We start from the raw sequence: 230,686 nt of genomic DNA, 5'->3' as shown, positions 1-230,686 counted from the left end.
TACAGTAAAAACAGGTGATTATGTTGAATTAGCGGTGACTGATCAGGGAAAATATTATGTTGTCTATGCATTAACAAACCCTGAACGCAGAACGATTTCTATCACGCCGTGTTGTAATAAAGGAACCCGGTCAAAAGCAAAGGATGCAGTATTTTATACTTCCTGCGTATTTTTTATAATTATTGTTGTTTGTCTTGGCGCCATCTTTTTTTCAGGTGGGGGCAATTTTTGGGATGGGGCAGACCTTTTAATCTTATGTCTTATGTTTCTGGCAACCATATTTTCTTTCTATGCGTATTCTGCCAGCATTAAGAAACCGTGGCCGTCAGTTAAACTGGCTCAGGATATTTTCTCAGTATTAGGCTTTCCTAATCCGCAAGATATTAGTCTTGAGAAACTAACTAAGAAAAGGCTTAGAGAGATAAAATCTAATCCATCGCCTGAAAACAGCGAAGAAGTCTTGCCGGATAAGCTTTGTATCCTGAGCCATTATTACTATTACTGATTTAGATAATTAAATAATAGGAACCAACAGTATGAAAAACAAAGTAAAAATTTTACTAATGCAATTAAGGAGGGCTTATGAGTACCTTTCGTTCTGACAAAGAGGCTATTGATTTTGAGCAAATAAAAAGGCAGAAAAAAGGCATTGAGATTGATATTAATGTAAACCGAAAACATGCCATCAATTTTCCCGATAGCAAAAAAGAAGCAGAACAGGAAATAATGAATCTTCAAGCTAAAATTCCTGAACTGGATGCGATATTAGCAAAAGAGCCGCCGCCACCGGAATTGCCGCCGGGTAAGCCCTTAATCAAAGTGAGTGGTGTATTGGAAGAGTTCGAGGCCCTGTGTGTGATTGGTTATTTTACCGATCGTGAATATGGTCCGGCCGCCTCTGCCTGTCAAAATGAACGGAAATTATATCGGGGAGTCGGGGTGTCGATAGCAGGAAATACCTCGGGCACTCATTCACAAACCACCGTTAGGGGAAGTGATGTCTGTGATTTTGTGCGGGGGAAAATCAATGGCGTTCCCTTCCACGGCTGGCTGGGGTTTACCGCCGCAAAAGCGGGTGATTATGTTGAATTAGCGGTAACCGAGCAGGAGGGGCACTATGTAGTTTATGCCATTACCCATCCCAAATTAAGGGTGGTTTCTATGACGCCACGTTGTAAACAGGGTATTCATTCAAATGCCAAATATCAGGCACGTGTCGTCTGGTATGGTTCTTTAGTTATTTTTTCTATATTCACGATCGATGTGATTTTTGATAATTGGAAGTTCATTATAACATATATAGGGGAACCTTTTGCTAAATATATAGCGGAATATGTTGTTAAATATAGAGCGGAATATTTTGTTGAATATATGGTGAGTTGTATAAAACACATGTCTTTGTCTTTTGGCTTGATGGCAATTGTCCTTTCACCATTAGTTTATTTTTCTTGCATGAGAAATCCTAAACCAACACTCAGGCTGGCGGAAGAGATTTTTACTGTATTGGGGTTCCCTAATCCTACGGAGATTAATCTTGAGAAATTCACAAAAAAGAGGTTGAGGAAAATCAAAGCTCATTCCCCGGATGGAAAATTGAATAAGGATAGTAAAAGAGTACTGCCAGATAAGCGTTGTTATTCCAGCTATTACTACTATTACTGATTCAAGTAATAGGATGGAGCTAAAGATTTATGAGATAGTCCTCAGAATTATCTATGATGAGTCATAGCGATATTAAGCAGTTTCTTGTCTTTGGAAAATTCAGTAACGAATTATCCAATGTAAAGTTTTATCTGTTTTTATGGGGTTTGTTTGTAATTTTGTGTAAATTAGGGAGTTTTTGTGAATCAGATCTATAAAATAGCTTGGATAGGCTTGGCTATTAATGTATTAACCTATCTTGTCTTACTGGTTGTTATAAAGGTAGCCAGTGAGGGTTATTTTGCTCTTTCTTATCAAGAGCAATATTTTGTTGCTAAATTATCAATATTCAATGTCTTGATGTTGATTTTCATTTTGCTGGAGGTGGTTAATCTGTTTGTTATTCTCAAAGCGCCAAAGTATGCGAAAATCAGTTCGTTTATTACATCTTGTTTTTTCCCATTTGGCGCGGTTTATTTTATTGGGTGTTTGTTGTCAATTCAACGAGTTGCGCTATCCCCATTCTATGAATATCAATATCAGACAGGTAATATGATTCCTCATTCCGCCGTCTATTTTTTTCGGGATAGGTATTGGAAAAGGATGTGTATTTTGGGTTGCATAACGCTGGTTATGCCAATTAAGGGCGTGAATAGTATTTGTATGATGATGACGGCTATGCATTGTCTCTCATATCGTAAAACAGAAGGTCGTTATTTCTTTGCCGAGACAGAAGGGGGCTTTTTATTAACACCAACCGCGTTGAGTAAAACTCTTTTTTTGCCTTATCGATGTATTAAAGGGGTGGAGGAACGTGAAGGTAATGTACTGATTTCTGTTAATTTAAATAAAAAAATCAACATTGTATTTTCAAAGAAATTTGTTGCAAGAGACGATCTTACAAAAGTCATCAAACTGCTTTCACAGGCAGCATTGAATAATCCGAACGATAGTATTGTCGCGTTCTAAATGTGAAAATTTTATCCTTACTGATATAGGCATCATGATGTTTGAAGGCATTATTCGCCTGGGTGATAAGCTCAGTAGCGGCGGTGAAGTGATTTCCGCTTCCTCTTCTATCGAAATTGAAGGTAAAAGAGCTGCATTATTAAATGATTTAGTCAGTTGTCCGCTAAAAGGGCATGGTATTAATCGTATTGTTAATGCCAATTCTCAATGTATTTCCGATGGCAAACCGGTCGCATTTGATAAAGCGCTTTGCCAATGCGGTTGTTATGTTATTTCCAGTACGACGAAAGCCGGAATAGGGGAGTCATAACAATGGCTTGGGAAATTCCAGAGTCTTATTCCGTACACCGGCCAGAACCGCCGGTCTGGTCGCTTTGGCGGCGGCTGTTCAGTATGGCTTGTTTCGCTGTCGTCGTTGCTGTCGGCGGTTTCTGGTATCTGTTTAAAGATCCCGCCAGCTTGCTTTATGCATTGATCGCTTTAGCCGGAATAACAGCACTGTTCGGGGTGATTGCCGGTTGGCGGCTGTTTCGTTACGGCGTGGAGCTGGAGCAGGCGGAAGTGCTGACGCAAGAGAACGCCTGGCAGGAGGCTCGCTGGCAAGCGTGGGCTTCTCAGGCGATACGGGTTGTGGATTATGATGCGCTTTTCCCGCCGGAAGTGCCGTCACCGGCGGATAAGGCGGTATTGGTCAATGGCGATAGCGCACTGGTATTGCCCCCTTTTTCCAGTTATTTCAACATGTTTGAAAATTTACTGGGAGCGGTGCGCAGTAGTTTGGCCGCGCATGTGGCTAATCATAAAGTGAATGTCTATTTTTCATCAGACAGGACCGAAACTGTCGTATGGGAGCAATTTTGTCAGGTTTGGCAAAAACTGGGGCTGCCTCTGTCTCAACTACAAGGCCCGATAGGGCTTAAATCCGATTATACCCATCAGATAAGCGACTGGTTGAATACGGAAATCAAAGGATTGCTGTTGGTCATGGCATGGTGTTGGCAAGACGATAAAACACTCGCGGCAACCAGTGAGGGCGCGGTGGTTTGGCTACTGGCGCCTCCCTCTTCTCAGCTGTCGGCAAAATGTTGTCTGCATCGGCCTATGGCTACGGTAGCGGCGGAGACGGAGCAGAGTGTGGCTCAGTTTCTGCGTTATCAACGTCCTGCCATCACGGCCGGGACACTGTGGTACAACGATGCGGATTCACCGGAGAAAGACAGGTTGTTAATTCGGCTGAATCAGAGATTAAAGACCTTGCCATCATCCGTACAACAGAGCGAGCCAACAACGCTTGATCAACAGTTTGTACCCCATTGGCTTGGGAAATCAGGGCCATATGCGGATTGGTTTGTATTAACACTCGCCATGAAAATGGCCGAATATCAGCAGGCGCCACAGCTTTTTCTGCTAGCGCACAATGCCTCGTTACAACTGGGGACTCTCTCCCCGCTAAACAATGTCACTTCATCAGGGGGCTTCCATGCTTAAAGCTTTTATTACCCGTAACTTGGGGGTAGGTCTGGTCACCAGTTTAATCGCACTGGTCTTGGGCGGACTGTTATCTTTCTGGGGCGATCGATTTGGGTTATCTACTCAGGCGGTCAAAATAATCGTCTGGATTGTCAGCATGGTGGGTGTGGTATGGCTGTTGAATCTTTTTCGTGATTACAAACAGCGTCTGCCCGTACGGGAAAGCGCGGTTAAAGCGCCAGTAGAACAAGTCGCATCCTCAGAAGCGCCATTTTATTTTCAGCGGTTGCAATATCAGCTTGGTCGGCGTTATGGCCGTTTCTGGCGTCGGCGGGTATGTATTTTGTTGGTGATGGGACAACGGGAGCAGGTAGAAGCCATTGTCCCCGGGTTGACCGCCCAGCACTGGCAGGAAGGCGAAAATAATCTGTTGCTGTGGGGCGGCAGTTTACAGGTTCAGCCGGATAAAGCGCAGTTACAGGCATTGCGTCAACTGCGTCGCCGTCGCCCGCTGGATGGGGTGGTGTGGGTGATGACCGAAGACCAGCTCGGCCAGCGAACGCAGATGGAGACCTCGTTGCGCATGCTGGAGAAACAGGGGCAACAGCTGGGCTGGCAGGCGCCGGTGTATGTGTGGAATATGCGTCACAGCCACTGGGACCAGCACGACCGGCCGACTCAGACCGTGGGCTGTTTTCTGTCGGAAGGGGGGACGCCCGAGATGCTGGCGCAGAGTCTGGATAGCCTGATACCAACGCTGGCGAATCGGGGCATGGAACAGGCGATAGCGGAAAACCGTCACGATTTTCTGTTGCGACTGGCGCAGTCTTTGCGGGATGGCGGGGTAACCCATCTGGTGAAACAGCTAACGCCATTGTTAGAGCGGCCGCCGTTGAGGCTGGCGGGGGTGACATTCAGTTTACCGCTGTTTGTGCCGTCAGGGATGGTGGAACATGGCTGGCTGGTGGATGCCAGTTGGAACGGGGTGCTGGAGCATGCGCGCGATAGCCGGGGGAAAGCAGTGGGCTTCCCGTGGGAGAAAAGCGCGCAGTGGGGGGTGATAGCGCTGGCGGCGTTCTGGGGCATGGGCAGCGTGACCTCATTTTGGGTTAACCGTCATCAGATAGCGGTCAGTCGTGAACGTATCAGCGAGGCCGGTGAGCGTCAGGGCGAGTTATCGGCCCGTTTGCTCAGTCAGCATGAGTTGCAGCGGGAAATTGACCGGTTGCAGTCGCAGTCAGAGCGCGGGGCGCCCTGGTACAGCCGTTTTGGGTTAAATCAGAATGATGCCCTGCTGAAAGTGATGTGGCCGGTGTATCAGCGCAACAATGCCGAACTGATACGTGATGCCGCTGCCCGGTTGCTCCATCAGCGTTTGACCGAACTGGTGAATCTGCCGGCGGGCAGCGCGCAGCGTTATCAGCGTATCACCTCGGCCTACAATCAACTGAAAGTGTATCTGATGATGGCGCGGCCGGAGAAAGCGGACGCGGCGGTGATGAGCCGGGTGCTGATGGCAAACTGGCCGCGCCGGGCCGGGGTGACGGATGGCCTGTGGCAACACAGCGGCGAGGCGTTACTGATGTTTTATGCCCAAAACTTACCGCGCCACCCGGAGTGGAAAATCAGCGTGGATAACGGGCTGGTCAGTGAAGTGCGTCAGATATTGCTCAATCAGTTAGGGCAGCGTCATGCGGAAACGATGCTGTACCAGAAAATGCTGCGACAGGTGGCTCACAGTTACGGGGATTTAACTCTGGCGCAGATGACCGGCGCCACCGATGCCGGTCGCCTGTTTAGCAGCCGTCAGGTAGTGCCGGGAATGTTTACCCGTCAGGCGTGGGAAGGACAGGTGCAAAAAGCGATAGCGCAGGTGGCAGCCTCCCGGCAGGAAGCGATTGACTGGGTGCTCAGTGACGGCCGTCAGCCCGTATTGAAGGCGGTGTCCCCGGCGGAGCTGAAAGCCCGGCTGACGGCGCGTTACTTTACCGACTTCGCCGGGGCGTGGCTGAACTTCCTCAACAGCCTGCGCTGGCATAAAACCCATAACCTGTCCGACACCATTGACCAGTTAACCCTGATGGCGGACGTGCGTCAGTCGCCGTTGATTGCGCTGATGAATACGCTGGCTTATCAGGGAGAAACCGGGCAACAGGGGGCGGCGTTGGCGGACTCGCTGGTGAAATCGGCACAAAACCTGTTGCAGAAAAATAAACCCTCGGTGATTGACCAGACCCGAATTCCACAGGGGCCATTGGATAACACCTTCGGTCCGTTATTAGCGCTGATGGGCAAGAGCGCGACGGAAAACGGGCTGACGGCGGACCGGTCGCTGAGTCTGCAAACCTTCCTGACCCGGGTGACGCGGGTGCGTCTGGCGCTGCAACAACTGGCGAATACCGATGACCCGCCGGCAGTAATGGAAGCCCTGGCCCAGAGTGTGTTTCAGGGGAAAAGCGTGGAGCTGACCGACACCCGGACTTACGGCAGCCTGATAGCGGCCAGTCTGGGCGCGGAATGGAACGGGTTTGGCCAGGCGGTGTTTGTGCGGCCGTTAACCGAAGCGTGGCAGACGGTATTACAACCGGCGGCGGCCAGTCTGAATGCGCAGTGGCAGTCGGCGGTAGTGGCAGACTGGCAAACCGACTTTGACGGCCGTTACCCGTTTGTGGCGGGGCAAAATGACGCCTCGTTGCCAATGCTGGGACAGTTTATTCGGGCGGATAGCGGTCGGATAGAACAGTTCCTGCACAGCCAGTTAGGCGGCGTGCTGCATAAAGAGGGGAAATATTGGGTAGTAGATAAAGTGAACAGTCAGGGACTGCATGTTAACCCGGCCTTTTTAAGCGCGATAAATCAACTGAGTCAGGTCGCGGATGTGCTGTTTGCCAATGGCAGCGAGGGAATACGATTTGAATTGCGAGCCAAACCGGTGCGGGATGTGGCGGAAACCGACCTGATGATAGACGGTCAACGGTTGCGTTACTTTAACCAGATGGAGAGCTGGCAGCATTTGCGCTGGCCGGGAGACGAGGATAATCCCGGGGTGGTGCTGACCTGGACCGGCGTGAACACCGGCGCGCGGTTATATGGCGAGTATCCGGGGACGTGGGGGTTGATTCGCTGGCTGGAGGCCGCCCGGGTGCAAATGCTGGATGAAAGCCGTTACCGGCTGGGATTGATCACGCCGGAGGGGTTGCCGCTGACCTGGGTACTGCGGACCGAAGTCGGGAAAGGGCCGCTGGTATTATTGAAACTGAGAGGATTTACCCTGCCGAAAACCATTTTTGAGGAGAATAGGGGAAATAACCGGCCTGAGTCGGTGAGAAAGAGAAATAACGACAACTGGATGACAGAATAATCGCTTATTTGACGGCATAAACCGGCGGCGATAAATGGCGATTATCCTCCGGTTATTATCAGATAAATAAATTTTCAAAATAGTAGATCACTGGAAGGGAACTCAGTCCGATTTTTGCGATCTGATCAATTGCGAAAAATCCCAAACCTCAAAACGGACTGAGTGATGTCAATTATAGCATCCATACCTCAAAATGAATGCCAGGAAATGCCCAAACAGAGCAAGTCATCTATGTTAAAGGAATAAAAAAGAACTCTGATTTATTTATCAAAATGTTAGATGAACTGAATCATCAATATCCCCATGCGGAAACCCTTACATTAATCTTAGATAACTACGCTATTCATAAAAGTCAGAAGGTAAAGGAGTGGCTGGCACGACATCCTAAATTTGCTCTGTTGTTTTTATCCGTCTATTCACCGTGGCTAAATAAAATAGAACGGTTATGACAATCGCTCCATGAGACAATAACGCGAAATCATTGTTGTCAATTTATGTGGCGGTTGCTTAATTATGTTGATGCTTTTTTGGCATCGTTTTCATTACAGCAAAAGCCAGGAAGAAAAAAATAGGTGTAGTACTATTATGAAACCTTATTTAATCAACATAAATATAATCTAGTGGAATTATCATATAATAATATTGTTTTTTATTTAGATAGATTAGAGAGAAATATTATTACAACTAATTTCTATCTCTTTTGTGGACAATGGTGAAAACTACACTATTATGAAATTGATGCATTGAAATAATTAATGCCAATATAACAGTTTAGTAACTACATCACAGTCTATAATAACAGACTGAACATATTAACGCTCTATTAGGGAAAAACTTATACCGTTCATGATGAAAAGGCAATGAAGTGTCATGATAACTCATTGGCTGTAATCGGAAAAGTAATGTTAACCAAGTGGAGATAGATATATGTCTAAATACAAATTAAACCGATATTTATTAGCAATTTCTGTATTGTATGCTTTCATATCAGGAAATGTTATTGCCGCCAATCCTAAAATATCTGCATATTATCTTAGTGGGCCTGCTGCGCAGGTTGATACTCAAGAATATTATGCCAGCCTTGATAACTTTAAAAAATTAAGTAGAGATATTTCTAAGAATAAGAGTAACTTTAATACGTTGGTATTATCTTTTGTCCAGCCTGGTTTTGTTAACTATGAAAAAAATAGCCTGAAATGTTCAGGATTGTTTGGTTATACCTGTACTTCTGGTCAAAGTGTTAGCACCCAAGAAGCTGAAAATGCCAGGGCCGATTTTGTGGCATTGAAAGGTGTTATCGCTGATTTAAAATCTCATGGAGTGAGTACTTATATCGCTGTAGGTGGATGGAATTTTAGTTGTTATCCGAAAATTTATGATGTAACCGCCGGCAAAAAAGATGCTTGTGGTAATGAACCCGGTGCGGTTTATGATATCTTCCCTAATCCCCTGACCAAAATTCCTCGATTTGACAGTACTATTACGGGCAAAGAAGCAGATAAGGCATATAGAAATATTGTCAATTTGGCGGCTGACTTGAAAGTCGAGGGAATTGATGTTGATTATGAGGAATTCTGGCACGCTGATATTAATGCAAAAAGTTGGAAATTAACCCCTGACTCAATCAATGTTCCCCCTAATAACAGCGAAACTCTTATTACATCAACTTTAATAGCCAAGGGACTCGGCGGTTATGTTTATGATGCGTCAATGAAGATTGTCCCTGGCGCAGAAAAAATTCCCCGTGCAATGCCTGTAACCGTGGATAAATTCGCCGCTATTTTAAAATCTTTTTACACTTCAATTAATGCCGTTAAACCATCACTTAAGCTAAGTACAGCAGGTCCTGCAACGGGAGGTATCCCGAATATGTCCGCTAACTGGGGAACTAATGCGAGGAATAGTGATATTTATGGTGGTGCCTGGTGGGGAGGAAATCTCTATGGTTTGATTTATAATACTGCGCTGAGTTATCCCGATTTGATCAACCGACTCAGTTATATTGGTGTGATGACGTATGATTTAAGTGAAAAAGATTGTGGATTTATTGGCGGCGGTGAAACATATATTCCTTGTGACCTTCCTGGACAGGTTAAGTATTATTATGGTCAATATATTAACTGGCTTAAATCCGGCAATGAAGTAGTCACCTTTCATGTCAAACTGAAAGGAGCACGTAATTATGCTCAGGCATCAGTTCAACCGCAAAAATTATTGGTTTTGCCGCCTATTACAGTTGGATTTGAAGTGGGTAAACCGGCAACCGGTAATTTGCCGCTCACGAAGGCAGCTCTCAATAGCATATTAGATGGTACGATCAAATATGGTAAAACGGGCCTTATAATGTGGGATCTATTTAAGAATGAACGTTATGACGGTAATAACTGGAAAGATGAGTGGGCAACACCTAATGATCTTTTGTCTACGGCTTGCAAAAAAATAGGATTGACAGGAGAGCATTATAATTGCGATAGCTCTGTCCCGACACCTGCTCCTGTTTCGGCTTTTACCAAGAAAGAACATTGATGTTGATATTTAATCTTTAATTCTGTCAATATGCAGGTTTCCTTGAAAGGCGACCTGCATTATTAAAGAGAACGGTGGAACTTACCGGAAATGCTGAATTTTCATAGTTGATTGGATACTGCCCCGCGATGTACCGCGAGCGGGGCAACAGATAAAAATATGTAAAACTATGGGGTTCTTGATGCTGTATCGTTTTCATCCTCACTGACAATAAACCACGGGGTGTACAGCTTTTCTCGCAAATATTTCTTAGCAGTGATGACTTTGTATTCCCGTCCCAGTGGATCATAAAGGTGGGTATCGGCAAACAGGTCATCTCGTGCGCTGTCATCACTAACGTAGCGCCAATCATTCAGAAAATAGGGTTGATAAGTACGCACAGGTTGGCCTTTGTCGTCATATTCTGTGCGACCGGAAACGGCCCATCGGGTGTCTGTAGGGGCACTGACCAGAACGCCATTTGCATCCACGACCAGCCCGCCATCCTCTTTACGTTGCCAGGCATCACCTGACTCATGACGGGCTGAACTCTGGAGTAACCGGCCAAAACCGTCACTAAAACTCACCGTCTGTTGGTGCTGCTGTTGCGGATCGTTATCATAGCGATCAGTGGTGATCCCCAGTACATGTGGCGGTAAACGGGGAATACTTGCCAATAGCGAAATAAGTTGAATCGTCAGGTTCTGATGGCTTGTTCCTCGTTTCCCGCTTAACGCACACACTTTCCCATCTTCGGTAACCATATGAGCGGCACGCAATTGCGCCCATAGCGCTTCTGCCTCTTCTTGTGACTGAGAAAGCTGAGATAAAGATAACGACGGCATCCAGCTATCAACGGCATAGACTAAACATTGGGCAACGGGGAGTGCGCCAGTTAATGCCAGCGCTTTATCTATGGAGTCCGGTGGTGTGAAGGGCTGGTTGGAATAGCCTGTGGCTTGTCCTGCCTCTGTGCCCCAGAACCGGCTGGTGGTCACGCGACCTAGCGCATCCAGAGTCACAATATGTTGATTATCATTAATATCTGTCAGTTGTACCGGTATAAGGAAACGATAATCGTAATGGGCTTGCGTCGTTAATCCAGCGGCATCCTGAGTCTGTATTATTACACAATGATGGGTATCCCAGGTCAGTGTGGTTTTCCCTGTCAGCAACGAGTTACGTTGAGCCTGAGGCCGCCAGAACTGTGCGGCGTCACCGTAATCGGTATAACCTTGCCGTGCCACCCATACCGGGCTTTCTGATCTGGTATTAAACAACCGCGCGACTTGCTGATAACCGGCCTGTGTCAGCGCGGTATTCAACTCTTGCTCTTCAATCACGCCTTCATACGCCTGTAATGAGGTATCGTCCATCATGGCGGTTTCTTGGAACGCGACCAGTGCTTGTAACGTGGGTTTTTCTAGAGTGACTTCCGCTTGACCGGCGGTGTAAAACGTCTGTTGTTGTCCCAGATAAACGGCCGCTTTTTCATCTGCTAGCAGGCCATCATCTTTCAGCAAGATTTCAAGGGAAATCCCTTCGGTTGGAATTTTGCTCCGGTCATAAGTATAAACATCACGGCGTTGTGCATTCGGTAAACCTAATCGCCAGTTTTCCCCATCAGTCAGGTGATGCCAGCTATTTTTTTGTCTCACCAGACGTAATAGTTGTTGTTGATCATCATAGCTGCTGTCAAATAGCGTTTCCGGCAGGGTAGGCGGGTAGGGATTCACTGCTGGTTTTTCGCGGCGCGGCCAGGCAATATCGACACTTTGCAGTGATTGACCAAAGATATCGTGTTGCAACTTGATACTCTGGCTGAACTGTGGGTCAGTGATGATACGTTCATAGTGGTAGCTGCGATTTTCAATAGCAGTCACCCAGGCAGATAATTCAGTTTCTTTATTTACGGGAATAGAGCGTACCTGATAGCGCGATTCACTGACGGTATAAGGCACTGTTTGCTTATCTGTTCCGTCCAGACCGTAGAGCTCAGTGCGTAGCAGTTGGCCTTTAAGCGCTCGCGTCAGCCAGTTACGTTGTGTCTCATTGGGGGTAAATGCTTGGTCTGTCTGGTTGGTGTGATCCCAGACGGTATAACGGGTTTCAAATCCGCTATAAGCTTGCGTGTCTGCCTGCCAATATTCCGTAGCTAATTGGCTGTCTACTTCATCCATGCCGGTGGCAAACCAGCTAATACTCAGCGACGGTGCCGCCTGTTCGGGGGTGGTGCCGTGGGAAAACGTTGTGGTATCTGTCTGTTTGATGCAGCCAAATCCTCTGAATTCCCGCTCTTTACCATCCCAGACGCCGTGGCTGTAGTTGACTTCACTGGTGAGCCGGTTGCCGCTGATTTCATCCTGAATTTCGGTATACCATAGCAAATGCATTGGAAACGGCAGATAACAAGCCGGAGATTTGCCTGCTTTGGTGAGCTGTAATTTCTCATCCAACCAGAATTGCGCGGAACTGCGATAATGTAGCGTGTGATGTGCGCCCCGGTTATTGTTCATTACATTCAACAACCAGGGTTTGGTCAGTGACAGGTCACAACGCCAGTGATGTGGCGCGATATGTGGCACAGTCAGAATCAGGCTGGCTATCCCTAATCCCTGAATATCGGCGACTTGAAGTTGGCAAGTGTTGTCAAATTGTACGCCTTCTGGCAACGCTAATGTCAACGGGGCATCAAACTGATTACCACTTTGGTTGAGATAAATGAGCAAAGAGCCGGATTGTGCATAGATAAGGTCGGTGGTGCCGGAGCCGTCGATATCCGCCAAAAATAGCCGTTCGGGATTGAAGCTATTTTCGGGCTGGCTGAATCCCGGCAGGGTTAGTGGTTGACCGAAACGGCCATGCCCTAGATTCGGCCAACAGGTGACGCGATTAGCCTTGATTTCCACCAGATGTTGTTGACCGGAACCGAGCATATCACTGAAAGCCACCAGTTTGCGGGCGTCGGTCCCTGTGACGGGCAGGGTGATACCTGTGGATTGGGGGACATCTTCTCCTTTACGCCAGCCGTTTCGCTGGTTGGCATATAGACGCACGCTTTTCGGCCCGATCAACACTAAATCAGATAAGCCTGCCCCGGTAAGGTCAGCGAACTGGATGCTTGGATGAAAATATTCCACGGGCAAGGCATTGATTGGCGTAAAGTGCGTCCACTTTCCATCGGGTTGCTGACTATGGTATCCGCGAATACCGGAGGCGGTAACAACCCAATCCAGTTGGCCGTCTCCGTTGATATCCATCAATGAGGCATTATCCTGCAAATTGGGTAGGGTAGGCAGTGGGGCGATTTTGTCGTAAGTGACGGCATTACTATCTCCGTCTTCCTGACGTTGCGGAGCTTTATACCACCATGCGCCGCGTTCCTGGTATAACATACCCGGTAGCCCTTCTCCCCGCAGATCAACCAGTTGATAACGTTGCTGCGAGTTAAAATTATCTAGTGCGTCAAAGCGTTGCCATGTCGGCATTTTCTCCAGATCAAACCGCTGCCAGGCTAGTTCTAGTGGTGGCTGGGTGACTGGGCTGCCGTCCGGTTCATGGCTTAATTGACGGATGGAAATCAACGTGGTGACGCTGGCGTTTTTGTCATATTCCAGTATTAAGCGTCCAACCAGTTCCGGGGCGTCATTGGTACCGGCTTCTCCGGCCATGAGCGCGGTACGGTGAAACATCAGCACTTGTTGACATAAGCGGCGAGTACGCACTTCAAAACCATATTCATAGCGAGAGAAGATATCCGGGCGTACAGACCATTGCGTTGTACCTGCATCCCATGTTGGCACGGTATGAAGTGAGGTATCGCGCTCACCGTGGTCAAAGACCAGATGAAACAGCCACTCTTCCGGCGCGGGAGGTGTGTTATCCAGCACGAACAGGCTGGTTTGTGGTTTGATGTTGCCGTAGTTCACCTGTACCAGATAGCGCTGCGCGATAGCGTTGGGATGAGCGGTTTTTTCATTGTCGTCACAATGGGCTTCATCTTCGGCTCGGTATTGATAGCTGACATGTTCACCGGTTGGCGTCACAGTTTCTTCCAGCAACCACTGGGCGATTTGTTGGTCATTTTGCGGATTTGCCAGACAAGCCTGCGCGGTTTTCCCTAAGATGTGTAGTTGGCCGTCCGGTGACGATATCAGCCAGAAAGCGCGTCCTTCTTGACCGGAGGCAGGTTGCCAGTATTCGATTTTACTGAAATCCAGGATCTGGCGGGCTTGATAGCGGGTCACGGTATAGGAAATTGGCAAGGTAACGCCTTGCAGCGTCTTAACGTTTTGGTGGATATCAGGTTGCCCTTGGTCATTCAGGGCGATATTCATGACCTCGCCTTGTGGGGAGAGGAACGTGTCGTCATTGCCGTATTGTGGAATGCCATGTTGGGTGCGTCGGCTAATGGCCATGACACCGCATTGCCAGCCGATGCCGAAAGGCCCATTACCCGCGCTGTTGCTGTAAATCAGCGATAATCCAGGAGCCGTCCCTCTGCCGGTCGAAAGGGGTAATGGCAGAGATAGGGAGGCCATTCCATCAGGGCCGGCAGCATTCAGTGCTTCTCCCATGCCATTGATAGCACCGCCACCTTTGGGAAGTGACAGCGTTGTAATCGATACTTCTGGTGAATCCTGCATAAAGTACTCCTTAATAACAGGCCCCTGATAGGGACCTGTAATCGAAAAAGAAAAGAAATTTACGCGTCTCGAATGATGTAATTCAGATGCACAATGATGTCACTCAGATTAGCGACCAACTCGTGTTGCGTTCCCTCTTTACCCGCATGGAAAATATTGAGTTCCAGTGTGCCGGTTGTTGCATCTCGACCTTCAAAAGGCAGAAAACGGCTGTCGTTAAAGTCGGTAACAAACCGGCCTCCGTCATTCACACCGTGTGATAAGGCGGCGATTTCCGCACCCATTACCAGTGTGGCTTCAAGATCTTGATATGGCCCCAGAAGTGTTGGCAGGGTGACGGCGATACGTTTAATACGACGTTTCTTCTCGTTACCCAAGTTGTAAGAGTTATCCAAACCTAGCTGACTCAAATCCAGTGTTGCTTGGAAGATATCCCCTGTCAGCGCCAGAGTGACGCCACCGGATGGAGATACCGTTTCCCCGTTAAGCACTTTATTGATATTTTCACTTAACGTCCCTGTGCCAAACAGGGTATCCAGCGACACGGTGCGGATGGCTTCCAGCCCGATACCACCACGTGCAAGCCAGATGGCATCCAGTTTCTGTAGCTCTGAACTTAAACCTTCTCCTGCTAACAGCCCTTGCCACAGATCATTCCACACCGGAACCTGGAAAAGACTGTCGCTCTCTTTCTCGCCTAATTCCTGTACTAATGCGGCTTTTGCCTGGAGACAGATTGGCAGAGTGGAATCATACATTTGGTAATAGAGCGCGGAGAGACGACCGGCCATCCAGTTATACAGTGCCTGCCCGGTAAAACGAGTGGTTTGCAGGTCATAAATCGCCTGGGCATTCGCTTGTTCGGTTTCAGAGAGCGTGATCTGTTTCTGTGCCATCGTGATTTGCTCTTGCAGGCTTTGTATCTGGGCATCCAGTTGGGTTATTTCGTTATCAGCAATATCCCGTTGCAATGCCCATTCTTCCTGACGACGCTGATAGCCTGCTGTCACTTCTGAAATGCCGGCGCTCTGATCTTGGATGCCGGCGCCAACTTGGGTTGCTTGCCCGGAGCCAATTAATGGCGCTCCCCATTCCGATCCGCCGTTAGCCAGCCCGAAGACGTTAGGTACAGCGTTGGCGATTCCGCCGGCAATCAGCAATCCCGTTGCAACGCCATTGGTAATCATGGCGGTGCTGCGTAGTGTCAGACCGGCGATTTCTGCCGCAGATAGACCACCGTTAATCAGGTCGCTGTAATGTTTTTGCCGCAATGTGGCGCCATCACGGCTAGCCTGTAATGCGGTCAGGCTGTGTTGTAATCCTTTTAGATTATTTTGTTGTATATCGTGCTGTTGTTTCAGGATGGCTTGCTGTTGAGTCTGCAACAGTAGCGTCATTTTTTCATTATCCTGATGTTCTAACGTTGTTTGTAAGCTGTTGCCGAACTGAGTCAACAAACTCACGGCAGAGCGGGCGCGTTCTACCAATAACGGATAGCGCCAGCCCTGAACACTGCCTTGACCACCAGCCGGACTACTGCCTGTACCGTCCCCTCCGGCTTGCTGGCGTTGCAGGGTTTTCGGGTCTACCGGCGTGGCATACAGTGGCAGATTTAGCGGTTGACCATCCAGACTCAGATTGTGGCGCAGGTTGTATAGGCGTAACTCAAGTTTATCCCAGTAACCGAGTAGTACATCGTTGTACGGTGGCAAGAAATCACCGTCGCCAATATTTGCGGTATCGCCTGCGCTTAGCCAGGCAGCGAACGTCATCACCTCCGGTGAACTGAGGAGTGTCGGTGTGGCAATAGCGCCAGCTTCTTTACTCAAGGTGGGATTTGGCCAAGTATTGGTGGTATGGATATCAGGGCGCGGTCCCAGTAGCTGTTGTGCCTGAATGTAGTACATTTTGGCTTCGACTAGAGTATCGCGTTCAAGTTGACGGTAAGCGCTGTCGCCTCGGGCAATCAATAGATCAAGGGTATGCAGGAATATCGCCAGCTTGTAATGCATCGGGTCCGCCATAGCGATCACATCTGGATCAGTGGTGGCGGGCTGTGTGGTATCCCATGCGGTATCCAGTTGCAATGGCATCACATTCCAATAACGTGGTTTACTGCTATCCATAATGAGCTGGCCATTAGCATCGCGATAACCGGCGCTGCGGAAAATATATTTGTACCAAGTGTCCGCGTCTTCGTAACGTTGTTCGGTTTGCATACGGACCGCAACCAGGAACGGAATATGGAAGAAGATTTCCCATAGATAAATACCATAGGGACCACTGAAATTATCAACCGGATTAGATCCGCCAAACTGCCCCTGAACGTCATAATTAAGTAGTGAATCGAGGCTAATATCTAATAGCGCGTTGAGATCTACATAATTAGGGAGGTGTAAATTTATTACTTCACTAGAAGGTAGTGTAAATTTCTTGCCGTCTGATGAGAATGTGCCGTAGGAGGTAAATATATATGCCGTAAGATTAAAACTACAATAATTGTAATTGTTATAGCTTGTGTCATGGCACATGCGTAACTTAATGTCTAAATAATCTTTTGAAGGTAAATCTGCACTTCCTGTATTAGGCAGACTCTTGATTACCGCTTTTGATGAGTCATAACACAGCGTTACTCCGGTTTCTGGAGTAGCTCCACCAGTATTTTGTAAAGTAAGAACCTTTCCATCTTCTGAAATATTTAACTGAGCGTCAGAACCATATTGTGAAGCTACTTCAGTTGGGCTTGATGAACCAGTTGCTCCTTGTCTAGTGTAATCGCTAAAGATAAGCTGGGTGCTTTTTTCTTTTTTCTTTGAAGTCCAGTTATAGTCACTGCTCATAACCCAGACATTTTCAGTTTTAGATAAGTGATCACTTTCGTTAGTAATATTAAACCAGCGAATATGCAGCTTATTATTTTCCCAAAAGGATTCTACCGTATCTAAATAAGGCTCACTAATCCCGGCATTAATTGCTCGCCACTCTGACCATTGATCTGGTTTCAACTTACCGCCATCAGTGACTAAAGTTAATTTTCGCCAATAAAATGCATAGGGTGCATTCTGTGTACGGCCAATAAAGAAGATGGTTTTATTATCCTTACCTTGGCAGGCAGTAATATAATCAAGGGTAGCTAAAGTGTCATAACTAATTAGATAATCACGTAACTTAGATTCAACTAATTCACTTTTTAATTTCCCTTGAGAAATACCTTGTTCAAATGCGGTAAATATCTCGGTCTTATTCAATCGCAATGTTGGATCAATATAATCTCCGGCATAGAATTTCAACCGTTCCTTGCCAGCCCAAGTGCTATAACGGTGGTTAAAACTATCCCAGTTATATAAAAACTGTTCATCGGCAAAATAGGGTTTTGCTGAGTCTGCCAGCGTGCCATCATAGCCCTCTATCGCACGATGAATAAACAATTGCAGACTGCCAATCGCTTCGGACAGCGGTGAAGTGGTAACCAGATCGCTAATTTTGGTATCCAGCAACAGATATTCGTACAGATCATCCGCAGTCTGGATACTCTCTTTTAAATCTGCGGGCACCTGAGTAGCAATATAATGAGCAACCAATGCATCACGGCGCGCTTCTTTCAACGTTTGTGTAAATAAAGATTCAGACATAATCAATTCCTTCTTATCCGGTTACTGACGATTGCTGATTGCGGCACTTAAGTTTTGGGCTACCGATGCCAGTAAGGCGCTACTCTCGGCGGCAGGGTCTGCTTGCATCATGGCCAACAGATTGCCCAGAGTGATACTACCGACATTCAGGCTTTGCCCGACGCGTAACCAGGTCAGAAGTTGCCAGAGTGATGTAAAACTTTTCGGCCAGTTATTTTCCCCTAATAACAAGGTATTAACTTGCGCTACCGTACCTTTATCCATCTCATGCAATGTGGCGATCAGTGAAGCTGCATTTTCAGTCGTCATATCGTTGGCATTTAATTGATCGAAACAGCGCATCGCTTCATCACGGGAAACGGTGACCTGAGTTTGCCACTGTTTAAAACGTGATAGCGTGAGTAATAGCTCCGGATTGGGAACAGGAACATTCGTGATGCCGTTGATTAAACGTTCGGGATAGGTTGTCAGTAATTGCAGATCCTGCTCGGTCAGGCTCAGCCATTTCACAATTAACACTAGCTGGCTAAGTTGCTGAGTAGCAATGACCAGAGAAGTGTCGGTTTGTAAGGAATCCAGCGTGGCATTGTCATGGCTAAACAGGGTTTGAATATCATGCCAGTAGTTCGCCAGTGTAAAAGGATTATCACTACCGATTGTGATTTTCTCCAGCCAGAAGGTTACGATACCCATCACATTGCTCTTAATGCCGAAACCGGCACTTAGCGCCCGCAGCACTTTCTGCTGTAACGCCGAATCCATTGTTTCTTTAGTGGCAGCTTGACTATTCACGCTGTCACAAACGTTTTCCAAGAAATTGAACATCTCAGCGGTGGCGGTACCGCTCCATTGCGTACTTACCATCCCTTGCAGATAAGTCAGACTTAGATTTACGGACGACATCCAATCCAGCACCTGCTCGGTACGGCGTAAAATAGCCAGTGGTTGCAGGGATTTTGCCTGACCTAACTGTTGCAATAAGATATCTTTTCCGCCTTCCATCAGACGCCATAAAATTTCGGCTTGGGCAAATGTCAGCCCAAACAAACGGGGAATGGCGCCGAAGCGATACAACTGACTGGCGGTATATTCATCCAAGGTAAAACTGCCTGCATTACCGAAGCAATAGCGACCAATACGGAACAGTTCATCACTGGTGACACCCAATGCTTTGCAGCATATGGCGGCTAATTTATCCTGCTCATTTTCTGCATATTTCACCTCTGTACCTAGCGCAATGACATGATTACCGTCGGCAGAGCGGAAAGCGGTTTCATAGAAACTGGGTGTCTGATCTGGCGTATAAGGATTTACTGCACTAATGAAGGTCGCAAAGGTATTGGCATCAAGCCCATAGCGCTGTTTTAGGTTGACATACTCTGCCAGTGCTTCAAGGACTGGTTTATCCAGCACAATTTTGTCGTGGTGGTCCGGCACACTACGACTGGTATTGGCAATCAGCCAGTCCAATTCTTCAAATGATAGCCCGGTCTGGGATGATAAACGCACCAGCTTTTCAGCGCGACCGGCTAAGGCGACTACCGTATCGTCAGTGAAATTCAGGCTTTTACCGTCGGTCTGAATCCACAGATATTGACCATCAGCCGCGTCTGCCAGCGTGCTGTTCAGATAAGCGGCGCCGTAGACATTGACGCGAGTCGGGGTGGTTTCCCCAAAACGAACATAGCGGCTGGCTGCTTTCGCATCAATGCTGCTTTGACTGTAAGATTGCTGAGCGGTCAAATCCATTAACTGATTGAAGCTTAACCGGGTCTTCTCACAGAAAGTATCGATAGAATTCAGTTTGCTGGTCAACTCGCTGGTTGACAATGGAGAAGCCCGTAAGCTAGCGCCGTTAAAACCATAATGGTTGGTAATATCATCTTCTGTCGGTGCCGGATTGGTCATCAATTGATAACTGACCGGCGTCAGTGACAGTGTTTCGCGGGCTGGTGGCGATGGAATATTATTGATCGCGGGAGGAATCACATCATCAGGGTTTGTCGGAGTGCCTGAACTATCGCTACAAAAGATTAATAACAGCCCGTTATCTTTTGTCCCATTGAGGACCAGAGCATTTTTCCAGTTTGACTGACCGGAACTATCTACTGCGATATAACCTTTATCTGTTTTCAGGTAGTACTTATCTTTGTCCTGGCTGCGTTCCAGTGTGACCGGCAGATGGAAGCTTGGCAAAGGCTGAGTACTGCCTGATTTGTTGGCTACTTGAGCAAAAATACCATCTTGATCCGGATTGGTTGAGCTGTTGCCTCTTAAGAAACAGCCGGTCAGAACATTACCGTCTCCCATCTTTGTACCATCAGGAGCGCCGAGGTAGTAACACTGTTTTGCCATCGACCAAGTGAGTTTCAACGGTGCGACTATTGCGGCGGCGGCTTGATCCGGATTACCTGCAATCAATTGTGCGCCGACAATGCCGTTCCCGCTGGTGTACTGTGACAGGTAAACCATAGGTTGCCCGCTGAATCCCACCGCTTTGAAATAAAAAGTATTTCCGGCAAAAAATGTATCTTGATTACCATCTTGGGCAGCGAACAATTTGCGTGTATTCGTATTATCGGTCTGTTCTGAAACCGCTTGTGCCGTGGTATCTGTCAAAGTATTCCACACACCGTTCAGCGTTCTGGCTTGTGCCGATAAAGCAGAATCGATTTGCGACAGATGATCGTCATAAGGTAACGTCATTGGGAAGAATGCGCTGGATAGCTCAGTAATATCTTTACCGCCTTTTTGTAGCACATCCAACAAGATATCAAGGGAAGTGACCTCTTTATTCATTGTCGTTTCGCTTAATATCAGATCCTTCAGATCAGCGCGGCGATTATCAATATGCAAACTGGAATCTGATTTATGCAGATCTTTAGCAACTCTGTAGAGTGCGGAAGCATAACGGCCCGGTGAAAATAGGGATTGAATAGAGGCAGCGTCAGCATATTGACTGGCACGGTTCATTAAATCGCTGAAATCCCCATCACCGCCAATATTCTCTACCAAAGCATCTTGAAGCACAGAGACGTTGGATTGTGGGTTAAGTTTAGCCAGCCCTTTAATAACCGGCTCCTGACGCAATTGCCAGGCTCGGTAGAGGGATTTCAGATTTTCTGCACGTTGCCGCGCCTGACGATAGACGGTATGAGCCTCTTTAACGGACAGGGTGGGAACGGATTGAACGAAAGTAGCCCGGCTGATTGATGCGATATCAAATACGTTTTGATAACCGGCGTCAAGCAGGGGCTGTTCGGATGTACCTGATAAAAATGATATTTTATTTTGCATAACAGTCACCATTACATGGTTTAGAATTAGAACATCTTGGAAGGTTAGTTACGAAAATCGAGCTAGCTTTCTTGGTATGACAATTCATAAACATTCCTTTTATTTCTGTTTGTTTATTGCTGGTTCAATTGAGGTGATACAGAGACAAACAAAACGACCAGTATGAGAAACTTCATCCAAGGTGCTGATAGCAAAAGTGTAATAAAAATGAAAAATAATTTATGATAATGAGCTAGTTCATGATTTATCTTAGGTATTTATAATCATTTTTACTATTTGGTAAGAGTTGTTAATTGATGGAGGCATGACTTTATAGCGTGGAAGCTTATTATGTTAAGCTCAATTTTTATTAATGTAGGAATAAAAAATTAATTTAATCGTAGCGGCAAATAAACCACGTAAATAGTTTCAATCTGAAAATAATAAAACTTACATTTATCGGGCATTTTTGGTCTTTTGCTGGCTAAAACGCACAAAAACTTATTTCGTTTGTTCTTGCCAGCTTCGTTTGAGCGATAAAGCGAGCTGTTGTTACCGCATCTTACGCCACAATGGCATGATATTGGTCAACACATCAGGGGGAGGGCAAGGATCATTCACCTTTGCCATTTTCCATAAGCCGCTATGGCTTTTACGGGCAGCATTATTGGACATGAAGACTTGATATAACGAACCTGTATCGCTGGCATGATTATGGGTATCAAGAAAACCTTTATCTCCCCATCGGTTATAGAGAGAGATACTATCGCCTTCTCTGATATTTTCATTTGGTGGGGTGGTTTCACAATAAATAATCCATTCTAATGTCGCTCTTTTGCGGGTATCTGAGGTATAGACTTGATGTATTTCGGTTAATTGTTCATTTTGATCCACTACATCATAATATTGTAAATAGCCGCCATCACAGTAATATAGGTTGTGAAGTAAAATAATATCATTATTGATTATTTCACTACCGACAGATTTTCCTGTTGCTGACTCAATTCTCCAGGCGCCGCCATAAATAGCTAAGGAAGCATCTACGGTTACTACGCCATATTTGGTTCCGGGTTTATTGCCGTTGCCAAATACACTGAGATACCCTCCGCTCCAGTTCTTGTAGCTGTTTAATATTGTCACGGTATCGCCATATTTAAGTATATTACCCATCATTTCCTCGGAAAATATGCTATTGCTCTTCAAACAACTGATGCTTACCCTGAAATGCCTTTACTTCCGATGATGCTATTACTGCATAACTTCCGGTGTCATTTCAGGGCTAGGTTATTGTCATGAACAGGTTATCTCGCCTTTTATCTGCTCCCTTGTGGACGTGAAATAGGGTCGAATTCCTGCACTGTTTAATATTCATAGCAACGGGAGATAGGAAAAGAAAAGATCAAAAAATTAATTTTTATCGGCTAGGGGACTATTTGGCGGATAACTGAGTTTGGCCTGTTATCATGTTACTTGAAAAGGTAAACATGTTTTTTCTATTTGTAACCGTGTGTCATATCAGTAAAAGCGGCACAATACCGCTTTAATTTATGGATAAATGTCATCTCTACTGATGTTGCCAGAGTAGCGTATTTTTGGCTTTTTGATTTAGGTCTGTGACCAAATTAACACGACTATGCTGTCATCGTAATTATTATTGCCCCCATTGCTGGCGCCGATAATGGCTGTTCCCGGTTTTTCGTCAAGGGTATTATAGGCGTAACGGAGTTTACAGGGTTTGCCGTCGCCTATAATTTCAATGCAGACTTTGCCGGTGCTTGATGAGTAATTTTTAAAGCCCAACACACTATTGACTCCTTGGCTGATTAATGTATCGACTAACTGATCGTCAATATACACTTTTATCGTTTGCTGATGGGTAGTATTACCATAGGCTGACAGGCTAAGCTTGATATTGTGAGGTAACTGGAAACAGTGTTTACCGGTGTTATTGCTGCCACATATTCCGCCACAGTTTCTATATTCACTACCTAACGAATCGATATCAACCGATACGGCAGCTTGAACCTTTTTGAAAGTGATTCCGTTCCAGTAAGCTTGAATAAAGGAGGGTTCACCATCGATAACATGAGATTTTGTATTGTATTGGACGTAATAACTATCTTTGAAAAAGTAAATAATAGAACCGGTAATATTCTTCCATAAAATAACAGCATCGAGGTCTTCACTGAATCCTGCATATTTCCCGGTGGCGCCCCATCGCTCTGAAATGGTTTTCTTATTAATCGTGTGTGAACTGACGGTGTAATCGATGCAATCTCTGCCTTTGAAGAAACAGACAACATCTTGTTTTGTATCCACCCACTCTATGGCTGCGTCTATACCATTTTCGAATCCCGTACCTTTCAATCCTGGCCATCCCTCAATAATGGGTTTTGGTCCATCAATCACCAGGGCTTTGGCTATATCGAATTTAAGGTATTGTGATCCTTTAAAAAAATATAATGAGCCGCTTAAATTAATCACATCGTCAATATCTTTTTGAAACTCGATGGGGAGACCAGGCCAATCATGACTGATAGGTTGGGGATAATCAGTATCTGCTTTATCTTCTGAGTCGTTATATCTAATGTTTTCTGAGTTAAGAAAGAAATAGGTTTTTGAATTCATTTTTTACATCCTTAATAATGGTTAATCTGAATGTCATTCTGATGTGTTTACTCAATTTTCTATTTTCAGATATCACAGCGATATATTTTTGTCTCATGATAATGGCCAATTCAACACTACCACACTATCATCATAATTGTCATTGGAACCATTGTTAGCGCCGATAATGGCTGATCCCGGTTTTGCTTCGAGTGTGTTATAGGCATAACGGAGTTTGCTGGGTTTACCATCGCCTATAATCTCGATGCAGACTTTACCGGTACCTGATGTGTAGGTCCTAACATCCGTTATGTGACTTATCCCCTTACCAGTTAAAGTATCGACTAATCGGTCGTCGATATAGACATTGATTGTTTGTTGATGAGCGTCACTATTTACGTAGGCAGTCAGGCCAAATCGAATACTTTGAGGTAATTGGAAACAGTGTTTACCGGTATTATTAATCCCACATGTTCCGCCGCATTTTATATTGATATCACTGCCTAATGCATTTGGATCAACTGACACTGCCGCTTGAATTTTATTGAAAGTGACGCCTTTCCATTTAGTTTGAATAAGCTCGGGTTTACCATACAGACTATTCAACATCAGATGTAAGCGGAGATACTCATTGCCTTTGAAAAGATAGATAAAATAACCGGTGTTCCGCCATAAAATAGCGGCGTCTAAATTTGCACTAAATTTCGCGTATTCCCCGGTAATTCTCCATCTTTCTGCTATAGTTTTCTTGTCAATGGTATGTGAGCTAACGGTATAATTGATACATTCTTTGCCTTTAAAGAAACAGACAATATCTTTTTTCGTATCTATCCACTCTGTGGCGGCGTCGATCCCGTTTTCAAATTCCGTTCCTGCTAATCCCGGCCATCCCTCAATAATGGATTTTGGTCCGTCAATCACTTGTACTTTTGCAATATCAAATTTAAGATATTGCGAGCCTTTAAAGAAATACAAACAACCATTTAAATTAATCACATCATCAATATGCCTTTGAAACTCGATAGGCAGATTAGGCCAATTATTACGGATAGGTTGAGGGTAACCTGTATCGATATTATTTAATGGGTCATTATATTTAATATTTTCTGAGTTAAGGAAGAAATAGGTATTTGTATTACTGTCATTGCCCATCTCGTTGCCTAATAAATCCATATCAATTGGCACCGCAGCTTGAACTCTTTTGAAGGTCACTCCACGCCAATTAGCGCCAATAGGGGCTTGACCATCAATGGTATTCGATTTCAGATTAATCCTGATGTTCGAATCGTCTTTGAACAGGAACAGAAAAGGGCTGCCAATATTTGTCCATAGAATAGCTGTATCCAGATTTTCACTAAATTCTGAGTATTGTTCTGTTATCCCCCATCTATCTGCGATAGTTTTTTTACTAATAGTATGTGTACTCACCATATAATCAATACAATCACTGCCTTTAAAGAAACAGACGACATCTGTCATACCCGTTTTTTCTACATAGGGCCATTCTGTGGCGGCGTCGATCCCGTTTTCAAATTCTGTTCCTGCTAATCCAGGCCATCCTTCTATAATGGGTTTCGGTCCGTCAATCACTTTTGCTTTGGCGATATCAAATTTAAGATATTGTGAGCCTTTAAAAAAATACAAAAAACCATTTAAATTAATCACATCATCAATATGTCTTTGAAATTCGATAGGAAGATCAGGCCAATCGTTATTTATAGGCCGGGGATAACCGATGTCTGCCTCATACGATTTCTGATTGTGTCTAATGTTTCCTGAGCCAAGGAAAAGATAACTTGATGTATTCATTGATATATCCTTGTTGGTGGTTGGGATTTAATATGTTGTTTAAATTTATTTTTTACAACAGAAATAGATGAAAATAACATTAAGATACACCGATTTAACTCTGCCATATTGATCATCTGTCTGGTGAATAGGGAAATTTATATTATTTAAATTAATCCTGATGATAGGTTATAAGCAAGACTATATATTAACAACTCATTAATGGATTTAATATTGTTGGATTTTATGTGGATTACTTTATTTAAGAATTAAAGATGAACTTATATGAGGTATAAAATACAAGATTAATATGTAATTTTATTTTTATAGGAGATATTTTAGTCATGAAATTAGAACAACATGAAAGTTCAATCTCAATTGAAAGTTTCTCTAATTCCACTGCGGTTCCAATAACGGTATGGGAACCAAATTTATATCCTGAAGGTAGATGGATAGATGCGACAACACAGAGAGCTGGAGTGTTGTTTAAGGACTCAGGTTATGGGACTAGCGCTTGGGATATCATCAGTGTTGGGGGAAGAAAATCTTTCAAGGCACAAACTTTGTCTAAATTTGGCAATATCGGTAGTCACTGTCTCGGGATTGCAACAGACACACCGGTTGATGCCAGACATTGTTATTGTGAACTTGACCTGTTTTGTAATCCATATCCTGACATTTCAGTGAGTGTGTTATCCAGGAAAACGAGTGCAAGCGGGACATATCAAAATATTGGTTACGGCTATATGGCGATTCACTTGACTGGTGGGTATCAAGGTAAGCCTCAATGGATGCCATCGAACATTTCATTAGGTACTTCGATTGATACTGCAACGCCTTATGTCATGGTTTGGAATCTTCAAGCTAATTTGATTCAGTCAGTTAATTTTGTTGGCAAACAGATAGATGGTATTTATAAAGGGCAACCGACACTAGGTAATACTCATTCTGGTGTTCCACTGAATTATGAATGGCCGAAGAATTCTTGGTCGCGTTGGCGTATTGGATTGCTTGCGGCAAATAATGGTACATTAATCATTGAGTGGTATAACACTGTGGCAGATAAATGGAAGGTAGAGCTTTGCCAATATAATATGAACACGCTGATGACGGGAAATCTTGCGTCTGGTCAGATAGGGATTATTTCTGGTATGTCTTCTCAGGCTACCACAGTAGATCAACAAAATTCTCTTTACCGAACACCGTTTGATCGAGCGATATTTTTTCAAGATTTTTAATATGGAATACTGAGTCTGATTATTTAACCATCTTGTGTGATATATACCAAGGGGCTTTCTTCCTGGCCCCATAATTGTTGTAATATAGAAAAGTGATTTTAATTATAATCTTATTATCGTTGTTAAATGTGGCGTACAAGAAAAGCGGTATAATACCGCTTTAATTGATTAGTAAATGTTTTTTCTTGTGGTGAAGTTTACCAAAGTATTTTTAATTTACACCAGCGGCCAATTTAATATTACTACACAGTCATTGTAATTATTATTGGTACCATTTTCAGCACCGATAATGACTGTTCCCGGTTTTCCATCGAGGGTGTTATCGAAATAACGTAGTTTGCTAGGTTTGCCATTTCCTTCAATTTCAATACAAACTTTTCCTGTACCTGATGTGTAGGTTTTGGTCGCCATCGGATTATTTGTGCCTTTACCGGTTAATGTATCTACCAGAAGGTCGTTAATATACACTTTTACCGTTTGCTGAATGTTCGTATTATTATAGGCTGTCAGGCCAAATTGAATATTTTTAGGTAATTGGAAACAGTGTTTACCGGTGTCATTGGTGCCGCATTCTCCACCACAATTTGAGGGTTTGGTAGGCGGACAAGGGTCATTGATTTTTTCCATTTTCCACTGGTCTACCTTATGTACTTTACGAGCGCTATTACCAGAAAGAGATACACCATATAACGTGTTTGGTTTGTTGGCATTACCATAACTATTAAGGAAACCTTTATTTCCCCATCGATTATGTAGGCTGATAATTGCTCCTTCTATGATATTTCCCTTTATAGAATAAGGTGTCTCGCAATAAATAATCCACTCTAATGTTTTTGGAGAATATGTATTTATATCAGATGTGACTATCGGATGTATTTCTCCACTTGGTACCGGTTGATTTGGGCCATCATAATATCCCAAATAACCACCATCGCAGAAAGCCAGATTATGAAGCAAAATAATATCATCATTAATTATTTCGCTGCCGATAGCTTTTCCCGTTCCTGATTGTATTCGCCATATTACCCCTAGATCAGAAAAGGAAGGAGCTACAGTTAATACGTTATGTTTTGCTCCCGGGATGTCGTTACTTCCGTGTGTACTGAGATATCCTCCTTGCCAGTTATTGTAACCATTTAATATTCTTACTGTATCGCCATATTTAAGTATATCTGCCATAATTTATCCTTAATGTTTGTGGTTTATTTTTAACAATGAGTATGATACTGAAATTACCCTGGCTTAATTATTCTGTTTCATAATTTTATGGGTTATTTCAGAATAGGTTATTAAAATCAGCGAAATGCTCAATTTTTTTGTAATCCTAAAAAAATGATTAACGCTTGATTTGGATTAATTATGAATATTAATGGTTGTTGAAGAAAGGCAGAGGATTTGTTTCTTGCTTCTGACAATGAATATATCACTAAAAATTCCTTTACTTAATTTTCGATATTTTTATCTTGAACTGTAAAAAATAGCATTTACTGATTTATTTACATTGTTTATTAAGTTAAATTATTTAATCGTGATGGGAAAATAAAACTTAATTTTTATTGACACGAAGGATACAACCCTAATAGATTGATACTTTGATATAAATAACATTTATACCCAATAGATCATCTGGATGGAACTCAGTCCAATTTTTTCGATCTGAATATTCAAGATTAACGAAAATATAAATAATCAATGTTTTGATAAAGGGATTATTATTATGCGAATGAAAATTAAAAACTAATTTAAATTAATGGCTTTCATAAAGTAATTATTGTAAATATAATATTTTCTCATTTTTCCTTTTCTGATATTTGATTCTTTAGGCTCTTCTATTAATGCATTCGGTAAAGATTTGCCTGAGGAAATCTGAGACAATGTTTTTTATGACTTGGTAGAAATACTATACCTTGGCAATGAGTGGTAATGACTAACTAATAAGACAGAGAAACAGATTGTGGTAAAGAAAGAAAAACAACGACCTCACCATGACGCGTTATTCAAGCATTTTTTAACGCAGCCCGAAACGGCCAGGGAATTTTTATCCCTTTATCTGCCCGAAGAGATCCAGTCGTTGTGTGATTTAGCCACATTGAAACTGGAATCCGGCAGTTTTGTGGATCGGGATTTACGTCAACTGCACAGTGATGTGCTCTACTCGGTTGAAACAGCTAGGGGACAGGGCTATATCTATTGTCTGATTGAGCATCAGTCCACTCCTGACCCGCTGATGGCCTGGCGGCTGATGTATTATGCCATGTTAGCAATGGCGGCCCACCTGAAAAAAGGCCATACTGAACTCCCTTTGGTAGCGCCGCTGCTGTTTTATCATGGGGAGGTTCGGCCGTATCCTTACTCAAACCGGTGGCTGGATTGTTTTACGCTCCCTGAACAGGCTGCTCGCTTATACCACCAGGCGTTTCCGTTGGTGGACGTCAGTGTGCTCAGCGATGAAGAGATCCTGACACATAAAGGGGTTGCCCTGATGGAACTGGTGCAAAAACATATTCGCTGCCGGGATATGCAGGAATGGCTTCTCCAATTGGTGGAACTCTTGAATGCGGGTTATAATACAACCGAGCAGCGCAATGTGGTGTTACGCTATATTTTACTGAATGGACATACGCCGGATCTCTCCCAATTTGTCCATCAACTGATTGAACAATCTCCGGAGCATGAAACGATGTTGATGACTATTGCAGAACAGCTTGAACAAAAAGGGCTTGAGCGAGGTATCAAGCAAGGTATTGAGCTAGGTCGAGAGGAAGGCCGAGAGGAAGGCCGAGAGGAAGGTCGAGAGGAAGGTCGAGAAGAAGGTCGAGAAGAAGGTCGAGAAGAAGGTATTGAGCTAGGCCGAGAGAAAGGTAAAGTGGAAACGGCTCGTGCCTTATTACGGCATGGCGTGAGTTTGGACATTATTGTCACCAGTACCGGACTGAGCCGGGATAAAATTGAAGCGTTAAAGCATTAAATTAATCTTCTCTTTTACAGTAAAATGCCGATATTCAAGATCGGCATTTTTGTTTTTATTTTTACTGAATGGACATACGCCGGATCTCTCCCAATTTGTCCATCAACTGATTGAACAATCTCCGGAGCATGAAACGATGTTGATGACTATTGCAGAACAGCTTGAACAAAAAGGGTTTGAGCGAGGTATCAAGCAAGGTATTGAGCTAGGTCGAGAGGAAAGCCGAGAGGAAGGTCGAGAGGAAGGTCGAGAGGAAGGTCGAGAAGAAGGTATTGAGCTAGGCCGAGAGAAAGGTAAAGTGGAAACGGCTCGTGCCTTATTACGGCATGGCGTGAGTTTGGACATTATTGTCGCCAGTACCGGACTGAGCCGGGATAAAATTGAAGCGTTAAAGCATTAAATTCATCTTCTCTTTTACAGCAAAATGCCGATATTCAAGATCGGCATTTTTGTTCTTATTTATAGAGAGCGGAATGACACCTTATTAAACATAAAATTATCCATCAGCACCTTCTATTATTACTGACATAAATGGGTATCGTGTGGCGAAGGGCAGCGCTGATGGGTATTTAAAAGGGCAACAGAAACTATAGTGATACTAGGAAAAAACCAAAAACATTATTTTCATGCTGAAACTCTTACATTGATTTTGGATAATTACAGTATCCATAAAAGCCGACTGATCAGTGATTGGCTGGCCCGTCATCCTAAATTTAACCTATTGTTTTTATCCGTTTATTCTCCCCGGCTGAATAAAATTGAGCGTCTGTGGCAATCCTTGCATGAAACGGTGACATGAAATCATGGCTGTCAGTATGTGTGGCGGTTGCTTGAGAAAGTGAAAACGTTTTTAAATTCATCCCCTACATGAATAGCAGAGAATAAAAAGAGTCGGTGTCCATATAAGTTATTTATGATTGTTTTTTATCACCAAACCGAATTGGTTGCGCCAAAATAGAATTTAGTTTTTACATTAAAACTGTTAAATTATGAACTTTCAGGATATGATGGTGGTAGTATCAACTCTGCTTATAACACCTTTATTGAGATAAAATTCATTTTGATTTCCAATGAATCATAAGGCAACAACACAGTGAAAACAGGGCTAAAACAACGCTTTCGTATGCTAATAGGATTAGCAGTAATACTGAACATAATACAATTGTTTGATACTTTAACCGGTGGCGCACTAAGTAATTTAGGCATCATTCCTCGATACTCCCGAGGGTTAATTGGTATTCCGCTATCTCCATTCCTGCATGGTGACTGGGGGCACTTATTCAGCAATCTCCCCGCATTATTAGTATTGAGTGCGTTACTAATGGCACACTCTATACGTTATTATGTGATAGCCAGCCTGTTTATTATCTTTGTGGGCGGAACATTAGTTTGGTTATTTGGGCGCACGGCTATTCATATAGGTGCCAGCGGATGGATTTTTGGTCTATGGGGATTGCTGCTGGCTAACGCCTTTTTCCTGAGAAGAGTAAAAGATTTCTTCTTTGCGATTCTGGTGTTTGTGTACTACGGTGGGATTGTGTTTGGCTTATTACCGTGGCAAGAGGATATTTCAACGGAAGGCCATATTTTTGGTGCGATATCTGGGCTGGTTTTCTCTTGGCTGTCGAAGAGATGGGTAATAACGAGCCATTAGTTTTATGGCATCGGGGATAGGCCGTAAGTAGATTATCCCCATTTCAGATATTCATGAATAGTATACCCTATGGATTTCAAGATGCATCGCGACGGCAAGGGAGCGAATCCCCGGGAGCATAGAGAACTATGTGACCGGGGTGAGTGAGTGTAGCCAACAAAGAGGCAACTTGAAAGATGACGGGTATAAACAGTAAAAAAATAAACTTGGTTACCTTTATGCCAGGAATAAATGAATGACCATTTAAAATGGAATGACGAATTAGGGTATTGAAGAGTGCGATATTGCGATTTTAGCCCTAATCTCATTTCTGAATTAAGAATCATATTCTATATCATTTGAAAGAACTCAATTTATCTCTCACTTTATTAACCCTGTTTTTTAAACAGAACAATGAACTCTATTTTCATGAAGTAAGAATTTTATTTGTGTTTTAAAAAAAACCAAATAATATAACGTCAATAAAAGTATAAATAGGACATATCCAATGCGTAATAGACTTTTTCTTTGGTTACTTGCTTTGCCGTTAGTATTAAGTTGTTATGGTGGCTGGCAATATTACCGAACCAGTGAACTGACTGAATCCCTCGATAGTATTAAATTATTACATGCCAAAGCGACACAGTTGTTGCAAACTGATCCCAATATTACAATGAAATTCGGCGACACTTCTTTTACCGTCAATCAAATCCTCAATAGAACAGATGAAATAATTAATAGCAAAGAAGCCACATTCAGCGAGTTTCAGTCAATTTTAGATCTAGGGACGATTGGCGGCGGCGTATTATCACTGCTATTAGGGGGATTTGCGATTTTGCTATGTATACGCAGTGGTATTGTGGCTCGCAAATCCCGCGATGAATTATTGAGGGTATTTGATCGCTGTCGTCGGTTACTACCTTTTATTCTTATCGGACAAATGACATTAATTGGCCTCGGTATTTTTTCCCTGATCAGCTACGAAATACTTTGGTTTATTGGTAATTTTGAAATGAGAGGTGGCGGGGCAAAAATTGTTGCTGTTGCGGGCGTGATAGCATTGGCAATTCTGTGGTGCATCATTAAGGGTATTGCGAAACTCAAACACTGTTTTGTTATGTTTTCCCCTTCGGCTTCCCATTTGATGGGAAAAGCAGTGACTCCAGAGGAAGCTCCTGGCCTATGGCAATGGATCAATGAGTTAGCTGAACAAGTTGGTACAGCGCCGCCAGACAATATTGTTGTCGGTTTGACGGAATGTTTCTTTGTGACTTCCTACCCTGTTTGCATCAATAATGAGCAGGTACTTGAAGGTCGTACCTTATATTTTCCGCTAATCTATGGAGCATTGTTAAGCCGTGAAGAATCCGCAGCGGTGATCGGTCATGAATTGGGGCACTTTACCGGTGAAGATACTACCTACAGTCTCCACTTTTCACCTATCTACGCAGGAATGAGCCGCAGCATCGATGTGATGATTAGTAATATCAAGGATAGAGAAGATTACTATAGCCGCCTGGTGATGAGTCCTTCCATTTATTTGGGTATCTTCTTCATCCAACAATTTGATTTTGCGGTGAATCATTGGAGCCGTATCCGTGAATATGCCGCCGATGCGGTGGGTGCCAGGTTGAGTAGCGCTCAAGCTATTTCTAGCGCTCTACTACGTATTTCTGCGGTGAGCGAGTCAATTAACCAGCAATTGTCAGTGTTGTTTGCAGGTAAATTGAAAGCCGATGATCTATTGCCTGTCATTATTGATAACCTGCGCGAAAATGGCATTCCTGATGCGGGCCAGTTCTTGGAAAATGAGCTTACTCACCCTACGGATACCCATCCAACAACTAAATCACGTATTGAAGCATTAGAGTTGCCAATAGAACAGGAATTGCTGGATTATGCTTCGCGTCCGGTTGAAGCAGGACATTACAATAATATTGATGATCTATTTACTGATGCTAAAGCGCTTTCAGTGGAATTAACACAAAACCTGTCAGGTGAAATTGATGAGTATTATCAAGAGCAGAAACAAATTTGGGAAGAACAGGCGGTATCGGCATCTGAAACTATCACTTTGACCGTATCCAGTAAACGTAATCTTATGTTTATTTCGCCTTTTATTTTTATGATTATGGTGGGCAGTGGGTTCTTTTTGTCTTTCGCTATAAAAGAAACCAATTCAGAGCATATATTAGAGGCAATTTTTTTAGTCTCCGCACTAATTGCTTTAGTCAATTTACCTTGTTTGTTATTCGCAATTATCATCTATAAACGCTGCAAAAATAGCATGATAATTTGGGAGCCAACAAAAATCAGCGGCCCTGATTTTCAGACATCTTATCCTCTGCATAATATTATTGATTTCAATTATACGACTTTTGATTCCTTCTTCTTAAAAGTGAGGACATTAACGCTTGAGCTGGCAGATAATGCCACTCTGCCAGATATGACGCCTAAAAAACGATTAGGTAGAGGAAAATTACGGAAGAAAAAACGCCATCTCTTTTATGGTTTTCTAGGAACGCTGAAAGCCAATGGTAAAAAAATATCTGATGGAGAAGTTATTGAAATGATCCATAACTATCTTCAAGCCGCTCATGCCCGACATGCTTTAAATCAGCATCAATCCGATTAATAACAACAACCAGCCCGTTTGTGATAACGGGCTGGTAATAATGAAATATAACCACTGATTTTTTAACTTCGTGCAGTTATATCCATTTCAACGCGGCATCATCTACAGGCTGCCCCAAAACTTGTTTATCTTTTTTGTAATCATGTGGAATCCGCCAGGTTGAGCTATATCCCTGACGAGGAAGCAAGTCCTTTGCACGTTTTACGTAACCAGCTCGCAAGGCGCCAAAAATATGCTCGTCCTCCTGCATCTCACCCCGTTCAGCATGTGGCGTCACAACGGTAGCGCCGCGACGGTCCATTTCGTTCAACAAACGGCAGATATAATCCGCGGATAGATCAACTTTCAACGTCCAGGCGTTATTGATATAACCAAACAGACAGGCAAAATTGGGGACATTCTGTATCAACGTTCCCTTATAAAGCATGCGATCATGAGCTTGCTGTTTTTGCCCATCAATAGAGAGTTCAATTCCACCAATAAAATGTAATTTCAGCCCAGTCGCTGTAACAATAATATCTGCGGGTAATTCCTTACCTGATTGTAATAAGATACTGTTTTCAGTTATACGTTCAATATAGTCAGTAACGATAGAAGCCTTACCTTCTTTTAGTACCTTAAATAGGTTATTACTGGGAATAAAACAGAGCCGTTCATCCCACGGCATGTATTTTGGCGTCAAATGTTTCATGTCAAAATCTGGGCCGACACGTTTGCGAGCAGATGACAGTAAAAGTGATCTCAATAAATTAGGTAAATGTCGACTTGTTTTATAAACTAAGCGCTGGAAAAAGAGATTGCGATTTCTACTCAATGTGTAAATCCAGCTCTGTGGAATAATGCCTTTGCAGAACTCTGCTATTTTATCTCTTCCTGGGATTGAAAGAATATAACTCGGGGAGCGCTGTAGCATCGTGATATGGGCAGTATCATGTGCCATTGCAGGCAGTAAAGTGACTGCTGTTGCGCCACTACCAATGACAACAACCCGTTTTCCTTTGTAATTCAATTCCTCAGGCCAGAGTTGAGGATGAATTACTGGGCCTTTAAAATCTTTAATGCCGGGGAATTCAGGTAAATGAGGTTCATCATAGTTATAATAACCTGTTGCCGCGACGAGAAAACGACAAGTAAATTGCTGAGTTTCTCCACTGATTTCGTCAATCGCGGTAACGGTCCACTGGCGAGCCGCATTTGACCAGTCAGTATGCGTGATTTTTAGCCCAAACTTTATTTTCTTATCAAGGTCATACTCTTTTGCCGTTGCATGGATATAACTTCTAATTGAAGGCCCATCGGCAAAAACACTGGTATCCGTCCAAGGGCGGAATTTATAGCCATAGCTCATCATATCTGAATCTGAGCGAATGCCGGGATAGCGAAATAAATCCCAAGTACCGCCTATCCTCTGGCGACGTTCTAAGATAATGAACTTCTTATCAGGACATTTCCTTGTTAAATGACATGCTGTACCAATGCCTGCAATACCAGCGCCAATAATCAAAACATCATAATGGTTATTCACTGTCTCTCTCCTACAAGGTCATTTTTTGATGAGTTGAAACTCACCTAGCTAAAGCAATGTGATTCTTGTCATTATTGACATTAGCATAGCAATATGAAATTGCTTTAGTCTTACATTGCTCATTACCAGTATTTGGTGTGTCAATATTCCCTGCCGCCACAAGTAAATAATTAGCCTGAGAATATTTTCACCCTTTAATATGAATATTGAGTGCCGTGTTTAAATCACGTTATAGACGAAACAAACACAACCAAAAATTTTCTCAAGCATTTTTGTCTGCTCTTGAATCAATATTGTATGATACAAGGATTTCGAAGTGAACCTGACAGAACTTGGCGGAAGGGAGATAAGATGCATTTTATTGATTGAATATCTTTCCAAAATTTAGATCTTAGTCATTCATGGGGAGGTTTTTAGGTTAATTCGATAAAATAATCCAGAGAACAGGATATTCTCTGAATTATTTTAAAGATGTGAAGTTGTTCAATGGGTTTTAATTTTTACTTATTGCTGGCTGATCCCGCCTAATCATTTTCATATTAGGGGCCAGTTCAATACCACCACGCTATCGTTATAATTTCCCTCGGTACCACTTTCAGCGCCAATAATGACTGAGCCGGGTTTTCCGTCAAGGGTATTATAGGCGTAACGGAGTTTACAGGGTTTGCCATCTCCTATAATCTCGATACAGACTTTTCCTGTACCGGATGTATAGGCTTTAGTATCTATTCTTTTGCCGGTTAATGTGTCTACCAGAAGATCGTCAATATAGACTTTTACAATTTGTTGATGGGTGGTTGTATTTGTATAAGCTGTCAGACCAAATCGAATACTTTGAGGTAATTGGAAACAGTATTTGCCGGTGTCATTGGCGCCGCATGTTCCGCTACAGCCTCCATTATTTCCTCGGTCACTGCCTAATAAATCGATGTCAATCAATACCGCTGCTTGAGCTGTTTTGAAGGCTCCTCCGGTATAATTAGTAACAGGAGCTGGTCCATATACAGTATTTGATTGTGGATTAAATACCATATAATGATTATCTTTGAAGAGAGCAATCGCAGAATTTATTCTCCATGTAGCAGCATCCAGGTTTTTACTAAATGCTGGGTATTTCTTTGTTACTTCCCATCGGTCTGAGATAGATTTTCGCTTAATCGTATGTGAGTTTACGATATAATCAATGCAATCACTGCCTTTAAAGAAACAAACACTATTTGTCGTTAATTCTATGGCTGCATCTATCCCATTTTCGAATTCGGTTCCTTTCAATCCGGGCCATCCTTCTGCAATAGATTTCGGTCCATCAGTTACCTTAGCTTTTGCGATATTGAATTTAACGTATTGCGAGCCTTTAAAAAAATATAAATAACCATTTAAATTAATCACGTCATCAAGATGTCTTTGAAACTCGATAGGGAGATCAGGCCAATCGTTACTGATAGGTTTAGGGTAGTTTGTATCTACTTTACGTAATGTGTCATTATATCTGCCGTTATCTGCATTAAGGAATAAATAAACATGTAGATTCATTAATATATATCCTTCATGGTTTTTAAGCTTGTGATTGATTTTGCACATTTGTTAAGTTTTCTGTTCACAGATAAAATATAGCAATAATAATATTAAAACTATTTGGAGAAACAGAAAAATTCACACTGTGAAAACTAATATAAAAGATAGATTGTGGCAATGCTATATATTAATAGATTATTTATTGATTTGATGATGTTGTTTTTTTGCAAAAATTCAAATATATACTATGAGGTAAGGCTTATATTGCGAAATTAAATTTCAAAACACTATTTTATATCTATATTTAATTTGTAATTATAACAATAACATATTAAAAATATATTAAATTGATAATATTTTTATATAAAAAGCGGCATATAATACCGCTTTAATGTATTAATGACTTCTTGTACTGAAATTAATAGAGTATTTTAGACTAATTCGCCAGTGGCCAATTCAATACCACCACGCTGTCATTGTAATTATTATTGGCATCATTTTCGGCGCCAATAGTGACTGTTCCCGGTTTTCCATTAAGGGTATTATAGGAGTAACGGAGTTTACAGGGTTTACCATCTCCTATAATCTCGATACAGACTTTGCCTGTACCTGATGTATAAGCTTTAGTATTTGTTCCTTTGCCGGTTAATGTGTCTACCAGAAGATCGTCAATATAGACTTTTACAGTTTGTTGATGGGTGGTTGTATTAGTGTACGCTATCAGACCAAATCGAATACTTTGAGGTAATTGGCAGCAATATTTACCGTCGTCACTCGTACCGCATTCTCCGGCGCAATTGGAGGGTTTGGTAACCGGGAGGCAAGGATCTTTAACTTGTGTCATTTTCCACAGGCCGGTATAGGGCTTACGGAGGTTATTAGCAGAAGTATATACATGACATACCGTTTCAGGGACGCCAACCCAACCATTAGTATCAAGAAAGCCTCGGGTTCCCCATCGGTTATATAACGTAATGCTTTCATCTTCTTTGATTTTCCCGTCAATAGATGGCATATCAGAATAAATAATCCATTCTAATGTTTCTGGGCGGATATTTTTATCTGATGTGTGTATCGGGTATATTTCACCTTCTGGAACCTGTTGACTTGATGATGAATAATGACCTAAGTAGCCGCCATCACATTGATAAAGATTGTGGAGTAAAATAGTATCGTTGTTAATAACTTCACTGCCGATAGGTTTTCCCGTTCCTGATTCAATTCGCCAGAATGTTCCGGCTTGAGAGGTGGTTATCACAGTATATTTTCCGTCTGGAATACCACTCGTTCCATATACACTAAGATATCCGCCATCCCAGTTTTTGAAACTATTTAATATTTTTACGGTATCGCCATATTTAAGTATATTCGCCATAATTTCTCCAGAAAGTTTGTTATCTATTTCTAATCGTTGATATATCCCTTGAAATTGTTCTGAGCTCACCCTATTACCACTCAATAATCCTTAAGTTGAGCCATTGTGATAAGCAGGAGGGCTTCACTCTTGTGGGGCTTGGTAGGGATAGCAGTAGCGATAAATGCCTACTGATTGAGTATCAATCCTAATGATTATTCGGTAAAGGCAGTGCCTTTGTGACTTACTTCTAACAATGAATTAGACTGCTGAAATTGTTGTTGCTTGACTATGTTACTTTACCATCATCAGCCTCATTCCAAGCTTGATTACGCCGTGCATTCACTGGATGATACAACGGTGCTTTTTTTTGCTCTGCATGTGAGGTAAATTGCTCACTATGTCGATGAAATTTAAGCCAACAGGAATTGGGATTCATAATGTCGAAGTTAATTGGAAATAATCAGGTAGTTGGGACTAATAATATAGTTGTTATTGCGATGATTGTAGCATTAGTTCAATTTATTAATGCATTAGAGTACATGATGGTCACGCCGCTTTTTGTTTATATGTCGAAAGATTTTCACATGCCGGTTACGATGGCGGGAGTTATTGCCGGTGTTTATGTCTTCTCCTCGGTATTTTCTGGCCTGACATCCTTTTTCTTTATTGATCGCTTTAATAAAAGAAAGGTTCTCATTTTAAACACGCTGTTTCTCGGTTTAATTACGTTCCTGACGATTTTTGCTTCGGAACCCTACCAACTTATTCTGCTACGTATCATTGCCGGTCTGTTTGGTGGTGTGACATTGGGAGTCGGCATTGGGATCTTACTTAATAACTCCCCGGAAAGTATGCGAGGAAGGGTGTTGGGTATTGCGTTTTCATCTTTTTCATTCGTTAGCATTTTAGGTATACCATTGTGCTTATATTTGGCCGAGAGTTTTAACTGGAAAGTCTCTTTTTTACTCATCGTTATTTTATGTGTAGTGAGTGTGCCTCTGATCCTCTTCTTTATTCCAGGCGCAGAGAAAGTAAAAAATAGTCAGAACAAAATTGTGCTAACCAAAAAAATAACGTTGGCCGGGATGGCAAGTGGCGTCAGTAATTTTAGTCCTTTCATGCTTATTCCGATACTTGCTCCGCTATTAACAAATGTGTTTTATATCCCGGAAAATCAGGTTTCACTGGTATTCTTTTGCGGTGGTATTGCCTCTTGGTTAGGCACTTATTTAACCGGGAAACTTTGTGATAGATATCCGCCTCAGAGAATTACCATTGCCGCGGCGACTTTATTTATTGTTAATATCTTTCTAGGATTGACGGGAAAAGTAGATGGATACGTTTTCTTCTCACTTTTTATGTTCGCGACTTATGTACAGGTGATGGCTGCAAACGTGTTGGCTTCTTATGCTTCGACGCCTGAAAATCGTGCGGGCTTTGGCGCCCTCCAGATGGCATTTTCCAATTTGGGCGCCGGTGTGGTGTTTTCCTTCTCCTCTATTTTCTTAGACGGTAAGGAGATTATTGCTGAGAATGTGCGGCCTATTTTCATACTGACTATGGTTAGCGCCCTGATATTACCTGTATATGTAATGAAATTAGCTCAAGTGATGAAAAGAGGGACGAAAAATTTAATGAATAATGCTTAGCGTAATAATTAAGGAGAAATAACGACAGATATGTGATCTAGCCTTAATGGTAAAATAGAGATTTTGCGCTATATTTGAATTTAAGGCTAATCATTGATATAAGAAGACAGAGGTGATTAGTAATAATTAAATGTTGTTTGGAGTGTAATGTCACTGGGGGAAATTAATGTTATAAGGATAATTTTGGTCAATGCTGGATGATAGTGTGCGAAAGGATGAAGTTATTATAAATCCTATCATAATTATTATTGAACTTATTAATTGATATAGGTGGGTAAAATGGAACGAAAATCAAATAACGCTCAGAATAAACCAGCCATGAATATTATCGCGGGAGTGACAAATATTAAATCTATTTATAATAAAACGCCTTGTAAAATTGTCATTGAACATGGATATGTTGCCAGGAAAAATTTTCATGTGGATAAAATGTCTGAATGGCATGGCGATTTATGGGCGCCCTGGATAGGTGATAAATATGAACCTAATAAAGCAATTCATATCTATACTGAAAGGGGATTGAGATCTGAATTCAGATTTAATATTTGGATATTTCAGGATTATTGGAATCCACCAAACGAAAATGCAGTTAAATATTCCATAAATAGGGAATTTACTTACGATGATGCATTAGAGATCCCTGGTAATAATCGAGGTGGTGGAAATAAAATCCTAACGCTGGAATTTAATGATAATGATATTAATTTGGAAATGATATAGCGTTATAAGATATTGAATATATCGGGTAACGTTCTGTATCAAATAGACATCTGTTGAAATGACAGCATTTCTTCGCGTGTTGTTCGGCATTTTTAATTACTCTATTGATGGTTAATCTTGTTGACTATCAAGTGAGTTTTTATTTGAACTAATAACTAACTTATTGAAATGCTGATACGCGTAGAAATCGGTTATATCTCTAATGATTAACTCCAAAATACTTATATTATTAAACTATTTCATTTATTGATTATTGTAATAAAGTGTCAATTTGTTGAAAAGAGAGGGATGGTGTAAATCATTTGTCATGTATGGCATGTGTGTTAATACGCTTGTTAATGGAGATTTTTATATAAGTCATCATGTAATTAATAATCAATCTCATTTGAGAAAATAAGATCAAATAAAGTCGTGAAAAAAAATAACAATTATCCGATGTTTATTGCATATTATTACTGTTTGTTACAAATTGTTACAATTTGTAATAAATTAAAAGTAAAAAATAGTAACAATTATAATTGGTTATGAAATGTCATTAAGAATTTCCTGAATTTTGTTTATTTTTATTTAATTAAATCTTGTTTAACTTCTGTTGATGTTTGCTCTTTTATTATCTATGTAAGCTTAATTTTTTCTTTGTTGGATGTTATCTAACATAATTCCTTCATTAGAATGAGTATAAATTGAGGTTGTTTGCATTGGTTGATTTTGTTAAGTCGTTCGTCAGTTAAGGTGCCATTATTCGTTCCCTCATATTGGGTGTCTGTCTAATTATAGATTCGTAACTATCTGATAAAGCGTGTTATTCCGTGAAAATATCATGCCATAACCATGATGTTTTTATTCTATTTTTGCTAGTAAGGAGTTATCAATGACTGCAAGTTTTCAAAATGAAGTTCCTAAGTCGCGTATTAATATTAAATTGGATCTACATACCGGTGGAGCACGGAAAAAGGTTGAGTTGCCGTTGAAATTGCTGGTCATGGGTGATTACAGCAACGGGCAGGAACAACGCCCGCTTTCGGAACGGGAAAAGGTTTCTATAAATAAAAACAATTTTGACAGCGTATTAGCTGAGTTTAACCCTGCGGTCAATTTGACAGTGGAGAATACCTTGGCCGGAGATGGGAGAGAAGAAAATATCGCTTTCATTTTTCGGCAAATAAAGGACTTCGAACCTGAGCAAGTGGCGCGACAAATTCCACAACTGCGAGCGTTGCTTTCTATGCGCAATTTGTTGCGCGAGCTGAAATCCAACCTACTTGACAATGCCGCCTTTCGTCGAGAATTGGAGCGTATTCTCCAGGATGAAATGTTGAGCGATAAACTGCGAGCTGAATTGGCAGCGCTAATGCCGCCAGACAGGCCGCCGCAAGACAGGTAATGGTCACATTATTTTCACGAGATTTAAGTAAGGGCATTTGAATGACTGTACAAGAGCAGGCCACATCTTCTATGGCGACGGCAAACCATCATGCCGGTGGGGTTTACTCGTCTTTGTTTGAGAAGATCAATTTACGTCCGGTGGAGCGATTAAGTGATATTGCATGCTTTCATAACAGTGACGCATTGGCGAGCGTGACGGAAGATGAGCGGGTGACCGTGGCTGTTAGCGTTCTTCTCGATCTGCTGCAAGCCTCCGCGCAAAAAGTGGCCCAGTTGGATAAAGCATTGCTGGATTTTGAGATCGGCAAATTGGATCGCAAAATTGGCCGCCAACTGGATGTGGTGATACATCAACCGGAATTCCAGCGAGTAGAATCTGCCTGGCGAGGTCTAAAATTTCTGGTGGATCGAACGGATTTACGCCAGAACGTCAAAATTGAAGTATTGGATGTGGCCAAGGATGATTTGCGGCAAGATTTTGACGATACCCCGGAAATTGTTCAGAGCGGTTTCTATCGTCACGCTTACATTCAGGAATATGACACACCAGGCGGCGAACCGATTGGCGCAGCGATTGCCGACTATGAATTTAGTGCCGAATCGCAGGATATCGCCTTATTGCGCAACATTGCCAAAGTCGCGGCAGCGGCGCATATGCCATTCATTACTGCTGCTGCGCCAGCCTTTTTTGGCAAGAAGAGCATGGATGAAGTGGCGGTGATGAAAGATATCGGTCACTATTTTGAACGCGCCGAATGCACCAAGTGGAGAGCTTTCCGCGACAGCGAAGACGCCCGTTATATTGGCCTCACTCTGCCAAGAGTGTTGGGACGTCTGCCATATGGCCCGAAGAGTGTGCCGGTGCGAACGTTTAATTACACCGAAGAGGCAAAGGGGCCGGACCGCAATAAGTATTTGTGGACCAATGCCGCTTTTGCTTTTGCCGTCAATATGGTCAGGAGTTTTGTCAAAAATGGCTGGTGTGTGCAGATCCGCGGTCCGCAAGCCGGTGGCGCTATCACCGATTTACCGATTTCTCTCTATGATCTGGGTACTGGTTATCGGGCTAAGATCCCATCAGAAGTACTGATCCCGGAAACCCGTGAGTTTGAATTTGCCAATTTGGGCTTTATTCCGCTCTCTTACTACAAAAATCGCGATTACGCCTGCTTCTTTTCGGCTCACTCCACGCAGAAGCCGGCGGTGTATGACACCGGTGAAGCCACGGCCAACAGTCGCATTAATGCGCGTCTGCCCTATATCTTCCTGCTATCACGCATTGCCCATTACTTAAAGCTGATCCAGCGGGAGAACATTGGCAGCACTAAAGATCGGCGTTTGCTCGAAATTGAACTGAATAACTGGGTCAACACACTGGTAACAGAGATGAATGATCCGACTGACGACATGCAGGCATCTCATCCGCTGCGTGAAGCACATGTGGTGGTTGAGGATATTGATGACAATCCGGGATTCTTCCGAGTCAGGCTGTATGCGGTGCCGCACTTTCAGGTGGAAGGGATTGACGTCAATTTATCTCTGGTTTCTCAGATGCCGAAAGCGAAATCGTAATCATTTTATTGGGAGTTATGATGAAAATTCTACGTCCTCTCTGGATTGAAGACGCCTTTTTAGCCCCTCAACAATTTCAGCAACAAGCGCGTTGGGAGGCGCTGACTAACAATTGTATTGCCCATCTGGGGTTGATTCATCCCTGGGGAGTGCTTGATATTCGGTTTGATCAGGAAGCACTGCGCTTAAACCGCCTGAAAGTTCAGCATCTCAAAGCCCGTTTACAGGATGGGACGCTGATTGATACTGATTATGCTGACAATCTGCCCGCGGCCTGTGATTTACAGCAGGCGGCGCCGGAGGATATGCGTACTGTTGAGGTATTGCTGGCGTTACCGCTGGAGCATGCCAATGGCGGCAATTGCCGCCAGAGTAGTGAAAGTGTGGGGCCGGGACAACCGCCGCTACGTTATCAGCAGGAGTGGGTTGAGATACAGGATAAGTACGGCGATGGGCGTGAATCCATTGCGGTCGAGCGCCATGCGATTTCCCTACGCTTTCAACATGACCAAAATGAGGCTTATCTGACATGCCCATTGGCGCGTCTGGTTCGTGATGGGCAAAACGGTTGGATGCTGGATAACCGTTTTGTGCCGCCATTGCTCTCTTTTGCTGCCCATCCTCCATTGCTGGAACAGCTTGATCTGTTGTTGACTCAGCTACGTGCTAAGCGCACCCGTCTGATGGGAATGCGTCGTGAAAGCCATCAACGTATGGCAGATTTTGCTGTCGCGGATGTATCGCTGTTCTGGTTGTTGAATGCGCTTAACAGCTATGAACCGGTGTTGAATAATTTTAACGCCGCGCCCGCATTGCACCCGGAAATTATCTACCGTGAACTGGTGAAGTTAGCGGGGGCGTTACTGACGTTTTCACTGGAGAGTGATCTCGACGCGATCCCTGATTATCAACACCACCAATTAAGCGACGTTTTCCCGCCATTGATCCGGCTTATCAGTACATTACTTGAGGCGAGTCTGCCATCACGGGTGATTTCGATTGAGCTGGAAGTGGTGCGTGAAAATCAGTGGAGAGCATCACTGCATGACAGGCGATTGTGCGAAGAGGCCGATTTCTATCTCTCTGTGCGATCGTCGATGCCGGCGCACCTGCTACAAACTCAGTTTCCGCAACTGTGCAAAGTGGGAGCGCCTGATGATGTTGAGCGACTGATTAACTTGTCATTGAGCGGCATTCCTTTACATCCGCTCAGTCATGTACCGGCGGCGATCCCGTTGCGGTTGGAAAATCAATACTTTGCTTTCGATCTGAATAATCCGATGGCTAAAGCCATGCTGGAGGCGGGAAGCTGCGCCTTCTATGTGCCCGGTACCTTGTCGGGCGTTCAATTAGAACTGTTTGCGGTATTACGCTCATGAACAAAGAAATTTCAATTGATGACCTGATGCTTGACATTGGGATGCTGGTGACTGCGCTAAAAAACGGCGATAAATCGCTGTACGGCGAGGCGTTATATCAAAAAGGGATTGATTTGGTAGAAAAGGCACGGCAGCAATTAAGTACGAATGGTATCAGCGAAGAGAACATGGCTCACATCACCTATGCCTTGTGCGCGTTGCTGGATGAAACCGTACTCAGACGCCCTGAGCGGGATAATGGCTATGAAACTTGGTCGAAAACGCCGTTGCAGACACGATTTTGCAATAGCAACCATGCTGGAGAACGGCTGTTTGAACGTATACGTCAAGTATTGGATCAACCACAACCCTCTCTGCTGGTATTAGCGGGTTTCCAGCGCGTATTGGCATTGGGTTTCCAAGGGGGCGATCTAGAAAAGATCGCTCAGGAACGTCAGTCATTACTGGATATACTGACTGATCGTGCCGGGGTGATGGCGGTGCAACCCCATCAGATAATACGCGCCAGCGCGGACCGTCATCAGGACCAATATTGGCGTGCACGCTCTCCGTGGTTTTGGGGATGTCTGGCCGTAGCGGGGGTAACTTTGGTGTGGTGCGGTCTGCGTCTCTACCTTAAGCAATATTTGTCGGTTGGATAAGGCTAAGGAGAGCAAATTGAGTTGCGTATTAAAACGAGCGTTGTGGCTTTTAGCTGGTGTTCTGGTGGCGCTGTTATGTCTGTTTTTCTTGCCGCTAGGGAATGTGTCTATTGCCTTGTGGTTGGCCGCGATTTTGATAGTGACGGTGATTGCCTGGTGGCGGGTTGGCTGCGCCACACCTGAAATGTCCCGTCAGGCCGGTGTTTGCCGTTTGCTGGCGGCATTACCTGCGGCCTCGTGGCGTCAGCCTGTGGTACTAACCTGCGGCGATAGCGTGGCGACGCTGTTTGCGGAAGGGCCGGTACGCTGCACGCCACAGGGCTGTTTTATCTGTGTGTCGCAGCAAAACGAGATGAGCGCACTGGTAGCAGCGATTATTGCCGCCAGACCTGATTGGAGTAGGCAGATCAGCGTGCTATTAACACTCTTTCCTGAACAGCAACGAGATCAAGCCGTAATGACGGCAAAGATCAGAGAATTTCGCTATCAGGTTGGCCGTGTTGCTCAACTGACCGCTTGCCATACACCGGTATTGATCGCCGGTTATCTTGATGGCGATATCAGCCCGTGGTTCGAGCTACAGGCAGACAGCTCGACAATGACGGTATGGGGAGAAGAACATGCCGCTGTTGGGATGAATATCTGGCTGACCGAAGGAGATGCGCGGCAATGCGCCACGCGTTTACAGCAAGCGATTGCGGCAGCAGCATGGCAACGCTGGATGGTAGAAAACATCTTGAACGAATGCCGATCGCCGGAGCTGGTCAGTCGGCCTTGTCCTCCCATAGCAATGGCGCTGACGTTTCTGCCACAAACGCCACAGGAAAACAACTTATGGACAAAATGGCTGATCGACCGTACCACTTTACCCCGCATTAGCCACAGCATTGCTGAGGCGGTGAATGTATCGCCATTTCCCGATGCCATGTTACGCCTGTTGCCACATCATGTTGGTCATACACCGCACCGACGAGCGGTCATCTGGGGCATCGGCCTGCTGAGCGGATTTGCCTGTCTGGCATTGGCCTCCAGTGCCTGGAACAACTTGCGCCTGTTGCGCCAGATACGCAGTGATTTACAGCATTATCAGATAGTTGATGTGAAAGATAATGGCGCGAAAGTTCAGGCTTACCATCAACTCAAGCTTGACGCGGCATTGCTGGAGAAATATCAACGTGACGGCGAACCGGTGCGCTTAGGGTTAGGGCTTTATTTAGGCGATCGCCTTTATACGCCGCTGATGGATGTGATCAACCATGCGGTGTTACCGGTATCTCCGCCTCCTGTGCCGAAGAGCGGCAAGCCGTTGCCGCAGACATTAAACCTGAGCAGCATGTCACTGTTTGACGTTGGACAATCACGTCTTAAGCCGGAAGCGGCCAAAGTGCTGGTGAACGCATTGATCGACATTAAAGCTAAACCGGGCTGGATGGTGGTGATAACAGGTCATACTGATTCAACCGGTGACGCCGCGAAAAACAGCGTGCTATCACTGGCGCGGGCAAAAGCAGTGCGAGATTGGATATTACAAACCAGTGACGTATCACCGGCTTGCCTGGTCGTAAAAGGCGAAGGCGCGACGCGGCCGATTGCGACCAATACAACCGCGGCAGGACGCGCTGTCAACCGTCGGGTTGAAATCAGTCTGATGCCGTCGAACGTAGGCGCTTGCCAACGACCACAAAGAAACTAAATGACAACTAGGATTTTAATATGGATACCGTATTTACCGCACTATTGTGCCGCTTAAACCCTTATTGCGCGCAGGCATTGGAAGCCGCCGCTGCATTTTGCCAGACACGGGCACATGCTGAAATCACTGTGGAACACTGGTTGCTCAAGCTGCTTGAGGGCGGCGAAGGCGACATTACAGTGATTGCTCGACGTTATGAGTGGGATATGGATACGCTGTGGCAGTCGTTGCTGACTACGATTAACCATTTGCCGCATAGCATCAACCAACGCCCGCGGTTATCAAGCGACCTGTGTAGTTTGTTACAGGTTGCCTGGTGCGTGGCTTCGCTGGAAGAGGGTAATGAATCTATTCGCTCGGTGCATCTTTTGCAGGTACTGCGCGGCCAACCGGCTTGGTTGCGTACCCATCATGGCTGGCCGTTACTCAACCTGAGTGTGACGCAACTACAACATTTGCGCCCATTGCTGGATCAACAATCGGACGAACGCCCGGAGATACAGGTTGCGGCATGTCTGACGACGGATAGATCAATCGCTGAAATTGAGGATAGCGACACAGATAACTATGCGCTAAATTCCCAACCATTATCATCCGCTTTGCAGAACGTATTGGACAAATTCACGCTGGACATCACAGCCAGAGCCGCTGAGGGTGGCATTGACCCGGTATTTGGCCGTGACAGTGAAATCCGCCAGATGATCGACATCCTATCGCGTCGGCGTAAAAACAACCCGATACTGGTGGGGGAACCGGGAGTAGGGAAAACCGCGCTGGTGGAAGGATTGGCCCTGCGTATTGTTGAAGGCAATGTCCCCGATAGCTTAAAAACCGTCAGCGTGCGGATGCTGGATCTGGGCTTGTTGCAGGCAGGGGCGGGGGTAAAAGGCGAATTTGAGCAGCGACTGAAAAACGTCATTGAAGCGGTGCAACAGTCACCAACCCCTATTCTGCTATTTATTGATGAAGCGCACACGCTGATTGGTACCGGTAATCAGGCGGGGGGCGCTGATGCGGCTAACCTGCTGAAACCTGCGCTGGCACGAGGGGAATTACGCACGATTGCCGCCACCACTTGGTCGGAATACAAACAGTATTTTGAACGGGATGCCGCACTGGAGCGACGTTTCCAGACGATTAAAGTCGATGAACCGGACGATGAGACAGCTTGCCTGATGCTGCGTGGACTGAAAGCGCGTTACGCTCGTTATCATGGCGTACATATTCAGGAAGATGCGGTGAAGGCTGCTGTTGCCTTATCTCGCCGTTACCTGACTGGGCGACAGCTACCGGATAAAGCGGTAGACCTGCTGGATACCGCCAGCGCACGAGTCAGGAGGAGCCTGGATACGGTACCGGAGGCGTTGACGCGACTCCTGTCCCAATTGACCGCGCTTGAGATAGAACAACAGGCGATACTGGAAGATATTGCACTGGGGCAATGCCATCACTCGGACCGTTTGGCACAAATTGAAATGCAGCGTCATGAACTGTGCCGACAGCAACAACAGCGGGATAAACAGTATCAACAGGAAAAACAGCTCACGCAACAGTTGCTCGATGCCCGGAAGGACATCAGCCGACAGCATGATATAGCCCTGTTGAGACAGCAACTGGCGACACTACAACAAGGGCAGCCGTTACTATCGTCGGATGTTGATGTGCGTTCCGTAGCGACAGTAATCGCTGATTGGACAGGCGTTCCATTAAGTAGCTTGTTGAAAGACGAACAGACCGGTCTGTTGCATTTGGAACAGCATTTAGGGGAGCGGGTTATTGGTCAGGAGGCGGCGTTACGGGAAATCGCTCAGCGTTTACGTGCCGCTAAAACCGGATTGACGCCGGAACAGGGGCCATTGGGCGTATTCCTGTTGGTTGGGCCGAGTGGGGTAGGGAAAACCGAAACCGCGCTGGCATTGGCGGATAACCTGTTTGGCGGGTCGCGTTCACTGATCACTATCAATCTATCGGAATATCAGGAACCACATACGGTGTCTCAACTTAAAGGCTCACCGCCAGGTTATGTCGGATATGGTCAGGGGGGGATCTTAACGGAAGCGGTACGTAAACGCCCATATAGTGTGGTGTTATTGGACGAAGTTGAAAAAGCCCATCGTGACGTCATTAACCTGTTTTATCAGGTATTTGATCGTGGCTTTATGCGCGACGGCGAGGGGCGCGAGATCGATTTTCGTCATACCGTAATCTTAATGACCTCTAATCTGGGCAGTGATCAACTGATGGCGTTATTGGCGCAACAACCTGACGCCCCGAATGCCGCGTTGCATGAACTATTGCATCCGATGCTGCGTGATCACTTCCAGCCGGCTCTGTTGGCTCGCTTTCAGACCGTGATTTACCGCCCGTTACAGGCTGATGCGCTCAGACGCATTGTTGAAATCAAACTGGAACAAGTTACTCGACGTCTTCATCGCCATTATGGCCTGACTTGCACGGTGGAAAGCAGCCTGTGCGACACCTTGGTGAATGCTTGTCTGTTGCCGGACAGTGGAGCGCGCAATATCGACAGCCTGCTTAACCAGCAAATTTTACCGGTGTTATCACAGGCGCTGCTGGAACGTCTGGCCCATCACAATAAACCTGCTGGCGTGACGTTAGGTTTCGACGAAGAAGAGGGTATCACCCTTGCTTTTACTGATATTGAACCGATCGCTTCATTGGATATCGAGGACAAATAAGTCATGGTTAAATGAAAGGAATGGTTAAACAAATTGTATGAAACTGTACATAGGGTTCGGCCCTATATCTGATGGAATAAGAAGTTCGAACATAAAATAACGTGGTATGTCGCCCGAATGAAAAGGTATTAAAAAGATGAAAGTAAAAAATGTAACGATAAAAAAAGAGGGGAGATTATTGGGTGACGAAGCAACGACGGGTACGCCTTCTCTTCCTGAAAAACACAATTGGTTGGCGCGTAAATGGAAATGGATGACTATCTGCTTTATTCCGGTTTTCATCGTCGGTGCATTTACGATTGTCATGGGCGTAATGAAATCTTCGGAACCCTATAAGAAAGCTTTATCGCTGGCACAAAGTAATCCTATTGTGAAAAATATTTTAGGCCAGCCAATTAAAACAGGATGGTTTGTTTCTGGCAGTGTTAACGAGAGAGAGGCGGAATTGGACATTCCTATAAAAGGAAATCGGTCTGGCGGTACGGTGCATGTTGATGCAAATAAGTATGCAGGACATTGGCGATATAAAAATATTACTGTTCAACCTGATTCAGGTGGGCAATTGATCGATTTACTGGCTGTCGATAATCCCATGAAGTAAAGATGATGTTCTTTGTATCGTGCTATTAAAACGCCCTTGAGCCGATTTAATTTCATTGGAAAGTCATGAGAATCATGCTTAAAAGAGAAAGTTAAGCGACGTAGAGTCAATGGTATTTTATGATGTTTTATAAGGCATTTTTTTATCTATGTAATTTTTAGGTTATTTCAAATGTTTTCTGTAAAATTATGGTTTGGATATATCAGGTCGCGACAGTGGCGGATAATTTTTTGTGCGGCGGGCTTAATCGGGTTAGCTATCTTTGGGCTGCGGTTATTGCTCTTTGATTATCGGTGGGAGATATATCATTTTTGGAATCAAGAGCGACTATCTATTGATAGAGAGTGGAAAACCTGGGCCAGCCGATATATGCCTGTATTGCACAATAATGTATTTTTACCGGAGAAAGTGATTGCTACGATTACCTTGCAGGATGAAGCAGGATAATCGCTGCCTTGAATTAGGATTGAGTTATTATCTGTGATTATTTTGGGTAATGAAATCTATTCTCATTCGCATTATCTAATTGAGAATCATTATTTTTTACCTCGACGTAACATATTGTTGTTGGGGTAAGATAAGATTAAGGTTGGAATAATACATTTATTGTATTTTTGTTTGTATATAACATGCTGAAAGTAATGGAAATATATGTCTTATTATGGGTTTATGACGCGGAAATATCAATGGGGTGAATTTGGTTTATATTATTTATATCGATGCAACCTTTTTTTGTATACAAATGACATTCCGTTTAAGATTGGTTTAAATATACTGAATTTTGCCGTTGAGATTAAACAAATTGTGCTGTTTGATAAAAAAATACTTGATTTTAATATGCGCTAATGAGGAGAATTGACTTATTCAATAACCGTCTATTTCGTTATTGAATCTATTAATTCGAGAGCAGGCATCAGGCCCTCACGATTATTTTCATTCCGGTTAACTGCTGAGTCAGGAAATACCGGATGAAATCTCTTGTTCCCCGGATTAACCAGGGCTGACAACCGAGCATTTATTCGGTTGGATTTGTGCCAGTTGAATGGATGAATTGACCTCATCGCTGATGGCAACTGGGACTTTATTGAAACAGTAGGAAGCGCCTCGCTTGCTACTGCACAGCCGTTTTATCTGATATCCGGGGAAAACCTATTAATGGATAGAAAAATGTTGCGGGCTCGCCAGCTGCGAGCGAGTCAAGCCGCGCTGCCGGGCCATGCCCGCTACCGCCTTGAAGTGCGGCGCTGTGGCGCCGAACTGGAGGTATTCAGCTTCACCGGCGAAGAGCGCCTGTGCGCGCCGTATTGCTACACCATTGATTTCACCAGCCCGACCCGGGATATCGACCCGGCGGTGATGCTCAACAAATCCGCCACGTTTATCTTGCAGGCGCCGGAAAACCCGGTACAGGTGCGTAAAGTGCACGGCGTCACAACTGTTTTTCAATCAGTTGAAAAAACCGGTAAGTGCGAGCCAGCGCAAGACAAAGCTAATGTTTTGCTGTGTCCGGTAAAGATGCGGGTTAAACAGGCCAAAGTCGGGGAACCGATGCCACGTTATTATGAGGTGACGGATAAAATATCTATATATCAAAAAGATGGCGTATGGAAAGCCGATGACAATTCAAAAGGTCAGATACTGCTATCGATTATCGTTAACGATGCGAACGAAACATTGCTGGGCCGTCTTAACCCGGGAAACCTGAAATAAATTGTGTGCAATACAGGAGATTTTATTGTGAATAACCCTGGCTGTAATTTTTGTACCCGCGAGGGACTGCCTGTTTTACTGGTTCGTCCTGCCATCAAAGCGCAGGGTGATGGCGTACCGGATTTGCCTGCGAACATATCGATGCCGGTAGAGGGAAAAGGCGAAACGGGCTATACCACGCGTCTGCTGCGTGAAGGCTTTTTGTATATCTGGGATGAGCTGGTCAATGGCTGGATCAATTATTACGTGACTGATGAGGGCTACTACTATCTTCTGCCCGCCGATAGCAAAGTTCCGCCGCGTCTAGCCAATGGTGAAATGAAACCTTGCATTAATGAACCAGATGAGTTGGCGCGTGCTTCGCTGGTGACATTACCGGTGTTGCCGAAGGGGTTGACAAACAAAGCCTTTTGGTTGGCCTGGTCAGCGGTGGAGTGGACGGATGCGGTACGTAAAAAGCACGAAGATCCGGTATATCGTGCGCGATATATGCAGCGTTTTGATATGGAAAAATGGCTAAACCGTGGAGAGGGAGAGAATGCCCTGCCGTTCTCGTCACTGAGGGATACCGTAGCGGAATATCATACGCAGATAGATACCAACCGGCGTATTGCCGATTACACCAGCTCTCATTGGAATGGGAAATGGTTATTTGAGCCGGACAATCTATGGTGGGCTACTAAAGAATTGTTGCCAGACAAAGGCGTCATACTGTTTCTGTCTGATCCGGTTGCTGTGGTGCAGGATATTGCTGCTCTGGCGAATTATCGGTTAAAGACCCAGTTTCATGAAAATCTACATTACACCAGAGGGATTGCGCTTTCGGCTTCTCTAAGCACGCTGAAAGAGGCATTGTGCCGACAGTTTGAGCGGGATCAGCTAACTAAAGATGAAACTGAGGAGAATGAAGCTCGGTATGGCAGCTTTGATGGTGAATATTATATTCCTGGTTCTGAAAAGCGAGCGAATACTACGCATTACTTAAATGATATGGCATTAAAGCCATTGGTACAAAAGTATTGGGCGGATTATGAGAAGTACATTGATCGTGATAAAGAAAAAGCGTTTATGGATCGGTTCACCACCGATCTGACGCGGTATGACAACACTATTATCTCTCCGATGACCGAAATGTATCTGGACTGGCTGAAAAGCCAGCTCCTGCTGGACTATTTTGACCATAACTTTGATAGCACGGACGATTATAGCGGTGCGCTGTTTGTCCAGTCGGTCCATGATTGTGTTGCAGGCATGCAGGATAAACTGGGAGCATCCCGTTATTTTCAACAACAGATGATGAGCACCACCATCACGCCAGATAATCTGCTGTTACGTGCGCTGGTGATGAACAGTGATAAAAAAATAGAGCAAATTCACGGAGTCTTAAAGACCGGTGGAAACTACGGCTCTCTTGCTTGGGATAAAATACCCGATGGGCTTAAAGACATCGCTGAGCACTTCGATGGACCGGTTTCGCTCACAATAGAAAAATACCTGAATGAACTGAGTAGCACTTTGTTTGCGGTGATGAATAAAGCCGTGGAGAAAGTGCCGCTTCCCGCACTAGTCGTATTAGCTAAGCTGCATGGCAAGGAATTAAAAGTCATTAAGTTCGTCGGAAAGCGTAAACATTTTATCAGTGCGGTAGTCGCTGTGATCGGTGATTTGGGGGATCTGAAACGGCGCCCTTCCTCAGATCAGCTTCGTCACTACGTTGACATTGAAATGCGTCGTTTGAAGATTGACGGCTTGCCGATGGAGGGGAATCAGGAATTCAACTTTATTGCGTTGGCAAACGCAGGTGAAGCGGAAAAGACCTTGGCCTTACCGGAGGCGGAACGGGCTAAGTCTTTGGTGAAAACCTTGTATTCTGTCGATGAGATCCGTGCGGAGCTGTTTCCGGGGACGTTACGCACAAAACTAGCGCAGTTAGAGGCCAGTTCTGTCGAGAGTGCAGCCAAGCAGTTGGCAAAAGTCCCTCCCTTTACCGGCTGTATTTTCTCTCTGGTGATGCAGATTTCCGCATTGCGCGCGGCCGGGTGGCCTAAGGAAAATACGGAGGCATGTACTCGGTTTGCGGCAGATTTGGTCGCTGCGATGGGGGCTATCGCTGAAACTTGTGAGCGGTTGTTGAATAATTTTAAAGTCCTGCGGTTAAAGCCTATGGTGCGTCTTGTCTTGGGACGGGAAAGCCTGCTTAAGTTAATGAGAGGGATTGAGATAGTGAAATTCCTTGGCGCCCGGGCTGCGATTGTTGGAATAGTCTGGGATAGCTGCCATGCGATAGATGAAATCGTGTTTAAAGGCAATATAGATTTGGGAATTGCCTATTTAATTTCAGCGGTGAGTGCAGGACTGTGGCTTGCCGGTGTTTTAGGTCCATTAGGTCTATTTGTTGCTTTATTACTATACCTTGGTGCCAATATCTATCTGGCGATGAAAAAGAAGAATGAGATCCAGAAATGGCTGGCGGCCTGTCTGTGGCGCAAGATTCCAGTGGGTGAAGAGGATATTCCCTCTATCTGGCCTGATAGCAGAATGGAAATGGACGCTTTTAATAAATTAATGACTGCGGGAGCATAATTATGTTATTAAGTCGATTTTATATGTCCTACGAACTGAATCGTCCTTTGACTCAACAAGAAAAAGACAATCAACTTTGTCAGGGAAAACCAACCCGGTTAACAGGTAAAACAGGCGAATATATGATTGAGTACGATACGGTGATCCGTATGAACTCGACTTATATGGAGACTGTGGATAAATATTACCGAAATAAAGGGTTTATTAGTTCACTATTTGCGCCGCTTTTTTTGAGCTGTTTTGGATTAATATTATACGCTTATGGTGGAATGGCTTATCAGTATATTATTTATAAAAAGATAATCCCTTCTTTATTCGGGGTATTTATGTTGACAGCAGGTTTTGCGCTATTGATCTATTTCAGTGGCAAACTGACCCTAAAAGAGTGGTTTGCTACGACACATTATCCAATTCGATTTAACCGCAAAACTCAGATGATTCATGTTTACCGTTTTAATGGAACGGTATTATCGGTTCCCTGGAAAGAGGTGTTTTTTACCCTGACCAAGTACAGCGGCAAGATGACGGAATGGTGTATTGACGGTCATATTCTGGCAGACGATAAGGAAACTGTATTGGATACATTTAGTCTGGGATTTTCTGGAGTATTTCGGGAGTTGATGCCGGGCTATTGGGAATTTATCCGTTGCTATATGGAGGAAGATGGTTTACAGGAACAGGCGGATATTATCTTATTGTGTCCGCCTATTGAGCAGAAGAAAGAAGGTTATATTTTTGGATTACAGTATCTAATGCGGATGAATTCTCGTTTGGACTGGTTTGTTGAACTGATAAATTTTCCATTTGATCTAATTACAAGTATTGCCCGTTATATTGCGATGCAGACTAGCAAAATACCGCAATGGCCTAAAGAAGTGGAAGATGCCTGTAAGGTTGATCCTGACGACCCGATTAATGTCAGTGCCGCTAATAATCCTGTGCATTTATGGCGTCATATTCTGGCGAACCAGACGCTGGAAGAATATCAGGCGATAAATAATCGTCTGTCATCAGCACATAAGCGTTTGAAAGAAAAAATTGCAATGGCGCATTCATTTACGGATAAATAAAGGCAAGCATATGAACGAAATTATTGCTTACAATGCGGTTATTTGTCCGAATAAAATCCTGGCGGAGGTGTAATTATGCAATTAAATAAATTTTCAAAATAGTAGATCACTGGAAGTGAACTCAGTCCGATTTTTGTGATCTGATCAATTGCGAAAAATCCCAAACCCCAACACGGACTGAGTGATGCCAATCATAGCACCCATACTTCAAAATGAATGCCAGAAAATGCCCAAACAGAGCAAGTCACCGGAATAGAAAAGAACTCTAATTTATTTATCAAAATGTTAGATGAACTGAATCATTAATATCCCCATGCGGAAACCCTCACATTAATCTTAGATAACTACGGTATTCATAAAAGTCAGAAGGTAAAGGAGTGGCTGGCACGACATCCCAAATTTACTCTGCTGTTTTTACCCGTCTATTCACCGTGGCTAAATAAAATAGAACGATTATGACAATCGCTCCATGAGACAATAACACGAAATCATTGTTGTCAATTTATGTGGCAGTTGATTAATTATGTTGATGCTTTTTTGGCATCGTTTTCATCACAGCAAAAGTCAGGAAGACAAAAAATAAGTGTAGCACTATTATGAAACCTTATTTAAAAGGCGACATTGACTTTGATTAAATAAAACGTCAAAGAAAAGATATTGATATATCGGTAAAGGTCAAGCGGGAAATAATAATTCCGCGCTATCCTAAGGATAGAGAGGAGATAGAAAAAGCCATTGCGAAACTTCAAGCTAAAATCTCTGAACTGGATGCGATATTAGCAAAAGAACCGCCGCCGGAATGCAGATGGATACCGGCCGTCGATAATCCCATGCAATAAAGATGATGTTCTTTTTAGCGTGTGATTAAAACGCCCTTGAGCCGATTTAATTTCATTGGAAAGTCATGAGAATCATGCTTAAAAGAGAAAGTTAAGCGACGTAGAGTCAATGGTATTTTATGATGTTTTATAAAGCATTGTTTTATCTATGTAATTTTTAGGTTATTTCAAATGTTTTCTGTAAAATTATGGTTTGGATACATCAGGTCGCGACAGTGGCGGATAATTTTTTGTGCGGCGGGCTTAATCGGGTTAGCTATCTTTGGGCTGCGGTTATTGCTCTTTGATTATCGGTGGGAGATATATCATTTTTGGCATCAAGAGCGACTATCTATTGATAGAGAGTGGCAAACCTGGGCCAGCCGATATATGCCTGTATTGCACAATAATGTATTTTTACCGGAGAAAGCGATTGCTACGATTATCTTGCAGGATGAAGCAGGATAATCCCTGCCTTGAATTAGGATTGAGTTATTATCTGTGATTATTTTGGGTAATGAAATCTATTCTCATTCGCATTATCTAATTGAGAATCATTATTTTTACCTCGGCGTAGCATATTGTTGTTGGGGTAAGATAAGATTAAGATTGGAATAATACATTTATTGTGTTTTTGTTTGTATATAACATACTGAAAGTAATGAAAATATATGTCTTATTATGGATTTATGACGCGAAAATATCAATGGGGTGAATTTGGTTCATATTATTTAGATCGATGCAACCTCTTTGTGTATACAAATGACATTCCGTTTAAGATTGGTTTAAATATACTGAATTTTGCCGTTGAGATTAAACAAATTGTGCTGTTTGATAAAAAAACACTTGATTTTAATATGCGCTAATGAGGAGAATTGACTTATTCAATAACCGTCTATTTCGTTATTGAATCTATTAATTCGAGAGCAGGCATCAGGCCCTCACGATTATTTTCATTCCGGTTAACTGCTGAGTCAGGAAATACCGGATGAAATCTCTTGTTCCCCGGATTAACCAGGGCTGACAACCGAGCATTTATTCGGTTGGATTTGTGCCAGTTGAATGGATGAATTGACCTCATCGCTGATGGCAACTGGGACTTTATTGAAACAGTAGGAAGCGCCTCGCTTGCTACTGCACAGCCGTTTTATCTGATATCCGGGGAAAACCTATTAATGGATAGAAAAATGTTGCGGGCTCGCCAGCTGCGAGCGAGTCAAGCCGCGCTGCCGGGCCATGCCCGCTACCGCCTTGAAGTGCGGCGCTGTGGCGCCGAACTGGAGGTATTCAGCTTCACCGGCGAAGAGCGCCTGTGCGCGCCGTATTGCTACACCATTGATTTCACCAGCCCGACCCGGGATATCGACCCGGCGGTGATGCTCAACAAATCCGCCACGTTTATCTTGCAGGCGCCGGAAAACCCGGCACAGGTGCGTAAAGTGCACGGCGTCATCACCCGTTTTAACCGGATTGCCGCCTCGGCGGATGAAACGCGCTATCAGGTCTGTCTGGAGCCTTATCTGGCATTGCTGCGCCACACCCGCCGCAGTGGGATTTACCAGCACCAGTCGGTGCCGGAAATCGTGGAAAAGGTTCTGCGCGACCGACACGAATTTCGCGGGCAGGATTTCCTGTTCACGCTGGTGCGGGAATACCCAAAACGGGAACTGGTGGTGCAGTGGCAGGAGAGCGATCTGGACTTTATCCAGCGTATTCTGGCGGAAGTGGGGATCTGGTACCGCTTCGAGATGGACAGCCGTCTGGGGATTGAAGTGGTGCGGTTCGGGGATAACCAGCGCAACTATCAGTACGACGTGCGCTTGCCGCTCCGTGACCCGGCGGGCATGAATCATAGCGACCATGATTCGGTGTGGGACTTGCACGTTGAGCATCAGGTGGTGACGCAAGGCGTGAAAGTGCGGGACTACAACTATCGAGAAGCGGGGAACGACCTGCAATATCAGATCCGCCGGGATCGGGATGCCACGATGGTCGGTGAAGTCTATCGCTATGGCGATAACTTTCTTGAGAAGGGAGACCAGATCCAACCGGCGCCGGAAACGGCGGGATTCTACGCCCGTTTGCACCATGAGCGCGACCTGTACCGGCAGCACCTTGTCAGCGGCAAAAGTTCCTCCCCGGAGTTGGTCCCCGGCTTAGTGCTGGAGCTTGACGGAGAGAGACCGGCAGCGGTGGGAAAAGCGGGGGTGCTGATTGTCTCTATGCACAGCAGCGCTAGGCGTGACAGCAACTATCTGGTCAGTTTTAGCGGCATCCCGTACAGCGAAGTGTTGAGCTACCGGCCGGAGTTGCGAGCGCGGCCGGTGATTGCCGGTACCATTCCGGCACGGGTGACCAGCGACTGGCCGAACGACACTTACGGCCATATCGACACCACGGGCCGTTACCGCGTCAAATTTGATTTTGATTTGGATGAATGGCCGTCAGGCAGAGAAAGCCTGCGGGTCCGTTTAGCCCGCCCGTACGCCGGTAAAACGCACGGTTTTCACTGGCCGTTGATTCAGGGGACCGAAGTGGCGATCGCGTTTGAGCAGGGCAACCCGGATCGGCCCTACATCGCCCATGCGTTGCATGACTCCCGGCATGAAGACCACGTAACCCTCTACAACTACAAACGCAATGTGCTGCGCACACCGGCTAACAACAAACTGCGCATGGACGATGAGCGCGGCAAAGAGCACATCAAACTGAGCACCGAATATGGCGGGAAAAGCCAGCTTAATCTGGGCCATCTGGTGGATGGACAGCGACCGCATCCCAACAAGCGCGGCGAAGGGTTTGAGTTGCGCACCGACGACTGGGGAGCGATCCGGGCCGGGAAAGGGCTGTTTATCAGCGCCGATCAACAGGTTAAAGCCTCGGGTCAGCAATTGGATATGCAGCGTGCGCTGGCTGAACTGGATGCGGCGTTGCAGACCGCGGCGGGGTTGCGTTATGCCGCTGAGGCGGCGAAAGCGGAACTGGCTGACATCGAAACCCAGTCCGCCTTTATGAATGAAACCCTGAAAGAATTACAACAGCGAGCGCTCTTACTCTCTGCGCCCTCCGGCATTGCTCAGGTGACGCCGGGCAATTTGCAGTTCTCCGCCGGGGAGAACCTGATAACCACCGTCGGCGGTGATGCAGATATGAGCATTATGAAGAAATTCCGGCTGGCGGTGGGGAACGGGCTGAGTTTGTTCACCCGAACCTTGGGCCTAAAGCTGTTGGCGGCTTCCGGCAAGGTAGAGATTCAGGCACAGACTGATGCGGTAGAGGTGTTGGCTCAACAGGCGCTGACGCTGGCAAGTCAACAGGATTGTGTGACCGTCTCGGCGAAAACGGAACTGCGTCTGGAGTGCGGCGGGGCTTATATCTCGCTGAAAGACGGCCATATTTCTTTTGCCGGTCCCAAAAATGCCCGCTTCCAGTGTGACATTTTGCAGAAAACAGGCCCCGTTAGTCAGAGTGTAAACCTGACCTTGCCTGAACGTTGCGTATCAGCATCAGCGCGAATGGCTAGTGAGCAAAACGGCATGACCAAATAAGGAGTGAACAATGACAGAAGCAACGACTCCACTGACTGTGGATTATGATTTTTCCCCCGAGGCTGAAACCGGACGGCAAACCGGTTTGTTGGCTGACTTGCGTACGGCTTTTACTCAGCATGGTGACCACGGTTTTTTACTGGTTGATCCGGCGGTTTTTCTGGATACCCGTCAGGCAGAAGGGTTTCCAGTGGCGATCCTGAATCATCAGCCAGCGGCCATACCGACGCAGATAAAGCATCACCGCTTTGAATCCCGCTATTCGCCCTGGCTGGTGCCACTCAATCTTAATCGGCCGGAGGATGCTGAACTGCTGGCACTGAGCGTCACGCAGGCGTTGCAGGAAACCGATCCGGCGGAGTTGATTGCCGGGCGTGGGAGAATGGTGTGTGGCTGGCTGTTTAGTGCCAGCCCGGCATCCGCGATTGCACACCATATCAGTATGATGGCGGTGCAGTCCGTCTCATTTCAGCCGCAGGTCATGCTGCGCTTTTATGATCCGGCGGTCAATAATGCCTTCTGGCCGTTGCTGGATAGCTGGCAACGCTCGCGTTTGTTGGGGCCGTTAACAGATTGGTATTTGATTGACGGCGACGGTCAGTTACTGCGCCGGGACAATGCCGAGTCTGCGAATGAGTTGTACATCTTTTCACTGTCATTGACAGCGGAACAGGTAGAAGAAATGGCCTGGTCAGGGCCGATGAATCGGGCACTGCGCCGATATCGTCAGGCACATCGTGACCAGTTACGCCGGACGGAACTGGAATCCCTGCATATTATGCTGGCCTTACTGCGCCGGGTGACAACACGCTACGCCTTTAATGCGGTACAAGATCTGGAAACCTGCGCATTGCACGGCTTGCTATATCACCCGGAGATTGATTTACATCCCCGAATACAGTCGCTGTTATCCCATGAAGAGGGCGGGAGTGCTGGCGGTTATGTCATTCGCACCGCCGGAATGACGGTAGAAACGTGGTCAGCATTGGTTCGTGACTGCTGTCATCTCAATCCTGCCATTATTCCCTTAAAGAATCAGGAGATGTTGTTATGAGTCAACCATTATGTCATACGTGTGAATCCACCGGGCCGGCGTTGTTGCCGGTGCGCTATACCGTGGTGCCTGATAATGTGTCGGAAACCTTGCCGGCGTGGGCGGAAACGCCAGAACCTTCTGCGCCGGGCTATCATTATGCGCTGCGTGCCCTACGACAGGGGTTTTTATATGTCTATTACGCTAGTGCTGGATTAGATGAACTGGATAGTTGGGATACCTGGAGCGTCAGCGAGGATGGTGCGTTATGGCAAAATCTGAGTGCGCCTTTTGGTGTTTTGCCCCAGAAAACCGCAGACTGTCATGCACCGACTCATCAGAGCGCTAATGTGGAATTTATCGTACTCCAGGATATGGCCTTGTATACGGAGATCTGGCTAGCTTTCTCTCCCTCAGAGTGGAGCAGGGAGACCATCGAGTATTATCACAACAACCGCGCAGCGCGGGAAAGGCGGATGCAGTGCGTGAAACCGTGGCAGTGGCGCGGAGTGCCGGAAGGGGTGGGGATTGCTCAGGCGACGGTAGAGAACCTGAATGGGGTAATTGATTATGGTCTGGGTGACAATAATCCCGGTAAATGTGTTTTGCCCTGTAATCCGAAAGCGACGCGTATCTGCGGGACATTGGAGGAGGCGCCTTACTACAAGGTTTATTACAGTGAAGTGAAACCACAGGGCACACTTTATCCGTGGAGTAGTAAGCGGGCGGGATGCGCGGACACCACGGTCAGGGCGATGCAAAAGCGGGGGCAGGCAAAAGATGGCACGCCGGTATCGCCGGTGTTAATAGCGCTGCATGATCCGATAGGGATAGCGCATGAATTAGCGGGCTGGAGTGATGATATCGTTGGGGCACATAAAATCTTTCTGGATGAATTGTCGATTGAGTTTATGACTGACAGTTCATTGAATGGTGTGGAAAATCAACTGCGCCAATTGAGGACAGGTCATTTAAAAGAGAGAGTTGATGATGATCTTAAATCGGTCGTAAAGATGGCCTATGGGGCAGTTTCTGCTCAGGAGTATGCAAACCTTAGAGAGAGTATTACCCGTAATACGATCAAATCGGATGAAAAAGCATTTACCCGAGATTGGGGGAAATATACCGCAGAGCTGAATCTGGCTAAACGGCGGGCATTTAACCAATGTTATGCTGAATTTTGTACTGACATAGCGCAAAAGCTGGAGCAACTGGCCCAGTTGAGGGTGGGCTGGTTAAAGCAGAGCTGGTTTATCACTTGTTGTCAGGATTTTCATTCCACCCGACTGGAGGACAACCTCAATTATCGTGAGGCGGTGGATTATGCCATCGCTTCGCTTAACGTGACTGAAACGGGTTGTGCCTATCTAGATGCCTTAATTGACGAATATTCTGCGCTGTCACCGGAAAACATTGTCTGGCGTTCATTATTGCTGAATAACCCGGAAGTGATGAAAGAGATGGACGGGTTTTTACAGAAGATGAAGCTGAATAAGGGGAATGAAAAACCGGCGGACATCTCAGCGTTTATGAAAACGGTAACGACACTGAGTGGAAAATTGGTTGAAGCCTACGATAAAGCGAATGAGGCACTGGAAAAGCCGCCTAAATCCGACAGTACCTTTGCCCGGGCGATGTTACACAGTGACCGGCGACTGGTCACGCTGGGGGACCGGTTCTTTAATTTTACCCGTTTAGGAAAAGTGATGAATAGCACCAATGAAATGCTGAGTAAGGGGCTATTCTCGGTAATTTCAGGTGTACCGTTTGATCAGGCGGTTGGTTTGTCGATATCACAGCTTCAAGAGGGGGATCTATTCCGGCTACAGGTATTGGAGCAGCTTAAAGCATCGGGAACAAAAGCTCGGCTTGAAGCGAAAAATAGTTATAACGATAAATTTAAAGAATTTGCTGAAAGTGCCGAAGGAGAGCCGGTATTAAAAAAATCCCGAATTAAGTTATTAGTCTTATTTTTTAACGGGCTGGAGTATGCCAATCAGCTAAAAGAGAGTAAAGGGGATATCAAGAGCCATGCCCAGGTGACTGCGGCGTTTTTAAGCACATTGAGTACAGCAATGGAGATTGTGGAGCCGATGGTGAAGCACGGCATAGAAAATATAGCGGCTGCTAACACGATTAAGTTTATTGGAGCGAGTGCAGGGACGGTTTCTGCTGCATTAAATCTAGGAGTAGATATCAGTGATCTTATATCTGAAGTATGTGGCAGGAGGCGCTGGCAGTTTATCGGTTTGTACGGCGTTAAAATTGTTCCAGATGCTCTGCTGACGATAAAAGCATTCGATAGTTTGTTAGGAATGGTAGTTAAAAGAACATTATTTTCTTCTGGTGGTTTAATTGCTGAGGGAGTTGTATCTGCTGTAGTGTGGGAAACTATTGCTTGGCTATGTAGTTGGCAGGTAATGCTCGCTATTTTTTTGGTTGAAGAGTTAGTGACATATTTTTCTGAAAATGATTTACAAAAATGGTGTCGGGGCTGTGTTTTTGGTTTGGAGCCGACAGGAAATTTGAAATCCACGCAATGGATTTACCCTGAATCACAGAAAGATAAGTTGTGTGAAGAACAGAGAAAAAACTTTGTTGATGCAATTAAGGATATGTCATGAGTACCTTTCGTCCTTACAAAGAAGCTATTGATTTTGATGAAATAAAACGTCAAAGAAAAGATATTGATATATCGGTAAAGATTAAGAGAGAAATAATAATTCCGCGTTATCCTGAGGATAGAGAGGAGATAGAAAAAGCGATAGAGGAGCGTCAAGCCAAAATCCCTGAACTGGATGCGATATTGGCAAAAGAACCTCCACCACCGGAATTGCCCCCTCGTAAACCATTAATCAAAGTGAGCGGTGTATTGGAAGAATTCGAAACCCTGTGTGTCATAGGCTATTTTACTGATCGTGAATATGATCCGGTCGCTTTTGATCGGAAGGAAGAACAGAATCAGTTTGGAGCGTTATTGTTGTCAATGGCAGGAAATAGTGCGGGGGCGGCAATAACTTCGCAAACCGAAGATAGGAGGAGTGATGTTTGTGATTTTGTTAGGGGGAAAATTAATGGCGTCCCGTTTTACGGTTGGCTGGGTTTTACCGTAGCAAAAGTGGGTGATTACGTTGAATTAGCGGTGACAGAACTGGAGGGGCATTATGTAGTTTATGCCATTGCTCACCCCGAATTAAGGGTGATATCGATGACACCGCGTTGTAAGCAAGGTATTCATTCGAATGCCAAATATCAGGTACGGGGTAATTGGTATTGCTTTTTATTTTTCATGTTTTTTTACATGATGATAGATGTCTTTTTTGTGAAAATGGATATTATTGAATATATGAAATACGTATGTTTTTTCTGCGTTCTGGCGGCAGCAATACTTTCACCATTTATATATTTTTCTTGCATGAGAAACCCTAAACCAACATTCAGATTGGCAGAAGAGATTTTCACTGCACTAGGCTTCCCTAACCCTACAGAAGTTAATCTTTATCGGTTCACAAAAAAGAAGCTTAAAGAAATCAAGGCTAACCCACCGAATGAGGAATCCAGTAAAGGAAGTGTTTGGCCCGATAGGCATTGTTTATTAAGTTATTTCTACTATTACTGATTTAGATAATTAAATAATAGGAATAACTGAATGAAGAACAAAGTAAAAGTTTTGCTGACGCAATTAAGGTACTCTCATGAATACATATGAGTTTTTAAAAGATCCTATTGACTTTGAAGAAATAAAAAGTCAGAGAAAAAGTCTTAATACGCAGATAGCAGTTAAGAGAGAAATAATGATTCCGCGCTATCCTGAGGATAGAGAGGAGGTAGAAAAAGCGATAGAGGAGCTTCAAGCTAAAATCCCTGAACTGGATGCAATATTAGCAAAAGAGCCACCATTACCAGAATTGCCCCCGCGTAAACCATTAATCAAAGTAAGTGGTGTATTGGAGGAATTCGAGATGCTCTGTGTCAAAGGCTATTTTACTGAACGCGAATATGCCCCTGAGGAATCTGCCCGTAAGGAGGAGAATGAACAGTTTGGCGCTTTATTGCTTGCGATGATGGGGAATACCTCTTGGGCTGCGGTAAATTTACAGACTAAAACAAGGTTGTATAACGATTATCATTTTGTGCAAGGGAAAATCAATGGCATTCCTTTTCATGGTTGGCTGGGGTTGACCACAGTAAAAAGAGGTGATTATGTCGAGTTAGTTGTGACGGAACAGGAAGAACATTATGCTGTTTATGCGCTGACAAAGCCTGAACTGAGAACTATTTCTATTATTCCTTGGTGTAATAAAGGGATACGATCAAAAGCATGGGATGAAGTATTTTATACTTGCTGCATATTTTTTCTTATTGCTGTTATTTGTTTGGGAACTATTCTTTTTCCAGATGGCAGCAGTTTTTGGGATGGAGCAGATATTTTTACCTTATGGCTTATGTTTTTTGCCGCAGTATTTTCTGTCTATTCATTCGTTGTGAGCATCAAAAAGCCGTGGAAGTCAATTAAACTGGCCCAGGATATTTTCTCAGTATTAGGCTTCCCTAATCCGCAAGATATTAGTCTTGAGAAACTAACTAAGAAAAGGCTTAAGGAGATAGGGGCTAATCCATCGCCAAGAAACAGTGAAGAAGTCTTGCCGGATAAATACTGTTTTATAAGCAATTATTACTATTATTGATTCAAGTAATTAAAAACAGGAATCAATAGTGTGAAAAACAAAGTAAAAACTTTGCTGACGCAATGAAGGATATCTCATGAATACATATGAGTTTTTAAAAGATCCTATTGACTTTGAAGAAATAAAACGTCAAAGAAAAGATATTGATATATCGGTAAAGGTTAAGCGAGAAATAGTAATTCCGCGCTATCCTGAGGATAGAGATAAGATAGAAAAATCCATTGCGGAACTTCAAGCCAAAATCCCTGAATTGGATGCGATATTAGCAAAAGAACCGCCACCACAGGAATTACCGCCGGGTAAGCCGTTAATCAAAGTAAGTGGTGTATTGGAAGAGTTCGAAACCCTGTGTGTGATTGGTTATTTTACTGATCGTGAATATGATCCGGCCGCCTTTGCCCGTCAGGAAGAACGGGAACTATATGGCGGGTTATTGCTGGCGATAGCAGGAAATACTTCGGGATCTAATTTTCAGACCAAGGTTCGGGAGAGTGATTCTTGTGATTTTGTGCGAGGGAAAATCAATGGCATTCCCTTTCACGGCTGGTTGGGGTTTACCACTGCAAAAATGGGTGATTATGTTGAATTAGCGGTGACAGAGAAAGAAGAGCATTATGTAGTTTATGCCATTGCTCATCCCGAATTGAGAGTGGTTTCTATAACCCCGCATTGTAAACAGGGTATTCGCTCAAATGCCAAATATCAGGCACGTGGTGCTTGGTATGCTTCTTTACTGCTTTTCTTTGCTTTCATTATAGGGGGAGTTTTTATTGAGCAAATCAGAGAAAATATTATTTTGTATATAAAATACACCTCTTCATTTTGTGGTTTGATGGCAATTGTTTTTTCACCGTTAATCTATTTTTCCTGCATGAGAAATCCTAAACCGACATTCAAGCTGGCTGAGGAGATTTTCACGGTATTAGGTTTTCCTAATCCTACGGAAATTGATCTTGAGAAACTTACAGAAAAGAGGTTGAAGGAAATCAAAGTCAATGTTCCAGACGAGCAATCCGATAAGGAGAGTGAAAAGGTTATGCCTGATCAGGCTTGTTTTTGGAGTTATTATTACTATTACTGATTTAGATAATTAAATAATAGGAACCAACGGTATGAAAAACAACGCAAAAGTTTTGCTGACGCAATTAAGGATGGATTATGAGTACCTTTCGTCCTTATAAAGATGCTATTGATTTTGATGAAATAAAAAGACAGAGAAGCAGTCTGGATACATGGATTGAAGTTAATCTTGACTGGATAGTAAGCCACCCAGAAAGTAAAGAAGAGTCAGAAAAGGAGATTGAGAAAACAAAAGAAAAAATCCCAGAATTGGATGCGATATTAGCAAAAGAGCCGCCACCGCCGGAATTGCCCCCCTCGTAAACCTTTAATCAAAGTGAGTGGTGTATTGGAAGAGTTGGAAACACTCTGTGTCAAAGGCTATTTTGCTGATCGCAAATATGACCCCGAGGAATTTGCCCGCCGGGAGGAGAATAGGCAATTTGGTGCATTATTGCTGGCGATGTTGGGAAATAGTTCTCAGGCCGTAGTGAATTTACGGACTGAGGGACGATTAAGTAAAATATGTCATTTTGTGCAGGGGAAAATCAATGGCATCCCTTTTCATGGTTGGATAGGATTGACTACAGTAAAAACAGGTGATTATGTTGAATTAGCGGTGACTGATCAGGGAGAATATTATGTTGTCTATGCATTATGCAAAAAATTTGAAAGATATTTATGACTGGTTATCTGCTAGTGCTGAGGTAGCGAAAAGCTTAAATGAACCGCTGAAACCGGTAAACGCAGAGTTATTTAAAAGCGTTACGTAGGTGGTGATTGAGCAGAACAGTTATGTGAGGAATATTTAAATGATGAAAAGCATACTCGGTTATCCCTTAGTGGCAGGGCTGGATGATGGCCGGTGCACCGAAAGCGATTATCAACATTCACCGGAGTACAACATTGGCAAGGGTAAAAGGGTAAGGGTATTGAAAAAGAGATAAACCTTATCTGTGAGTTAAAATTTTCTCTGTGTAATGAATTTTTTTTGAACTAAAAACACGATTTTGAATCTAACTAGTTTTATGGTTGTAAGGAGAAGCCAATAACTGAATAGAACGATCCTTAAAAAGGGGAAAAAGAGTTAAATAAACAAAACAGTAACGTCGCTATATGAGAAAAGGATAATGATAACCATTATGAAATGGCGATGGGTTTTGCTTTCACAATTAAAGAGGAAAATAAGCAACAGCTAAATGAATTGTAAAAAACTGTAAATAGGGTTCTGTCCTATATCTGATGGAATAAGAAATTCGAACATAAGATAACGTGGCGTTTCGCCCGAATGAAAAGGTATTAAAGAGATGAAAGAAAAAAATGTAACGATACAAAAAGAGTGGAGTTTATCGGATAACGAAGCAACGACGGGAATAACCTCTCTTTCTGAAAAACGTAGTTGGGTGGTGCGTAAATGGAAATGGATGATTGTCTGCTTTATGCCTGTTTTGATCGTGGGGGTATTTATGATTGCCATGACCGCAATAAAATCTTCGGAGCCCTATAAAAAAGCTTTATCGCTGGCACAATCTAATCCTGCGGTGAAAAGTATTTTAGGCCAACCCATTGAAGCAGGTTGGTTTGTTTCTGGCAGTATTAGCGAGAGTGACGCGGGATTCGAAATTGCTATTAAAGGAAATCGGTCTGGTGGTACTGTGTATGTTGATGCGGATAAACATGCAGGACATTGGCGATATAAAAGTATTACTGTTCAACTTGATGACGGTGGACAATCGATAGATTTACTGGCAGGCGGTAATTCCATGAATTAAAAGTTATTTTTTTATATGGTGTTATTAAAACGCTCTTGAGCCGGTTTAATTTAATTGAAAGGTAATGATAATCATTCTTAAAAGAGAAAATTAAACAACGTAGAGCCAATGGTATTTTATTCTGTACCATAAAGTATCGTTTTCTCTATGTGGTTTTTAGGTTATTTCAAATGTTTTCTATAAAGGTAAGAGTATGGACCGGAATAAATCCGTAAATCCTATAATAGCAGGTTTAGTATTACTGGCCCTGTCAGGTTGTAAAGATGAAAAGAAAACTCAAACAGAGCCGCAGGCTTCGGTAAAAGAAGTGTCAATGTCTGGTGGCAGTTTTAATTTAAAAAGCATCCGCAATAACAAAAAAGAGCGGGTTAAACTGATGGAGAAAATCAATGCCAGTCAGGGGGACATATTAAAATATGCATCACCAAAAACGAAAGGAGAAATCATTGCGGTTTTGATTAATAGCCACTTGTGGGATGGCGTGGCAAATCCAGTAAAACATTATTCGGTAAAACACGATGAGCAGAAATGTGAAGAGGGGACAGTCGTTGATGCACGTAAGCGCGCGGTATTGGCTGCGTTAAAATGGGTACAATCAAAGCATGACTACGAAAATGTCATGCAACATGCAGAGATGATGCCGGCTGTTGATGGAGAAGCCGACTGGCGAGCGAATGAAGCTAAAGTCATTGCCTTTTTAAGGCAGGGTGAAACGCCGAAAAGTTATGGGCGTAGTGATAATTTTGTCCCTTTTGCCGCTAAAGTTACTATCCAACCAAGCCATTATGCTGAAAACTTGCGAGACATTTATCGTTCATTGCCTTCTCTTAAAGCAAATGCTAATGAACCACTGACGCCAGTCAATGTCGCATTATTAAGTAGTTGTACACAGGTGGTGGTTGATCAACATGGTTGGCAGCAGGTCAATGTAGGTGCTAGTTGAACTATTTGGTAAATAATCTGAAAAGTAAGATTAACATTCGGTCGGCAGTGGATAATGCCATGAAATAAAGATGATTTTATTCTGAGTGATAAAATATCGTTTTCGCTATGTCATTGTCAGATTATTTCAAATGTTTTCTATAAAGGTAAGAGTGTGGGCTGGAGTAAACCCGTAATCGCCATCCAGCAGGAGCCTGTTTCTCCTATATTATGGCCCTGGCTGGTTTCAGGCATGCTTATTAGGCGATTATCATCCGGTTATTATCAGATATCTAATGGGGTTCAGTGATTCATCCGATAGTCAATATTTTGTAATCATATCATCATGATATTCCTATTTATCTTTAATGCTTTGTGATGAGGCAGGATAATCGCTGCCTGAATCAGTGTAAGGCTATTATCGATTAAATCATTCTCAATAATGAAATCTATTCTCATTCGCATAACATAATTGAGAATCATTCTTTTCTACGCATGTTTGAGTGTTTATAATGGTAGGTGTTAATCATGATAGTGGAATAATGCATGTGTTGTATTTTTTTGTTTTTGCAAGATATTGATAATAATATAGAAATATATTTTATTGTCATGGTTGTGAAACGAGTAAATATTAGAATAATTAGCCGATATCATATTGTTGAAATTAATGCGACATATTTATATCAACAAATTACATTCCGTTTAAGATTGGTTTAAATATGCTGAATTTTGCCGTTGGTATTAAACAAATTGTGCTATTTGATAAAAAAATACTTGATTTTAATATGCACCCTTGAGGAGAATCAGGTTATTCAGTTGTTGTGAATGCTATTACTGAATCTATTAATTGCAGTTGTCTGTCAGGCTTGTGCGATTATTTTATTCCGGTTAACCATTTCGTCAGGAAATGCCGGTGTCAAATTTATTGTTCCCTGAATTTATCAGGGTTAACAACCGAAGCGTTATTCGGTTGGGGTTTTAATCACGTCGCCAATATTCACGGATATTGGGCGGCATTACCCGTTTGACAATAGAGGAATCATAAGCATGGCAATCCCTGCGTATTTATGGTTGAAAGATGACGGCGGCGCCGACATCAAAGGCTCGGTGGATGTACATAACCGGGAAGGCAGTATCGAAGTGGTGGCGCTGGAACATTCGCTGCATATCCCTACGGATAACAATACTGGCAAGTTGACCGGTACCCGTGTGCATGCGCCGCTGGTGTTCACCAAAGAAATGGATGCATCCAGTCCGTATCTGTATAAGGCGGTGACGACAGGTCAAACCCTGAAATCGGCGGAATTCAAGTGGTACCAAATTGATGATGCCGGTCAGGAGAAAGTCTATTTCATCACGCATCTGAACAATGTGAAGGTGGTGAAAGTGGCGCCGCTGATGCATGACATCAAAGATCCTACCAAGGAGAAGCACAACCATCTGGAACGTGTTGAGCTTCGTTACGAGAAAATCACCTGGACGTACAAAGACGGCAACATTATTCACTCTGATGCGTGGAATGAGCGCAATCAGGCGTAATGAGTTGATGGTCTGAGTACGAAGGGATATCAGCTCGAATAATCTCACAGGCATCGTGTTGTTGCGGTGCCTGTTAAATGGGAAACCGAGCGGGATGGCCTTTACTAGATAAATAAATTTTACCGAGGGCGATGCATGTAGCGCGGTGGAATTTAGGAAATACCTAATGATTTAAGGTGTTTCTTCAAAGAACCAGGAGATGTTGTTATGAATGAACCATTATGTTGGACATGTGAGTCCATCGGACCGGCGTTGCTGCCGGTGCGCTATACCGTGGTGCCTGATAATGTTTCGGAAACCTTGCCGGCGTGGGCGGAAACGCCAGAACCTTCTGCGCCGGGCTATCATTATGCGCTGCGGGCCTTACGGCAGGGGTTTTTGTATGTCTATTACGCTAGTGCCGGATTAGATGAACTGGATAGTTGGGATACCTGGAGTGTCAGCGAGGATGGCGCATTGTGGCAAAATCTGAGTGCGCCTTTTGGTGTCTTGCCCCAGAAAACCTCAGATTGTTATGTACCGACTCATCAGAGCGCTAATGTGGAATTTATTGCGCTAAGGGATATGGCCTTGTATACGGAGACCTGGCTGGCTTTCACGCCCTCAATGTGGAGCCAGGAGACCATCAAGTATTATCACAACAATCGCGCAGCGCGGGAAAAGCGGATGCAGTGCGTGAAACCGTGGCAGTGGCGCGGGGTGCCGGAAGGGGTAGGAATTGCTCAGGCGACGGTAGAAAACTTGAATGGGGTCATCGATTACTGTCTGGGCGACAACGACTCCGGCAAATATGTGCTGCCTTGCAACCGGAAAGTGTCGCGTATCAGTCGGACATTAGAAGAGGCGCCCTACTACGAAATTTATCACGGTGCGTTGAGGCCGAAGAGCACCTTGTATCCGTGGAGTAGCAAGCGAGCGGGATGTGCGGACATTACGGTAAGGGCGATGCAAAAGCGGGGGCTGGCAAAAGATGGCACGCCGGTATCGCCGGTGTTAATAGCGTTGCATGATCCGATAGGGATAGCGCATGAGTTAGCGGGTTGGAGTGATGATATCGCCGGGGCGCATAAAACCTTTGTGGATGAATTGTCGATCGAATTTATGACTGACAGTTCACTGAATGGTGTGGAGAATCAACTGCATAAATTGAAAGCCGCAGGTGTGCAAGGGCAGATTGATAAAGCGCTTGAAGTCACTCAGCAGGAGGAGTACAAGGCTTTTTCCGATCAGCAGAAGGCTAAACTTAGAGAGTATGTTACTCGTGACATGGTGGAAGCGAATGAGCAATCTGTTGCCCGCGATTGGAAAAAATATACCGCAGAGCTGAATCTGGCTAAACGACTGGCATTTAACCAATGTTATGCCGATCTTTGCACCGACGTGGCGAAAGAGCTGGAACAACTGGCTCAGTTGAGGGTGAGCTGGCTAAAACAGAGTGGGTTTATTACCTGTTGTCAGGATTTTCATTCCACCCGGTTGGAGGACAACCTCAATTATCGTGAGGCGGTGGATTATGCCATCGCTTCGCTTAACGTGACCGAAACCGGTTGTGCTTATTTAGATACCTTAATTGACGAATATTCTGCGCTGTCGCCGCAAAATATTATCTGGCGCTCGTTATTGCTGAATAACCCGGAAGTGATGAAAGAGATGGACGGTTTTTTACAGAAGATGAAGCTGAATAAGGATAACCATCAACCGGCGGCTCCTTCGGATTTTATGAAAGCGGTGTCAGATCTGAGCGGGAAATTGATTGAAGCCTACGATAAAGCGAATGAAGCGTTGGAAAAGCCGCCAAAATCCGACAGTACTTTTGCTCGTGCCATGCTGCATTGTGACCGGCGACTGGTCACGCTGGGGGATCGGTTCTTGAATTTTACTCGCTTGGGAAAAGTGTTGGATAGCATGAATGAAATGCTGAGTAAAACGCTGTTATCGGTGATTTCAGGTGTGCCGCTTGATCAGGTGGTTGAATTATCGGTATCACAACTTAAGGAGGGTAATGCGTTTCGGCGGCAGGTGTTGGAACAGCTTAAGAAGCCGGGAGTGAAAGTTCGTCTTGAAGCTGAAAATAATTATGAGTGTAATTTTAAGGAATTTGCTCGAAGCGCCAAAGGAGAGCCGGTATTAAAAAAATCCCGGATTAAATGGTTAGTTTTGGCTTCCAATGTCTTGGAGTTTTCCAATCAGCTACAAGAGAGCAAAGGGGATGTTAAGAGCCAAACGCAGGTGACCTCTGCGTTTTTAAGTACATTAAGTACGGCGATGGAGATTGTAGAGCCAATAGTTAAGCACGGAATGGAAAATGTGATTGCTGCCAACACCATTAAGTTTATTGGGGCGAGTGCGGGAATGCTCTCTTCTGCATTAAATCTGGGGGTAGATGCCAGTGACCTTTATTCTGAATTGCATGGCAGAGGTCGCTGGCAATTTATTGGCCTTTACGGTCTTAAAAGTGCTTATGAGTTTATGCAGTTAGTAAAAGCATTAAATGGTTTATTAGAAGTTTTAATTGATAGAGCATTACTTTCTTCTAAAAATTTATTTGTTGAGGGGGTAGCAAAGCTTTTAGCGTGGGAAACTCTTGCTTGGTTGTGTACTTGGGAGGCGATGCTGTTAATTTTTGCGGTTGAAGCGTTGGTGACGTATTTTTCTGATAATGATTTACAAAAATGGTGCCGGAGTTGTGTTTTTGGTTTGGAACCAGCGAAGAATTTGCAATCCACGCAATGGATTTACCCTGAATCACAGAAAGATAAGTTGTGTGAAGAACAACGTAACAGTCTTGCTAATGCAATTAAGGACGGCATATGAGTACCTATCGTTCTTTTAAAGAGGCCATTGATTTTGAGGAAATAAAAAGTCAGAGAAGACGTCTTGATACACGAATATCAGTTAAAAGAGAAGTAATGATTCCGCGTTATCCTGAAGATAGAGAAGAAATAGAAAAAGCCATTGCGGAGATTCAAGCCAAAATCCCTGAACTGGATGCAATATTGGCAAAAAAGCCACCGCCACCGGAATTACCGCCGGGTAAGCCATTAATCAAAGTGAGCGGTGTATTGGAAGAGTTCGAAACTCTGTGTGTAATTGGTTATTTTACCGATCGTGAATATGATCCGGTTGCCTTTGCCCGTCAGGAGGAACGGGAGTTGTATGCAGGGCTATTAATGTCGTTGGCAGGAAATACTTCGGGGTCTAATTCGTCAACCAACGTTCGGAAGCGTGATGTCTGTGATTTTGTGCGGGGGAAAATCAATGGTATCCCATTCCACGGCTGGTTAGGATTTACGGTAGCCAAAGCAGGTGATTATGTTGAATTAGCGGTAGCAGAGAAAGAAGGGCATTATGTGGTTTATGCCATTGCCCATCCCGGATTAAGGATTGTTTCTATGACGCCGCGTTGTAAGCAGGGGATTCATTCAAATGCCAAATATCAGATACGCGCTACTTGGTATTTTGCTTTACTGCTATTTTTTATATTTATGATACCGAGCCTTTTTGATGAACAAAACGGAGAAGATATTCTTGGTTATATAAAATGTATCGCTTCACTCTGTGGTTTGATGGCAATTGTCCTTTCACCGTTAATCTATTTTTCCTGTATGAGAAAACCTAAACCGACATTTAGGCTGGCTGAGGAGATTTTCACGGTATTGGGTTTCCCTAATCCTACGGAAATTAATCTTGAGAAATTCACAAAAAAGAGGTTGAAGGAGATCAAGGCTAATTCTCCCGACGAGCAATCCGATAAGGAGAGTGAAAGAGTTTTACCCGATAAAGATTGTTTTATAAGTTATTATTACTATTACTGATTCAAGTAATAGGATGGAGTAAAACAACTCAATTAAAGATTTACCGAGTAGTACTCGGAATTATCTATAACCAGTCGTATAGATATTAATAGATTGCTTACCTTTGGAAAATTCAGTCACGAATTATCCAATGTGAAGTTTTATATAAATTTATCTGTTTGATATGTAATGTTGTGTAAATTAGGGAGTTTTTGTGAATCAGATCTATAAAATAGCTTGGATAGGTTTGGCTATTAATGTATTAACCTGTTTCGTCTTTCTGGCGGCTATAACAGTACTTAGTGCCGATTATTCTGTTCTCTCTTCTAGAGAGCAATATCTTGTTGATAAGTCATCAATAGTGAATGCTTTGATGGTGGTTTTTATTTTGCTGGAGGTGGTTAATCTATTTGTTATTCTCAAAATGCCAAAGTATGCAAAAATCAGCTCTTTTATTGTGTCGAGTTTTTTTCCATTTGGCGCGGTTTATTTTATTGGTTGTTTGTTGTCGATTCAAAGAGTTACGCTATCCCCATTCTCTGAATATCAAGGTAATAATGCTGCTGATTCCGCAGTTTATTTTGTACGGGACAGATATTGGAAAAAAGCGTGTATTTTTGGTGGTTTGACGCTGGTGATGTTAATTCATGGCGCGATTAATATTTGTATGATGATAGCGGCGATGCATTTCGTTTCATATCGTAAAACAGAAGATCGCTGTTTCTTTGCCGAGAAAGAGGATGGTTTTTTGTTAACACCGACCGCCTTGAGTAAAACTATTTTCTTGCCTTATGGATGTATTAATAAGGTTGAGGAACGTGAAAACAGTGTGCTGGTCGCTGTTTATTTAAATCAGAAAATCGATATCGTATTTTCGAAGAAATTTATTGCCAGAGAAGATCTGGTAAAAATCATCGAGTCTCTTTCACAGGCGGCATCTAATAATCAAGGAAATATTATTACCTTGGAAATGTGAAAAATTTATTCTTAATAATATAGGGATGATGATGTTTAAAGGTGCGATTCGCTTGAGTAATCAGCTCAATAGCGATGGTGGAGCTATTTCTGTCTCTTTATTAATGAGCAGAATTCCAGTGGCTGACAGAGATATTCAGCATTAAAGGAGAATATAAAGATGCTGCAACAGCTAATTGCGAGTTGTTTTGTTGAACGCGATGCGCTTGCAGAAGCACGGCAGAACGCGGCGCTGTGGGAAAACTGGTTGTTACCCATTAGTTCCGATGCGCCCACAGGTAATGATCCGGTCTATGAAGACGATTTTCAGCATATGCGGGAGGAGGTCAACAAAATCAGTGGCATTGATACCGCTCTGATTTGTCAACTGGCGGAAAGGTTGTTGACCACCAAATGTAAAGATGTCCGCGTGGCGACCTACTATGTGTGGGCCAGGCTGCATTGTGAGGGGGAGCGTGGTCTGGCAGAAGGGTTGGCGCTATTGGCCGGGCTGGTGGATCGTTTTGGCGAAGCCTTGCTGCCCAGTCGGACTAGCAGCCGTAAAGCCGCGCTGGAGTGGCTGACCGGCGCAAAAATGCGGGACAGTTTATCTCGCTATCCAGAGGTCAACCGGACTGATTTTGACCACATTCTGGCGGCGTTGGTGTTACTGGAACACTCATTTTCCTCTTGGGATGAAGAATCTCGTCCAAGCCTCGTTGGGCTGGCAAGAACACTAGAAAACCGGTTAGCTCAGTCCGGCGGCGTGAGTGCAGTGGTGCCGCAAACTGCCGCTCCGGCAGCTCCATCGGGCGGGCAGAGCAATGCGTCAGCGCCGGGTGAACCACCGGTATGGCGTCAGGTGCAATCCGGGCGTGATCTGTTGAATCAGGCGCGGGAACTGGTGCGTTATCTCAGTGATCAGCCTCAGGGCTGGCTCTCTTCCGCCCGGCTGATACGCAGTGTTCGTTGGGATACCGTACATCAGCTACCGCCACAGGATGCCGATGAGCGCACTCGTCTGGTGCCTCCCCGCACCGAATATCGCGCCCAGTTAAAGCGGCTCTACCGGCAACAGAACTGGCATGAGTTATTGGAGCAAACCGAGCGCATGTTTGCGGAAGGGGTGAATCATTTCTGGCTGGATTTGCAGTGGTATCTCTGTCAGGCATTAAACCGATTGGGTTGCCCTTACGAAGGTTGGGCGGACATCATCAAACACGATCTGAGAATCCTGCTTGAACGGCTGCCGGGGCTGGAGAGTATGGCCTATAACGATGGAACGCCCTTTGCTGATGAGGTGACAACCGATTGGATAGCCCAACAGGTTCATGACAATCAGGCCGACTGGCAGTTTGAGCATTTACCGGCGCAACCTCGGCGCGATGATGATGTTTTGTCGCTGGAAGCGGAGGCGTTGCAACTGGCGGACAGCGACGGCATTGATGCGGCGTTACGCTGGTTGGGGCAATTGCCCGGCATCAATGGAGCGCGTCACCGCTGGTTACAACGTTTGCTGATGGCGCGGGTGGCGGAGCAATACGGCAAAAATGAAATGGCGCTGCATTTATTGACCGAGCTTGACGCCGATGAGCAATTCAATCTTGGCGAATGGGAGCCGGAGCTGATGTTTGAGGTAAAAGCGTGTCTGCTTAAGTTGCTGCGCATGAAAGCCCAACGCAGTGAACATGATAAGGCAAGGATGGCGCAACGGATGGAGGCTCTGCTGGCTGGGTTGGTGGCGATTGATCCGGTCAGAGCTTCGGTGCTTTGTGGTTGATGTTGTCTGTCCGGTGTAGGTGGGGCCATACACCTTTTCGACGAGTTTTACCCCTTTTTTCGTTTTTATAACAACCTTAAGAGTGATGATATGGATGATTTAATTCTCCGCTATTACGAAGCGGAAATGCACTATCTGCGTGAGGCGGGTAAAGAGTTTGCGCAGGCGCACCCGGATCGGGCCGCCATGCTGAATCTGAGTGACGATCGGGATCTTGATCCTTATGTAGAGCGATTGCTTGAAGGCTTCGCTTTCCTGATGGGGCGGATGCGTCAGAAACTGGATGATGATTTGCCGGAACTGACGGAAGGGCTGGTGAGTTTGCTGTGGCCGCACTATCTGCGCACTATTCCTTCACTCTCCATTGTTGAATTGGCGCCTGATTATCAGACTTTGCCAAAAAGTGAAGTGATCGCCAAAGGGTTTGAAGTGATATCTCAGCCCGTAGGGCCAAGCCAGACCCGCTGCTATTATCGGACTACCCGTGATATACCGATTACACCGCTGCATATCGCCTCTGCGACGTTGCAAAATGAAGCCGACGGCCGTTCAGTGATCCGTTTGCGTTTTGACTGCGGCCAGTTGACGGAGTGGGATAAGGTGGATTTGTCACGGCTGCCTCTGTATCTCAAAGCTGGCCGTCCGGTGAGTTCTGCCTTACATCTGGCGTTGACCCGACAGACTCAACACATTTACGCACGCTTGCCCAGTCGGGAAGGGCGTTCTCGTCTTGAGAATGGCTCTTTTTCCCCAATGGGATTCGACAACGATGATGTTTTGTGGCCGAAACAGGAGAGCGCGTTCAGTGGTTATCAATTGTTGATCGAATATTTTACTTTCCGTGAAAAATTTATGTTTGTGGCGCTCAATGGTTTGGATTCGCTAGACATTCCAGCCAATACGCCTTGGTTTGAGTTAGATATCGTACTGAGTGAGCCGTGGCCTTATGAGTTGAAATTTTCAGCGGAAAATATCCGATTGCACTGTGTGCCGGTAATCAATTTGTTCCGTGTTGAAGCTGATCCGATGCACATTTCGCGTATGCAAAATGAGTATCTATTGCGCCCAATGCGTATTCAGGATGGTCATACTGAAATTTACTCGGTGGATGAAGTCTCCTCTTCCCGACGAGGTGATGCGCAGTGTTTTGTACCGTTTAGCAGCTTTCGCCATCGGGGCGGCATTATGCGCAGTTCCGCGCCGGAGCGTTATTTCCATACTCGTGTATGTCGAGGCCCCTCGGGTTTGCACGATACCTGGCTGATCCTCGGTGGGGAATCGTTTGAGACTGACCCTGAGCTTGATGATGAAACCCTTTCACTGCGTATTACCGGTACCAACGGGCAGTTACCTCGTCAGGCATTACGTAACACCCAACTTGAGCAGACATTACACTCCGCCGCAGGCCAGCTGCGCGTAAGGAACCTTTGCTCGCCGACATTGCCCTGTTATCCCCCGGCGAACGATCGTTTCCACTGGCGGATATTGAGCCATCTCGGTTCTAACTTTCTTAGCATGATGGATAACCCAGAGGTGCTGCGCGGCACGTTAGGGCTTTATAACTGGACCGATGATGAGATGAACTGCCGCTGTCTGGACGCCATTGTTGGGGTGAAACACGCCTTAATCCAACGTTTTGAAAAGGGCTTCCTGCTACGGGGCGTTGATATTGAGATAACCCTTAATAGCAACGGCTTCTCCGGCGAGGGCGATATTTTCCTGTTCGGCGAGCTGCTTAACCGCTTCTTCTCGCTATATACCGATATTCATCTGTTTAACCAATTGACACTGGTCCTTCAACCTTCTGGGAGATGTTTGCGATGGCAAGAAAATCACAATCAGCGTATTCCCGGCTAATGCAGCAGCTGGCGCCGAATATTTACGATTTTAACTTTTATCGCTTCTGCCAGTTGCTGGAGAGTATGCGAGATGGATGCCCGCCGTTGGGCAGTACGATGTCGCCCGGTGATGATCCGATCCGTTTCCGGCCTGATCCCGGTATGGGTTTTCCCGCCGGCGAACTGAAAAATGTGGAGTGGGATGAGCAACAGCCTGAACAGCCACCGACAGTACGCACGACGTTTCTCGGCCTGTATGGCGTCGATTCACCGCTGCCCACCGCTTATCTGAACGATATCGTCCAGCAGAGTGAAGGCTATGAAGGCGTGGCGGACTTTCTGGATATTTTTAACCATCGAATGATGACCCAGTATTACCGTATCTGGTGTAAATATTCCTATCCCGCGACTTATGAACCGAGTGGTCAAGATGAAACATCGCAGTGCCTGCTTGGGCTGATTGGTTTGGGGATCACCGGCAGCCAGCAACATATTGCAACGCCGGTTTCTCGCTTTTTGGCCCTACTCAGCATCATGCGATTGCCGACCCGGATAGCGGAAGGGGTGATGGCGCTGGTTAAGCTGTTGGCTCCTCTCACGCAGGTACAGGTGGTTCCCCATGATCGCAGGCGAGTGCGGTTGACCCAACCGGTTCGCTTAAGTCGTCGCCATCCGGTTCAATTTTCTCAACGCCCAGTACTGGGCAACGTAGGGACGGATGTTAACAGCCAAATGGTGCTGGAGCTCTATACCGAAGATACCGATGAAGCGCAGGGGTGGTTACCGCAGGGGGAACTGAATACCGACCTGTTGGTGTTGTTGCGTGTTTATCTGGGCTGGCGTTGCAGTGTGCGATTACAGCTCACCTTACCCAAATGGGTATTGCCGTCAGCGCAGTTGGGGAAACAGCGTGTTCGGTTAGGCCGAACAGGTGTATTGGGATTGAAACCAGGATCACAAACGGTTTCTGGCATGGTGAAAATTAATCTGGGGCACTATCAAGGGCTTTTATCGAGTTATCAATATAGGGAGGCCGAGAATGGCAGCTATCAATTTTAAATCCGTCATGATGGGCGGCATAGTGTGTTTGATGACGGTTGGGTTAGCCGGATGTGGTCTGACACAGACCGTAACTGATGGCACGGCAGCTGTTACGCATTCCATTTTCCATAAGCAGGTGAAAACGCTGCGTCTGGATTTCAGTGCGCGCAGCGCACTTAACACTACCGGCGCGCAAGTTCCGCTGAGCACGGTAATACGTGTTTATCAGCTTAAAGACAATAAAGCGTTTGAGCGTGCCAGTTATGCGGAACTGGTGAAAGGCGATAGCGAAGCGCTTAAGGCGGATCGGCTGGCGCAGCGGGATATCCGAGTGGCGCCGCAGGGGAGTGTGTCACTGGATATGCTGATGGAGAAAACGGCACGGTTTGTTGGGGTTGTGGGGCTATTTCACACACCGGATGCCGCCAATAAGAGTTGGCGGTTGGTGATCAGACGTGATGAGTTGGATGCTGATAAACCGCGCACCATCGAATTGGATAAAGGCACACTGACATTGAATGTGAAGGGGTGATCAATGAAACATCTAAGACCTTCGCTTTACGAAATGTTGATGTTTAACTTTAACGGCGGGCTGGATCTCAAACAGATCGATGAACGAAATCAGGTGATTTTATCCGTGATGGATAATATGCAACGTATCCTTAGCAGTCGTGCGGGTTCGATTGCTCATTTGCCGGATTATGGTCTGCCTGATTTCAACGTCATCTTGCAGGGGCTGCCCGCGTCGTCACAGGATCTGATTGCCACAATCGAACACACGTTGTTGACCTATGAGCCGCGTTTGAAACAAGTCTATATCACGTTATTGCCGCAAATTGAGCCGGGACACTTGCGTTATGACATCAACGCTGAGTTGAAAGAGATAGGATTAGTGCGTTTTAGTACAGAATTTGTGCCGGAAGGAAAGGTATTAATCCGCCATTTACGCCAACAGGGCCATATAGATTAACCCTCTGTTTCATTAGGCTAGCTTGCTGAAATAGTCTGATAAGGATAACTGTTATGACTGCAATATCATCCGGTAACACGATACATACCGGGGATGACCCACGCGCACTGCCGGAATTCAGGGCGCTGAAAGAAGAAATAGGTAAATTGAACCATCCGGCTCGGCCCGATGTTGATTGGGCCAGAGTTGAACAACTTTGCTTGTCATTGTTTCGATTAAATGGCGTAGAGCTACAAAGTGCCGCCTGGTACACATTGGCCCGAGCTCAACGCACCGGATTAGCCGGTATTGATGAAGGATTAGCCTTGGTTGATGGATTAGTGAGCCATCAATGGGCGCAGTTCTGGCCTCAACCGACTCATGCACGGATTGAAATTTTCGCCTGGCTGGTTGCACGTTTACAGCAGGTATTGCGTACTTGCGTCTTCTCTTATCTTGACTTGCCGCTCATTTACCGCGTGGAAAAGGTGCTTGAACAGTTGTGCGAGGTGCTTCAACGTCTGGAGCTGAAACATGTAAGTAAACTTGACAGCTTGCGTGTACAGCTTCACAACAGCGCCCGACGATTAGAGTGTCTGGAGCAGGAAAAAGGCTCTGTACCGGTATCTCTCGCCTCTGCGCAGCCTGTAGAAGGCAATGCTATTTTGCTGCCCGAGGAATCGTCTGCGCTGCAACTGATCTATGTGGTACAGGAGGCAACCTCATCGGTGCAACCGCAAGTCAAAGTCGCTCAGATCTTGGCTGCCTCGCGCTGGAAAGTTTGGCACGGTTTTGTAGCGGGAGTTGTATTTTGTGCGTTAGTGGTGACAGGCGGTTGGCTGGTGGACAAGCTGCAACAACCGTCCCCATTGGTTGAGGCTTTGCTGGCGACGACCTACCCGTTACCGCAGACACTGCTGCCGGCTCAACTTGCCGAATTACACCAATCGGACAACGCGGCGCTACTGAGCCGATTGCAGGATAAAACGTTGGATGAGAGTCGTGCGCAACTGACAAATTTAAACGATTTACCGGCCTTGTGGCCCTTGAATTATGGTTCTCATCTATTGCAACAGCTACGCACATTGTGGCCGGCCAGCCAGGCAGTACAGGATATGCAAAATCAGTGGTTACACCGGCGTGAAGCGGCGGCGCTGCCTATGCAGGCGTTGGAAAATTACCATCAGGCTCAATTACGCCTGCAACATCTGACAGAACGACTTGACGCATTGGACGAGAAACGTGGTCGTTATCTTACCGGTTCTGAATTGAAGTCTATGGTGTTTGGTATTCGGCAACCGTTGGCGAGTACTCCGCCGTTAGAAGAATTGCTACGTCAACTGGCGGAACAAAAAAAGAGCGGTACCGTATCGCTGGCATTACTGATGCAAATTAACACCCGTTTTAATCAATTGCTGAATCGCTATTATTTGTTGTTGAAAGTAGGAGGGTAAGTTTGTGGCGGGTTAAGAAATTAAAACGGTGTAGAAGACATATTGATGTAAAATCAGGTTTCGTTGTTGCTTGGTGGTGTATCATTTACACTGAACGAAACTCACTATCCAGATATGATAATGCTCCAACAATTAGACACCACAGACAGTGTGCGCCGTAAGATTGCTCCTCGGATTACTAAGAAACGCAAGGCTGAATTCGGTCAATTCATGACCCCTGCTAACATAGCCCGTTTTATGGCATCCCTTTTTCCGCCTAGCACCTTGCGTACCTGCCGTCTATTAGATGCGGGAGCCGGAGTGGGAGCATTGTCGTGTGCCTTCCTTGATCGATGGGTGGCGGGCGGTTTTGACTTTGAGTCCGCCGAGGTGACGGCTTACGAGATTGATGACAACCTGTGTGGCTATCTGTCACAGCACTTGGCTGGATACAATTGTGTCACGCCGCGTATCATCGTGGGTGATTATATCGAATTGGCAACTACCGAAGGTCAGCAGGGGCAAGGCTATACACATGCGATCCTCAATCCTCCTTACAAGAAGATCAACAGCAATTCAGCGCATCGACTGGCTTTGCGCCGTGTTGGTATTGAGACAGTAAACCTCTATTCGGCCTTTGTGGCGCTTGCCGTGTCTGAGGTGGTGCAGGGAGGGCAGATTGTGGCGATCATCCCGCGCAGTTTCTGCAACGGACCCTATTACCGCCCGTTCCGTAATTTCATTCTAGAGCGTGCAGCTATCCGACATATGCACTTGTTCGAATCGCGCAGCAAAGCATTCAAAGATGACGAAGTTTTGCAGGAGAATATCATCATCCGGTTTGAGTGTGGTGGTCAGCAAGGGCCAGTAACGGTATCAACTTCGACCGATGATGCTTTCACTGATCTTGTTACCCATGAGTATCCATTTGATCGGATTGTATTCCCGGATGATCCCGAGCAATTTATCCATGTGCCCACGTCGCCGGAGAAAAGCCCCCTTGAGCTATCCTCGGCGATCCGCTACACGCTGGCTGACCTTGGTATCAAGGTATCTACTGGGCCTGTAGTTGACTTCCGGCTGAAAGCGCACCTGCGCAGCATGCCTGGGCCGGGGACGGTGCCTTTACTCTACCCCGGCCATTTCAGCAGCAACGTTACTCGATGGCCCATCGAAGGTATGAAAAAGCCTAACGCTATTGAACGCAACACTGACACTGAAAAATGGCTTTACCCAAGCGGTTTTTACTGCGTGGTAAGGCGTTTTTCGTCCAAAGAGGAAAAGCGTCGAATCATGGCGAATGTGGTTGAACCAGATACATTTGGCGACGCGCCCGTACTGGGCTTCGAGAACCATTTGAACTTATTTCATGAGAACAAGCATGGTTTACCCGAACGATTGGCCCGTGGTTTGGCTGTGTTTCTGAACACGACCGTTGTTGATGAGAATTTTCGACGTTTCAACGGTCATACTCAGGTTAATGCAACTGACCTCAAGATGATGAAGTACCCGAGCCGCGACACTTTGATTGAACTTGGCGAGTGGGCCATGCAGCAAGGAGAACTCACGCAAGCTATGATTGATGCAAAATTAGGGAGCCTAATCGAATGAGCGACAAATTAACGGGGTGCGTTTCCTTGGCCCTTATGAATGAGTGTACCGTGTTTGGATAGATATTGCGTTTATATCAAATTTGATATATTTTCTTGCTTGATATCGTTTTCTTACCGGCACTGTACTAATTAAGGCGGAGATTATGGAATTTATAGTAACGAAAAACCCTTATGCTTCATCAAGCGATAATCCTAACGAAGCAAATGATAAACATATTCGCGCTCAATTAATGGTGATCATCCGCAAGATGATTCAGGAGCGCGGTTTAAGTCAGGTAAAAGCGGCGGAGCTTTTGGGAACGACTCAAGCGAGAATTAGCGAGATTATTAATGGAAAGCTGGAAAACCACACTATTGATAAATTATTCAATATGCTAAATCGGCTCGGTTGGAATTTTGAATTTAGTTATCATGAAGGTATGGTGACTGTCGCGGTAGATAAAATAATAAAAGTCGCGTAAATATAATAAATATCCGGTAAGGCTTTTATTAATAAGCGAATTGTTTGTTATAAAATTAAGATCTAAACTATTCTGATAGAGAATGTTAAGAAATTATGATCTTTATATTTAATTCCTTTTAATAACGTTGCCGGAATATATCTTATTGATTATATCTAATATAACCAAAAGTTATATTTTATAGAGGAATCAGGCATACATTAAACTATCACATAAGCTGGCCGGTGATTAACTTTGGTATATCTCCGGTTTTAAACGATCTGACATCCTAATAGTAAGAATGTGTTATTAGAAGATGTATCATCAATCTATGCGGACAATGGGGTTAATTGGGCACATAAGCCTGTTTAAGAGATAGGTAGTAAAAGCTTTCAGATTTTCCTATATTACACGTCGTCCCATCTATCAATTGTCATTCCATGAAAAAATAACCTAACGGTTAATTCATAATATCTTATTTTCCAACCAATTGTAAATAAAGTGGTTATTACTGATTATTTATTTGATTCTCTGATTAGTCAGAAAAAGATGAATTTGTATAGCGGTATGATAAAGTATTTTGGTATTAATACGTTGTAGTAAATGTAACATTGTTATATTATTGATTTTTACGAGAATTGGTTAATATTTTTTGTAAATGCTGACAAAAACTGTCACTAGTTTGTGAATAATGTTTATTAGGGGTAATCGTGTTTTTCCGTGAATAGCAATAATATATACCCTATAGATTTCAATATGCATCGCGACGGCAAGGGATCGAATCCCCGGGAGCATAGATAACTCTGTGACCGGGGTGAGTGAGTGCAGCCAACAAAGAGGCAACTTGAAAGATAACGGGTATAAATAACGATAGGAATAGTTCAGATGAAATATGCCTTTATTACCGGTGCGACAGGAGATATTGGTTTCGCAATTACAGAAAGATTAGCTGAAGATGGCTTTGAACCAATATTATTATCGCGTACTCCTGAGCGTCTTGATAGTGCGATTGACAAGCTACGCAGTAAATATGGTAGTCAATTTGCAAAGAAAATAGTTTGTGATGTTTCTAATCATGAAGATGTTAAAAAAGCGTTTGACCAACTAGAGCTTGAAGATAATAAGCTGGCGGTGCTTGTGAATTGCGCTGGCATTTCTGGTGGCGGTATTACTGCTGAAATAAGCCCACGAACTTGGCAAAATGTCATAAACATTAATTTAAATGGCACTTATTTTGTTATCCATGAAGTTTTGAAAAGAAAATTAATGTCATCTGGCGGCAGAATTATCAATATTGCCTCCACCGGCGGGAAACAAGGTGTTATTCATGGCGCGCCTTATTCTGCTTCTAAGCATGGCGTTGTTGGCCTGACTAAATCATTAGGGCTTGAATTAGCGCGTAATGGTTCAGGTGTTACGGTTAATGCGGTTTGTCCTGGGTTTGTTGAGAGTGAGATGGCGGAGCGTGTCAGAGAGCATTACGCCAGAATTTGGGGCACTGATGTAGCAGAGGCGAAAAGAAGAGTAGAAGAGCGTGTGCCTATCGGAAGATACGTTGAACCTAATGAAGTGGCTGAAATGGTTGCTTATCTTGCATCCCCTCTCGCCGGGGCTGTAACCGCTCAAGCGCTTAATGTGTGTGGTGGATTAGGTAATTACTAATCATGGACGGTGTTTCTTTATCCTCTGATTTTTTTGATCTTTGGATTGTAAAAATCGACGATATTGATTTAGCTTCTATTGAACAGTTAATTCACCGTTCCGATATAGTTCGCCATAATCAAATTTGTTTAGCGGATAGAAGAAAAAAATTTATATTTAGACGGGCTGCATTACGTTATGTTTTAAGTCAGTATTTATCTGATTATGAAATCATAACGAATGATAACGGGAAACCTTATATATCCACGGAGCAAGACTTCAAATATTATTTTTCATTGAGTGCCTCAGGAAACTATTGTGCCATTGATTTTAGCTCAAGGGAAATAGGTGTTGATATTGAAGTCACTCCTTCTAAGGTAAAATTTTCAGAAATTATTGAATCTTTTATTAAAGATGAGGAGCTGGAATATATGCAAGGTGTAATGTTAAAACAACGATCAGGAGTAAGTCCCGGATTTCATGATTATTATCATTTAATGTCATTATACTATTGGGTTAGACTTGAAGCATATATTAAATTATTTGCTTCGACTTTACATGAGAAATTATTGGCTAATAACCCTGATTCTGTTAAAGATATGAAAGAATTAGAAGCGAGCACATTATTGATTCATAATCAGCAATTTGTTTGTGCCTTATCTCAAAAGAAGGTAATTTCTACACCAAATATCAAGGAAATAAACTATTCCGAAATTATAAGGAACAAAGATGAGTAATATTATTGACTTAAGTGTTCCTATAGATTGTGATTTTTGGGAACCTGAGAAAGTAACTAGGGGAATCGTTGATCATAAAGAGGGAGCCAATAAATTAGGTGAGAGTTATTTGTATTTCCATACCAGTTCATGGTGGAAAAGAGCCTTTGTAAAACTGTTTAAACGCAAAAAGTGGATCATTGATCACAATGATTTTCCTGATGGTATGGGATTATCACTGATGTATTATCACTTGACCACGCATACCGGAACGCATATTGATGCTCCCTATCACTATGGGTGGCATGAAGGGCAAGAGCGGCCAGCAACAATTACTGACATTCCTTTGGATTGGTTTTATAGTCATGGCGTATTACTCGATTTTAGTCATGATAATCAGTCAATTGATAAACAGGCGGTAGAAAACCAATTAAAGAAAATTAATTATAAAATAAAAGAAAATGATATTGTCCTTATCAATACCGGAGCTGATAAACTCTTGGGAGCAAAATCCTATTTTACTCACTATAGAGCGATTGAAAGTAGTGCTGTTCAATGGTTAGTAGAGCAAGGAGTAAAGATTATTGGGACAGATGCGTTTAGCTTTGATCGGCCATTCATAGAGATGATTAACGATTATAAAAAAACCGGGAATAAAGATTGCTTATGGCCATCTCATTTTATCGGACGGGATCATCCCTATTTACAGATAGAACGGCTTTGTAATTTAACCAGTATTCCTAAACCTTATGGATTTAAAGTGTGCTGTTTTCCAATAAAATTAGAGAAAGCAGATGCTTCATGGAGTCGAGTGGTCGCAATATTATAATAATAATATATAATTATAGGGTAAGACGGGGGAAATATGAGCAGAAAAGAGACTTCAAGATCATACAACTAAATCTAATAACTTGGGCATACCTTAGATGTTTAGAAAAGGTGCTTGAGGTATGAATTGTGCATGGCATGATTTACTTGTATCGAATCCGCAAAGATACAGCTCAGTGTAAATTAATAACTAGAGGTAGAGTAGATACGCCGATTTAATCGGAAATTCCAGTGGGCAAGGTGATATATAGGCTAGCAAAAGATATCTTATCTTTGCTATGTTGTTTGGTTATATTGTTTGGTTATATTGCACTGTGAGCGGGTATATCAGCTCTATGATAATAAATTTGTCATCTCCTTTCTGGATGATTTTTAAGAATAAATTGGTTCATTAAGAAAAAGATTAATTATTCTATCCATAGGCAGGTCGAAGGGAGTTAACTTAGTTTGGTTTAACCTGAAATATTCATATTATTCTTGCAGTTTAAATAGATGAAAGATCAGTGAAATAACCAAATTGGTATTCAAATGGAGTTGTGGTTTGGTGCTTATTTTCAAGAATTTTGGCTAGGAGATAAAAATCAAATATTATATATGACAAATATAAATTTAAAGATAAATAAAGTAGTTTAATATTACTACTTTCAGATAATGATTTTCTTAAATGAAAATGGGTAGCTTTTATATTAATAAAACTTACCTGAGTAAATGTTTATTCTATTTCTATCGAGATAACTATTGTGATAATAAATAACAGAAATGAATCTCAACCGCGTAGAGTTGTGGTGACAGGGCTAGGTGTTGTTGCGCCGACAGGTGTTGGCGTTAATGAATTCTGGAACAATATTCATAACGGTAAATCAGGAGTGAGTAAATATGAGTGGGGAAGAGAAAGATTTGGCTTTAAAAGCGGAGCAATAGGAAAGGTTCACGGTGACGATAGCAATAACAAAGAGTTTGTTCTGAAAAGTGAGCGTAAATATCTTCAATTTGCGTTAGACGCCTCAGAGATGGCGATGCAAGATGCGAATTTAAAACCTTCAGACATTGACGGTCGGCGTTTTGGTGTTGCGATAGCAACGGCGATTGCTGATGCTGCGGGAATGGAAGAGTGTTTACTCAGAATCACCAACGGGGGCAAAGAGAATATTCACCCTGATTTAATTAAATCAGAAGATTATGACAGCTTTGATTTTAGTTCAGCCGCAACCTCTGTTGCGAAAAAATATGGCGCATCTATGTCCGTCAGCAACATATCAACCGGATGTGCGGCAGGACTTGATGCATTAGGCATTGCGATGGAGCATATCCGTTATGGCAGAGCGGATATTATGCTGGCTGGTGCAAGTGAAGCGCCACTTTGTCCGCTTTCTATCGGCTCTTTTGAAGCTTTAGGGGCGCTATCATCAAGAGAGTTGGAAAATCAGCAAGCGGCGACCTGTCCTTTTTCCCTTGAGCGGGATGGATTTGTGATTGCTGAAGGGTGTGGAATATTAATTTTAGAGTCTTATGAACACGCTAAGCAGCGTGGAGCACATATTTATGCTGAATTAGCAGGGTATGCATCCGTCAATAACGCTTATCATATGACTGACTTGCCTGCGGATGGAATGGCAATGGCGCGATGCATTGATATGGCATTGAAGGATGCCCAGGTATCGCCATCAACGGTAAATTATATTAGTGCTCATGGCAGTTCTACGGCTCAAAATGATATTAACGAATCAAATGCGATTAAATTTGTTTTGGGTGAAAATGCATTTGGTATTCCAGTTAACTCATTAAAGTCAATGACAGGTCATACTTTAGCTGCTGCTAATGCGATCGAGTCTGTCGCATTATGTCTGGAAATAGAAAAGCAGTATGTTCACCCAACAATTAATTATCAAACCCCAGATCCTGATTGCGATTTAGATTATATCCCTAATCAAGGTTGCGCATATCCAATTAAGACCGCGTTAAAATTATCAAGTGGTTTTTCTGGTATTCACAGTGTTATTGTTATGAGGGCAGTAGACAATGCGTAGAAGAGTTGTCGTTACCGGCGTTGGTGCAGTACATCCTGATGGCAATGATGTCACCGCCATAAAATCAAACGTCATTCAGAAGTTATTGGGCCAAGAATCGAAAAATAATACGACCGCAAGTTCTATAATAAGAACATTGAGTGATTTCGATGGCGCGAAATATATCAATAACCGCCTAAGACGCAAAATTGATGAATTTTCGGTTTATGGTATCGTCGCCGTTGAAATGGCATTAAAAGCGAGTAGATTAGATGTAGATAAGCTTGATCCTAATCGCGTTGGAATATATGTCGGAAACTGTTTTGGTGGATGGCAACATATTGAGGATGAAGTTAAAGCGCTCCATATTGAAGGCATAAAGGGAATGGGACCTTATGTCGCCACGGCATGGTTCCCTGCGGCGCTTCAAGGGCAATTGTCGCTGCTTTATGGTTTTAGTGCGCAATCTAAAACGTTTTCCACCTCCGATGTGGCAGGGATGCAAGCAATAGGTTATGCAGCGGAAGCGATTTCTAATGGTGTTGCGGAGGTGATGTTATGTGGCGCGTCAGAACATCTTTCCAGCCCGTTAGTTAAAAATTTACTGGAGAAAACATCAAGCCAGAAACACTCTGAGGTTTTTGGCGAAAAACGGCCAGGAGATTTTTCCGAAGGCGCTGCATTTCTGGTGCTGGAAGAGCGGCAACATGCTTTAGAGCGCGGTGCCTCGATATTATGTGAATTAACCGGTTTTGTTGATTATTTCGCACCGGATAAAAATACCAGAAATTACACTTTAGAATATACTGCTGAGCTATTCAACCATAATGATAATGCTGTATTTATTATGGATGGAATATATGATGATGAAAAAGAGATAACCAGTAAGGCTTTCTCAAATAAAGAGATAAAAACATCATTTATAAATCTGAGGCCCTATTTGAATAATCAATTTTCAGTCAGTGGCGTGATTGATTCAGTCCTGGCATCATCATTCTTGTCAGAAAATAACGGGGATGGAGAACAACAATCTAATAAAATCAATGAGTTTTCAAATACTAACCAAATAATCATTCAGCGCCTCAGTAACCAAGGTCATGTATGTGCGTTGAGTTTTTCAACTATTTAATCTTTAAGATATTTAAGTACGCGAGGAAAAATATATGAGTAATAATCCAGAAGTAAAAATAAAAACAATTTTATCTCTCTTTCTTAACGTTAATATTGATGATTTCGATATGGATGCGAATCTTTCTGACGCTTATGATATGGATTCTACGGAATTAGCTGATTTAGCAAAAGAGATTGAGAAAGAGTTCGGTATTTCTGTGGTGAAAAGTCAATTCAGTCATTGGGATACAGGAAGAGCCGTTCTTGATTTCGTCTCATCAAGTTTAAATGATAAAAATTAATTGCTAATTAAAGGGAAACAGAAATGAAACTAATCTCTATGTTGTTACATTCAGAGCGTGATAATTTACATCATGATTGTATTGTCACTAAAGATTATCATTATACAAGAAAAGAGGTAATATCTTCTGTTTCCCATTTAATTGATGATTTACGTAGTCGAGGAGTTCAAAAAGGTAATAAAGTCATTGTTATATTTGAACATGATGAATTAGGTGTTTTCTTTTTGGCCGCCGCCAGTGCGATGGGGCTGCATTTATTAATGCCCTATAATTTATCATCAGCAACAATCGATGAATGGATTAATTTTACCAATGAAGTGCAATACGATTTTGTTGTTTATCTCAAAAAAGATAGACATTTTGTTGGAAAATTAAAAGAAAACAACATTAATGTGATTGATATTTCAGATCATAAGATTAGGGTTAGTGATGATACAGCGGAAATTCCAATGATAACTTATTCGCCGCAATCTATTGCTAACTTTATTGTTCTGTTCACCAGTGGAAGTACAGGTAAACCGAAAGCCATTAGCATTTCAGAATCATTAGTGTGTCGTCGAATTTATTCAGTGACAGAGAAATTAAAATTTACTCAAGGTGCTAAGATATTCATGTCAGGTTTGTTGAATAATACAACGGGAGTGATTTTTTCTTTCGGTTCATTATTACATCAATCAACACTCTTTATACCTGAAGATAGAAATGTAGAGAGATGGCCTGATTATCTTTCTCGCAATAAAATCACTCATATTATGTTGCGTCCAGAGTCAATGAAATTATTCGTTAAATCGACAGCGGAACATAATATCGATCTCTCGTGTTTACAGGTTGTTGCTTATGGCGCCGCGGCTATGCCCCCTAGCGTACTTGAAAAAGGGCGCCAATTAATTGGCTGTGAATGGGTGCAGGGATATGGGTTAAGTGAAACTTATGGTCCTTTCTGTTGGGTAGATGAGCAAGATCATCGTGATAAAAGATATCTCAATTCAATTTATTGTGTTGGTAAGATTGATAATACATTGGAAGTGGCGGTTAAACCCATTATTGGCTCATCTGATAATATCGGAGAAATTATATTAAGAGGAGAAAGTATTATGGAGGGATATTACGATGTCCTTTCTGGGGAAATAACGTCTCCTGATGAGTGGTTTGTCACTGGTGATCTCGGTTATATAGATGAAGAGGGTTATTTAATTTTAAAAGGACGTAAGCAGAATACTTTTATGAGTGCTAACGGACATAGAATTTATCCTGAAGAAGTTGAATCTATTTTATCCCGAATACCCAATGTGAATGTGGCTACAGTTGTTGGTTTTTCTTTTCATGAAAATGGGGTTGCTATTGATCAGCCGGTTGCCTGTATGAGTGGAGAGATATCGAAGAAATCATTAGCTGAAATTGAAGATATTATTTCATCGTTTTTAATGAGTAAATTAAGTCGGGAAAAGTGGCCGGATTGGTTCTATGTCACTGATGAATACTTTCCAAAGAGCCATAATGATAAAATATTGAAATCAGAGTTAATTAAATCAATCGATCCTAAAAAACTATTTACATTGAGGAATCAATAATGAATTATGTAGAATCACATTCAATTATTTGTAATGCTCAGGTAGAAGATGTATATCAAATTGTTTTAAATTCTGAAAAATGGCCAGAAATATTTGAGCCTTGCCAAGAAGTAAAAGCTCTCTTTAGGGATAAGGAGGGTGAAAAAATAGAAGTCAAAGCTTTACTTAACGGTGTTTTAATGCAATGGGAATCAAATCGTAAATTTTATCCAGAAACATTTAGTATAAAATCAAAACTGAATCCCCCAATGACATTAGTTAAAGAAATGGAAACGTCATGGCGCGTGATTAAAATTAATTCCCAGCAATGTGTGTTGTTGTTAGAGCATTTGTATGATCTTGAATCTGAAATAACCGGATTAATTGATGGTGTTGAAACAATAGAGCAGGCGCACCAATTTATTAGTAAAGCTATTGATACCAATTCAGTTAAAGAGCTCAATAATATAAAAAATATCGTTGAGTCAACAGAGGGAGTGGAAAAAGTATTAAAAGGAACGATTACTCACTCAGTTGTATGTGAGGCGCCGGCACAGCAGGTCTATGCTTTAGTTAAAGATGTCTCTTGTTGGACCGATATTTTTTCATTCTGTGATGGTGCGGAAGTTTTAAATAGATCAGGTAATGAAGAATTGGTTGAAATCAAAGCAAAACAAAATAATAAAGCAGTAAGTTGGCAAACGCGGCGATATTATTTTGATGCTATTTACCGGGTTGATTATGTTATGCCTACACCGATGCCATTATTCAAAACAATGAATGGCAGGTGGCAAATTATTCCTGTTAATGATCAACGCTGTATTATAACGGTACAAAGGAACTGGGCTTTGTTAGAAGATATCAGTGGTATTGTTGATGGTATTGATAATCATGACCAGGCTAATTCCTTTGTTATCTCATTTATCAATGATAATACTCGAATGGAAATGGATAGTTTCAAGAGTCAGGTAGAACGTCATAAAAAATCAAATTTATTAACTTTTACCGCAGGCTATTATATTCCTCACCAATTTGATGATGTTTATAATATATTTTTAAACATCGATGACTGGAGCAAAATATTGCCGCATTGTGATTCAATAAAAGTTATTTATAATGATAATAAACATCAAGAATTTAATATGGAAGTATCAACACCAAATGGAAATGAGACTTTCCGTAGTATACGATTCTGTGATGCGGATAATTTATTGATTGAATATTTCCAACCAGAGCCTCCTTTAGTATTAAAGTCTCATAGTGGCTCATGGAAGATATTTAGTAAAGGAAGTGGTTCGTACATTGTTTCTAGTCATGATGTTGAGTTAAATCATGATTTATGTGCAGTTAAATTTGGTACGGAAGATAAAGAAAAACAGCGTGAGATAGTAAAAAATGCTATTTCGGAAAATAGTAAGAAAATGGTCTTTGCCTGTAAAGAGTGGTTAGACACTCGTATTTAGTAACTTAAAGGAAAATAAGATGAATAATAAAAATAAACCCAATAGAATTTCGCCAGAACTTCTTGCTACTTGTGGTTATTTTATGCCAAGACTATTTTTCTTAAATTCTCAATATGCTCCCCAAGTACATTGGGGAGATGTTGTTGCAGCATTGAGTGATTTTCAGCAGGAAAACTTAGACTTATCCTCTGAAGAGTTTTGGTATGAATGGATGATTAATTGGTCAAAAGTGGGTGATAGCTATATTAGTATCGCTAACTCGGCTAAAAGTGAGGTCAGCCATGTTCGTGCTTTGAGGAGTGCCGCTGCCTGTTATCATTGGGCCGAATTTATGTACTTCAGTGATAGGAGTAGAAAGGTACAGCTCAGAGAGTATATTCGTTCATGTTTTTTATCTAGTATAAAATATAGTGACCTGCTAGTTGAGCATCAATATATTGTCGTTGATAAATTTCGTATGCCGTTTTTCCTTATATTCCCTAAAGGGTATAAAGAAGAAGAGAATCATCCTTTGCCTTGTGTTATTTTATCCAATGGATTGGATTCAATGACTGAAATTGAAATATTATCTTTAGCTGAGTTTTTCTTAATGAAAAATATGGCGGTAGCTATATTTGATGGACCAGGACAGGGAATAAATCTTGGGGACTCACCAATAGCTATCGATATGGAATTATATATTTCATCTATAGTTAAATTGTTAGAGGATGATGTCAGAATTAACAGTGATCTCCTCTGTTTCTTAGGAATTAGTTTTGGTGGTTATTTTGCTCTACGCGTTGCGCAAAAAATTGGCGATAAATTTTGCTGTATCGTCAATTTATCCGGTGGACCTGAAATAGCAGAGTTTGATAAGTTGCCAAGAAGGCTTAAAGAAGATTTCCAGTTTGCATTTATGCAAGATAATAGCCGTATGCAGTCTCTTTTTGATGAAATTAAATTGGACGTCTTTTTACCTTGTAAAACCAAGGTTTTTACTGTTCATGGAGCATTGGATGATATATTTCCAATCGATAAGGTGAGAAAGTTAGACCAGATATGGGGTGATAGTCATACATTATTATGTTATGAATCAGAAGCTCATGTTTGCTTAAATAAAATAAACGAATATATGATACAAGTTTCAGACTGGGTTAGTGAACAATTTTGGCTTAATGGCTATAAGAAAGGATAACTTATTTTATACTAACTGCCTATTCCATTATATCTCATTATTGTGGACTATTATTTTGTAAGTTAATAGTGAATACGGATAGAGTGCAGGAGTCGCTGCGTATATATAGTATGTGAGAATGAGTTGTATTTCTCCTCTACTAACATGCGTTTAGAAGTTAGCGCTTTTGTTTAGGTATTATCTTGGTTCTCTCTTTTTATAAAGAATGGTAAATGAAATAGTTTAATGGGATGGGCGTTAAATAGGGTTAAATCATAAACATCAGGCTGATAGTAGCTGTTTTTATGGGATTATAAAATTTACACAGATTCATCAGATTACCGGGATTATTATCATTAGCGGAAAAGATAATTATCAAGAGCTAAATTTTAAGGTGATTAATCAATGGAGATATTGTTATGGATAAATATTGGTTTCACCTTTATTTTTAGTGAACATAATAGTGTATTTATGTAATATTATCCTTCGATATTAATAATCTGATACTAGAAATAAATTGAAGATAAATGAGTTATTATTATCTTCTCTAAAATATTTTATTTTTTCAACAGAAGTTAAGATTAAACCTATTTGGAGTATTACCTTTTAGTTCCACGGCTCTTTTACTATGAGTAATAAAATCAAAACATTTTTCCAGGCATTACGAAGAGATATGTTCGAATAAAATAAGACCATACTTTCCCTGCTGAAGCATTAATCGGCAGTGTGAAAATTGACTTTAATATTTGTGTTTTCTTATATCATTAATACATAGTAAGTTTACTTATGATAAGTTATCTTATTGAATGTGAATTTTATTTTTTGTATTAATTAGCTGTATATTAAGCTTTTAAATATTTGCTCTATGTTTGATGCCCGATGCTTACTTCAACCTGGTTTCGGCGTAATGCATAGAACATTTACTCTTGACAGAGTTTGGTAATTATGTAAGACGGCAATAGTATTTTCGTCAATCCAGACAATTGAGGTCTATATTAAATATAGGATTTCGAGTTGATGGTTTTATAGAGAAATCTCGACATTGTTCCATGATAGATAATTAAGAATAAATAGTTATGTTGGGGTACTGACTAGTAACTCAATACTATTTATTCAGTAAAGCCTTATCCTATTTGATTTTTATTAAAATGAGGAGTTCGGAAATGTCAAGAACCGAAAGACTTATAGTATTATTGCAATACTTGAGACAAAGAAGGTACCCTGTCAGTGGTAAATTACTCGCTAGTGATTTAAATGTAAGCTTGCGCACGCTTTATCGCGATATTGCTTTACTAAACAGTCAGGGGGCAAATATAGAAGGCGAGCCAGGTTTGGGTTATATATTACGGCCAGGTTTCATGTTGCCTCCTTTAATGTTTACGATGGATGAGATTGATGCCTTAGTTTTGGGCAATAAATGGGTTATTGAACAGAGTGATGTTGTTTTGGCTAAGTCTGCCCATAGCTTTATATCTAAGATTGCCGCAGTATTGCCGGCAGAACAGCGTGATCAACTATATTCTTCGCCAATGTTTGTAAAAACAGATGGTTATAGTAAAGTTACAGATAATAACTTAATGTTATCTGATATTAGAAAAGCGATATACCATAAATCAAAAATAGTGATAACTTTTATTGATTTAAATAATACACATACTGTGAAGACGATCTGTCCACTGTCGATCTTTTTCAATAATGAGTTCTTTTTAGTTTCTTGGTGTGAATTCAGTCATAACTTTCTTAAGTTACAAGTGGGAAAAATAGAGAAACTGGAAGTATTGTCTGAAAAATATATACAAGATAGAATGTTATTATTAAAAAAATGGAGTGAGAAAGAAGGATTGTCTGATAATAATTTATCGTAAATAGATGATTACAGATGAATAATTTATATAGGTATTTATCCTATACATGTTTAATTGTTATTTCTACTAAATATATAGTTGAAAATATATAGTAGATTCTGATGATTATCTGAACTTTCTGCTGTCATTTATACTGAGGGCTTAAAAAGTTTAGTGATTTTATTAGGAAAGCGCCGCCCTAGAGTGCTAATTGTGAATGGTAGGATAAATCACTTAATTTGGTAATCTGGGGCAACGAACAACATAGAGTGGGCTTGAGATTGTGGATAATAAAGTTCAAGAATTCTTTAAAGGTAAGATTTTAAATCGATTGAACAAAGATCGTGATAGAATCACGATCTTTGTTTTGTCGACTTGCGAGCTTGTCTTTATGTAAGAGTGCTATCGATATTTTCCACATGTGCATTTTTCTTACATAAATAATGAAGTAGAAGAAAAGCTACCATTTCCATGCATCCGGGCTGGTGCCGGTAGGTAATACACAAATGCCAAAATCGCTAATGACAACAGCGACATAGATATCATTACCATAACAATTTAATTGATACCTCCTTCCTTTTGCCGTCCATTGCCAATAATCATTTTTCCGACTTTCTGGATAGAATTCTTGGATAAATGAAGCGGTTGCTGGATGTAACCCATCAACATTGAGAGTACTTGTATTCCCTGAGCTGCTCCAAATCACATCACCGATTAAATTTTCATTGGTAAGATTAACAACGAAAAAATAATGGTTATTAATTTCAAGCATTTCACCCTTTTCTTTTTCCTCAGTTTCTTTCATCTCTGGCTCCTGATTAGTGGATAAAATGGGTGATTATTATAGAAATAACAATAGTTTCTCTGATATTTCTATTTTTATTGCTATAAATGCAATGGTTTAATTAATAATTACGGTAGCAATAGAACCATAATAAATATATTTTTATTTGATATTGTTTTGGTTTGCATGACTTTTTTTGATCTGATTGTCACAGCATTTGATTACTATTCTTGATAATTTATTTCTGTATAATTTATTGACTATAAACTAATTGTATTTATCAGAATAAATCAGAAACTATATATCATATATTTTTATAGTAGTGTAAAAATACAGAATGTAAAGTATATCATCATGAATGTTTTGCATGAATATTAAATTAATGCAAATCGTTATTTTCGGTAAGTTGGATTAAAATGGCAGGTAAATATCTGAAAAAAATCATGAGAATCTGATATAGCTTGTTCTGTCTCACAATGTGACGTCATTTTGGCACGCATATTGATTTCTGTTAAAATCGGTGTCAAATTCACCAAATAGTATATTCCGCCGGCTCAGAATAAATCATGTAAGTGAGTAGTGGATATCTATAGCAAACTAATAATTAAAGAACGAATAACCGCAATGCGGTGGGGGTAAGGCTTATGGCCTTTATTGCAAATGCTGCTGTAGCAGAGGCAAAAAGAGTTATTGAACAAAATATGCGCATTAGATTGTGCCAAGAAGATGCATTGGCATTTGTTCATGAATTGGAAAGACCAGTCAAGGTAAATAAACGTTTCCTTCGTGCTGCTCGTAGATATAAGGAAACAATAACAGATGAAAATAAAACGTTTAGATAAAAACAAACACGATAGAAATAATTTTGACTGTAGTGAGCCCGTGCTGAACAACTATTTGAAAGTAGTGTCGGGGTAACATGATAAAAAGAGTAGATGTGATGTAACATATCCCTGTGTGAGTCGAAACTTGATCTGACATCCATTCTCGATAGCTGTCAGATCAGGTTTGAGTTCTAGTACAAGTTATTACTTACGCTACGGAGTTTCTGCGTGTCATTCTTCTATAATTTTCTACCCTTCCTGTCATGACATTTTCTATGCCGGATAATATTCCAGAACAATTATGACAGGCCGGGAAGTCTTTATTTGTTTCACCAACAAGTCGTTGTGTAAATATATAGCTCTGACTCAAATGACTTGATATATTTTCTCCCCTTTTAGCAAGTTCAGTGACCATATAATTTAAGGCTTGTACCTCAGCATGCAGACCCGCAATACCCGCCATTTTAGGTAAAATGTTCTTGTTTTCCTTAATGTGTGCTTTGATCCTCTGTTCAATCAGTGGATGTAATGCAGTGCCTGATTCTTGATACGCTTTTTGTATACCTGCGATAAATTCTTTTTCATTAGTAACGCGATAGCTGCCAAGATCGATATTTGGCCTCCAACGTTTGGATGTTTGAAGTTTATCGGGGTGGTACTGTTCGAAACCGGGCTTCGCTTTTTCGCTGATAAGTTGCACTCCGGGGAAGGTATTTTTGGCACTTAAGCTACCACTCAGGTTTAAAAATTTATCTTTATAGGTATCGTGATCTATGTTGGTGCCATGACCCATAATACCGGCATGGGCGGCATATCCTTTTAATTTTGCATTTGTATATTTCATATTTCTGGATTTCTTTTCTCTATCTTTTGGTTTCATAGGCTTGAGCGTTGTTTCATTTCTCTCTGTTTCTTGTAATATTTCACCGGTGCTTCTGGTGAAATATTGGTATCTCTTTTCAACTCTTGGATTTTGTTTATACAAAAGTGGCGAAATATCAGGTCTATTTTGCGGCATGGCGAGATCAAGCCAGTCTAAACTTGAGAGTCCCATATTATCCGCCAGCGTAATTGGGTTATTCATCACCATACAATAAAGATTTAATCCATCGATAGTGCCTGCCGGGTCCGCACTTAGCCATCTTCCCGCCCACGGCTGATAATATCGATAGCCGTAATAATAGAGTCCGGTGGCATCCCGTTCTTTACCGGAATACCGGATCGTTTTGTAACTGGCTTCTATCTGGTTTCTTGCGGCCCATAGAGATGTACCTCCAAATGGGTAGTACTCCTCTTGACTGATGATTTGCCCGTCGCTATCTAACTCAAGTTGGCTGGAACCAATCAGATTATCGTAACTGTAACGTATCTGATTATTGTTGATGTTTTCTGGTTTGCCGCTCTCCCAGTGTAGAACCCGCACTTGTGCGCGACCGGCTTCACCCACTGTAATGATCTGTAATTTTTCTGTTGTAGTAGTGCCATTTTGGGTTGTACGCAGTTCCAGTCCCGACAGGTAGACAACTCGTTGCTGCCGGAGAATATCTTGCGTTTGCTGTTCACTGACTTTTAACAGCCGCATCCCGTCGTTGCCATAGCGATACCACTCTACATCGTTGTTACTGTCGGTGCGGTTATCCCGTTTTATCGGCGCCACTTGTTGTAGTTCACCTCGCGCATTCCAGTTTAGGTTTAGTCCCGGTAGTAATGTCTCCTGATGACCGCCTGCTTGAAACAATGTATCCACTTTAGTTGGATCAGTGGTCAAGGTACTCAGTACCGCACGGTTGCTGCGATTCGAGACGGTTATGTCTGTGGTGTAATTGTTTTGGCTCGCAGGCGAGCTGTGTCGGATTTGGGTCAGGTTGCCACCACGGTCATAGGTATAACTACGGGTATAGTTAGTGTAAGTGTTGTCGTCGGAAGTTAGCGCTGGAGAGGGGAGCTGGTGATTCTGTTGGCCTATATTCGCCATTTCGCGTCCGGTAGCGCTGATAAGCTGATACAGGGAATCGTAAGTATAGATATTCTTCGGCACTATTTTCTGATTGCGCCAGAAGCGGGTCGCTTCTGCATCGTTACGGAGACTGATTACATTGCCAACCGGATCATATTCATAACGTAAGTCTTGCAAAGCCTTGGTATCGTTTGAACGACGGGTAGTGATGCCAATTAGTCGCCGGGTTTCCGGTTCGTAAGTGTATTCGGTGATGATACCGTTACCGTGCTCTTCGCGTAGTTTTTGTCCTGCCGCTGAATAGGTTAGGGATTTGATAATCACCTGCTCACTCTGGCCTTTTACGGTTAGCCAACTCCTTTTTAACTGACCGGCTACATCATAAGCCAGACGCTGGATATTTCCTTTGGCATCGGTTTGCGTCAACATAGCGCCGGTGGCATCGGTTTTGCTTTCGGTGGTGTATACATCATTACTTAATCGCTTATCCCAAATCTTTTTATCATCTCCGAACCAGTCTGCTTCTTGACTGTCAGCCAGTAACTGACGGGATTGTGATAAAACCGCGCCGGTCAAGGAAAGGCGATTCAGTTGGATCACTCCCGCTGTGTCGTAGTGATGCACACATTGACCAGCAAGATTTTGGTCTTTTTCTGCCGGTGTGTTTCCAGCCCAGATGAGACGTTCGGTGATATGGGCTGCCCTTTCCTTTGTTTCTTGTTCGGTTACGGATAACAGGCGACCGGGCAGAGAGTTGTCTTCATATTGCCGAGTCTGCTTGACGCCTGTTGCAGTTACGGTCAGGACAAGACGGTTTTCAATATCATGAAGAGTGATAGTATTGCCTGCATCGACACTCTCTGTACGCAGGACGTTGCCCGTTAAATCATACTGCCAGAGAAAATTGGGTTTCACCGTATGATCTTTCTGCCAAGCGTCATACAGGCGCGGATCAATACTTTGGTGTAGGCGCCCGAAAGCATCATACTGATGACGGGTAATACGGATATCACTGTTTTCTTTTGCGGTAGTACGGTGATAACGGATTTCGCGGACATCCAAGCCACGGTTATCGTGAACCGTGATCGTGGGGGTGTGTTGATAAGTTTTGGGATCAAAGTTGTTCATAATTTACCTCTTTGTGGTACTGAATAATCGTTGTATTGAATAATTTTTTGTCTACATAGCAGCGAATGAACGCTAAGTTCAGCTCCTCCACATAATGAGGGCGGATAATCTTTCCATTGAAATGCCAGTAGCATGCAAGATTTCAGGAGATAAGCAGGAATGACCTTATTCAAAAGCATATTGCTCAAAGGTGCTGCTGCAACCGAATAACAGTAGCAAGCATAGGGAGACGAGCACAAGTATCGTAGAAAACAGCGCCAGGATCTTTTGCTATCGCTAATGGTTGTTTTTTCTGTTTTGCTAAAAAGGAGAAATAACCTATCCTTATTTAACATATAGTTACGTATAGTGAATATTAACTAGATGTATAGTTATCGATTATAAATGTGAGTTATTTTATTGGTTAAATAGTTCTTGATGTTCGTCCATATACGAGATTTGGGGTGGTTAGTCTGGTGTCAATCATGACGCCAGACTAACCGGATGTATCAGATTATTGTGTCAGGCACATATTCTAACCACAATCACCGACTTAAATTTTATCTTGTGTATCATGGTGGAATAAAGCTATTGTGCCTGTTATGGTATTGTAAGATACATTCTTAATTAAATGCTCTAATGCAATAAAACATAATTGATTAAATTCACTGGTAACATTTTTCATGGAAAATGATTTTATTGTTTTGTTTAAATAAATATACGGTTTTAATTTTAATTAAATTATATGGATTAAATTTGATAAGAACTGGAGTATATTTTTATATTATTTTTGATGTTTTTTACAGTGTGATTTGTCATTGAGATATTATTGTATACAATATAAATTACCATAGTTATTATCTGGTTTTCTGTTTGGTTTATTAAATAGGAAATTATTTAAAATGAAGCGACCAGATTTGAATTTATATGGGGTTTATATCGAGTTTATTATAATGGTATAAAACACTAAATTTGGTAAGTAATGTAAATTATTACATGAGTTAATATAAAGTAATGAAATGTATTATTGGTTAGAACAAGAGATTAATTTACCATTGTTATTTTTACAATATAAATAATATTTTGTTGTAATTCTTGGTTAAATTGTGAGATGAAATGATTTGTATGGCAATTATAAATATAAATGTGATATTTTCGTTATTATAAATTGGAAAATCATATAAATTTTAGTTTTATATTTTATATATTTATGATTTTTTAAAAATAAAAACTTTTAGTTTTTTATTGAAATATCATTATATATAATATTGCTTATTGGCAATTCTTATTTTGGTTGTTATTAGAATATTTTATTCTTCCCGGTAGTGATAATGGTTGATAAAAAAATGTTGATATGAATGATTGTTAAGGTAAGTAGGGTAATCGTATAAAAGAAAATTTCTATCGTGTGCATAGAAATGTGTTTTTTTATTTTAAATTTTTTAATGGATTTTTCACGTTGATAAGAACTTGACTGGTGTTAGTAATATCATAAATTGCTTGTTTTTAGGTATTGTAAATATCGAAAATATAAATGCAGATTATTAATCTGTTTTTATTATTATGTTGTGAATAATTCTTAAAATTACTCATCATTGAATAGAAATAGCTTACTTGGTGAGAAATAACAAGTTTATTACCTTAGATTTGTTGGCCATATTCCGGGTTTATAGACGTTCCCGGTTAAAAAAATTGACGGAAATAAAGAAGTAACATTGTTGATTATCATGCTAACTATATAATTGTATAAATATCGTGGAGATCTCAATATTCTGGTTGTTTGTTAAATGTTACATATTGATTATAAATTCGTATTTGATGAATAATTCCAAATTATTATTGGCATTATTGATACATGAATAATGATGACTAAATTCGTTGATAAGGTTATTAAATATAAATTTGTTGTTATATTAGCCTTCATTAAATCATAATTGTTATATTTTTATTGTTTTGTTTACAAGAAATTAACAAAATTAAGATTTTTTTTCTAAAAACGGTGACCTATTTTTAATTTGGTTAAGAAGTTGTATTCAACATATCGTTATTTTTTCTTCGGGCTTTACTTGCCGAAGGTTGAAACAACATACCTATTATTTTAAGGGAGTAAATGCCCTTTTCTTTAATTTCTGGAGATGACTTTTGACCTCTCTTGCTTATGTTGACGCCCTTTGTGCGCTTGATCATCCTTATCGGGTCGATAATGTTTGTGACCAACTATTTGATGCTGCCATGCGTGAATTGACGCTGTACCACTGTGAAAATACTCCCGGTTATTCTCAGTGGTTGAAGGCTAACGGCTTGGAAGTAGAAAGACTGGAAAAACTGGACGATTGGTCGCGTTTGCCGCCTATTTTCGCTAATTATTTCAAACGCCAATTGTTGATCAGCAGTACCGGCAGGAATGCATTGGAGTTAACCTCCTCTGGGACAACCGGCCAAAAGAGCCGTATGCGTTATGATGCACGCAGTATACGTGCGGCTCAAAATATGGTTGAACGAATTTTTGAGTATTACGGTTGGAATACGCCGCAACAGCCTTGCAATTACTTGCTGCTAAGCTATGAACCTGCCGGTGCGGTTACGTTGGGAACCGCGTATACCGATCAATATCTGTGTAAATATGCACCGGTAAACCAAGTCTGTTATGCGCTGCGCCACAATGGAAAAAGCAATGAGTTTGATCCTTTTGGCGTCATCCGATCCTTACAAGAGTTTGCAGCACAAGGGTTGCCGGTGCGTATCTTGGGCTTTCCGGCATTCTTGTGGTTCACGCTGGAACGGATGCAGGAAATGGGGTTGCCGCCGGTGCAGTTGCATCCTGAGTCACTGGTGTTTTTGGGGGGAGGCTGGAAAACGCACGCTGATAAAGCCATTCCAAGATCCTTGCTGTATCGGCGTTTGGGGGAACAACTGGGTATTCCTGACGAGCGGTGCCGGGATGGCTACGGTTCGGTGGAACATCCCGTGCCTTATGTTGAGTGCCGAAATCACCATTTTCATGTGCCGACCTATGCCCGTGCTTATATTCGCGATACGGCCAACATGGCAGTTCAACCCTACGGTAAGCCCGGTTTTCTGCATCTGGCATCACCTTACATCACTTCCAGCCCGGCACACAGTATTGTGGTGAGCGATTTGGCGGTGTTACATCCGGCTGCTGAATGTGGTTGTGAGTTAGCGACCGATTGGTTTGAGTTATTGGGTCGTGCCGGTACCAGTAAAAGCCGCAGTTGCGCGATTGCCGCTTCTGAGTTGATCAAGGAGTCCTGAAATGTATTTAGTGAATGGTAAGGTTATCTCTGATTTGGAACCCGCGACTATATTGGCGGAACTGAAAAGTAATTTGGCTGAGACGTTGGCGTGTCCCCCAAGTGTACAACAGGTATTGGCGTGTGCTGAACGCTTTGTTGACGGCCTCGATACTGTTGCGGCTAAACTTAAGTTGGATACAGCCGCAATCACCGCGTTACGTCACTTCTGTCATCGTGATGCTTTAGAGGCAAAGTTGCGACACGAATTGGGCGAACAACCTTTTTCTCTGCGTCGCTTTGACTATACACAGCCCCGTTTTGAAACCTGGCAGCCGTTGGGATTGGTGGTGCATATCACGCCGTCCAACGCGCCTTTGCTGCCATTTATGGCAGTGTTAGAGAGTTTGTTAGTGGGCAATGTCAACTGGTTACGCCCTAGTAGCAGTGATCACGGCCTTAATGCGCGGATATTGGCTGAGTTTCTACGTTATGACCTGAGCGGCACGTTGGCGTCTTATATAGCTGTATTACCTTTGCCATCGGATCAATTATCAGAATTACTGGCGTGTGCTGATGCCGTATCCGCTTGGGGCAGTAATAGCGCGTTGACCGCTATCCGTAGCCAACTACGGCCCGGTTGCCGTTGGATAGATTGGGGACATCGTATCAGTTTTGCTTATTTGGACCCGATGGTTGCTAGTGATGCTGACTATGACGCGCTGGCTGATGATGTTTGCCGTTTTGACCAACAAGCGTGCTCCAGTCCACAGTGTTTATTGGTGGATAGCACTGACGAGAACGTTTTACGGGAGGTGGTTAGTGCTGTGGCCGCCGCATTGGAACGACGTGCGCCAGTATGGCCCGCTTTACAGCCGGACATACAGGAAGCGGCGGAAGTTAGCAGTCAGATGGCATTCTTACAGTTAGATCACACTTTTGCTGATCTTCGCGGTTCAATAGAGGAGGGTAATGGTTGGCGGGTAGCCTGGATACAGCGTCAAGAACTTGCGCCATCACCACTGTACCGTACTTTGCAAGTCCGCCCGGCGCCACGTGCGCAATTGGTCGAGGTTTTGTTGCCGTGGCGTCCCTATTTGCAAAGTTGTGCTTTGATAGCTAAAGAAAAAGAGCTGCCGATGCTGAGTCGTCAGTTGTTGGCTGCCGGTGTTAGTCGGATATGTCAGGCCGGAACTATGCATGATGGCTATGAAGGTGAACCCCATGATGGTGTTTATGCATTGACTCGGTTGGCGCGACGTGTCTCCGTCAGCTTGAAAGCTGAACAACTGCCGGGCCATGTCTCATTGGATAAATTGTCGGCCAATCCGCCGGAACTGGCAGGGATTCCGGTGATGGATAAAGCAAAGTTTCAGAGTGGCGGCACGACGGCGAAAGCACAGGTGTTTTTCCGTAGCGGCGGCAGTAGCGGCGAGCCAAAACTGGCGGGTTTCAGCCATCGAGATTATCACAGCCAAATGCAGTCTTCGGCAGATGGCCTGTTTGCTGCTGGTCTGGACCCAGCACGAGACCGGGTAATGAATTTGCTGTATGGCGGTAATTTGTATGGCGGTCTGATGAGTTTCTTCACTATTCTGGATAAATTATCCGTGCCCCATTACCCGATGGGCGGCCCAATAGACGATGATTTTAGCCAAATCAGGCACTTTATTATCACTCAAGGGGTCAATACGCTGGTCGGGATGCCGAGCACTATACACCGATTGTTTGAGTGTGAAGAGGCTGCGTTGCGTGCCTATGGCGGGGTACGTAAAATTTTTACTGGCGGTGAACATATTAACGAAGAGCGACGTCAGTTTCTGTCCAGTTTTGGTGTAGAGGTGATTCGTTCGGCAATTTACGGTTCCGTGGATGCCGGTCCGTTAGGCCATGCTTGTGCTTGTTGCCAAGAGGGCGAATTCCATCTGTTATCTGATATTCAGTGGCTGGAAATCTTGGCTCTTGATAGTGATCAGCCTGTTCCGGCAGGGGAAAGCGGTCGACTGGTGTTTACCCCTCTGGAAAGGGAAGGGCAGGTGGTCCAGCGTTACGATGTAGGTGACTTGGGTTATTGGCTTCCCGCTCTCTGTGACTGCGGATTACCAACGCCGCGGTTTAAATTGGAAGGTCGTCATGGTGCATTGCTGCGGGTGGGGTCTATTTTTGTGAACCCAACAGCATTGTCAGCCGAGCTGGCGTTTCCGGTGCAGTGGTTGGTAGGAAACAACGCCGATGGCGGTGATTACATCCATGTGTTAGCCGATGGGGATGTTGGCCAGGTGCGTACACATTTGCTGCAACATAAGATGCTGAACCAAGTTGTCAGTGGTGGATTGCTTCAATTGGAAGTTATTCCGACGCCGATGGGGCAGTTCCGTCGTCACCCGCAAAGTGGCAAAACGCCGCTGGTGCTGGATAGCCGATTCTGAGACCAATAATACTACTTTTTGGGTAAATCATGACACTATCATTACACGATCTGGTTGAATACGTCCGCAATCATTCCCCCTTTTTTAGGGATCTTTACCGTGATCTGCCTCGATCTGGCTGGGAGCTAATTGATCTGCCGTTGATCAATCCTGCTGATTATTGGCAACAATCGCAATCGCTGGAGAACTGGCCGGTGTTAACCGGCCCTGTCAACGGCGGTCATGTTTTTAAGACCGGTGGTTCAACCAGTGACGGCAGGTTGTCGGTGTTCAGTTGTAGTGAATGGCGCGCTTTTATACGCGCATTTGGTCAAGGGATTGCACAACAATTACAACCTGGCGACCGCTTTGCTAATCTGTTTTTTTCTGGTGATTTGTACACCGGTTTGCTGTTTATTCACGGTGCCTTGTCCTATTCACCGGTGCCGGTGGTGGAGTATCCGTTTACCAGCTCCGTTGATGATCGGATACTGACCGACGCTATTATTAACTTGAATATTAATGTCTTGGCTGGGATGCCGGTGCAATTGCTGCGTTTTGCCAGTGCCTTGCAGCAGCGCGGCCAGTCTATGCCGGGCGTTGAGCGTCTGTTGTACGGTGGTGAAAGCCTGTTTCCAGAGCAATTGACACTGTTGAATCAGGTATTTCCTAATGCGCGTATTGGTTCAGTGGGTTGCGCCAGCGTTGACGCAGGTCTCATTGGGGCGGCGTCTCCTGATTGTTGTTATGGCGAACATCGGGTTTTTGATACGGAAACCATTATTGAAATTGTTGACGAAGCCAATGGTCAGCCGATTACGGAGCCAGGCCAAAATGGCCTATTAGTTGTGACCAACCTGCAACGACGCCTGATGCCGATTATCCGTTACCCTACCGGAGATATGGCTTGTTGGTGTGAAGCGCCGGGGCAGCCGCGACGCAAATTCGCTTTGCAGGGGCGGGCAGGAAGCGCTCACCGAATTCGAGTTGGTTCACTATCCATTTTTCCTGACCATATTGCGCGTTTACTGCGACAGCAAGCGGGTGTACTCGCTTGGCAGTTATTGCTGAGCCGTCAGAACGGCATGGATAACATACAACTCTTGTTAGCCGGGAATTCATCACTGATGCCATCGACAATATCAATGCGTCAAGCATTGCTGGCGGACCAACCCGCTATGGCAAAGTTATGTGATCAGGGCTTCCTGCATGTGGAGGTCACTTACTGCGCCTTGGAAAATATGGTCACTCATCCTCGATCCGGTAAGTTGGTGCGGGTGGTTGATAATCGTGGTTATAGTGCTGAAGAGAAGGCGGCATGAGCATAAATCCAGTAATGCCATTCATTCGATTATTCCAGGAAGGGGATTCTACCGGTGTTAGTGCGTTATTTCGGGCTGTTTATGGTGAAGATTATGTCTACCCGGAAGTCTATTTACCTACTATGCTTGGCCGCTATAACGCGGCTAAACACTGGTATTCTGCCGTTGCGGTCCAGGGGGGACAAGTATTAGGGCATGCGGCGCTGTGGCGGGATGAACAGTGTCCATTAAGCGCTGAACTGGCGTTGATCGCGGTACACCCGCAGGCGCGTGGGCAAGGGATTGCTACCGCACTGGGCCGATACTTGTGTCATCAGGCTAAGAAAATGGGGTTAAGCATACTCACGATTAAACAGGTGTCGTCACATAACCACAGCCAACGTTTGGCCCAAAATTTGGGCTTTCACACGACGGGTTTACTGCCGGATTATGTAACGTCACCATTTGATCAGGCACGGCCGGAAAGCATTGTGCTGGGGTGTTTGCCTTTACAAAGTTGGCCGTTTCCAGAATTACATTGGCCTTCCGGTTGGCAAAGGTGGCTGACATCGGTGACTCAAGTGTTTGGTCAAGAGCCTCTGCAACCGGAGGAGCTGGCTGATGCGGATATCCGCATAACCAATCATGGACGTCGGTTGGAAGTGTGGATAGAAAAGCAGACAACCGAGCGGGTAAAAGAGGTGGCGGAGTTACCGGCACACAAACTGGTATATGTGAAACTGCCGGTAGGGGAAGGCACTCTCCAGGCGATGGAAATTTTGCAACAGGCGGGATTTGCCTGTACAGGGTTTGTGCCCGGTCATCATCATCGTTGGGAGGCTTTACTGGTTCGCGGGCATAGTAGGAAAGAGTTAGCCTTAAATTGTCAGTTTGCTCGCAGTTTGCACCAACAAAGCATGTTTGCTTGTGCAAGCGCATAGTTTTCCTGCAATGCTCAGAGGCAATCTGGTAAAGCTCATCAAAGCCTGAATAGTTTTGTAGATTGTTGACAAAGTGTTGGTCTTTCGGTCAGCACTTTGAACGGTTAATGATTAACAATTGACCGTGGCTTGCAAAAATCTGTTGTGTATTTCTGCTAACTCGTCACTGTTTCTTAAATTTATTCATGAAACTCACCTTTGTTTAATTTTTGTAATAAAATTGTTATAAAACATGGTGAATTACCAGTATCAATCGACATTATTTCTCTAATTTTCAGAATATTCCTATATACTTTTAAGTGAAATTCATTGCACTATTGATTACTTATTAATCCATAAGTGACAAAAGCATGATGATGATTTCAGTTAGATTCACTCTTCATGTTGTAAGTCATTGGAGAAGTGAATAAATGGCAATAGGGTATTTCCTGCTTGTTGGTGATAAAACAACCTGTGGCGGACAGATTATCACCGGTGATCACACCATGACATTTAATGGGCGAGCAACCGCTCGTGAAGGGGATACAGTTACCTGTGGCAAACATCCCGGTACTTACACGATTGTCGGTGGTGTATCCGATGTGTTTGACATGGGGCGCAAGCTGGCTGGCACATTGGACAGTGTGAGTACTTGCCCCTGTCGGGCTAGGTTTATCAATTCCGAGATGGACAGCTATGAGAAGCAGGATAAGGATGCTGACCGGGTTGCCGCTCCCACAAATATGGTGCAACAGCACTTCTCTTCTCCGGTAAAGGATGTGGGAAGCCCGCCCGCAACGCAGGCGCCTCCGCCGCCGATACCGGTGTTTACAAAGTCCTGCCAGCGGGGTAAAGGTTGTACCGATGCCGGAACCGAGCCTGAACCGGCGAATAACTTTGGCAGAATGGCGATATATCAGGTGCCGTCATCTCCCACTCCGGTGACGCCGCAAAAACCAGAACCGCCGCCACAAGAGAAGAAACACCCGCCAGAACCAGATAAGCCGCAGGATAAAAAATTACCGTGGTATAAGCGGTGGTTCCGTGGTGGTGAAGATAAAGCCGAAGCGGCTGCTACCGCCGTGGCCGCCACTGCCCGCAGCGCGGTAGCGGAAGGGGAAACGCTGGTAATGCGTTACATTGGCGGCGGCGCTATTAGTGCAGGACGTTGGCTGGCGGCACCGAATCCGGTGACAGTTGGATTAATGGGGCTGTTTTATTCACCGTCGTTGAATCAGGGGGAAGAGGATTACTTAGATCCGTATCGCCTGAGACAGATAGCGGAACAGTATGGAAAAGCACCAACTCGTGTACGTTTTCGCTGGATCAGAGATGAAAAAAGCGGCAGGATGACGGTTCAGGGATATCACGTCAGCCCGGAAGGTGGTCTGGATAAAGTGCCGGTTCGCATGATGACGTTGAATCGGACCACCGGTAATTACGAGTTCTGGGAACCGGGAGAGACCCGGCCGACAATTTTATGGACGCCGAGCGAGCAGGAATTCAAGGTTCCAGCCCATACCGGGAATGAAGAACAGCCGTTTATTCCGTCGCAAATAACCGTGTTGCCGATCCCGGATAAAGTGGGCAGCGATATTGAATCGTTGCCGATGCCGGAAGAGAAGGATTTCCGCGATTATATTCTGGTATTCCCCATTCCGAATATGCCGCCGGTGTATGTGTATTTGAGTAAACCTAGAAATGGATTGCCTCAAGATGGACACGACTATCATCCTGCCCCAAAAACAGAGGAAATTACTGGGGTTTCTGGGTTACGGTCAGCTAAGAAAAAAACTCCAAAACAAAGCGGAGGTGGTAAACGAGATAGATGGATCGATAGCAAAGGCCGCCGAATTTATGAATGGGACTCTCAACATGGTGAATTGGAGGTTTACCGGGTAAGTGACGGTGAGCACCTTTGCTCTGTAGATTATAAGACTGGGAAAGAGTTAAAACCCGCTGTCAAAGGACGAAACATTAAACAGTATTTGTGAGGTATATAATGGGATTGAAATTAAGATTGGAGTGGTTTGATAAACAAACAGAATTAGGGGAAGGGTGTGAGTATTCCAAGGATTTTGGAGATAATGCTGATGTTATGGCTAGTGGGTTGGGAATATCAACAGAAGATAATATAAATAACGGTGGCTTTGATGTGGAATCTAAATGGGTGAGCGTTTTACAGCCTCACTTCTGTCATCAAATTGATTTATCAGCTTATGATTACCAAATCTCTTTTGATTATAGAGATTTGTGGTGAATAGAGATTCAGCGGATAGTGGGATAGCGGGCAACAAACCATTATCCGTGTTTAACATAGGTTCTGTTCCACATACGCCAGATTTTGTGTATAAATGACTATCAACGTTGAAGCCCTAATTAATAGTTTGGGGAAAACTTATCAGGAAATTTTTGATGAGGGATTAATTCCTTATAGAAGCAAACCAAATGGTCCTCCGGGGGTACTTAATATTGGTATTGATATGGTGAAAGAGGGGATTTTTTTATCGTTTGAACGGAGTAGTAAAATATTAAACGAAATTACTTTAAGGCTGCTTCGAGACGATAAAGTCTCTTTTGTATTCCCAAATGAATTGCCATCACCATTGATGCATTCTATGGATAGGGTATGGGTTAGAGAAAATTTAGGTAATCCGATTAAGTCAATACCACCAAGGCAAATTTTAAGAAGGCAGTTTGGTTGGAAAGATTTATATCGTTTTAAAGACGAAATCAGTATGCAGATTTCTTATGACATGATGGAACGAGTGAAATCGGTAACGTTTTTGCCTACCTCAGAAGTACGTTGGTAATCAACAGATTATGAGTGGTTATTTTTAAAAGCCAATTCATTTGTGAATAGTTTGGAAAGTTAAATCTCAGATGCATTGTCTGAATCGAGAATAGAGGTGATATAAATAATGACGATTAACATTGAAGCCCTAATTAATAGCTTAGGGAAAACCTATCAGGAAATTTTTGATAAAGGACTAATCCCTTATAAAACCAAGCCGTCAGGTTTTCCCGGAGACTCTGATATATCTCTTGATATGGCTAAAGAAGGGACTTTCTTATCATTTTTGCGAGAAAATAAAGTACTTACTGAGATAACGTTAACTTTAATTAATCACAGACGACCTAATTTTATATTTCCTAATGAATTGCCTCCCCCTTTGATACCGCTGATGTCTCGACAGTGGGTTCATGAACATTTTGGTGAGCCTGAAAAATCACTTCCGCTAAGGAAAAGATTAACTAGAGAAATTGGCTGGACTGAGTTATATACTTTATTGGATTTTCGTATTCCAACTAGCATGCAGGTTGATTACAATTTGCTGGAGCAAGTCAGAATGGTGACTTTTTTGCCTACGTCAGAGGTGCGTTGGTAATTAATATATATGATAGGTTTTTTTAAAATCCAATTCATTTGCGGGTAATTTGAAAAATAAAATCGTAGATGAATTGGACTAACTAAGAGTAGGAGTTTATACAAATGACAGTCAACATAGATGCGCTAATAAATAGCTTAGGGAAGTCTTATCAGGAAATTTTTGATGAAGGGCTAATTCCTTATAAAACTAAACCAACAGGATATCCTGGAGATCCTAATATATCCTTGCATATGATTAAATAGCGTTTCATAATTCTGCTACACATAGCCTTATCCAACCCGTTGTTATACATGGAATTATGAGTGGTATAAGGTGTAGCGCTATTTTGGAATCTTATTTAAAGAAGGTGTACATCTTGCTTTTAAGAGGAGTAATAAGGTTTTATTTGCGATAGGGCTTATCTTGATTGATGAAAAAAAAGATTCATACCAATTTCCAAATGAACTCCCACCACGACTAATTCCTATCATGTCCCGGCAATGGATTCATGAACATTTTGGTGAGCCTGAAAAATCACTTCCACCGAGGAAAAGATTAACTAAAAAAATTGGTTGGACTGAGCTATATACCTTATTGGATTCTCGTATTCCGACGAGCATGCAGGTTGATTACGATTTGCTGGAGCGGGTCAGGTTGGTGACTTTCTTACCCACATCAGCAGTGCGTTGGTAATCAATAAAGAGCCTCTTATTTAGATCCTTAGCTGTTTAAGTATGTGGAATTTGACTTATTCACTTCTCATTACCCTCCAATAGGTTATTTGTTTAAAAAAATAATAAAGATACGCGAGTAATCTTCATCATATTGATATAAAAGATTATTTTTTTGCCATTGCCACCGTTATTCATCAATATTCCGGCATATCAGGTATTACCTTATTCAAGACGCGATATTGCAAACTATTGTTAATTATTTTGTAAATTAATTATAAATATACGTAAATGTTTATTCTAAATAATTATATAAAGGTAAAGTTATTTTATTGTCTGCATTTTGTTTTTTAATGTAAGCAAGTTTTGTGATTTATTATATTTTTCCTCACACATCATCACTGTGTATAGCGCCTTTAGAAGGTAGGAGGACCTGATGTTCTAAATGCGCATGTTTGATTTGGTCCCTTTTTTATACATAACGATGGTGATTATTTTTTGCGCGAAAAAACCTGTTTCTCATGATAAACCTCAATTCAGGAGTCCGTATGAATCAACTCGCCAGTCCCCTGATTTCCCGCACCGAAGAGATCCACAACTTACCCGGTAAATTGACCGATCTTGGTTATACCTCAGTGTTTGATGTGGTACGTATGCCGCGTGAGCGTTTTATTCGTGAGCATCGTGCTGATCTCGGGCGCAGTGCTGAAAAAATGTATGACCTGGCAGTGGGCTATGCTCATCAGGTGTTACACCATTTTCGCCGTAATTCTCTTAGTGAAGCTGTTCAGTTTGGCTTGAGAAGTCCGTTCTCCGTATCAGGCCCGGATTACGCCAATCAGTTTCTTGATGCAAACACGGGTTGGAAAGATAAAGCACCAAGTGGATCACCGGAAGCCAATGATGCGCCGGTAGCCTATCTGACTCATATTTATCAATTGGCCCTTGAACAGGAAAAGAATGGCGCCACTACCATTATGAATACGCTGGCGGAGCGTCGCCCCGATCTGGGTGCTTTGTTAATTAATGATAAAGCAATCAATGAGGTGATACCGCAATTGCAGTTGGTCAATGAAATTCTGTCCAAAGCTATTCAGAAGAAACTGAGTTTGACTGATCTGGAAGCGGTAAACGCCAGACTTTCCACTACCCGTTACCCGAATAATCTGCCGTATCATTATGGTCATCAGCAGATTCAGACAGCTCAATCGGTATTGGGTACTACGTTGCAAGATATCACTTTGCCACAGACGCTGGATCTGCCGCAAAACTTCTGGGCAACAGCAAAAGGAAAACTGAGCGATACGACTGCCAGTGCTTTGACCCGACTGCAAATCATGGCGAGTCAGTTTTCGCCAGAGCAGCAGAAAATCATTACGGAGACTGTCGGTCAGGATTTCTATCAGCTTAACTATGGTGACAGTTCGCTTACTGTGAATAGTTTCAGCGACATGACCATAATGACTGATCGAACAAGTTTGACTGTACCCCAGGTAGAACTGATGTTGTGTTCAACTGTCGGAGGTTCTACGGTTGTTAAGTCTGATAATGTGAGTTCTGGTGACATTACAGCAACGCCATTTGCGTATGGCGCCCGCTTTATTCATGCCGGTAAGCCGGAGGCGATTACCCTGAGTCGCAGTGGCGCGGAGGCGCATTTTGCTCTGACGGTTAACAATCTGACAGATGACAAGTTGGACCGTATTAACCGCACAGTGCGCCTGCAAAAATGGCTGAATCTGTCCTATGAGGATATTGACCTGCTGGTGACTTCTGCTATGGATGCGGAAACAGGAAATACCGCGCTGTCGATGAACGACAATACGCTGCGTATGTTGGGAGTGTTCAAACATTATCAGGCGAAGTATGGTGTTAGCGCCAAACAATTTGCTGGCTGGCTGCGCGTAGTGGCCCCGTTTGCCATTACACCGGCAACGCCGTTTTTAGACCAAGTGTTTAACTCCGTCGGCACCTTTGATACACCGTTTGTGATAGATAATCAGGATTTTGTCTATACATTGACCACCGGGGGAGATGGGGCGCGTGTTAAGCATATCAGTACGGCGCTGGGCCTCAATCATCGTCAGTTCCTGTTATTGGCGGATAATATTGCCCGTCAACAGGGAAATGTCACACAAAGTACACTCAACTGTAATCTGTTTGTGGTGTCAGCTTTCTACCGTCTGGCTAATTTGGCGCGTACATTGGGGATAAATCCAGAGTCTTTCTGTGCTTTGGTTGATCGATTAGATGCAGGTACAGGCATCGTCTGGCAGCAATTGGCAGGGAAACCCACAATCACGGTACCACAAAAAGATTCCCCGCTGGCGGCGGATATTCTGAGTTTGCTGCAAGCGCTAAGTGCGATTGCTCAATGGCAACAACAGCACGATTTAGAATTTTCAGCACTGCTTTTGCTGTTGAGTGACAACCCTATTTCTACCTCGCAGGGCACTGACGATCAATTGAACTTTATCCGTCAAGTGTGGCAGAACCTAGGCAGTACGTTTGTGGGTGCAACATTGTTGTCCCGCAGTGGGGCGCCATTAGTCGATACCAACGGCCACGCTATTGACTGGTTTGCTCTGCTCTCAGCAGGTAATAGTCCGCTTATCGATAAGGTTGGTCTGGTGACTGATGCTGGCATACAAAGTGTTATAGCAACGGTGGTCAATACACAAAGCTTATCTGATGAAGATAAGAAGCTGGCAATCACTACTCTGACTAATACGTTGAATCAGGTACAGAAAACTCAACAGGGCGTGGCCGTCAGTCTGTTGGCGCAGACTCTGAACGTGAGTCAGTCACTGCCTGCGTTATTGTTGCGCTGGAGTGGACAAACAACCTACCAGTGGTTGAGTGCGACTTGGGCATTGAAGGATGCCGTTAAGACTGCCGCCGATATTCCCGCTGACTATCTGCGTCAATTACGTGAAGTGGTACGCCGCTCCTTGTTGACCCAACAATTCACGCTGAGTCCTGCAATGGTGCAAACCTTGCTGGACTATCCAGCCTATTTTGGCGCTTCCGCAGAAACAGTGACCGATATCAGTTTGTGGATGCTTTATACCCTGAGCTGTTATAGCGATTTATTGCTCCAAATGGGTGAAGCTGGTGGTACCGAAGATGATGTACTGGCCTATTTACGCACAGCTAATGCTGCTACGCCGTTGAGTCAAGCTGATGCTGCACAAACGTTGGCAACGCTATTGGGTTGGGAGGCTAACGAACTGCAAGCCGCTTGGTCGGTATTGGGCGGGATTGCCAAAACCACACCGCAACTGGATACGCTTCTGCGTTTGCAACAGGCACAGAACCAAACTGGTCTTGGCGTTACACAGCAACAGCAAGGCTATCTCCTGAGTCGTGACAGTGATTATACCCTTTGGCAAAGCACCGGTCAGGCGCTGGTGGCTGGCGTATCCCATGTCAAGGGTAGTAACTGAGCATGGCAGAGCTCACTACCTGAGTGGATTTGATTTTTCCGTATGGCCCAATGAGGCTATTTCTAAACCGCCATTTAAGTAAGGCAGATAATTATGTTATCGACAATGGAAAAACAACTGAATGAATCCCAGCGTGATGCGTTGGTGACTGGCTATATGAATTTTGTGGCGCCGACGTTGAAAGGCGTCGGTGGTCAGCCGGTGACGGTGGAAGATTTATACGAATATTTGCTGATTGACCCGGAAGTGTCTGATGAGGTTGAGACGAGTCGGGTAGCACAAGCGATTGCCAGCATACAGCAATATATGACTCGTCTGGTCAACGGCTCTGAACCGGGGCGTCAGGCGATGGAGCCTTCTACAGCTAACGAATGGCGTGATAATGATAACCAATATGCGATTTGGGCTGCGGGGGCTGAGGTTCGAAATTACGCTGAAAACTATATTTCACCCATCACCCGGCAGGAAAAAAGCCATTATTTCTCGGAGCTGGAGACGACTTTAAATCAGAATCGACTCGATCCGGATCGTGTGCAGGATGCTGTTTTGGCGTATCTCAATGAGTTTGAGGCAGTGAGTAATCTATATGTGCTCAGTGGTTATATTAATCAGGATAAATTTGACCAAGCTATCTACTACTTTATTGGTCGCACTACCACTAAACCGTATCGCTACTACTGGCGTCAGATGGATTTGAGTAAAAACCGTCAAGATCCGGCAGGGAATCCAGTGACGCCAAATTGTTGGAATGATTGGCAGGAAATCACCTTGCCGCTGTCTGGTGATACGGTGTTGGAGCATACAGTTCGCCCGGTATTTTATAATGATCGACTATATGTGGCTTGGGTTGAGCGTGACCCGGCAGTACAGAAGGATGCTGACGGTAAAAACATCGGTAAGACCCATGCCTACAACATAAAGTTTGGTTATAAACGTTATGATGATACTTGGACAGCGCCGAATACGACCACGTTAATGACACAACAAGCAGGGGAAAGTTCAGAAACACAGCGATCCAGCCTGCTGATTGATGAATCGAGCACCACATTGCGCCAAGTTAATCTGTTGGCTACCACCGATTTTAGTATCGACCCGACGGAGGAAACGGACAGTAACCCGTATGGCCGTCTGATGTTGGGGGTGTTTGTCCGTCAATTTGAAGGTGATGGGGCTAATAGAAAAAATAAACCTGCTGTTTATGGTTATCTCTATTGTGACTCAGCTTTCAATCGTCATGTTCTCAGGCCGTTAAGTAAGAACTTTTTGTTCAGTACTTACCGTGATGAAACGGATGGTCAAAACTGCTTGCAATTTGCGGTATACGATAAAAAGTATGTAATTACTAAGGTTGTTACAGGTGCAACGGAAGATCCGGAAAGTACAGGATGGGTAAGTAAAGTTGATGACTTGAAACAAGGCACTACTGGGGCCTATGTGTATATCGATCAAGATGGCCTGACGCTTCATATCCAAACCACAACTAATGGGGATTTTATTAACCGTCATACGTTTGGATATAACGATCTTGTATATGATTCTAAGTCTGGTTATGGTTTCACGTGGTCAGGAAATGAAGGTTTTTATCTGGATTACCATGATGGAAATTATTACACCTTTCATAATGCAATAATCAACTACTATCCGTCTGGATATGGTGGTGGATCTGTTCCTAATGGAACGTGGGCGTTAGAGCAAAGGGTTAATGAGGGATGGGCTATTTCCCCCCTGCTTGATACTCTCCATACTGTTACTGTGAAGGGCAGTTATATCGCTTGGGAAGGGGAAACACCTACCGGTTATAATCTGTATATTCCAGACGGTACCGTGTTGCTAGATTGGTCTGATAAAATAAATTTTGCTATTGGTCTTGATAAGCTTGAGGCTGTATTCACGTCGCCAGATTGGCCAACATTAACCACTATCAAAAACTTCAAGAAAATCGCCGATAACCGCAAATTCTATCAGGAAATCAATGCTGAGACGGCGGATGGACGCAACTTGTTTAAACGTTACAGTGATCAAACTTTCAGACTTGCCAGCGGTGCAACTTATTCTACAACTTATACCTTGTCCGAGGCGGATTTCTCCACCGATCCGGATAAAAACTACCTACAGGTTTGTTTGAATGTCGTGTGGGATCATTATGACCGCCCGTCAGGGAAAAAAGGGGCTTATTCTTGGGTCAGTAAGTGGTTTAACGTCTATGTTGCGTTGCAAGATAGCAAAGCTCCGGATGCCATTCCTCGATTAGTTTCCCGTTACGATAGCAAGCGTGGTCTGGTGCAATATCTGGACTTCTGGACCTCATCATTACCCGCGAAAACCCGCCTTAACACCACCTTTGTGCGTACTTTGATTGAGAAGGCTAATCTGGGGCTGGATAGTTTGCTGGATTACACCTTGCAGGCAGATCCTTCTCTGGAAGCAGATTTAGTGACTGACGGCAAAAGCGAACCAATGGACTTTAACGGTTCAAACGGTCTCTATTTCTGGGAATTGTTCTTTCACCTGCCGTTTTTGGTTGCAACACGCTTTGCCAACGAACAGCAATTTTCGCCGGCACAAAAGAGTTTGCATTACATCTTTGATCCGGCGATGAAAAACAAGCCACACAATGCCCCGGCTTATTGGAATGTACGTCCGTTGGTTGAAGGAAACAGCGATTTGTCACGTCATTTGGACGATTCTATAGACCCAGATACTCAAGCTTATGCTCATCCGGTGATATACCAGAAAGCGGTGTTTATTGCCTATGTCAGTAACCTGATTACTCAGGGAGATATGTGGTATCGCCAATTGACTCGTGACGGTCTGACTCAGGCCCGTGTCTATTACAATCTGGCCGCTGAATTGCTAGGGCCTCGTCCGGATGTATCGCTGAGTAGCATTTGGACGCCGCAAACCCTGGATACCTTAGCAGCCGGGCAAAAAGCGGTTTTACGTGATTTTGAGCACCAGTTGGCTAATAGTGATACCGCTTTACCCGCATTGCCGGGCCGCAATGTCAGCTACTTGAAACTGGCAGATAATGGCTACTTTAATGAACCGCTCAATGTTCTGATGTTGTCTCACTGGGATACGTTGGATGCACGGTTATACAATCTGCGTCATAACCTGACCGTTGATGGCAAGCCGCTTTCGCTGCCGCTGTATGCTGCGCCTGTTGATCCGGTAGCGTTGTTGGCTCAACGCGCTCAGTCCGGCACGTTGACGAATGGCGTCAGTGGCGCCATGTTGACGGTGCCGCCATACCGTTTCAGCGCTATGTTGCCGCGAGCTTACAGCGCCGTGGGTACGCTGACCAGTTTTGGTCAGAACCTGCTTAGTTTGTTAGAACGTAGCGAACGAGCCGGTCAAGAAGAGTTGGCGCAACAGCAACTGTTGGATATGTCTAGCTATGCCATCACGTTACAGCAACAGGCGCTGGATGGATTGGCGGCAGACCGTCTGGCGCTGTTGGCTAGTCAGGCTACGGCGCAACAGCGTCATGACCATTATTACACTTTGTATCAGAACAACATCTCCAGTGCGGAACAATTGGTGATGGATACCCAAACGTCAGCACAATCTCTGATTTCTTCTTCCACTGGTGTACAGACTGCCAGTGGCGCATTGAAAGTGATCCCAAATATCTTTGGTTTGGCTGATGGCGGCTCGCGCTATGAAGGGGTAACGGAAGCGATTGCCATCGGGCTGATGGCTGCCGGACAAGCCACCAGCGTGGTGGCCGAGCGTCTGGCAACCACGGAGAACTACCGCCGCCGCCGTGAAGAGTGGCAAATCCAATACCAGCAGGCACAGTCTGAGGTCGACGCATTACAGAAACAGTTGGATGCGCTGGCGGTGCGCGAGAAAGCGGCTCAAACTTCCTTGCAACAGGCGAAGGCACAGCAGGTACAAATTCGGACCATGCTGACTTACCTGACGACTCGTTTCACCCAAGCGACTCTGTACCAGTGGCTGAGTGGTCAATTATCCGCGTTGTATTATCAAGCCTATGATGCGGTGGTTGCTCTCTGCCTCTCCGCCCAAGCTTGCTGGCAGTATGAATTGGGTGATTACGCCACCGCTTTTATCCAGACCGGTACCTGGAATGACCATTACCGTGGCCTGCAAGTGGGGGAGACACTGCAACTCAATTTGCACCAAATGGAAGCGGCCTATTTGGCTCGTCATGAGCGCCGCCTTAATGTGATCCGTACTGTGTCTCTCAAAAGCCTATTGGGTGATGATGGTTTTGGTAAGTTAAAAACCGAAGGCAAAGTCGACTTTCCATTAAGCGAAAAGCTGTTTGACAACGACTATCCGGGGCACTATTTGCGCCAGATTAAAACTGTGTCAGTGACATTGCCGACGTTAGTCGGGCCGTATCAAAACGTGAAGGCAACGCTCACTCAGACCAGCAGCAGTATATTGTTAGCAGCAGATATCAATGGTGTTAAACGTCTCAATGATCCGACAGGTAAAGAGGGTGATGCGACGCATATTGTCACCAATCTGCGTGCCAGCCAGCAGGTGGCGCTCTCTTCTGGCATTAATGATGCCGGTAGCTTTGAGTTGCGTTTGGAAGATGAGCGCTATCTATCATTTGAGGGGACTGGAGCAGTTTCCAAATGGACGCTCAACTTCCCACGTTCTGTGGATGAGCATATTGACGATAAGACATTGAAAGCGGATGAGATGCAGGCCGCACTGTTGGCGAATATGGATGATGTACTGGTGCAGGTGCATTATACCGCCTGCGACGGCGGCGCCAGTTTCGCGAACCAGGTCAAGAAAACACTCTCTTAAATTAACTTTTAACTAATCTCTCCCACTCTGTTCGCCAGAGTGGGAGAGGATTTGTCATATCTAAAATCAATCTTGCGATCTTTCTCCATTTCATTGGAAGGGAAGCTGTAAAACAAAATAGAAGGAATATGATATGAGTCCGTCTGAGACCACTCTTTATACTCAAACCCCAACAGTCAGCGTGTTAGATAATCGCGGTCTGTCCATTCGTGATATTGGTTTTCACCGTATTGTAATCGGGGGGGATACTGACACCCGCGTCACCCGTCACCAGTATGATGCCCGTGGACACCTGAACTACAGTATTGACCCACGCTTGTATGATGCAAAGCAGGCTGATAACTCAGTAAAGCCTAATTTTGTCTGGCAGCGTGATCTGGCCGGTCATGCCCTGCGGACAGAGAGTGTCGATGCTGGTCGTACTGTTGCATTAAATGATATTGAAGGTCGTCCGGTAATGACAATGAATGCAACTGGTGTTCGTCAGACCCGTCGCTATGAAGGCAATACTTTGCCCGGTCGCTTGTTATCTGTGAGCGAGCAAGTTTTCGACCAAGAGAGTGCTCAAGTGACAGAGCGCTTTATCTGGGCTGGGAATACAACCGCGGAGAAAGAGTATAACCTCTCCGGTCTGTGTATCCGCCACTACGACACGGCAGGCGTGACTCGGTTGATAAGTCAGTCACTGGCGGGCGCCATGCTATCCCAATCTCACCAATTGCTGGCGGAAGGGCAGGAGGCTAACTGGAGCGGTGATGACGAAACTGTCTGGCAGGGAATGCTGGCAAGTGAGGTCTATACGACACAAAGTACCACTAATGCCATCGGGGCTTTACTGACCCAAACCGATGCGAAAGGCAATATTCAGCGTCTGGCTTATGACATTGCCGGTCAGTTAAAAGGGAGTTGGTTGACGGTGAAAGGCCAGAGTGAACAGGTGATTGTTAAGTCCCTGAGCTGGTCAGCCGCAGGTCATAAATTGCGTGAAGAGCACGGTAACGGCGTGGTTACGGAGTACAGTTATGAGCCGGAAACTCAACGTCTGATAGGTATCACCACCCGGCGAGCCGAAGGGAGTCAATCAGGAAGCAGAGTATTGCAGGATCTACGCTATGAGTATGATCCGGTGGGGAATGTCGTCAGTATCCATAATGATGCCGAAGCCACCCGCTTTTGGCGTAATCAGAAAGTGGAACCTGAGAACCGCTATGTTTATGATTCTCTGTATCAGCTTATGAGTGCTACAGGGCGTGAAATGGCCAATATCGGCCGACAAAGCAACCAGCTTCCCTCACCCGTTATACCTGTTCCTGCCGATGACAGCACTTATACCAATTACCTTCGTGCCTATACTTATGACCGTGGCGGTAATTTAGTTCAAATCCGACACAGTTCACCCGCGACTCAAAATAGTTACACCACAGATATCACCGTTTCAAGCCGCAGTAACCGGGCGGTATTGAGTACATTAACGACAGATTCAACCCAAGTGGATGCGCTATTTGATGCCGGCGGTCATCAGAAGATGTTAATGCCAGGGCAAAATCTGGATTGGAATATTCGGGGTGAATTGCAACGAGTCACACCGGTGAGCCGCAAAAATAGCAGTGACAGTGAATGGTATCGCTATAGCAGTGATGGCATGCGGCTGCTAAAAGTGAGTGAACAGCAGACGGGCAACAGTACTCAAGTACAACAGGTGACTTATCTGCCGGGATTAGAGCTACGGACAACTGGGGTTGCAGATAAAACAACCGAAGATTTGCAGGTGATTACGGTAGGTGAAGCGGGTCGCGCACAGGTAAGGGTATTGCACTGGGAAAGTGGTAAGCCGACAGATATTGACAACAATCAGGTGCGCTACAGCTACGATAATCTGCTTGGCTCCAGCCAGCTTGAACTGGATAGCGAAGGGCAGATTCTCAGTCAGGAAGAGTATTATCCGTATGGCGGTACGGCGATATGGGCGGCGAGAAATCAGACAGAAGCCAGCTACAAATTTATTCGTTACTCCGGTAAAGAGCGGGATGCCACTGGATTGTATTATTACGGCTACCGTTATTATCAACCTTGGGTGGGTCGATGGTTGAGTGCTGATCCGGCGGGAACCGTGGATGGGCTGAATTTGTACCGAATGGTGAGGAATAACCCCATCACATTGACTGACCATGACGGATTAGCACCGTCTCCAAATAGAAATCGAAATACATTTTGGTTTGCTTCATTTTTGTTTCGTAAACCTGATGAGGGAATGTCCGCGTCAATGAGACGGGGACAAAAAATTGGCAGAGCCATTGCCGGCGGGATTGCGATTGGCGGTCTTGCTGCTACCATTGCCGCTACGGCTGGCGCGGCTATCCCCGTCATTCTGGGGGTTGCGGCCGTAGGCGCGGGGATTGGCGCGTTGATGGGATATAACGTCGGTAGCCTGCTGGAAAAAGGCGGGGCATTACTTGCTCGACTCGTACAGGGGAAATCGACGTTAGTACAGTCGGCGGCTGGCGCGGCTGCCGGAGCGAGTTCAGCCGCGGCTTATGGCGCACGGGCACAAGGTGTCGGTGTTGCATCAGCCGCCGGGGCGGTAACAGGGGCGGTGGGATCATGGATAAATAATGCTGATCGGGGGATTGGCGGCGCTATTGGGGCCGGGAGTGCGGTAGGCACCATTGATACTATGTTAGGGACTTCCTCTACCCTTACCCATGAAGTCGGGGCAGCGGCTGGTGGGGCGGCGGGTGGGATGATCACCGGTACGCAAGGGAGTACTCGGGCAGGTATCCATGCCGGTATTGGCACCTATTATGGCTCCTGGATTGGTTTTGGTTTAGATGTCACCAGTAACCCTGCCGGGCATTTAGCGAATTACGCAGTGGGTTATGCCGCTGGTTTGGGGGCTGAAATGGCTGTCAACAGAATAATGGGTGGTGGATTTTTGAGTAGGCTCTTAGGCCGGGTTGTCAGCCCATATGCCGCCGGTTTAGCCAGACAATTAGTACATTTCAGTGTCGCCAGACCTGTCTTTGAGCCGATATTTAGTGTTCTCGGCGGGCTTGCGGGTGGCATTGGAACTGGTTTGCACAGAGTGATGGGAAGAGAGAGTTGGATTTCCAGAGCGTTAAGTGCTGCCGGTAGTGGTATAGATCATGTCGCTGGCATGATTGGTAATCAGATCAGAGGCAGGGTCTTGACCACAACCGGGATCGCTAATGCGATAGACTATGGCACCAGTGCTGTGGGAGCCGCACGACGAGTTTTTTCTTTGTAATTAATATCTTGCAATAAGCATTACCGGAAATCTTCGCCCAACATTGGGCGGAGATATTCGATTATCATAGATCGACATGCCAGATTTTAAATCGTCTGGCAGAAGATACTAATAATAGAAACTAGCTCTGGATCATCATCAATATTAAAAGTAATCACAATTTATTTAGTTTTTTAATGCGTTCATAATACTTATGGCTTGCTCTTTATCTTTTACCCCCATTCTGAATGAAGGATTTAAAGGAGTTTGAATAGTCGCCGTGGCAAGATGAGTACCTTTGAATGATATTGCCATTTGGGTGCCGATGTTTTTATTGATTAAAGCGTCAAAATGAGCAAAGCATTGTTTATCGTTTTTTATCGCTATTTCTATCTGGTCATTCCCCCCTTCATCTGGCCCTAAATAATCGATTTTATCTGTACAGGCGTGAGTTAAGATAAAATTTCCACCGGATGAAAATGCAAATTTCAATCCCTCTTCTGCTTGTGTTTGTCTGTTTGAGGTACTTTTACCGGAGCATCCTGTTATTACAGAGAGAAGTAACATAATAACAAACAAATTTTTCATGATTCTAATCCTGTCATATTGAATAAACACCTGAAATATAATCTATATTCAAACAGATCTGCAATGATTAATATATCGAAATAGATACTAAATAATTTTTCATAATAGTGATACACCCTCTTGTTTAATTTATTCCTGTTGTTGTACTGAGACCGATTTTATGGATATATTAACGTTTTTAACTAATTACCATATATATTGACAGCAATAGTTACGTGTCATAGTTTCATGCAGGAATTACAACAGGTTGCTCTATTTTATTCAATTAGGCGGAATAAACAGATAAAAACAGAAGCTTAAATTGAGTATTCTGGCCTAACCATTTTGTTACTTTCCGACTTTCAACGTTTGCAGATGGGGCAGAAAATAGAACTTGTTTTAAACACGTCTTAGACGCCATATAATAACTCCTTATTTTCCATACAAATTCAGCTAACAGGATTATTTTATGAGCACTAAAGTTATACCTATCCCATCATTTGGTCGTGATATGGCTCTCAACGAGTCAACTGTTCTGATTGATCAGGAGCACATCAACACGCTAATAGAAAAGATCGATATTTCGCAACCTGCGGCGGTGATCAGCTATGGTGCTCAGCCTATGGGAGGGATTGCCCGTTTTGCTGATACGTTATTGGAGAATGTAAAAACCAAAGAGGCTGATGAGGTAGGCCAGAAACTCTCGGATTTGGTCATGTTTATTCGTGAACATGATGCGCTGTCCCCAGAAGAGAAAAGCAGTCGCTTTCTGAGAAAATTACCGTTGATCGGCGGGATTTTTAAGAAAGCTGAACGCACTATGATTGATCAAAAGACGCTAACACAACAGGTCGATACCATCGCCACTCATCTGGATAGCGCAATGCTTAACCTGCTGCGTGATATCACGGTGTTAGATCAACTCTACGATCGCAATCTAGGTTTCTATAAAGAGATATCGCTCTATGTTGAAGCGGGCAAACAGAAGTTGCAACAGATTAAAACGGTGGAGTTGCCCTCATTACAGAGAAGGGCTGAAACGTCTCAAGATATGATGGATGCGCAGAGTGTTAAAGATCTGCTGGAAAATATTAATCGCTTTGAACGCCGTCTTCACGATCTGGAACTGTCAAAAACCATTGCTATACAGACAGCTCCGCAGATCCGGATTGTACAAAATAATAACCAGCAATTGGCGGAAAAGATCCAGAGCAGCATCCTTTCTACATTGCCAATCTGGAAAAGTCAGATGGTACTCAATCTGTCACTGAAAGCTCAGAGTAGAGCGGCTAAATTGCAAAAAGAGGTGGCTGATACGACCAACGAATTATTACGCAAAAATGCTGAAATCCTGCAACAAAGCAGCATTGCAACGGCTACTGAAGTGGAGCGCTCTATCGTTGACATTGAAACCTTGCGCGATGTGCAGAGCCGTTTAGTCAATACGATTGAGGATACCATGCGCATTGCGTCAGAAGCGCGTATTAAGCGGACTGAGATTGAGAAAGAACTCTCCTCAATGGAAGGTAATTTACGCCAGCGTTTAACCGCGGCGGCTAATGCACAATATTAGTCATCTTATCAGGTGCTTTCCTGACAGTAATAGATATTAAGAAGAGTAAAATACCCTATGCCTACACCTCAATCATCGTCTGACCGTGATGCGGCACAGCAGCAGGAACAGGAAGCCATGTCCCTGTTCGGTAGCATCAAGCGGTCTCTGTCACGTGTACTGTTTCATATCAAAGTCTTTATCCTCGCTTTTATACTGGCTTGTATTGTCCTGTATACTCCTTGGTCTTTTTTAGCCTTGCCTGCGGGTAATGGTCATATTTCCACCATAATGGTGTTATCAGTCTATATCGGATTGTTGGCTCTCTATCCGTCACGTCCATATAGGCCGGCGACTTTGGCCGGTTGGTTGGTGGTGGTGTTGAGTCCGCTGGCGGGGCTGTGGGCCGTTGCCCTGTTGTTTGGCGGGTTAGCGGCTTTGTTCATCACGATTATCAGACAACGTAAACTAGAGGTAAGCAAGTTCCCGTTATTACTGATAATAGCGAGTACTATTGCCGCATTGTTTAAAATTGATGCCCATGCGATTCCTGTTTGGTTTGGTGTCGCATTTTTTGTTGTCGTGCTGGTAACGGTGTTGATTGAGTCTTGGAATAATTTTCGACGGCAGAAAGCGCTGCGACAGCAACAACAGATGGTTGCTCGTCAACAGGCAGAGGAGCAGCGTCGGCAAGATGAGACACAGGCAGAGTTTGCTGAATACTATGAGCAATTGGCTCAGATCAAGCGTTATAAGTCTGGTATGGCGTATGAGATGCAGGAACTGGTTAGCCTGATTGAGGAGAAAACGCAGGCGATCATTGGCTGTATGCAGGCTGATGCCAGGGATGTCACTCCCGGTAAGTTATTTCTCAACCGTTATTTACCAATGATTGTCAAGGCATTGGAGCGTTGTGTTTTGTTAGAAGAACAAAATGCTGATAGCGCCCAATTCGAAGAGGTGAGATCTCTGACTTACCAAGGGATACAAGAAATGAGTGTGGTATTTAGCGAAATGCACCAGCATCTATTAGATAATGATATCGACGATCTATTGGTCGATCTAAAAGTAATGAATCAGTTGATCCGTTCCCAAGGGTTTGGCGCTAAACATGATTAAAAAGGCTGAAAAAATTGATGGGAATTATTGCATGAGCTTGTAACTAACTTGAATTCTGGATAAAAAATTAAATTAAGCGCCTGTTCCAAGATCAGAACTTTCGACCAAGAAAAAAATGATGTGACTGCTCCCCGCCGTAAAAAACGGCGAGGCTTCCCACTTCTCAGGCCGCCACCGTCTTTATGACGGATTTACGCTGGCCTCCGTGGGCAGAAACGACGAGTCCCGCCGCCTGTAATTCTGTTATGCCCTTGCGCCGGATGTTGATCGCTGCATTGATATCGCGGTCATGTTCGACTCGGCAGCAAGGGCATGGCCAGATCCGCTTACGCAGCGGCATTTCCGGCATTTTGTGACCGCAGCAATGGCAGGTTTTCGAACTGGCAAACCACTGATCCAGTTTGACCAGATGAACGCCCGCCGCTGCGGCTTTATATTCCAGTTTCTTGATGAAGCCATGCCAGCCCGCATCCCCGATAGCGCGGGCAAGGTGGTGATTCTTCATCATGTTAGCCGATTTCAGCGTCTCCACAATGATCGCTTGGTTTTCGTCAACTATTGTCCGAGAGAGTTTGTGTTGAAAATCGGCGCGGGCATGGGCTACCCGCTCATGGACTGCCGCCAGACGTAATCGGGCCTTGCCGCGGTTAGCACTGCCCTGTTGTTTGCGGGACAGTGATTTCTGTTTACGACGCAGGTTACGGGCGGCGTTGATAAGGTGACGGGGGTTATTGACCTTCTCCCCGGTCGACTCGATAAGATAGTGGGACAAACCCATATCGCACCCGGTCACGCGGGTGATAACGCCCGGCTTTTCCGGTACCTCTTTGCCATCGTCACACAGGATAGCGGCGAAATACTTTCCCGTGGCGGTTCGGGATAGCGTAATACTCTTCACTTCCCCTTCAATTTCTCGGTGTATGCGGGCCTTTATCGGTGACAATTTCGGGATCTTCACTGCGCCCTCCAGCACTTTCACCCCAACACAGTGATAGCTGGATTGCTTGCCCTGTTTGCGTTTGAACGTGGGAAATTGGGCGCGCAACTTCGGATTGAAAAAATTATCAAATGCAGTATGCAGATTGATCACCGCCTGCTGTAACGCGATAGAATCATATGCCCTGAGCCAGGCATACTTGCGGGATTGCTTCGCGACCGCCAGTAACGGTTTGAGGTCTTTGCGCGGATTTAAATGCACGCCGTGACGTTTGTAGGCATGCTTTTTGATGTGCAGCGCCTTGTTGTACGCAAAACGGACCGCGCCGAACTGGCCGTTAAGATACCCGGCCTGTTCGGGGGTAGGGTAGAGGCGGACTTTGGTCGCTCTTAACATGTTCAGCGCTCATTGAGAAAGTGCATTGATTTTAGCCTGTTTTACCGGCAGATATCAATCCAGTCAGGAGACGCCGGAGTCGCCAGTCCTAAAGCCCTCTGGGCTTTCCTGAGCGGTGACAAACTGACGCCCGGTATGAACGGAAGGTGTCAGTTGCCGTAGGAATTGAGTCATAGAAGGTCTCGTTTGGAATATTAACCCAGAGCTTAATTGATAAGGGTTAACTTTTGCGACACCCTCGCACTGGGCAAGGGTTTACGGCGGTTTTTGCTAAATCAGGAACAGGCATGCACGAATTAGTCTAACTTTTCTGTGATATCAGACACTTGTTACATTCTCATATGAATTGCTCTGCCAATAAGAGTACCGCGATGATAATCATTACAGCGCCGGATACCCGGCTGACAATATGCGCGGCCTGTGGGCGGGTTTTTAGGATTGCCCGGGAACCGTATCCGACTATCAGATAAATTACACCACAACTTAAAATGTGAAGCAGGCCCAATGCCATAATTTGTACCGGGATCGGCCAGCCGGCTGTCGGATCGGTGAACTGCGGCAACAGTGCTAGGAATAGCAGGGAGACTTTCGGGTTCAGGCCACTGACACAGAGTCCCTTTATCGCCCATTGGGACCTGGAACCTACCTCCCGCTCATCGCTTGCTGTAGGTGCGGAAGGATGACGGATCATGTTAATGCCGAGCCACAGCAGGTAACCCGCTCCGGCTACTGTTAACACTGTCAGAGCGACTGGCGTACCAGCAACTAGTGCTCCCACACCGGCTGCCACAACAATTGTCGCAATGAGGTGCCCGCATAGTAGTCCTGTGACCGCAGGAAGTACCACACGACCGTGCATACCCGCAGAGATGGCGTAAGCCCAGTCTGCTCCTGGGGTGATGATAAGCAGAACGGAGACAACCCAGAATGCAGCAAACAGACTTAACTCCATAGTTTTATTCCCCGATCAGATTGCAGGGTTACAGCTTCTACAGTCACAAGTTGTAGTGTCTTCCAGTCTGAAAGATTCCTGCAACATGAGTAAATACGCATATTATTTCCACCTTGTATATTCCCATTTCCGGATTACCATTTTGATGAAAAATATAAGTACATCCGGGCTGTTTACATCAGTGGAAAGAATATCCTTCTATCGTTAAAATGTGCTTCCAACTTTGGTTATTTTGATGCGGATAAAAGAGAGATTCTTTCAAATGGATAAGATTGATCGCAAGATTCTTGCTGAACTACAGGCGGACGGTCGTCTTTCCGTGACCGACCTTGCTGAACGGGTAGGACTTAGCCTTTCACCATGTCATCGCCGGGTACGGTCGCTGGAACAATCGGGGATTATCAGGGGCTATCGTGCCCACCTTGATCCCGCCAGCCTTGGTTTTAACTTTTCCGCGATTGTGTTCGTAACCTTGCGTGAAGGGGACAGGTTGGCAATCAGGTCATTTGAAGACGCCGTTACGGAAATACCGCAGATTATTTTGGCGCAAAGGCTTTTCGGTGATCCTGACTATCTCATGCACGTCGTTACTCATGATCTGCCCGCTTTTCAGAAGCTCTATGACGAACGGTTGTCTAGCATGCCCGGCGTTCAGCGCCTAATATCTACCCTCGTCATGAAAACCGTTATCCAAGATCGTCCTCTTCCGTTGACATAGGCATTTAAAGGTTATCAACGAAAGAAACGTACCAGATTTGTTCGGACGATGAATGGAAGAAGACTTACGCTAGATTAATTTGATAAACCTCCGTATAAATATTCGATAACTGACAGGGAGGTCTAAAATATTTCTTTATAATATTTTTAAAACTTTTTTGTGATGAAATATTCTTTTTTTATATTTTGAGTGTTGATTAGGAGGAAATACATAATTGCTTATCAGAGAGATATATCTGGCTCTCTTATATTCCTCTTGCTATGTTTAGACATGGGCGTTATATCGCTATTTTTCAGGAAGCACTCTAAATAACCGCACCAAAATAGTAGAGCATTTAAGAGAATTACCTTCCTATTTAACTGTTTTGATCTACCGTAAAATGCAAAAACTTACCTAGAAAAACCTGATATCAATAATAGATATATCAGGTAGAGCATTAGGGTTGGTATGAAAGTCGCAACTCGTACTTATTCAACGGGAAAACTCGTTTGGGATTCTGGTTTTAAAGGTAAGAAAATAAAACGTATGACTGCAAAATTTGAACGATTACAACAGCTCGCCCGACACGTCGATTTTTCGGCTCTTATTCCCCCTTTGCTGGCGCTTCCTGCCGATAAGGCGCTTGCCATCACCGAGGTTTTTCCACATGCTGATGTTGCTTTGCTACGCACCATCTACAGCAAACATATTACGGAACATCACGATTGGATAAAACAAGTAGAGGAAGTCTGTGGCCCGCCTCCTTGGATTGTTCGTAGCGCAGGTTTGGAAGATGGTGCGGTTTTCGTTAATGCAGGTGGCTATGCAAGTGTGATTTGCCGTCGTACAGCAGATTTTGCCGATACTGTTGCTGAGGTTACTTTCAGTGGATTTGCATCTCAAGCTATCGCACAACAACGGCTAATCAATCCTGATTATCAGCCACAGCCAATCACCTGCTTTGTTCAGCGGTTGATTGAGGGTATTCCAGCTCAAGTGGAACCCTTACAGGCTCCCTATCTGACAGCCGATGTATGTCATAGTTTGTACAAAATTATCAGGCAGTTACATCAACATTTTTCTGAAATCTCGTTAGATACTGAGTGGGTATTGGAAACAGATCATGGCTTGGTATCGGCCACCGGACTGACCTTGGCCGCTTCTGACGGCATTCGGGGAGAACTGGCGTTTGGTTTTGGCTTTGCGGCAGCACAATCACCCGGATCAAGGGTAAACTCAGTCGCCTATCATTGGCCGACGTTATCCGCTCCCTTATGGTATGGCACACGATTACGTCAGGTGCACGTAGATAAACTTTGGTTAGTACAGGTGCGCCCGGCCCCCGGTTACACGCTTGAACGTCGTGTTCAACGGTTAACCGCCGAAGTACGAACCGAGCTGGCGCGTTGTATGCGAGCAGTACCGGCGACAGCACTACTGCCTCCTTCGGTTCCTTCTTTAGGCAGCTTCCTTTGTGCATCGACATTGGATGATGCTTGGTCTCGTTACCTATGTCTCCCTCCGTCTGTGCAAACGGCGCTTACTGCTGTCTTCGTTGAGTCTGGGGTGGCTAGTGAACACGCCGGCATCATGTTCCGCCAACAAAATTTGCCGGTTTTTCTTGCCCAACTAACGGATATACCCGCTGTTGCTTGGGTAATCATTGATAGTATGGGGGAATTGGCCTACTTTAGTGCACAAAAGCCGTTTATCGAACTGAAAACGGAAACAGCCGAATCGGTTAATTTGCCTGTCTCAGTACAACGTGTGTTTGACGACAGTGAACCCCAGCTAATAACGGAACTTACATCTCAACATGTTACCGATATTCTGCAAAATGCGTTAACTGGCTTACCGATGTTAGCGGAAAAGAGCTATACCACACTTAAACAGCGCACGATCTTCCCAACCGACACCTGGCTGCAAAATGGTAATGCTGTTCGGAGCCCCAGTTTAACAGGTTGGCTCCTTGCACAGGCAGGAGAGAGAGCGACCGAGTTTTTACCCTCTGATTGGCCGACAACGGATGCAACGGCAGATTATCTCTGTGCTCTCACCACTAAAAGCGATCCGCAATTTGCGTTACCGCGCTTATGCAAAGCTATTCCAACACTTGCAGACAAGCTCATCTGGCTCAATGATCTGCGCCTAATTATGCAGTTAATTAAAACCGAGGCATGGATTGAAAAATTGCCGACTATCCAATTGGCGTCGTTGGTCGATGCTGCGATAACTGCACCATATAGCGACGCACATCTGTTGCTAGAATGTGTACTCCATGTACTCGCAGATACAGAAATTCTGCCCATTTATGAGGATATTGAACGGCTAAATGTTGTACATCCGCTGGTTAGTGCGGCAGAATCCACGCTTTCTCCGGCCTCTCTATTAGAGATAATACATCACGGTCAACTAGCGCCGACTGCGCTTGCTAGCTTGGTATGTGCACCAAAAGCGTTTGCTGCTTATCTGGTATTTTTAACTCCGCTGAAATGCTTTAAAGCTGCCGGTGCATTAGCTGGAGCTAGCGAAGCAGCCGATTTACTGCAAGCCGCCGCCAGCCTAATGGTGACTTTACATCAAGCAAATTTACCGACATTACAGGGCCTTTGTCGCATTGATCTGGTGGATACATATGATCAGGCGCTTAAAGCGGTGTTAACCGAAGTGGTCGATCGACGTGATCCCATCACACATCAGCGTTACTTGGATCTTCTGAATGGTTGGATCGCATTTGCCCAACTGTCGACGCTTTCTGCCACGGAGGAGGCTGCATTATGCTCTTTCCTGCGATGGATAGAGCGTGCTCGCTATCAACCCATGCCAGATAATTTTTTGCTTGAGTTGAAAGAAAACGTTGCGGAATGGTTGGGCGACGACTTCTTACGCTGGCAAGTTTTAATACCCATTGCTGGCAATATGGAGCCTGATCAACTGCCTATAGAAAATGCTCATCAACTACACAATCTCTTGCATCAATGGATGCTGGCTCGCTTCCGAGCTGGAGCAGGTTCTGAACTCCCAGCACCTTTACGCAAACTGATAAATATCGCAGATGGTTTTGGTGATGCACGTTCTTGTCTGTTGAGGTTAACACGGAACATTCTGGAGATTTCACTACCGTTTGTGGTACATAAAGCCAGTTTCCTCTTCAATGAGGAAGAATTGATCGTTGAATTTGCCGAACTGCCAAATGCGCCGGAAGAGGATATTGGCCGTTTACATGTATTTGAAGCGTTGGCATTGCGTATTGTCGAATGGCAACCTATATGGCGAGTATCACTGAATCGAGTCTGTCAGTTAGGCACTTGGACACTCTTCTTGCGTATGCAGCGTGCTGATGGCGCACGTTGGCAAGCCGAGGATCTCCATCAATTGGTGCTCTGGTTACGGGTACTGTTCGATACAGCTTATGACTTCTCGTATGTTCCTAACGATGAAGTTTCACATGTGTATGAAATGGTTGGTCATTCTCCCTGGCATGAGTTGTTTCGCGCTTATGCCGCTTACCGAGAAGCGGTTGATTTTTCTATCCAACGTATCACCGTCTATTCATTGCCCTTTGCTACAACGCTGGCAGCACTTTGCCTGAACCAGTCTGTACGTGATGAGGTAACTGGAGCTTACATTGTTGGTTTTGAAGGCGCCTGGAAAGCCTTTCATTGTATGGCTGAAAAATTGGAGAGGGCAGACGCTGACCAAAACCAGTGGGAGCTCCTTTACACCACAGCAGGGCAACTGGGATTACTGCTTTCAGCGGTGTGGCCGCAGCAGACACTGATGAGGATGGTACAAGTGCCGCTATCACCTATTGCCGCTGAGCGAATAGGCGTCAGTCTGTTGCATCGTCGTGACCTGACTCTCACATTGCAACAGCTAGTTGCAGAGCCAAAAAATGCGGTTTTGCGCGATTTGGTGTTACACCATGTGCCTGAAATTGCTGTGAATGCAGAATCTGCCGCTACAATCGCAAATGAAGTTGCAGTCTGGCAAAGAAAGTTTAAGCGCTGCAAGGAATACTTGGTCGCCCACTATTCTAATGTACTCTCTGATAGCCAATGCCAACAATTGGTCAAACAACTTGGGCTGGCGCCTTATGGCATAACTGAGGAAATTGAAACCTATATTCAACGTGCTCTGACTTACACCGCAGCAGAGGTGAAAGGCCGTTTTAAACTAGCGGAAGTTAATCCTATTGCTATTATTCGAGCCATAGAGACGAAGGCTTGAGTACGATTGTTCAAGGAGAAATTATGTCAATATCAGAGAATTACATTCGGCGATTGATTATCAAAGTTGCCTGCGACACGACAGGCGATAGTGCGGAGGAATTAATCGAGCGCGGACGGCTAGAGATCCCTGCCCGTGATGCGATTGAATTTGTGGTACGACTGGAAGCGCTATTCGATTGTACTTTGGGATGGTTGCGATATGAGCCTTTATCAATAGAGATCGATGAATTTTCGGCAATCGTGAGTGATGCCCTTAACGCGCGTTCATCTACTGTATCAACCTTATCTCATCCCCAAGAAGACCTTGTTTAAAATTTTGTACAGTTGTTATTTCACGGGCGGAGAATTTTCAGGCCGCCTGTTTAGCACTCTGCGGATAAGCGCTGCTATCTTTGTTTTTTTACACTCATACATATCCTTACTCTCTGAATCATAAGTGATTTTATCGCCATCGCCCACCATTGATATGACGCCTTGGCGTTATCTCATGCCTCTCCGAGGCGTCAGTCAAGCCTGTGCATATAACCCATAGACAGTTTTCGTAACGTTAGCGTCACGGCTTTCATGTCATCCCGTACACGAAAGTTTACTTTTTAGTAATATTATTAGAATGATTAATTATTTGAATGATCAATATTTATTGAGTATGATTATTATCAGTTTTTCTAAAGTGTTTTATTAAATTTATGAGGATGAGCTTCTTTAATATAAAGAACTGAATGAATTGATAATGTGTTTTTATATGTAAAAAATTTACTTTAGTGCGAAAGTTTGTCGTGTGTTATTGTTAATTGAAATTTATGTATAGGAATTATTGCTCTGTCTTTCTGTAAAGCAGAAGCAAAGTACATCCCGTCAATGTCGCATGGCTGACTTCCTTCTCATGAGCTACTATTTAGGATAAATACTATGTTTGAAAGCTTTATGAACGAAGTGCCGAAAGTACACGTTAATATTAAACGGAGCTTCCATACTGGTAGTACACAGAAAAAAGTTGAGTGGCCGCTAAGATTGCTATTCTTGAGCGATTCTAGTTATGGGCAGACAACTTATCTCCTGTCTGCTAATGGCAGCCAAGAAAATATCACTCTGACTTTCCACGATCTGACATCCAACCTGTTAGACAACGCCACGTTCTGTAAAGAACGAGAAACTATTCTAAAAGTGCCGACGCCGAGCAATGACCTGCATAAGGTGGTGAAAGCCAATCTGTTATATACAACATTAAAGACCCGACCAAAGATAAACATAACCACCTGAAACAGGTTGAGTTGCCCTACGAAAAAATTACTTAAATTGACTTCATTCCGATTTTTGGAACGTGTTGTGTTACGGCGCGATTCGGCAGAGGAAGAATTAACTGTCCGCTGCGTTTTGCCGAGCGTCTGCAAGGGCGGGTGTTCGGCAAAGCGTCCCATAAAATAGCAACCATACCTTATGCGCATCGGTCACGGCGAGGGGCGGTAGCGTACTAAACTTGTCATCAGCTATAAGAAAATAAAACGTATGGAACACTCTCGCTGCTGGAGAGGGAAGACAACGATACATTCATCAGTTTAAAAATTGCATTGTAAAGATATTCAAGAGCTGAAAGGCAAATTGAAAATCCCTTCAACTATTAGCTTAATTTCAATTATTAGCTCAATTTCAATCATCAAAGTTGTACGTATTTCAAGTACGTCAGTTTCTAGTCTGTTGTTACAATTTTAAAAAGGAGATTTGCTTTGAAAATATCGATTGTTGGTGCAGGTGTTATGGGGTTAGACACCGCGATGGTGTGCGCCGCTTTTGGTCACGATGTCGTCATTTTAGATATTGATCCAACAGTACTTGAGAATATTCCTTCCCGGATAAAAAAGGAGTTTAGGCTCTATCAAATGCTTGAGCCTTCACTTAAATCCGTGAATATCAATGAGCTGATTGAACGAGTAAAAGTAGTCAGTGACTATCAAGAAATTGAAGGGAGTGATTGGGTCATTGAAAATGTGAAAGAAGATCTGGCCGCGAAACAAAATGTGTATGAACGGCTGTCTTCTATTATTAATGAGAAGACATACGTCGCTGCAAATACTAGCTGTATTTCAATTACTAAGATTGGCTCGTGCTTACCTTATCCGGAGCAAGTTATTGGCCTGCATTTCATGAATCCCGTCGCGCTTAAGAAATGTGTAGAAGTGATTAAAGGTTTCCATACCAGCGATAAAACGCTAGAGGCTTCCCAAGCCTTGCTGCAAAGTATTAATAAGAGTGCGGTGGTGGTGGAAGACTACCCCGGCTTCGTTTCAAACCGATTATCTCACCTATTTATGAATGAAGCTGCTTTTTTGGTGCAGGATGGCGTTGCGACGCCAAAGGATATAGACAAGATTTTTAAAGATGGATATGGCCATGCGATGGGGCCTTTGGAAACCGCCGATCTGATTGGGCTGGATACCGTGGTGAATTCATTACGTGTCCTTTATGACAGCTATCAAGATCCAAAATATCGATGCTGTCCACTGCTTAAGAAAATGGTCGATGCCGGGCATTTGGGTAAAAAAAGTGGTATGGGTTTCTTTAAATACAAATAATTAGGAAAGTGTGAAAATGAAATATATTGACACACAAATTGAAGTAACAAATAAACCTGTCAAATGTGTGATTTGGGACTTGGATAATACAATTTGGGAGGGGGTTTTATCTGAGCAGGATGAGGTGAAACTCAAAGAAAATATTCCCCAGATTATCAAAAAACTGGATAATATGGGAATTTTGCAATCTATTTCCAGTAGAAATGATGCCAGTGATGCGATGGCTAAACTTCGCGAATTTGAACTGGATGAATATTTTATTTATCCGCAAATCAATTGGGGACCAAAGTCTTTATCGATAGAAAGAATTCAGAAGAGCCTGAATATTTCAACCGATACTTTTATTTTTGTTGATGACCAAATAATGGAGAGGGATGAGGTTAATTCAAAACATCCCGAAGTTGTTTGTATTGACGCTTTAGAATATAAGACAATTCTAGACTTACCGCGAATTGCGAACATGGAAATATCTGATGATGCAAAGCTGAGAAGGAGTCGTTATCAAGATGATATTCTCAGGAAAAATGAGGAAGAGCAATTTGTTGGCACGCCCGAAGATTTCCTCAGTCAATTAGATATGAAATTCTATATCGCTAAAGCCGAAGAGGAAGATTTGCTGCGAGCGGAAGAGTTAACTCAACGCACCAATCAACTTAATTCTACCGGCATTACTTACAATCGTGATGAATTATCCGAGCTTATGGCTTCTGATGATCATGACCTGTTTGTATTTGAGTTAGTCGATAAATATGGCTCTTACGGAAAAATAGGTCTTGCTCTGGTTCAATATAAAGGTGACACGGATTATATAAAGCTTTTGCTGATGTCATGTAGAACCCTGTCCAGAGGTGTTGGCAGTATCGCTCTGACTTATATTATGAAACAAGCTAAAGAAAAATCACATAATTTGCATGCTGAATTTAAACGGACACAGCGTAATAGACAAATGTATGTCACCTATCAATTTGCTGGTTTTAAAAAATGTCAGGAACTTTCAGATGATACAATAATTTTCTCTCACGATCTGAGCCAAGTTCCTGATTTTCCGCGTTATGTCAAAATTGAAATTAATTAAAGGATAAGAGTGTGAAAGATTCATGTATTGTATCAACAGAAATTCGTCATTTTATTGAAAGTAATATTACCAATTTAGATGATGATGTAGAGTTAAAGGACGATACGAATATTTTTGAAAGCGGTCTGGTTAACTCTTTATTTTCTATGAGACTGCTATGCTTTATCGAAGATAAGTTTTCGATCTCAATTCCAGATGAATATATTGAAAGAGAGAATTTTGTTTCGATTGAAAGAATGCAACAACTTGTCCAAAAAATAAAAGGTTAGATTTTATTTATGAATAATAAAATAGACCGGCTGGTTAAATTAGCGAAAGAGTTTTCAAATGAAGTACTTCGACCTAATGCCGGAGTGTTCGACCAACAAGGTGGAGTACCAAGAGAAGTTATTACTCAAATAGCCGATTTAGGATTTCTGGGATCTATTCTACCGCGAGAATATGGCGGTGGTGGCATTGATCCATTGTCATACGGCTATTTAACGGAAGAAATCGGTAAAGGCTGCAATTCGGCCAGGGCATTGCTTACGGTCCACACCAGTTTGGTGGGTGAAACGTTAGTGAGACTTGCCAACGCGGAACAAAAAGAAAAGTATCTGCCGGCAATGTGTAAAGGCGAGAAAATTGCCTGTTTTGCACTGTCTGAGCCGAACGCCGGGACAGATGCCGGCTCAATTCAAACAACCTATGAAGAGACAGATTCAGGTTATCGCATCAATGGTAATAAAAAGTGGATCACCTACTCGGGAATTGCTGATTTGTTTTTGGTCTTTGCCAAGAATGGCGACAAAATCAGCGCCTTTATCGTGGAAAAAGAAGCGGTTGGATTGAGTCGCACGCCAATGACAGGACTGTTGGCTAGTCGTGGTGCTTATCTATCCGAGTTGAGCTTTGATAACGTCGAGATCCCTAAAGATAGCCTGATAGGACGAGAAGGTGCAGGGTTAAGTTTTGTGGCGAATACCGCGCTCTTTTATGGCCGATACAGTATCGCTTGGGCTGGGGTGGCAATTGCTCATGCGGCTCTGGAGGAAATGATTACCTATGCCCGTAAAAGAGTGCAGTTCGGTAAAAAAATTGCTCAACACCAATTAATTCAAGGCTTAATTACCGATTCAACAACGGTTTTTTATGCGGCAAAAGCCTTATGCGAGAAGATTGGCGAATTAAGAAACCAAGGTAGCCATGATGCAATAATGGAAACCAATATTGCTAAATATCAGAGTTCCTTAGCTGCTATTCAAGTTGCAAATAATGCTGTACAGGTTTTAGGGGGTAATGGCCTGTGTAATCACTATCCTGTGGAGCGGTTATACCGAGAAGCCAAGGTGCTGGAAATTATCGAAGGCACCAGTCAAATCCAGCAAGTTTTGATTGCACAACATGCATTAAGACAGTTTTATCGTAAAGAATCCGTTCTTTAAAATCCCGCTATATCAATAGAAAGAATAAACCATCATGCCAAATATTATTTGGTGATGATGTCTTGAGTATCTTGGACGTCTATTTATTCGAAAAGTAAATATTATTTCTGAGATGCTCAATCATGACTATTAGGATCAGCTCTATTGGCTCCAGATTTGGAGTGTACGTTGAACAATAACCAAGCTCCGTATGAGCATTGATATCCTGCTATTACTCGCCTGTGTAACAACGAAAACAAAGGTTAATTATGGAAAATAGTTTTACTGGACTTGAGGTTGCTGTAGTCGGCATGGCTGGGCAATTTCCTGGCGCTGATAACGTAAGTGAATTCTGGGAAATGTTGCGAGGCGGTATAGATGGTATCAGCTCATTTACTGAAGACGAACTTAAAGCCAATGGAATTTCAAAAGAAGAGTATTTAAGAGAAAACTATATTTCGGCAAAGGGAATAATTAATCATCCATTTAAATTTGCCGCGGATTACTTTGGTATTAACCATTCTGATGCCGTAAGGATGGACCCGCAGATCCGTTTAATGATAGAAAACTGCTGGCAAGCTTTAAATCATGCCAATATCGACTCTAAAACATACCAAGGAAAAGTGGGGGTTTTTGCCGGAGCAAGTAGCCAATGGTCCTGGTTTAAAGAGCTTAATACACAATTTAGTTCAGCGGCTGAGCAGTTCCATGTTGCTACTTTAAATGATCCTTCATTTTGTACGCGGATCTCCTATTTACTGAACCTAAGAGGGCCATCGGTCACTATTCAAACTGCATGTTCGACATCCTTAGTAGCGATACATATGGCATGTCAGGCGTTACAAGCCGGTGAGTGTGACGTTGCATTAGCTGGAGGGGTGAGTGTTACCCATCCTCATAAAAGTGGTTATCTATATCAAGAAGGGATGATTAACAGCCCCGACGGCAAAACTCGAGTATTCGATGAGAATGCATGCGGTACCGTATTCAGTAACGGGGTTGGCGTTGTTGCGTTAAAGCGCCTTGAGGATGCTGTCCAGAGTGGCGATAGAGTCTTTGCCATCGTTAAAGGCAGTGCGGTAAACAATGATGGCAGTGACAAAATCAGCTTTACCGCGCCCAGCGAATTGGGACAAAAGAGTGTGATTCAGGATGCCCTTGAGTATTCAGAAGTGGACGCGGAACAAATTAGTTATATCGAAGCGCATGGAACCGGTACTTTACTTGGCGATCCTATTGAATTATCCGCGTTAAAAAGCATTTTTCAGGGGAATGGCTCGTGCGCGTTAGGTTCGGTAAAGTCTAATGTTGGTCACTGTGACGCAGCCGCCGGAGTTTTGGCTTTTATCAAGGTAGCGCTTTGCACCTATTTCAGAACATTAGTGCCTACGTTGCACTTTAAAAAAGCTAATCCAAAACTGGATTTGGACAACACGCCTTTTTATATAAACACCGAAACTAAACCGTGGGACATCAGTAATGGTGACGTGCGATTGGCAGGGGTGAGTGCATTTGGCGTGGGGGGAACCAATGCGCACATCATTTTGCAGGAATATGAGAATAGGGCGCAGCCTGCGTTGGCGGATCTACAATATCAATCATTGCCGAATCGCCTTGAGTTTAAACCCGTCTCGAATACCCAAAAAGAGACAGCTCAGCATGCGAAGGTTGCAGAAGTACACCAAGCGCATTCATTTGATAAGGCCAGTTTACAAACAGCGTTACTTGAGATGTTGAAAACGCATTTTGCAAAAGATGCGATTACCCTTAAAGACAACTTTTTTGATGCGGGGGCGAGCTCACTCGATATTGCGCAATTACATGATAAGGTTAACACCGAGTATGGCTTGAGCCTAAAAATCAGTGATTATTATCGTTATAGCAACTGTGAGAAATTAGCTCAGCATATTTGCTCGCTAGGTAATAGCCAAACGTTACCAAAGAGTAAACGCACACCTCAAAATACATCGCCAATATCCGTTTCAAGCGAAGAGACCAAGCACCATTACCCCCAACATGCGGTTGCGGTTGTGGGAATAAGCGGGCGCTTTCCGGGCAGTGAGAACATTCAAGAATATTGGCAAAATCTGCTAGAAGGTCATGAAGGTATCCGCTTTTTCTCAGATGAGGAGCTACTTGAAGCAGGTGTTCCTGCGGCTGTTTTGCAGTTGGACAATTACATCAAAGCCAAGGGCGTGTTATCTAGCTCGTTTGATTTTGATCCAGAGGCATTTGCGTATACGGCTCGTGAAGCTCAGTATATGGACCCTCAATTCAGGTTGTTACATGAAGCGACATGGCAGGTACTCGATGATGCCGGATATGGCAATCAAAAATACAGACCGATAACCGGGCTTTTTGCCTCTTGTGGCTCGAATCATCAATGGTTAGAGCGATTAAAAAAAGAGGTGACGGATTCAACGGAGCAGTTTGGTGTTGCGCTTTTGAATGACCGAGAGTTTTTGACAACTCGTGTTGCTTACAAACTAAATCTAACCGGACCGGCTGTGACGGTTCAAAGCGCCTGTTCCAGTTCCGCGTTGGCTATCACCTTAGCCTGTCAGAGTTTATACACTCATCAATGTGATCTTGCATTAGCTGGTGGTGTATCGATTACCACACCAGTTAAAAGCGGTTATGTCTATGCGCGAGGGATGGTCAACAGTTCTGATGGTCACTGCCGCCCATTTACCAAAGAAGCGAGTGGCACGGTATTTAGTGATGGCCTTGGAATGGTTGCACTCAAAAGGTTAGAAGATGCACTGAGGGATAATGACAACATCTATGGTGTGATCGCGGGTTTTGGCGTCAACAATGATGGTCATGACAAAACGGGATACACCGCTCCTAATGCAAATGGACAAGCAAATTGTATTCGCCAATCCTTAAATATGGCCGGTGTTAAACCAGACGAGATTGAATTTCTGGAAGCGCATGGCACCGCAACTTTGGTTGGTGACGAAATTGAAATTGAGGGCATCAAAGAAGCGCTTGGGGCAAGTGACAAAAATTGTGTCTTGGGGAGTGTTAAATCCAACATCGGTCATACCAATACAGCGGCGGGCGTAGCAAGCTTTATTAAAGCGATATTGGCGCTTAAACACCAAATATTGCCGATGTCATGCCATGTTACGGAAACGAACCCTGACTCATTGTCTAACACTCGATTCACTTTGATCGATAAATCAAGGCATTGGAAGTGTGACAATGAAATTAGAACCGCCGGAGTCAGCTCTTTTGGTATTGGTGGAACCAATGTGCACTTGACGGTTAAATCGATAGCGCAGTCGGTAAAGAGGGATAATGAGCGTTCAGAACTCGTCGTTCTGTCAAGCAAGAGCCAGCAAGGTTTAGCTAAAATAGCGAGTAAACTGCATGACCATATCCAGCATGCAGATCAAGAACCCAATCTGACCGATTTGGCTTACACGTTGCAATTAGGGCGAGGTGAGTTTGATGTCCGTTCGTCAGCGGTTGTAGATAGTATTGAAACACTGAGCGCCATGTTGTCTCGTTTGGCAAGTGGTAAGTCAGCGGGGCGTGAGATTTCAGACAATGCGCCCGGTCTTGTCTTTATGTTCCCGGGGCAGGGAGCGCAATATGTCGAGATGGCGAAAGGTTTATACCACGAGCTAGACATCTTCAAAACTAGAGTGGATGAGTGCCATCAACTGCTACGTGAGCAATTTGATATTGATCTGCTGTCGCTTCTGTATAGCGATGGAGAGGATGCAGAAGAACGTAGTATTGAACTGCAAAATACCCGCATCACCCAACCGGTTATCTTTGTTATCTCTTATGCACTGGCGAAGTGTCTGGAAAGTTTCGGCATCCGGGCCAGTGCAATGATTGGTCACAGCGTGGGAGAGTATGTCGCCGCGACATTGGCAGAAGTGATGACCTTGGAAGAGGCGCTTAAATTGGTTGCTTCACGTGGTCTCATTATGCAGGCGTGTGAACCGGGAGCCATGCTCAGTGTCGCTTCGAGCAGAGAAAAAATTGCGCCATTTCTGACGGATTCAGTGACACTGGCTACGATTAACTCGCCTAATTCGTGTGTTATCGCGGGTCCTTTGGAAGAGGTTAAAGCGGTACAAGCGCGATTGTCACAAGAGAATTACCGTTGTCGATTATTGAAGACATCGCATGCATTTCATACGGCGATGATGTTGCCCGGCGTCGATAAGTTTCGAGCGGAACTGGATAAAGTGGATTTTAAAGCGCCAAAAGCGGCGTTCTTATCAAACGTCACAGGCCAGTGGATACAACCGGAAGAGGCATGTTCAGCCGATTATTGGATCAAGCATTTATGCCAAGCCGTCGAATTCCAACAAGGCATTGAAACTTGCCTGCAAGCGCCGGAGCTAAACGTATTTTTAGAAGTCGGCCCGGGACGCACTCTTTCGACTTTTGTGAAGCAAATAGCGGATAGTCACGCGAATATTTCCGTGTTTAATCTGTTACGTCATCCACTAGAGGAAGAGAGTGACCGAGCTTGTCTGCTTAAGGTATTGGGAGAGCTTTGGTCTTTGGGGATTTCTATCGACTGGACTGCCTTATACCAAAATGTCTCTCCGGGGCGTATTAGTCTTCCAGGCTATCAATTCATCAAAGAGCCAAGTTTAAGTGAGTATCATATTTCCTCTACCACGACCGGTCGGACATCTGAAACCAAAATAACTAAAAAAGAATTAACGCAGTGGTTATATACCGAACAGTGGCAGGCTGTCGAATTACCGACTGAAAACACCGGACAGGCAAATAATATCGTCTGTTTTGTGCCGAGTTTAGCGTGGTGTGATGCGTTTACTGAGCGTTTTAGCCAAGAGGGACAAAAACTTAAATTCGTTATTCCGTCGCCGGAGTATTATGTTGACGGCCAAGTAATCGGCGTTACACCGGGAGATAAAAATAGTTTTGATAACTTGATGACTGAACTAGTCAATTCGAGTTTCTTGCCGGACTCAATTATTTTTGCCTGGCCGCTTTCCGGTACCAAAGACATAACGACATCTTGGTTTTCTGTCATCTTATTACTGCAATCGTGGGCGAAATCGGGTCGTTTATCTGAGTTTCGTTTATTATTGGCGACTACAGCACTGCCGGAACACAGTCTGCTCAACGGCTTAATTAAGGTTATCGCTCAAGAAGTCACGAAATGCCATCCTCGAATTATTGAATTAGATACGGCTGAATCTATTGAGGCAGCATGCGATATTCTTGCTCAAGAATTAACAGCAAGCGATATGCGCTTTATTGTTAAACGGTCTCAACAAGCGCGATTTGAAAAGCGTTACCAACAGCTTGAGAATAATGAACCGATTACCGACGTTATTGCCAAAAAACAGCTTTTCAAAAAACAGGGTGTTTATCTGATTACCGGTGGATTGGGTGATCTGGGTTTGCTGTTTGCAGAACACTTAGTGACGCGATATGGCGCTAAGGTGATTTTATCGGGGCGTAGGGATTTACCGCAAAAAGCGCAGTGGGGTGATGTTGAAATAAAAGCCCATCCTCAGTCAGAAATTATTGATCGAATACATCAATTATCTCTGATTAATGAAGGGGATATTGATTACTACGCGGCGGATGTTTGTGATCGGCAGGAGATGGAAGCGCTCATTACTCACATTGAAGCACAATATGGCTCGTTAAATGGGGTGATCTGTGCGGCCGGTGTGACGCGGGGAGATTCTTTCCAAGGCATTAACCATATTACTATGGAGAACTGTCAGCCTCAGTTTGATACAAAAGTTTACTCTTACCAATTGCTTGCAGAACTATTAGAACACAAACAAATTGATTTCTGTATTTTATGCTCTTCCATCGCGGCTATTTTGGGGGGATTAAGCTTCTCGGCTTACAGTTCAGTGAGTTCTTTTGCTGATGCATTTGCGAAACAACAAAATCAGTTGGGCAAGCCTTGGATTAGTATCAACTGGGATGGCTGGGTATTTGAGCGTAAAAATGCTGATGACGCCATAGGTTCTTCATTAGAACAGCTATTAATTGAGCCGGATGAAGGTCTTTATATTTTAGAGCGTGTTTTACAGTCACCTCTTGAGGCACAGTTAATTGTTTCTACCGGGGATCTGAATAAGCGATTTGAACAATGGGTCGGCACCCATATTAGACCTTTTACTAATCAATCCCATTCAGCACATTCAAGGCAGACATTCTCAAAGCAGATATTTTCAAAACAACAGATCGTCGACACTATTATGGATATTTGGCAAGACTTCTTAAAAATCCATTCGATTAATAGTGGTGATAACTTCTTTGAATTAGGAGCAAATTCACTGGATCTGGTTCAGGTCAATAAGCGTATTACTGAAGCGCTTTATATTGATTTGTCCGTGGTGGATATGTTCAGTTATCCGACATCGGAATTACTTGCGGGTTTTATTATTGAGCAAAACGCCATGATGGTGGGGGAAATATCATTAGATTCGGTTGAAAATAGTAAGGCAGCAGAATTTGATGCTCCATTGAATAGTCAACCGAGCCAAGATCTCGATGCTGATATCAGTAAAAAAATCGCCATTGTTGGTATTGCCGCGACATTCCCGGAAGCCGAAAACATTTACGACTTTTGGCAGAACCTCACTTACGGCAAAGAATCCATATCGATATTCAGCAAAGAAGAGCTGCTTGAAGAGGGGATAGATCAGGCGCTATTAGATAATCCCAACTACATCAGAGCGAAAGGGGTGTTTCCTAACGCGGGTGAGTTTGATGCGACCTTTTTTGGCTATACACCTTACGAAGCAAGGCAAATGGACCCGCAAGTTCGCGCCTTCCATACATGTTGCTGGCAGGCACTGCAAGACGCTGGAATGAAGCCCAAAGAAAGCAGACACAAAATTGGTCTTTATGCGGCAGCGTCAGGCAATTTGCAGTGGTTAGCTCAGGCGATGGCGACCGCTGAGGGAAGTGCGGGCCAATATAGTGCAATGACAGTGGCGGATAAGGATTATATGGCGACCATTGTCTCCTATAAATTGAATTTGACCGGCCCAAGTATGGTGTTGTCAACCGCTTGCTCATCGTCTCTGGTTGCCGTCAATGAGGCAATCAAATCCCTGAGGGCTGGAGAATGTGATGTCGCGCTTGCTGGCGGCGTCTCCATTACTTTACCGACAAAAGCCGGTTATCTCTCTGAAGAGGGAATGATCCATGCAAAAGATGGGAAGTGTCGCCCGTTTGATATCCAAGCCAGTGGGACGGTTTTTGGTGATGGCGTTGGCGTTGTGGTATTAAAGCCACTTCAACAAGCACTGAAAGACAACGACAATATCTATGCGACCATCATAGGCACGGCTATTAATAATGATGGCGGCAGAAAGGTTGGATACACCGCGCCAAGTTATCAAGGGCAAATTGACGTGATTCAAGCCGCGCTTAAAGATGCGAATGTCTCGGCAGACACGTTAAACTTTGTTGAAGCGCATGGTACGGGCACTCATCTGGGGGACCCCATTGAATTCAAAGCGCTTAAACACGCCTTTGCTACTGATAAGAAAAACTTTTGCAAATTAGGCAGTGTAAAATCTAATATCGGACACTTGAACTCGGCAGCGGGTATTGCCGGACTGATAAAAGCAACAATGGCGCTTAAATATAAAGAGCTGCCGCCGACAATCAATTTTGCCAGAATCAACCCGGAAATTGATATTGTCAACAGCCCATTCATTATCAGCAATCAATACAGCCGACTTGATGATTCTCAGGGACTGCTAAGAGCGGGTGTTAGCTCGTTTGGTATTGGTGGTACGAACGCGCACGTGGTGCTTGAACAAGCGCCAAGTGTCAATCGACAAACACTGACCAAAAAGCAGTCAGTTTTTCTGCCCATCGTATTATCGGCCCCTGATGAAAAGTCGTTAGACAGCTATAAGAAGCAGTTGAAGCGAGCAATACAAAGTAACGTAGTTGATAGTCACCTCAATGAGATGGCATTGAGTCTAATGCAAAGAGACGTTATGCCTTATCTGTTTGTTGCTTATAGCAGGGATTGTGAAGGTTTATTGCAGCGACTGTCGTCGCCATCTTCTGATTATCTCTACAACGGCATGACGTCAGAGAGAAAAGTGGTCTATTTGTTCCCGGGACAAGGCATGCAATATGCAGCGATGGGACTTTCGCTCTATCACACAAATGATCTGTTCAAAACATGGTGTGATCGAGGATTTGAAATAGCCAGCGAATATTGCGCGATCGATTTAAAACAGCTTTTCCTCGCAGGGGAAGATGATGAGAAATTGTATAATACCGAGTTTGCTCAGCCGTTAATGTTTATTATTGAGTATTCACTGGTGCAGGTTCTCGCATCTTATGGCGTTAAACCGACTGTGATGTTGGGTCATAGCTTAGGTGAATATGTTGCAGCAGCGGTTGCTGAAATATTCTCGTTCACAGATGCTGTTAGGATGGTTTGTGCCAGAGGCCGTTTGATGCAGTCCACTGAAGCCGCCGCTATGTTATCTGTTATGTGTTCGGCAACAGTGGCTCAAACCATGTTGTTTGGCCGCTTGGAAATCGCGCTTGATAATAGCAGCGAACTTTGTGTGCTCTCCGGTTCAGACGAGGAAATCACCGCATTTGAGCAACTCTGCGAATCCAGCTCAATCAAGACGAAGCGTCTTAAAGTCAGCCGTGCTTTCCATTCCCGTTATATGGAGCCAATTTTGGCTGATTATGAGCGAGTTATCGGTGACGTGAAACTCTCAGAACCCAAACTTCCTATCATCTCTAATGTGACCGGAGAATTGAGTACTAAAAATCTGATGGTGGAACCGCACTATTGGGTTCGTCAAATTCGTGAACCGGTGCGCTTTACTCAAGGACTGGAGGAATTACTGGCAAGCGGTGATGCTATTTTCGTCGAGGTGGGGCCTGGAAATGGTTTGTCGTCGCTGATTAAACACCATCAGGATTTCAATGCAAAACATGTCTGTCTTTCTCTTATTAGTCGTGGCAAAGAAGAGGAGACTTGCCTCATGGAAAGTCTGGGCATGTTGTCACTGTTGAACGTCAATGTCGATTGGCAGCATGAATTGAACGAGACAGTTGCACCTTCGGTAAACCTTCCTCCTATGCCGATTCGAGGTAAAGAATATCCTAAAGATGTGAAAAGGCTACAAGCCATTTTCTCGGGTCAAGCCGGTTCTGACGTAACCCAATTGTCTACACAAAGTGTAGCGAGAAGCCAAGTTTCTGACGTTACGCAGCCAAAGAGTATGGCAGAAGAACTCAAGATTATTTGGAAAGATGTACTGGGTGTCAGTAATGTGAACGGGGAAGATGATTTCATCACATTAGGGGGTAATTCACTATCAGCGGTGCAAGTCGTCGCCAAAGCGAAGTCTGTAAAAATTCCCGTTGATATGAATATGTTGCTATCGCGAAAGAGCTTAAATGAGATCATCCATTTGATCGATACGCCTCGTCCATCTATCTCGAGCGGCTGGCAGTACAATACACAGTTCAAACCTGAGTTTTACGGCAATGATGTGAGCTGTATGTATTCGGCAGTGAGAGAGAAACTAAAACATGATTATGGATTGAATTGTCCAAATAGCTTAATGCGAGCATCAGATGGAAGCTTACTGTTTGGTTTTAGCGTGCAGCCCTCAGACTCACAAGGCAATATCCTGAGTGACTATCAGAATTATGGTGCGCTATTGGATTGGCCTCAGTTGCAGGAAAGCTTCTCGTTTTCCTATCACAAGCAATTTTTTGACGATTTGGCATCTTACACTGCGTATTGCATAGAGGAACTGGAGAAAGGAAAACTGGTTATTGTCACCGGTTCAGATTACCACTTACCGTTTTCTCCTTCTTACGGGTTGAGTGATAGTGAATATTTACTCCGGCCTCTATTTGATAATCTGGAAATCGATGAGGAAGAGGTTATTCCACATGCATTTGTTTTGGTTGGGCGCACGCCAGGAGGCTATCAAGTCTATGACGGGAGCTTTAATTACTTTGGTGAAATAAGTGATCATGAGTTCGCGCAAACTGTTATCGGTTTCAAAGGACTTGAGTTTATGAAATCTCACGAGGTGTATCACAAATCTCGTCCTTATCTTGCTATATCGGTTATTCAAACTGGAGCGTTTTTATCTACTGACCATCTATTACGCGGGACGCTAGATAAAACTCTGTCGGGATTACAGACTCACACGGCTATTACGGACGAAAACACGCCAATACACCATTATGTTGGTATAAGTGCGGTTAATAAATTGATGGAAAGCCCTGAGTTGTTATTGGCGATGACATCGAGTGAATTGGAGCAGTTTATAAAACGGTGGTTGTCACAGTTGGAGCTTCTTCATCGTTTCCTTGCGATGGCAATACCTGATCATGCGCAATGGTGGGCGGACACTGTGGCGGGTATGACCGAAACTCTTCGGAAACTGATTGCCGTTGATAATCAAAATCTCAATGCCAACGACATCACCGGCACAATGACGTTATTTAAACAATTGCTTGAGAGCGTGATTGGCAAACTCGTGATTGAAAAACTAAAGTGATATTTGCTGTCATAGCTCTTGTTATGAGAGCTATGACGCGATATTAATTTAAGTTGGAAAATCTCACTTGCACGCTATATAGCAATATTTAAATATATTCATTTTGTATTGGAGATATCATTGAAAAATACCGATTTCATGGCAAATGATTCCGTGCCCTTTGCATATTTAAAATTATCAATTCCAGTATTTTTTGGTATGTCAATTCAGGGGCTTTATGGAATAATTGACGCTATCTTTATTACTAAATATATTGGCAAAGATGCTATGGCAGGCTTTTCAATATTTTTCCCTATCCTGCTATTAGTCGGTGCGGTCGGGGTTATGTTGGGAGCGGGTGCTGCCGTTTTAGTAGCGAGATTTCTAGGCGCGAATAAACCTGCTTTGGCGAATCGAGTTGCGACACAAGCTATATTTATGGCGGGAGTATGTGCTATCTGTTTTGGCATATTATTTCTAACATGGGCACGAGAGATTTTATTATTTCTTGGGGCGACGGAAAGCATAATTAATTATGCTTTGGATTATGCCATGCCATTGGCTTTATGCGCGCCTATTATCATGATAGCGACTATTTTGGGTGATCTGTTACGAGCAGAAGGTAAAACCAATGCCATGTTCTCAATAATGCTCTGTGCATCTATTCTTAATGTTGCTTTTGATGCCATCTTTATTGTTATATTCGACATGGGAATGTTTGGCGCCGCGGTTGCCACAATACTGGCAAATACTGTCGCGCTAATATGTGCAGTTGTACTCTTTCATAGTGATCGTACTCGCCTTATTCTCTCACCGACTTATTTCACGATAGAAATAAAAGAGTGCCAGGATATAGTGCTTATCGGATTGCCGACACTGATTGGCAATTTGTCATATGGAATACTTATTTTCACTATCAATTATCTCATCAAAGCGAGTGGAGTTGAAAACTCAGGTGATATGATTAGTGCTTTCGACTTGGTTTTCCGGGTATTAAGCTTTGTCGTCTTACCGTTGATAGCCATGATGTCGGCGTTGCAAACTTTATCAAGTTATAACTTTGGCGCGGAAAAATATCATCGCTGTATAAAGTCATTAAAGGTGGCATTGTTATATGCTGCATTTTATTCAATATCAATGACTTTATTGGTTATTGCGTTGCCGGAACATCTATATGGTTTATTCACTGATGATAAAAGTCTGTTATTAACAGTTTTGAATATTTCCTTTTTTATTTTTTTAGGTTTGTTCTTCCTTGGTGGGTTGCTGGTATTTATCGGCTTTCTACAAAGCGTAAAAAAAGAGAAATATTCGATGTTATTGGTTTTCCTTAAACTTTTCTTGCAAGTTGCTTTAACTTTTTCATTGTCTTTTTTGTTTGGTGTTGAATGCTTTCCTCTGATTCTATTTTCGGTGGACTTACTGGTATTTATTCTGGCTGTTGTGCTTTCTCTCATCGCGCTAGGAAATTTAGTTTCTAAACGAGCATGTTTAGATAGATTGTGAGAGTGGTATTAGTTATTCGAAATATCCGGTGTGAAGTGAAATAGAATATTAAATGTGAATGGGGCTGTTATGAAGTGTTTTATTATGGTTTTCCTTCTGCTATTTTCCGGCGTGAGCTCGGCAGATGAGAATTTGAAAAGTCAAATTTTGCAATATATGGAGTTTGGCAAGATACCTGAATTAGTTATGGTGACGGTCGACAAGAATAAAAAATCAAACATAATATTGTTAACAAATGAGAATAGAAACGGTACGCAAAATCTAAATAAAGAGACTATTTTTGAGCTGGCATCGGTAAGTAAATCTTTTACCGGTTTAATTGCGGCCAAGATGATAGAGGAAGGCAAAATATTGCCCCAAACCAAAGTTTCATCAATATTGCCATCGATAAAAACGATTTACGATGGTAAAAGCGTTGATGTGACATTTTTGCAATTGCTTAACCATACATCGGGCCTGCCTTTTAAAACCATTGATATGCTCTATTCCCAGCCTCAAAAAGGGCTTTCGCAAGTTATCGATGAAATTAAGTTAATTAACTTGCAAACGATGCCGGGGCAGCAACATGCATACGCCACACTCAATTACGATATTGCAGCCAGAATGATGGAGAAAGTTTCTGGGCAATCTTATCAACAACTGCTGAGAACCTATATTTTAGCGCCGCTACAGATGAATGAGACTTCCGTTCTTCCAGACGTGGCGAAAAAGGCAGTCGGCCATCAAATCAGTTTTTTGCAAGCCAGACCATATGATGCGCCATTTGTCTTGGCTAATGTACCCGCCGGATATATACAAACTAATGCGTCTGACATGCTTAACTGGTTGAGATTTTTAGGCAGCAATACGGATTCAACTCTCCTTAATGCCAAAAAACGGGTCTTTTCAGGTAAGTTGGGTGTTGATACCAACGAAAGCGAAAAAACGCTATATACCTTGGGATGGTATAAACAGGGGAACAGGGTATTTCATACCGGAATGAATCCAACCTTCTCTAGTTACGTTGCCGTTGATCTGGATTCTGGCGCTGCGGTTGCTGTGATGGCAAATGTTAATAGCAATATTACTTTTGAACTTGGCAAGCAAGCAATGGAACAGCTTGCTCAAGGCGGTGACTTTACCGGGCTAAGTACCGTTAAAGAGCTTGAGTTATTTGATACTTTTGATAGAACTTTTCTCATTGTTAGTGTATTTGTGATTTTGGCTTGCCTCTTGTTAATTTATTTAAACTTAAAAGGAAAAAATATAAGTTGGCTTGCAAACTTTGGCGTTGTGAAAGCGACAATTTTATCTGCTTTATTCATTATTGCTCTGTTGGTCATGTTGACCTTGCCAAATGTGTTGCTTGGATTATCTTGGGCGACATTTATGATTTGGATGCCTAATAGCTTTTGGGTTTTGTATTGTTCTCTTGTGCTTCTTTTGCTCCTTTGTCTCTCTCTGTTCTCTCAGGTTTTATATCGTCACCGCTCAGTGCATTGAGTTTGATAGAGGTTTGATTTTTTAAAATGTTCAGAATTTAAATTTATACGGATTTAATTATGTCTATTAGTAGCAAATCATATGAAATGACAGGGATTCAAAAAGGCGTTTGGGTAACTGAGTTGAAACACCAAGGGACCAGCATGTTTAATATTGGTGGTACTTGTAGTGTTGAAACGGAATTGGATTTCACAAGGTTAACTAATGCGATACAGAGAGTTATTAAAGAAACACAAAGTCTAAATTTCACTTTAAATGATGAGATTCCACCGAAACTTATTTTAGATAGCCGAGTGGAAAATAATATCGATTTTATTGATTTTCGTAATAGAGAAAATCCACAAAGAGAATTTGAACAATGGCGCGAAGCGTGTATGTCTCGGAAAATGGATTTAGGGACATGTTTATATTATTTTTGTTTGTATAAAGTATCTGATTCAAAATGTGGATTTTTAATCAAAATACATCACTTAGTTTGTGATGGCGTGACGATGCAAAATATTATCGCCAGGGTTTGTGAGTGTTATAATAATCCATTGAATGATGTTGTGTATTGTGAGTTTAGCGATGATCAAAGTTACTTTTTGGCATTAGAAGAAAAATATTCATCTAGTCGTCAATATGATAAAGATAAGTTATTTTGGCGTAATTTCCTGGCTGGCAAGGGAGAAAACAGTAATTTTATTTTGGGCAATAGAACTCTTTCAACCAAAGCCATACGGAAAATTTATGATATTCCTCATCAGGTATCAAAGAGAATAAAGCATGTCTGCGCAACATTAGGATGTACGGAAAACGTATTTTACTATGCTGTTATTGCTCTTTTGCTATCCCGGCTTTCAGGGAATAAACAAGTCTCTTTTGGTATACCACTTCATGGTAGGAAAAAGACCAATCTTGTGCGGAATTCAATGACGGTATCTACTGTTCCGACACAAATAGCAGTGGATGAATACACCGATTTCTCCAGTTTAATTAAATTAGCTTTAGAGAATAATAATCAGATATACCGACACCAAAAATATGATTACACCGAGTTGGTTAAAGAGACGAGAGCCGGGGCATCGGTTAATGATTTATTTGATGTTAGCTACAACTATGCTAACACTAAATATGAGTTGGTTCTCGGTGAATACCCATTGATTGTCGAGGATATATTCCCCGGTGAACAGCAATATTCAATTCAATTCCTTTTTAAAGAGTTATTGAATGAGGGAACGACAAAAATATATTGTGACTATAAAGTAGAGGAATATACGCCGCCGCAGATTGACGCAGTAATTAATTTATTAATTGAGATTCTGGATGAAGTTAGTGTTGATCCACATCGCCAGTTGCTGATGGTTGCGCCATTAAGAGAAGATAATCTTAAGCTGATTGAAACGGGGGCTAACAATGCCGAACCGACCGCTGCAACGGTGATATCGTTATTTGAACAGAGTGTGGAGAGCAATAAAGATCGGCTGGCAATCATTGAAGAAAATAGATCACTGACTTTCCAAGAGCTTCGGATCTTAGTTAGCACAATCAGCGCTAATCTCTTAAATCACGGGGTTTCTGGCGGATCTCGAGTGGCTATTTTGCTTCCTAAAAGCGCAGAGCAAATCGCAACTTTACTGGCTATTATGGCCGTTGGCGCGACATATATTCCGCTTGAAAAGGATTTACCGCAGGAAAGAATAAAATATATTTTGTCCGATAGCGAATGTGCATTAGTTATTACAAACCAGGATTGGGCATCATTACTGCCGGCAGGTGTTGCTTATTGCGATAGTGCGGCTTTATCTGAAACTTTGCCACAAAATGACTTATTGCCATTACCAGTCAGGTGTGAACCTACAAGTGAAGCATATCTAATATATACTTCTGGTTCCACAGGTTTGCCGAAAGGGACAATTATTCGTCAACCAGAGCTTGTAAATTATTGCCGGTGGGCCGCCCAAGTTTATTACCCCGAAAAATCTGATGTCGCGGCATATTATACACCGCTGACTTTTGACTTAACGGTGACTTCACTGTTCCCGGCGCTGATTTCCGGCTCGGCTATTAAGGTATATACAGAAACATCAAACTTTATCCTGAGCGATATTATTCACGATGGCGTGGCGACCGTCGTGAAATGTACACCGTCACATTTACGCGCTATCCAACATGAAATTATCGGCCCTCATTGTGCGATTAAACGTTTTATCGTTGGTGGAGAAAATTTAAAAGTCAGCGTTGCAAATCACACATACCTTCAATTTGGCGGTAAAGCCGATATTTTTAATGAATATGGACCCACAGAAACCGTGGTTGGCTGTATGATTCACCAGTTTGATCCCGCCAAAGATAGCGATGTTTCCGTGCCGATTGGCGAGCCTATCGACAATACGCAGATATATATTGTGGATGGTTATGGACGCCATTGTATTCCTTACATGAAAGGTGAAATGGTTATTGCTGGAAATGGCGTGTCCGCCGGTTATTGGAATCGTTCGGAGTTGACTCAGAACAGATTTATTACTGATCGATTTTATCCAAGACAACGAGCCTATTTATCCGGTGATCTCGCCTATCGCAACGAATATGGGCAAGTCACTTATTTAGGCCGTATCGACAAACAGGTCAAGATCAGGGGACATCGAATTGAGATCGAAGAGATAGAGACAAAGCTACTCGAGTACAAGGACGTTCAGGATGTCGCCATAGTGATCGACGAAGCTAATTCTGATGCCTCAATCTTAAAAGCGTTTGTTGTTTTGTCGGAGGGATCGGCTGTCAGTGGAGAAGAATTAAAACAGTATTTATCGAGTCATTTACTCCACTATATGGTTCCACAATTGATTAAATGTATTCGTGAAGTTCCTTTAACCTTTAACGGTAAAGTTGATAGCGCCAAATTGCTTGAGCTTGAAGATGATAAAATAGGTACTAATGACAATGAGAAAATGAGCGCCTTAGAAATATCGGTGCTCGAAGAGTTTAGACGGGTATTGGGTTGTACAGAGCTATCTATACACAGTGACTTTTATCAATCTGGCGGTGATTCGATAAAAGCTATCCAATTAGTCACATTGCTCCAGAAAAAAGGCATTAGCGTAGTCGCGAAGGAAGTGCTCCAGTTACCGACGCCAAAATTATTGTGTCGCCATATTGACAGTCGGGCGATATTTATGGAGCCAGAAGAAGCCGTCAAGATATCGACTTTCTCGCCCACGCCAATTATGAAATGGTTTAGCGGCCTGTTGTTAGGAAAGAAAGAGATATACCACCAAATGCTCTCCTTATCTTTCCCATCATGTTTAACTCAAACCGAGTTGGATAAGATCTTGGATGCGTTGGTATCATTCCATCCAATCCTGAATAGCTATGTAAAAGATAAACACTTTACTTTACAAGTACGGGAGGAGATGAGGCATGTTAAAACACGCAGAGTGAATGTGACGGGGTTTGAGCAACGGGAATATGTGGCGAGAACGCATCTGGAGGCGTCAAGCTGGCCTGAATCTGAGTTATTTCAGGCAATTATCCTTGATGATGGTAACGAGACCGAATTACTGCTTATTGCCCATCATTTGATTATTGATGGCGTATCCTGGCATATTTTGATAACAGACTTAAATACACTGGTTGAGCAGCATTTAAATCATCAGCCGCTTAAATTACGCCAACAAAATAATAATTACGCCAGATGGATTGATTTTACTGAACATTATGCAAAAACAGTCAGTGTTGATGAGATCGGCTTTTGGCAACAGCAAATCAGTGGCGCTTCTTTATTTACGTATCAAGACTTATATAATCGTAAATTAACGGTGGGTTTGCTAACCAGTGAAATAGCCGGTGTTAACTTTGACAGTTTTACCAAATTATGTGGAATATTGAAACTCAAGCCCAATGAATTATTTTTCTCACTGTTTACCTACTCATTATTTAAAACTTTCAATAAAAATAATTTTACCGTTGAGCTTGAAGGTATCGGAAGAAGTTCACAACAGAGTGAAGTGGATTTAAGCCATAATATCGGCTGGTTCACGTCAATTTATCCACTCATATGCCACTGTGAAGATAATATATCTTCCCATGTAAAAAAGACAAAAATAGCTATGCGTCGGGTTAATGATAATGGTATGGCCTATCAATCCATTCGCCATTGCTCGACAGAAAAACATTTAAGTCGTATTCACAATGTACCGAAGTTCAATTATTTAGGTGATTTTTCCGGATCGGTTCATCAGGGCGCTGTGAACATCAAGTCAATTTACCCTCATGCGATTTCCAGTGTGGATAATATCTATACGGAAGCTTTTGATTTCAATATTTATTGGGAGCAAGGGTGTAAAGTGAGTGTGAGTTACATTGAGCAGTTGATAGATATTCCTAAAATTGAAAATATCATTAATGTCATGGAGAGTAAGCTCAAGGAACTTATCGATTTAAATAATTATGATTTCAAGGACTTTTATATACCCAGTGATTTTCCTACTATTTCATTATCAAGTACTGAACTTGAACACTTAATCTCTGAATTATCTATGCTTTCAATTTAAATTTGGGTTATTAACTTATGACAGATTCATTTGATATTGCCATCGTTGGCATGGCATGCCGATTTCCAGATGCTGAAAACCCAGAGGAGTTTTGGCAAAATTTAATATCAGGAAAAGAAAGCATTAAAAGATTCACGCAAGATGAACTCCTTGCTAATGGTTATAAAGCAGAAGATATCAATAATCCCAACTTTGTAGCAGCTAAAGCGACGCTTGAAGATTATAAATCCTTTGATAATCATCTTTTCGGATATTTAAAAGACGAAGTTGATAAGATGGACCCGCAGTGTCGATTATTACACGAATGCTGTTGGCACGCATTGGAGGACGCTGCTTATATAGGCCAAAATAGTGATGAAAGAATAGGTCTATTTGCCGGGGCGGCTTCAAACATTCCTTGGATATCGAGTTTATTAAAGAGCAAGCTTACTCCCTCTGAAACATTCGATGTGGTGAATTGGAATTTACCTGAGTCCATCATCACAAGAACCGGATATCGTCTGGGGTTGAATGGACCGGTAGTGGCGATCCACACCGCTTGTTCAACGTCGCTGGTTGCTATTCATACGGCGTGTCAGTCAATTTTAAGTGGAGATTGTGACTTAGCTTTGGCTGGCGGGGTTTCTTTAACGTTACCTCAAGAGTCTGGCTACCTGTATCAGCAAGGCATGGTGCGTTCAGCGGATGGTCACTGCCGACCTTTCGACATTAACTCCAATGGGACTGTTGGCGGCAGTGGGGTCGGCATTTTGTTGCTTAAGCCTTTGGATAGAGCCATCGAAGATAATGACTATGTTCATGCGGTGATCAAAGGCTCCGCGATAAACAATGATGGTCAGCGCAAAGTTGGATTTACCGCTCCGAGTGTTCAAGGACAGGCGGAAGTGATAGCCAGCGCTCAAATGTTGGCTGGCGTTGAACCGGAGGAGATTAGCTATATCGAGTGTCATGGCACTGCTACTGAGATAGGTGATCCGATTGAGGTATCAGCGCTATCTAAAGTGTTCGGCGACTCGAATCATCTATGCATGCTTGGTGCGGTGAAAAGTAATATCGGGCATCTGGATGAAGCGGCTGGTGTTGCCGGTGTCATAAAGACGGTGATGTCTTTAAAAAATAAGAAACTCGCACCAACCCTTCACTATAAGGCGCCTAACGACAAACTACATATTGAAGAAACGCCGTTCAAAGTCGTAGATAGACCAATGGAGTGGGCAGTTTCAGGAAATAAGAAACGTATTGCCGGCGTCAGTTCATTTGGTATTGGCGGGACGAATGCCCATATCATTTTAGCGGAAGCGGATGAACCAACCGTTCTGAAAACAGAGGCCGAGACATTACCGAATGTATTCTTGCTCTCCGGTGAAACGCCTGAATCACTCACCAATAATCAACATAATTTAGCTGACTTGCTCCAGACTAAGCAGGACATCAGGTTATCTGACGTTGCGTATGTATTGCAGGAGGGGCGAGTACATCATAAATATCGAAAATCAGTGGTTGCTTCTTCATGCGACGACTTAATTAAAGCCCTGCGAAAACCCAGTTCCCAACCGACAAAAGCGTCTGGGGCAGAGCATCAAATTGTGTTTCTGCTGCCCGGTCAGGGAGCGCAATATACCAATATGGCGCGTGCCTTGTATGATACTCATACGGAATTCCGGGATATTGTTGACCATTGCCTTGCGATAGCGTCTCACCATTTAGGTGAATCTCTGAAAGAAAGGTGGTTTACCGATGGTGTTGCAAATGAATTACAGAAAACGAAGTACGCTCAACCTGCCATTTTTATTGTTGAGTATGCGCTCGCTCGTTGCCTGATGGAACTTGGCGTTCAACCCTCAAGCTTACTCGGTTACAGCTTTGGTGAATTGGTCGCCGCGACAATTGCGGAGGTGTTTTCCTTAGAAGATGCCATTAATTTTGTGATTGCTCGTGGCAAACTCATGCAAGATTTGCCAACGGGGGCGATGTTGAGTATCCCGCTGCCTGTTGCAGAGGTTAACGCCATATGCCCGGCAGGGATCGTTGTGGCGATTGACAATAAAGACTCGTGCGTTGTATCGGGATCGGAAGCAAACATCGAAGAGTTCGCCGCGATACTTAAGAAAAAGCGTATTCTGACTACTCCAATCAAGTCTAGGCATGCGGCGCACTCGCCGGCGATGAAACAAATTAATGGCGCACTCCAGGCTGTGATAGCTCAATTTAATCTCAGTGCGTCAAAGATCCCGCTCATTTCTTCCGTGACGGGACTGCCGTTAACTGCCTCGCAGGCAATGTCAGCGGAATATTGGGCAGCACAGGCTGAACGTACAGTCTGCTTCGTCAAGGGATTTGAGCATCTGATTGAGAAACACAAAGCTTCTATTTTTATTGAAGTGGGTGTTGGCCGCGATCTGATCAATCTCACACGGCGATATCTCTCTCAAGATGATTCTAAGGAGGAGCGTTCTAATGTGCTTATCCAGTTACTGCCAGAAGAGATCAAGGCGCCAGATCTTCCTTATTCATATTGGGGGGCGTTGGGTAAACTGTGGCAACAAGGCGTTCAGATTGACTGGCATAAGGTGCGATTTACCGATAATTGCAGGCGTATCCCATTGCCCGGATATGCTTTCGATAGAAGCGTTTTTTGGCCCAAGGAAGCAAATTTCCTGAATATTTTCTCTAACGCACCAAGCGCAATAGAAGCAGAGAAAAAAGTTGAACGGAAAGGGCGGATGTCTGACTGGTTTTATCAACATGGCTGGAAACAACAGCCGTTGAGCACATCAAATGCGCCATCAAGTGATGAAACAACGCTCTTGCTACGACTCGGACAGCCATTGGCGCCAACATGCTGTATGGAGAGTAGCTTACAACGTTACTACAAGAAATTAATAAAGATTCATGTGGGCAACGAGAAGGTGTTTGATCTGGATGGCGAAAACCAAATTAGACTCGATAACCAAGAAGACTTTAATCAATTCTTTAAGTTGCTCGAACAGAGTCATGTTTCTGTATCGAACATTGTTATTGATTGCATTGACTCAGCGCTGGCTGTCGATGAATTGCTGTCACAGATTCTTCATCTCTTAAAGTCATATCGTGCGCAAACAGCCGACAGTACTCTTAAAAATATCACTTTGCTGGTGAAATATGCCGTCGTGGTATGCAATGAAAAGAGCATTGATCCATCATCAGCGGCGGTTATGGCAATCAGTACCGTGATCCGGCAAGAGTTTCCAGATTTATCTTGTCGTGCGATAGATGTTGGCGATATGGCAACAGATTGCGGGGCGACCAAGTTACTTGCTGAAATTGCCTATGGTGGAAGCGAGACTGTTGCGTATCGCAATAACAGAAGATGGTGTGAGGATTTCGTTCCTTATATGCCTTTAGCCGATCGAAATCACGCCAGCCTGAAAAAGGAAGGGACTTACTTATTGATTGGTGGCGCGGGCTTTATTGGTAAAACGTTTTCAAATTACCTCGCTAAAGAATATCAAGCTAATTTAATTATTACGTCGCGCTCTGGCTCCCATTTGGATAATTCTTGGCAACAAATAGATAAACAGGCTTCTTCGTTGCAGCTGATCCAAGCTGATGCGAAAGAGCTAGATGCCATGTCTGAACTTGTTCAAAACGTCATTAAAGATCATGTCAAGATAGACGGCGTATTCTACCTGGCGGGAATTACAGGAGAGGCGTCACTAAGGTCTATTATTGAAACTGATAAGGCTTATATTCAGGCACACCTTGAAGCTAAACAAAAAGGAATTGAAGTCTTAGAGCAAGCGTTAGCGGAAATTGATTATGATTTCTGTGTTGTTATTTCATCACTTGCGCCAATCTTGGGGGGACTTGGTTTCTATGCTTATGCCGCCGCTAGTGCTTATTTAGATGCGTTTGTCATTCAGCACAACCAATATAACCAGAATAATTGGACATTGATCAATTGGGATGGTTGGGAAGTCGCGGTAAAAAGTGACATTAATGAAAAAATTGGCACCAGTTTGTCGCACTTATTGGTAACGAAAGAAGAAGGTATCTTATTACTGGCTGATGTACTCAATTATCAAGAAAAAGACGCTTTAATTATCTCGACCGCTGACATTAATGCCCGCATTGCGCAATGGTCTAAACCAAGCCAACTTGAAGAGCAAGGGAATGATAATAGCAATAAAGAGTATTCAGGCAGGCCAGATCTTGAATGTGACTTTGTTACCGCTGGTAACGAAATTGAAACTCAGCTAGTCGGAATATGGGAAGCGTTTTTACGTATCAAGCCGTTAGGCATAGAGGATGATTTCTTCGATTTAGGCGGCAACTCTCTTAAAGCGATCACTTTACTATCGCAGATACACAAGAGCTGTAATATTGATGTACCATTGACCTATTTCTTCAAACATCCAACGGTCAAAGAAATTGCCGAATTTGCCGGAAGTCAATCCGAAACATCGGGATATCAGGCGATTCAACCTGTTGCTGAACAGGATTCATATCCATTATCTCCCGGTCAGAGACGTATCTATTTGCAACAAATGTTCGATAAAGGATCTGTTGCTTATAATGAAACTGCGGTTTTTAATATTGTCGGCCACTTGGATATAGCAAAATTCAGTGAAACGCTACAGAAGTTAATCCAACGACATGAATCCCTTAGAACTTCGATAATATTAGTTAATGGTGAACCAAGACAAAAGTGTCACAAAGAACCCACTGTTGAACTCAAGCATATTAAATTCAATACAGCAGGATTAAATCCGCTGCAAGTTAAAGAGCAGATAAAGCGGTTAATAAAACCATTCAACTTACATAAAGATGCGTTAATTAGGCCGATTCTTATTGAATTAAAACAATATGAATATCTATTCTTCTTGGATATTCACCACATTATATCTGACGGTTTATCTCAGGATATTTTTGTGAGAGATTTCTTGGATATCTACCAGGGGGTAGAATTAGCTCCTCTCAATATACAATATAAAGATTACACTATTTGGCAAAGTGAAATAGCAAATAGTTGTAGGGTATTAGCGCAAAAGGATTTTTGGTTAGACAAGCTGAAAAACATACCAGAAATTAAACTCCCATGTGATTTTGACCGGGAACATATCACAGATGATTGTGGGGAGAGACTTTACTTTTATTTAGAAAATGAAACTACAGAACGATTGGTTAATATGTTCAGTAGAGATGGTGCGACCAATTTCATGATCTTCATATCTACCTACTATTTGCTATTAGCTGATTTAACAAAGCAGGCGAAATTCTGTATTGGAACGCCCATATTAGGTAGGCCACAAAGTGAGTTGCAAGATGTCATAGGGATGTTTGTCAACCTTCTGCCAATTCCATTTGATTTTGATGAAACGATGACTTTTAGAGATTTAGTTAACTCTGCTTCTGATGTTGTTATCTCATCATTTGATAATGCTAATATTCAATTTGAAGAAATAGTTAAAGCAATAAATGTAAAACCTAAGAAAAATAGAATGCCGATATTTGATACTGTGTTTTCATATATGAATATTGGCATGGCTGATTTTGAAATGCCTAATTTGAAGCTAAGTCGATATGAAATAGAACAAGAAAGCTCCAGATTTGACCTGGCGTTCTTTGTGAAAGAAATAAATGGTGGATACGAATTTAGCTTTGAATATAAGAGTGCATTATTTACCAGTGAAAAGATTAAATTTTTCATAGAGAGATATATTGATTTGGTCAATGAACTCTTAAATCATTCGGATGTTCCTATTTCTGAATACTTTAAACATGCAGAAGTGAATTTGGATATTCCTAAAGATGAGACTCTTTTAGAATTTAACTTTTAGTGGATTGATATAATGGAGTGAAACCCGCTCCATTTTATTGACGTTTTTAAAAATATGAAAAATTTTATAGATATTAACAATAGTAAAAATGCTGATGTTCGGCTCTATTTGATTCACCATGCTGGTGGTTCGCACATGCTTTATCGACCTTGGTCACATTTATTGCCGGGCTGGATAAAGTGTATCGCTCTTGAGTTACCGGGAAGAGGCATGGGTTTTGGTGAGCCGCTCCCGGAATCGATGGAGCAGGTTATCGAGTTATTTCTGAATCAAATTCAGACGGATAAGCCATTTGCTATTTTCGGCCATAGTATGGGGGGCCTTATCGCGTATGAGTTAACGCTAAGGTTACAGAATTTAGGTCTGTCCCCTGTTTGGTTAGGTATTTCAGCTTTCAAACCTCCGCACTTAAAAAATAAAGAGAATTTATCTCGTGCGTCATTCAATGATGATCAGTTAACCGAATATCTTGAGAAATTGGGCGGTTCGAAGGACTTTTGTGAAGACCGTGTGGTTATGAAAATGATGTTAGATATTGTGCGGAGTGATTTTAGAATAATAGAGTCCTGGCGTATGAGTGATGCGAAAATTAGTGATAAAACGACAGTACATAGTTTTTCCGGCCTATATGACGTTGCAGTCACTCCTCAAATGATCTCTTCCTGGCAAGATTATATAAATGGTAAATTCCTTCATAGTACTTTTGATGGAGATCATTTTTACCTTAATAGTTTTCCAAGTAGCTTGATAAATAAAATAGCAAGCGATCTGAGTTTCAATCGGTGATTTATATGAAATATGTGATTATTTGGACATTGGTTTTTAGTGATAAATGGAATGCTTTAAATCGTTCTCAAAGAGAGCAATTGCAGAATGAATCGCTGCCTGAAATTCTGCTGAAGTACCATGATTTTATTAGTCTTAGAACCGTAGACTCGGAAGGGTTTTCTGCTGATTTTCAAGATATTGTCATTATTGAGACAGAAAGCTTGGAACATTACTACTGTATGCTCCAGGATATGCGAAATACAACCGTAATATCAGATGGGTATTTGAAAATTTCCAATATATTAATGGGCATAGAAAATGCCCATGAAATATATAAGTCACATAAAATATAATGGAATGGACGGATTAGAAAATGCCTGTGAATTATAACATTGTCGCTTTAAGTCCAATGCAAGAAGGGATGCTTTATCATTCCATTGAAGAGGGCAGTAAAGATGTTTATGTGACAAACTTTACCTTAACCATTGCGGGTCTGATTGATGAAAAGAAATTAGAAATTGCGTGGAACAGAGTGGTATCGGAACATCAAGCATTACGAACGGTTTACCGCTGGAAAGGATTAAGCCATCCAGTTCAGATTATTTTTGACAATAAACCGCTTCACATAGATTTCAGAACATTTGAAAATAATAGTTATAGGGCAGATCAAGAAAATATTAATGAGATAGTTTCTCAAAAAACTGAAATTGACTTAGAACGTTGCCCAATCAAAATTAACTTATATAAAGTAAGCGAAGATAATTATATTCTCCATGTTCAATATCATCACATTTGCATGGATGGTTGGAGTCTGGGTCTATTAATAACCCAATTTTGGGATTATTATGATCATCCTCAATTAAAATGTGTTGGCAACATTTTTGATTATCAAGATTATATTGTTCATTTAAATAAAGTGAAGCAATGTAATGAAGCAAGAGAGTTCTGGCAGGGTGCCATATCTCAGGACGCGGCAATGAGTTTACCAAGTAAACAAAACTTGCTCTCAAAAGGCGTCGGTAAAATTGAATGCACATTAGATAAAAATCTAATAAACGCGGTCGAGTTATATTGTAAAAATAATGGATTTACGCTGGCTATTGCAATATACGCAGCTTGGTCAATTGTTTTAGCTAAGTGTAATGATTCTGAATCCATTTGCTTTGGTACCACAGTATCCGGTAGAGATAATTTAATTGCTGGCATTGAAAATAGCATTGGTTTATATATTCAAACACCACCTTTGTTAATTAATAATCTCTCTAGTCAAACGACGCTTTTAAGCATCATGAAGAGTGTACAAACCACGATATTGGAGCGGGATGCTTATAAAGAGTATCCAATATCTGAAATACAAAGCGTTAATAAAATAAAACATAATCTTTTTGATAGTATTGTGGTGATAGAGAATTACCCAATTTCAAGAAGGTTACAACAGATGTCAACCAGTGTGGATATTCTTTCATATACAACGTCTGAAACCACAAATTTCAATCTGAGCTTAGAAGTCAATTTACTTGACTCCGCGATTTTAAAACTCAGTTATAATGCTGAAAAATACGAACAATATTTTATTAATAGCATCCTGAAACAGTTCACCAGAATATTAAAATCGATAGCGTATAATGCAGAAAAAACATTATCTGAACTCTGTTTCTTAGATGAAAAGGAATATAATCAGTTAATTATTGATTTTAATAATAATGATGTTTCATTACCTGGGCCTGCTCACTTAACTTTCGCATGGCAGGCGGCGGTAGAAAAATATCAAGATGATATCGCCATTAGACAACAAGGTATTAGCGTCACTTACGCGGAACTTGATGAGCTATCTAACCAAATTGCAAACAATCTCTATTCAAAAGGCGTTAAGCATCAGGAATTGGTTGCAGTTAAATGCCGTGCTAGCATTCATACGATAGCGCTGTTAATTGCGATAAATAAATTAGGTGCTGCCTATGTTCCAATCGATATATCTACCCCGGAAGAGCGGGTAAACAAGATTTTATCTAATGGGATTAAACATATTATTTATCATGATGATTTGCTCAGTTTATCGAAGGTAAACGAAGGTGGCAATCAAAGGCCAAATTTGGCATACTCTGAAAATGACCTTGTATATACTATATTTACCTCAGGATCTACCGGAGAACCGAAGGGAGTGATGCTAGAACACCACACGGTTATGAACTATGTCTACTGGGCTATTAGCGCTTACCATTCAGATAGTTATCGTTCGGTTTATCCTTTGTTTACCAGTCTTGCGTTTGACTTAACCGTAACTTCTATTTGGTGCCCGCTAATTTCTGGCGGAGAAATAGAAATTATCGATAAAGAGTCATTTGAAGCGTTGCAAGATGTGGCTAAAAACCAAAATCTAAGTCATGTCAAGATCACACCTTCGCAATTAAATCTACTCAATCAAATCTGCGATAATAAAAGTTCATTACAGACGTTTATTCTCGGTGGCGAACAATTAGAAAGTAAATTGTGTAAAGAAATCACGGATAAACTGAAACCTGGCGTAACTATTTGTAACGAATATGGCCCGACAGAAGCCACGGTTGGTTGTATGATCTATCGATATCAACAAGATCAACAAGAAAACCCAGTTGTTCCCATAGGTAGACCGATAAATAACGCGAAAATATATATCTTAGATAAAAATTTACACCCGCAACCAATAGGTGTTCCCGGTGAGATCTATATCGGGGGAAGAGTCCTTGCCAGAGGATATTTGAATCGGCCAGATTTAACTGCTGAAAAATTTATTGATAGTCCTTTTGATCATAAATCAAAACTATATAAAACCGGTGACTTAGCTTTCTTTAACGGTGAGGGTGACATTGAATATATCGGTAGAGTAGACAATCAAATAAAATTGAGAGGCTATAGAATTGAGCTAGATGAAATAGCGACAAAAATAAAGTCATATGACGCATGCCATAATGCCGTTGTGGTTATTAAGAAGATTCATGGAGAAGATCAACTAGTTGCTTATTACGTTTCTAGTCAAAATATTGAAGAGAATAGCCTAAGACGTTATTTATCTGAATCTCTTCCTAATTACATGGTGCCTGGCATATTTAAAGCGGTGGATGAAATTAAATTAACTACAAATGGGAAAGTCGATTTAGCAAGCCTGCCTGATCTTGATTTAACGAGCCAAAATATTGCTGATTTAGAGGGTTCAAGCTATAAAGATAAAGTGCTTGAGGTATTCTCCTCAATTTTAGAGGTAGATCAAATAGACCTTAAAACCAGTTTCTTTGATTTGGGGGCTAACTCAATAAAACTGCTTAGAATTACAAATGTTTTGAATGAGTTCCTGCCTTTCCCGTTAAAAGTTGTCGATTTCTTCACATACACGAATATGGCGACTCTTATTTCCTATATTGAGTCCGGTGAAAAACAGGAAATAAACCTGGTCAATAAAGAAGAGGCTATGTCGAGACGAGACCGACTAGCGGAACGTCGTGGAAAAATGAAGAAAAGAGTCAGTTTTACTCATTAATAAATATGGAGATAAATGATAATGACTTTACAATCTATTAAAAACGTGGTCTTAACAGAGTTGAATGGCGATGCGGAAGAGATAAGAAGAGTTGTAGATATTTGGTATCTTGCTTCAATTAAGTGTCATCATTTTGTTAGCGAGAGTTTTTGGCACTCATGTAAGGAGGATATGATGAATATATATATTCCTGGCGCTGAAACTGTAGTTGCCAAATATAATGATGAAATTGTTGGGTTTATCAGTTTGGTTGATAATATTCTGGCATCGATATTTGTTCATCCTGATTTTCAAGGTAAAGGAATTGGAAAGAAATTACTATTCGATGCCTTCGGTAAAAGGAGTGATTTAGTTCTTAACGTTTATTCAAAAAATAAACTGGCGAGAGATTTTTATAAAATGAATGGCTTTGTCGAGGAAAAAGAAGGTGTGGATGAACATACTGGTGAGTTAGAAATTACGATGAAGTGGAATGGCTAATTAACTTTAAAGATGAGATATTAAAATGGTTGATAATAGTAATGTAATTAGTGAAGCTACGGTAAGTTATTGGAAGGGATTTTTATCTGAATATCGTAGCCCAGAGTACGAGATTTCTTATTGTAAAGATATCTCATCTAAACCAACAAAGTTTAGCTTTTCTGAAGAAACTTCAAAGACCTTACTCTCAATTGCAAATGGTTCAAATAAACGGTTGAGCATATTGCTCGTGTCTTTGGCCGCTTATGCGCAGGCAATGATGTTGAAGAGTTCTGAGGTGACTGTTGTTACTGGAAATTATCTCGAAGATTCAACTGGACCAAAGGTATTATGCCTACCGTTTAACTTTGATAGTGAGTGTACCTTAAAAGAGGTGATCGTAGCTGCTTCAACAAATATTCAGCAAAAGTTGGCGTATGCCGTAGCATCTTTTCAAAACATTTTTGATAGTACAGTCACTTTCCCTTTAGCTGTTATATTGAAAAATTGCCAAAAAGAGTCTTATGAATTCTTTGAGCGCGCCTTATCGCAATTATTCTTTGAACATGATAACGAGCGGATATCCTGTGAAGTGACTTCGATATACGGTTCAGATTATGTCATCACTATGATGAATATGGTGGAGTCTTGGGCGAATAAAATACGCTCTGATTGTAAAATTTCTGAGTTGCTAATCGCTAATCCCTTTTATTTAAATGCTGTTGAAGCAGAAAATGGCATTGATACTGAACAGTCGATATTGGCTTTATTTAAGCAACAGGTCGGTATGTACCCGGAAAAAACGGCTATTGCAGATAGTGCGGGGGAATTGAGTTATGCTGAACTGGATAAATTGAGTGATACCTGCGCCGTCAGGTTAATAGAGTTAGGTATCGAAAGAGGCGATACGATTGGTATACATATGCCGCGATCTTGCTCAGCAATAGTAGCAATGTTAGCGGTGCTTAAAGCCGGCGGAAAATATTGTCCTTTCGATATAAATTGGCCCGTTGGCAGAAAGAAATATGTGCTAGATACTGCGGAGATGCGATTAGTTATATCATCAATTGATACTCAGTTGGCGCTGGAAGAATACCGCCAGATTACCTATGACAATCTGCAACAAGATGGATTTGATGCAAAACAAAACCTTCAACTGCCTGAAATTAATGGTCAAGATTCCGCTTACATTATTTTTACCTCTGGCTCGACGGGCAACCCAAAAGGGGTTGAAATTCCTCATAGTGCTGTCGTCAATTTGGTCAAAGGGCTATATCAAAAGGTTTATCGCAATTACCCGTGGGATTTGAACGTCTCAATGATATCAGCACTCAGTTTTGATGCGTCGGTACAGCAGATATATCCGGCTCTGTTACTGGGTCATACGCTGCATATCGTGCCTGATGAAATCAGGAAAGACGGCAAGAGAATCAGCCAATTTTGGCGTGACAGAAAGATCCATATTGCCGATTGTACTCCAACCCATTTAAGAATGATTAGGTCACAAATGAATGGTCAGCGCATTGATTGTCAGGTGAAGCATCTGATGATTGGCGGCGAAAAATTAGATCAGCAAAATTGGTTGAATTTCGCTGATTGCTGGGAGTCGGTTCCGAATGCATCTAACGCATATGGGCCTACAGAATGTTGTGTGCAATCACTCTCTTTTGAATTTAACGCTTCAAGCCAGATTAATACTGAGACTATTCCTATAGGTCTGCCAATGTCTGGTGAGGAAATTGTACTGATTGATGAATTTATGCGAATTCTTCCCAAAGGGGCAGTGGGGGAAATTGCTATATCTGGGAAAGGGTTGGCAAAAGGCTATATTAATAATGCCCAATTATCTCAAGAATCTTTTATCTTCATCAATGGTAAGCGTTATTATCGAACGGGTGATTTGGCAAGATATATCGGTGAGGAAGGTATGATTTATTTAGGGCGGATAGATAGTCAAGTAAAAATGAACGGATATCGAATAGAACTTGGAGAAATAGAGAAAGTTATTCAACAAGCGATATTAAAACTGAATTCCGGGGATGATATTAAGCCAGTCGTTGATGTTCATGTGATAGTCAATAATAAAGAATCTGATAATCAATTATTAATCGCTTACATCTGTTCCAATCAGGAAATTGATTTCGATACATTGCGTAAGGAAGTCGTATCTCATCTTCCTGATTATATGGTGCCGGCATATTTCATTGCAGTTGATACATTCCCACAAAATAGCAGTGGTAAAATTGATAACGCTAAATTACCTGATCCTCGTTGCGACGTGGTGCAGAAAAAAATTGTGGCATGTAATAGTGAGACGGAACAGCAAATATTGGATATCTGGGCAGATTTACTGACTACTCGGAAAGAGAATATCAGCTTAACAGATAACTTCTTTGATTTAGGTGGTTCATCATTTAAGTTAGCGCAGCTTAGTTTCAAGTTGAGTGAAGTATTTGCGCGGGAAATAGAAATTGTCGATTTATTTCAACACACTACGATTCAGTCACAAGCACAATATATAGATGGCAATCAACAACCATTAGACAGTTCCGATAATGGCGCTAATTCAACAGAACAGTTTGATGAAGCATTAAAGATATTCGGTCTTTAAGCTTAATTTCGTTAATTTATCCATTTTAAAAATATCAATTGAAAAATATCAATTGCAATATATTGATATTTTAATTAAATGTCTCTCAATAATTTAATGGCTAATTTAGCACTTGCTAATATTGAAAATCATGAAAAAAGATAATCATACACACGAATTTACCAGGCAAAAATTAACAGGATTAGAAATCGCTATTGTCGGTGTTTCTTGTCGCTTCCCTAATAGTGAAACAGTAGAGAGTTTCTGGAAAAATTGTTTAGAGGGCACGGATTGTATCTCTCGTTTTTCTGATGAAACATTGGCGAAAAATGGTGTGTCTAAACAGCATTATGCGAGCCAAAATTATGTCAATGCTAAGGGTGTTATTGATAACCCTTTAACGTTTGATGCTGATTTTTTTGATTATAACAAGCGTGAAGCTGAGTTTTTGGAACCACAAATTCGTAAATTACATGAATGTGGTTTTGAAGCGTTAGGTTCTGCCGGTATTGTTCCGTCTGAATACAAAGGGGCGGTTGGTTGTTATTTAGCGTCAAGCGCTCAACTCGGTTGGCAAATGGCCGCTTATGACGAGTGTGAACAAGATGGCGCCAGTCTTTTTTCTGCATTTAACTTAGTAGAGAAAGACTTCGCGGCAACTCGACTGGCGTACAAATTAGGTTTAACAGGGCCGGCGATTGCCATTCAGACAGCGTGCTCTTCATCTCTCACCGCGATACACCTGGCATCAAGAGCCTTGTTATTAGGTGAGTGCCAGACAGCGCTTGTTGCCGCTGCGACTTTAGTGACGCCCAGTCAACAGGGCTACCTACATCAAGATGGCATGATCACTTCTCCAGATGGAACTTGCCGACCATTTGATGAAATGGCGAATGGTACTGTCGGTGGTGAAGGCGTTGGCGCGATAGTGTTGCAGCCGCTCAAAATTGCATTGGAGCAGGGACGGCCTATTTTGGCCTTGATTAAGGGATCAGCGCTTAATAACGACGGTTCAAGAAAGGTGGGTTACACCGCGCCGAGCATTGACGGACAATTCGAAGCGATTAGAGGCGCTTTGGCTATGTCTAAGGTTGAAGCTGAATCCATTTCTTATATTGAAGCCCACGGCACGGCGACCAAGCTTGGTGATCCAATAGAAATCACCGCTCTGAATAAAGTTTTCTCCAACGTCCCACAGCAGAGTATTGCTATTGGGTCGGTAAAGTCGATTATTGGGCACCTCGATAGTGCGGCTGGAATGGCCGGGTTAATAAAAACGGCGCTGATGCTAAAACACAAAAAGCTGTGCGCTAATCGGTACTTTACGAATCCTAATCCTAAAACAAAACTCTCTTCTTCACCTTTTTATGTTAATACCGACAGTAAAGATTGGGATAGCGCAACCGTAAGGCGAGCGGGGGTGAGTTCATTTGGTATTGGGGGAACCAATGCTCATGTGATACTGGAAGAATATGTCTGTGAGCCTCACGATGATCAAGCTTCTGATGAAGTAAAATTACTCCCGTTGTCGGCTAAATCTGAATGGAGTTTGGGTGAAATGGAGAACCGGTTAATCGCGTGGTTAGCCTCTAATCCCAATAAATTAGCTGATGTCGCTCATACCTTACAAAATGGTCGCGAGCGTTTTGGTTATCGATCTGTATTGGTTTGCTCAGACGACAGGGCGATATACTCTACAGCCGACTTTGTTCGTGGTCGGTGTGAACCTGCAAACAAACGTGTTGTTTTTCTCTATCCCGGTCAAGGCTCGCAATATCAGACTATGGGGCTAGGCTTATATCTCCGTGAGTCGGTTTTTAAAGAGCAAGTAGAGCACTGTTTATCACTTTTGGACGATGAAAAAAGAGAACAGATAAGAAATTACTTAATGGAACCGGAAAGTTCTAATGCGTTTCCTGCCGAAATCATACAGCTTGCCATATTCATCGTTGAATACGCGACAACGCGATTAATGGAATCAAAGGGTATTCAGCCTGATATATTATTAGGTCATAGTCTGGGTGAATATGTTGCGGCGACTATTTCAGGGGTTTTTGCGCTAAAAGATGCTCTATTTTTGGTTGGTAGACGAGCGCAATTGATGGAGAAAATGTCTCCAGGCGCCATGTTGAGTGTACCTTTGTCAAAAGAGCAAGTTGTAGAACTATTGGCGGGAAGTTTAGAAATTGCGGCGGTTAATGGTAAAGATTCAACAGTATTGTCTGGTTCTATTGAAGATATCGAGAACCTAAAATCTTACTTGCAATTACAGGGCATTCATTCGCGTCAACTAAAAACTACCCACGCGTTCCATTCTAAAACGATCGATGAAATACAGGATGAATATGAGCAGGCATTGCAAACGGTCGCGTTTAATTCTGTAAATATCCCAATTTTGTCAAACCTATCTGGTGATTGGCATGATAATAATGAAATTAGAAAACCAGCATATTGGTTGTCTCATCAAAGAGATAAAGTCGACTTTTTAGGGTGTTTAGAGACGCTTTCTTCGCAGCAACATCTTGTTTTCATCGAAGTAGGGCCGGGCAACACTCTTACTAGTTGTGTACAGAAATTCTTTAAACAAAAATCGGATCAGCAAATACATATTGCCAATATGTTAAGGCATCCGAATTTACCTGAGGGGGATATCACCTATTTCTACAGTCAAATTGCTAAGTTGTGGTGTACTGTCGGATTAGGAAACTGGCAAGTGCCGAGCAGCCAATCTGGTCGTCTCATTCATTTACCTGTGTACGCATTTGCTGAAAAAGAGTTCACAAAGCTCAGAGATCGGTTGGTAAAAGGTCGAACGCCACAGATTAAATCACCGGATATAAAACAAAATATCCTGTATCGACCAGTGTGGTATAGAAGCTCGTGTGATGATATTAAGAAAATGGCACATGAAGGGCAGGTATATATTCTAACCACACATCGTGGAGCTAATAGCAATAGAGCGCTGGTCGATAACGTTTTACCAGGACAAAATATTATCTTTGTCGAGGAGGTTGATAAATTACCTTCGTTAAACCTAACGGGCTGTTGTTCGTTTGTATTAATGCCTAATGCAGAAGACTTTGTTGGTGATCCAATAGCACATTATCTTGAATGGCTCGCATGTATCAAAAATATATTATCCAGTAAGTCACTCGCGGCCTCTCGGTTTATTCTGTTAACGCCTCAAATTGAGAATGTGCTCGGCTATGAAATCACTGATGGAGCTATCTCATTACTCAAAGGCTTAATACAGTCAATTAACCATGAGCATCAAGAGCACTATGGCTATCAAATTGACATCTCCTTCGATGAATTAGCACAGGATAATTCAACCCAGTCTTTACTTCGTCGTTTAGTCAGCTCTGATATTAATTATCGAATGGCAATAAGACATAACCAAATTTGGTTGCCAGAGTTCAAAGCACTGCCGAATAAAAGCGTTGAAACTCATCAACAATGTAATGGGTTGCATGAGAGATGTTTAGTCTTAATCAGTGGTGGATTAGGTGGAATAGCTTTGCAGCTCTCGCAAAGCCTGGCGCAACATTATAAGGCCCGTATTGTGCTTGCCTCTCGAACAGCTATTCCTGACCGTTCACAATGGGAAAGGATCAAGGAAAACGAGAAACAATCGGCGTTGATTAAACAAATTGAGTGTGTGGAGAAGATTGAACAACTCGGTGGGGAAGTGATACTGCGACAATTGGATGTAACAGATAAACCCCAACTTTTCGACACGTTACAGTATCTGGAAAATAATTATGGGGCCATCAACATGGTGATCCATAGCGCCGGCTCGGATGCCGGGGCGTTGATTATGCAACCTGATATATCATCACATCGCAAAATCATGACGGCTAAAGTAGAAGGAACGCTGAATCTGATATCGTACTTTGAAGAGAAACAGCTAAGTTCGATGGTCCTATGTTCTTCATTACTCTCTTACTGTGGCGCTCCTGGGCAATCTGCTTATGTTGCTGCAAATGCATTTCTCGACGCGATTGCTGATAGGCGAGATCTAAAATTCAAGATCTATTCTCTCGCTTGGGATCGTTGGCTGGAAGTTGGCATGGCGTCAAGAAATATGGAAATTGACGCATCCACAGAAGGATTAACCAATCAGCAAGGTGAAGCCGTATTTCTACAAGCACTTTCACAGGCGACGCAACAACGATTGTTAGTTTCTGTAATACCGATTGAGGAAAGAGTAAATGCGCTGGATAGAGAAAAAGCCAATATTTTGGCAGAGACTAAAAATGAGATCGTAAGCAAAAATATTTCGATTAAACAGGTGATTTCAGAAGAAGTACAACACCAGTTGGGGCTTTCTGAAATTGATGAGCATTGCAGCTTCTTCGCGCTGGGTGCCACATCATTGGATATCGTTCAAATCAATGAAAGGCTCAAACAGCGTATCTATCACGATATTCCTATATCAATGATGTTTACCTACAGCACCGTGTCGAAACTAGAAAATGCAGTGGCATCTAAGTTGAATAACACTCAAGAAAATGAAGCGGCATTATTACAACATCGAACTTCAGCTAGCCAACTGGCAAAGCAAAGAATGAAGAATAAAAGGGTAAAAAAATCAGCTAATTACGCAGTATAACATGTCGGATTTCTGACCTTCTCTGACAGAGCGTTTTTAAACTCTAATTTTTTCAATAAAAGTCCCAGAAGGCGTTTTACCTTTCATGCCACCATGTGATCTGTGATACATGTGGTTTGTGATAGTGGTAAAACGCCTCCTCTCCCATTCAGCCAAATTTGGCTTCTAAATCTATGTCTCCTTTAGTTTTGGCTATATATATTCAACATTAGCAATCCAGTTTTGTTGGCGACGCGTCAATCGCGCTTGCTCGCTTTCGTCAGTGAACTTAGCTGCAACATAATTAAGCAGCGCAGGGTCAACGTCTTCAAAGGTATTGACGTTAACTACGGCATAATCGCGACCGTTAATCTGGCTGATGACAACAGGCACTACCCCGCATTGGCTACAGATGTGAAACTGCGCTGTGCCTGTTTCAAAAGAGTATCTATGTAAAAGCTTTTGTTCTCTGATACTCAGCCGAAGCTGTCCTGCCGGGAATGATGTCCAGACTGCATTGTGCTTGGTACAAAAAGAGCAAGTACATGCTCGTGCCGGAATCTCCAGAGGTTCAGGCTCCCAATTAAACGTAAATTCAACATTCTTACAGTGACAACTACCGGAAATTAACATGTGTACCTCCTTAGTTTGCGTGTCTTAACAATAGCGAGGAAATGTGATCTGGTATTACTGGTTTGTGAGTTTTAAAAAAATATACCCGTCATCTTTCAAGTTGCCTCTTTGTTGGCTGCACTCACTCACCCCGGTCACATAGTTATCTATGCTCCCGGGGATTCGCTCCCTTGCCGTCGCGATCCATCTTGAAATCCATAGGGTATATATCATTGTTCAAATAATAATTGCTTTGTTTTTAGCATTATGTGTTGTGTTTTGTGTTTTTTTTGTTCATTTTTGAACTTAAATTCTGTGTTTTTTTGTTTGCTAAAAGTGATGTTGATGTTACTATTTTTTTAATTGATATTTACATGAATTTATTTTTGTAAAAGTTAATTATTAAAGAAGCTGTGTAAAAGTATCTCACTATTTGGAGGGGTTATTTATAGAGTAAAAAATTATTAATCTAAAGCGTGAATGGGATTTTGTCTTTATGCTGTTATAAAGAGTTCTTAATTCTTGCAGTACAAGATAATATGCAAAGTAACTTGTTGTTTTTACATGCAAGGTGTTAATTTTATTCATTAAATAAGTGATTGTGTGCATTTAATGTGAATTTAACTGGCACGTGACTTTTATTTTATACGGAATTTATTTTGGGATAATGTTTATTATATCGATTGGTTAATGGCCTATGAGCAACAAAACTTCATCTTTATTATTTATCGTTTTAATGGCTTTTCTTTCTATGGGGGGACTGGTTTCATCAGATATATTCCTACCCGCTTTGAGTAAAATGGGAAACTATTATCACGTTAGCGAATCTAGTATACAAAGTGCAATAGCTATATTTCTATTTGGTATAGCCTTTTCTCAACTTATTTATGGACCATTAAGTGATTGTTTCGGAAGAAAAAGGGTTCTTATTTCTGGGATGATTATATGGCTGATTTCAACAATCGGTATTTTTTACAGTACGCATATTAGTGAGTTACTATTATTGCGTTTATTCCAGGGAATAGGCGCTTGTGCGGGTATTACATTAAGTCGTGCCATTATTAGTGATTTGATGGGGAAAGAAGAGGCAGCCAATTTGTATCTGATTATTTTCCCTTTTGTGGGAATGTCACCCGCTGTCGCACCCATGATCGGCGGTATGTTAAGTGAGTATTATGGTTGGAAAGCCTGTTTTTTATTTCTTACTTTATTTATAACAGCCACGCTTATGTTGTGCTTGCTAGTTCTGAAAGAATCACTACCAATAGAAAAACGTCAAAATTTGAGTGTTAAAAATGTATTGGTCAGTACTTACCAAGTGATAATAAATAAAGAGTTTCTTTACTATGCAGCAATACCTTGTTTCGCTTATACGGCATATTTTTCTTATTTGATTGAATCTCCATTTATTCTTACCGCTATGGGATTACCAGAAAAATATGTTGGCTACACCTATATAATGCTCTCTTTAAGTTATGTGTTGGGTAATCTTACGGCTAAGAAATTAAGTCGCCAGCAGGGCGTGAGAAAGACGATTTCTCATGGCTATCTTATCTTTGCTGTTGGCGGTATTGCTTTCACGATACAAATGTTTTTTAGTTCCTACCCATTGATAACTTCTGTGCTAACAATATCAGTATTGACTTTCGGTAATGGTTTTTTGCTGCCACTAGGTACTGCGTCAGCAATTGCCGCTCATTCTCAAGCGGCAGGGACAGCTTCCGGCGTAATGGGAACCTTGCAATTAGGTAGTGCAGGACTGGCATCATTGCTTATTGGTTATCTATCTCACCATGAACCTATTAAAGTGGCATCTATCATCACAGTTGTTTCTTTGGTCGGCAGTATTATTTATATAACTGGTAATAGAGAAATTCTTTAGTTGCAGATAGGGGATTTTTTAAGTTTATGCAAATAGTGCCCATAATGGTTTTTTTGATAAATAAAGAGATAGATTGTTGAAATACAGATACCTAATCGATTAATAGTAAAACATTATATTAATTTGGATTGCTTGATAGTTGCAGTGGAAATTTTTAAATATCGCTCTTTAACGTAAAAATTAGATACAAAAACCCACTAATAAATAACCTTCCTAAAATTCGTCATTATTTATTCAACGTCTTATAAAAAACATAACAATATGATTCAAAAATATATTCACATGAAAATAATCCTATTAATAAATAATTAAAATTATCAATAATTGATATTTATATCTATCCTAAGGTTACTATAATCAAAGGTTATTATTAATATGGTTTGTAATATAGCCAAAAAATAAAGGGGATAATTATGACCATAACTACAGAGAGGATAAATGTTGACTATCCACTATTCACGAACCTAAGGAACTATGACCTGCGGCTATCACCCAAATAAGGGGGCATAAAATGACATTTGCCTTTGACCCGATCATATAAAAACAGACAGAGGATCACTGCAATGGCTTCTATATCCAAAGATTTTACGAACCTGCTCAATACCTTGATCGATGGACAGATTGGGGCGGCAGGTCGTCAGACCGAATGGTTCAACATGAGTCCTGATGAGCGTACCGACTACATCAAACAGGTAGACGAGCGGTTACAGGAAATGCAGCAGAGCACTCTGAGTGTGCTGGCTGCTCAGCATTTTCAGATGCAGGACAACCCCGTTTCTGTCGGCGATCAGTTGCAGACGTTACAAAAAAGACGGCAGCAGATGACTGATGTGCCTGGCACGCCGGCGATCAACGCCTACAAGCAGCAACTGGACCGCGACATCCTGTTATACCGCCGCCAGCAGACGGCCATGACGCACTTTGATAGCACTTGGCGTAAGGTCTTGGTCATGCTCGGTCCCGACGACTCCAAGCCCCTGAATGCGACGACATTGAGAGAAAACGCGGTGGACAAGCGGGCTAAGCTGGATACCGAAATCAAGCGTCTGGAACAACAACTGACCATACAAGTGGCTGATTCCACGTTCAGCCAAAAATATGTGACGCTGTTTTCTGAGCTACAAGCCTACAAGGATGTCAATGCCCGCTACAACGCTTTGCTCAAGGCATCCTCTACGGAAGAGGCTTCGGCTCTCGGTGCGCTGACCAAGGTACCTCCGGCCTCCGATGATCTGCCGGTAAATATTTCATTGCTGATGATGGAGGAGCGTCCTGGTTATATCCGCATGAACGTCGCGCTAGTCAATGCCAGCACTGATGGTCACTTCAAGGACTTTTTCCTAGATAACGGTAGGTTGGTCGTGCCGACGGACGGAGTACTCAACTTCTCCTTCGGTACCGCAGCTCGCTCACTGGCTTGGCAACAGCAATACCGACTCAAAAATGAGCCGCCATCTTTTCGTTCGCCGACTTATACGCCAATTCGTTCGGTGCTGGTTAAAACCGAATTCGTCGAGAAGTACTTCGCCAACTACCTGGTTTCAGAAAGCACCTTGCGCGGAGGTTTCAAGGCTCAGTTGCTGGGTAACGGTCGCAAGATGCTACTGACTAGCGTTGACCGCAAGGTGCCGAATCAGGTCGGGATTCAGGTGTTCGGTCAGGCTCCGAATACTACCATTACCCGCGAGGTGCCATTGGCAAACGCTTTGAGTGACCTGATCAACCAGAATGCTGATATCGCTAGCTTTCGGACTATCGGCCTGGAGGGGTTTCGCCAGAGTAGTTACCATCCGGACCGTGACGGGCTTTTCGTCAATATCCATGAGCTGGAACGGTCGGTAGGTTTTGCCGGTCGTCAGTACTTGCTGGAAATGCCTCAGGACAACGACTACCTGTCCGCGACGCCTTTTGGGGTGATGAGCGTTGACGGCGACAAGGTTAGTAGTAGTCACTTGAGCAAGGCACAGACTGACACACTGTATCAATACAACGCCGCATTTTTCGAGAAGTTGGAACAACTGCGTAGCGGCGGTATGAAGGCCAGTCGCTTGTTTGAAGGCAGCATCGAGCGTACAGCGTTCGTGCAACAACTAGTGCGTTTGCTTGAACGTAACCACATCACCCCCGCAGGGGTGTTGGCGCCGGAGTACCCCCGTGACAACATGCGCGATATCAAGGGTAATAACTTGAATAAGGTGCTGTGGGAACAGGCGTTCGCCGCTTCGGTTTGGCGAAGCAGAGATAATGACCCGTTGTTGTTCAGGCTGGCGATGAGACTGGTGAAAAACCCGGCTGTGGTCAAGGTTCTGCAAAATGGCTATGTGCAAAGTGATATTGCCCAGGCTAGGGAGTTGCTGGCACCGCTGTACGAACAATGGCGTACTCGGGCCGTCGAAGCGGAAACCCAGCGGGTCGCCAGTGCCAACGCGGCACAGCATCCAAGCAATCCGAAAGTCCATGTTTTCGATCAGGCAGAGGTTGAGCGCTCGCTGGATGACAAATTGCTCACCCTGTTGTTGACTGGTCCCCAGAGCCTTGAAGGTACCGATGTGCAACTGCGTCCGATGGTTGAGGCGGCGCTGTTGAGTAATGAGGGCAGGAGCTTGCGCAAACAGATCTTGTTCCATGCCTTGCGCCCGGTAGCCGATAGCTTTTCCAAGGCCGCGGCCCCAGTGAATCCTCACGCTGAGCTGGGTGTCGGCAAGATCATGATCAATAACCGGCTGAATCAACCCGACCCGTATCTGATTCTCAATACCAGCTCTGAGGAGCAGGCATATCGTGATGGTTTGTACCTGATCAAGGACGATAAGTACCGCAGCTATAACCAGTTCCGTCCGGACTTCAAGAATGACGCTACCCGCTATATGAATGACCTGGACACCCCGTTCGTGGGGGGAATTTCCGGGACTACCCAGACCGTCAGTAATGTCTTGCCGGAATTGTTCGGTGGCGCGTTGAGCGTCAAGCAGTATTGGCAATTCCAGATGGCCAATGCGGCCTTCATGATACGTAATGGCTATCACTCGTTCTTCGAAACTTTCTACGTCGCTGCGCGTTATGAACCGGAGGGCGCGGATAGTATCGGCAAGGAGATGTTGCAGATGTTTGACAAGTACCGCATTGAAGGCAGCAAGAAGGCATTACAGGGTAAGCTGTATGACGGAGTGATGGCGCGAGTCTTGCCGATCATCAATCAGGGCTTGTCGGCGGCTGACGAGTTCCATCCACCGCGTTTTACCCGCATTGGTCCAAGACCGGCGCTGTTGGGGCAGGCGGTGAAGGATCTCGAACTCAAGGCCGGGTTGACGTCTGTAGGTGATGGGTTTGAGCCCCGCCAAGGCAGCGCCGACATTCATCAGTTTGTCACTGATCCTGTATTATTCGCCAAAACACACACTGTCAGTGCTGAAGCGCTGGTCAGATCGGGGCGCCTCCCGGCAGAGGGGAGCGCTCAGTTGGTGAAGGTCGGATCAGGTTTGTATGAGCTTGAGTACACTGAGCAAAGCGCCAATGATATATCCTCAAGCAGCATACCGGCGTATTTCCTCGGCTACAACGGCCCGAACCAAGCCAATGCGGTACCCGCCTATGTGGACATTCCCAAACGTGCAATCGCGGGGAACTTTCTGTTTACCGGGACGCTATCGGGCGGCTCGCTGGTGGTGACTAGCCTTGATGCTAATACCTTCCGGGTCTACCATGATGGTCGAGTCAACAGTTCGTTGCTGTACGACAACGTGGTCATGGCAGTGGATTATAAGGATTATCAGATAGCTGGTACCGCGGAGGGCCTCGCTGCGGCGTACATGCAGTACGTTAATCACGAATGGCAGTTAGTGCTCCAGCGTCAGGAATATCAGCGAGATGGTCAGATGCTCCGGCTGAGGCTGCGTGACGACGAGGAGCCGCTCTCGATCCAGGTGGCGGACAGTCAAGTGGTTGAACGAAATCAGGCTCAATTCGTCGCCTACCGCGAGCAGATTCATCAACAATTGAAAAAGGTAGCCACCCAGTTTGGGGTATCAATCGAAGGGGTCTCCGACGGTGTATACACAGAAGGTGAGTTTTCTCCTGATCATCCGGCGATTGCTGCGTGGGCCAAGCTGTGCGTCGAGGTTGATGACAGGATCAATGCTGATACCAGGCAGTTGGTGGATAAGCGAAACAAACTCTATGAGAACCGGCGCAATACCATTCGGCGCGACTTAATTAACCAGCAGATAAAGCAGCTCAATATCACCCTAGAGTACTACAAGGCGCAATACGATACGGTCCTACGTGAAGCGGGCTTCGTCGAACAAAGCTGGCTTTGGCAGCAGATCAAGGCCAAAAACGGCAGCGCCGCAGTGGTTCGGATTGACGATACAGCCATTCAGGGCGGGGGTAAGCAGCGCACCGATAGCGTGGGTGAACGTTACGCTATCTCCGAAGCCTATCAGCGCGGGGCGCGGGGAACCGGGTTCAGCGATGGCTTGCGCAACTTTCGTGAGATCGAGATCCCCGGCGTGGATGACAAAATGTCGGCACTGGAGATGAAGCGCCTGTTTCTTGAAGGAAAACTCACCTCCGAGCAACGGGGCGCCTTGAGCGGCCGCATCACCGAAACCAGCCGGGCTGAGTACATCGATAAGGTATTGCGGCAGACTGCGGTATTCAGCGAGGATTTCCATGACGTCGGCAGTGTCTTTGACCGCTTGGTGCCACAGGACTTTTATCTGTCGCTGGTCGGTGACCGATCTGGCGGCCGTTGTTATCCTTTGGTCAGGGCCATGACTGTGGCATTGGCTAGTGGCGGCGAGGCTGGCATCAACAGCCTTGTGCAAAAGTTGTTCTTTGCCTCCGCTGACCCTCAGGCGGGCAGTTCCACGCTCCTGAGAAACAGCCTGATCAAGTTGCACTCCAATGTCGAAGCTGTTCAGGCTTCCACGGAGCTAGGGCAGTTTGGATTGTCCGAAGTGGTATCGCGGCTGGCTGCAACGACCGGAACCTCGATGTTCGCGCTCAATACCCAGAATCACTCGATGATGGTTGGGAGCACTGTCACGACCGAAGGCCGTCGCTACTACTTTTATGACCCGAACGTTGGGATCTTTGCCTTCGACAACACCAAAAGTCTGTCCAGGGCTATGGAGCAACACTTAGTAGGGCGCAGACTCGCCGTGCACTATGGCTCGTTTGGCAGCAAGTCGGCACCGGCCTTCAACCTGATTGAGATCGATACCGGCAAAATGGCTGAGGTACCCGTGGGTAATGGTCTGAATGTGGCTGACCTGACCAGATTTGAGGAACTGTCCAGCGTCATCGGGCAACGGCGCCAGGTCGAGCAGGTGATGAGTGCACAAGAGCGGATCACGGAAGACTTGCAATTGAGCACCGCGCTGCAAGCCTTTGATGCCGAGCAATGGGGGGCACGGTTCGAAGCCGCCAGTACCCGGCTGGCGCAAGAGCACCAACTGGACAGCCGCTGGCTACCGATCATCGCCACGACCGAAGAGCAGGGCGAAAGCCGCTACCGGGTCCAGTTCATCAACCGTGACCAACCCGAGCAAACCCGCTGGTTGGACACTGATGATAGCACTTTTGTCGAATTCCGGCGCTTCGTCGATGAGCACATGAGCGTACTGAACGAGCACTTTACTCTGGAAAGTGGACGGATGCGGCCACGCGGCGGGGTTGGCGAGGCGGCGCCGGTGGATGGGTTGAATGCCGGGTTTGCGGTACAGGCGTTGATCCAGTGGTTTTCTGACAAGAACCGTCATGATGCTGCAAACGGGATGGCTTCTCCTGATCTGGCTACCGCGCTCAAAGTCCACAGCTACCTTAACTTTGTCCAGATGGTTCATGGTGGCGTGCAGGACGTGATCAAAGTCACGGCACTAGTGCGTACGGCACTGCGCGGCGAAGTGGTGGCTGCCCAAACGTCGTTCAAGGAATTTGCCTTGAGTCTGGGTCACACCGTCAACGAAGGCGTTGGCGTGTTGTTTGGTGGAGCCATGATCGGTCTGGATGCTTATGAACTGGCCCATGCCGAAAATGATGTGCAGAAGGCGGTGTTCGGCACCCAGCTTGCGTTCGACTCGGCTAGCTTTGTCACTGGCGCAGCCGGCATAGGGGCCGGGTTGGTCGGTGCCTCGACGGCCGGGGCGGTCCTCGGTGGGGCCGGAGTGATCCTTGGCGGACTCGCGGTGGGCTTTACGGCGCTGGCTCAAGCCTTTGGTGCGGTCGCTGAGGATGCCAAGGCGGTGGGCCGTTACTTTGATACGGTTGACAAAGCGTACAAAGGCAATGGCTATCGGTATGACAACGAGAAGCAAGTGCTGGTGCCCTTGGCCGGTGCGGTGATCAAGACTTTAGATCTGAGCAAGAACCAGATCGATTTCGACAGCCAGTACATCTACCGCACCCATTCCGGCTCTACTGGTTCAGGGAAAATCAATTACTTCTTCTGGGTCGGTGACTTTCCGCGAATGGTCCATGACCGTGGTCAGGCGATCGAAGTACGCAGCGGCATTGGTTATAAGGATGTTTCTCGGCCCCTTGAGCACGGCGACAGCAACGTTGTGATCTTGCCGGGCACACCTAAGTCCTACATTAGCTACGAATACATGCTGCTTCCCGGCGCCACCACTCGCCACGACGCTGGTTTTGACGTGATCCGCAGGCTTGAGGAAGACAAGCGGTTCGACTACGACTTCTACATCTTTCCGGGGGAGGAGACGATTCGCAGGATTCATCATGAGTACGTCGACACTCCGATCGAGGTAGTGCTCGATCAGCGCAACCGGCAACTCGTGGCGCCCGAATTGCCCAAAGAGCTGCACGGCTTTCTGTGTTATGAGATCAAGGGGGCGGGCGGCGAATACCTGATCGGCCTTAACGAAGGCGCTAAGGTTAATCTCACGAGCGATGTTGCCAGTACGTGGATCATCGACAGCAGCCAGCTCGCCAGCGACAGCATCAGCGTGTCGAAGGACCAACTGGTGGTCGGCGAGAAGGGCAAGGAGGTTGTGGTAAAACTCTATCTGGTTCAGAACAGTCAGGTATTGGTAGTCAACGGCAAGGGGGAGGTGCGCAAAGTCGATTTCGCTAGCTTGACAGCTCAGGTAATAAGCGAAGATGCGAGCAAGTGGCAGGTGCCCGGCCAGCAAATTGAGCAGCACCTGAGTGATTTGGCCAAGGCGCATCAGCTACACGGACAGTATGTGGTGGTGGAGAATTACAGACACCAAGGGCGAGATGTTGGCCGAGCGTTCTATGACGTGACCAAGGACCGCATGCTGTTCACTGACACCACCAATGAACAGGCCAAACGTGCCCAACTGGGGGCAGTGATGGGCGACTATGCTTATTTCTACGACGCCGACAACGCGGTGGCGTGGCGGGTAGACATTTCCACCGGACAGGTCGACGCGCAGTTTGAGCCTTGGTTCAACCAGAATGCGGGCCATATCAGCCGGTTCTGGCAGGAGGGAGATGTGGTTTATCTGGCGCGCCGTTATCGGCTAAAGGAGAGGGAGGCTGAACTGGGCTATCGGATCATCGGTGACCGAATGGAGTTGGTTAGTGCGGTGGGCGATGATGCGCTGCTCCAGCTTTCGGCACGCATCGGTCGGCATGGTGATGAGCTTGAGGCCATACTCCAGGGCTACAGGAGCAATAGCACTCAGCGCGGGACCCTAATGTATACGTTGGGCGCACGGTTGATCCAGCCGACCAGTGCGGCGCTGGTTACAGTGTTCGGCGTGGATGCGGCTGGCGTGCCGCACCGCTATTGGATACGCACCAGCGATGGTACGCTAATCAAGCCGAATCTGGCGCCGCCAGCGGATCAGACCTTGCATTTCGAAGCACATGAACAAACCCGCAGTGCTTGGCAGATCCCGGCTGACTTGGTGTTAGCGGGGAGTATGCCGTTGCTCGGTGGCAAGGAAGTGTTTTTCTTCTACAGCAAGGAGCAAAAGACCCTGTTCCGTCAAGAAGGTCCAGGGCAAGAAGTACTCGACGCCAACCAGCCGAGCGCATTGCGGGTCACTACGCCAGCCTTGACCAACGTGATCAATTTGAACGGTCACTTGGTCGTGGTGACCGAAGACGGGCGTGTGGCCCGGCTTGATGCACTGGGGCAGCTTAGCTACGCAGCGGTCAACGAGCATTGGCTTAAGGGACGTATCCACTGGTGGCAGGACTTGACCAGTGTCACAGACGGCAGAGCTACCCTGGCGGTGTTTGGGGTCAAGGACACTGACGGCAAGAGCCTGCTGCCGGTGTGGTACCACAACGGTCAGGTAGTCGTCGCTTCGGCCCCTCTGCAAGACAAACATCCGCAGTTCTTGGGTTTTGAAGTGGACGGTTCCAGTGCGCGACTGTTCGAACCCGCCAGCGGCAAGTTGTATCGTCAGCCGGCTATGACTGCCGATGCGCTGGCTGCCGCGTTCGGTACCGACGAGGTGCTTGAAGCCTCGGCGCAACTTCCCGCGGCTAATGAGCTGGAGCCTGAGTTGCATTTCAAGGCAGCGGAGCAAGTTGATGCGGGATTGCGCCTGACCACCGTCAAAGGCGAGATCCTGCTGCGAACTCATGACGGCAAATTGCAGTTGGTTGCTGTCGACAAAGATTGGCAACAGGACAACCTCGTCCGTCTGTCACAGGCACTTGCTGAGGTTGCCGGTCAGTGGCGAGTCAAAGGCGTGCTGACCTTGCAAGGTGATGATACACAAGGCTGGTTCGATGTCGGTAGTGGTCAGGTGTTCTCCCTCGGTGGAATCTCTGCTTCGGACAACCTGCGTTTTATCGGCATTGCTGTCGGGAAGAAGGGCGCGTACGTGTACAACCCAACGGACCAGATGCTGTACCAGGTCAAGGAGAGCGGTGCGCAGAAGCTGAATCATTACGCCGATGTCGAACGCATTGGTTCGTCGCTGTTGCTTCAAGATGGGGGCAAGGGTGATCTGAGCCCAATGCTGATCGCGGGTGTCGATAGCGTGGTGTTGCATGGTGGCGCCGGTAGCGATACCTACCGTCTCAGCCAGATGATGTGGTCTCATTATCGCACAGTTGTTATTGACAACGATGATCCGAACCAGGTTCTGGACCGCTTGATCATGCCGGTAGTTGATGCGGAAAAAATCCTCGTTAGCCGCCATGAGGATGACTTGATGTTGACCGACTCGGCTAATGGCACGGCCCTGGTGATGCGCAAGGTGTTCGGTAGACAGGCGGTGACGCACCGGCATCTGCAAATCGATCTGGAAGGTTCCTCGTCGGTGATCAGCGTGGATCACTTGGTCAAAGGTTTTACCAAGCTGGGAGCAGCCAATATTGGCTTGTTCGAGCTGCCTTGGGCCATCCAGTAGTTGGTGATGGTGGTGGATATTGTCGTCTCGGTCACGGTCACGGACATGGAGGCTCTGGTCTGGCTAAGTTGAGTGGGGTGACGGCGTTCGCGAGAGCCTGCCGCAAAACTGTTAAGCCGACAGGCGGTACTTGGCTTCGCTATCTTGAGTTAACAGGAGAAACCACAGGAGGGGCATAAAGCCCTTCCTGTCTCTGGGTTCCGGTCGAATCATTTCTTCTGTAGAAGCAGGTCATTAAACACCTTGTCACAAGATAGGGAGTTTTTTTGAACTGATGTAATCTCTTATAACTAACTCATGATCATCGACTCTAAAGGTGTGACGGGTGTGATGACTAAGCTGGCGATATTGACCTCAATGGTCAGTGTTCTGGGGATAATCAAACCGATTTTGCCTAATGTTTGATGCGGTACGTCAGGCTTTGCCAATTGATGTAGGTGGTGATCCTAGTGGCGTTGTATATCCTGATACCGCTGATCCTGCTGTTTGCTGCCTAAGAATTTAAGACCATATTGACGCTGACTTTTGTCGTGTTTGCGTTGAATTTCCTGACATTATGGTGGGAAACAGCCCGCTGGCTGGGGGCCTTGGTATGGGCCAGTGTTCGGATAGGTGATATTACGAGCATGATGGATCAGGGGGGGCATAGGCAAGGCAATCTGCAAGGGATGTTTGGGCAGGTGTTGATGCGGAAGATGTTATCGAAAGGAAAATAGCGGGACGCGTTTTTCGTCTAAAAGGATGGGATTTCTTCCCGTCAGAATACTCTGAAAAATACTTAGTAAATTGCTTAATTTATTATTTTTGTTAATTATATTTGTCATGGTTTTGTTTTTGCGACATGTAAAACTCAGATGAATATGCTTAATGCTACATATAATACGTTTCATTAATGTTAGTTTATTACCGTTTTGTTGCATGATTACAGTTGGTTAGTCTGAATGTTCGCCTTTTTGGTTAATTATCAGTCTCATGGCTTGAAAATAAAACACCTTCAACCATAATACTTCCCCTAATATTTCCCTTAAAACTATTAAATAATAATTAAGTATTGTACTGGTTCAACTATGGCAACGGTAACTCGCGGTAAAATATTCGTAGGGTTGGCCGGATGGGCTGTATTTGCTATTCAGCCTGTGCAGGCAGATGACCAACTCTTTATTCATCAGAAACAGCAACAACAAGCGTTAGAACAACGTCTAGAGGCAAAGGCACCGACTGTGCGGCTCAAGCGACCCGACGTGCTCCTGCCTGATTATCCTGATCGTGAGCATCCTTGCTTTACCATCAACGCTCTGCATTTGGAAGGGGATGCTGCCAGCCGTTTTCAATGGGCGCTGGAAGCAGCAAAAGACGCTAAAGGGCGCTGTCTAGGCAGGCAGGGGATTTTGCTGGCTATCAACAAGGTGCAGAACGCCATTCTGGCAAAAGGTTACGTCACCACCCGTGTGATGGTGCAGGAGCAGGATCTGACCCAGGGCGTACTGACGCTGACGCTCCAACCTGGCCGCATTGCTAACATCCACTTTGATGAGTCGACCTCCTGGCGTGGGCGGTTATGGAATGCCATGCCTGCCGCATCCGGGTATATTCTCAACCTGCGTGATATTGAGCAGGCGCTGGAAAATTTCAAACGGGTGCCCAGTGCTGAGGCTGATATTAAAATTGTACCCAGTCAGCAGGAAGCCACCAGTGACCTGCTGGTTAGTTGGAAAGAAAGTCGGCTCCCGGTTCGCCTCAGTCTGAGTCTTGATGACAGTGGCGCCAAAAGCACAGGCCGCTATCTGGGATCAGTGACCCTGGCGATTGATGCGCCTTTTGCCCAGAACGACCTGTTCTATGCCAACATCGGCAAGGATTTGTTTGAGCACGGCCCCTTTGGTAACCGTTCCCGTACCGTTAACTACTTCTTCCCGCTTGGCTACTGGTCTTTTTCCGCTAACTACAACGACTACACCTATCACCAGAATATCGCCGAGGTCAGCCAAGTGCTGACTTACCGCGGCAAGAGCGAGAATGCGCAATTTACCGTGTCTAGGCTGCTGTTTCGCAATCAGTCGCATAAAACTACCCTCAATATGCGCGTCTTTCGCCGCCATTCTACGAATTCTGTAAATGGCATCGAGATGGAACAACAGCGCCGCCGTACTGCTGGCTGGGAACTCGGACTCAGCCAGCGTAGCTACCTTGGCAATGTCACGCTAGACGCTAACACCAACTGGCGGCGGGGCACTGGAGCGTTTGGGGCCTTGCCGGCGCCTGAAGAAGCCTATCACGGGGGCAGTGCCCGTACCGGCATTGCCTTGGGCGATGTCAGTTTGAATATACCTTTCGCTTGGGGTAAGCAGCCTTGGCGTTATTACACCAGCGTACGCTGGCAGTGGAGCCGACATCCTCTGACGCCGCAGGACCGGATGTCTATTGCCGGGCGTTACACCGTGCGCGGGTTTGACGGCGAGCAGATGTTGTCCGGTGAAAAGGGATTGCTTTGGCGTAATGAGCTGGCCTGGAATGTGTTGTCGCGCGGCCACGAGTTTTACTGGGCAACAGACTATGGTCGTGTAGATGGACCGGGAACCCGTCATCTTGCCGGGCATCAGCTGGCGGGCGGCGCTTTGGGTGTACGTGGCACGTTGTGGGGGCGGTTCCATTACGACCTGTTTGCCGGGGTACCGCTCTACAAGCCAAAAGGTTTTCATACCCCGGGCGTGAGTAGTGGTTTCAGTGTCAACCTAGAAATCTGATGACGCCGGTCAACCTTGTCACAAGCACACGTTGCCTTTTATTTAACTCGGACATGATTTATGAACAAACAGTGTTATTGCCTTATTTACAGCCGCACGCACGGTGAATTGCGGGTGGTATCGGAACTGGCTCGCGGCTGCAATACTACGGCTGGGCAACGCTGCGGCGTATCGCGCCTGTGGGTGACGGTGCGTCGTGCGGTGTGGTTGCTAGGGATGGCACTGTTTACCGGGCAAGCGTCGGCTGGTGGCATCATGGCTGACGAACAGGCGGCGCACGCCCGGCGGCCGGAAGTCATAGTAACCCAAAACGGCCTGCCGCAGGTCAATATCAATGCACCTAACCGGGCAGGGATATCGCATAATCCCTACAAGCAATTTGATGTTGACCAGAGAGGCGCCATTCTCAACAACTCAGCGGTAATGACCTCCACCCAACTGGCAGGGATGATACAGGGCAACCCCCGGCTTGACCCGAACGCAGCGCCGGCCCAGATCATTATCAATGAGGTAAACAGTAGCAACCCCAGCCAGTTGCGGGGTTTTCTGGAGGTGGCCGGTGGCAGAGCGCAGGTGATTGTGGCCAACCCATCGGGAATTGTGTGCAACGGTTGTGGCACCATCAATGCCGGACGCATGACGCTGACCACCGGCAAGCCGCAATTGAACGCTGACGGCAGTCTGGCGGGGTATCAGGTAGAGCGTGGTTTGGTGCATATTGGGAGTGGAGGACTCAACGGTGATCCTCGCCATGACACCAAGTATGTCGATATTCTGGCACGTGCGGTGGCAGTGAATGCTGGCGTTTGGGCCAAAGAGGAACTTTCAGTGGTGGCGGGCCGAAACCGTATTAGTGCGGATGGTAAGACGGTTATGCCGCTGGGCGCGGATGGCAAGGCTCCTGAGTTAGCGATAGATATGGGACAGATGGGCGGCATGTATAGCGGCCATATTCGCATGATAGGCACCGATGCGGGTGTAGGTGTGCGTAATCATGGGGGACACTTGCAGGCAGGCAAGACGTTGATCGTAAGCAGTGAAGGTCGGCTCAGTTGGCAGTCGGAGGCTGTGGAGGCCGTCACTCAAGCTGGTGGCGATGTCACCCTGACCGCCAGAGATGGTATTGAACATCACGGTAAACTACACAGTGGCGGGCAGCTTGTCGTACAAAGCCGCGAAGGCGACATTCGTCAGTCAGGTACTCTGGCGGCAGCTGGCGACATCCAGTTGGCATCTGACCGAGGCATTCAGAGCAGCGGGCATTTGCTGGCAGGCAGCGATGTAAACAGCACGTTGACGCGCAAGGCGGATTTGACACTGAGCAGCCAGGGCAATATCCAAGCTAGAGGCAGTTTGCTGAGTAAAAGCGATGTCAGCGTGACTGGTCACAGGGTTGATGTCAGCCAAAGCAATCTGGCGGCCAGCCGTGTCGTGATTACGGCACAAGCCGGCGGCGTTGCCTTGCAACAGGCAAAGGTCGACAGCCGACAACTCACGGTGAACACCTCGGGCAATATTGAGGCGCAGCAGGCGCAGGTACTTGCTGGCCGTTGGGCGGTTGACGCTGACAGCTTGTTCACTCAAGGGGCTGTCTGGTCCCAGGTTGATGCTGGGGAAAGTCGTTTTGCGCTGACCGGTGTGTTGGATAACACCGAAGGCAGCATTGAAACCCGGCAACTTAGCCTGAATGCCGCTACCCTGAACAATCGACAAGGACGTCTGGTGGCGCTTGACGGCACGGCGCAACACTGGCGGGTGAGCGGCCTGCTGGACAATCGCGACGGCGGGGTGGTGGGTAGCAACGGTAATTTGCTTCTTGAGACTGGACATTTGAATAACCAGCACGGTACGTTGCAGAGCCAGTCAGCACTGAGCATCACGGCGGGAGCGGATATCGATAACGGCAAGGGCAAAATGCTGGCCGGTCAACAGCTGATCTTGAACGCCGCCGGTAGCGTCGACAACCAGTCTGGGGATGTAAGCGGTGAATACCTGCATATGACGGCACAAAGTCTGAATAATACGCAGGGCAAGGTAGTTAGTCAGGGACGTTTGCAGCTTGACACCCGTCAGGCAATCGACAATCAGCGTGGTACGTTGCAGAGTCAGTCGGCACTGAGCATCACGTCGGGGGCGGATATCAATAACGGTCAGGGCAAATTGCTGGCTGGTCAACAGTTGACCTTGAACGTCACCGGCAGCGTTGATAACCAGTCCGGAGAAATGAGAGGTGAAAACCTGAAGCTGACGGCACAGAATCTGAATAATACTCAGGGCAAGGTGATCAGTCAGGGGAGTTTGCAGCTTGCCGCCCATCAAAAGATTGACAATCAGCAAGGGTTGGTTGAGGCCGGTGATGTGCTGGATATCCGCACCGACGGCAGCTGGAATAACCGCCGCGGCATCGCACAAGGAAGCAAGCAGGTTGTAGTCTCCGTGCATGGTATCGACAACACCGACGGCAAACTGCAATCGGGTGGCGATCTGACGCTCGACAGTACGGGGGATGTCATTAATCAGGCAGGCACCTTGACGGCGCAGCAACACCTCAACTGGCAGGGCGGCACGGACAGCCTGTTGAACAATGACGGGGGCAAATTGTTCAGCCGCGGTGCGATGTTGCTGAAAGGCGGGCAGCTGACCAACCGCCAGAAGGGAGTTGTTCAGAGCCAGCAGAAACTGACGTTGAACACCACTGGCAGCATCGATAACCAGTCCGGAGAAATGAGCGGCGAAAACCTGAAGCTGACGGTACAGAGCCTGAATAATGCGCAGGGAAAGGTGATCAGTCAGGGGCGTTTGCAGCTTACCGCTCATCAGTCAATTGACAATCAGCAAGGGTTTGTCGAGGCCGGTAATGCGCTGGATATCCGCGCCGACGGCATCTGGGGCAACCGCGGCGGCATCGCGCAAGGGGGCAAGCAGGTTGTGGTCTCCGTGCATGGCATCGACAACACCGGCGGCAAACTACAATCGGGTGGCGACCTGACGCTCAGCAGTACGGAGGATGTCATTAATCAGGCAGGCATCCTGACAGCGCAGCAATACCTCAACTGGCAGGGCGGTACGGACAGCCTGCTGAACAATGATGAGGGTAAATTGTTCAGTCGAGGTGCGATGTCGCTAAAAGGCGGGCAGCTGACCAACCGCCAGAAGGGGTTTATTCAGAGCCAGCAGAAACTGACGTTGAACGCCACCGGCAGCATCGATAACCAGTCAGGAGAAATGAGCGGTGAGAACTTGTATCTGACGGCACAGAGCCTGAATAATACGCAGGGCAAGATGGTTAGTCGGGGACGTTTGCAGCTTGGCACCCATCAAGAAATTGACAATCAGCAAGGGTTTGTCGAGGCTGGTGATATGCTGGATGTCCGCGCGGACGGTAGTTGGAATAACCACGGCGGCATCGCACAAGGGGGCAAGCAGGTTGTAGTCTCCGTACATAGCATCAACAACACCGACGGCAAACTACAATCGGGTGGCTATCTGACACTCAACAGTACGGGGGATGTCATTAATCAGGCAGGCACCCTGACGGCGCAGCAACACCTCAACTGGCAGGGCGGTACGGACAGTCTGCTTAACAATGACGCAGGCAAATTGTTCAGCCGCAGTGCGATGTCACTGCAAGGCGGGCAGTTGACTAACCGCCAGAAGGGGTTTATTCAGAGCCAGAAGGAACTGACGTTGAATGCTACCGGCAGTGTTGATAACCAGTCCGGAGAAATGAGCGGAGAAAACCTGAATCTGATGGTACAGAGCCTGAATAATACTCAGGGCAAGGTGATCAGTCAGGGGCGTTTGCAGCTTGCCGCCCATCAGTCGATTGACAATCAGCAAGGGTTTGTCGAGGCTGGTGATGCGCTGGATATCCGCACCAACAGCAGTTGGAATAACCGCGGCGGCATCGCACAAGGAGGCAAGCAGGTTGTAGTCTCCGTACATGGCATCGACAACACCGACGGCAAATTACAATCGGGTGGCGGCCTGACGCTCAACAGTACGGGGGATGTCATTAATCAGGCAGGCACCCTGACGGCGCAGCAGCATTTCAACTGGCAGGGCGGTACAGACAGCCAGCTGAACAATGACGGGGGCAAATTGTTCAGCCGTGATGCAATGTCACTGCAAGGCGGGCAGCTAACCAACCGCCAGAAAGGGTTTATTCAAAGCCTGCAAGAACTGACGTTAAATCTAATAGGCAATTGGGACAATCAAGGCGGAAAATTGGCCAGTAGCGGGAGCAGTACGGTGAATGCTCAGAGCCTCCTCAATGCGCAGGGGGAAATTCAGGTACTGGACACGCTTGATATGCAGTTCACTCGCGCACTAAATAACAGCAATGGTCGTATCTTCAGCAAGTTGAAGCAGTCCCTGCGTACGGAAGATATTCTTAACGCTCAGGGATGGATAGGTAGTCAAGGTAGCTGGTTCGCCACGGGTAGCTGGTTTGACAACCGAGAGGGCAACGTGCTGAGCCAGCAGGAGACAACGCTTGCAGTAAGCGAGCTGAACAATCAAAAAGGCATCCTACAATCGGCGAGCGCGCTGGTGTTACGTGTGGCACAGGATATTGATAACCGGGTTGGTAAAATCAGCGCTCAGGGACGGCTGGATGTACAGGGCATTAAAGAGGGTACAGCGGTCGGAAGATTACAGAACGCCGGTGGGAAGCTACAGGCCGACGATGGTCTTGTTGTGACGGCACAGGGTGTGGACAACCAAAATGGCCTGCTCTACAGCCAGAAGCAGATGCAGCTGACCTTAAACGATACCTTGGATAATCGTCAGGGTAAGTTGAAAAGTGGTGGGGATATGCAGCTTGATGCGCAATTGCTGCTGAACGAGATGGGTTCGATGGACAGCCAGCAGCAGCTTGGGTTGCGCATTTTGGGATTGTTAGACAATACCCGAGGTATGGTGAGAGGCAACGGCGACCAGCAGATATCGGCTGAACGGGTTGATAACCGGCAGGGGGTGTTCAGCAGCCGGGGCGCTCTTGAGCTTGCCGCGAGTCGGCTTGATAACCCGGACGGCATGATTATCAGCCAAGGTGCTGGTACTTACCGCATTAACGTGCTCAATAATCAGCATGGCAAAGTTCACAGCAACAACACGCTAACACTCAGTGGCGAACAGCTGAACAATCAGGCAGGACAGCTGATATCAACCAAGGCGATGCGTCTCGGCAGTAAGCAGCTCAATAACAGCGGGCAGGGGAAAATCACCAGCCAGGATGCGCTGGTTGTGCAGGCCGATCGACTGAACAACCGCGAAGGCGGGCTGCTGTTAGGCACGATACACACCGACGTGACTGCTCGCGAGCTGGACAACACCGCAGGACGTCTGCAAAGCGCTGGAGCCCTAACGCTGTCGCACCTTAACGTGCTGGACAATCGTCAGGGGTATCTCTTAGCCAACAAAATACTCAACATCAATGTCGGTAACACCGGTGCGCTTTCTGTACTGACACTATTCAATCAGGGCGGTACCGTTCAGAGTGGGGAGCAGCTTGTGGTCAATGCCCACACTTTGAATAACCAAGGCGGGACATTGCTCAGCCAACAGGCGCTCACGCTTGCCGTGCAACAAGACTACACCCATCGGATCGGCGATACGCTAAGCAGTAACGGAGCGATGACCTTCTCTATTGCCGGTGTGCTGACCAATCAGGCCGACTGGTTGTTGCCGGGTAACCTGATTGTCAACAGCACCCATTTCACCAACCTAGGTGCCTTGGTCGGGAAAACATTGCAACTGACCACTGGGACATTGCGCAATTTGGGGCGTCTGGAAGCCGACAACATGATGCTCACCAGTGACATTTTGGACAACCCGGCGACCATCATGGGTGATGACATCACGGTGCGTAGCCGGGTCATCGACAACTATGGGCGCGATGCGGTGATCGCCGCCACGGAGAGTCTGAACTTGCATGCCGGCGAGCGTCTGACCAACCGGGATGGCAGCCTGATCTATAGCAGCGGTACTCTACATCTTGGCAGTGATGACAAGATTGAGAATCGTGCGAGTCGCATTGAGGCTGACGGGGATATCTGGGTTGAGGCCAAACGGCTGGATAACCTGCGCGAAGGGCTCGACATCACGCGTGAGGCGGAAAAAAGCGATTACAAATGGCACCGTTACAACTACAACTGGCGCTCTTACGGTTCGACGGTCAATACCGACAAAAACACCGTAATGCCTACCACACAGCGTCTGATGTTCCGCGATGACGCTGCGGTGGAAAATAGTCGTTACGGTACCCTACTGGCTATCGATGCTACCGGCAAACGAGCGCAGGTGCGAGTGAAGGATAGCAGGGGGAAAATGCGTGAGCTGTGGGTGAACTACTTGGCTCTGACGCCGGGCAGCGACGGCGGCTACGACATGACGTTTTATGAGACGCGCGGTTTTCGTCAACATGCGGTGCCGACACCTTATCACAACACGGTCTGGCGCGAGCACAACCGGGGGCGGATTGAGCAATGGGACCCGGAGAAGCATGTCGACATTGCAGATGCGCCCTTTGTGACTGACTACAATAATTTCCGTGAACGCTCGACAACCGGGACGGTGACAAGGGACAAATTGATGTCTGCGGGTACCGGTGCCCATATTCTGGCGGGCGGCAACATGGTGTTGCGCATTGCTGATCAGCTGCTCAATGACGCCAGCACCCTCAGTGCCAACGGCGATCTGTCGATGAAAGGCGACGGCAAGGTCACCAACCGGGGCTATTCGGTGAACGAACGGTATCAAGAGTACATTGTCGATCACTACGACAGGGATACCAGGCATTGGTACCCAACCTTCAACCGTGACGAGACCAGAGCGTTGACCACCATTGACGGTATCATCACAGGGCATGGTAACGTCACTATCAACGGCGCACATTTGGAAAACACCACAGTCAATCAGGCGCAAATCAGTAGCGTCGATGCGGCACAGAAGGCGGCGGAGGCCGAACGTGCGGAATGGGAACGTAATCCACTGGCGGTGACGGTTGATGGGGAGGATTGGCAGACGGGAGATACGAAACTGACGCCGAGTAGCCGACCGCTCACACCGGATATCCTGCCATTCACACCGGGCAGTCAGCCGCTTACACCGGATATCCAGCCGCTCACGCCGGGAAGTCGGCCGCTCACACCAGACATTCAGCCGATTACGCCGAGTAGCCAGCCACTTACACCGAACAACCGGCCACTCACGCCGGCCGAACTGGCACTGACCAATAAACAACATCTCGGCAGTGTGGCAACATTTGTCCCTAATAACGGTTTGTTCCGTCAGCACCCGGCTGAAGGGAGTCCTTATTTGGTGGTGACCGACGAACGTTTTACCAGTAGAAGCCGGTTTATCAGCAGCGATTACCTGCTGCAACGAGTGGGATATGACCCGGTGCAGGCGCATAAACGCCTGGGTGACGGGTTCTATGAACAACGTCTGGTACGTGAGCAGGTGCTCAAACTGACGGGTCGTCCTTCTGTGCACGGCGAAGATGCTATGGAACAATACCAGTCGCTGATGAACAATGGTGTCAAGGTGGCAAAAGATTTCCATCTGGAACCAGGTGTGGCTTTGACGCCGACGCAAATTGCGGCGTTGCAGCAGGATATCATCTGGCTGGTGAGTGAGACGGTCGAGACTGCCACCGGCCCGCAGACAGTGTGGGTGCCCAAGGTCTATCTTGCCAACACTACTTTGCGGCTCACTGGAGATGGCGCCCTGATTGGCGGAGGCAATCTGAAGCTGTCAGCGAACAGTCTCAACAACGCCGGTAATCTGTTTGTTGATAAGGCGCTCAACATTGACGCCGGTCAGTTCCTACATCAAGGCGGCGATATCCGTGCAGACAGCATTAATGTGCAGGCGGATACTCTTACCCTGAGCACCAATCTACAGGATGCGTTGCGTCAGGCAACGATGAGTGCACGTGAACTCAGCCTCAGCGGCGGGGATATCCGGCTGCAAGGGGCCAAACTTGGCGCCACGCAGAACCTCAGTCTGCACGCGCGCAACAATCTGGATATCACTGCGGCCAGAAGCACTGCCACGGCTGACCTTGAGGTGATTTCGGGAGCGATGGGCAATCGCAGCAGTAGCGGTATGGAGGACCCCGGAAAGCGTATGGCGCAGGTTAGCGGTGAGTGGCAACAGGCACTTGGCAGTACGCTGAATGCCGGTGGCGACCTCAGCTTGGCCGCTGGGCAGGACATTACTCTGCAAGGGAGTCAGGCTAAAGCTGGGGGAATTACCCGCTTGCAGGCAGGTGGGGACGTGAAATTACTGGCGGAAACCACTACCAACCGCACACATTTGGAAGCCAACAGCAGCACTTCATCGGTGAGTAACCGTCGTGAGGAAGACCGACTGTACCTCAGTACACTGAGCGGTGATAAAGAGGTGACAATTCGGGCGGGAGAAAATCTGGTGGCTGAAGGGGCTCAGGTTGACAGTCAATCAGGCAGTATCGGTTTGAGCGCACAAGCGGTTACCATTAAGGACGCCAGTCAGCACATTACCGACAAGGATAGTGAGCGCAAGCGTGAAGGCAGCACGAAAAGTCAGAGGGAAATGGAGACTATCAGCGATAGCGCTGTGGGCAGCACCTTTAGCGGGCGTGATGGCATTACAGTCGTGGCCCATGAGAGGGATATTACAGTCACGGGCAGTACTCTGCACAGTGAGCGGGGCGCACTTGCGCTGCGGGCGAAAAAGGACATTACGCTTAACAGTGCCACTGAGCGTGATTATCAATTCTCGGAAGAGCGTTCAGAGAAAAAAGGCTTCTTATCGAAGAGCAGCAGCCATACGGTACAGGAAGATAGCGTCACCCGCGAGAAAGGCACTCTGCTCAGTGGCGACAGCATCAGCATCACGGCGGGCAACGACTTGGCGGTGAGTGGATCAGCGATAGCCGGGGATAAGGATGTGACCTTGCAGGCGGGTAACAACGTCGATATCACTGCGGCCACTGAAACCCAATCCCACTATTTGCTGGAAGAGAAGAAAAAGAGCGGACTGCTTAACAGCGGGGGGATTGGTTTTACCGTGGGCAGTCAGTCCACCCGTCATCAGATCAATGAAGATGGCACTACGCAAAGCCAGAGCGTTAGCACGGTGGGCAGCAGCCAGGGCAATGTGAGCATCACAGCTGGCAATCGCGCACATATCGGCGGTGCGGATCTAGTGGCGGGCAAGGATCTCAGTATTACCGGCGACAGCGTGCAGATTGACACGGGGTATGACAAGCGCACTCGGACGGAGACGTTCGAGTCGAAACAAAGTGGGTTAACCGTGGCATTGTCAGGGACGGTGGGCAGTGCGCTCAATACTGCGGTCAGCACGGCACAGCAGGCCAGAAAAGAGAGTGACGGGCGGCTCAAAGCCTTGCAAGGCACTAAAGCGGCACTGTCTGGCGCACAAGGTTATCAGGCCTGGCAGCTCAGTCAGGCGGAGTCTGCGAAAGCTGATGCCATTAATCAGGCGGGCGGTAAGGCCGACAAACCGAACGACACCATCGGTATTCAGCTCTCTTACGGTAGCCAGTCATCGAAATCCGAAACCCGTACTGAACAGACACAATCGCAGGGGAGTAGCCTGAGTGCGGGGCAGGATATCCGCATCAAGGCCACCGGAGACAATGCGGTTGCTGACAGCGGCAATATTCTGGTCAAAGGCAGCAGCCTGAAAGCGGGTCGTGATATAGAAATGGACGCTAAACGTGATGTCGTGCTGGAATCTGCCGAAAATACCCAGACTACCAGAGGTAAAAACAGCAGCAAAGGCGGCAGTGTCGGTGTGGGGCTGACTGCTGGGCAGGGCGGTTACGGTATTAAATTCTCTGCCAGCGTCAATGCAGGCAAAGGCCATGAAAAAGGCGACGGGGTGACCCACACTGAAACATTGGTCGATGCGGGTAATCAGGTCACCCTAAAATCTGGGCAGGATACGACGCTGAAAGGGGCACAGATCAGCGGGGATAAAGTGACTGCCGATGTCGGCCGTGGCTTGCACCTGCAAAGCGAACAGGACAAAGACAATTACGACAGCAAACAGGAGAATGTCAGCGCTGGCGCTGGCTTTACGTATGGTTCGATGAATGGTTCGGCAAGTGTGAATGCCAGTCGTGACAAAATGCACAGTAAGTTTGACTCAGTGAAAGAGCAGACGGGTATCTTTGCAGGCCAGGGCGGTTTTGATATCAAGGTCGGTGAGCATACCCAGTTGGATGGTGCGGTGATTGCCAGTACGGCAGATAAAGACAAAAACCGTCTGGAGACGGGGACGTTGGGCTTTAGTAATATCGAAAATAAAGCGGAGTATAAGACTGAACATCAGAGTGTGGGGGTTAGCACAGGTGGCGCGATTGGCAGCCAGCTGACGTCCAACATGACGTCAAATATGCTGGCGGGCACCAATAGGAGCGACAGTCAATCGTCCACGACTCATGCGGCAGTAGAAGACGGTACGATTATAGTGCGTGATAAGGGCAGGCAAAAACAGGATATAGCAGAGCTGAGTCGTGATACGAAAAATGCCGCCAACGGTCTGACACCTATTTTCGACAAGGAGAAGGAGCAACGACGGCTGGCACAGGCGCAGGCTATCGCCGAAATCGGTGTCCAGGTGATGGATATCTACAATACCCATGAGGCGATTAAGGCGACGAAAACCGCGACGGAAAAGCTGAAAGATCCACAAACACAGTTGAAACTGAAACAGGATGCTGAAGAGCAACTGAAGAAAGAAGGTAAAGCAATCGATGCAAAAAGCCTTGCTGATCGGGCATATAAGATAGCTTATGACGGTGCCATAAAAGATCAGGGTGCTGATATTGGCAGCTCGAAGCGTCAGGCTGTCACGGCCGTGGTCGGCGCACTTCAGGGACTAGCCGGGGGTGATATTAAGGCCGCGATTGCCACTGGTGCGGCACCGTATCTGGCGAATGCGGTGAAAAACCTGACCTATAATGGTAAAAAACATTATGATGAATTGACGGCGGAAGAAAAAGCCACCAATCTGGCGGCCCACGCGATTTTAGGTGGGGTGATTGCCGAAATGAAGGGTGGTTCTGCCACTGCGGGGGCGGTGGGCGCGGCAGGCGGTGAATTAGCGGCGTCGGCTATTGCCAGCGTGCTTTACCCGAATAAAAAGCCAGGTGAGCTAGCGCCGGATGAGAAGGAGAAAGTCAGTAATCTGGCGACACTAGCGGGAGGACTGGCCGCGGGACTGGCGACAGATTCGACGGCAGGCGGCGTAGCCGGGGCGCAGGCCGGGAAGAATGCAGTGGAGAACAACTATCTTTATGAAGACGAAAGCCACCGTTTTGATAAAGAGTTGGCCGAGTGTAAGGCCAAAGGAGGAGACTGCGGTGCAGTTATTCAGAAGTATTTAGACATCAGCAATAAGAATAGTGCCGAATTAGAGGAAAAATGCAAAGGAGGCGGTATTACCTGCGTGACTTATGAAGAAATTATTCAAGTAAATACGAATGTTGCGCTTGATGAGGGATCGTTACAAATTCGATTGTCAGAGAAATTAAAAGATCCCGACGCCATCAAGATAGTGCAGTATTTGAATGGTAAGGATTTGCAGTTTTTGAAGGATAATATTACCACTTCTAACAGAGTTGCCGCTGTCGCCTTAGATCCAACTTCATGGCCTGTAATGGTCTTTGGTGCAAAGGCAATGATTCAGGGGGCGAAAGGGAAAGAGCAGCTACTTGCGGCAGGCGTCACCAGTGGTATGAACGCGGCTATTCAGTACGGTACGACGAAAGAAGTAAAACTTTCTGATTTGATTGGTGCAGGTGTTGTTGGTGCTATTACTGCCGGAAAAGGTTATAACCCCACTGTAACGTGGAATGCGGTAGGCGGCTACTACACTGCGGAAATTAAAGGGGATGATCCTTTCTTAAATGCGATATTGAGTAAAGGAGGTGCCAGTGCAGGTTATGCTGCTGGTAATGTTATCAAAGTACCAATGGGGAAAGTGCTTAATCCTATATCGAAACAATATGAATGGGAACCAATAGGGATTTGGACTATTACAAAGCCTGTGAAACAAAGTTCAATCCCATCAGTGGCTGGTAACGTTGGTGATTCAGCAGTATCAGGTTGGTTCAACTCTACTGTTGGCGGAGCAATGCAAGAAGGAAAACAGCAAAATGAAAAAAAATAAAATGAAATCAATAGTGATTATGTGTTATTTATTATTTTCTTTTTTCTTGGCTGTCTTCTTACTGAGTGTTATCTCACAGGCTTTTAGTTTATGGTTTATAGACAAAGCCGATATTTTTTGTTCCATCAAAGACAATATAGGAGTTCATTTGCAAATTGGGGGAGCAGGTGCTTTAGCTGGGTTTGTACTTTGGTTATTTAAAATGTATTAGTCAGAAAAATTCCTAAATAAGATTTCATAATTGTGCTACACCCATTTTTTGTCTTCCTGGCTTTTGCTGTGATGAAAACGATGCCAAAAAGGCATTAACATAATTCAGTAACTGCCACATAAATTGACAACAATGATTTCGCGTTATTGTCTCATGGAGCGATTGCCATAACCGTTCTATTTTATTTAACCACGGTGAATAGACCGGTAAAAACAACAGGGTAAATTTTGGATGTCGTGCCAGCCAGTCCTTTACCTTCTGACTTTTATGAATAGTAATGTTCCGGTGGACTCACCTTGCGTTGTCAGATAACAACAAAATGGGATGTTAACGGAAGGGATTCTCAGGCCAGGGCAGCAGCTCATTCAACCGATTGTTCGGCCAGACAGGCAGCCGACTGAGGACATCACGTAACCAGACCCAGGGCTCATGTCCGTTGGCTCTGGCAGTTTCCAGCAGGTTCATTATCATGGCCGCCCGTTGCCCCGCGCAGAGCGAGCCCGCAAAAAGCCAGTTCTTTCGGCCGAGCGCCACACCCCGGACCGCATTCTCCGCCCGGTTGTTGTTTATCGGTACTCGGCACATCATCCAGATAACACACCAGGGCCGACTGGCGATTCAGTAATGCTCTGGTGCTATCCCACCTTGCCCTTCTCCTCCGGCCTATGCACGCGATAGCTTCCTTATCTTCATTTGGAGACTGACACTATGAGCCGTACGATATACCCCGGGACAAAAACAACAACATATGATCCAATGGCGTCACAGTGACCTATGTCTAGTCCCAACATTTGATAGATGGATTGCATAGTGGATCTCTCTGGTTCAAGGGTTCATTGTTTGCAAATATATTCAACGTTAGCAATCCAGTTTTGTTGGCGACGTGTCAATCGAGCTTGATCGCTTTCATCAGTGAACTTTAGCAGAAATATACTTAAACAGTGCAGGATCAACGTCTTCAAGGGTATTGACGTTAACGACGGCATAATCGCGACCGTTAATCTGACTGATGACAACAGGCACTACTCCACACTGGCTACAGATGTGAAACTGTGCTGTACCGGTTTCAAAAGAGTATCTATGTAGCAGCTTTTGTTCTCTGATACTCAGCCGAAGCTGCCCTGCCGAGAATGATGTCCAGACTGCATTGTGCTTGGTACAAAAAGAGCAAGTATATGCTCGTGCCGGAATCTCCAGAGGTTCAGGCTCCCAATTAAACGTAAATTCAATATTCTTACAGTGACAACTACCGAAAATCACCATGTGTACCTCCTCAGTTTTCGTGTCTTAACAATAGCGAGGAAATGTGATCTGGTATTACTCGTTTGTGAGTTTTAAAAAAATATATCATTGTTCAAATAATAATGGCTTTTTTTAGCATTATATGTTGTGTTTTGTGTTTTTTTATTAATTTTTGAATTTAAATTCTATATTTTTTTTGTTTGCTGAAAGTGATATTGATGTTACTATTTTTCTAATTGATATTTACATAAGTTTATTTTTGTAAAAGTTAATTCTTAAAGAAGTTGTGTAAAAGTATCTGATTATTTGGAGGACTTGTTTATAGAGTGGAAATTATTAATCTAAAGAGTCGATGAGATTCGACTTTTATGTTGTTATAAAGAGCGATTAATTCTTGCAGCACAAAGTGGTATGCAAAGTAATTTATTGTTTTTTTTACATGAAAAGCATTAGTTTTTCATTAAATAAGTGATCGTGTGAATTTAATGAAAATTTAACTGGTGCGGGTTTTTATTTTATATGGAATTTATTCTGGGATAGTGTTTATTATATTGAGTGGTTAATAGTCCATGAACAATAAATCTTTATCTTTATTATTTATCGTTTTAATGGCTTTTCTTTCTATGGGTGGGCTGGTTTCATCGGATATATTCTTACCCGCTTTGAGTAAAATGGGGAACTATTATCACGTCAGCGAATCTAGTATACAAAGTGCAATAGCTATATTTCTATTTGGTATAGCCTTTTCTCAACTTATTTATGGGCCATTAAGTGCTTGCTTAGGAAGAAAAACGGTTCTTATTTCTGGAATGATTATATGGCTGATTTCAACAATCGGTATTTTTTACAGTACGCATATTAGTGAATTACTATTATTGCGTTTATTCCAGGGAATAGGCGCTTGTGCGGGTATTACATTAAGTCGTGCCATTATTAGTGATTTGATGGGGAAAGAAGAGGCAGCCAATTTGTATCTGATTATTTTCCCTTTTGTGGGAATGTCACCCGCTGTCGCACCCATGATCGGAGGTATGCTAAGTGAATATTATGGTTGGAAAGCCTGTTTTTTATTTCTTACTTTATTTATAACAGCCGCGCTTATATTGTGCTTGCTAGTTCTGGAAGAGTCACTGCCAATAGAAAAACGCCAAAAATTGAGTGTTAAAAATGTATTAGTTAGTACTTACCAAGTGATAATAAATAAAAAGTTTCTTTACTATGCAGCAATACCTTGCTTCGCTTATACAGCATATTTTTCTTATTTGATTGAATCTCCATTTATTCTTACCGCTATGGGATTACCAGAAAGATATGTTGGTTATACCTATATAATGCTCTCTTTGAGTTATGTGTTGGGTAATCTTACGGCTAAGAAATTAAGTCGCCAGCAGGGCATGAGAAAGACGATTTTTCATGGTTATCTCATCTTTGCTGTTGGCGGTATTGCTTTCACGATACAAATGTTTTTTAGTCCCTACCCATTGATAACTTCTGTGCTAACAATATCAATATTGACTTTCGGTAATGGTTTTTTGCTGCCACTAGGTACTGCATCGGCAATTGCCACTTATTCTCAAGCGGCTGGGACAGCTTCCGGCGTAATGGGAACATTGCAATTAGGTAGTGCGGGATTGGCATCATTGCTTATTGGTTATATATCTCACCATGAACCGATTAAAGTGGCATCTATTATCACCGTTGTTTCCTTGGTCGGTAGCATTATTTATATAACTGGTAATAGAGGTAATAAAGAAATCAGTAAGAAACAAACAATATAAACTAAAATAGGAATGAAAAGTGGTTAATAATATAGATGTCACATTATGTGTATTAGTGTGATTACCGAGGGAGATTGACGACCCTATCATCAAACACAAAGCTGGTTTGTTGAACCCAACATCGTGTTAATTTATTGATTTATTTTGGATTGGCCTGGCAGTTGCAATAGGATTTGTAAGTATTGCGTTCAAGCAGAAAAAAGACACATAATTTCTTATGTATCCTACATCATAACCCTTGTATTCAATTCAATATCGAAGTACTGAAAAGCTAAACTAACTACAGTTATACATTCGGGTTCTTGTTTCGGCCGCCGGTTGAGTTTTCTCATCTCTCAAACAGCGTCCCCACGAAGGCCCCCACAAAAAATCGCTTTTGTTTTGTGATGGTTATCAAGAAAAATCGGTATTTAAGATAGTGGGGCTTCGTTATGTGTGGAGTCAGGTCCACATATAACGACCAGACCTCCACACATAGCGGCGCTAAAAAATCCATACTGCATTATGCAATCAAAGCCCCATCCCCCTTCTCATTGAACATCTTTCAAACTTACATTTGATATGTTGGAACAACGGTTTTTGAGATAATCAAAAACAGTGTTCTTTCTAAGATATAGATTCTATTACTATTTTTGCTATACTTTTGAGATGTTTTTATTCACCAGTTGAGATAACTAAACATCATGGTTCAATTTAATCACTTTGAACTCTCGCTTCTGAACCCCAGCTTTGACTCCCCTTTGGTCGATGCGCTGACGGAACTGGAGTTACTCCGGCACCTGCGGCTGGAAACTGATGTTCACCCTATCCTGTTTGCGCAGTTGAAGGCCGTTTTCCACATGCTGGAGAGTCTTGGCTCCGCAAGGATTGAGGGAAACCATACCACGCTTGCCGACTATGTTGAAAGCAAGGTTGAAGGAACGCAGAGTTCGACGGACCAACTCAAAGAAATCAACAATATTGAAGCCGCGATGGAGTACATCGACGAATACCTGAGCAACGGCGATGACATAACAGAATATTTTATCCGCGAGTTGCATAGTCTGGCGGTAGCCGGGCTGCAACAGGAAGGCGACAGAACGCCCGGAGCATATCGGCAACATAACGTCAGCATCGCTCTGTCTGACCATTTACCGCCGGACCACATCCGCGTTCCTGATTATATGGCGGAACTGACCGCCTTTATTAATCGTGCCGATAAGCCAAAGTACGATCTGATGAAGATTGCACTGGTGCACCACCGCTTTGGCTGGATACATCCATTTGGCAACGGTAATGGCAGAACGGTCAGATTGCTGACCTATGCATTGCTTATCAAGTATGGTTTTAATGTTCAGGCTGGTGGGCGGGTTCTCAATCCGACAGCGGTATTCTGCAATGATCGTGAACGCTATTACGCCATGCTTTCGTTAGCTGATAAGGGAACAGAGCAGGGGCTGGAAGAATGGTGCTTATATGTGCTTTCGGGGATCTCCTCTGAGCTGAAGAAAGTCGATCAACTGACAAACCACGCTTTCCTGAGCGAAAAGATCCTGTATCCGGCCATTGATTTCTCATCGGAGAGAGGGCTGATAAACCCGCTGGAATCGAAGGTTCTGAAACGCGTTGTTGAGCTGGGGACGATAAAAGCGGGCGATCTACGCGCCGTTTTGCCTGAGCTTAAACCGACGCAGGTGACTTATCAGCTTGGTAAGCTGATTGAACGGGGACTGCTTCAGCCAGTAGAAGAGGGGGCTCGTACCTATACGGCGAAGTTTTCTAACTCATATCTGATTCGTGGGGTGATTAAGGTTCTGCGGGAAGAAGGGTTTATTCCTAACCTATAATCTTAATGAGCAAATTGTTACTTACAATGTAGATAGCTTTTTTGACACATGTTTATTTCTTCTGTAAAAGTCCCCCTTCATAGAAGGGGGCATTGATAACGCCTCAGCGGTTGGTTAATATACTATAAATTTTCTTGTAACCAAGCTTCTAACGCATCTACTTGTACAAAATTAATATTAGTTTCATATGGCGGATATCTTAACCACCAGTAAATTTGTCTACTAATATATAAATGGATAAATTTAACTTCGTAATTATCTGCTGGCTCACTCCAGTTTAGTAGAGTACGAAGATTATTATAATTTTCTGCTAGGAAATCAATCCTTTTTTCTATTTTCCCAATCTGTCCCCTTTTATCACCTCTACCAAATATTTTCTCTCGTAAACGACGCATATCCTTAATGCAATAGTAGGGCTGATTATACTTACACTCTATATTCAACCAGGTATTGCTATCAGGAAAATAGGCTAAGGTATCAAAATCACCTACATCAGGAAATTTTTTCTTTGGAAAGCGTTTCTTAAAGTCGATGCCAAGTTCAATTTGGGTTGCGAACCTTTTTACAATATTAAAAGTGGTTATTTCTAATTGCTTTTCAATACTCTCTTTTATTTTACCAACTTCATGTGAAATGTGGCTCCATTCGAATTCGGCAGGAAGATATCCATTTGCAATATGGGCAATCCATATTGTGCCTGCCCGATATGCTGCCGCAGCTCCCCAGACTATATTATTATTACTAATTTCTATTAGTGGGCGAATATTATATCGGTGATCTCGTTTATTATGATCGGATATGGGTACATCAAAATATTCAGAATCAGCACCCAGCAATTTTCTTATCTTATTCGGATTAAGAATAAGAAAATCTATTATTTTCTCTACTTCTTCATTAATCAGGTTTGTATTGCTGTTAAGTAATGTAGTTACCATATCAGCCCTTGTCGCCTGATATGAAAGATTTAATTCAATTTGGTTAAATCGAGCCCATTGAAAAAGAATAGAGAAAACAGCAAGTAAACTCGAGTATTTGAAACCGAGATCTTGTTGAAATATACGATCAAGAACATCTAAATTTTCATTTATAATGTCGGATTCTACTGAGTCATTATCGTTTAAGTTATAACCTAACTTATAGCCTGCTTGTTCTTCACTAAACTTATCTTCTTTAATCTCACGATCTTCGGAAAAAAATACTTGTGGGATGTAAAAATTATCTATATTCAAACCACCTACATCAATATCGTTATGCAAGATGTCACTTGCATTATAAAGTACTATTAACCAATCAATATCAGCAAGTAATTGTAAGATATCATCGGTAGCAGGTATGGTTTTACTTTTTGTGTTAAGACTCAAAGCGCATTCAAGCAAATATCTATAATTTGCTGACATACGGTTGAACTCAGTACTCTGTTTTGCTAATTTTTCTGTTCTATTATAATTAACCTCATGTTGAAGGCTTAACATAATATTTTTCTTTTTTCTATGATCTTCGGCTACATAAGCATCATAGTTTTCAATTACAAATTGTAGCAAGTGCTCCCTGTTCATTGAGCGTATTGTTGCGTGAATTTTTTCTCTGAAAAAATCGGCTAAAGGGTTAATAATATCCTTGGCCTTTTGTAACTCATAATTACCTTCCTGAACTCCAGACTCTTTAATTAAGTTAGCCAATGTTTTTCTGGCTAGTTTAAAGTGTTTGGCTTCAGGAATGTTTGGTTTTATTTCTAAAGTATCAAAGGTGCGCTTTTCGCTGGATATTGCCATCCTTGCGGGTCTGTTCCCTGTATTGATTATCTGTTGCCTAATATCTTCGGAGAACTCGATATGAAGTATTTGGGAGAGCGATTGTAAGAACGCAATGCAAACATCAGCCTGGAAACTGGCATTTTGAGGTCTGTTAAGACGATATTGCATGAGAGGTAAATTAATGTGAATTTTTATATTTGCAGAAGAATTATCTTTGTTAATTAATGACACGTGAGTGAACAACTCAGGATCAAAATTTTCTGTAATGTCGGAATTACTATCGACCAGATATTTTTTGTCAATAGCGCAGTGAACGGTAATTCTTTTTATATTTTGGAATGATATATTCTCTAAAATATCTTTTCGTTGCGATAGCGCATCACAAGTGCATTCTAAAAATAATGTCAGAAGCTGACCGTTAAGATGATCTTCATTTAGTAGTGGTTTGCGATCGGCACAAAAATGCATTGTGCAGTTATTTATTTTTGTGCACCAGCATACATAGAAATGACTTTTTGATATTAATGAAATATTTCCTTGGTAAGTATTACTGATATTCCATTTTACATTGACATCAGGAAAATTTGAAGGGACCTGTGACCAGTATTTTTCCAGTTCTTCATATCTCCAGTGAGATCCCCAATGAGGATCAAGAATAATCATGTCGAAATTAATAGCACCATCTTCTAATACAGAATGAGTTCCTTTAAGTGATGCAAATTTATCTATTACAGAAATAAAAAACGGATTTATTTTGGATTTATATTGCTCTAGATATGAAAAAAGTGATGACAATTCACTTAGGTTATCTATCGAGTCAAATAATGCAATAAATTCTGTCAAGAAAAGAATATGATAACTATATTTTAGTTGCGGTGGCTTAAAAGGAAGCATAGCAGTAGTAAGATTAGAGCTTATGAAAATAAACTCAATATCATCAATTGCAAGTTGCTTTCCTGAGCCATTTCGAATACCTAATAGTTGTGATGATGAAATCGGTGATAAAGCCCATTTTCCTTGGCTAAAAAGTTCGAAAACATCTTCTTCTATCTTTTTAGTTTGTTTATTGGATTAATATCAAAAGGTACAAATAAATAATACTTATCATTTCCCTGTAGTATCCCAGCGAATTTATAAGGTAGGATCTTTTTTTGATTCAGAAGCAGAAATGGTCCCTCAATAATGTTTTCAAAACGCTGGGATATGAAATTTGAAATTGCATCTGAACAATCGATATCCATTTTCTGGGAAGCATAGTGCTCAATAATTACATTTGCCATATTCCTGAATGACAATGGATAAACACGATCACTAATATTGATACCAATAGCAGGGAGCGCTATGCCTTCCATTATTATATTTGATAATTCAGTGGTGGAGTTAATGCTTTTAAATTCCCCTGGTTTTTTAATAAATATATTTTCTGTCTGATTTATTATTTCCTCAAACGCATGACTGGCATCCGTTAAAGCCTGATGGCAGGTTTTCCAGAACGTTTCTGGAGGGATTTCGACATGACCGGGTGAGAACTCTTGTTCTGAGAGTGTATCAACTGGATTTATGCCTGATAAAAACTGGTTCTGTAAAATAAGAACATTTTCCATTTGCTTAAGAATAATTGGATATTCTGCGTATCTAATTTCAAAAGCTTTAATATAATCATATAAGCGTTCGACTGAGCTACCATAAAAAATTTTATAAATACTATCTCCCCACGGTATTCTTATTTGTCCCCAGTCTTGTTCAGGGATAAAATCTTCCATTTGAGGAATATCAGGTAATATATTGTAAATAATGCTAAAAAATTCGCTTGCTTGTTGGTATGTTTTAAGTTCCTTTTGGTTGTTAAATGTACTGACGTCCATGGAAAGCAAGGTGTTGAAAGCGATAGTGTGTTTTACAGGTGACGAAATATTGGGTAGCCATAATTCGGAAATACTTAATGCGAGAAAAAGTTCTGCGAGGTTGTATTCTGTATAAACAGATGTTAATTTTTCTTTTATTTGTGGCATAATGTCCTTATAGTTTCTTATCCCCCTGTTCGGGAATTTATCTTTGGACTTATTATTGTTTTTTTTCTTTTTTGAATCTCGTTTTGACTTGCTGTTCTTTCCCATTTTTAAATCCTTTTGAGAACTAAGTGTATGTAATGTGTTGTATTTAATATCCTTCAAGTCTTAATTTTGCATGCCGATCTTGATTTACAGCATCAAAATCATAATGTGAAGCAAGGTCATCAAAGACACACGCCAATTTGGGATGAGTGAAATATAACTGGTTAGCTATTTCTTTGTACTGGTCAACTAGTTTTCGTTCTTTATCACCGCCTTCATAATAAGCTCTTACTGTTGTACCACGGCTATTGATAGTGCCATAATAGAATCCTTCTCTGATCTCATCTCGTTCTGTTTCTTCCAGCAAATCTCTGATTATTATGCTGGACCATGGTGCGTTATTTAGATGTTTTGAGCGGGATAGCCATTTACCGATTATGTAATCAGTAGTATTGCTTCTGTCATTTTCTGCCGCCAATTTCCTGACTTCCTCAATCCAGTTACTAAATACGACTTCATCAATATTATCATCTGGTCTCTGACCGGGGATTCCTTTCCCTTGATCCAGAACTCTGCCAGCTTGTTGTGCCGCAGCCATTAAGGATTCATCCTGTTTATACTCTTTCTTAGATTCTGGTTTATAAGCAAGACATATTAATTGCACAAAGAGTGGTGGATTGGAAAGTAATTCCGTGTAAAGGTTTTTTGCTCCTTTTTCACAATTCCTGAATGCTGAGAAAAAGAAGAATTCCAGTAAGGATAAATCTAAACGAGAGACTTGGCCTGATGATTCAAGATATTCAATAGCTCTGGATAGATACCAGCCATCTGGTATTGGTACATCTTTTTCAGTGGTAGTTCTGAATCCATTTAACAGTTTCAATAGGTTTTGCCAGGAAACTTTCTCTATACGATGTTTTACAAGATTAAATGTTGATATATATCTGTCAGCGAACATCATTTTTCCGATGAAGTAATCAATTTCATCAGCATTATCACTCCAGATGTGTGGATAATTGATTCCCTTCCAGTACAGCATTTGGGCGCTTTCAGAGTAACTTGAGAGGTTGTGCCATGTAGCCATATTGGGTGGGAGTATTGAGTGGAATGCGGCAATTTTGTCATCACTATTCATCTCATTTTTAAATTCTTGAGAATTTAACAGGATAAGTTTCTTTTCTTCAGGCAGCCAGGCATAAAATGAACTTATCAATTGATCATGAAATGGGAAACCATTACCTTTGAATTTTTCAATAATCCATGTGAATGAATCTATCAAATTTAAGTTACAGGTAGCCAGAGACTCACCTATTACAGACGGTGATTGTGCTAATGAAAGTAAAGATGATATTCCATCCAATCCTTGGTGGAAATATATCTCTTCTATTGCATTGGTTCGCATTTTTATTATTTTTTCACTATGTATTATGCGATCTATTTCATTCCCTTCAGGTAATGCAGGGTATTGAGATGTGAAAAGTCGGCGTTTATCAAGAATAATATCTTTAGGTGTTAAATAAGATTTCATAATAGTGCTACACTCATTTTTTGTCTTCCTGGTTTTTGCTGTGATGAAAACGATGCCAAAAAGGCATCAACATAATTAAGCAACTGCCACATAAATTGACAACGGTGATTTCGCGTTATTGTCTCATGGAGCGATTGCCATAACCGTTCTATTTTATTTAGCCACGGTGAATAGACGGGTAAAAACAACAGGGTAAATTTGGGATGTCGTGCCAGCCACTCCTTTACCTTCTGACTTTTATGAATACCGTAGTTATCTAAGATTAATGTGAGAGTTTCCGCATGGGGATATTGATGATTCAGTTCATCTAACATTTTGATAAATAAATCAGAGTTCTTTTTTATTCCTTTAACATAGGTGACTTGCTCTGTCTGAGCATTGAGGCAACCCGCAAGGTAATGTTTTTCATTTTTTCCCGGGGTGATAACCCGTTTTTGTTGTCCTTTGAAACACCAGTCCGCGCCGATTTTCGGGTTGAAATCAATATCCACCTCATCTTCATAGAAAACGGGATGTTTTTCTGAAATATTCGCTTTGGCTTCTGCGATCTTTGCCATTTTCTCCTCATGTTCAGGATCAGGTTGTTTTACCGTGGGCGCCGCTCTGCGCCAGACAATTCCCACCTGAGCAAAATAACGATAGAGGACACTTTGTGTCAGAGAGAGGTTGAGTAATTCATTAAGAGTATGAGTCATAAGCTCAAGGCTCCAGCGAGAGCGAAGATAGCCGAATTCTTGGGGAGATTGCTGTAATAAGAAAAGCAACAGGCTATAGAGAGGGGTGAGATCCCAGACAGCAGGTCGGCCAGCCGGTAAACTGTTGAGTCCTTCGAGTCCATATAATGTAAACCATTCAACCCAACGATTGATGGAAGAGCGTGCGGCATGAAGGGTTTTGGCGACATAAGTCACCGTCAATCCCTCATTGAGCATCAATAACGCCGTCAATCGACGGGAATAGTTCTTATCACGGGTTTTGTGGATAAGTTTTCTCATTTTCTGGCATTCATTTTGAGGTATGGGTGCTATGATAGGCATCACTCAGTCCGTGTTGAGGTTTGGGATTTTTGGCAATTGATCAGATCGCAAAAATCGGACTGAGTTCCCTTCCAGTGATCTATTATTTTGAAAATTTATTTAATAAACCGACGAATGACATGAGGTCTTCTGCAACAGTTCTGCTTTTTTTATCTCCATCTTTGTTATACGAGTTATGCCAACTCAGATAGTGATATAGTGCTTCTCTGATGATCTCCTTGTCTCCATCAGAAAAAGAAATTGCGCGTTTAATTAATGCAATAAGTCTTTCTTGGTAGGTTCCTTCAAAATGGTCTATTCGCTTAATAAGCGCTGCTATTCTTTCGACATTTTTTTCTGCCAGAACCAGAATTCGCTCACTAAGTGCAGAATAATATTCATAAAGAAAAGTTCCTCTCATTTGTGCACTGCCAGCATCATCATCCCGCCATTTTGGTCTGGCATTTCCCATATAAACACCGCCCATAGGATCAGTTTGTTCATAGAGAAAACGCCAGACAATGCTATCGTGCTTTTTGATAAGCATATCAAGTACGACGAGTCTTTGTTCATCAGTAGCCATTGTTTGTGGCCAGTAGGGTCTGAGCAACGATTTTAGGGTATTTTCCGGTGTATTGGTCCAGTTTCCCTGAATTCTTAATGATGATAGCGTTGCAAGAATAAGACTGATTCTAAGTAATCGCCTTGGATTCCAGGCTAGGATTTCCAGCGCATGCAATAAGTCAGCATGCCAACAACGCATACCAAAGCCTGTGCTTTCGCTCGTTTCTGTTAGTAGACGAGTAACGGAAACCTCTGTTGATTGCAAACTTGTTTCTATGGATTTTAAGAACACCTCTGGTGATGCTTCAGCTAACGGACATAATACGTCTGTTAATGACAGCCATCTCTCACCATCGGCATCCATCAACAGATCTCTAACCAGATTGTCGATGGCGGCAATGATGAAATCTGAATTAATCCCTTCACTGCTTTCAGCGTAGATTCTGAGTTTTACCAGTGAGTCAGCGATTGATTTCAGAATAAAATCTGATTCTGAACGAACTTTTCCATAGATAGCCGCCATCCAGCGATCTTCGTTTTTAAGCTCCAGGGCAGGATCGGGTTTAAGTAGCGTTTGTTTTACAACCAAGAAGAAACGTTCAAGCTGACTTTCTGTCAGTCGAGGGGCTAGTTGATACAATAGCTCAATGGGAGATTTTGCTTTCCATACATCACCAATCTGTAATACCGGAGAGTCATCCCGAAGAGATATTTCGCGTAGTTCCTGTTCCAGTTCTTCGTAATCTTTTTGCGCAATAGTTTCAACGCAATATTTATCGCCTTCCTTTTTGGTATTCCAGCATCCTACCAGAGTCAGCGTGATTAGCGCTTTTGCTGGCGATGTGGTCAGCCATACGGGAGATGATATTGCCGGGTTTTTGGCCCTAAGACGTCGATAAACCGACCAGGATCGTCCGGTTGTTTGCGATAACCGCCTTGCATCGGATTCCTCCTCTCCTAAAGCAATGAGCTTCTCTTCAAAATCGCTTCGAGTAAGACGTTCCAATGTAATGGTATCACTTCGCTTATTGTTCGTAGTATTGTGATCGCCCAGGGAAAAGGGAATAAAAATAGTTCGTTCAGGCTGGTGTCGGCTTTGTCTGGAAATATCACTGTTCATCGCCAGACAAAATTGAATTGAGGGATTTTTATCAATAAAGTGCCATCCATCATCAGTAGTTATGCAGGCTGATATATTTTCATGTCCCATCTCTATTAAGCTGGCACAGGCAAAAGCGATACCTTCTTCCTGACTGTCTGCCCGGATAATAATTTGTTCTTTTTTATCTGATAGAAAGTCGTTCAGTGTGTTTTTTTCCTCTTCCCTGCCAGCCAGTAAGGTGTCTTTTGTTAACGGAAATTGTGACTGATTGCACCATCGTTCCCAGAAATGGGAAATGGATTCAATGCCTGCACCAGTATGGCCTGTTATTTCACTGAACCAGAGAGCTACAGCCGGAGTGTTTTCCAGCCACGCCTCCAGATCGTCAGCATCAAGAGCATAAACGCCGGACCAGATGTTTTCAGCCTGTGCTTCTTTGAGCCAGCTATCTTTTTTGGACCACCGGCGTGGTGATACGAAAACAAAGCGACTTTGAGCTGCTTCCTGTGGTGAAATTTGTTGATTTCTTTTCCGAAAATCTGAGCGGGCTTTAGTAATGATGTCGGAGGAACAGCCCATTTCCCAGAAAGAGGCACCATCAGGAACCCAGATGTTGCCTTTGTCAGCCTGGACAATACCATCCCAGCCGCTGCTTGAAACAGAATCACCGCCGGGCATGCTCAATGCTGTTATTGTTGTGGTCGCGCTAATTAATCGCCGGATCAAAATGGGCAACATTCCCTGAGCGTCTCTTGTGTCCGCCCACTGTTCAATTTGGGTAGCGGTGATCCTCATATTGAGATCCTTAGAGTGTGTTTTCTGGATTATATTCCCGATTATTCATTGAATAAAATGGAAAAAATGAAACTTTAGTCTTTTGTTTGATGCGAAAGACGAATGATTAGTTTTGCAGGTAAGAGAGAGTTATTTTTGCGATAAGCCTTTCATAACCTCACTTGCTGTTAACTGCTAATCGCGGTGCAAATTCAGGTGCCGGGATTGGTCTCCTGAAGATATTCCTTACTGGCGACATATGACGCGCTTTGCGTCTTTTTTATGTCGTTCATCCGGCTACATCTCAATGGTGGGCCGGGCGGAGGCGTCGCAAGACGCGCCGGTGTCCAGTAAGGCCGGTAAGACCAACTCTGTCCGGTTCCACCACCGCAAAATTGGTCTCTTCGGTGGTGGTTCAATTAATCACTTACTGGAGGCTGCCACTATGGCTACGATCCCTACTCAAACACACCCGTTACTTGCTATTCCCTTCAATGCCGCCACGGACTTCACCGTCCTTGCCGATCACTGCGAAAACTTCGCCGAAACCCTGATTGAAAGTAAAGATATAGCGTTAAAAATGGCGCTCTGCGGCAGGATCAATGCCTGTTTGACGCTGCTCCAGCGAGCGCAGGATCTTCGCCGTGTGATGCTCCGTCCAGCGGATATTTCCCGCCAGCCACTTACGGGCGACCTCTTCAAAGGTATTACCGCTTTTCTTCGCCTGCTTCTCCTGCTGCTTTTTCACCCCCGGATTGTCGCCCGCGCTGAGTACGGCGCGAGCTTCTTCACGCAGCTTACGCGCATTCGCCAGCGTAACGGTCGGGTAAGCGCCAAACGCCAGCTTCTTCTCCTTGCCGCCAAAGCGGTACTTGAGTTGCCAGAGTTTAGAACCGTTGGGTTTAATCAGCAGGTACAGACCCTGCGCATCGCTGAGTTTGTAGGGTTTATCGAGCGGCTTGGCGTTACGGATGGCGGTATCGGTGAGTCGCATGGCGGGGGCTCCAGAGTTTATCGAACCAACAGGCCCCCAATTAAGCCCCAAAAACTCTGAATGTCAAAAACCCTGGCAGTATCTATTGATGCTCCAGGCTCTTTGCAACTTACTGATTTTTTAACGTTTCAGGACGTATAGGAGCGCCATGAAACTAAACTTTGGTGCCCGGAGGCGGAATCGAACCACCGACACGAGGATTTTCAATCCTCCTGCTGAGATGTTGGTGTTTTGTAACATAAAACTGACTTATCTGCATCCTTCGAATTACTTAAATTCGAGTGTGCAAAATGAAGATACTTCCCGTAATTTCGCCTAAAGGTGGCGAAGGTAAATCCACACATGCCGCCAATGTAGCCGGTTTTCTTGCAGATGCCGGATTCACAACTCTCCTTCTTGACGCTGATTATTCTCAACCCACTTCAAGCAGTATTTTTGCACTTGAGTATGAAGCCCCATCTGGTTTGTATGAACTTCTTATGCAGACTGCTGACCTGGGTCAGAAAGACCAGATTATTTCCCGTTCTGTTATAAATAATCTGGATGTCATCATTTCCAATGATCCTGATGAACTCCTGCCTACGGCCATGCTTCATGCTCCTGACGGACGTTTGCGTCTGAGGAATATATTGCAGCACCCTCTGTTCAGTCAGTATGACGCTATCATCATTGATTCAAAGGGCGCTACTGGTGTGATGGCGGAGCTGGTTGTGCTGACGGCTACTGAATTTGTGTTAGGTGTGATTAAGCCTATTCTGCCAGATGTCCGTGAGTTTCTACGGGGATCGTTGCGTATGTTGACGCGACTACAACCGTTTGAAAATTATGGTATTCGATTACCTTTAATTCAGATATTGGCGAATGGTATTGAAGGCACTAATCTTGACCGCGATACGTTGAATGAACTGGCCCATATTATCGAGCATAAACGTTACGATACGTCCTCTCTCGGTGGGCGAAGAGTATACCAACTGCTGAAAACCCGTATCGATCTGCTGGATATTTATAAGCTGGGTCACGTACGTGCCCAACCCGTTCACCGTCTTGAATACAAAACCTCCCGTAAAAGTCCCGCTGCCGCACAAACAATGTACTGTCTGGCTTGTGAGTTGTTCCCTGAGTGGCATGAACAGTTTGATGCACTGATTGCGAATAAGGGGGCGAAGAATGCGTAACCCTTTTCCTTTACCGGATGGTATTGAACAACCGTATTCTTGCGATGCTGAACAAGCCGTTCTTGGTGGGCTGATGCTGGATAATGATCGATGGGATGAAATCGTACCACTGATACATGCTGATGATTTTTTCCTGCCCGCTCATCGACGGATTTATGGCGTTGTTGCAACTATGTTTGCGGCCAATTTGCCTGTTGACGTACTAACGTTGTCTGAAATTTTAGAGCAAAAGGAGCAACTAAAACAGGTTGGGGGATTTGCCTATTTAGCCGAACTTGGCAAAAACACACCGAGTACGGCAAACATTGTTGCTTATGCGGAAATTGTTCAGGCGAAAAGTCGCTTGCGTCAGTTGATAATGCTGGGAAATGAGATGAGCGCTCAGGCTGGCCATCCTCGTGCTGATTTTACTGACATTACCGAAATGGCTGAGCAGCGTTTATATACGCTGTCTGAGCAGAAAGCTGTGCGCCAGGATATTAGCTTGAAAGAAGGGCTGGGTTTGCTGATTGAAAAATTAGAGCAGGCCAATGGCGGTAATGGGATAACGGGTACGCCGACAGGTTTTAGTGAACTGGATACAAAAACCTGTGGTCTTCAGCCGGGCGACCTTATCCTGCTGGCCGGTCGGCCTTCTATGGGGAAAACCGCACTGGCACTGGCTTTCTGTCTGAGCGCACTGGAGAGTGCCCCTGATGCTGTTGCTCAGATTTTTAGTCTGGAAATGCCGGTGGATCAATTATTGATGCGTATGGTGTCCATGTTGGAACGGGTTCCACTTGAACGCCTGCGTAGTGGATTAATGGATGATGAAGATTGGGCACGGGTTAGCAGAGCAATGGAGACGCTAATTCAATGGGAAAATCAGCTGATAATTGATGACAGTAGTTATCAGACCCCGGCTTTATTACGCGCCCGTGCCCGCAGAAATGTGCGCAAGTATGGTCGACCTTCATTGATTATGGTGGATTATCTGCAACTTATCCGAAGCCCGGAGCAGGAAAACCGAACCCAGGAAATTGCAGAAATTTCCCGTAGCTTGAAAGCACTGGGTAAAGAATTGGGTTGCCCAGTACTGGCGCTTTCACAACTTAATCGTCAACTAGAGCAGCGTACAGATAAACGTCCTAATAACGGGGATTTACGGGAATCGGGGGCGCTAGAGCAAGATGCTGATCTGATCTTGTTTGTTTACCGGGATGAAGTGTATGACGCCAATACATCGGATATTGGGGTAGCCGAAATCATTATTGGTAAACATCGCCAAGGATCGATTGGAACAGTCAAGATCCAGTTTGATGGCGCCTGTACCCGGTTTAGTGATCTTACAGAGAGGTATTATGATCTTGGTGCTGAAAGGGGAAATATATGAGTAAGCATAAAACCTCTCTCAGTGATGCAATACTTCAACGTGGCAAAACACCACAATCACTAACTGGTACTGTTGTTTTACCTATGGCAGAAATGCCAATGGTATTAACGTTGGATGAATTACAGCCAAACCCGGATAATCCTCGCCTCAGCCGTAATCCCCGTTTTGACGATATTAAAGCTTCTGTTCGTGCCAGAGGACTGGATTCTGTACCGAAAGTGACGCGAGATCCGGAAGATAGTGGAAATGTTTACATTTTCAGTGATGGAGGCAATACCCGTTACCAAATCCTATGTGAATTATGGAAAGAAACGGGTGAGGAACGTTTTTTCCGAATCCCTTGTTTGTTTAAACCCTGGCCAGGTCGATTGCAGTGTGTCATTGGGCATCTGGCAGAAAATGATGTTCGGGGGGATTTAACGTTTATAGAGAAAGCGCTTGGTGTTTTTAACGCAAGTTCTATGCATGAGAAATGTTTGGGAAGACCGGTCTCACAACGAGAATTGACAGATTTATTAAAACAAGAAGGGTTTCCAATATCACAAACCAGCATCAGTCAGATGCATAACACGGTACAATATTTATATCCTCATATGCCCAATGTGTTGATATCGGGTATGGGGCGTCCACAAGCAGTAAACATATTGTCTTTACGAGTTGATGCTCAAAAAACCTGGAATAGTTTTTCTTCGGAGGCATCGTGTGGGAAGGACTTCGATTCAGTTTTTGGTGAGGTATGTCAGCGCTTTGATAATCCTGAACTCTATTCTTTTGACATGTTACGGGATGAACTGATTGGGGAATTAATAAAAGCTTTGCCACATCCTGCCCTTAATTATGATCGCTGGTTATTGGAGCTCGATCCTAAAGAGCGAAACCGTCGTCAGTTATTTGGTGAGCCCCCTCCTATTGCTGAACATTTGCGCGATGCGGATAGACAAGCCGCTGAAGTGCCTGAAAAGTCGGTACCTCTTGTGACTAAAAGCGCTGCCTGCGTTTCGGCAGTGGAACCTGAGTCGCATGGGGATGTTATCGAATGTCAGGAAGATAAAAAGACTGAGGAATATGAAGCTTGTCCGCCCAAACCGCCCAAAGTTGAAGTTCAGCTTGATGTGTATGAAACTCGGCCAACTTTATCCAGTGAGTTATCGACAATACAGGATAAGGAAGATATTGCGCCTTTAGTATCAGCACCTTTATCGCAGATAGTTCCCTCTACTTTAAGTGAATTGAATCACTGTCTTCCAACACCACCACAAACTTCATTATTAACAGAGCCTACGCCATATGATGGATTGAGTTTTGCACAAACTGGTCTGGAGCCAGTGAGTGATATTTGGTCTATCTCACCGGTACGAGATGATATTGAGCATTTACAAGATATGGCGTTTCGTTTGGCATTCGAGTTAGCCGAAGAGATGGGAGGAGCGGATGAGCTTGAGGAAGCTAAAGATACGGCCTGTGAAGTGGGTTATCGATTAGCTTATTCCCATACGGCATCACGTTTTGTACAGGTGCTGTTGTCGTTGACGGGGGAGAGTGACCATAACGGTGAATTGGCAGATACAGGTATAGGAATGTTGGGAACCTGGTTTGTCGGGTCTGACAAGGATACTCCAGTATTGCCTGATGTCGCGGTAGTGAAATTTATGCGTCTTATTCGGGTGTTGCGCCGGTTACGTGAACTGCAACGTGAGTTGTCAGTCGTCTCAGCAGAGGGGAATTGCAATGTCTGATGATATTGATGACACGAGGGCTCAGGCTGTTACTACGATGTGGTTGGAAGAACAGATCGCCGTTGTACGGCGTGAGATGCATACCGGTAGGGTGTCACTGAAATATTGTGAAGGATGTGGTGATCGGATTGATGAGCAACGTCGGCAGATTTTGCCGGGCGTCCAGTTGTGTGTTGGATGTCAGGAAATTGCTGAGCATTGGGAACAGGTCAGACGTATTACCGGAGGTCATCGTGGTGGGTAAGTTCAGATCTTATGTGTTCCAATTTTGTTCAGACGTATCGTATTGCATTGAGAGAGGTGCCTTATGAGCCAGATATCCCAGGTAACCAACGCCTTGTTAACTCAACTGGTCATGGAGTTGAAATCGGGTTATCTCCGTCGCTGTGAAGCACTGGGTTTGATGGACGAAGAAATGCGGATGTTACACAGTTTGACTGTGGAAGACTTGCATTATTTGATGAATAGCCCGGTGTCAGTCCTTACGCTGCGTATCCATCATGAAAATTTTGCGTTAATGCTGCAACAAGCCCGACGTGAACAAAAACGTCTGCAACGTCTTGATCGGGCATTGATGTTAGGGGGCTCAATTGAATTGATGCAACACTACTTTGGGTTGACTTCTGTTGAGGTGAGTTCCCGTCGTCGTATGTTAGGGATTGAAGCTCGCCAGGGTCGATGCCTGATGCTGACAGATAAAGACAGTGCTGAGGTCTGGCGACTGTGGAAAGCGCATGTCACTGATCTGGATAGTGCGGATGGGCTGGATGTGATGATGCAGGCCGCTGAACAACTGGCAGTGTCACTGACGGCAGTCTGGAATGCTGTACGTGGCTGGATTGAAGACGAAAAGAACACAGTAAAACCTGAAGTTGGTCAGGGACGGCAAGACAGGTGAAAAAGACAGAGATCACTCAGGGGTTGCTGGCCCCCTGTTCTGTACCACTCGTCTATAGAAAGAAAGCGGTAGAACAATTGAAACGTTATCGACAGGGTAGCAAAAATTACACTCGGATCAGAGCGAAAGGCAAAGGTAAAGTTTCTCATCGTTGCTTAAAAATTGATATTGGCATGTTTTGGCGGTTGTTAAGTCGTAACGGAGGACGAGATTGGGAAATGATGACACATGAGCGGTACAACAATGAAATCTGGAAATAACACACGGAAGGCTCCTTTGTCCTCTGATAGCCTCATTGCTTTTACGTTGGAGCAAATGAATGCACGACTGGCAGCTCAAGCTGAGGGTGATGAAAAAAAACAGTTGCGCAGTGGGCTGTTGTATCTGGGGAACGTGCATGATGCTATTCCCCGTCAGTTAATTCTGGATACCCGATTATCTCCGCTCGATAAGATGGCCTGGATAATGATACGGCTGTATGCACAACAAAATGCGGGAGCGGTCTTCCCTACCTATGATGAACTGCAATTGCAACTGGCCTCTCCATACAGCGGTAAAGCCTCCCGGGAAACCGTCAGCCGGGTATTGTTGATGTTGCGAATAACCGGCTGGCTAAGTTTGTGCAAACGCGTCAGGGATGAAAAAGGGCGTGTGAAAGGAAACATCTACGCCCAGCATGATGAGCCTCTGACATTTCATGATGCTGAAGCGCTTGATCCCAACTGGCTGGACACGGTGGGGGAGGCGTGTCGCCACAAAAACCGGGTGATTAGTCAGACTGCCTGGTCAGTATTGATGGAAGTTAAAGATGATCCGATGATGCGGCATCGCCGTTCCCGCATTGCTTTACTGGAAAATCGGTTAGGTCAGGTACAAACGCCGCAGCAGATGGCGGCGCTACAGGCTGCATGTTTACCGGGTTCGGAAACCGAACTTAATCAAAAAGGTCGGAACAGACCGGGTTCGGGATCCGAATTCAGTACAGGAACAGGAGATGATAACCCGAATTCGGAAACCGAACTCAGTCTAAAATCAACGAGTTATGACAGAGTTCGGCAATCGAACGGTTACGTACGTCATTTCACACACAGTGTGAATAAAAATACGTACGTAGCCCCATCGAATGGTGACAACCCGATTGTTGAGCATTTGTTGCCTGTAGCGTTACGAAATCAGCTCTCTGATGACGACATCAGAATGCTGACGGAACAACTCCAGGCACTTCCGTCTGATCAGAGGCATTTGGTGTTGGATAGCCTGCGAGTTCCATTGGAAAATGGCTCGTTAAAAAATCCGGTGGGTTACCTACTGACACTGATGAAACGTGCCAGACAGGGGGAGTTGAGAAGCCCCGGCACAGCAAATCAGGGGGAAAACCCCGGCATGAAAAAGCCTGTGCCTGCTAACCGTCAGAAAGACAGACCTGTTTTGCCAGAGGTGCAAAGAAAGGCCAATCCTGCCGTGATGAAAAAAGTGATTGCTGAAATCCGGCAGAATTTTATGAAGAATAAATAAGCGGATACGATATCCACCATATCACTATGAATATGTCGCAACAGTCATGCAGTGAAGGAATAACGATTTTTCAAATTAGGGTTCTGTCAATAAATATGAATGAATTTCAATGGGATACTTTTTTTGTGTTGTTGAACACTGTGCTGAGCAGACTTTCCCATGTTATCGGATTGTCTGACAGAACGACGGGCACAAAAATGGCTACTTATCCAGGTTGTGATTAGAGTCTAATCATGGGCCAAAAGACATACAGTGATTAGAGTCTAATCATTATGGTTATGGGATGTTAATCAGGTTTTTGGGGTGAGCAAAAAAGAGTTTTGAATTGTGGTCACAGCCTGATAACGCAACTATCTCAGCGATATCCTTATGTCACAGAGAGAATGTACCATGATTAAAACTAAAGAGACACATGCTGTTCGCTCAGGCGCACTGCATTCCTCACTTACCATTGAGTTGCATACTCATTACGCTATTAGCCTGTGGAATGGCCGCCGGGATGAAAGCAGCAAAAAGAATAAACCGGTGATTATTAGCATGCCGCGATTTTTCTCACTAGCCGGTCGGATCAGCCAGGATTCCCTGATAGATAATCCGTATGCCGATATGGCGATGTTGGCACTGGAAACTAAGCTTGCTTCTGCTCATGACCAGATGCAGGCGGCGTTAGCGGAACTGGCGGCTACACTCTCGGGAGTACCTGCTCAGATCCATTTATCTGAGATTGCCTCTGTCGCCCCGCTCAATATTGGTGTCTACAGTCGCACGCCTTTAGGTTACCGCTGTGTCTGGTTATTAGTAGGCTATGATCAACTGGTGATGAAAGCCTTGCAGGCGCACCACTATGCGCTGATTTCCCGTCAACAATGTGACGGGTTTTTAAAAAAGGGGGGACATTGGGTACGCCAAATCTACGGTGCTGTCCAGCCGTACCGTAGTTTTGCTGTTACTCGTGACGATATCCTTTCCCAAACCCCTGCCGGCAGGGAAGCTATTACCCGTTTGGGGCTGCCGGATGAGGCCATTATGCGGGGCGAAAAACGTTCTGTTTTTTCTCCTTCCATTAAAAAGTACGGTAAAGCAGAAATAAGCGATGAAACTGTTTCTGTGTGAAAAACCGTCTCAGGGGCGGGATATAGCGGCGATATTAGGTGCAACAAAGCGCGGGCAGGGGTATTTAACGGGTCCGGGGGTGACAGTAACCTGGGCAATCGGACATTTACTGGAAACGGCCAGCCCAGAAGTTTACGGGGAGCAATATGGCGCTCCCTGGCGGGCGTCAGTGTTGCCGATATTGCCGGCCTCCTGGCAAATGGTGGTCAAAAAGGAGACGGCTGACCAGTTTACTGTTATCTGTCGTCTGCTGAAACAGGCAGACGAGGTGGTGATTGCCACTGATGCTGACAGGGAGGGAGAAGTGATTGCCCGGGAATTACTGGATTATTGCCAGTTTCAGGGAAAAATATCCCGTTTGTGGTTGTCTGCTCTGGATGAGGTGAGTATTCGGGCGGCGCTTGCTAATATTTTGCCCGGTGAACAAACGGCATCGTTGTATTTGGCGGGACTGGGACGAGCCAGAGCTGATTGGCTCATTGGCATGAATTTTACCCGACTCTATACCGTGAAAGCCCGTGAATGCGGATATAGTGACATTTTGTCTATTGGACGTGTTCAGACGCCCACTTTGGCACTGGTTGTCTTTCGAGATCAGAAGATTATCGCCTTTACGGCTAAACCTTATTGGCAGGTGGTGGCTGACCTTCAGTTTGACGGACGAATTTTCCGGGTGGATTGGGTACCCGCTGCGACCTATTGTGATGAAGAAAAACGCTGTATTCATCAGAATGTGGCACAGACAGTGGTTAAGTTATGCCAACAAACTGGCACGGCTACGGTCCTGGAAATCAACACTAAACGGGAAAAGCATGCGGCTCCTCTGGCATTCGATCTTGGCAGTTTGCAACAGACGTGCTCAAAAAAATGGGATATGGGAGCTCAGCAAGTACTGAACATTGCTCAAAACTTGTATGAGACGTATAAGGCTATCACTTATCCCCGCACAGATTGTGGCTATTTGCCTACGGTTATGCAGGCGGAAATTCCTCAAGTATTGGATGCTGTGGTTAAAAGTGATCCGGCTATGCGGATTGTGGTAGATAGTCTGGACCGGACGTTGATTTCGCGTATCTGGAATGACAAAAAAATTACGGCGCACCACGGTATCATTCCGACAAAACAGCCCTGTGATATGAAGAAGATGACGGATGATGAGCGTAAAGTGTATCAGCTTATCCGTCAACATTATTTGGCACAGTTCCTTCCTCTGCATGAAATGGATATAACTGAAGTGACTTTTGATATCGGTGGGCAATTGTTTCGTACCCGGGGCAATGTAGTGATTGTTCCTGGCTGGAAGGTATTGTTTTCAGCGGGTAAAGATGAATTGGCATCCATCGGGAAAGACGATTCTTTGGGAGAAAGTTTGCCGTCGATGGTCAAAGGCAGTCAATGTCAGGTTAATGAGGCTACTTTACGCATGTTGCAAACTCAGCCACCCGCTCACTTCACGGAGGGCACATTGATTGCGGCGATGAAAAATGCCGCTGCTTTTGTCAGTGACCCGCAACTTAAGAAGGTATTGAAGGACAATGCCGGGCTGGGAACGGAGGCTACCCGGGCAGGGGTGCTGGATACGTTGTTTAAACGGGGTTATCTGACGAAAAAGGGCAAGTATATCCACGCTACGCAGATTGCCAGCGAGTTGATAGCCGCGTTGCCTACCGCGTTGACCAACCCGGGATTGACTGCATTGTGGGAACAGGCGTTGGATGATATTGCTCAGAGACAGGCGGAGTTGCCGGATTTTATGGCTCGTCAGATACAATGGACCCAATATTTAGTGGAGCAGGTTCAGGCGCAGAAAGTCGTGATCACGCCGCCGCCTTCATTGCCTTGTCCGGTGTGTGGAGGCGTGACGCGTCAACGCCAGGGAAAAAACGGTGTTTTCTGGGGGTGTATAAAATACCCGGAATGCAGTGGGGTAGTTAGCACCGTCGATGGAAAAAGAAAAACCAGATCTACCCGGCATAAGAACGTACCGAAAAAACCGGCAATGACAGGGTGAGCTGATTTTTTGTTGTGTACCTAAGCTGAGATCTGGAAAGGTAAACTGGCTTTGATACATTGCACCCCACGATTGCGGTTTGACAGGCAAGTCGTGCATAGATTTTCTCTGTTGTCAGTCCGGTAAACGGCTTCCTTTGAAGGGTTGGTAAATAGCCGCGTCGGGATAGTTGAATGTCCTTAGAGTTTGTTGAGACTACTTAACTTCCATCTTGTACCACATGCCAGTGCAGATTCCTCGCCGTCCTTTGGGCGGCGCTATTTTTTTACCGCTTCCCAAAAATCATTTTCCTCGTTGACAGTCTGGCCCCCTGATTCAAAAATGCGTGGGATAACTTGTTGTCTTCGGACAATCGCCAATATTCCCGCAGTCTGAGAGGAATGCCTTTGGGTGACTGCTCTCAATGTCAGAAAGGTCTGAGACTGACGCTTTCGTGTGACCTGTCACAAAGCCATTGTAGCCTGAGAGGTGGCGCCTGCGGGCGGTAAACCCGTTTATCCTTTGGAAACGGGTATCACTGATAACAGTGATGAAGGTGTATTTTTAACTTATCAGATAGCCTGTGTTTGACACTGGCTTCCCGACGGGAAACATCACTTCCCGCCGTGGGGTAATGTGTTCTCCGTCGTTTCTTTTTTTCACTTCATGGAGAGAACATCATGTCTGCAACTACCACTGAAAATAAATATTTCAACCTGAATATCAATGGATTGGGGTATCTCAGCAATGTCCGCAAGGTGAATGGTCAGAATGGCAGTTTTTTCAGCGCGGTCATCAATGCATTGAGTGGACCAACAGAGAATCCGTCTTACGTTCGCTTTGATGTCACTGTTGCCGGTAAGGAAAACAGTGACTTAATCAGCCGCTGTCAGAAAGCGGTTGATGAGGACAAAAAAGTCTTACTGGGTTTCACATTAAGTCAGCCGTCTACCGGGATTTTTACGTTGAACAAGGGTGAGCATGCCGGTGAACAGCGTGTCAGTTTAAGAGCGCGGTTGATTAAAATTGACTGGATCAAAATCGGGCAGGAGATGGTTTATAAAGCTGAAAAACCTGAATCCGTGCCGCCTGTACAGAATAAGTCTTCGCAAAAGCATTATGCAGAGAATTCATTTTGACTGCCCCTGAAGTCTCTCCGGAGTGCATTTTTTCGGGGAATTTTTTTCATCTACATTTTGAAAGGGAAGTTACATGGCTTCACGCGGCGTGAATAAAGTGATACTTATTGGACGATTGGGACAAGAACCAGAAGTGCGTTATCGGCCAGAGGGTGATACAGTGGCGGTATTGTCACTGGCAACATCGGAAACCTGGCGGGATAAACAAACCGGAGAGCAGAAAGAGCGTACCGAATGGCATCGGGTAGTCATTTTCGGCAAACTGGCTGAAATTGCTGGTGAATATCTGAGAAAAGGCAGCCAGGTGTATATTGAAGGTCAGTTGCGTACCCGTAAATGGTTTGACAAGACGAGTGGGCAAGATCGGTATAGCACGGAGGTGGTGATTAGTCAGCAAGGTACAATGCAGATGCTGGGTGGTCGCGGTCAAAGCGAACCTTCTCGTTCAAGTGACCGGGGACAATCGC

At 44.2% G+C, this 230,686-nt stretch carries 135 protein-coding genes and 10 pseudogenes (2 of these 145 cut by a window edge); 118 read left to right on the top strand and 27 right to left on the bottom strand.

Annotated elements, in window-relative coordinates:
• From B0X70_RS21950 to B0X70_RS21915, 8 genes and pseudogenes are all read left to right on the top strand, one after another.
• Positions 1 to 505: the 3' portion of a putative type VI secretion system effector gene (locus B0X70_RS21950; RefSeq protein ID WP_217470399.1), read on the top strand. The gene continues 488 nt to the left of window position 1, outside the view; only the last 505 of its 993 coding nucleotides appear in the window; its start codon lies beyond the left edge, outside the window; the stop codon is at positions 503 to 505.
• A 77-nt stretch (positions 506 to 582) separates the two neighbouring features.
• Positions 583 to 1,662 carry a putative type VI secretion system effector gene (locus B0X70_RS21945; RefSeq protein WP_217470398.1) on the top strand — a complete coding sequence of 360 codons (1,080 nt, stop codon included), beginning with the start codon at positions 583 to 585 and terminating at the stop codon, positions 1,660 to 1,662.
• Positions 1,663 to 1,842: 180 nt separating this feature from the next.
• Positions 1,843 to 2,610, top strand: coding sequence for a hypothetical protein (locus tag B0X70_RS21940; protein ID WP_217470397.1), 768 nt, complete (start codon positions 1,843 to 1,845; stop codon positions 2,608 to 2,610).
• Between the two features lie 34 nt (positions 2,611 to 2,644).
• Positions 2,645 to 2,920, top strand: coding sequence for a PAAR domain-containing protein (locus tag B0X70_RS21935; RefSeq protein ID WP_082302187.1), 276 nt, complete (start codon positions 2,645 to 2,647; stop codon positions 2,918 to 2,920).
• Between the two features lie 2 nt (positions 2,921 to 2,922).
• A complete protein-coding gene (locus tag B0X70_RS21930; protein WP_217470396.1) occupies positions 2,923 to 4,098 on the top strand; it encodes a KPHS_23130 family T6SS system protein in 1,176 nt (391 codons plus the stop codon).
• Positions 4,091 to 7,441 (top strand): ImcF-related family protein, encoded by a 3,351-nt coding sequence (locus B0X70_RS21925; RefSeq protein ID WP_217470395.1) that lies wholly within the window; start codon positions 4,091 to 4,093, stop codon positions 7,439 to 7,441. The genes B0X70_RS21930 and B0X70_RS21925 overlap by 8 nt, the downstream gene beginning before the upstream one ends.
• Positions 7,442 to 7,647: 206 nt before the next feature.
• Positions 7,648 to 8,013: pseudogene (locus B0X70_RS21920) on the top strand (IS630 family transposase); the annotation flags it as partial.
• 355 nt (positions 8,014 to 8,368) lie between these two features.
• Positions 8,369 to 9,967, top strand: coding sequence for a hypothetical protein (locus B0X70_RS21915; RefSeq protein WP_036809658.1), 1,599 nt, complete (start codon positions 8,369 to 8,371; stop codon positions 9,965 to 9,967).
• A gap of 167 nt (positions 9,968 to 10,134) precedes the next feature.
• On the opposite strand, the gene tcaC is transcribed toward B0X70_RS21915, so the two are convergent.
• The 6 genes from tcaC to ppxA all read right to left on the bottom strand — a co-directional run bounded on the left by tcaC (position 10,135) and on the right by ppxA (position 25,916).
• Positions 10,135 to 14,592, bottom strand: coding sequence for an insecticidal toxin complex protein TcaC (tcaC, locus tag B0X70_RS21910; protein WP_217470394.1), 4,458 nt, complete (start codon positions 14,590 to 14,592; stop codon positions 10,135 to 10,137).
• Between the two features lie 59 nt (positions 14,593 to 14,651).
• Positions 14,652 to 18,224 carry an insecticidal toxin complex protein TcaB gene (tcaB, locus tag B0X70_RS21905; protein WP_217470393.1) on the bottom strand — a complete coding sequence of 1,191 codons (3,573 nt, stop codon included), beginning with the start codon at positions 18,222 to 18,224 and terminating at the stop codon, positions 14,652 to 14,654.
• Positions 18,225 to 18,245: 21 nt separating this feature from the next.
• Entirely contained in the window at positions 18,246 to 21,533 is a 3,288-nt protein-coding gene (gene tcaA / locus B0X70_RS21900; protein WP_264302088.1) for an insecticidal toxin complex protein TcaA, read from the bottom strand.
• Positions 21,534 to 22,052: 519 nt separating this feature from the next.
• A complete protein-coding gene (locus B0X70_RS21895) occupies positions 22,053 to 22,640 on the bottom strand; it encodes a hypothetical protein (protein ID WP_246593366.1) in 588 nt (195 codons plus the stop codon).
• Between the two features lie 465 nt (positions 22,641 to 23,105).
• Positions 23,106 to 24,128, bottom strand: coding sequence for a photopexin PpxB (gene ppxB / locus B0X70_RS21890; RefSeq protein ID WP_217470391.1), 1,023 nt, complete (start codon positions 24,126 to 24,128; stop codon positions 23,106 to 23,108).
• Positions 24,129 to 24,221: 93 nt separating this feature from the next.
• Entirely contained in the window at positions 24,222 to 25,916 is a 1,695-nt protein-coding gene (gene ppxA, locus B0X70_RS25665; protein WP_264302087.1) for a photopexin PpxA, read from the bottom strand.
• 323 nt (positions 25,917 to 26,239) lie between these two features.
• On the opposite strand from ppxA, the gene B0X70_RS21875 reads away from it, so the two are divergent.
• Positions 26,240 to 27,133, top strand: coding sequence for a hypothetical protein (locus B0X70_RS21875; protein ID WP_217470390.1), 894 nt, complete (start codon positions 26,240 to 26,242; stop codon positions 27,131 to 27,133).
• A gap of 216 nt (positions 27,134 to 27,349) precedes the next feature.
• On the opposite strand, the gene B0X70_RS21870 is transcribed toward B0X70_RS21875, so the two are convergent.
• Positions 27,350 to 28,312, bottom strand: coding sequence for a fucose-binding lectin II (locus tag B0X70_RS21870; protein ID WP_036780427.1), 963 nt, complete (start codon positions 28,310 to 28,312; stop codon positions 27,350 to 27,352).
• Between the two features lie 775 nt (positions 28,313 to 29,087).
• Between B0X70_RS21870 and B0X70_RS21865 the strand changes: the two genes are divergently transcribed.
• The 5 genes and pseudogenes from B0X70_RS21865 to B0X70_RS21845 all read left to right on the top strand — a co-directional run bounded on the left by B0X70_RS21865 (position 29,088) and on the right by B0X70_RS21845 (position 34,369).
• Positions 29,088 to 30,101 (top strand): Rpn family recombination-promoting nuclease/putative transposase, encoded by a 1,014-nt coding sequence (locus B0X70_RS21865; RefSeq protein WP_217470389.1) that lies wholly within the window; start codon positions 29,088 to 29,090, stop codon positions 30,099 to 30,101.
• Positions 30,102 to 30,138: 37 nt separating this feature from the next.
• Positions 30,139 to 30,501: pseudogene (locus B0X70_RS21860) on the top strand (ISNCY family transposase); the annotation flags it as partial.
• 148 nt (positions 30,502 to 30,649) lie between these two features.
• Positions 30,650 to 30,986: pseudogene (locus tag B0X70_RS21855) on the top strand (transposase); the annotation flags it as partial.
• Positions 30,987 to 31,194: 208 nt separating this feature from the next.
• Positions 31,195 to 31,755, top strand: coding sequence for a rhomboid family intramembrane serine protease (locus B0X70_RS21850; RefSeq protein ID WP_217470387.1), 561 nt, complete (start codon positions 31,195 to 31,197; stop codon positions 31,753 to 31,755).
• Positions 31,756 to 32,242: 487 nt separating this feature from the next.
• Positions 32,243 to 34,369, top strand: coding sequence for a M48 family metallopeptidase (locus B0X70_RS21845; RefSeq protein WP_217470386.1), 2,127 nt, complete (start codon positions 32,243 to 32,245; stop codon positions 34,367 to 34,369).
• A gap of 76 nt (positions 34,370 to 34,445) precedes the next feature.
• On the opposite strand, the gene B0X70_RS21840 is transcribed toward B0X70_RS21845, so the two are convergent.
• The 4 genes from B0X70_RS21840 to B0X70_RS21830 all read right to left on the bottom strand — a co-directional run bounded on the left by B0X70_RS21840 (position 34,446) and on the right by B0X70_RS21830 (position 38,784).
• Complete coding sequence (locus B0X70_RS21840; RefSeq protein WP_214069665.1) at positions 34,446 to 35,894, bottom strand: flavin-containing monooxygenase; 1,449 nt, start codon at positions 35,892 to 35,894, stop codon at positions 34,446 to 34,448.
• A gap of 219 nt (positions 35,895 to 36,113) precedes the next feature.
• A complete protein-coding gene (locus tag B0X70_RS26110; RefSeq protein WP_472853264.1) occupies positions 36,114 to 36,251 on the bottom strand; it encodes a helix-turn-helix domain-containing protein in 138 nt (45 codons plus the stop codon).
• Between the two features lie 177 nt (positions 36,252 to 36,428).
• Positions 36,429 to 37,427, bottom strand: coding sequence for a fucose-binding lectin II (locus B0X70_RS21835; RefSeq protein ID WP_217470385.1), 999 nt, complete (start codon positions 37,425 to 37,427; stop codon positions 36,429 to 36,431).
• Between the two features lie 418 nt (positions 37,428 to 37,845).
• Positions 37,846 to 38,784 (bottom strand): fucose-binding lectin II, encoded by a 939-nt coding sequence (locus tag B0X70_RS21830; RefSeq protein WP_217470384.1) that lies wholly within the window; start codon positions 38,782 to 38,784, stop codon positions 37,846 to 37,848.
• A gap of 419 nt (positions 38,785 to 39,203) precedes the next feature.
• On the opposite strand from B0X70_RS21830, the gene B0X70_RS21825 reads away from it, so the two are divergent.
• The 48 genes and pseudogenes from B0X70_RS21825 (at position 39,204) to B0X70_RS21595 (ending at position 98,323) form a co-directional block, all read left to right on the top strand.
• Positions 39,204 to 40,415 carry an MFS transporter gene (locus tag B0X70_RS21825; protein WP_217470383.1) on the top strand — a complete coding sequence of 404 codons (1,212 nt, stop codon included), beginning with the start codon at positions 39,204 to 39,206 and terminating at the stop codon, positions 40,413 to 40,415.
• Between the two features lie 279 nt (positions 40,416 to 40,694).
• On the top strand, positions 40,695 to 41,135 hold the full coding sequence (locus B0X70_RS21820; RefSeq protein ID WP_036809616.1) for a hypothetical protein: 441 nt from the start codon (positions 40,695 to 40,697) through the stop codon (positions 41,133 to 41,135).
• Positions 41,136 to 42,006: 871 nt separating this feature from the next.
• The gene (gene tssB, locus B0X70_RS21815) at positions 42,007 to 42,519 is read left to right on the top strand and encodes a type VI secretion system contractile sheath small subunit (protein WP_217470382.1); all 513 of its coding nucleotides are present in this window, start codon (positions 42,007 to 42,009) and stop codon (positions 42,517 to 42,519) included.
• 41 nt (positions 42,520 to 42,560) lie between these two features.
• Positions 42,561 to 44,093: a type VI secretion system contractile sheath large subunit gene (tssC, locus tag B0X70_RS21810; protein ID WP_110086304.1), complete on the top strand. Its 1,533-nt coding sequence runs from the start codon at positions 42,561 to 42,563 to the stop codon at positions 44,091 to 44,093.
• A gap of 20 nt (positions 44,094 to 44,113) precedes the next feature.
• Complete coding sequence (tssK, locus tag B0X70_RS21805; protein ID WP_217471790.1) at positions 44,114 to 45,472, top strand: type VI secretion system baseplate subunit TssK; 1,359 nt, start codon at positions 44,114 to 44,116, stop codon at positions 45,470 to 45,472.
• On the top strand, positions 45,469 to 46,113 hold the full coding sequence (tssL, locus tag B0X70_RS21800; protein WP_217470381.1) for a type VI secretion system protein TssL, short form: 645 nt from the start codon (positions 45,469 to 45,471) through the stop codon (positions 46,111 to 46,113). The genes tssK and tssL overlap by 4 nt, the downstream gene beginning before the upstream one ends.
• Positions 46,114 to 46,129: 16 nt before the next feature.
• Positions 46,130 to 47,806, top strand: coding sequence for an OmpA family protein (locus B0X70_RS21795; RefSeq protein WP_217470380.1), 1,677 nt, complete (start codon positions 46,130 to 46,132; stop codon positions 47,804 to 47,806).
• A 20-nt stretch (positions 47,807 to 47,826) separates the two neighbouring features.
• Entirely contained in the window at positions 47,827 to 50,505 is a 2,679-nt protein-coding gene (gene tssH / locus B0X70_RS21790) for a type VI secretion system ATPase TssH (protein WP_217470379.1), read from the top strand.
• A 136-nt stretch (positions 50,506 to 50,641) separates the two neighbouring features.
• Positions 50,642 to 51,106 (top strand): cytochrome c oxidase assembly factor Coa1 family protein, encoded by a 465-nt coding sequence (locus tag B0X70_RS21785; RefSeq protein ID WP_217470378.1) that lies wholly within the window; start codon positions 50,642 to 50,644, stop codon positions 51,104 to 51,106.
• 171 nt (positions 51,107 to 51,277) lie between these two features.
• Entirely contained in the window at positions 51,278 to 51,553 is a 276-nt protein-coding gene (locus B0X70_RS21780) for a hypothetical protein (RefSeq protein ID WP_217470377.1), read from the top strand.
• A 708-nt stretch (positions 51,554 to 52,261) separates the two neighbouring features.
• Positions 52,262 to 52,816: a phage late control D family protein gene (locus B0X70_RS25450; RefSeq protein WP_246593365.1), complete on the top strand. Its 555-nt coding sequence runs from the start codon at positions 52,262 to 52,264 to the stop codon at positions 52,814 to 52,816.
• Between the two features lie 27 nt (positions 52,817 to 52,843).
• Entirely contained in the window at positions 52,844 to 55,399 is a 2,556-nt protein-coding gene (locus B0X70_RS21770; protein ID WP_217470376.1) for a T6SS effector BTH_I2691 family protein, read from the top strand.
• A gap of 2 nt (positions 55,400 to 55,401) precedes the next feature.
• The gene (locus B0X70_RS21765; protein WP_036809584.1) at positions 55,402 to 56,469 is read left to right on the top strand and encodes a DUF6708 domain-containing protein; all 1,068 of its coding nucleotides are present in this window, start codon (positions 55,402 to 55,404) and stop codon (positions 56,467 to 56,469) included.
• Between the two features lie 225 nt (positions 56,470 to 56,694).
• Positions 56,695 to 57,069 (top strand): annotated as a pseudogene (locus tag B0X70_RS21760) (IS630 family transposase); the annotation flags it as partial.
• Between the two features lie 410 nt (positions 57,070 to 57,479).
• On the top strand, positions 57,480 to 57,755 hold the full coding sequence (locus tag B0X70_RS21755) for a hypothetical protein (protein WP_217470375.1): 276 nt from the start codon (positions 57,480 to 57,482) through the stop codon (positions 57,753 to 57,755).
• A gap of 707 nt (positions 57,756 to 58,462) precedes the next feature.
• A complete protein-coding gene (locus tag B0X70_RS21750) occupies positions 58,463 to 60,835 on the top strand; it encodes a type VI secretion system Vgr family protein (protein WP_246593364.1) in 2,373 nt (790 codons plus the stop codon).
• Between the two features lie 10 nt (positions 60,836 to 60,845).
• Positions 60,846 to 61,889 (top strand): DUF4123 domain-containing protein, encoded by a 1,044-nt coding sequence (locus B0X70_RS21745; protein WP_217470374.1) that lies wholly within the window; start codon positions 60,846 to 60,848, stop codon positions 61,887 to 61,889.
• On the top strand, positions 61,886 to 64,492 hold the full coding sequence (locus B0X70_RS21740; RefSeq protein WP_217470373.1) for a T6SS effector BTH_I2691 family protein: 2,607 nt from the start codon (positions 61,886 to 61,888) through the stop codon (positions 64,490 to 64,492). Before B0X70_RS21745 ends, B0X70_RS21740 begins: the two co-directional genes overlap by 4 nt.
• On the top strand, positions 64,489 to 65,487 hold the full coding sequence (locus tag B0X70_RS21735) for a putative type VI secretion system effector (RefSeq protein WP_217470372.1): 999 nt from the start codon (positions 64,489 to 64,491) through the stop codon (positions 65,485 to 65,487). The genes B0X70_RS21740 and B0X70_RS21735 overlap by 4 nt, the downstream gene beginning before the upstream one ends.
• Positions 65,488 to 65,563: 76 nt before the next feature.
• Positions 65,564 to 66,556 carry a putative type VI secretion system effector gene (locus B0X70_RS21730; protein ID WP_217470371.1) on the top strand — a complete coding sequence of 331 codons (993 nt, stop codon included), beginning with the start codon at positions 65,564 to 65,566 and terminating at the stop codon, positions 66,554 to 66,556.
• A gap of 76 nt (positions 66,557 to 66,632) precedes the next feature.
• Positions 66,633 to 67,637, top strand: a complete 1,005-nt coding sequence (locus tag B0X70_RS21725) for a putative type VI secretion system effector (RefSeq protein WP_217470370.1) — start codon at positions 66,633 to 66,635, stop codon at positions 67,635 to 67,637.
• Between the two features lie 77 nt (positions 67,638 to 67,714).
• On the top strand, positions 67,715 to 67,939 hold the full coding sequence (locus B0X70_RS21720; protein ID WP_217470369.1) for a hypothetical protein: 225 nt from the start codon (positions 67,715 to 67,717) through the stop codon (positions 67,937 to 67,939).
• A gap of 25 nt (positions 67,940 to 67,964) precedes the next feature.
• The gene (locus tag B0X70_RS21715; RefSeq protein ID WP_217470368.1) at positions 67,965 to 68,300 is read left to right on the top strand and encodes a hypothetical protein; all 336 of its coding nucleotides are present in this window, start codon (positions 67,965 to 67,967) and stop codon (positions 68,298 to 68,300) included.
• 127 nt (positions 68,301 to 68,427) lie between these two features.
• On the top strand, positions 68,428 to 68,562 hold the full coding sequence (locus tag B0X70_RS25640; RefSeq protein ID WP_256448160.1) for a hypothetical protein: 135 nt from the start codon (positions 68,428 to 68,430) through the stop codon (positions 68,560 to 68,562).
• 360 nt (positions 68,563 to 68,922) lie between these two features.
• The gene (locus B0X70_RS21710) at positions 68,923 to 69,387 is read left to right on the top strand and encodes a cytochrome c oxidase assembly factor Coa1 family protein (RefSeq protein WP_217470367.1); all 465 of its coding nucleotides are present in this window, start codon (positions 68,923 to 68,925) and stop codon (positions 69,385 to 69,387) included.
• A gap of 193 nt (positions 69,388 to 69,580) precedes the next feature.
• Positions 69,581 to 70,330, top strand: a complete 750-nt coding sequence (locus tag B0X70_RS21705) for a hypothetical protein (protein WP_046394539.1) — start codon at positions 69,581 to 69,583, stop codon at positions 70,328 to 70,330.
• A gap of 1,025 nt (positions 70,331 to 71,355) precedes the next feature.
• Entirely contained in the window at positions 71,356 to 71,847 is a 492-nt protein-coding gene (locus B0X70_RS21700; protein ID WP_036809569.1) for an Hcp family type VI secretion system effector, read from the top strand.
• 207 nt (positions 71,848 to 72,054) lie between these two features.
• Complete coding sequence (locus B0X70_RS21695; protein WP_217470366.1) at positions 72,055 to 74,661, top strand: T6SS effector BTH_I2691 family protein; 2,607 nt, start codon at positions 72,055 to 72,057, stop codon at positions 74,659 to 74,661.
• Complete coding sequence (locus tag B0X70_RS21690) at positions 74,658 to 75,662, top strand: putative type VI secretion system effector (protein WP_214040517.1); 1,005 nt, start codon at positions 74,658 to 74,660, stop codon at positions 75,660 to 75,662. The genes B0X70_RS21695 and B0X70_RS21690 overlap by 4 nt, the downstream gene beginning before the upstream one ends.
• Positions 75,663 to 75,855: 193 nt before the next feature.
• The gene (locus B0X70_RS21685; protein ID WP_217470365.1) at positions 75,856 to 76,617 is read left to right on the top strand and encodes a hypothetical protein; all 762 of its coding nucleotides are present in this window, start codon (positions 75,856 to 75,858) and stop codon (positions 76,615 to 76,617) included.
• Between the two features lie 159 nt (positions 76,618 to 76,776).
• On the top strand, positions 76,777 to 78,375 hold the full coding sequence (gene tssA / locus B0X70_RS21680) for a type VI secretion system protein TssA (RefSeq protein ID WP_217470364.1): 1,599 nt from the start codon (positions 76,777 to 76,779) through the stop codon (positions 78,373 to 78,375).
• 90 nt (positions 78,376 to 78,465) lie between these two features.
• Complete coding sequence (gene tssF, locus B0X70_RS21675) at positions 78,466 to 80,232, top strand: type VI secretion system baseplate subunit TssF (RefSeq protein ID WP_217470363.1); 1,767 nt, start codon at positions 78,466 to 78,468, stop codon at positions 80,230 to 80,232.
• Entirely contained in the window at positions 80,196 to 81,272 is a 1,077-nt protein-coding gene (tssG, locus tag B0X70_RS21670) for a type VI secretion system baseplate subunit TssG (RefSeq protein WP_217470362.1), read from the top strand. The genes tssF and tssG overlap by 37 nt, the downstream gene beginning before the upstream one ends.
• Positions 81,253 to 81,786, top strand: coding sequence for a type VI secretion system lipoprotein TssJ (gene tssJ / locus B0X70_RS21665; protein WP_217470361.1), 534 nt, complete (start codon positions 81,253 to 81,255; stop codon positions 81,784 to 81,786). Before tssG ends, tssJ begins: the two co-directional genes overlap by 20 nt.
• Positions 81,787 to 81,789: 3 nt before the next feature.
• On the top strand, positions 81,790 to 82,224 hold the full coding sequence (gene tssE / locus B0X70_RS21660; protein WP_036809547.1) for a type VI secretion system baseplate subunit TssE: 435 nt from the start codon (positions 81,790 to 81,792) through the stop codon (positions 82,222 to 82,224).
• A gap of 53 nt (positions 82,225 to 82,277) precedes the next feature.
• Entirely contained in the window at positions 82,278 to 83,657 is a 1,380-nt protein-coding gene (locus B0X70_RS21655) for a VasL domain-containing protein (RefSeq protein ID WP_217470360.1), read from the top strand.
• A gap of 120 nt (positions 83,658 to 83,777) precedes the next feature.
• Positions 83,778 to 85,247 (top strand): Eco57I restriction-modification methylase domain-containing protein, encoded by a 1,470-nt coding sequence (locus B0X70_RS21650; protein ID WP_217470359.1) that lies wholly within the window; start codon positions 83,778 to 83,780, stop codon positions 85,245 to 85,247.
• 145 nt (positions 85,248 to 85,392) lie between these two features.
• Positions 85,393 to 85,710, top strand: a complete 318-nt coding sequence (locus tag B0X70_RS21645; RefSeq protein ID WP_217470358.1) for a helix-turn-helix domain-containing protein — start codon at positions 85,393 to 85,395, stop codon at positions 85,708 to 85,710.
• An 864-nt stretch (positions 85,711 to 86,574) separates the two neighbouring features.
• A complete protein-coding gene (locus B0X70_RS21640; RefSeq protein ID WP_110086502.1) occupies positions 86,575 to 87,351 on the top strand; it encodes an SDR family oxidoreductase in 777 nt (258 codons plus the stop codon).
• A 2-nt stretch (positions 87,352 to 87,353) separates the two neighbouring features.
• The gene (locus tag B0X70_RS21635) at positions 87,354 to 88,067 is read left to right on the top strand and encodes a 4'-phosphopantetheinyl transferase family protein (protein WP_217470357.1); all 714 of its coding nucleotides are present in this window, start codon (positions 87,354 to 87,356) and stop codon (positions 88,065 to 88,067) included.
• The gene (locus tag B0X70_RS21630; protein ID WP_214069566.1) at positions 88,060 to 88,875 is read left to right on the top strand and encodes a cyclase family protein; all 816 of its coding nucleotides are present in this window, start codon (positions 88,060 to 88,062) and stop codon (positions 88,873 to 88,875) included. Before B0X70_RS21635 ends, B0X70_RS21630 begins: the two co-directional genes overlap by 8 nt.
• 739 nt (positions 88,876 to 89,614) lie before the next feature.
• Entirely contained in the window at positions 89,615 to 90,901 is a 1,287-nt protein-coding gene (locus tag B0X70_RS21625; protein WP_217470356.1) for a beta-ketoacyl-[acyl-carrier-protein] synthase family protein, read from the top strand.
• Complete coding sequence (locus B0X70_RS21620; RefSeq protein ID WP_105395333.1) at positions 90,894 to 92,009, top strand: beta-ketoacyl synthase N-terminal-like domain-containing protein; 1,116 nt, start codon at positions 90,894 to 90,896, stop codon at positions 92,007 to 92,009. Before B0X70_RS21625 ends, B0X70_RS21620 begins: the two co-directional genes overlap by 8 nt.
• A gap of 34 nt (positions 92,010 to 92,043) precedes the next feature.
• A complete protein-coding gene (locus tag B0X70_RS21615) occupies positions 92,044 to 92,292 on the top strand; it encodes an acyl carrier protein (RefSeq protein ID WP_046396661.1) in 249 nt (82 codons plus the stop codon).
• 23 nt (positions 92,293 to 92,315) lie between these two features.
• Positions 92,316 to 93,863, top strand: coding sequence for a class I adenylate-forming enzyme family protein (locus B0X70_RS21610; RefSeq protein ID WP_105395332.1), 1,548 nt, complete (start codon positions 92,316 to 92,318; stop codon positions 93,861 to 93,863).
• On the top strand, positions 93,863 to 95,305 hold the full coding sequence (locus tag B0X70_RS21605; protein ID WP_214069563.1) for an SRPBCC family protein: 1,443 nt from the start codon (positions 93,863 to 93,865) through the stop codon (positions 95,303 to 95,305). The genes B0X70_RS21610 and B0X70_RS21605 overlap by 1 nt, the downstream gene beginning before the upstream one ends.
• Before the next feature lie 19 nt (positions 95,306 to 95,324).
• The gene (locus B0X70_RS21600) at positions 95,325 to 96,479 is read left to right on the top strand and encodes an alpha/beta hydrolase family protein (protein WP_217470355.1); all 1,155 of its coding nucleotides are present in this window, start codon (positions 95,325 to 95,327) and stop codon (positions 96,477 to 96,479) included.
• 1,142 nt (positions 96,480 to 97,621) lie between these two features.
• Positions 97,622 to 98,323, top strand: coding sequence for a helix-turn-helix transcriptional regulator (locus B0X70_RS21595; protein WP_036779575.1), 702 nt, complete (start codon positions 97,622 to 97,624; stop codon positions 98,321 to 98,323).
• Positions 98,324 to 98,762: 439 nt separating this feature from the next.
• Here B0X70_RS21595 and B0X70_RS21590 read toward each other — a convergent pair whose 3' ends face one another.
• The gene (locus B0X70_RS21590; RefSeq protein ID WP_036779577.1) at positions 98,763 to 99,107 is read right to left on the bottom strand and encodes a hypothetical protein; all 345 of its coding nucleotides are present in this window, start codon (positions 99,105 to 99,107) and stop codon (positions 98,763 to 98,765) included.
• 623 nt (positions 99,108 to 99,730) lie between these two features.
• On the opposite strand from B0X70_RS21590, the gene B0X70_RS21585 reads away from it, so the two are divergent.
• Positions 99,731 to 99,928, top strand: a complete 198-nt coding sequence (locus B0X70_RS21585) for a type II toxin-antitoxin system TacA family antitoxin (RefSeq protein WP_082302182.1) — start codon at positions 99,731 to 99,733, stop codon at positions 99,926 to 99,928.
• Positions 99,929 to 100,118: 190 nt separating this feature from the next.
• Here the strand turns inward: B0X70_RS21585 and B0X70_RS21580 are convergent, their stop codons facing one another.
• Positions 100,119 to 102,995: an RHS repeat-associated core domain-containing protein gene (locus tag B0X70_RS21580; RefSeq protein WP_217470354.1), complete on the bottom strand. Its 2,877-nt coding sequence runs from the start codon at positions 102,993 to 102,995 to the stop codon at positions 100,119 to 100,121.
• A 2,121-nt stretch (positions 102,996 to 105,116) separates the two neighbouring features.
• Between B0X70_RS21580 and B0X70_RS21575 the strand changes: the two genes are divergently transcribed.
• From B0X70_RS21575 to tccC, 12 genes and pseudogenes are all read left to right on the top strand, one after another.
• A complete protein-coding gene (locus B0X70_RS21575; protein ID WP_217470353.1) occupies positions 105,117 to 106,247 on the top strand; it encodes a LuxE/PaaK family acyltransferase in 1,131 nt (376 codons plus the stop codon).
• 1 nt (position 106,248) lies between these two features.
• Positions 106,249 to 108,654, top strand: a complete 2,406-nt coding sequence (locus B0X70_RS21570; RefSeq protein WP_217470352.1) for an acyl-CoA reductase — start codon at positions 106,249 to 106,251, stop codon at positions 108,652 to 108,654.
• 29 nt (positions 108,655 to 108,683) lie between these two features.
• Positions 108,684 to 109,955, top strand: a complete 1,272-nt coding sequence (locus tag B0X70_RS21565) for a phenylacetate--CoA ligase family protein (protein ID WP_217470351.1) — start codon at positions 108,684 to 108,686, stop codon at positions 109,953 to 109,955.
• Positions 109,952 to 110,875 (top strand): GNAT family N-acetyltransferase, encoded by a 924-nt coding sequence (locus B0X70_RS21560; RefSeq protein WP_217470350.1) that lies wholly within the window; start codon positions 109,952 to 109,954, stop codon positions 110,873 to 110,875. The genes B0X70_RS21565 and B0X70_RS21560 overlap by 4 nt, the downstream gene beginning before the upstream one ends.
• Before the next feature lie 410 nt (positions 110,876 to 111,285).
• A complete protein-coding gene (locus tag B0X70_RS21555; RefSeq protein ID WP_217470349.1) occupies positions 111,286 to 112,848 on the top strand; it encodes an S-type pyocin domain-containing protein in 1,563 nt (520 codons plus the stop codon).
• Positions 112,849 to 112,856: 8 nt separating this feature from the next.
• Positions 112,857 to 113,114 carry a colicin E3-like toxin immunity protein gene (locus tag B0X70_RS21550; protein ID WP_036778200.1) on the top strand — a complete coding sequence of 86 codons (258 nt, stop codon included), beginning with the start codon at positions 112,857 to 112,859 and terminating at the stop codon, positions 113,112 to 113,114.
• A gap of 94 nt (positions 113,115 to 113,208) precedes the next feature.
• Positions 113,209 to 113,667 (top strand): DUF6392 family protein, encoded by a 459-nt coding sequence (locus B0X70_RS21545; protein ID WP_036778198.1) that lies wholly within the window; start codon positions 113,209 to 113,211, stop codon positions 113,665 to 113,667.
• A gap of 108 nt (positions 113,668 to 113,775) precedes the next feature.
• On the top strand, positions 113,776 to 114,243 hold the full coding sequence (locus B0X70_RS21540) for a DUF6392 family protein (RefSeq protein ID WP_036778196.1): 468 nt from the start codon (positions 113,776 to 113,778) through the stop codon (positions 114,241 to 114,243).
• A gap of 104 nt (positions 114,244 to 114,347) precedes the next feature.
• Positions 114,348 to 114,918, top strand: a pseudogene (locus tag B0X70_RS26040) (DUF6392 family protein).
• Between the two features lie 526 nt (positions 114,919 to 115,444).
• Complete coding sequence (gene tccA, locus B0X70_RS21525) at positions 115,445 to 118,342, top strand: insecticidal toxin complex protein TccA (protein ID WP_217470348.1); 2,898 nt, start codon at positions 115,445 to 115,447, stop codon at positions 118,340 to 118,342.
• 93 nt (positions 118,343 to 118,435) lie between these two features.
• On the top strand, positions 118,436 to 123,133 hold the full coding sequence (gene tccB / locus B0X70_RS21520; protein WP_217470347.1) for an insecticidal toxin complex protein TccB: 4,698 nt from the start codon (positions 118,436 to 118,438) through the stop codon (positions 123,131 to 123,133).
• 133 nt (positions 123,134 to 123,266) lie between these two features.
• The gene (gene tccC / locus B0X70_RS21515) at positions 123,267 to 126,398 is read left to right on the top strand and encodes an insecticidal toxin complex protein TccC (protein ID WP_217470346.1); all 3,132 of its coding nucleotides are present in this window, start codon (positions 123,267 to 123,269) and stop codon (positions 126,396 to 126,398) included.
• Positions 126,399 to 126,563: 165 nt separating this feature from the next.
• Here the strand turns inward: tccC and B0X70_RS21510 are convergent, their stop codons facing one another.
• Entirely contained in the window at positions 126,564 to 126,965 is a 402-nt protein-coding gene (locus tag B0X70_RS21510) for a hypothetical protein (protein ID WP_040148876.1), read from the bottom strand.
• A 448-nt stretch (positions 126,966 to 127,413) separates the two neighbouring features.
• Between B0X70_RS21510 and B0X70_RS21505 the strand changes: the two genes are divergently transcribed.
• Both B0X70_RS21505 and B0X70_RS21500 read left to right on the top strand, forming a co-directional pair.
• Positions 127,414 to 128,517 carry a toxic anion resistance protein gene (locus B0X70_RS21505; protein ID WP_105398039.1) on the top strand — a complete coding sequence of 368 codons (1,104 nt, stop codon included), beginning with the start codon at positions 127,414 to 127,416 and terminating at the stop codon, positions 128,515 to 128,517.
• 57 nt (positions 128,518 to 128,574) lie between these two features.
• On the top strand, positions 128,575 to 129,615 hold the full coding sequence (locus B0X70_RS21500) for a 5-bromo-4-chloroindolyl phosphate hydrolysis family protein (protein ID WP_217470345.1): 1,041 nt from the start codon (positions 128,575 to 128,577) through the stop codon (positions 129,613 to 129,615).
• Between the two features lie 163 nt (positions 129,616 to 129,778).
• Here B0X70_RS21500 and B0X70_RS21495 read toward each other — a convergent pair whose 3' ends face one another.
• Positions 129,779 to 130,948, bottom strand: coding sequence for an RNA-guided endonuclease InsQ/TnpB family protein (locus B0X70_RS21495; RefSeq protein WP_214040278.1), 1,170 nt, complete (start codon positions 130,946 to 130,948; stop codon positions 129,779 to 129,781).
• A gap of 337 nt (positions 130,949 to 131,285) precedes the next feature.
• On the bottom strand, positions 131,286 to 131,900 hold the full coding sequence (locus B0X70_RS21490) for a LysE family translocator (RefSeq protein WP_217470344.1): 615 nt from the start codon (positions 131,898 to 131,900) through the stop codon (positions 131,286 to 131,288).
• A gap of 262 nt (positions 131,901 to 132,162) precedes the next feature.
• On the opposite strand from B0X70_RS21490, the gene B0X70_RS21485 reads away from it, so the two are divergent.
• The 19 genes from B0X70_RS21485 (at position 132,163) to B0X70_RS21395 (ending at position 177,676) form a co-directional block, all read left to right on the top strand.
• A complete protein-coding gene (locus B0X70_RS21485) occupies positions 132,163 to 132,618 on the top strand; it encodes an Lrp/AsnC family transcriptional regulator (protein WP_036809758.1) in 456 nt (151 codons plus the stop codon).
• A 447-nt stretch (positions 132,619 to 133,065) separates the two neighbouring features.
• On the top strand, positions 133,066 to 136,827 hold the full coding sequence (locus B0X70_RS21480) for a hypothetical protein (RefSeq protein WP_217470343.1): 3,762 nt from the start codon (positions 133,066 to 133,068) through the stop codon (positions 136,825 to 136,827).
• Positions 136,828 to 136,850: 23 nt separating this feature from the next.
• The gene (locus B0X70_RS21475) at positions 136,851 to 137,141 is read left to right on the top strand and encodes a DUF6137 domain-containing protein (protein ID WP_217470342.1); all 291 of its coding nucleotides are present in this window, start codon (positions 136,851 to 136,853) and stop codon (positions 137,139 to 137,141) included.
• 597 nt (positions 137,142 to 137,738) lie between these two features.
• Positions 137,739 to 138,089: a type VI secretion system contractile sheath small subunit gene (locus tag B0X70_RS21470; RefSeq protein WP_217470341.1), complete on the top strand. Its 351-nt coding sequence runs from the start codon at positions 137,739 to 137,741 to the stop codon at positions 138,087 to 138,089.
• A 464-nt stretch (positions 138,090 to 138,553) separates the two neighbouring features.
• Positions 138,554 to 139,399, top strand: coding sequence for a 3-hydroxyacyl-CoA dehydrogenase family protein (locus B0X70_RS21465; protein WP_046395311.1), 846 nt, complete (start codon positions 138,554 to 138,556; stop codon positions 139,397 to 139,399).
• A 16-nt stretch (positions 139,400 to 139,415) separates the two neighbouring features.
• Positions 139,416 to 140,474: an HAD-IIIC family phosphatase gene (locus B0X70_RS21460; protein WP_105395313.1), complete on the top strand. Its 1,059-nt coding sequence runs from the start codon at positions 139,416 to 139,418 to the stop codon at positions 140,472 to 140,474.
• Between the two features lie 11 nt (positions 140,475 to 140,485).
• Entirely contained in the window at positions 140,486 to 140,743 is a 258-nt protein-coding gene (locus tag B0X70_RS21455) for a phosphopantetheine-binding protein (protein ID WP_036809486.1), read from the top strand.
• Positions 140,744 to 140,752: 9 nt separating this feature from the next.
• Positions 140,753 to 141,898, top strand: a complete 1,146-nt coding sequence (locus tag B0X70_RS21450) for an acyl-CoA dehydrogenase family protein (protein ID WP_217470340.1) — start codon at positions 140,753 to 140,755, stop codon at positions 141,896 to 141,898.
• A gap of 248 nt (positions 141,899 to 142,146) precedes the next feature.
• Positions 142,147 to 152,415 carry a type I polyketide synthase gene (locus B0X70_RS21445; RefSeq protein ID WP_217470339.1) on the top strand — a complete coding sequence of 3,423 codons (10,269 nt, stop codon included), beginning with the start codon at positions 142,147 to 142,149 and terminating at the stop codon, positions 152,413 to 152,415.
• Between the two features lie 120 nt (positions 152,416 to 152,535).
• Positions 152,536 to 153,900: an MATE family efflux transporter gene (locus B0X70_RS21440; protein ID WP_217470338.1), complete on the top strand. Its 1,365-nt coding sequence runs from the start codon at positions 152,536 to 152,538 to the stop codon at positions 153,898 to 153,900.
• Positions 153,901 to 153,969: 69 nt separating this feature from the next.
• Positions 153,970 to 155,382, top strand: coding sequence for a serine hydrolase domain-containing protein (locus B0X70_RS21435; protein ID WP_217470337.1), 1,413 nt, complete (start codon positions 153,970 to 153,972; stop codon positions 155,380 to 155,382).
• Positions 155,383 to 155,441: 59 nt separating this feature from the next.
• Complete coding sequence (locus B0X70_RS21430; RefSeq protein ID WP_217470336.1) at positions 155,442 to 159,914, top strand: non-ribosomal peptide synthetase; 4,473 nt, start codon at positions 155,442 to 155,444, stop codon at positions 159,912 to 159,914.
• Between the two features lie 17 nt (positions 159,915 to 159,931).
• Entirely contained in the window at positions 159,932 to 165,733 is a 5,802-nt protein-coding gene (locus B0X70_RS21425; RefSeq protein WP_217470335.1) for a type I polyketide synthase, read from the top strand.
• A gap of 54 nt (positions 165,734 to 165,787) precedes the next feature.
• Positions 165,788 to 166,519 carry a thioesterase II family protein gene (locus tag B0X70_RS21420; RefSeq protein ID WP_040148896.1) on the top strand — a complete coding sequence of 244 codons (732 nt, stop codon included), beginning with the start codon at positions 165,788 to 165,790 and terminating at the stop codon, positions 166,517 to 166,519.
• Positions 166,520 to 166,524: 5 nt separating this feature from the next.
• Positions 166,525 to 166,854, top strand: coding sequence for a darcynin family protein (locus B0X70_RS21415; RefSeq protein WP_040148897.1), 330 nt, complete (start codon positions 166,525 to 166,527; stop codon positions 166,852 to 166,854).
• Positions 166,855 to 166,880: 26 nt separating this feature from the next.
• Complete coding sequence (locus tag B0X70_RS21410; RefSeq protein ID WP_217470334.1) at positions 166,881 to 170,015, top strand: non-ribosomal peptide synthetase; 3,135 nt, start codon at positions 166,881 to 166,883, stop codon at positions 170,013 to 170,015.
• Positions 170,016 to 170,036: 21 nt separating this feature from the next.
• Positions 170,037 to 170,495, top strand: a complete 459-nt coding sequence (locus B0X70_RS21405) for a GNAT family N-acetyltransferase (protein ID WP_072165574.1) — start codon at positions 170,037 to 170,039, stop codon at positions 170,493 to 170,495.
• 25 nt (positions 170,496 to 170,520) lie between these two features.
• Positions 170,521 to 173,085 carry a non-ribosomal peptide synthetase gene (locus tag B0X70_RS21400; RefSeq protein ID WP_217470333.1) on the top strand — a complete coding sequence of 855 codons (2,565 nt, stop codon included), beginning with the start codon at positions 170,521 to 170,523 and terminating at the stop codon, positions 173,083 to 173,085.
• A gap of 130 nt (positions 173,086 to 173,215) precedes the next feature.
• Positions 173,216 to 177,676, top strand: a complete 4,461-nt coding sequence (locus B0X70_RS21395) for a type I polyketide synthase (protein ID WP_217470332.1) — start codon at positions 173,216 to 173,218, stop codon at positions 177,674 to 177,676.
• A gap of 192 nt (positions 177,677 to 177,868) precedes the next feature.
• On the opposite strand, the gene B0X70_RS21390 is transcribed toward B0X70_RS21395, so the two are convergent.
• Positions 177,869 to 178,288, bottom strand: coding sequence for a GFA family protein (locus B0X70_RS21390; RefSeq protein WP_040148900.1), 420 nt, complete (start codon positions 178,286 to 178,288; stop codon positions 177,869 to 177,871).
• A gap of 676 nt (positions 178,289 to 178,964) precedes the next feature.
• Here B0X70_RS21390 and B0X70_RS21385 point away from each other — a divergent pair.
• The 3 genes from B0X70_RS21385 to B0X70_RS21375 all read left to right on the top strand — a co-directional run bounded on the left by B0X70_RS21385 (position 178,965) and on the right by B0X70_RS21375 (position 189,684).
• A complete protein-coding gene (locus B0X70_RS21385) occupies positions 178,965 to 180,149 on the top strand; it encodes a multidrug effflux MFS transporter (protein ID WP_040148902.1) in 1,185 nt (394 codons plus the stop codon).
• 563 nt (positions 180,150 to 180,712) lie between these two features.
• Positions 180,713 to 189,505, top strand: a complete 8,793-nt coding sequence (gene mcf / locus B0X70_RS21380; RefSeq protein ID WP_217470331.1) for an insecticidal toxin MCF — start codon at positions 180,713 to 180,715, stop codon at positions 189,503 to 189,505.
• On the top strand, positions 189,490 to 189,684 hold the full coding sequence (locus B0X70_RS21375; protein ID WP_214068778.1) for a hypothetical protein: 195 nt from the start codon (positions 189,490 to 189,492) through the stop codon (positions 189,682 to 189,684). The genes mcf and B0X70_RS21375 overlap by 16 nt, the downstream gene beginning before the upstream one ends.
• A 111-nt stretch (positions 189,685 to 189,795) precedes the next feature.
• On the opposite strand, the gene B0X70_RS26035 is transcribed toward B0X70_RS21375, so the two are convergent.
• On the bottom strand, positions 189,796 to 189,933 hold the full coding sequence (locus B0X70_RS26035) for a hypothetical protein (RefSeq protein WP_181150262.1): 138 nt from the start codon (positions 189,931 to 189,933) through the stop codon (positions 189,796 to 189,798).
• Positions 189,934 to 190,017: 84 nt separating this feature from the next.
• Here B0X70_RS26035 and B0X70_RS26030 point away from each other — a divergent pair, with 84 nt between their 5' ends.
• The 4 genes from B0X70_RS26030 (at position 190,018) to B0X70_RS21350 (ending at position 204,649) form a co-directional block, all read left to right on the top strand.
• Complete coding sequence (locus B0X70_RS26030) at positions 190,018 to 190,221, top strand: hypothetical protein (protein WP_217470330.1); 204 nt, start codon at positions 190,018 to 190,020, stop codon at positions 190,219 to 190,221.
• A gap of 351 nt (positions 190,222 to 190,572) precedes the next feature.
• Positions 190,573 to 192,249, top strand: a complete 1,677-nt coding sequence (locus B0X70_RS21360) for a ShlB/FhaC/HecB family hemolysin secretion/activation protein (RefSeq protein WP_217470329.1) — start codon at positions 190,573 to 190,575, stop codon at positions 192,247 to 192,249.
• A gap of 60 nt (positions 192,250 to 192,309) precedes the next feature.
• Positions 192,310 to 204,438, top strand: coding sequence for a hemagglutinin repeat-containing protein (locus tag B0X70_RS21355; protein WP_217470328.1), 12,129 nt, complete (start codon positions 192,310 to 192,312; stop codon positions 204,436 to 204,438).
• Entirely contained in the window at positions 204,425 to 204,649 is a 225-nt protein-coding gene (locus B0X70_RS21350; protein ID WP_214040595.1) for a hypothetical protein, read from the top strand. The genes B0X70_RS21355 and B0X70_RS21350 overlap by 14 nt, the downstream gene beginning before the upstream one ends.
• A gap of 24 nt (positions 204,650 to 204,673) precedes the next feature.
• On the opposite strand, the pseudogene B0X70_RS21345 reads toward B0X70_RS21350, so the two are convergent.
• The 3 genes and pseudogenes from B0X70_RS21345 to B0X70_RS21335 form a co-directional block, all read right to left on the bottom strand.
• A pseudogene (locus B0X70_RS21345) lies at positions 204,674 to 204,931 on the bottom strand (transposase); the annotation flags it as partial.
• Between the two features lie 45 nt (positions 204,932 to 204,976).
• Positions 204,977 to 205,222 (bottom strand): annotated as a pseudogene (locus B0X70_RS21340) (transposase domain-containing protein); the annotation flags it as partial.
• Positions 205,223 to 205,558: 336 nt separating this feature from the next.
• Positions 205,559 to 205,912 (bottom strand): GFA family protein, encoded by a 354-nt coding sequence (locus tag B0X70_RS21335; protein ID WP_217470327.1) that lies wholly within the window; start codon positions 205,910 to 205,912, stop codon positions 205,559 to 205,561.
• Positions 205,913 to 206,460: 548 nt separating this feature from the next.
• Here B0X70_RS21335 and B0X70_RS21330 point away from each other — a divergent pair.
• A complete protein-coding gene (locus B0X70_RS21330) occupies positions 206,461 to 207,669 on the top strand; it encodes a multidrug effflux MFS transporter (RefSeq protein WP_217470326.1) in 1,209 nt (402 codons plus the stop codon).
• A gap of 683 nt (positions 207,670 to 208,352) precedes the next feature.
• A complete protein-coding gene (locus tag B0X70_RS21325) occupies positions 208,353 to 209,495 on the top strand; it encodes a Fic family protein (protein ID WP_036776078.1) in 1,143 nt (380 codons plus the stop codon).
• Positions 209,496 to 209,617: 122 nt separating this feature from the next.
• On the opposite strand, the gene B0X70_RS21320 is transcribed toward B0X70_RS21325, so the two are convergent.
• The 5 genes from B0X70_RS21320 to B0X70_RS21305 all read right to left on the bottom strand — a co-directional run bounded on the left by B0X70_RS21320 (position 209,618) and on the right by B0X70_RS21305 (position 218,308).
• Positions 209,618 to 212,092 carry a hypothetical protein gene (locus B0X70_RS21320; RefSeq protein WP_246593363.1) on the bottom strand — a complete coding sequence of 825 codons (2,475 nt, stop codon included), beginning with the start codon at positions 212,090 to 212,092 and terminating at the stop codon, positions 209,618 to 209,620.
• Between the two features lie 203 nt (positions 212,093 to 212,295).
• Complete coding sequence (locus B0X70_RS25435) at positions 212,296 to 213,366, bottom strand: hypothetical protein (RefSeq protein WP_246593362.1); 1,071 nt, start codon at positions 213,364 to 213,366, stop codon at positions 212,296 to 212,298.
• A 43-nt stretch (positions 213,367 to 213,409) separates the two neighbouring features.
• A complete protein-coding gene (locus B0X70_RS21315; RefSeq protein ID WP_246593361.1) occupies positions 213,410 to 214,831 on the bottom strand; it encodes a hypothetical protein in 1,422 nt (473 codons plus the stop codon).
• Entirely contained in the window at positions 214,828 to 215,868 is a 1,041-nt protein-coding gene (locus tag B0X70_RS21310) for an IS630 family transposase (RefSeq protein ID WP_217470325.1), read from the bottom strand. The genes B0X70_RS21315 and B0X70_RS21310 overlap by 4 nt, the downstream gene beginning before the upstream one ends.
• An 82-nt stretch (positions 215,869 to 215,950) precedes the next feature.
• On the bottom strand, positions 215,951 to 218,308 hold the full coding sequence (locus B0X70_RS21305; RefSeq protein WP_246593360.1) for a hypothetical protein: 2,358 nt from the start codon (positions 218,306 to 218,308) through the stop codon (positions 215,951 to 215,953).
• A 238-nt stretch (positions 218,309 to 218,546) separates the two neighbouring features.
• Between B0X70_RS21305 and B0X70_RS26025 the strand changes: the two are divergent.
• Positions 218,547 to 218,702: pseudogene (locus tag B0X70_RS26025) on the top strand (hypothetical protein); the annotation flags it as partial.
• Positions 218,703 to 218,732: 30 nt separating this feature from the next.
• Positions 218,733 to 218,912, top strand: a pseudogene (locus B0X70_RS25425) (hypothetical protein); the annotation flags it as partial.
• Here B0X70_RS25425 and B0X70_RS21295 read toward each other — a convergent pair.
• Positions 218,907 to 219,281, bottom strand: a pseudogene (locus B0X70_RS21295) (Arm DNA-binding domain-containing protein); the annotation flags it as partial. The pseudogenes B0X70_RS25425 and B0X70_RS21295 overlap by 6 nt on opposite strands.
• 290 nt (positions 219,282 to 219,571) lie before the next feature.
• Between B0X70_RS21295 and B0X70_RS21290 the strand changes: the two are divergent.
• The 11 genes from B0X70_RS21290 to ssb form a co-directional block, all read left to right on the top strand.
• Positions 219,572 to 220,456 (top strand): ParA family protein, encoded by an 885-nt coding sequence (locus tag B0X70_RS21290; protein ID WP_217470323.1) that lies wholly within the window; start codon positions 219,572 to 219,574, stop codon positions 220,454 to 220,456.
• On the top strand, positions 220,449 to 221,828 hold the full coding sequence (gene dnaB-PI / locus B0X70_RS21285; protein ID WP_217470322.1) for an SPI-7-type island replicative DNA helicase: 1,380 nt from the start codon (positions 220,449 to 220,451) through the stop codon (positions 221,826 to 221,828). Before B0X70_RS21290 ends, dnaB-PI begins: the two co-directional genes overlap by 8 nt.
• Complete coding sequence (locus tag B0X70_RS21280; RefSeq protein ID WP_217470321.1) at positions 221,825 to 223,564, top strand: ParB family protein; 1,740 nt, start codon at positions 221,825 to 221,827, stop codon at positions 223,562 to 223,564. Before dnaB-PI ends, B0X70_RS21280 begins: the two co-directional genes overlap by 4 nt.
• Positions 223,557 to 223,808, top strand: a complete 252-nt coding sequence (locus tag B0X70_RS21275) for a TraR/DksA C4-type zinc finger protein (RefSeq protein WP_110086124.1) — start codon at positions 223,557 to 223,559, stop codon at positions 223,806 to 223,808. Before B0X70_RS21280 ends, B0X70_RS21275 begins: the two co-directional genes overlap by 8 nt.
• Before the next feature lie 63 nt (positions 223,809 to 223,871).
• Positions 223,872 to 224,462, top strand: a complete 591-nt coding sequence (locus B0X70_RS21270) for a DUF2857 domain-containing protein (RefSeq protein WP_217470320.1) — start codon at positions 223,872 to 223,874, stop codon at positions 224,460 to 224,462.
• Positions 224,459 to 224,722, top strand: a complete 264-nt coding sequence (locus B0X70_RS21265; protein WP_041379952.1) for a ParE family toxin-like protein — start codon at positions 224,459 to 224,461, stop codon at positions 224,720 to 224,722. Before B0X70_RS21270 ends, B0X70_RS21265 begins: the two co-directional genes overlap by 4 nt.
• The gene (locus B0X70_RS21260) at positions 224,691 to 225,977 is read left to right on the top strand and encodes an STY4528 family pathogenicity island replication protein (RefSeq protein ID WP_217470319.1); all 1,287 of its coding nucleotides are present in this window, start codon (positions 224,691 to 224,693) and stop codon (positions 225,975 to 225,977) included. The genes B0X70_RS21265 and B0X70_RS21260 overlap by 32 nt, the downstream gene beginning before the upstream one ends.
• A 390-nt stretch (positions 225,978 to 226,367) precedes the next feature.
• Positions 226,368 to 227,090 carry a PFL_4669 family integrating conjugative element protein gene (locus tag B0X70_RS21255; RefSeq protein WP_217470318.1) on the top strand — a complete coding sequence of 241 codons (723 nt, stop codon included), beginning with the start codon at positions 226,368 to 226,370 and terminating at the stop codon, positions 227,088 to 227,090.
• Entirely contained in the window at positions 227,071 to 229,101 is a 2,031-nt protein-coding gene (locus B0X70_RS21250) for a DNA topoisomerase III (RefSeq protein ID WP_217470317.1), read from the top strand. Before B0X70_RS21255 ends, B0X70_RS21250 begins: the two co-directional genes overlap by 20 nt.
• A gap of 659 nt (positions 229,102 to 229,760) precedes the next feature.
• A complete protein-coding gene (locus B0X70_RS21245) occupies positions 229,761 to 230,219 on the top strand; it encodes an STY4534 family ICE replication protein (RefSeq protein WP_023045225.1) in 459 nt (152 codons plus the stop codon).
• Positions 230,220 to 230,292: 73 nt separating this feature from the next.
• Positions 230,293 to 230,686: the 5' portion of a single-stranded DNA-binding protein gene (ssb, locus tag B0X70_RS21240; protein WP_217470316.1), read on the top strand. It continues 77 nt past the right edge of the window; the window shows 394 of its 471 coding nt (coding positions 1–394); it begins with the start codon at positions 230,293 to 230,295; its stop codon lies off the right edge, out of view.

Origin of the sequence: Photorhabdus akhurstii, from assembly GCF_019090985.1 — a bacterium.
In the GTDB taxonomy this organism is placed as follows: domain Bacteria; phylum Pseudomonadota; class Gammaproteobacteria; order Enterobacterales; family Enterobacteriaceae; genus Photorhabdus; species Photorhabdus akhurstii.
The sequence above is the reverse complement of the archived record's forward strand: the minus strand, read 5'-3'. Positions and strand labels throughout refer to the sequence as shown.

What these genes read in the sequence shown, in the direction of transcription:
- B0X70_RS21945 (WP_217470398.1), top strand. Translation starts at nt 583, where the DNA reads ATGAGTACCTTTCGTTCTGACAAAGAGGCTATTGATTTTGAGCAAATA.
- B0X70_RS21935 (WP_082302187.1), top strand. Translation starts at nt 2,645, where the DNA reads ATGATGTTTGAAGGCATTATTCGCCTGGGTGATAAGCTCAGTAGCGGC.
- B0X70_RS21930 (WP_217470396.1), top strand. Translation starts at nt 2,923, where the DNA reads ATGGCTTGGGAAATTCCAGAGTCTTATTCCGTACACCGGCCAGAACCG.
- B0X70_RS21925 (WP_217470395.1), top strand. Translation starts at nt 4,091, where the DNA reads ATGCTTAAAGCTTTTATTACCCGTAACTTGGGGGTAGGTCTGGTCACC.
- B0X70_RS21915 (WP_036809658.1), top strand. Translation starts at nt 8,369, where the DNA reads ATGTCTAAATACAAATTAAACCGATATTTATTAGCAATTTCTGTATTG.
- tcaC (WP_217470394.1), bottom strand. Translation starts at nt 14,592, where the DNA reads ATGCAGGATTCACCAGAAGTATCGATTACAACGCTGTCACTTCCCAAA.
- tcaB (WP_217470393.1), bottom strand. Translation starts at nt 18,224, where the DNA reads ATGTCTGAATCTTTATTTACACAAACGTTGAAAGAAGCGCGCCGTGAT.
- tcaA (WP_264302088.1), bottom strand. Translation starts at nt 21,533, where the DNA reads ATGGTGACTGTTATGCAAAATAAAATATCATTTTTATCAGGTACATCC.
- ppxB (WP_217470391.1), bottom strand. Translation starts at nt 24,128, where the DNA reads ATGAATTCAAAAACCTATTTCTTTCTTAACTCAGAAAACATTAGATAT.
- ppxA (WP_264302087.1), bottom strand. Translation starts at nt 25,916, where the DNA reads ATGAATACATCAAGTTATCTTTTCCTTGGCTCAGGAAACATTAGACAC.
- B0X70_RS21875 (WP_217470390.1), top strand. Translation starts at nt 26,240, where the DNA reads ATGAAATTAGAACAACATGAAAGTTCAATCTCAATTGAAAGTTTCTCT.
- B0X70_RS21870 (WP_036780427.1), bottom strand. Translation starts at nt 28,312, where the DNA reads ATGGCAGATATACTTAAATATGGCGATACAGTAAGAATATTAAATGGT.
- B0X70_RS21845 (WP_217470386.1), top strand. Translation starts at nt 32,243, where the DNA reads ATGCGTAATAGACTTTTTCTTTGGTTACTTGCTTTGCCGTTAGTATTA.
- B0X70_RS26110 (WP_472853264.1), bottom strand. Translation starts at nt 36,251, where the DNA reads ATGCATCTTATCTCCCTTCCGCCAAGTTCTGTCAGGTTCACTTCGAAA.
- B0X70_RS21835 (WP_217470385.1), bottom strand. Translation starts at nt 37,427, where the DNA reads ATGAATCTACATGTTTATTTATTCCTTAATGCAGATAACGGCAGATAT.
- B0X70_RS21830 (WP_217470384.1), bottom strand. Translation starts at nt 38,784, where the DNA reads ATGGCGAATATACTTAAATATGGCGATACCGTAAAAATATTAAATAGT.
- B0X70_RS21825 (WP_217470383.1), top strand. Translation starts at nt 39,204, where the DNA reads ATGTCGAAGTTAATTGGAAATAATCAGGTAGTTGGGACTAATAATATA.
- B0X70_RS21820 (WP_036809616.1), top strand. Translation starts at nt 40,695, where the DNA reads ATGGAACGAAAATCAAATAACGCTCAGAATAAACCAGCCATGAATATT.
- tssB (WP_217470382.1), top strand. Translation starts at nt 42,007, where the DNA reads ATGACTGCAAGTTTTCAAAATGAAGTTCCTAAGTCGCGTATTAATATT.
- tssC (WP_110086304.1), top strand. Translation starts at nt 42,561, where the DNA reads ATGACTGTACAAGAGCAGGCCACATCTTCTATGGCGACGGCAAACCAT.
- tssK (WP_217471790.1), top strand. Translation starts at nt 44,114, where the DNA reads ATGAAAATTCTACGTCCTCTCTGGATTGAAGACGCCTTTTTAGCCCCT.
- tssL (WP_217470381.1), top strand. Translation starts at nt 45,469, where the DNA reads ATGAACAAAGAAATTTCAATTGATGACCTGATGCTTGACATTGGGATG.
- tssH (WP_217470379.1), top strand. Translation starts at nt 47,827, where the DNA reads ATGGATACCGTATTTACCGCACTATTGTGCCGCTTAAACCCTTATTGC.
- B0X70_RS21785 (WP_217470378.1), top strand. Translation starts at nt 50,642, where the DNA reads ATGAAAGTAAAAAATGTAACGATAAAAAAAGAGGGGAGATTATTGGGT.
- B0X70_RS21780 (WP_217470377.1), top strand. Translation starts at nt 51,278, where the DNA reads ATGTTTTCTGTAAAATTATGGTTTGGATATATCAGGTCGCGACAGTGG.
- B0X70_RS25450 (WP_246593365.1), top strand. Translation starts at nt 52,262, where the DNA reads ATGGATAGAAAAATGTTGCGGGCTCGCCAGCTGCGAGCGAGTCAAGCC.
- B0X70_RS21765 (WP_036809584.1), top strand. Translation starts at nt 55,402, where the DNA reads ATGTTATTAAGTCGATTTTATATGTCCTACGAACTGAATCGTCCTTTG.
- B0X70_RS21755 (WP_217470375.1), top strand. Translation starts at nt 57,480, where the DNA reads ATGTTTTCTGTAAAATTATGGTTTGGATACATCAGGTCGCGACAGTGG.
- B0X70_RS21750 (WP_246593364.1), top strand. Translation starts at nt 58,463, where the DNA reads ATGGATAGAAAAATGTTGCGGGCTCGCCAGCTGCGAGCGAGTCAAGCC.
- B0X70_RS21745 (WP_217470374.1), top strand. Translation starts at nt 60,846, where the DNA reads ATGACAGAAGCAACGACTCCACTGACTGTGGATTATGATTTTTCCCCC.
- B0X70_RS21740 (WP_217470373.1), top strand. Translation starts at nt 61,886, where the DNA reads ATGAGTCAACCATTATGTCATACGTGTGAATCCACCGGGCCGGCGTTG.
- B0X70_RS21735 (WP_217470372.1), top strand. Translation starts at nt 64,489, where the DNA reads ATGAGTACCTTTCGTCCTTACAAAGAAGCTATTGATTTTGATGAAATA.
- B0X70_RS21730 (WP_217470371.1), top strand. Translation starts at nt 65,564, where the DNA reads ATGAATACATATGAGTTTTTAAAAGATCCTATTGACTTTGAAGAAATA.
- B0X70_RS21725 (WP_217470370.1), top strand. Translation starts at nt 66,633, where the DNA reads ATGAATACATATGAGTTTTTAAAAGATCCTATTGACTTTGAAGAAATA.
- B0X70_RS21720 (WP_217470369.1), top strand. Translation starts at nt 67,715, where the DNA reads ATGAGTACCTTTCGTCCTTATAAAGATGCTATTGATTTTGATGAAATA.
- B0X70_RS25640 (WP_256448160.1), top strand. Translation starts at nt 68,428, where the DNA reads ATGATGAAAAGCATACTCGGTTATCCCTTAGTGGCAGGGCTGGATGAT.
- B0X70_RS21710 (WP_217470367.1), top strand. Translation starts at nt 68,923, where the DNA reads ATGAAAGAAAAAAATGTAACGATACAAAAAGAGTGGAGTTTATCGGAT.
- B0X70_RS21705 (WP_046394539.1), top strand. Translation starts at nt 69,581, where the DNA reads ATGGACCGGAATAAATCCGTAAATCCTATAATAGCAGGTTTAGTATTA.
- B0X70_RS21700 (WP_036809569.1), top strand. Translation starts at nt 71,356, where the DNA reads ATGGCAATCCCTGCGTATTTATGGTTGAAAGATGACGGCGGCGCCGAC.
- B0X70_RS21695 (WP_217470366.1), top strand. Translation starts at nt 72,055, where the DNA reads ATGAATGAACCATTATGTTGGACATGTGAGTCCATCGGACCGGCGTTG.
- B0X70_RS21690 (WP_214040517.1), top strand. Translation starts at nt 74,658, where the DNA reads ATGAGTACCTATCGTTCTTTTAAAGAGGCCATTGATTTTGAGGAAATA.
- tssA (WP_217470364.1), top strand. Translation starts at nt 76,777, where the DNA reads ATGCTGCAACAGCTAATTGCGAGTTGTTTTGTTGAACGCGATGCGCTT.
- tssF (WP_217470363.1), top strand. Translation starts at nt 78,466, where the DNA reads ATGGATGATTTAATTCTCCGCTATTACGAAGCGGAAATGCACTATCTG.
- tssG (WP_217470362.1), top strand. Translation starts at nt 80,196, where the DNA reads ATGGCAAGAAAATCACAATCAGCGTATTCCCGGCTAATGCAGCAGCTG.
- tssJ (WP_217470361.1), top strand. Translation starts at nt 81,253, where the DNA reads ATGGCAGCTATCAATTTTAAATCCGTCATGATGGGCGGCATAGTGTGT.
- tssE (WP_036809547.1), top strand. Translation starts at nt 81,790, where the DNA reads ATGAAACATCTAAGACCTTCGCTTTACGAAATGTTGATGTTTAACTTT.
- B0X70_RS21655 (WP_217470360.1), top strand. Translation starts at nt 82,278, where the DNA reads ATGACTGCAATATCATCCGGTAACACGATACATACCGGGGATGACCCA.
- B0X70_RS21650 (WP_217470359.1), top strand. Translation starts at nt 83,778, where the DNA reads ATGCTCCAACAATTAGACACCACAGACAGTGTGCGCCGTAAGATTGCT.
- B0X70_RS21645 (WP_217470358.1), top strand. Translation starts at nt 85,393, where the DNA reads ATGGAATTTATAGTAACGAAAAACCCTTATGCTTCATCAAGCGATAAT.
- B0X70_RS21640 (WP_110086502.1), top strand. Translation starts at nt 86,575, where the DNA reads ATGAAATATGCCTTTATTACCGGTGCGACAGGAGATATTGGTTTCGCA.
- B0X70_RS21635 (WP_217470357.1), top strand. Translation starts at nt 87,354, where the DNA reads ATGGACGGTGTTTCTTTATCCTCTGATTTTTTTGATCTTTGGATTGTA.
- B0X70_RS21630 (WP_214069566.1), top strand. Translation starts at nt 88,060, where the DNA reads ATGAGTAATATTATTGACTTAAGTGTTCCTATAGATTGTGATTTTTGG.
- B0X70_RS21620 (WP_105395333.1), top strand. Translation starts at nt 90,894, where the DNA reads ATGCGTAGAAGAGTTGTCGTTACCGGCGTTGGTGCAGTACATCCTGAT.
- B0X70_RS21615 (WP_046396661.1), top strand. Translation starts at nt 92,044, where the DNA reads ATGAGTAATAATCCAGAAGTAAAAATAAAAACAATTTTATCTCTCTTT.
- B0X70_RS21610 (WP_105395332.1), top strand. Translation starts at nt 92,316, where the DNA reads ATGAAACTAATCTCTATGTTGTTACATTCAGAGCGTGATAATTTACAT.
- B0X70_RS21605 (WP_214069563.1), top strand. Translation starts at nt 93,863, where the DNA reads ATGAATTATGTAGAATCACATTCAATTATTTGTAATGCTCAGGTAGAA.
- B0X70_RS21600 (WP_217470355.1), top strand. Translation starts at nt 95,325, where the DNA reads ATGAATAATAAAAATAAACCCAATAGAATTTCGCCAGAACTTCTTGCT.
- B0X70_RS21595 (WP_036779575.1), top strand. Translation starts at nt 97,622, where the DNA reads ATGTCAAGAACCGAAAGACTTATAGTATTATTGCAATACTTGAGACAA.
- B0X70_RS21590 (WP_036779577.1), bottom strand. Translation starts at nt 99,107, where the DNA reads ATGAAAGAAACTGAGGAAAAAGAAAAGGGTGAAATGCTTGAAATTAAT.
- B0X70_RS21585 (WP_082302182.1), top strand. Translation starts at nt 99,731, where the DNA reads ATGGCCTTTATTGCAAATGCTGCTGTAGCAGAGGCAAAAAGAGTTATT.
- B0X70_RS21580 (WP_217470354.1), bottom strand. Translation starts at nt 102,995, where the DNA reads ATGAACAACTTTGATCCCAAAACTTATCAACACACCCCCACGATCACG.
- B0X70_RS21570 (WP_217470352.1), top strand. Translation starts at nt 106,249, where the DNA reads ATGTATTTAGTGAATGGTAAGGTTATCTCTGATTTGGAACCCGCGACT.
- B0X70_RS21565 (WP_217470351.1), top strand. Translation starts at nt 108,684, where the DNA reads ATGACACTATCATTACACGATCTGGTTGAATACGTCCGCAATCATTCC.
- B0X70_RS21560 (WP_217470350.1), top strand. Translation starts at nt 109,952, where the DNA reads ATGAGCATAAATCCAGTAATGCCATTCATTCGATTATTCCAGGAAGGG.
- B0X70_RS21555 (WP_217470349.1), top strand. Translation starts at nt 111,286, where the DNA reads ATGGCAATAGGGTATTTCCTGCTTGTTGGTGATAAAACAACCTGTGGC.
- B0X70_RS21550 (WP_036778200.1), top strand. Translation starts at nt 112,857, where the DNA reads ATGGGATTGAAATTAAGATTGGAGTGGTTTGATAAACAAACAGAATTA.
- B0X70_RS21545 (WP_036778198.1), top strand. Translation starts at nt 113,209, where the DNA reads ATGACTATCAACGTTGAAGCCCTAATTAATAGTTTGGGGAAAACTTAT.
- B0X70_RS21540 (WP_036778196.1), top strand. Translation starts at nt 113,776, where the DNA reads ATGACGATTAACATTGAAGCCCTAATTAATAGCTTAGGGAAAACCTAT.
- tccA (WP_217470348.1), top strand. Translation starts at nt 115,445, where the DNA reads ATGAATCAACTCGCCAGTCCCCTGATTTCCCGCACCGAAGAGATCCAC.
- tccB (WP_217470347.1), top strand. Translation starts at nt 118,436, where the DNA reads ATGTTATCGACAATGGAAAAACAACTGAATGAATCCCAGCGTGATGCG.
- tccC (WP_217470346.1), top strand. Translation starts at nt 123,267, where the DNA reads ATGAGTCCGTCTGAGACCACTCTTTATACTCAAACCCCAACAGTCAGC.
- B0X70_RS21510 (WP_040148876.1), bottom strand. Translation starts at nt 126,965, where the DNA reads ATGAAAAATTTGTTTGTTATTATGTTACTTCTCTCTGTAATAACAGGA.
- B0X70_RS21505 (WP_105398039.1), top strand. Translation starts at nt 127,414, where the DNA reads ATGAGCACTAAAGTTATACCTATCCCATCATTTGGTCGTGATATGGCT.
- B0X70_RS21500 (WP_217470345.1), top strand. Translation starts at nt 128,575, where the DNA reads ATGCCTACACCTCAATCATCGTCTGACCGTGATGCGGCACAGCAGCAG.
- B0X70_RS21495 (WP_214040278.1), bottom strand. Translation starts at nt 130,948, where the DNA reads ATGTTAAGAGCGACCAAAGTCCGCCTCTACCCTACCCCCGAACAGGCC.
- B0X70_RS21490 (WP_217470344.1), bottom strand. Translation starts at nt 131,900, where the DNA reads ATGGAGTTAAGTCTGTTTGCTGCATTCTGGGTTGTCTCCGTTCTGCTT.
- B0X70_RS21485 (WP_036809758.1), top strand. Translation starts at nt 132,163, where the DNA reads ATGGATAAGATTGATCGCAAGATTCTTGCTGAACTACAGGCGGACGGT.
- B0X70_RS21480 (WP_217470343.1), top strand. Translation starts at nt 133,066, where the DNA reads ATGAAAGTCGCAACTCGTACTTATTCAACGGGAAAACTCGTTTGGGAT.
- B0X70_RS21475 (WP_217470342.1), top strand. Translation starts at nt 136,851, where the DNA reads ATGTCAATATCAGAGAATTACATTCGGCGATTGATTATCAAAGTTGCC.
- B0X70_RS21470 (WP_217470341.1), top strand. Translation starts at nt 137,739, where the DNA reads ATGTTTGAAAGCTTTATGAACGAAGTGCCGAAAGTACACGTTAATATT.
- B0X70_RS21460 (WP_105395313.1), top strand. Translation starts at nt 139,416, where the DNA reads ATGAAATATATTGACACACAAATTGAAGTAACAAATAAACCTGTCAAA.
- B0X70_RS21450 (WP_217470340.1), top strand. Translation starts at nt 140,753, where the DNA reads ATGAATAATAAAATAGACCGGCTGGTTAAATTAGCGAAAGAGTTTTCA.
- B0X70_RS21445 (WP_217470339.1), top strand. Translation starts at nt 142,147, where the DNA reads ATGGAAAATAGTTTTACTGGACTTGAGGTTGCTGTAGTCGGCATGGCT.
- B0X70_RS21435 (WP_217470337.1), top strand. Translation starts at nt 153,970, where the DNA reads ATGAAGTGTTTTATTATGGTTTTCCTTCTGCTATTTTCCGGCGTGAGC.
- B0X70_RS21430 (WP_217470336.1), top strand. Translation starts at nt 155,442, where the DNA reads ATGTCTATTAGTAGCAAATCATATGAAATGACAGGGATTCAAAAAGGC.
- B0X70_RS21425 (WP_217470335.1), top strand. Translation starts at nt 159,932, where the DNA reads ATGACAGATTCATTTGATATTGCCATCGTTGGCATGGCATGCCGATTT.
- B0X70_RS21420 (WP_040148896.1), top strand. Translation starts at nt 165,788, where the DNA reads ATGAAAAATTTTATAGATATTAACAATAGTAAAAATGCTGATGTTCGG.
- B0X70_RS21415 (WP_040148897.1), top strand. Translation starts at nt 166,525, where the DNA reads ATGAAATATGTGATTATTTGGACATTGGTTTTTAGTGATAAATGGAAT.
- B0X70_RS21405 (WP_072165574.1), top strand. Translation starts at nt 170,037, where the DNA reads ATGACTTTACAATCTATTAAAAACGTGGTCTTAACAGAGTTGAATGGC.
- B0X70_RS21400 (WP_217470333.1), top strand. Translation starts at nt 170,521, where the DNA reads ATGGTTGATAATAGTAATGTAATTAGTGAAGCTACGGTAAGTTATTGG.
- B0X70_RS21395 (WP_217470332.1), top strand. Translation starts at nt 173,216, where the DNA reads ATGAAAAAAGATAATCATACACACGAATTTACCAGGCAAAAATTAACA.
- B0X70_RS21390 (WP_040148900.1), bottom strand. Translation starts at nt 178,288, where the DNA reads ATGTTAATTTCCGGTAGTTGTCACTGTAAGAATGTTGAATTTACGTTT.
- B0X70_RS21385 (WP_040148902.1), top strand. Translation starts at nt 178,965, where the DNA reads ATGAGCAACAAAACTTCATCTTTATTATTTATCGTTTTAATGGCTTTT.
- mcf (WP_217470331.1), top strand. Translation starts at nt 180,713, where the DNA reads ATGGCTTCTATATCCAAAGATTTTACGAACCTGCTCAATACCTTGATC.
- B0X70_RS21360 (WP_217470329.1), top strand. Translation starts at nt 190,573, where the DNA reads ATGGCAACGGTAACTCGCGGTAAAATATTCGTAGGGTTGGCCGGATGG.
- B0X70_RS21355 (WP_217470328.1), top strand. Translation starts at nt 192,310, where the DNA reads ATGAACAAACAGTGTTATTGCCTTATTTACAGCCGCACGCACGGTGAA.
- B0X70_RS21350 (WP_214040595.1), top strand. Translation starts at nt 204,425, where the DNA reads ATGAAAAAAAATAAAATGAAATCAATAGTGATTATGTGTTATTTATTA.
- B0X70_RS21335 (WP_217470327.1), bottom strand. Translation starts at nt 205,912, where the DNA reads ATGGTGATTTTCGGTAGTTGTCACTGTAAGAATATTGAATTTACGTTT.
- B0X70_RS21330 (WP_217470326.1), top strand. Translation starts at nt 206,461, where the DNA reads ATGAACAATAAATCTTTATCTTTATTATTTATCGTTTTAATGGCTTTT.
- B0X70_RS21325 (WP_036776078.1), top strand. Translation starts at nt 208,353, where the DNA reads ATGGTTCAATTTAATCACTTTGAACTCTCGCTTCTGAACCCCAGCTTT.
- B0X70_RS25435 (WP_246593362.1), bottom strand. Translation starts at nt 213,366, where the DNA reads ATGGGAAAGAACAGCAAGTCAAAACGAGATTCAAAAAAGAAAAAAAAC.
- B0X70_RS21315 (WP_246593361.1), bottom strand. Translation starts at nt 214,831, where the DNA reads ATGAAATCTTATTTAACACCTAAAGATATTATTCTTGATAAACGCCGA.
- B0X70_RS21310 (WP_217470325.1), bottom strand. Translation starts at nt 215,868, where the DNA reads ATGCCTATCATAGCACCCATACCTCAAAATGAATGCCAGAAAATGAGA.
- B0X70_RS21305 (WP_246593360.1), bottom strand. Translation starts at nt 218,308, where the DNA reads ATGAGGATCACCGCTACCCAAATTGAACAGTGGGCGGACACAAGAGAC.
- B0X70_RS21290 (WP_217470323.1), top strand. Translation starts at nt 219,572, where the DNA reads ATGAAGATACTTCCCGTAATTTCGCCTAAAGGTGGCGAAGGTAAATCC.
- dnaB-PI (WP_217470322.1), top strand. Translation starts at nt 220,449, where the DNA reads ATGCGTAACCCTTTTCCTTTACCGGATGGTATTGAACAACCGTATTCT.
- B0X70_RS21280 (WP_217470321.1), top strand. Translation starts at nt 221,825, where the DNA reads ATGAGTAAGCATAAAACCTCTCTCAGTGATGCAATACTTCAACGTGGC.
- B0X70_RS21275 (WP_110086124.1), top strand. Translation starts at nt 223,557, where the DNA reads ATGTCTGATGATATTGATGACACGAGGGCTCAGGCTGTTACTACGATG.
- B0X70_RS21270 (WP_217470320.1), top strand. Translation starts at nt 223,872, where the DNA reads ATGAGCCAGATATCCCAGGTAACCAACGCCTTGTTAACTCAACTGGTC.
- B0X70_RS21260 (WP_217470319.1), top strand. Translation starts at nt 224,691, where the DNA reads ATGAGCGGTACAACAATGAAATCTGGAAATAACACACGGAAGGCTCCT.
- B0X70_RS21255 (WP_217470318.1), top strand. Translation starts at nt 226,368, where the DNA reads ATGATTAAAACTAAAGAGACACATGCTGTTCGCTCAGGCGCACTGCAT.
- B0X70_RS21250 (WP_217470317.1), top strand. Translation starts at nt 227,071, where the DNA reads ATGAAACTGTTTCTGTGTGAAAAACCGTCTCAGGGGCGGGATATAGCG.
- B0X70_RS21245 (WP_023045225.1), top strand. Translation starts at nt 229,761, where the DNA reads ATGTCTGCAACTACCACTGAAAATAAATATTTCAACCTGAATATCAAT.